General features: G+C 65.3%; 207 protein-coding genes, 1 tRNA gene and 5 pseudogenes (1 of these 213 running past the window's edge). 92 read left to right on the top strand and 121 right to left on the bottom strand.

The annotated features are described in order from the left end of the window. Positions 1-1,532: the 5' portion of a Do family serine endopeptidase gene (locus ABIA42_RS04830; RefSeq protein WP_370115181.1), read on the bottom strand. The gene continues 16 nt to the left of window position 1, outside the view; the window shows 1,532 of its 1,548 coding nt (coding positions 1-1,532); it begins with the start codon at positions 1,530-1,532; the stop codon falls past the left edge of the window. Between the two features lie 206 nt (positions 1,533-1,738). Here ABIA42_RS04830 and ABIA42_RS04825 point away from each other — a divergent pair, with 206 nt between their 5' ends. Beyond that, positions 1,739-2,575, top strand: a complete 837-nt coding sequence (locus tag ABIA42_RS04825; protein WP_370115183.1) for a universal stress protein — start codon at positions 1,739-1,741, stop codon at positions 2,573-2,575. Between the two features lie 20 nt (positions 2,576-2,595). Here ABIA42_RS04825 and ABIA42_RS04820 read toward each other — a convergent pair whose 3' ends face one another. The 9 genes from ABIA42_RS04820 to ABIA42_RS04780 form a co-directional block, all read right to left on the bottom strand. After that, positions 2,596-2,808, bottom strand: coding sequence for a hypothetical protein (locus ABIA42_RS04820; RefSeq protein WP_028176951.1), 213 nt, complete (start codon positions 2,806-2,808; stop codon positions 2,596-2,598). A 166-nt stretch (positions 2,809-2,974) separates the two neighbouring features. After that, a complete protein-coding gene (rpe, locus tag ABIA42_RS04815; protein ID WP_271530233.1) occupies positions 2,975-3,712 on the bottom strand; it encodes a ribulose-phosphate 3-epimerase in 738 nt (245 codons plus the stop codon). Next, positions 3,709-4,641, bottom strand: a complete 933-nt coding sequence (cbbX, locus tag ABIA42_RS04810; RefSeq protein ID WP_370115186.1) for a CbbX protein — start codon at positions 4,639-4,641, stop codon at positions 3,709-3,711. The genes rpe and cbbX overlap by 4 nt, the downstream gene beginning before the upstream one ends. Before the next feature lie 96 nt (positions 4,642-4,737). Continuing rightward, positions 4,738-5,145, bottom strand: coding sequence for a ribulose bisphosphate carboxylase small subunit (locus ABIA42_RS04805; RefSeq protein WP_271530235.1), 408 nt, complete (start codon positions 5,143-5,145; stop codon positions 4,738-4,740). Between the two features lie 11 nt (positions 5,146-5,156). Next, positions 5,157-6,617 carry a form I ribulose bisphosphate carboxylase large subunit gene (locus ABIA42_RS04800; RefSeq protein WP_370115188.1) on the bottom strand — a complete coding sequence of 487 codons (1,461 nt, stop codon included), beginning with the start codon at positions 6,615-6,617 and terminating at the stop codon, positions 5,157-5,159. A gap of 30 nt (positions 6,618-6,647) precedes the next feature. Further along, on the bottom strand, positions 6,648-7,733 hold the full coding sequence (gene fba / locus ABIA42_RS04795; RefSeq protein WP_370115190.1) for a class II fructose-bisphosphate aldolase: 1,086 nt from the start codon (positions 7,731-7,733) through the stop codon (positions 6,648-6,650). A gap of 12 nt (positions 7,734-7,745) precedes the next feature. Beyond that, the gene (tkt, locus tag ABIA42_RS04790; RefSeq protein WP_370115192.1) at positions 7,746-9,764 is read right to left on the bottom strand and encodes a transketolase; all 2,019 of its coding nucleotides are present in this window, start codon (positions 9,762-9,764) and stop codon (positions 7,746-7,748) included. A gap of 16 nt (positions 9,765-9,780) precedes the next feature. Continuing rightward, entirely contained in the window at positions 9,781-10,656 is an 876-nt protein-coding gene (locus ABIA42_RS04785) for a phosphoribulokinase (protein ID WP_271530240.1), read from the bottom strand. Positions 10,657-10,668: 12 nt separating this feature from the next. Beyond that, positions 10,669-11,706 (bottom strand): class 1 fructose-bisphosphatase, encoded by a 1,038-nt coding sequence (locus ABIA42_RS04780; RefSeq protein WP_370115194.1) that lies wholly within the window; start codon positions 11,704-11,706, stop codon positions 10,669-10,671. A 121-nt stretch (positions 11,707-11,827) separates the two neighbouring features. Between ABIA42_RS04780 and ABIA42_RS04775 the strand changes: the two genes are divergently transcribed. After that, positions 11,828-12,805 carry a LysR family transcriptional regulator gene (locus ABIA42_RS04775; protein ID WP_271530242.1) on the top strand — a complete coding sequence of 326 codons (978 nt, stop codon included), beginning with the start codon at positions 11,828-11,830 and terminating at the stop codon, positions 12,803-12,805. 242 nt (positions 12,806-13,047) lie between these two features. Here the strand turns inward: ABIA42_RS04775 and ABIA42_RS04770 are convergent, their stop codons facing one another. The 5 genes from ABIA42_RS04770 to ABIA42_RS04750 all read right to left on the bottom strand — a co-directional run bounded on the left by ABIA42_RS04770 (position 13,048) and on the right by ABIA42_RS04750 (position 17,977). Next, positions 13,048-13,245 carry a hypothetical protein gene (locus tag ABIA42_RS04770; RefSeq protein ID WP_271530243.1) on the bottom strand — a complete coding sequence of 66 codons (198 nt, stop codon included), beginning with the start codon at positions 13,243-13,245 and terminating at the stop codon, positions 13,048-13,050. A 129-nt stretch (positions 13,246-13,374) separates the two neighbouring features. Continuing rightward, positions 13,375-13,794 (bottom strand): DUF4118 domain-containing protein, encoded by a 420-nt coding sequence (locus ABIA42_RS04765; RefSeq protein ID WP_271530244.1) that lies wholly within the window; start codon positions 13,792-13,794, stop codon positions 13,375-13,377. A 137-nt stretch (positions 13,795-13,931) separates the two neighbouring features. Further along, positions 13,932-15,125, bottom strand: coding sequence for an MFS transporter (locus ABIA42_RS04760; RefSeq protein ID WP_370115197.1), 1,194 nt, complete (start codon positions 15,123-15,125; stop codon positions 13,932-13,934). 57 nt (positions 15,126-15,182) lie between these two features. Further along, complete coding sequence (locus ABIA42_RS04755; RefSeq protein ID WP_370115198.1) at positions 15,183-15,800, bottom strand: TetR/AcrR family transcriptional regulator; 618 nt, start codon at positions 15,798-15,800, stop codon at positions 15,183-15,185. 1,217 nt (positions 15,801-17,017) lie between these two features. Further along, complete coding sequence (locus ABIA42_RS04750; protein WP_370115199.1) at positions 17,018-17,977, bottom strand: N-carbamoyl-D-amino-acid hydrolase; 960 nt, start codon at positions 17,975-17,977, stop codon at positions 17,018-17,020. 257 nt (positions 17,978-18,234) lie between these two features. Here ABIA42_RS04750 and ABIA42_RS04745 point away from each other — a divergent pair, with 257 nt between their 5' ends. Next, positions 18,235-18,459 (top strand): hypothetical protein, encoded by a 225-nt coding sequence (locus ABIA42_RS04745; protein ID WP_370115200.1) that lies wholly within the window; start codon positions 18,235-18,237, stop codon positions 18,457-18,459. 169 nt (positions 18,460-18,628) lie between these two features. Next, positions 18,629-18,955: a hypothetical protein gene (locus tag ABIA42_RS04740; protein ID WP_370143741.1), complete on the top strand. Its 327-nt coding sequence runs from the start codon at positions 18,629-18,631 to the stop codon at positions 18,953-18,955. 195 nt (positions 18,956-19,150) lie between these two features. Here ABIA42_RS04740 and ABIA42_RS04735 read toward each other — a convergent pair. Further along, positions 19,151-19,227: transfer RNA gene (locus ABIA42_RS04735), tRNA-Pro, on the bottom strand. 68 nt (positions 19,228-19,295) lie between these two features. Between ABIA42_RS04735 and ABIA42_RS04730 the strand changes: the two genes are divergently transcribed. From ABIA42_RS04730 to ABIA42_RS04705, 6 genes are all read left to right on the top strand, one after another. After that, complete coding sequence (locus ABIA42_RS04730) at positions 19,296-20,285, top strand: L-threonylcarbamoyladenylate synthase (RefSeq protein WP_370115206.1); 990 nt, start codon at positions 19,296-19,298, stop codon at positions 20,283-20,285. A gap of 23 nt (positions 20,286-20,308) precedes the next feature. Further along, the gene (locus ABIA42_RS04725) at positions 20,309-21,736 is read left to right on the top strand and encodes an FAD-binding oxidoreductase (protein WP_370143740.1); all 1,428 of its coding nucleotides are present in this window, start codon (positions 20,309-20,311) and stop codon (positions 21,734-21,736) included. Further along, positions 21,733-22,188, top strand: coding sequence for a GNAT family acetyltransferase (locus ABIA42_RS04720; protein WP_370115208.1), 456 nt, complete (start codon positions 21,733-21,735; stop codon positions 22,186-22,188). The genes ABIA42_RS04725 and ABIA42_RS04720 overlap by 4 nt, the downstream gene beginning before the upstream one ends. A 9-nt stretch (positions 22,189-22,197) precedes the next feature. Beyond that, the gene (locus tag ABIA42_RS04715) at positions 22,198-22,779 is read left to right on the top strand and encodes an NUDIX domain-containing protein (RefSeq protein ID WP_028176931.1); all 582 of its coding nucleotides are present in this window, start codon (positions 22,198-22,200) and stop codon (positions 22,777-22,779) included. 309 nt (positions 22,780-23,088) lie between these two features. Beyond that, complete coding sequence (locus ABIA42_RS04710; RefSeq protein ID WP_370115210.1) at positions 23,089-24,018, top strand: glycine reductase; 930 nt, start codon at positions 23,089-23,091, stop codon at positions 24,016-24,018. A 37-nt stretch (positions 24,019-24,055) separates the two neighbouring features. Further along, positions 24,056-25,249, top strand: coding sequence for a CaiB/BaiF CoA transferase family protein (locus tag ABIA42_RS04705; RefSeq protein ID WP_370115212.1), 1,194 nt, complete (start codon positions 24,056-24,058; stop codon positions 25,247-25,249). Between the two features lie 27 nt (positions 25,250-25,276). Here ABIA42_RS04705 and ABIA42_RS04700 read toward each other — a convergent pair whose 3' ends face one another. Continuing rightward, entirely contained in the window at positions 25,277-26,041 is a 765-nt protein-coding gene (locus ABIA42_RS04700; protein WP_370115214.1) for an SOS response-associated peptidase, read from the bottom strand. Positions 26,042-26,104: 63 nt separating this feature from the next. Here ABIA42_RS04700 and ABIA42_RS04695 point away from each other — a divergent pair, with 63 nt between their 5' ends. From ABIA42_RS04695 to ABIA42_RS04680, 4 genes and pseudogenes are all read left to right on the top strand, one after another. Beyond that, a complete protein-coding gene (locus ABIA42_RS04695; RefSeq protein ID WP_028176928.1) occupies positions 26,105-26,614 on the top strand; it encodes a hypothetical protein in 510 nt (169 codons plus the stop codon). A gap of 9 nt (positions 26,615-26,623) precedes the next feature. Further along, the gene (locus tag ABIA42_RS04690) at positions 26,624-27,058 is read left to right on the top strand and encodes an NUDIX hydrolase (RefSeq protein ID WP_370115216.1); all 435 of its coding nucleotides are present in this window, start codon (positions 26,624-26,626) and stop codon (positions 27,056-27,058) included. A 48-nt stretch (positions 27,059-27,106) separates the two neighbouring features. After that, entirely contained in the window at positions 27,107-27,484 is a 378-nt protein-coding gene (locus ABIA42_RS04685; RefSeq protein WP_061878459.1) for a TIGR02301 family protein, read from the top strand. A gap of 275 nt (positions 27,485-27,759) precedes the next feature. Beyond that, positions 27,760-28,021, top strand: a pseudogene (locus tag ABIA42_RS04680) (hypothetical protein). A gap of 172 nt (positions 28,022-28,193) precedes the next feature. On the opposite strand, the gene ABIA42_RS04675 reads toward ABIA42_RS04680, so the two are convergent. The 5 genes from ABIA42_RS04675 to ABIA42_RS04655 form a co-directional block, all read right to left on the bottom strand. Further along, positions 28,194-28,514 (bottom strand): cupredoxin family copper-binding protein, encoded by a 321-nt coding sequence (locus ABIA42_RS04675; protein ID WP_271526586.1) that lies wholly within the window; start codon positions 28,512-28,514, stop codon positions 28,194-28,196. A 10-nt stretch (positions 28,515-28,524) separates the two neighbouring features. Continuing rightward, positions 28,525-29,055 carry a DUF4142 domain-containing protein gene (locus tag ABIA42_RS04670; RefSeq protein ID WP_271526587.1) on the bottom strand — a complete coding sequence of 177 codons (531 nt, stop codon included), beginning with the start codon at positions 29,053-29,055 and terminating at the stop codon, positions 28,525-28,527. Between the two features lie 86 nt (positions 29,056-29,141). Beyond that, complete coding sequence (locus ABIA42_RS04665; RefSeq protein WP_370115219.1) at positions 29,142-29,834, bottom strand: RNA polymerase sigma factor; 693 nt, start codon at positions 29,832-29,834, stop codon at positions 29,142-29,144. A gap of 100 nt (positions 29,835-29,934) precedes the next feature. After that, the gene (locus tag ABIA42_RS04660; RefSeq protein WP_370115221.1) at positions 29,935-30,804 is read right to left on the bottom strand and encodes a sulfurtransferase; all 870 of its coding nucleotides are present in this window, start codon (positions 30,802-30,804) and stop codon (positions 29,935-29,937) included. A 111-nt stretch (positions 30,805-30,915) separates the two neighbouring features. Continuing rightward, on the bottom strand, positions 30,916-32,250 hold the full coding sequence (locus tag ABIA42_RS04655; RefSeq protein ID WP_370115223.1) for a dihydroorotase: 1,335 nt from the start codon (positions 32,248-32,250) through the stop codon (positions 30,916-30,918). A gap of 101 nt (positions 32,251-32,351) precedes the next feature. Here ABIA42_RS04655 and ABIA42_RS04650 point away from each other — a divergent pair, with 101 nt between their 5' ends. The 6 genes from ABIA42_RS04650 (at position 32,352) to ABIA42_RS04625 (ending at position 39,101) form a co-directional block, all read left to right on the top strand. Then, on the top strand, positions 32,352-33,233 hold the full coding sequence (locus ABIA42_RS04650; protein WP_370115225.1) for a folate-binding protein YgfZ: 882 nt from the start codon (positions 32,352-32,354) through the stop codon (positions 33,231-33,233). Next, the gene (locus tag ABIA42_RS04645; protein WP_271526592.1) at positions 33,230-33,856 is read left to right on the top strand and encodes a DNA-3-methyladenine glycosylase I; all 627 of its coding nucleotides are present in this window, start codon (positions 33,230-33,232) and stop codon (positions 33,854-33,856) included. The genes ABIA42_RS04650 and ABIA42_RS04645 overlap by 4 nt, the downstream gene beginning before the upstream one ends. Beyond that, complete coding sequence (locus ABIA42_RS04640; protein ID WP_271526593.1) at positions 33,853-34,467, top strand: HD family hydrolase; 615 nt, start codon at positions 33,853-33,855, stop codon at positions 34,465-34,467. Before ABIA42_RS04645 ends, ABIA42_RS04640 begins: the two co-directional genes overlap by 4 nt. A 166-nt stretch (positions 34,468-34,633) precedes the next feature. After that, positions 34,634-35,140 (top strand): tyrosine phosphatase family protein, encoded by a 507-nt coding sequence (locus ABIA42_RS04635; RefSeq protein ID WP_370115227.1) that lies wholly within the window; start codon positions 34,634-34,636, stop codon positions 35,138-35,140. A 235-nt stretch (positions 35,141-35,375) separates the two neighbouring features. Continuing rightward, positions 35,376-36,344 carry an NAD regulator gene (locus ABIA42_RS04630; RefSeq protein ID WP_028181853.1) on the top strand — a complete coding sequence of 323 codons (969 nt, stop codon included), beginning with the start codon at positions 35,376-35,378 and terminating at the stop codon, positions 36,342-36,344. Positions 36,345-36,395: 51 nt separating this feature from the next. Next, positions 36,396-39,101, top strand: a complete 2,706-nt coding sequence (locus ABIA42_RS04625; RefSeq protein ID WP_370115229.1) for a DUF2339 domain-containing protein — start codon at positions 36,396-36,398, stop codon at positions 39,099-39,101. A gap of 3 nt (positions 39,102-39,104) precedes the next feature. On the opposite strand, the gene ABIA42_RS04620 is transcribed toward ABIA42_RS04625, so the two are convergent. The 6 genes from ABIA42_RS04620 to ABIA42_RS04595 form a co-directional block, all read right to left on the bottom strand. Further along, the gene (locus tag ABIA42_RS04620; protein WP_370115231.1) at positions 39,105-40,793 is read right to left on the bottom strand and encodes a methyl-accepting chemotaxis protein; all 1,689 of its coding nucleotides are present in this window, start codon (positions 40,791-40,793) and stop codon (positions 39,105-39,107) included. Between the two features lie 303 nt (positions 40,794-41,096). Then, positions 41,097-42,833, bottom strand: a complete 1,737-nt coding sequence (locus tag ABIA42_RS04615; RefSeq protein ID WP_271526597.1) for a methyl-accepting chemotaxis protein — start codon at positions 42,831-42,833, stop codon at positions 41,097-41,099. 202 nt (positions 42,834-43,035) lie between these two features. Beyond that, a complete protein-coding gene (locus ABIA42_RS04610; protein ID WP_271526598.1) occupies positions 43,036-43,281 on the bottom strand; it encodes a hypothetical protein in 246 nt (81 codons plus the stop codon). Positions 43,282-43,440: 159 nt separating this feature from the next. Then, positions 43,441-44,040, bottom strand: coding sequence for a hypothetical protein (locus tag ABIA42_RS04605; protein ID WP_370115234.1), 600 nt, complete (start codon positions 44,038-44,040; stop codon positions 43,441-43,443). A 114-nt stretch (positions 44,041-44,154) separates the two neighbouring features. Further along, positions 44,155-45,141 (bottom strand): MDR family oxidoreductase, encoded by a 987-nt coding sequence (locus ABIA42_RS04600; protein ID WP_370115236.1) that lies wholly within the window; start codon positions 45,139-45,141, stop codon positions 44,155-44,157. Positions 45,142-45,181: 40 nt separating this feature from the next. Continuing rightward, positions 45,182-46,435 carry an MFS transporter gene (locus tag ABIA42_RS04595; protein WP_028178679.1) on the bottom strand — a complete coding sequence of 418 codons (1,254 nt, stop codon included), beginning with the start codon at positions 46,433-46,435 and terminating at the stop codon, positions 45,182-45,184. A 353-nt stretch (positions 46,436-46,788) separates the two neighbouring features. Between ABIA42_RS04595 and nadA the strand changes: the two genes are divergently transcribed. The 3 genes from nadA (at position 46,789) to nadC (ending at position 50,555) form a co-directional block, all read left to right on the top strand. Further along, a complete protein-coding gene (gene nadA / locus ABIA42_RS04590; protein WP_370115238.1) occupies positions 46,789-47,895 on the top strand; it encodes a quinolinate synthase NadA in 1,107 nt (368 codons plus the stop codon). Between the two features lie 163 nt (positions 47,896-48,058). Next, on the top strand, positions 48,059-49,666 hold the full coding sequence (locus ABIA42_RS04585; protein WP_370115240.1) for an L-aspartate oxidase: 1,608 nt from the start codon (positions 48,059-48,061) through the stop codon (positions 49,664-49,666). A 10-nt stretch (positions 49,667-49,676) separates the two neighbouring features. Continuing rightward, positions 49,677-50,555, top strand: a complete 879-nt coding sequence (gene nadC, locus ABIA42_RS04580) for a carboxylating nicotinate-nucleotide diphosphorylase (RefSeq protein ID WP_271526602.1) — start codon at positions 49,677-49,679, stop codon at positions 50,553-50,555. A 126-nt stretch (positions 50,556-50,681) separates the two neighbouring features. On the opposite strand, the gene ABIA42_RS04575 is transcribed toward nadC, so the two are convergent. From ABIA42_RS04575 to ABIA42_RS04565, 3 genes are all read right to left on the bottom strand, one after another. After that, complete coding sequence (locus ABIA42_RS04575; RefSeq protein ID WP_370115242.1) at positions 50,682-52,124, bottom strand: cell wall hydrolase; 1,443 nt, start codon at positions 52,122-52,124, stop codon at positions 50,682-50,684. Between the two features lie 595 nt (positions 52,125-52,719). Next, a complete protein-coding gene (gene ppdK / locus ABIA42_RS04570; protein ID WP_271526604.1) occupies positions 52,720-55,647 on the bottom strand; it encodes a pyruvate, phosphate dikinase in 2,928 nt (975 codons plus the stop codon). Positions 55,648-55,742: 95 nt separating this feature from the next. Further along, the gene (locus tag ABIA42_RS04565; protein WP_008562090.1) at positions 55,743-55,898 is read right to left on the bottom strand and encodes a DUF3096 domain-containing protein; all 156 of its coding nucleotides are present in this window, start codon (positions 55,896-55,898) and stop codon (positions 55,743-55,745) included. 224 nt (positions 55,899-56,122) lie between these two features. Between ABIA42_RS04565 and ABIA42_RS04560 the strand changes: the two genes are divergently transcribed. Next, positions 56,123-56,476: a DUF1236 domain-containing protein gene (locus ABIA42_RS04560; RefSeq protein WP_028178673.1), complete on the top strand. Its 354-nt coding sequence runs from the start codon at positions 56,123-56,125 to the stop codon at positions 56,474-56,476. Positions 56,477-56,731: 255 nt separating this feature from the next. On the opposite strand, the gene glyS is transcribed toward ABIA42_RS04560, so the two are convergent. From glyS to ABIA42_RS04530, 6 genes are all read right to left on the bottom strand, one after another. Continuing rightward, complete coding sequence (gene glyS, locus ABIA42_RS04555; RefSeq protein ID WP_271526605.1) at positions 56,732-58,831, bottom strand: glycine--tRNA ligase subunit beta; 2,100 nt, start codon at positions 58,829-58,831, stop codon at positions 56,732-56,734. Then, on the bottom strand, positions 58,831-59,769 hold the full coding sequence (locus ABIA42_RS04550; protein ID WP_035678589.1) for a glycine--tRNA ligase subunit alpha: 939 nt from the start codon (positions 59,767-59,769) through the stop codon (positions 58,831-58,833). The genes glyS and ABIA42_RS04550 overlap by 1 nt, the downstream gene beginning before the upstream one ends. 198 nt (positions 59,770-59,967) lie before the next feature. Further along, positions 59,968-60,159 (bottom strand): hypothetical protein, encoded by a 192-nt coding sequence (locus ABIA42_RS04545; RefSeq protein WP_028178670.1) that lies wholly within the window; start codon positions 60,157-60,159, stop codon positions 59,968-59,970. Between the two features lie 94 nt (positions 60,160-60,253). Next, positions 60,254-61,162: a S49 family peptidase gene (locus ABIA42_RS04540; RefSeq protein ID WP_370115246.1), complete on the bottom strand. Its 909-nt coding sequence runs from the start codon at positions 61,160-61,162 to the stop codon at positions 60,254-60,256. 214 nt (positions 61,163-61,376) lie between these two features. Next, entirely contained in the window at positions 61,377-62,141 is a 765-nt protein-coding gene (locus ABIA42_RS04535; protein WP_370115248.1) for a tRNA1(Val) (adenine(37)-N6)-methyltransferase, read from the bottom strand. After that, positions 62,134-62,361 carry a DUF2007 domain-containing protein gene (locus ABIA42_RS04530; protein WP_028178667.1) on the bottom strand — a complete coding sequence of 76 codons (228 nt, stop codon included), beginning with the start codon at positions 62,359-62,361 and terminating at the stop codon, positions 62,134-62,136. Before ABIA42_RS04530 ends, ABIA42_RS04535 begins: the two co-directional genes overlap by 8 nt. A 132-nt stretch (positions 62,362-62,493) precedes the next feature. Here ABIA42_RS04530 and ABIA42_RS04525 point away from each other — a divergent pair, with 132 nt between their 5' ends. The 5 genes from ABIA42_RS04525 (at position 62,494) to ABIA42_RS04505 (ending at position 67,170) form a co-directional block, all read left to right on the top strand. Further along, entirely contained in the window at positions 62,494-63,501 is a 1,008-nt protein-coding gene (locus ABIA42_RS04525; RefSeq protein WP_131866317.1) for a polyprenyl synthetase family protein, read from the top strand. A 328-nt stretch (positions 63,502-63,829) separates the two neighbouring features. Beyond that, positions 63,830-64,345, top strand: a complete 516-nt coding sequence (locus tag ABIA42_RS04520; protein WP_370115250.1) for a winged helix-turn-helix transcriptional regulator — start codon at positions 63,830-63,832, stop codon at positions 64,343-64,345. Position 64,346: 1 nt separating this feature from the next. Continuing rightward, on the top strand, positions 64,347-65,609 hold the full coding sequence (gene fabF, locus ABIA42_RS04515; RefSeq protein ID WP_370115252.1) for a beta-ketoacyl-ACP synthase II: 1,263 nt from the start codon (positions 64,347-64,349) through the stop codon (positions 65,607-65,609). A gap of 45 nt (positions 65,610-65,654) precedes the next feature. After that, entirely contained in the window at positions 65,655-66,287 is a 633-nt protein-coding gene (locus ABIA42_RS04510) for a LysE family translocator (protein ID WP_271526610.1), read from the top strand. Positions 66,288-66,294: 7 nt separating this feature from the next. After that, positions 66,295-67,170: an alpha/beta fold hydrolase gene (locus ABIA42_RS04505; protein WP_370123653.1), complete on the top strand. Its 876-nt coding sequence runs from the start codon at positions 66,295-66,297 to the stop codon at positions 67,168-67,170. A gap of 108 nt (positions 67,171-67,278) precedes the next feature. On the opposite strand, the gene ABIA42_RS04500 is transcribed toward ABIA42_RS04505, so the two are convergent. The 3 genes from ABIA42_RS04500 to ABIA42_RS04490 all read right to left on the bottom strand — a co-directional run bounded on the left by ABIA42_RS04500 (position 67,279) and on the right by ABIA42_RS04490 (position 71,933). Continuing rightward, complete coding sequence (locus ABIA42_RS04500) at positions 67,279-68,163, bottom strand: 4-(cytidine 5'-diphospho)-2-C-methyl-D-erythritol kinase (RefSeq protein WP_370115254.1); 885 nt, start codon at positions 68,161-68,163, stop codon at positions 67,279-67,281. 24 nt (positions 68,164-68,187) lie between these two features. Further along, on the bottom strand, positions 68,188-69,984 hold the full coding sequence (locus ABIA42_RS04495; protein WP_271526612.1) for a tetratricopeptide repeat protein: 1,797 nt from the start codon (positions 69,982-69,984) through the stop codon (positions 68,188-68,190). A 287-nt stretch (positions 69,985-70,271) separates the two neighbouring features. Then, the gene (locus ABIA42_RS04490; protein ID WP_271526613.1) at positions 70,272-71,933 is read right to left on the bottom strand and encodes an electron transfer flavoprotein-ubiquinone oxidoreductase; all 1,662 of its coding nucleotides are present in this window, start codon (positions 71,931-71,933) and stop codon (positions 70,272-70,274) included. A gap of 135 nt (positions 71,934-72,068) precedes the next feature. Between ABIA42_RS04490 and ABIA42_RS04485 the strand changes: the two genes are divergently transcribed. Further along, entirely contained in the window at positions 72,069-72,881 is an 813-nt protein-coding gene (locus tag ABIA42_RS04485) for a uracil-DNA glycosylase family protein (RefSeq protein WP_271526614.1), read from the top strand. A 127-nt stretch (positions 72,882-73,008) separates the two neighbouring features. Here ABIA42_RS04485 and ABIA42_RS04480 read toward each other — a convergent pair whose 3' ends face one another. The 4 genes from ABIA42_RS04480 to ABIA42_RS04465 form a co-directional block, all read right to left on the bottom strand. After that, entirely contained in the window at positions 73,009-74,517 is a 1,509-nt protein-coding gene (locus ABIA42_RS04480; protein ID WP_370115257.1) for a glycosyltransferase family 39 protein, read from the bottom strand. Positions 74,518-74,781: 264 nt separating this feature from the next. Continuing rightward, a complete protein-coding gene (locus ABIA42_RS04475) occupies positions 74,782-75,639 on the bottom strand; it encodes a ribonuclease HII (RefSeq protein WP_271526616.1) in 858 nt (285 codons plus the stop codon). Between the two features lie 72 nt (positions 75,640-75,711). After that, positions 75,712-76,167 carry a VOC family protein gene (locus ABIA42_RS04470; protein WP_370115259.1) on the bottom strand — a complete coding sequence of 152 codons (456 nt, stop codon included), beginning with the start codon at positions 76,165-76,167 and terminating at the stop codon, positions 75,712-75,714. A 24-nt stretch (positions 76,168-76,191) separates the two neighbouring features. Further along, positions 76,192-77,355 carry a PA0069 family radical SAM protein gene (locus tag ABIA42_RS04465; RefSeq protein ID WP_028180938.1) on the bottom strand — a complete coding sequence of 388 codons (1,164 nt, stop codon included), beginning with the start codon at positions 77,353-77,355 and terminating at the stop codon, positions 76,192-76,194. Between the two features lie 209 nt (positions 77,356-77,564). Between ABIA42_RS04465 and ABIA42_RS04460 the strand changes: the two genes are divergently transcribed. The 4 genes from ABIA42_RS04460 to ABIA42_RS04445 all read left to right on the top strand — a co-directional run bounded on the left by ABIA42_RS04460 (position 77,565) and on the right by ABIA42_RS04445 (position 84,802). Then, entirely contained in the window at positions 77,565-79,979 is a 2,415-nt protein-coding gene (locus tag ABIA42_RS04460; protein WP_370115261.1) for a phosphoketolase, read from the top strand. Between the two features lie 2 nt (positions 79,980-79,981). Further along, a complete protein-coding gene (locus tag ABIA42_RS04455; RefSeq protein ID WP_370115263.1) occupies positions 79,982-81,172 on the top strand; it encodes an acetate/propionate family kinase in 1,191 nt (396 codons plus the stop codon). Positions 81,173-81,255: 83 nt separating this feature from the next. Beyond that, positions 81,256-83,184 carry a hypothetical protein gene (locus ABIA42_RS04450; RefSeq protein ID WP_370115265.1) on the top strand — a complete coding sequence of 643 codons (1,929 nt, stop codon included), beginning with the start codon at positions 81,256-81,258 and terminating at the stop codon, positions 83,182-83,184. Positions 83,185-83,194: 10 nt separating this feature from the next. Continuing rightward, the gene (locus tag ABIA42_RS04445; protein ID WP_370115267.1) at positions 83,195-84,802 is read left to right on the top strand and encodes a PEP/pyruvate-binding domain-containing protein; all 1,608 of its coding nucleotides are present in this window, start codon (positions 83,195-83,197) and stop codon (positions 84,800-84,802) included. A 98-nt stretch (positions 84,803-84,900) separates the two neighbouring features. On the opposite strand, the gene ABIA42_RS04440 is transcribed toward ABIA42_RS04445, so the two are convergent. Then, a complete protein-coding gene (locus ABIA42_RS04440; protein ID WP_370115269.1) occupies positions 84,901-85,743 on the bottom strand; it encodes an RMD1 family protein in 843 nt (280 codons plus the stop codon). Between the two features lie 322 nt (positions 85,744-86,065). On the opposite strand from ABIA42_RS04440, the gene ABIA42_RS04435 reads away from it, so the two are divergent. Continuing rightward, the gene (locus tag ABIA42_RS04435; protein WP_370115271.1) at positions 86,066-86,641 is read left to right on the top strand and encodes a glycosyl transferase; all 576 of its coding nucleotides are present in this window, start codon (positions 86,066-86,068) and stop codon (positions 86,639-86,641) included. Between the two features lie 63 nt (positions 86,642-86,704). Then, positions 86,705-87,664 (top strand): helix-turn-helix domain-containing GNAT family N-acetyltransferase, encoded by a 960-nt coding sequence (locus ABIA42_RS04430; RefSeq protein ID WP_271526624.1) that lies wholly within the window; start codon positions 86,705-86,707, stop codon positions 87,662-87,664. A 55-nt stretch (positions 87,665-87,719) separates the two neighbouring features. On the opposite strand, the gene moaB is transcribed toward ABIA42_RS04430, so the two are convergent. Beyond that, the gene (gene moaB, locus ABIA42_RS04425) at positions 87,720-88,280 is read right to left on the bottom strand and encodes a molybdenum cofactor biosynthesis protein B (protein ID WP_271526625.1); all 561 of its coding nucleotides are present in this window, start codon (positions 88,278-88,280) and stop codon (positions 87,720-87,722) included. A 156-nt stretch (positions 88,281-88,436) separates the two neighbouring features. Next, on the bottom strand, positions 88,437-89,369 hold the full coding sequence (locus tag ABIA42_RS04420; RefSeq protein ID WP_271526626.1) for a neutral zinc metallopeptidase: 933 nt from the start codon (positions 89,367-89,369) through the stop codon (positions 88,437-88,439). A gap of 417 nt (positions 89,370-89,786) precedes the next feature. On the opposite strand from ABIA42_RS04420, the gene ABIA42_RS04415 reads away from it, so the two are divergent. The 3 genes from ABIA42_RS04415 to ABIA42_RS04405 all read left to right on the top strand — a co-directional run bounded on the left by ABIA42_RS04415 (position 89,787) and on the right by ABIA42_RS04405 (position 92,199). Then, positions 89,787-90,917, top strand: a complete 1,131-nt coding sequence (locus tag ABIA42_RS04415) for a site-specific DNA-methyltransferase (protein ID WP_370115274.1) — start codon at positions 89,787-89,789, stop codon at positions 90,915-90,917. A 147-nt stretch (positions 90,918-91,064) separates the two neighbouring features. Then, positions 91,065-91,391 carry a hypothetical protein gene (locus tag ABIA42_RS04410; RefSeq protein WP_271526628.1) on the top strand — a complete coding sequence of 109 codons (327 nt, stop codon included), beginning with the start codon at positions 91,065-91,067 and terminating at the stop codon, positions 91,389-91,391. Between the two features lie 127 nt (positions 91,392-91,518). Continuing rightward, positions 91,519-92,199 carry a glutathione S-transferase family protein gene (locus tag ABIA42_RS04405; protein ID WP_370115276.1) on the top strand — a complete coding sequence of 227 codons (681 nt, stop codon included), beginning with the start codon at positions 91,519-91,521 and terminating at the stop codon, positions 92,197-92,199. Between the two features lie 54 nt (positions 92,200-92,253). On the opposite strand, the gene ABIA42_RS04400 is transcribed toward ABIA42_RS04405, so the two are convergent. The 5 genes from ABIA42_RS04400 to ABIA42_RS04380 form a co-directional block, all read right to left on the bottom strand. Further along, the gene (locus tag ABIA42_RS04400; RefSeq protein ID WP_370115278.1) at positions 92,254-94,263 is read right to left on the bottom strand and encodes a methyl-accepting chemotaxis protein; all 2,010 of its coding nucleotides are present in this window, start codon (positions 94,261-94,263) and stop codon (positions 92,254-92,256) included. 259 nt (positions 94,264-94,522) lie between these two features. Beyond that, positions 94,523-97,069 (bottom strand): HWE histidine kinase domain-containing protein, encoded by a 2,547-nt coding sequence (locus ABIA42_RS04395; protein ID WP_370115280.1) that lies wholly within the window; start codon positions 97,067-97,069, stop codon positions 94,523-94,525. Beyond that, on the bottom strand, positions 97,066-97,824 hold the full coding sequence (locus ABIA42_RS04390; RefSeq protein ID WP_370115282.1) for a biliverdin-producing heme oxygenase: 759 nt from the start codon (positions 97,822-97,824) through the stop codon (positions 97,066-97,068). Before ABIA42_RS04390 ends, ABIA42_RS04395 begins: the two co-directional genes overlap by 4 nt. Beyond that, entirely contained in the window at positions 97,764-97,925 is a 162-nt protein-coding gene (locus tag ABIA42_RS04385; protein WP_271526632.1) for a DUF1127 domain-containing protein, read from the bottom strand. Before ABIA42_RS04385 ends, ABIA42_RS04390 begins: the two co-directional genes overlap by 61 nt. A 58-nt stretch (positions 97,926-97,983) precedes the next feature. Next, positions 97,984-98,427, bottom strand: a complete 444-nt coding sequence (locus ABIA42_RS04380) for a nuclear transport factor 2 family protein (protein ID WP_271526633.1) — start codon at positions 98,425-98,427, stop codon at positions 97,984-97,986. A gap of 91 nt (positions 98,428-98,518) precedes the next feature. On the opposite strand from ABIA42_RS04380, the gene ABIA42_RS04375 reads away from it, so the two are divergent. Next, positions 98,519-99,436, top strand: a complete 918-nt coding sequence (locus tag ABIA42_RS04375) for a LysR family transcriptional regulator (RefSeq protein ID WP_370115284.1) — start codon at positions 98,519-98,521, stop codon at positions 99,434-99,436. Between the two features lie 220 nt (positions 99,437-99,656). Here the strand turns inward: ABIA42_RS04375 and ABIA42_RS04370 are convergent. After that, positions 99,657-100,279: pseudogene (locus ABIA42_RS04370) on the bottom strand (glutathione S-transferase family protein). Positions 100,280-100,407: 128 nt separating this feature from the next. Here ABIA42_RS04370 and ABIA42_RS04365 point away from each other — a divergent pair. Then, a complete protein-coding gene (locus ABIA42_RS04365) occupies positions 100,408-101,685 on the top strand; it encodes a flavin-dependent oxidoreductase (protein WP_370115286.1) in 1,278 nt (425 codons plus the stop codon). 209 nt (positions 101,686-101,894) lie between these two features. On the opposite strand, the gene ABIA42_RS04360 is transcribed toward ABIA42_RS04365, so the two are convergent. Together ABIA42_RS04360 and mutY are read right to left on the bottom strand one after the other, a co-directional pair. Then, on the bottom strand, positions 101,895-102,317 hold the full coding sequence (locus ABIA42_RS04360; protein WP_271526637.1) for a PaaI family thioesterase: 423 nt from the start codon (positions 102,315-102,317) through the stop codon (positions 101,895-101,897). Positions 102,318-102,383: 66 nt separating this feature from the next. Further along, the gene (gene mutY, locus ABIA42_RS04355) at positions 102,384-103,505 is read right to left on the bottom strand and encodes an A/G-specific adenine glycosylase (protein WP_370115288.1); all 1,122 of its coding nucleotides are present in this window, start codon (positions 103,503-103,505) and stop codon (positions 102,384-102,386) included. A gap of 163 nt (positions 103,506-103,668) precedes the next feature. On the opposite strand from mutY, the gene ABIA42_RS04350 reads away from it, so the two are divergent. The 9 genes from ABIA42_RS04350 (at position 103,669) to ABIA42_RS04310 (ending at position 114,071) form a co-directional block, all read left to right on the top strand. Further along, on the top strand, positions 103,669-104,160 hold the full coding sequence (locus ABIA42_RS04350) for a DUF721 domain-containing protein (RefSeq protein ID WP_370115290.1): 492 nt from the start codon (positions 103,669-103,671) through the stop codon (positions 104,158-104,160). Between the two features lie 127 nt (positions 104,161-104,287). Beyond that, positions 104,288-104,944, top strand: a complete 657-nt coding sequence (locus ABIA42_RS04345) for a DsbA family protein (protein WP_370115292.1) — start codon at positions 104,288-104,290, stop codon at positions 104,942-104,944. A gap of 217 nt (positions 104,945-105,161) precedes the next feature. Continuing rightward, entirely contained in the window at positions 105,162-108,626 is a 3,465-nt protein-coding gene (gene smc, locus ABIA42_RS04340) for a chromosome segregation protein SMC (RefSeq protein WP_370115294.1), read from the top strand. 112 nt (positions 108,627-108,738) lie between these two features. Continuing rightward, positions 108,739-109,716 carry a small ribosomal subunit Rsm22 family protein gene (locus ABIA42_RS04335; protein WP_370115296.1) on the top strand — a complete coding sequence of 326 codons (978 nt, stop codon included), beginning with the start codon at positions 108,739-108,741 and terminating at the stop codon, positions 109,714-109,716. A gap of 139 nt (positions 109,717-109,855) precedes the next feature. After that, a complete protein-coding gene (locus ABIA42_RS04330) occupies positions 109,856-110,416 on the top strand; it encodes a LemA family protein (RefSeq protein WP_271526643.1) in 561 nt (186 codons plus the stop codon). Between the two features lie 150 nt (positions 110,417-110,566). Further along, positions 110,567-111,790, top strand: coding sequence for a M48 family metallopeptidase (locus ABIA42_RS04325; protein ID WP_271526644.1), 1,224 nt, complete (start codon positions 110,567-110,569; stop codon positions 111,788-111,790). 208 nt (positions 111,791-111,998) lie between these two features. Next, positions 111,999-112,751 carry a hypothetical protein gene (locus tag ABIA42_RS04320; protein ID WP_028179390.1) on the top strand — a complete coding sequence of 251 codons (753 nt, stop codon included), beginning with the start codon at positions 111,999-112,001 and terminating at the stop codon, positions 112,749-112,751. A 60-nt stretch (positions 112,752-112,811) separates the two neighbouring features. Beyond that, on the top strand, positions 112,812-113,480 hold the full coding sequence (locus ABIA42_RS04315; protein ID WP_271526645.1) for a hypothetical protein: 669 nt from the start codon (positions 112,812-112,814) through the stop codon (positions 113,478-113,480). Between the two features lie 258 nt (positions 113,481-113,738). Then, the gene (locus tag ABIA42_RS04310) at positions 113,739-114,071 is read left to right on the top strand and encodes a GIY-YIG nuclease family protein (RefSeq protein ID WP_370115300.1); all 333 of its coding nucleotides are present in this window, start codon (positions 113,739-113,741) and stop codon (positions 114,069-114,071) included. A 16-nt stretch (positions 114,072-114,087) separates the two neighbouring features. Here ABIA42_RS04310 and ABIA42_RS04305 read toward each other — a convergent pair whose 3' ends face one another. The 6 genes from ABIA42_RS04305 to petA form a co-directional block, all read right to left on the bottom strand. Further along, positions 114,088-114,627: an adenine phosphoribosyltransferase gene (locus ABIA42_RS04305; RefSeq protein ID WP_018323310.1), complete on the bottom strand. Its 540-nt coding sequence runs from the start codon at positions 114,625-114,627 to the stop codon at positions 114,088-114,090. A gap of 119 nt (positions 114,628-114,746) precedes the next feature. Beyond that, entirely contained in the window at positions 114,747-116,912 is a 2,166-nt protein-coding gene (locus ABIA42_RS04300; RefSeq protein ID WP_271526648.1) for an anthranilate synthase component I, read from the bottom strand. 229 nt (positions 116,913-117,141) lie between these two features. Next, positions 117,142-117,759: a hypothetical protein gene (locus tag ABIA42_RS04295; protein ID WP_370157120.1), complete on the bottom strand. Its 618-nt coding sequence runs from the start codon at positions 117,757-117,759 to the stop codon at positions 117,142-117,144. A 20-nt stretch (positions 117,760-117,779) separates the two neighbouring features. Next, entirely contained in the window at positions 117,780-118,454 is a 675-nt protein-coding gene (locus ABIA42_RS04290) for a dienelactone hydrolase family protein (protein WP_370115304.1), read from the bottom strand. A gap of 187 nt (positions 118,455-118,641) precedes the next feature. Then, on the bottom strand, positions 118,642-120,714 hold the full coding sequence (gene fbcH, locus ABIA42_RS04285; protein WP_370115306.1) for a cytochrome b/c1: 2,073 nt from the start codon (positions 120,712-120,714) through the stop codon (positions 118,642-118,644). A 62-nt stretch (positions 120,715-120,776) separates the two neighbouring features. After that, positions 120,777-121,307 (bottom strand): ubiquinol-cytochrome c reductase iron-sulfur subunit, encoded by a 531-nt coding sequence (petA, locus tag ABIA42_RS04280; RefSeq protein WP_028179384.1) that lies wholly within the window; start codon positions 121,305-121,307, stop codon positions 120,777-120,779. A gap of 278 nt (positions 121,308-121,585) precedes the next feature. On the opposite strand from petA, the gene ABIA42_RS04275 reads away from it, so the two are divergent. The 5 genes from ABIA42_RS04275 to ABIA42_RS04255 all read left to right on the top strand — a co-directional run bounded on the left by ABIA42_RS04275 (position 121,586) and on the right by ABIA42_RS04255 (position 124,875). Beyond that, complete coding sequence (locus ABIA42_RS04275; protein ID WP_370115308.1) at positions 121,586-122,044, top strand: tRNA (cytidine(34)-2'-O)-methyltransferase; 459 nt, start codon at positions 121,586-121,588, stop codon at positions 122,042-122,044. Positions 122,045-122,062: 18 nt separating this feature from the next. Beyond that, the gene (gene queE, locus ABIA42_RS04270) at positions 122,063-122,695 is read left to right on the top strand and encodes a 7-carboxy-7-deazaguanine synthase (RefSeq protein ID WP_370115310.1); all 633 of its coding nucleotides are present in this window, start codon (positions 122,063-122,065) and stop codon (positions 122,693-122,695) included. Positions 122,696-122,714: 19 nt separating this feature from the next. Next, entirely contained in the window at positions 122,715-123,602 is an 888-nt protein-coding gene (hemF, locus tag ABIA42_RS04265) for an oxygen-dependent coproporphyrinogen oxidase (RefSeq protein ID WP_271526654.1), read from the top strand. Beyond that, on the top strand, positions 123,599-124,351 hold the full coding sequence (locus ABIA42_RS04260; protein WP_271526655.1) for an HAD family hydrolase: 753 nt from the start codon (positions 123,599-123,601) through the stop codon (positions 124,349-124,351). Before hemF ends, ABIA42_RS04260 begins: the two co-directional genes overlap by 4 nt. 317 nt (positions 124,352-124,668) lie before the next feature. After that, the gene (locus tag ABIA42_RS04255; protein WP_271526656.1) at positions 124,669-124,875 is read left to right on the top strand and encodes a YodC family protein; all 207 of its coding nucleotides are present in this window, start codon (positions 124,669-124,671) and stop codon (positions 124,873-124,875) included. A 198-nt stretch (positions 124,876-125,073) separates the two neighbouring features. Here the strand turns inward: ABIA42_RS04255 and ABIA42_RS04250 are convergent, their stop codons facing one another. The 5 genes from ABIA42_RS04250 to ABIA42_RS04230 all read right to left on the bottom strand — a co-directional run bounded on the left by ABIA42_RS04250 (position 125,074) and on the right by ABIA42_RS04230 (position 131,486). Continuing rightward, a complete protein-coding gene (locus ABIA42_RS04250) occupies positions 125,074-126,045 on the bottom strand; it encodes an ABC transporter substrate-binding protein (protein ID WP_370115313.1) in 972 nt (323 codons plus the stop codon). A gap of 307 nt (positions 126,046-126,352) precedes the next feature. After that, complete coding sequence (locus ABIA42_RS04245; protein ID WP_370115315.1) at positions 126,353-127,057, bottom strand: hypothetical protein; 705 nt, start codon at positions 127,055-127,057, stop codon at positions 126,353-126,355. Between the two features lie 757 nt (positions 127,058-127,814). Continuing rightward, positions 127,815-128,944, bottom strand: a protein-coding gene (locus ABIA42_RS04240) for an IS3-like element ISRj2 family transposase (RefSeq protein WP_109866565.1) whose coding sequence is annotated in 2 segments (ribosomal slippage) — positions 127,815-128,692 and positions 128,692-128,944 — 1,131 coding nt in all. Because the reading frame shifts where the segments join, the coding sequence is not laid out codon by codon here. A 992-nt stretch (positions 128,945-129,936) separates the two neighbouring features. Then, positions 129,937-130,209 (bottom strand): hypothetical protein, encoded by a 273-nt coding sequence (locus tag ABIA42_RS04235; protein ID WP_370115317.1) that lies wholly within the window; start codon positions 130,207-130,209, stop codon positions 129,937-129,939. Between the two features lie 617 nt (positions 130,210-130,826). Continuing rightward, positions 130,827-131,486 carry a phytochelatin synthase family protein gene (locus tag ABIA42_RS04230; protein WP_370115319.1) on the bottom strand — a complete coding sequence of 220 codons (660 nt, stop codon included), beginning with the start codon at positions 131,484-131,486 and terminating at the stop codon, positions 130,827-130,829. A 241-nt stretch (positions 131,487-131,727) separates the two neighbouring features. Here ABIA42_RS04230 and ABIA42_RS04225 point away from each other — a divergent pair, with 241 nt between their 5' ends. The 4 genes from ABIA42_RS04225 to ABIA42_RS04210 all read left to right on the top strand — a co-directional run bounded on the left by ABIA42_RS04225 (position 131,728) and on the right by ABIA42_RS04210 (position 133,224). Continuing rightward, a complete protein-coding gene (locus ABIA42_RS04225) occupies positions 131,728-131,943 on the top strand; it encodes a dodecin family protein (RefSeq protein WP_028182326.1) in 216 nt (71 codons plus the stop codon). A 162-nt stretch (positions 131,944-132,105) separates the two neighbouring features. Continuing rightward, positions 132,106-132,405: a hypothetical protein gene (locus tag ABIA42_RS04220; RefSeq protein ID WP_271526667.1), complete on the top strand. Its 300-nt coding sequence runs from the start codon at positions 132,106-132,108 to the stop codon at positions 132,403-132,405. A 267-nt stretch (positions 132,406-132,672) separates the two neighbouring features. Then, positions 132,673-132,858, top strand: a complete 186-nt coding sequence (locus tag ABIA42_RS04215; protein ID WP_271526668.1) for a hypothetical protein — start codon at positions 132,673-132,675, stop codon at positions 132,856-132,858. Positions 132,859-132,897: 39 nt separating this feature from the next. Then, a complete protein-coding gene (locus ABIA42_RS04210) occupies positions 132,898-133,224 on the top strand; it encodes a GcrA family cell cycle regulator (protein ID WP_271526669.1) in 327 nt (108 codons plus the stop codon). A gap of 149 nt (positions 133,225-133,373) precedes the next feature. Here the strand turns inward: ABIA42_RS04210 and ABIA42_RS04205 are convergent, their stop codons facing one another. The 4 genes from ABIA42_RS04205 to ABIA42_RS04190 form a co-directional block, all read right to left on the bottom strand. Beyond that, positions 133,374-134,600, bottom strand: a complete 1,227-nt coding sequence (locus ABIA42_RS04205) for a hypothetical protein (protein WP_370115322.1) — start codon at positions 134,598-134,600, stop codon at positions 133,374-133,376. Positions 134,601-134,941: 341 nt separating this feature from the next. Next, positions 134,942-135,712 carry a sulfite exporter TauE/SafE family protein gene (locus ABIA42_RS04200; RefSeq protein WP_271526671.1) on the bottom strand — a complete coding sequence of 257 codons (771 nt, stop codon included), beginning with the start codon at positions 135,710-135,712 and terminating at the stop codon, positions 134,942-134,944. A 133-nt stretch (positions 135,713-135,845) separates the two neighbouring features. After that, entirely contained in the window at positions 135,846-136,133 is a 288-nt protein-coding gene (locus ABIA42_RS04195; protein ID WP_271526672.1) for an antibiotic biosynthesis monooxygenase, read from the bottom strand. 11 nt (positions 136,134-136,144) lie between these two features. Continuing rightward, positions 136,145-136,447, bottom strand: a complete 303-nt coding sequence (locus ABIA42_RS04190) for a monooxygenase (protein ID WP_271526673.1) — start codon at positions 136,445-136,447, stop codon at positions 136,145-136,147. Between the two features lie 120 nt (positions 136,448-136,567). On the opposite strand from ABIA42_RS04190, the gene ABIA42_RS04185 reads away from it, so the two are divergent. Beyond that, positions 136,568-137,524 carry a LysR family transcriptional regulator gene (locus ABIA42_RS04185; RefSeq protein WP_370115325.1) on the top strand — a complete coding sequence of 319 codons (957 nt, stop codon included), beginning with the start codon at positions 136,568-136,570 and terminating at the stop codon, positions 137,522-137,524. Positions 137,525-137,592: 68 nt separating this feature from the next. Here the strand turns inward: ABIA42_RS04185 and ABIA42_RS04180 are convergent, their stop codons facing one another. From ABIA42_RS04180 to ABIA42_RS04165, 4 genes are read right to left on the bottom strand one after another with little or no spacing between them, the layout of a single operon-like run. Beyond that, a complete protein-coding gene (locus ABIA42_RS04180) occupies positions 137,593-138,849 on the bottom strand; it encodes a CCA tRNA nucleotidyltransferase (protein WP_370115327.1) in 1,257 nt (418 codons plus the stop codon). A gap of 10 nt (positions 138,850-138,859) precedes the next feature. After that, the gene (locus ABIA42_RS04175; RefSeq protein ID WP_124163351.1) at positions 138,860-139,123 is read right to left on the bottom strand and encodes a DUF6111 family protein; all 264 of its coding nucleotides are present in this window, start codon (positions 139,121-139,123) and stop codon (positions 138,860-138,862) included. After that, on the bottom strand, positions 139,120-139,755 hold the full coding sequence (locus ABIA42_RS04170) for a CoA pyrophosphatase (protein WP_370115329.1): 636 nt from the start codon (positions 139,753-139,755) through the stop codon (positions 139,120-139,122). The genes ABIA42_RS04175 and ABIA42_RS04170 overlap by 4 nt, the downstream gene beginning before the upstream one ends. Positions 139,756-139,793: 38 nt before the next feature. Beyond that, a complete protein-coding gene (locus tag ABIA42_RS04165) occupies positions 139,794-140,405 on the bottom strand; it encodes a DUF1285 domain-containing protein (RefSeq protein ID WP_370115331.1) in 612 nt (203 codons plus the stop codon). Positions 140,406-140,676: 271 nt separating this feature from the next. Here ABIA42_RS04165 and ABIA42_RS04160 point away from each other — a divergent pair, with 271 nt between their 5' ends. From ABIA42_RS04160 to ABIA42_RS04135, 6 genes are all read left to right on the top strand, one after another. Continuing rightward, positions 140,677-141,675: a MoxR family ATPase gene (locus tag ABIA42_RS04160; protein ID WP_028181301.1), complete on the top strand. Its 999-nt coding sequence runs from the start codon at positions 140,677-140,679 to the stop codon at positions 141,673-141,675. Continuing rightward, a complete protein-coding gene (locus ABIA42_RS04155) occupies positions 141,675-142,619 on the top strand; it encodes a DUF58 domain-containing protein (RefSeq protein ID WP_370115333.1) in 945 nt (314 codons plus the stop codon). The genes ABIA42_RS04160 and ABIA42_RS04155 overlap by 1 nt, the downstream gene beginning before the upstream one ends. Further along, positions 142,616-145,429 carry a DUF4159 domain-containing protein gene (locus ABIA42_RS04150; protein ID WP_370115335.1) on the top strand — a complete coding sequence of 938 codons (2,814 nt, stop codon included), beginning with the start codon at positions 142,616-142,618 and terminating at the stop codon, positions 145,427-145,429. The genes ABIA42_RS04155 and ABIA42_RS04150 overlap by 4 nt, the downstream gene beginning before the upstream one ends. A 178-nt stretch (positions 145,430-145,607) precedes the next feature. Further along, complete coding sequence (locus ABIA42_RS04145; RefSeq protein WP_370115337.1) at positions 145,608-147,671, top strand: hypothetical protein; 2,064 nt, start codon at positions 145,608-145,610, stop codon at positions 147,669-147,671. A 142-nt stretch (positions 147,672-147,813) separates the two neighbouring features. Further along, on the top strand, positions 147,814-148,218 hold the full coding sequence (locus tag ABIA42_RS04140) for a DUF2946 domain-containing protein (protein ID WP_370115339.1): 405 nt from the start codon (positions 147,814-147,816) through the stop codon (positions 148,216-148,218). Positions 148,219-148,363: 145 nt separating this feature from the next. Beyond that, positions 148,364-150,733 carry a TonB-dependent receptor gene (locus tag ABIA42_RS04135; RefSeq protein WP_370115341.1) on the top strand — a complete coding sequence of 790 codons (2,370 nt, stop codon included), beginning with the start codon at positions 148,364-148,366 and terminating at the stop codon, positions 150,731-150,733. Between the two features lie 254 nt (positions 150,734-150,987). Here ABIA42_RS04135 and ABIA42_RS04130 read toward each other — a convergent pair whose 3' ends face one another. The 4 genes from ABIA42_RS04130 to ABIA42_RS04115 all read right to left on the bottom strand — a co-directional run bounded on the left by ABIA42_RS04130 (position 150,988) and on the right by ABIA42_RS04115 (position 153,367). Continuing rightward, a complete protein-coding gene (locus ABIA42_RS04130) occupies positions 150,988-151,503 on the bottom strand; it encodes a GNAT family N-acetyltransferase (protein ID WP_370115343.1) in 516 nt (171 codons plus the stop codon). A gap of 130 nt (positions 151,504-151,633) precedes the next feature. Next, positions 151,634-152,575, bottom strand: coding sequence for a glycosyltransferase family 2 protein (locus ABIA42_RS04125; RefSeq protein ID WP_370115345.1), 942 nt, complete (start codon positions 152,573-152,575; stop codon positions 151,634-151,636). Further along, complete coding sequence (locus ABIA42_RS04120; protein ID WP_370115347.1) at positions 152,572-152,727, bottom strand: hypothetical protein; 156 nt, start codon at positions 152,725-152,727, stop codon at positions 152,572-152,574. Before ABIA42_RS04120 ends, ABIA42_RS04125 begins: the two co-directional genes overlap by 4 nt. Before the next feature lie 148 nt (positions 152,728-152,875). After that, complete coding sequence (locus ABIA42_RS04115) at positions 152,876-153,367, bottom strand: NUDIX domain-containing protein (RefSeq protein WP_370115349.1); 492 nt, start codon at positions 153,365-153,367, stop codon at positions 152,876-152,878. A 92-nt stretch (positions 153,368-153,459) separates the two neighbouring features. Between ABIA42_RS04115 and ABIA42_RS04110 the strand changes: the two genes are divergently transcribed. Further along, positions 153,460-154,341 (top strand): metallophosphoesterase, encoded by an 882-nt coding sequence (locus ABIA42_RS04110; protein ID WP_271526686.1) that lies wholly within the window; start codon positions 153,460-153,462, stop codon positions 154,339-154,341. Positions 154,342-154,462: 121 nt separating this feature from the next. On the opposite strand, the gene ABIA42_RS04105 is transcribed toward ABIA42_RS04110, so the two are convergent. The 3 genes from ABIA42_RS04105 to ABIA42_RS04095 all read right to left on the bottom strand — a co-directional run bounded on the left by ABIA42_RS04105 (position 154,463) and on the right by ABIA42_RS04095 (position 157,085). Next, positions 154,463-155,017: a hypothetical protein gene (locus tag ABIA42_RS04105; RefSeq protein WP_370115351.1), complete on the bottom strand. Its 555-nt coding sequence runs from the start codon at positions 155,015-155,017 to the stop codon at positions 154,463-154,465. A gap of 191 nt (positions 155,018-155,208) precedes the next feature. Further along, positions 155,209-155,421 (bottom strand): hypothetical protein, encoded by a 213-nt coding sequence (locus tag ABIA42_RS04100; protein ID WP_027575539.1) that lies wholly within the window; start codon positions 155,419-155,421, stop codon positions 155,209-155,211. A 32-nt stretch (positions 155,422-155,453) separates the two neighbouring features. Continuing rightward, entirely contained in the window at positions 155,454-157,085 is a 1,632-nt protein-coding gene (locus tag ABIA42_RS04095) for an isocitrate lyase (RefSeq protein ID WP_271526688.1), read from the bottom strand. 230 nt (positions 157,086-157,315) lie between these two features. On the opposite strand from ABIA42_RS04095, the gene ABIA42_RS04090 reads away from it, so the two are divergent. Then, positions 157,316-158,761, top strand: a complete 1,446-nt coding sequence (locus ABIA42_RS04090) for a short-chain fatty acyl-CoA regulator family protein (RefSeq protein WP_028180213.1) — start codon at positions 157,316-157,318, stop codon at positions 158,759-158,761. A 137-nt stretch (positions 158,762-158,898) separates the two neighbouring features. Here ABIA42_RS04090 and ABIA42_RS04085 read toward each other — a convergent pair whose 3' ends face one another. Beyond that, complete coding sequence (locus ABIA42_RS04085; protein ID WP_271526689.1) at positions 158,899-159,192, bottom strand: antibiotic biosynthesis monooxygenase; 294 nt, start codon at positions 159,190-159,192, stop codon at positions 158,899-158,901. A gap of 228 nt (positions 159,193-159,420) precedes the next feature. Between ABIA42_RS04085 and ABIA42_RS04080 the strand changes: the two genes are divergently transcribed. Continuing rightward, a complete protein-coding gene (locus ABIA42_RS04080) occupies positions 159,421-160,221 on the top strand; it encodes a hypothetical protein (protein WP_370115354.1) in 801 nt (266 codons plus the stop codon). Between the two features lie 171 nt (positions 160,222-160,392). Continuing rightward, complete coding sequence (locus ABIA42_RS04075; RefSeq protein WP_370115356.1) at positions 160,393-160,743, top strand: hypothetical protein; 351 nt, start codon at positions 160,393-160,395, stop codon at positions 160,741-160,743. A gap of 184 nt (positions 160,744-160,927) precedes the next feature. Here ABIA42_RS04075 and ABIA42_RS04070 read toward each other — a convergent pair whose 3' ends face one another. Further along, complete coding sequence (locus ABIA42_RS04070) at positions 160,928-161,569, bottom strand: tetratricopeptide repeat protein (protein ID WP_271526692.1); 642 nt, start codon at positions 161,567-161,569, stop codon at positions 160,928-160,930. A 131-nt stretch (positions 161,570-161,700) separates the two neighbouring features. Then, on the bottom strand, positions 161,701-162,660 hold the full coding sequence (gene htpX / locus ABIA42_RS04065) for a zinc metalloprotease HtpX (RefSeq protein WP_271526693.1): 960 nt from the start codon (positions 162,658-162,660) through the stop codon (positions 161,701-161,703). Positions 162,661-162,944: 284 nt separating this feature from the next. Here htpX and ABIA42_RS04060 point away from each other — a divergent pair, with 284 nt between their 5' ends. The 7 genes and pseudogenes from ABIA42_RS04060 to ABIA42_RS04030 all read left to right on the top strand — a co-directional run. Continuing rightward, positions 162,945-164,291: an HlyD family efflux transporter periplasmic adaptor subunit gene (locus ABIA42_RS04060; protein ID WP_370115358.1), complete on the top strand. Its 1,347-nt coding sequence runs from the start codon at positions 162,945-162,947 to the stop codon at positions 164,289-164,291. After that, entirely contained in the window at positions 164,291-166,228 is a 1,938-nt protein-coding gene (locus ABIA42_RS04055) for a glycosyltransferase (protein WP_271526957.1), read from the top strand. The genes ABIA42_RS04060 and ABIA42_RS04055 overlap by 1 nt, the downstream gene beginning before the upstream one ends. A 120-nt stretch (positions 166,229-166,348) precedes the next feature. Further along, a complete protein-coding gene (locus ABIA42_RS04050) occupies positions 166,349-167,644 on the top strand; it encodes a lytic murein transglycosylase (protein ID WP_370115360.1) in 1,296 nt (431 codons plus the stop codon). Positions 167,645-167,783: 139 nt separating this feature from the next. Beyond that, positions 167,784-168,287: a DUF1993 family protein gene (locus ABIA42_RS04045; protein WP_370115362.1), complete on the top strand. Its 504-nt coding sequence runs from the start codon at positions 167,784-167,786 to the stop codon at positions 168,285-168,287. 180 nt (positions 168,288-168,467) lie between these two features. Next, a pseudogene (locus ABIA42_RS04040) lies at positions 168,468-169,418 on the top strand (alkene reductase); the annotation flags it as partial. Positions 169,419-169,499: 81 nt separating this feature from the next. Continuing rightward, a protein-coding gene (locus tag ABIA42_RS04035; RefSeq protein ID WP_085973330.1) for an IS3-like element ISBj3 family transposase occupies positions 169,500-170,635 on the top strand; the annotation gives its coding sequence in 2 pieces (ribosomal slippage) (positions 169,500-169,758 and positions 169,758-170,635; 1,137 coding nt in all). A 52-nt stretch (positions 170,636-170,687) separates the two neighbouring features. Continuing rightward, positions 170,688-170,855 (top strand): annotated as a pseudogene (locus ABIA42_RS04030) (alkene reductase); the annotation flags it as partial. Positions 170,856-171,204: 349 nt separating this feature from the next. Here the strand turns inward: ABIA42_RS04030 and ABIA42_RS04025 are convergent. From ABIA42_RS04025 to glpD, 7 genes are all read right to left on the bottom strand, one after another. Beyond that, entirely contained in the window at positions 171,205-172,947 is a 1,743-nt protein-coding gene (locus ABIA42_RS04025; protein ID WP_271526959.1) for an ABC transporter substrate-binding protein, read from the bottom strand. A 130-nt stretch (positions 172,948-173,077) separates the two neighbouring features. Then, positions 173,078-173,407, bottom strand: a complete 330-nt coding sequence (locus ABIA42_RS04020) for a DUF2160 domain-containing protein (protein WP_028179650.1) — start codon at positions 173,405-173,407, stop codon at positions 173,078-173,080. Positions 173,408-173,471: 64 nt separating this feature from the next. Beyond that, positions 173,472-174,278, bottom strand: coding sequence for a carbohydrate ABC transporter permease (locus tag ABIA42_RS04015; RefSeq protein WP_028179651.1), 807 nt, complete (start codon positions 174,276-174,278; stop codon positions 173,472-173,474). Further along, the gene (locus tag ABIA42_RS04010; protein WP_028179652.1) at positions 174,278-175,252 is read right to left on the bottom strand and encodes a carbohydrate ABC transporter permease; all 975 of its coding nucleotides are present in this window, start codon (positions 175,250-175,252) and stop codon (positions 174,278-174,280) included. The genes ABIA42_RS04015 and ABIA42_RS04010 overlap by 1 nt, the downstream gene beginning before the upstream one ends. Continuing rightward, positions 175,252-176,337, bottom strand: coding sequence for an ABC transporter ATP-binding protein (locus tag ABIA42_RS04005; RefSeq protein ID WP_370115365.1), 1,086 nt, complete (start codon positions 176,335-176,337; stop codon positions 175,252-175,254). Before ABIA42_RS04005 ends, ABIA42_RS04010 begins: the two co-directional genes overlap by 1 nt. 12 nt (positions 176,338-176,349) lie before the next feature. Continuing rightward, positions 176,350-177,429, bottom strand: a complete 1,080-nt coding sequence (locus ABIA42_RS04000; protein ID WP_271526700.1) for an ABC transporter ATP-binding protein — start codon at positions 177,427-177,429, stop codon at positions 176,350-176,352. Further along, entirely contained in the window at positions 177,426-178,976 is a 1,551-nt protein-coding gene (gene glpD / locus ABIA42_RS03995) for a glycerol-3-phosphate dehydrogenase (RefSeq protein WP_370115368.1), read from the bottom strand. The genes ABIA42_RS04000 and glpD overlap by 4 nt, the downstream gene beginning before the upstream one ends. Before the next feature lie 276 nt (positions 178,977-179,252). Here glpD and ABIA42_RS03990 point away from each other — a divergent pair, with 276 nt between their 5' ends. Both ABIA42_RS03990 and ABIA42_RS03985 read left to right on the top strand, forming a co-directional pair. Continuing rightward, entirely contained in the window at positions 179,253-179,504 is a 252-nt protein-coding gene (locus ABIA42_RS03990) for a type II toxin-antitoxin system prevent-host-death family antitoxin (RefSeq protein WP_271526702.1), read from the top strand. Further along, a complete protein-coding gene (locus ABIA42_RS03985; protein ID WP_271526703.1) occupies positions 179,504-179,920 on the top strand; it encodes a type II toxin-antitoxin system VapC family toxin in 417 nt (138 codons plus the stop codon). The genes ABIA42_RS03990 and ABIA42_RS03985 overlap by 1 nt, the downstream gene beginning before the upstream one ends. Positions 179,921-179,923: 3 nt before the next feature. Here the strand turns inward: ABIA42_RS03985 and ABIA42_RS03980 are convergent, their stop codons facing one another. Beyond that, positions 179,924-180,769: a DeoR/GlpR family DNA-binding transcription regulator gene (locus tag ABIA42_RS03980; RefSeq protein WP_028179658.1), complete on the bottom strand. Its 846-nt coding sequence runs from the start codon at positions 180,767-180,769 to the stop codon at positions 179,924-179,926. A gap of 91 nt (positions 180,770-180,860) precedes the next feature. After that, the gene (locus tag ABIA42_RS03975) at positions 180,861-181,547 is read right to left on the bottom strand and encodes an HAD family hydrolase (protein ID WP_370115371.1); all 687 of its coding nucleotides are present in this window, start codon (positions 181,545-181,547) and stop codon (positions 180,861-180,863) included. A gap of 154 nt (positions 181,548-181,701) precedes the next feature. Here ABIA42_RS03975 and ABIA42_RS03970 point away from each other — a divergent pair, with 154 nt between their 5' ends. Further along, positions 181,702-182,154: a nuclear transport factor 2 family protein gene (locus tag ABIA42_RS03970; protein ID WP_271526705.1), complete on the top strand. Its 453-nt coding sequence runs from the start codon at positions 181,702-181,704 to the stop codon at positions 182,152-182,154. A 109-nt stretch (positions 182,155-182,263) separates the two neighbouring features. Here the strand turns inward: ABIA42_RS03970 and ABIA42_RS03965 are convergent, their stop codons facing one another. The 10 genes from ABIA42_RS03965 to ABIA42_RS03920 all read right to left on the bottom strand — a co-directional run bounded on the left by ABIA42_RS03965 (position 182,264) and on the right by ABIA42_RS03920 (position 196,541). After that, positions 182,264-182,455 (bottom strand): hypothetical protein, encoded by a 192-nt coding sequence (locus tag ABIA42_RS03965; RefSeq protein ID WP_028134810.1) that lies wholly within the window; start codon positions 182,453-182,455, stop codon positions 182,264-182,266. Positions 182,456-182,677: 222 nt separating this feature from the next. Next, positions 182,678-183,088: an acyl-CoA thioesterase gene (locus tag ABIA42_RS03960; protein ID WP_370115374.1), complete on the bottom strand. Its 411-nt coding sequence runs from the start codon at positions 183,086-183,088 to the stop codon at positions 182,678-182,680. Positions 183,089-183,095: 7 nt separating this feature from the next. Next, complete coding sequence (locus ABIA42_RS03955; RefSeq protein ID WP_370115376.1) at positions 183,096-185,192, bottom strand: 3-hydroxyacyl-CoA dehydrogenase NAD-binding domain-containing protein; 2,097 nt, start codon at positions 185,190-185,192, stop codon at positions 183,096-183,098. Positions 185,193-185,194: 2 nt separating this feature from the next. Further along, positions 185,195-186,478, bottom strand: coding sequence for an acetyl-CoA C-acetyltransferase (locus tag ABIA42_RS03950; RefSeq protein WP_370115378.1), 1,284 nt, complete (start codon positions 186,476-186,478; stop codon positions 185,195-185,197). Further along, positions 186,478-188,745: an acyl-CoA dehydrogenase gene (locus ABIA42_RS03945; protein WP_370115380.1), complete on the bottom strand. Its 2,268-nt coding sequence runs from the start codon at positions 188,743-188,745 to the stop codon at positions 186,478-186,480. The genes ABIA42_RS03950 and ABIA42_RS03945 overlap by 1 nt, the downstream gene beginning before the upstream one ends. Positions 188,746-189,047: 302 nt before the next feature. Beyond that, the gene (locus ABIA42_RS03940; RefSeq protein ID WP_271526710.1) at positions 189,048-189,671 is read right to left on the bottom strand and encodes a flavin reductase family protein; all 624 of its coding nucleotides are present in this window, start codon (positions 189,669-189,671) and stop codon (positions 189,048-189,050) included. Between the two features lie 134 nt (positions 189,672-189,805). Beyond that, the gene (locus ABIA42_RS03935; protein WP_271526711.1) at positions 189,806-190,405 is read right to left on the bottom strand and encodes a TetR/AcrR family transcriptional regulator; all 600 of its coding nucleotides are present in this window, start codon (positions 190,403-190,405) and stop codon (positions 189,806-189,808) included. A gap of 34 nt (positions 190,406-190,439) precedes the next feature. Further along, positions 190,440-193,577, bottom strand: a complete 3,138-nt coding sequence (locus tag ABIA42_RS03930; protein ID WP_319330211.1) for an efflux RND transporter permease subunit — start codon at positions 193,575-193,577, stop codon at positions 190,440-190,442. Between the two features lie 263 nt (positions 193,578-193,840). Next, the gene (locus ABIA42_RS03925) at positions 193,841-194,947 is read right to left on the bottom strand and encodes an efflux RND transporter periplasmic adaptor subunit (RefSeq protein WP_271526713.1); all 1,107 of its coding nucleotides are present in this window, start codon (positions 194,945-194,947) and stop codon (positions 193,841-193,843) included. Between the two features lie 253 nt (positions 194,948-195,200). Continuing rightward, positions 195,201-196,541 carry an MFS transporter gene (locus ABIA42_RS03920; protein WP_370115384.1) on the bottom strand — a complete coding sequence of 447 codons (1,341 nt, stop codon included), beginning with the start codon at positions 196,539-196,541 and terminating at the stop codon, positions 195,201-195,203. A gap of 80 nt (positions 196,542-196,621) precedes the next feature. On the opposite strand from ABIA42_RS03920, the gene ABIA42_RS03915 reads away from it, so the two are divergent. Beyond that, positions 196,622-197,086: a DUF2809 domain-containing protein gene (locus tag ABIA42_RS03915; protein ID WP_370115386.1), complete on the top strand. Its 465-nt coding sequence runs from the start codon at positions 196,622-196,624 to the stop codon at positions 197,084-197,086. Between the two features lie 72 nt (positions 197,087-197,158). Here the strand turns inward: ABIA42_RS03915 and ABIA42_RS03910 are convergent, their stop codons facing one another. Both ABIA42_RS03910 and ABIA42_RS03905 read right to left on the bottom strand, forming a co-directional pair. Beyond that, positions 197,159-198,325 carry a winged helix-turn-helix domain-containing protein gene (locus tag ABIA42_RS03910; RefSeq protein ID WP_370115388.1) on the bottom strand — a complete coding sequence of 389 codons (1,167 nt, stop codon included), beginning with the start codon at positions 198,323-198,325 and terminating at the stop codon, positions 197,159-197,161. 110 nt (positions 198,326-198,435) lie between these two features. Next, positions 198,436-198,681 carry a hypothetical protein gene (locus tag ABIA42_RS03905; RefSeq protein WP_131866094.1) on the bottom strand — a complete coding sequence of 82 codons (246 nt, stop codon included), beginning with the start codon at positions 198,679-198,681 and terminating at the stop codon, positions 198,436-198,438. 281 nt (positions 198,682-198,962) lie between these two features. Between ABIA42_RS03905 and ABIA42_RS03900 the strand changes: the two genes are divergently transcribed. Next, positions 198,963-199,604 (top strand): OmpA family protein, encoded by a 642-nt coding sequence (locus ABIA42_RS03900; protein WP_271526717.1) that lies wholly within the window; start codon positions 198,963-198,965, stop codon positions 199,602-199,604. 55 nt (positions 199,605-199,659) lie between these two features. On the opposite strand, the gene ABIA42_RS03895 is transcribed toward ABIA42_RS03900, so the two are convergent. Further along, positions 199,660-201,090, bottom strand: a complete 1,431-nt coding sequence (locus ABIA42_RS03895) for a phospholipid carrier-dependent glycosyltransferase (RefSeq protein WP_271526718.1) — start codon at positions 201,088-201,090, stop codon at positions 199,660-199,662. A gap of 51 nt (positions 201,091-201,141) precedes the next feature. Between ABIA42_RS03895 and ABIA42_RS03890 the strand changes: the two genes are divergently transcribed. After that, the gene (locus ABIA42_RS03890; protein WP_271526719.1) at positions 201,142-201,843 is read left to right on the top strand and encodes a FecR domain-containing protein; all 702 of its coding nucleotides are present in this window, start codon (positions 201,142-201,144) and stop codon (positions 201,841-201,843) included. Between the two features lie 2 nt (positions 201,844-201,845). Further along, the gene (locus ABIA42_RS03885; RefSeq protein ID WP_271526720.1) at positions 201,846-203,015 is read left to right on the top strand and encodes a hypothetical protein; all 1,170 of its coding nucleotides are present in this window, start codon (positions 201,846-201,848) and stop codon (positions 203,013-203,015) included. Positions 203,016-203,093: 78 nt separating this feature from the next. On the opposite strand, the gene ABIA42_RS03880 is transcribed toward ABIA42_RS03885, so the two are convergent. The 3 genes from ABIA42_RS03880 to ABIA42_RS03870 form a co-directional block, all read right to left on the bottom strand. Beyond that, positions 203,094-203,582, bottom strand: coding sequence for a VOC family protein (locus tag ABIA42_RS03880; RefSeq protein WP_271526721.1), 489 nt, complete (start codon positions 203,580-203,582; stop codon positions 203,094-203,096). Between the two features lie 35 nt (positions 203,583-203,617). Beyond that, positions 203,618-204,046 (bottom strand): VOC family protein, encoded by a 429-nt coding sequence (locus tag ABIA42_RS03875; RefSeq protein WP_271526722.1) that lies wholly within the window; start codon positions 204,044-204,046, stop codon positions 203,618-203,620. A 130-nt stretch (positions 204,047-204,176) separates the two neighbouring features. Continuing rightward, entirely contained in the window at positions 204,177-204,689 is a 513-nt protein-coding gene (locus ABIA42_RS03870; RefSeq protein WP_271526723.1) for a cupin domain-containing protein, read from the bottom strand. 128 nt (positions 204,690-204,817) lie between these two features. Between ABIA42_RS03870 and ABIA42_RS03865 the strand changes: the two genes are divergently transcribed. After that, a complete protein-coding gene (locus ABIA42_RS03865; protein WP_271526724.1) occupies positions 204,818-205,036 on the top strand; it encodes a CsbD family protein in 219 nt (72 codons plus the stop codon). 148 nt (positions 205,037-205,184) lie between these two features. On the opposite strand, the gene ABIA42_RS03860 is transcribed toward ABIA42_RS03865, so the two are convergent. The 3 genes and pseudogenes from ABIA42_RS03860 to ggt all read right to left on the bottom strand — a co-directional run bounded on the left by ABIA42_RS03860 (position 205,185) and on the right by ggt (position 208,014). After that, a complete protein-coding gene (locus tag ABIA42_RS03860; protein WP_271526725.1) occupies positions 205,185-205,649 on the bottom strand; it encodes an FKBP-type peptidyl-prolyl cis-trans isomerase in 465 nt (154 codons plus the stop codon). A gap of 60 nt (positions 205,650-205,709) precedes the next feature. Next, positions 205,710-206,257, bottom strand: a pseudogene (locus tag ABIA42_RS03855) (molybdopterin cofactor-binding domain-containing protein); the annotation flags it as partial. 170 nt (positions 206,258-206,427) lie between these two features. Next, positions 206,428-208,014 (bottom strand): gamma-glutamyltransferase, encoded by a 1,587-nt coding sequence (ggt, locus tag ABIA42_RS03850; RefSeq protein ID WP_370115395.1) that lies wholly within the window; start codon positions 208,012-208,014, stop codon positions 206,428-206,430. Positions 208,015-208,210: 196 nt separating this feature from the next. Here ggt and ABIA42_RS03845 point away from each other — a divergent pair, with 196 nt between their 5' ends. After that, a complete protein-coding gene (locus ABIA42_RS03845; RefSeq protein WP_370115397.1) occupies positions 208,211-208,993 on the top strand; it encodes a rhodanese-related sulfurtransferase in 783 nt (260 codons plus the stop codon). Next, positions 208,983-209,201, top strand: coding sequence for a SlyX family protein (locus ABIA42_RS03840; protein ID WP_271526728.1), 219 nt, complete (start codon positions 208,983-208,985; stop codon positions 209,199-209,201). Before ABIA42_RS03845 ends, ABIA42_RS03840 begins: the two co-directional genes overlap by 11 nt. Before the next feature lie 6 nt (positions 209,202-209,207). Here ABIA42_RS03840 and ABIA42_RS03835 read toward each other — a convergent pair whose 3' ends face one another. Together ABIA42_RS03835 and ABIA42_RS03830 are read right to left on the bottom strand one after the other, a co-directional pair. Beyond that, on the bottom strand, positions 209,208-211,112 hold the full coding sequence (locus tag ABIA42_RS03835; protein ID WP_370115399.1) for a diguanylate cyclase: 1,905 nt from the start codon (positions 211,110-211,112) through the stop codon (positions 209,208-209,210). A gap of 174 nt (positions 211,113-211,286) precedes the next feature. After that, positions 211,287-211,502, bottom strand: coding sequence for a hypothetical protein (locus tag ABIA42_RS03830; protein WP_370115401.1), 216 nt, complete (start codon positions 211,500-211,502; stop codon positions 211,287-211,289). 104 nt (positions 211,503-211,606) lie between these two features. Here ABIA42_RS03830 and hemE point away from each other — a divergent pair, with 104 nt between their 5' ends. After that, the gene (gene hemE, locus ABIA42_RS03825) at positions 211,607-212,641 is read left to right on the top strand and encodes a uroporphyrinogen decarboxylase (RefSeq protein ID WP_271526731.1); all 1,035 of its coding nucleotides are present in this window, start codon (positions 211,607-211,609) and stop codon (positions 212,639-212,641) included. A gap of 270 nt (positions 212,642-212,911) precedes the next feature. On the opposite strand, the gene hemC is transcribed toward hemE, so the two are convergent. Genes hemC through ABIA42_RS03810 form a run of 3 tightly spaced genes read right to left on the bottom strand, consistent with a single transcriptional unit; the run spans position 212,912 to position 216,187 of the window. Next, positions 212,912-213,892, bottom strand: a complete 981-nt coding sequence (hemC, locus tag ABIA42_RS03820) for a hydroxymethylbilane synthase (RefSeq protein ID WP_370115403.1) — start codon at positions 213,890-213,892, stop codon at positions 212,912-212,914. A 25-nt stretch (positions 213,893-213,917) separates the two neighbouring features. Next, entirely contained in the window at positions 213,918-215,543 is a 1,626-nt protein-coding gene (locus ABIA42_RS03815) for a GMC family oxidoreductase (RefSeq protein WP_370115405.1), read from the bottom strand. A gap of 53 nt (positions 215,544-215,596) precedes the next feature. Further along, a complete protein-coding gene (locus tag ABIA42_RS03810) occupies positions 215,597-216,187 on the bottom strand; it encodes a TetR/AcrR family transcriptional regulator (protein ID WP_370115407.1) in 591 nt (196 codons plus the stop codon). A 100-nt stretch (positions 216,188-216,287) separates the two neighbouring features. Between ABIA42_RS03810 and ABIA42_RS03805 the strand changes: the two genes are divergently transcribed. After that, positions 216,288-216,653 (top strand): nuclear transport factor 2 family protein, encoded by a 366-nt coding sequence (locus ABIA42_RS03805; protein ID WP_370115409.1) that lies wholly within the window; start codon positions 216,288-216,290, stop codon positions 216,651-216,653. Between the two features lie 18 nt (positions 216,654-216,671). On the opposite strand, the gene ABIA42_RS03800 is transcribed toward ABIA42_RS03805, so the two are convergent. Further along, complete coding sequence (locus tag ABIA42_RS03800; RefSeq protein WP_271526736.1) at positions 216,672-217,616, bottom strand: hypothetical protein; 945 nt, start codon at positions 217,614-217,616, stop codon at positions 216,672-216,674. A gap of 298 nt (positions 217,617-217,914) precedes the next feature. Here ABIA42_RS03800 and ABIA42_RS03795 point away from each other — a divergent pair, with 298 nt between their 5' ends. The 3 genes from ABIA42_RS03795 (at position 217,915) to ABIA42_RS03785 (ending at position 221,586) form a co-directional block, all read left to right on the top strand. Continuing rightward, positions 217,915-218,529: a TetR/AcrR family transcriptional regulator gene (locus tag ABIA42_RS03795; RefSeq protein WP_370115411.1), complete on the top strand. Its 615-nt coding sequence runs from the start codon at positions 217,915-217,917 to the stop codon at positions 218,527-218,529. A gap of 65 nt (positions 218,530-218,594) precedes the next feature. Further along, positions 218,595-219,455 (top strand): DMT family transporter, encoded by an 861-nt coding sequence (locus tag ABIA42_RS03790; protein WP_271526737.1) that lies wholly within the window; start codon positions 218,595-218,597, stop codon positions 219,453-219,455. A 169-nt stretch (positions 219,456-219,624) separates the two neighbouring features. Further along, on the top strand, positions 219,625-221,586 hold the full coding sequence (locus ABIA42_RS03785; RefSeq protein WP_370115413.1) for a putative bifunctional diguanylate cyclase/phosphodiesterase: 1,962 nt from the start codon (positions 219,625-219,627) through the stop codon (positions 221,584-221,586). Between the two features lie 299 nt (positions 221,587-221,885). Here ABIA42_RS03785 and ABIA42_RS03780 read toward each other — a convergent pair whose 3' ends face one another. From ABIA42_RS03780 to ABIA42_RS03770, 3 genes are read right to left on the bottom strand one after another with little or no spacing between them, the layout of a single operon-like run. Continuing rightward, positions 221,886-222,866: a 2Fe-2S iron-sulfur cluster-binding protein gene (locus ABIA42_RS03780; protein ID WP_370115415.1), complete on the bottom strand. Its 981-nt coding sequence runs from the start codon at positions 222,864-222,866 to the stop codon at positions 221,886-221,888. A gap of 11 nt (positions 222,867-222,877) precedes the next feature. After that, on the bottom strand, positions 222,878-223,630 hold the full coding sequence (locus ABIA42_RS03775; protein ID WP_061028707.1) for a GntR family transcriptional regulator: 753 nt from the start codon (positions 223,628-223,630) through the stop codon (positions 222,878-222,880). A gap of 5 nt (positions 223,631-223,635) precedes the next feature. Further along, on the bottom strand, positions 223,636-224,685 hold the full coding sequence (locus ABIA42_RS03770) for a Rieske 2Fe-2S domain-containing protein (RefSeq protein WP_370115418.1): 1,050 nt from the start codon (positions 224,683-224,685) through the stop codon (positions 223,636-223,638). Positions 224,686-224,765 lie beyond the last annotated feature (80 nt).

Below are 224,765 nucleotides of genomic sequence, written 5' to 3'. Positions count from 1 at the left end.
GCGACGAATCTTGTCGCCTCCGCGCTTCTCACCTGCAACAGCACGCTGCGCTTGCCCGACGATTTGGCCTGCGCCAGCTCCGAACGGACGTCGCCGACATTGGCGACCGCCTTGCCGCCGACATTGAGGATGACGTCGCCGGTCTGAATGCCGCGTTGTGCCGCCGGCCCTTGCGGATCGACCTCGGTGACGACGACACCCTTCTGGCCCGCGCCCTGGACGTCACCTGCGGGCGCAAGGCTGAGGCCGAGGCGCGGCGTGCCGGCATTCGGCTGCCCTCTGCCCTCGTCGGCATTGCCATTTCCTTTGGCTTGCCGCTCGTTCGGCAACTCGCCGAGCGTCAGGGTCACCGTTTTGCTGTCGCCCTTGCGGAAGACATCGAGCTTCACGGATGTGCCCGGCGCCAAGGTGGCGATGGTGCGCGCGAGGTCGCGGGAGTCCTTGATCGTGGTGCCGTTGACGGCGGTGATGACGTCCCCCGCCTCAATGCCGGCCTTCGCCGCCGGGCTGCCATCCTGCGGATTGTCGACGATCGCCCCACGCGCCTCCTTGAGGCCGAGGCTGTCGGCAATATCCGATGTCACGGGCTGCACCTGCACGCCGAGCCAGCCTCGGGTGACCACGCCCTTGTCCTTCAATTGCGCGACGACGAGCTTGGCGGTCGAGGCGGGAATGTCGAAGCCGATACCGACCGAGCCGCCCGAGGGCGAGAAGATCGCAGTGTTCACGCCGATCACGTTACCGTTCATGTCGAAGGCCGGGCCGCCGGAATTGCCCTTGTTGATGGGCGCATCGATCTGGATGAAATCGTCATAGGGACCATTGCCGATATCCCGGCCGCTGGCCGACACGATGCCGGCGGTCACAGTGCCGCCAAGACCGAAGGGATTGCCGACCGCGACCACCCAGTCGCCGATGCGCGGCTTCTGGTCGGAGAATTTGACGAACGGAAAGTCCTTCTTGCCATCGACCTTGATCAGCGCGAGATCGGTCTTCGGATCGGTGCCGACGACTTTCGCAGTATAGGTCGTGCCATCATCCATCGTCACCTGGACGGACTCGGCGTGGTCGACGACGTGGTTGTTGGTCACGGCATAGCCGTCGGCGGAAATGAAGAAGCCGGAGCCTTCGCCCGTGATCATCTGATGGCGCTGGCGAGGCGTGCCGTTCATGCCGCCCGGGAAGCGGAAGCCGAACTGACGCGAGAACTGGTCGAACGGCGTATCCTCGTCCGAATCCATCCGGTTCTGCTGCAGCATCGCGGTCTTGTCGTTGTCCTGGTCGATCTTGACCCGCACCGAGATCACCGCGGGTTTAACCTTGCTGACTAGATCGCCGAAGCCCGGCGGCGTTGCGGCGGCTTCCGCAGCCTGAGCCCGCGCAATGAAGGAGTTCGTACCGAACGGCGCGGAGCCTGGCGCCATTGACAGGGCGGCCACGCCCAGCGCGGCCACGGTGCCGAGCAGCGCAAGCCGGCGCGGCCTCAAGATCTTGCGGGACGTGGTGGTGTCGGAATTGACGCGATCGTTCATGTCGAAATATCCATGTTGAGCTGGTGTCGCCTTGCCCTCAACATGGTCGCTGCCACCTTACGGCGTCCCGTCCATTCGATTAAATCTCGGCAAAGAACGGGAGGGCGGACACAGCAGGCAGATCGTCGCCGCCCATTTGATGCAGCTCAACACGGGCGCTTCGCGCAGTGAAAAACTGCGTTCATGAGGTCCACCGGAGGCGCGCCATGTACAAAGACATTCTCGTCCACATTCCCACCGAACGTCCCATGCGGTCTGCGATCGAGGGCTCGATCTCGCTCGCGTCGTACCTCAACGCCCATCTCGACGCGGTCGCGGTCGGCTATGTCGCAACCAGCGCAGCTTACGTGATGGAGGGCGGCGCGGCGGTCGCGGCCGTGTTCGAACTGGAGCGCGAGCGGGCCGTGGAGCGGGCCGAGGCCGCGCTCGCGGTGTTCAGGAGCGAAGCGGCGAACGCCGGCATCTCCTACACTTGCCATGCGCTCGGCGCGATCCCGGCGGATGCAGCCGTCTCGCTCGGCGAGATGGCGCGACTGCACGACCTCAGCATCGTGGTCCAGCCGGATCCGACTCAGGGCGCGTTTGACAACGACGTGCCGGGCGAGATCCTGTTTCAGGCGGGCGGCCCGGTGCTGTTCCTGCCCTACACCTTCCGTGGAGCCTTCAAGGCGAACCGGATCGGCATCTGCTGGGACGGCAGCCGCCTCGCTGCCCGCGCCGTGCGCGACGCAGCGACGTTCCTGGCGCGCGCCGCAGAGATCGTGATCATCACCATCAACGAGGCCGAGGCCGTCTCCGGCGAGGCTTCAGCGAGCAGTCTGGCAAAACATCTCGGCCGGCGCGGACTGCCGACCCGCACGGTCAGCCTGTCGGCGGCGCGCGCCGACATTCAGCCGACCATCCTGTCGCTGGCGGCCGACGAAAGCCTCGATCTCCTGGTGATGGGCGGCTACGGCCATTCGCGGTTGCAGGAGCGCGTTCTCGGCGGCGTCACCCGTGCCATGCTGGAGGCCATGACAGTGCCGACGCTGATGTCGCATTGAGTCGAGCCGGCTTGGCGCCATTACGCCGCGACGGGAGCTTCCCATGGCGGGGGCGCGGTAGCGTCCCCGTCGCGTTGCACATTGCACGCGTCGAAATGCGCCTTGAGTTCGACTTCGGCGAGGTGTTCGAAATGTTCTGCCTGGCCAAGGAGTTCCCAGGTCTGGAGCGGCCGGTAGGCCGCCTGCTGACGACAGAGGGACGCCAGCGCCCGGTAGCGACGTACGTTCTCCATGAGACCCTCCCTCGCATCTGCCGAGGTTATCGCCTTAATTTACGTCAGGCCGATGGCGATTGTGCAAAAGATTCGCTGCGCCCACCCTCGCTCGGCTCGTTCCTGGGAAATGCGTACTCGGGTCAAAGTTCCAAATGGCGCCAAGGAACGCTCGGCCTCCTGTAGTCTACCGGTTACGGCCTCCATCACTGACGCGCATCCGCTGCGCAGAACTGTTTTGCAGGTGGGGAACTCGGCCGGCCTCGGCGGCGGCACGAATGGCCGCAATATTGGCGGCATATTCAGCCGCGCCCCTGCCGCGAAACACGGCGGAACCCGCGACGAGCGTATCGGCGCCTGCTGCGGCCACGGCAGCGGCATTGTCGCGCGTGACGCCGCCATCGACTTCGAGACGGATCGGCCGCTCGCCGATCATGGTCCTGATCCGCTCGATCTTCTCGATCTGCGACCCGATGAAAGATTGGCCGCCAAAGCCCGGATTGACCGTCATCACCAGCACGAGATCGATGCGGTCGAGCACGTATTCGATCGTCGCCTCCGGCGTCGACGGACAAAGGCTGACGCCAGCCTTCCTCCCGAGCGAGCGGATCGCCTGGAGCGAGCGGTCGAGATGCGGGCCGGCTTCGGCGTGCACCGTGATGAGGTCCGCTCCGGCTTTCGCGAACGCCTCGAGATAGGCATCGGTCGGCGCGATCATCAAATGCACGTCGAAGACCTTGTTCGTCAACGGCCGGATCGCCTTGATGACGTCAGCCCCGAAACTGATGTTCGGCACAAAATGCCCGTCCATGACGTCGCAATGGATCCAGTCGGCCCCGGCCGCATCGATCGCCGCGACCTCCTCGCCGAGACGGGCGAAATCCGCGGCCAGGATTGATGGGGCGATGAGGATGTCTCCGCTCATGGCTTTGCACTCCGCGCGTCGGCGCCGCCGCTGAAGACGCGGCTCGCAAGGACGTCCGCGGGATCAATGGTTTCGAGGTCGGCGACATCGAGCATGCGGTCGAGATCGGACACCAGGCGATCGGCCTGCCGCAGACGAATGCGGTCGACGGCGTTGCGAATCGAGCGGGCGTTGGAGAAAAACGGCTGGGCCCGGCGAAGTTCAATGTATTTCTCGAAAGCCTCGCGCGCGGCCGCCGAGAAGCGATAGCCGCGCTCCTTCAGCATCAACTCAGCGATCACGAGCAGCTCGGCTTCCGCATAGTCAGGAAATTCGACGTGGTGCGCGATGCGCGAGCGGAAGCCGGGATTGGAGGCGAAGAAGCTCGTCATCCGCTCGCCATAGCCGGCAAGGATCACGACGAGGTCTTCGCGCTGGTTCTCCATCACCTGAAGCAGGATCTCGATCGATTCCTGGCCATAGTCGCGCTCGTTGTCGGGACGATGCAGGTAATAGGCCTCGTCGATGAACAACACGCCGCCCATCGCCTTCTTCAGGATCTCCTTGGTCTTCGGCGCGGTATGGCCGATATACTGGCCGACGAGGTCGTCGCGCGTCACCGAAATCACCTGCCCGCGCCGCACGAAGCCGAGGCCGTGCAGGATCTTGGCCATGCGCAGCGCCACCGTGGTCTTGCCGGTGCCGGGATTGCCCGTGAACGACATGTGCAGCGTCGGCGGCGCGGAGGCCAGTCCGGCCCGCTGCCGGATACGTTCGACCAGCAGCAGCGAGGCGATCTGGCGCACGCGGTCCTTCACCGGCTTGAGCCCGATCAGCTCCTGATCGAGCTGTTGCAGCGTATCGGTGATCCCGGCCGCTTCGGCCTCCTTGCGGAGATCGAAACGAGTCTCGTTCTGTTCGGTCGTCGTTGCATGGGGAACATCGAGCATCGGCACCTCGAAGAAAAGAGCTTCGCCGCTGGGAGCGGCGAAGCAGTGGTCCGCCAAGGATGCGGAGCAGGGAGAGCTCCGCGCGGAGGAGAACGGCTATTGAGAGGCGTGGGCCGGGGGCTTTCGCACGGTGGTGTAGCGGATCGCGCGCCCGGCCACTTCCTGCCGCACCAGCTCGAACTCCGCCTCGTGCTTCGGCCGGTTGACGAGGAAAGAGATGCGCACCGATTCCCAGCCGTGGCTGGAATCGAAGCCACTGATGCGGATGTAGCGGTCGCCGTACACCCTGCGGCACTCGGCGAGCTCCATCATCACGCCGGCGGCGTCCTGCAGATCGAACATCGGCAGACCCCACATCTCCCAATAGGTATTGCGAGGATGCGGATCGTCGGTGAACTCGATGTTCACCGCCCAGCCGTTGGCAAGGCAATACTGCACCTGGCTGGTGATCTGCTCGTCAGTCAGATCGGGCAGGAACGAGAAGCAGCCCTGAGTTAGTTTCATCTCAAATCTCCTCAGACGGTTTCCAGCGCCGTCGGCACGAAGTCCGGCGTGTCGGTGGATTGATAGTTGAAGGTGACGTCCTTCCAGACCTCGAGCGCGGCCTTCAGCGGCGTGCAGGTCTGGGCCGCCCTGGCGAGGATCTCCGGCCCATCGTGGACGTAGTCGCGGCCCTCATTGCGGGCGAGGATCATCGCTTCCAGCGCCACGCGATTGGCGGTCGCGCCGGCCGCAATGCCCATGGGATGGCCGATGGTGCCGCCGCCGAACTGCAGCACGACATCCTCACCTAGCAGATCCAGCAATTGGTGCATCTGGCCGGCGTGGATGCCGCCGGAGGCGACCGGCATCATCTTGTTGAGGCTCGCCCAGGACTGGTCGAAGAACAGGCCGTGCTCGAGCTTGGTCGGGTTGAAGTCCTCGCGGCAGACATCGTAGTAGCCGCGCGTGGTGTTGGGATCGCCTTCGAGCTTGCCGACCACCGTGCCGGCATGGATGTGGTCGACACCGGCGAGCCGCATCCATTTGGCGATGACGCGGAACGACACGCCATGGCTCTTCTGCCGCGTATAGGTCGAGTGACCGGCGCGATGCAGATGCAGGATCATGTCGTTGCGCCGCGCCCATTTGGACATCGACTGGATCGCGGTGTAGCCGATCACGAGGTCGATCATGACGATGCACGACCCGAGTTCCTTCGCGAACTCCGCGCGCTCGTACATGTCCTCCATCGTTCCCGCGGTGATGTTCAGGTACGTGCCCTTCACCTCGCCGGAGGCGGCCTGCGCCCGGTTCACCGCCTCCATGCAGTAGAGGAAGCGGTCGCGCCAGTGCATGAAGGGCTGCGAGTTGATGTTCTCGTCGTCCTTGGTGAAGTCGAGCCCGCCCTTCAGCGCCTCGTAGACCACGCGGCCATAGTTGCGTCCGGATAGACCGAGCTTCGGCTTCACCGTTGCGCCCAGCAGCGGCCGGCCGAACTTGTCGAGGCGTTCGCGCTCGACCACGATGCCGGTCGCCGGCCCCTGGAACGTCTTCACATAGGCGACGGGGAAGCGCATGTCCTCCAGGCGCAGCGCCTTGAGCGGCTTGAAGCCGAACACATTGCCGATGATCGAGGCCGACAGGTTTGCGATCGAGCCCGGCTCGAACAGGTCGAGGTCATAGGCGATATAAGCGAAATACGAGCCGGGCGAGCCCGGGACCGGATCGACGCGATAGCACTTGGCGCGATATTTCTCCGCAGCGGTCAGGCGATCGGTCCACACAACGGTCCAGGTCGCGGTCGAGGATTCGCCGGCCACCGCAGCCGAAGCCTCGATCGGATCCACGCCCTCCTGTGGAGTCACGCGGAACAGTGCGATGACGTCGGTGTCTTTCGGCGTGTACTCGGGCTCCCAATAGCCCATGCGCGCGTATTCCATCGTGCCCGATCGATAGCGCTCTTTGCCGCGGACGGTTCCTGCATGTGCATTCATGGCTCTCTCCTGCTCTTCTCTCTGAATTGATTAGGCCGCAACCGGCTCACGCGTGCCAATGCGCGGATCGAGCTCACCGGCGCGATAGCGCCGCGCCATCTCGCTCATCGGAATCACCTTGATCTTGCTGGCATGACCCGCGGTGCCGAACTGCTCGAAGCGGTCGCGGCAGAGCTCGCGCATCGCATCCATCGCGGGCTTGAGGAACTTGCGCGGATCGAACTCGGAGCGCGTTTGCGCGGCCACCTTCCGGAACACCGCGGTCATCGCCAACCGGCAATCCGTGTCGATATTGACCTTGCGCACGCCGCTCCTGATGCCGCGGACGATCTCGTCCACCGGCACGCCCCAGGTCTGCGGCATCTCGCCGCCGAACTGGTTGAACATGTCCTGGAGCGACTGCGGCACCGAGGACGAGCCGTGCATGACCAGATGGGTGTTTGGCAGCCGGCGGTGGATCTCCTCGACCACCCGCATCGCCAGGATATCGCCATCCGGCTTGCGGCTGAACTTGTAGGCGCCGTGCGAGGTGCCCATCGCGATCGCGAGCGCATCGACCTGGGTGGCGCGAACGAAATCGACGGCCTGGTCGGGATCGGTCAGGAGCTGATCGTGACTGACCTTGCCCTCGACGCCATGGCCATCTTCCTGCTCGCCGCCGCCATGCTCGAGCGAGCCGAGCACGCCGAGTTCGCCTTCGACGGAAGCGCCGACCCAATGCGCGAGATCGACGACCCTGCGGGTGATCGCGACATTGTAGTCGTAGTCCGCCGCGGTCTTGGCATCGGCCTTGAGAGAGCCGTCCATCATCACCGAGGTGAAGCCATGGGCGATGGCCGAGGCGCAGGTCGCCTCGTCATTGCCGTGGTCCTGATGCATGCAGAGCGGGATGTCCGGATAGGTCCGCTCCAGCGCGTCGATCATGTGCGAGAGCATGAGATCGCCGGCATAGCTGCGCGCGCCGCGCGAGGCCTGGATGATGACGGGCGCGTTGACCTCAGCCGCCGCCTGCATGATCGCGATGCCTTGCTCCATGTTGTTGATGTTGAACGCCGGCACGGCATAGCCGTGGCTGGCGGCATGATCGAGCAGCTGGCGAAGTGTGATACGGGCCACGGGACGTCCTCCTTATTGTCTCTTGCGGGCGATCGCCCGGCGGGCCGCTTCCGCAATGCTTTGCGGCGTGATGCCGAACTCGCGGTACAGCACCGGCGCGGGCGCCGAGGCGCCGAAGCCGCGCATGCCGACGAACTCGCCGTCGGCGCCGATCCAGCGTGGCCAGTCGCCCAGCACCGCCGCCTCGATGCCGACGCGCGGCGCGGTGCCGAGCACGGAGGCGCGGTAGTCTTCCGGCTGCTCCTCGAACAGCGCGAAGCAGGGTGCGGAGACGACGGCCGCCCGGATGTGCTCGGTCGCGAGCAGGCGGGCAGCTTCCAGCGCGATCGAGACTTCCGAGCCGGTTGCCATCAATGTCACGTCGCGGCCGCCGTCCGGGGAGACAACGAGGTAGGCACCGCGCGCCACGCGGTTCTTGCCGCGCGCATCGCTGCGGAAGGTCGGCAAGGCCTGCCGCGACAGGCACAACACGGACGGACGATGCTCCGCCGAAAGCGCGCAGTCCCAGGCCTCCAGCGTCTCCACGGCATCAGCCGGCCGGAACACGAGCAAGTTGGGAATGACGCGCAGCGCCGCGAGATGCTCGACCGGCTGGTGCGTCGGGCCATCCTCTCCGAGTCCGATGGAGTCGTGCGTCATCACATGGATCACGCGCAGCCGCATCAAGGCCGCAAGTCGGATCGCCGGCCGGCTGTAGTCGGAGAACGCGAGGAACGTGCCGCCGTACGGGATGAAGCCGCCATGCAGCGCGAGGCCGTTCATCGCAGCCGCCATGCCGTGCTCGCGAATACCGTAGTGGATGTAATCGCCGGTGAACGCACCGCTCTTGACCGGAGTCTGCGCCTTGGCATGCGTCAGGTTCGAATGTGTCAGGTCCGCCGAGCCGCCGACAAGGCCGGGAATCGTTCCGGCGATACCGTCGAGCACCTGTTGCGAGGCCTGCCGCGTCGCGAGCTTTGGGCGCTCACCGGCAAAGCGCTCGCGCAATTTCGCCGCGGCCAGCGCATAGGCGGCGGGCAGAGCCACGGCCTTGCCCTCGACGAACAGATCGCGCTGCTCGGGCGTTGCAGCTTCGTAGCGATCGAGCCAGGCGAGACGGTCGAGCTGTCCGCGCTGCCCGATCATCCGCCAGGCCTTCTGAATCGGGATCGGCACGACGAAGGGCTGATAGTCCCAACCAAGCGCCCGCCGCGCCGCCGCCGTCTGGTCGGTGCCGAGCGGCGCGCCATGCGCCTTCTCGGTGCCCTGCCGGTCCGGCGCGCCATAGCCGATGATGGTGCGGCAGGCGATCAGCGAGGGCTTCGTCGTTTCACGCTCTTCCGCAATCGCCTGTGCGATGGCTTCGGGATCGTGGCCGTCGATGCGGCGCACCGACCAGCCGGAGGCGGCAAAGCGCGCGAGCTGGTCGTCGGAGGTGGCAAGGGAGGTCGGGCCGTCGATGGAGATGCCGTTGTCGTCGAACAGCACGATCAGCCGGCCGAGCCCGAGATGGCCGGCAAGCGAGATCGCCTCCTGGCTGATGCCTTCCATCAGGCAGCCATCGCCAGCGACGACATAGGTGAAATGATCGACAAGGCCGTCGCCATGCCGCGCATTGGCGATGCGCTCGGCGAGCGCCATGCCGACGGCGGTCGCGATGCCCTGTCCCAACGGTCCCGTCGTGGTCTCGACACCAGGCGTATGGCCATATTCGGGATGGCCCGGCGTCTTCGAGCCCCACTGCCTGAAGGCCTTGATGTCGTCGAGGCTGACATCGCCGCCGGTCAGATGCAGCAGCGCATAAAGCAGCATCGAACCGTGGCCCGCCGACAGCACGAAGCGATCGCGGTCGGGCCAGTTCGGATGCGCCGAGTCGAATTTCAGAAAGCGCGAGAACAGCACGGTCGCGACATCGGCCATGCCCATGGGCAGCCCGAGATGGCCGGACTGCGAGGTCTCGATGGCGTCCACCGCGAGGAAGCGGACAGCGTTGGCGAGATCGTGGTGCGTGACCGCCGTGAGGTCGGCTTCGGCGTGGACGGAGATGTTCATCGGATTCTCTCCTCGTTCACTTCAGGTTTCGCTTGCGCTCGATCAGCTGCATGATCAGCGGCGTCAGGATCAACTGCATCGCGAGGTCGAGCTTCGCGCCCGGACACACGATCGAGTTCGCGCGGGACATCCAGCTTTGCGGCAGCATCGAGAGCAGATAGGGGAAGTCGATGCCGCGCGGGTTCTTGAAGCGGATCACGACCATCGATTCGTCCGGCGTCGGAATCCAGCGCGCGACGAACGGGTTGGAGGTGTCCACCGTCGGCACGCGCTGGAAGTTGATGTCGGTCTCGGTGAACTGCGGGCAGATGTAGTGGATGTAGTCCGGCATCCGCCGCAGAATGGTGTCGGTGACCGCCTCGGTGGAATAGCCCCGCGCGCTGCGGTCGCGGTGCAGCTTCTGGATCCATTCGAGATTGATCACGGGCACGACGCCGATCTTGAGATCCGCATAGCGCGCGACATTCACCTTGTCCGTGACCACGGCGCCGTGCAGGCCCTCGTAGAACAGCAGATCCGAATTCTCCGGCAGCCGCTTCCAGTCGGTGAAGGTGCCGGGTGCTGCGCCGTGCAGCGCCGATTCCTCGGCGTCGTGCACATAGTGCCGCGTCACCGCGGTGCCGGTCTCGCCGTAATCGCGGAACGCTCGCTCCAGCTCCTCGAACAAATTGGTCTCGGGGCTGAAATGGCTGAAATGCTTGTTGCCGCGCTCGGCCTCCTTGGCCATTTGCGCGCGCATCTCGGCGCGGTCGTAGCGATGGAAGGCGTCGCCCTCGATATAGGCGGCGTTGACCTTCTCGCGGAAGAATATCTGCTCGAAGGTCTTCTTGACCGAGGTGGTGCCGGCGCCGGAGGAGCCGGTGATGGAGATGATCGGGTGCTTCCTGGACATGGCGCGCCTCGCTCAGAGCCGGAAGAAGCCGCGCCGCGCGAACAGCGGTGCGGAGACGCTGGCAACCAGCAGCGGATCGCAATGCAGCTCCTCGACGCGCCGGACCTCGTTGCTCGAGCCCATGATCAGCGGGACGCGCTGGTGCAGGCTCTGCGCAGACAATTCGAGGATGCGCTCGCGCCCGGTCGAGGCCGAGCCGCCGGCCTGCTCGATGATCATTGCCATCGGATGCGCCTCATAGGTGAGGCGCAGGCGGCCGTCGCCGTAGCCGGGCCGCGCGTCCGGGGGATAGAGGAACACGCCGCCGCGGGTGAGGATGCGATAGGCCTCCGCGACGAGCGAGCCGATCCAGCGCATGTTGAAATCGTGATTGGCGGGCCCTTCGACACCGGCGAGGCACTCGTCGACGAAGGCACGCACCGGCGGATCCCAGTGCCGGCGGTTCGACGCGTTGATCGCGAACTCGTCGCAGGCCTCGGGAATCTGCACGCCGCTGCGCGCGAGGCGGAAGCAGCCGGATTTGCGGTCGAGCGTGAAGATGTCGACGCCGTCGCCGAGCGTCAGCACCAGCGCGGTCTGCGGACCGTAAGTGACGAAGCCGGCAGCGAGCTGCGCCGAGCCGCGCTGACGGAAGGCGAGCGAGAGATCGTCGGGTGCGGGCAGGATCGAGAAGATCGTGCCGACGGTCATGTTGATGTCGATGTTGGAGGAGCCGTCGAGCGGATCGATCGCGATGCAGATGCGCCCCTGACGGTCGACGATCTGGGCCTCGCGCATCTCCTCCGACGCCAGCGCCGCGATCGGCAGCCGGCTGAGGCAACGGCGCAGGATCGCATCGGCCTGGACGTCGAGATCGCGCTGGAGATCGCCGTCGCTGTTGCGGCCCGTGGTCAGGCCCGAAGCGTCGGCGAGATCGCCCGAGGCGATGAGATCGGCGATCTCGATCGCCGCTGCCGCGATGGCATCCACCGCGCCCGCCACCGCCAGCGCGTGGGGTGCGGTCTCGGAATACCGTTGAAGGTGGTCGTCCAGCCTGAGTTGCCCGGTCATCTGCGTCCATCCCCTCTGTCGGCGCCGCATCCAGTTTCCTCCCCCGCTGGAGGTCGGTGCGATCAGTCCCGGCATCAGGAGATTGACAGGGGCGACTTAATAAGGAAAATTTCTATTTATAATGAGCCTCAAAGAATTTTCTTATAATGGTCCCGGCCATGCGGCGGCCCAGCTCCGGCATCTAACGATCCGGCAGCTGCGCTCGCTCGCGGCGCTTTCGGCCAAGGGCAGCGTGACGGCGGCATCCAGCCATCTCGGGCTGACCCAGCCGGCCGTGACCCAGCAGCTCCGGCAGCTGCAGGACCTCGCCGGCCTGCCGCTGGTGCAGCGGACCGGCGACGGCATGCTGCTGACGGAAGCGGGCAAGGAGGTGCTGGCGCTGGCCGAGCGGGTCGAGGCCGCCATCACGGATTGCCAGGGCGCGCTCGACCTGCTCGCGGGGCGGACCGGCGGCACGGTGAAGCTCGGCGCGGTCTCGACCGCGAAATATTTCGTGCCGCATGCGATCGCGGCGTTCTCCAAGCGCTACCCCAAGATCGAGATCAAGCTGACCATCGGCAATCGCGAGGAGATCCGCGGAGCCATGCACGGCTACGACCTCGACTTCGCGGTGATGGGTCGGCCACCGGCCGACGTCACCGTCGACGTCCGCCAGCTCGGGCGCAATCCGCACATCATCGTCGCGCGCAAGGGCCACTGGCTGGAGAAGGATTCCGGCCTCAACCTCACTGACCTCGTGCACGAGACCTTCCTCACCCGTGAGCCCGGCTCGGGCACGCGGACGCTGATGGAGGGCTTGTTCCAGAAGTCGGATCTCGAGCCGATCATCGGCATGGAGATGAGCAGCAACGAGACCATCAAGCAGGCGGTCATCGCCGGGCTCGGCATCGCCTTCATCTCGGCCCACACCGTGGCGCATGAGCTCGCCGAGGGCCGGCTCGTCGTGCTCGACGTCGCGGGCCTGCCGATCGTCCGGCAATGGTACGTGATCCGCCGCAGCGACAAGGTGCTGCTGCCGCCCGCGCAGGCGATGTTCGATTTTCTGGGCTCGGAAGGATCGAATTATCTGCCGGACATGCCCGAGCTCGGCGGGCGATAGAAGGCCGGCGCTCAGCTCATCAGCTTCATGGCGACGGTCGCCGCCAGCACCACGATGATCTGGAGCAGACGCTCGGTCGTGAAGATGCGGTTGAAGGTGGTCATCGCTTGCCCGGGCCGACGTGAAGGAGATCTCGATCGGCCCGTTGCTAGCACAGAAGGGGACGGAGACAACTCCGTACTTGCCCCGTGGCTGGTGGCGGCTTCGGCAGGCCGGTTCGCGCCCGCGCCGATGGCCGGCGATCAGGCCGCGAGCGGGGCGGCGTGGTCCGTGCGCGTCGCGAAATAGGCTTCCAGCTCCGACAGCGCCCGCGCTTCCCAATCCCTCGCCTGCTCCAGCAGCGACCAGCTCTGGCCCGGGCGGAATGCGGCGGTCTGGCGATAGAGCGATGCGATGCCGCGGTAGCGGCGCACGTTCTCCAGGATGGCGTGACCATTCATGTCCGAAAACTCCCTCGTCATTCCCGCGGGAGAAACTGCGGCCAAATCTTTTTCGAAAAGTTAGCGGCGCGCGGCAAGTTCGCGGATGGTTGCCGGACTGTTGCACGTCCGCAACGCGCGCGGTGGGGTTTATTGCGAATTCGTTGCCGCGCTCTTGCCGGAAGGCTTCAGCCCGCCGCTTCTGATGATCGTCACCGTCTTGCGGCAGAGATCGGCAAGGCCGATCAGGAGTATGGCCAGCAAGCAGAACAGGTTGATGGAATCGGCGCTTGCACTGGTCAGCGCATTGAACGCGAAGAAAGGCGGAATGAACGCCCACCACACCAGCGGAATGGTGAGCAGCGCGGCGAATGCCGCCGCCGGCGCGCCCGCCACGAACGCAAGCACGAACAGGCCGGGCAGGAACGCCGCGAAATAGAGCTTTGCGCCGAGCGCGACGCAGATGCCCTGAAGCACGGCCGACATTGCGATGACGGCCAGCCCGAGCAGAAACGCCTGCCACGACCATGGACGTACCCACGTTACGCCAAACAGCCCCGCACGCCTCATCAGCGTCCCCCCGCCGCCCGTTAACCAGGTGCGTTTGCAACCAATTTACTACAGCGGCGTCGGGGCCGCGAGACGGAAATTGCGTCCTCGCGGGGCTGGCGAACAGGCCGCATCGCACAGTTCGGCCATACCGGCAACTACTCGGTGGCCGCATAGAGCAGGCCGGCGACGGGCAGGGCAAGGCCAATGGCCGATGCGAGCGCCCAGCCGCCTTGCGCGAAGGCGAAGGCTCCGACCGCGGAGCCGGCCGCGCCGGCTGCGAAGAACGTCGCCATGTAGAGGCCGTTGAGGCGGCTGCGGTGCTCGTGCCCGAGCGCGAAGATGGCGCGGAAGCCGAGCACGACGTTGCCCTGGACGCCGATATCGATGGCGATCGCGGCCACCACCAGACAGGCGAGGTTCAGCATCGAGCCGGGCGCGCCGACATAGGTCACGAGGAAGCCGCCGGCCGCGAGCAGCATCGCGACCAGCGTCGCGATGCGGCTATGGCCGTGATCGGCGAGGCGTCCGGCGATCGGTGCGGCGAACACGCCGGCGACGCCGGCCAGCGCAAACAGCGCGATGCCGCGCTGGGAGAAGCCGAACTCGCCGGCGAGTTGGAGCGGCGCCACCGTCCAGAACAGGGTGAAGGCGCCGAACAGGCTCGCCTGATAGAGCGCGCGGCGCCGCAGCAGCGGCGTGGCCCGCACCAGATGCGGCATCGACAGCAACAATTCGCCGTAGTGCATCCGCGTCACCGGCTTGCGCTTCGGCAGCGTCATCGAGAGCACGGCTGCGAGCACGATCATCAGCGCGGCGGAGCAGAAGAACACCGCGTGCCACGACAGGGCCGCGGTGACGAAGCTTGACACCGGACGCGCCAGCATGATGCCGAGCATCAGGCCGGTCGAGACGTTGCCGACGACGCGGCCGCGGATGGCTGCTGGCGCCAGGTGCGCCGCGTAGGGAATGATGATCTGCACGGCCACCGAGCCGAGGCCGATGAACAGCGCGGCGGTCAGGAACGGCAGCGCATGGGTGGCGAACGCGGCGGCGAGCAGCGCCGCGGCGCCGAGCGTGATCACCGAGCAGATCAGGGCGCGGTTCTCGACGAGATCGCCGAGCGGCACGATCAGCAGCAGCCCGGCGCCGTAGCCGATCTGCGTCATGGTGACGATCAGTCCCGCCGCGGCATGCGACAGGCCGAGCGCGGCGCTGATCGGAGCGATCAGCGGCTGCGCATAGTAGATGTTGGCGGCGACCATGCCACAGGCCGCGGCGAGCACGAAGGTCAGGCGCTGCGACACCGCATCCGGCCCGGGCGCGGTCTCGATCGTGGCATTCATCGTCATTCGCATAGTCTCCAAAGATATATATAGGGAATGACCATTCCCTATTATGACAAAAATTCAGGCGAGCAGCTTCATCGCGACGCCGACGAGGCGCTCCCCGTCCAGCGGCAGGCGCGCCTTGCCGACGACGCGCATCCCCTGCGTGATGCAGATCATCAGCCGCGCGGTGTCGTCGGCTGCGACATGGCGGGGGATCGAGCCGTCGGCCTGCCCCGCGCGGATGAGACCGGCGATGAAGTTTTCGTTGGTCGCAAGCTGCGCGCTGACGCGGGCCGCGACCATCGCGTCGTGCGCGGACAGCTCGACGGCGCTGCCGACCACGAGGCAGCCGCGCCGTCCCTCGATTCCCTGGGAGTGCTCGACATAGGACAGCAGCACGTTGCGGATCTGCTCGCGGCCGTTTGCGCCCCGTGCCGCCGCGCTGCGGGTCTGCTCCTGGCGCAGCGCCGTGTAGCGCTCGAAGGCGGCGAGAAACACCGCATGCTTGTCGCGAAACGCCTTGTACACGCTGCCGGTGGCGAGCCGCATCGCCGTGGTGAGGTCGCCGATCGAGGTGGCATGGTAGCCCCGCTCGCGAAACACGCGCACGGCGCGGTCGAGCGCGGTGTCCATGTCGAATTCCCGGGGACGGCCGGGACGACGGGCAGACTGAGATCGGCGGGCAGTCTTTTGCATCGCGGCATAATAGGAAATGATTGTTCCCGAATAAAGACACGTGGTTGTGAGCGGGTTGAGGAGGAGGATTCGACGGTTCTGAAGACGCGGCTCTCACTCGTGTCCCGGACAAGCTGCAACGCGTAAGCGTTGCGGCGCAGAGCCGGGACCCAGGGCGACACGGTACGACAACAACGATATGGGCCCCGGCTCTGCAGCGCACCGTCGAAGGGACGCTGCGCTGCGTCCGGGGCACGAGAATGGAGTTTGGCGCACGCTCTCTCCTCCTGGTCGTTGCGAGGAGCTCTTGCGACGAAGCAATCCAAACTGTCGCTGTGGAAAGATTCTGGTTTGCTTCCGCCTTCGCCGAAGGCTTCGGCGGACAAGTCGCTGCGCTCGCAATGATGGAGGATGAGGCGGCGATGCCGCTCTTCCAACACGCATTTTGAATCGCAGACACGCCCTCGCATCCTCGCGGCTGAATTCGCCCGAGGCTTTGCTTCGTCGCTCACCCTCTTGAGCCGAGAGGGCGCAGGGAAGACCGGGTGCCGGCCGGCACCCGCGGTCCGCTGCGCGAAATGCACACGCAGGAAGAACCGCACAGCAGCATACAGGTGTAGCCAATCACTCGGCCTTCCCTGCGCGATGGTCGGACGGCTTATGCCGTGCTCTCCCGGGAGCCGAGTTCGTTCTGGCCTCCCTCACGCCCGCGAAATTTACCGGCGCCGCGCCGGTTGACGCGACTGCCGCCTCCGCAAGAGCTTGACCGTAGCAACGACGGCCAGGACCACACGGTTTTGCCGTACGCGCGGCCCGCCATTTCGCCGCAGTTTTCCCAGCCCTGTCGACGGAGCTGGAAACTTACAGGCGAGACGAAGCCTAGCAGCGCCGCTCGTCCGCACGCAGCTTCGGGCTCACGGAGAGCAATCCGCCCTGCCCTTCACCTCTCGTGCACGACGCTGCCGCGTCCACCGCAAGCCCGGCTCGCGACAATGACGACCACATGATCGCCCCTCAAGGATGAGCCGGGATGGGCGACACATACGATAAATCCGAATTTCGGTAAAGTGGAATATTTTCGCGCTGACGGATTGACAGGGGAGCGAAACACCGAGCTTCCCGGCGTCATTCCGGGGCGCCGCAAAGCGGCGAGCCCGGAATCCATTTAACCATTTGTGCTGCGGCCCGATGGATTCCGGGCTCGATGCTGCGCATCGCCCCGGAATGACTGGAGAGCTTCACCCCTTCCGCGGCACCGGCGTGCCGTCGGCCATGGTCGTCGCGCCCTTCCGCTCCACGATCATTCCATACGCATGCGGCTGGCGGTGGACGTCGAAATTGAAGGTAGTGCGCTTGTAGGAGTTGCAGAGATCGAGATCGCAGCGCGCCAGCGCGATCTCGTCGCCCTTGGTGGTGCAGGCCGCCATGATCTCGCCGGAGGGCGCGATGATGCAGCTGCCGCCGATGTGGTCGACGCCCTCCTCGATGCCGGCCTTGGCGACGCCGACCACGAAGGTGCCGTTCTGATAGGCGCCGGCCTGCATCACCAGATGATTGTGGAACAGCGAGAGATCGTCATGCTCGGGCGCGGGCGGATTGTGCACCGGCGTGTTGTAGCCGATCAGCACCATCTCGACGCCCTGCAGGCCCATGACCCGATAGGTCTCGCTCCAGCGGCGATCGTTGCAGATCGCCATGCCCATCACGCCGCCGAAGGCATCGGCCACGCCGAAGCCGCTGCCCGGCTCGAAGTAGCGCTTCTCCAGATGCTGAAACTCGCGCCATGGCTCGTGCTCGGCATGGCCGGGCAGATGGACCTTGCGATACTTCAGGACGATCGCGCCGCTCTTGTCGACCAGAATGGAAGTGTTGTAGCGCCTGACAATTCCGGCCTCGACCGTCAGCTCGGCATAGCCGAGGCAAAAGCCGATCCCGAGCTCGCGCGCGAGATCGAACAGCGCCTGCGTTTCGGGGCCCGGCATCTCGCGCTCGAAGAAACTGTCGATCTCGGCCTGATCCTCGAAATACCAGCGTGGAAAGAACGTGGTCAGCGCCAGCTCGGGATAGACGATCAGGTCGCAGCCGCAGGCCCGGGCCTGCCGCATCAAGGCCGTCAGCCGCGCCATCACCGCGGTCCTGGTCTCGCTCCTCGCGATCGGGCCGAGCTGGCCGGCTGCAATCGTCACAAATCTCGCCACGCGTCATTCCTTTCTCTGATTGCGTCGGGCTCGAGCCTACGCCGCACGCACAGGCCGCCTCCGCCCATCGTCCTGATGGCACAATCAAATTCCGTGCCTGCGGTATCTTCGTGTGGGCGCCAGACGAGCGCGCCGAAACTCAAGCAATTCGTTGCCGATCTGCAACGGTTCCCCGCGATCTGAAGCCGGACAAAACAAGCTCCCATTCCGGCCACGAACCGCTCTCACAAGGCCGTGAGACTATCAGGGGAACGACGATGCGTGCACAACGCGTTTGGAAAGTGAATGGGGCCGCCAGCGTCGGGCAGCTTCAATCGAGACTGGACGATCTGAACAAGCGTCTCGGCCAGCTCGAAAGCCAGCATTCGGATAGCGGGACGCTGGAAGAGCTGAGAGCGATCGCGCTCAGCCTGTCGCGCGAGATCGACGACATCCGCTGCGCCGAGGCCACGGCGGCCTTGAGCGAGCTGCTGCGGAAGTAGTCAGGCCGCCGATTCGCATCGCGCGCAGGGAACCAAGTTCCGCCGCCGCCATTTCCATGCAGAGCATGGAGCCAGACCATGAGCAGGCACCTGAGGCGAGCCCATCTCGCGCGCGGCGGCGGCCTTCATCATCGCGTCGCGCGCCACTTCGCGCTGTGAGGGATTTCGCATGACATCGGACCCCGAGGAGTCGGTGCGGCTGCAGGGCTACGGCGAGATGACGTTGCGCACGGCCGTCGAGACCTTGATGCTGCTCGCGCCGCGCGAGCGATCCGAGGCCGCCGTCTTCCGGGTCCGTGATGATGTACGTCTGGCGCAAAGCGAGATCGCCGAGCTCGCATCAAGCTGGGGCATCGAGCCGGCGCCCAACGTGCGATCGCCGAGACTGGTCCCGGAGCAGCACTGGCAAGACGTCGTCCGCGGCATGGTGCGCGAAGCGCCGCTGCCGTCGCTGATGGTGGCGTTTCTGGTGGGCGTGCTGGTGGCGCGGCGGTAGCCGAGTCTCGGCTGCCGCGCAGCGACAAGTTAGACAAATCATCGGTGTCGGCGAAAGAGCCATGCCGCCGCGACAAGCCGCCCTGCCCGGCCAAATCGGCCGTGGACCCGCCCCGAAAATCGTTGCAAAAAGGCGCTCCCGAGGCGCCGGCGGCCGGTCCGCCAAGTCTCTGGAAAACGTCGATTTTTGGAAGAATGGTCGGAGTGGCAGGATTCGAACCTGCGACCCCTGCGTCCCGAACGCAGTGCTCTACCGGGCTGAGCCACACTCCGACAAGAAGGCGGCTTATAGCGTCGGGTTTGACGCACTGCAAGCGGCCGAGCCGAGGAATTTTATCCCTGTGAAAACGGGTCTTGAAACGCTGATTTTGCCGGCCGGCGAGGCCGGCGCGGAAGCCGCCGCCCGGACCCTGGCCGCCGGCGGGCTGGTCGCGTTTCCGACCGAGACGGTCTACGGGCTCGGCGCCGACGCCGCCAACGCCACGGCGATCGCCCATCTCTATGCCGCCAAGGGCCGGCCGGCGTTCAATCCGCTGATCGCGCATGTCGCTGACCTCAAGGCCGCGCGGCGGATCGGGCGGTTCGACGCCCGCGCACTGAAGCTTGCGGAGGCGTTCTGGCCGGGGCCGCTGACGCTGGTGGTGCCGAAGACCGACGGCTGCCCGGTGGCGGATCTCGCCACCGCCGGCCTCGACACGGTCGCGATCCGTATCCCCGCCCATCCAGTGGCGCAGGCGATCCTCCGCGCCTTCGGCGGCGCCGTGGTGGCGCCGTCCGCCAACATCTCCGGCCACGTCTCGCCGACGCTGGCCGCCCATGTCGCGAGCGACTTGTCAGGGCGGATCGACCTGATCGTCGACGGCGGGCCGGTTACGGTCGGGGTCGAATCAACCATTGTCGGTTGCTTCGACGCGCCGATGCTGCTCCGCCCCGGCGGGCTCTCACGCGAGCGGATCGAGGCGGTGCTGGGCGCGCCGCTGGCGCGGCCGCCGCTGCAAGCCGAAAGCGACGACAGCCAGCCGGTGGCCCCGGGCATGCTGGCCTCGCATTACGCGCCGCGCGCCAATGTGCGGCTCAATGCGCGCGAGGTGACGCCGGGCGAGGCGCTGCTGGCGTTCGGCTCTGACCGCCTGCCTGGTGTTGACGCTGCCGCCGCCGTCATGAATTTATCGCCCACCGGGGATCTCGATGAAGCCGCCGCCAATCTGTTCGGCTATCTTCGCAGCCTCGATGCGAAGAGCCCGCGGGGGATCGCGGTGATGGCGATTCCCGAGGAAGGACTTGGCGAAGCGATCAATGACCGGCTGCGCCGGGCTGCGGTTGCCCGATAAGAAGCTTGAGAAGAGACACGAGAATGAACGTCAATAGACCCGCGGTCCCGCCGCTTGCGCCCGAGCTGATCGCCCAATTCCGCAAGATCGTCGGCGACCGCCACGCCATCACCGATGCGACCGACATCGAGCCTTACGTCACCGAGGAGCGCAACCTGTTCCACGGCCGCTCGCCGCTGGTGCTGCGCCCGGGCTCGACAGCGGAGGTCTCCGCGATCTGCAAGCTCGCCTCCGCGCACAAGATCGCGCTGGTGCCGCAGGGCGGCAATACCGGGCTCGTCGGCGGCCAGACGCCGCACAATGGCGAGGTGGTGGTGTCGCTGCGCCGGCTCGACAAGATCCGCGAGGTCGATACCGCCTCCAACACCATGACCTGCGAGGCCGGCGTGGTGCTGCAGATCGCGCAAGCGAAGGCGGCAGAGGTGGACCGGCTGTTTCCGCTCTCGCTTGGCGCCGAAGGCAGCTGCACCATCGGCGGCAATCTCTCGACCAATGCCGGCGGCACCGCCGCCCTCGCCTATGGCGTTGCCCGCGAGATGGCGCTGGGCCTGGAGGTGGTGCTCGCCGACGGGCGCGTGCTCAATTTGCTGTCGAAGCTGAAGAAGGACAACACCGGCTACAATCTGCACAACCTCTTCATCGGCGCCGAAGGCACGCTCGGCATCATTACGGCGGCGACGCTGAAGCTGTTTCCGAAGCCGCGGGCGGTGGAGACCGCCTTCGTCGGGCTGAAATCGCCGGCGGCGGCGCTCGAGCTGCTGACGATCGCGCAGGGCGAAGCCGCCAATGCGCTGACGAGCTTCGAGCTGCTGTCGGAGATGGCGGTCGATTTCTCGGTGCGGCACGGCATCGACGTGCGCGATCCGCTTGAGGCGAAGCATCCCTGGTACGTGCTGATGGAGTTGTCTTCGCCGGGCGAGGACGCCCGCACGCCGCTGGAGACGATCCTCGCCCGCGCCATGGAGGAGGAGATCGTCGACGACGCCGTGATCGCGGCCAACCTCACCCAGCGCGCCGGCTTCTGGAAGCTGCGCGACGAGATGTCCGCGGCGCAGAAGCCGGAGGGCGGCTCGATCAAGCACGACATTTCCGTGCCCGTCGCGGCCGTGCCCGCCTTCATCGCCGAGGCCGACGCCGCCGTGGTGAAGCTGATCCCCGGCGCGCGGCCGGTGCCGTTCGGCCATCTCGGCGACGGCAACCTGCACTATAATGTCAGCCAGCCGGTCGGCGCCAATACGGCGGATTTCCTGGCGCGCTGGCACGAGATGAACACCGTGGTGTTCGAGATCGTGCTGCGCATGGGCGGCTCGATCTCGGCCGAACACGGCATCGGCGTGCTCAAGCGCGAGGAGCTGCCGGAAGTGAAGGACAGGACCGCGATCGAGCTGATGCGCTCCATCAAGACGATGCTCGATCCGCTCGGCATCATGAATCCGGGGAAGGTGCTGTGAGCGTACCCCCTGCTCCGCTCGCGATCCGCGCGATCGCGGATGCCGATGTCGAGATGGTCGTCGCGCTGTGGCAGCGCTGCGGCCTGACCCGGCCCTGGAACGACCCGCGTGCCGACATCGCGCTGGCGCGGCGGCGCGACAATTCCACGGTGCTGGTCGGCCGCGACAACGGCGCGATCGTCGCAACTGTGATGGTCGGCCATGACGGCCACCGCGGCTGGGTCTATTACGTCGCGGTCGATCCCGACAGCCGGAAGCGCGGCCATGGCCGCGTCATCATGGCGGCGGCCGAGGACTGGCTGCGCGCAGCCGGCATTCCAAAGCTGCAGCTCCTGGTCCGCCGCGAGAATGCGCAGGCCAATGCCTTTTACGGATCGCTGGGCTTCGAGGAATCCACCTCGGTGATGTTCCAGAAGTGGCTCGACGGCCGCGCGACCACGCCAATCAACTGAGATCGAGCCATGACCATTTCCGATCGCGTCCGCATCAAGGACGTCCGCGTACTCTCGAACAACTGGACGCCCGTGAAGACCACGACGTTCGAGTACCGGCGTGCCAATGGCGAGTGGCAGACGCAGCACCGCGAGACCTATGAGCGCGACAACGCCGCCGCCGTGCTGCCCTATAACCGCGCCCGGCGCACGGTGATCCTGGTGCGCCAGTTCCGCCTGCCTGCGTTCATCCGCGGCTACGACGATCTCCTGATCGAGGCGGCCGCCGGCGTGCTTGATAACGCCGAGCCCGAGACGCGCATCCGCGCCGAGGCCGAGGAGGAAACCGGCTATCGCCTGCACGACGTGCACAAGGTGTTCGAGGCGTTCATGAGCCCCGGCGCCATCACCGAGAAGCTGCATTTCTTCGTCGCCGAGTACGAGCCTGAGATGCGCGTCAGCGACGGCGGCGGCCTCGAGCACGAGGGCGAGGACATCGAGGTGCTGGAGCTCGGCATCGACGAGGCACTGGCGATGATCGCCGACGGCCGCATCATCGACGCCAAGGCGATCATGCTGCTGCAATACGCGGCGCTGCATCTGTTCAGGTGACTCGCTGACCCTCCCCTGGAGGGGTCCGGGACGAGCGTAGCTCGCCCGTGGGTCGATCGCGCGCAGCGCGAGCGGGGGTGATCTCTCCACACGGGCGGTGTTCTTCGTGGAGAGACCGTCACCCCACCCCGCTGCGCATTCCGCTTCGCTTCATGCACAGCGACCCTCCCCCTCCAGGGGAGGGTGAAGTGACCACCGTTCGCGGCTTCATCGTCCATTGCAATTCTGGCCTGCGCTGCAGCTTCCCCCGTTGAGCAACCCCAGAACTATCTCTAGTCTGGGCCCAACCAAGAACCAGGAGACGCGCCCATGTCCGCGCCGCGCGACGACGAATTCGGCTTTGCGCCCGACTACGACTCCCCCGTTCCCTACATGCAGCGCACGCGGGACTATTACGCGGCGATCGGCTACACCACGCCGTATCGCTGGGCGCATTACACCGAGGCGCCGTTCCAGCCGCTGAAGAAGCCGCTGGCGCAGTCGCGCGTCACCATCATCACGACGGCTGCGCCGTTCGATCCGGCCAAGGGCGACCAGGGTCCGGGCGCGGCGTATAATGGCGGTGCGAAATTCTACCAGGTCTATGACGGCGACACGTCGAAACCGCACGACCTTCGCATCTCGCACATCGGCTACGACCGCAAGCACACCAGCGCCACCGACAGCGGCACCTGGTTTCCGCTGCCGCAGCTCCTGAAGGCCAGCGCTGCGGGACGGATTGGCGAAGTGGCCCCGCGCTTCTTCGGCGCGCCGACCAACCGCAGCCATCGCGTCACGCTCGATACCGACGCGCCGGAAATTCTTTCGCGCTGCATCGCTGATGCGGTCGACGTCGCCGTGCTGGTGCCGAACTGCCCGGTCTGTCACCAGACCACGGCGCTGGTGGCGCGGCATCTGGAGCGGAACGGCATTGCGACCGTGATCATGGGCTGCGCCAAGGACATCGTCGAGCACGCGGCGGTGCCGCGCTTTCTGTTCAGCGACTTCCCGCTCGGCAATTCCGCCGGCAAGCCGCATGACATCGCCTCGCAGGCGCAGACGCTCGAGCTGGCGCTCAAGCTGCTGGAGACTGCAAGCGGTCCGCAGACCACGATGCAGTCGCCGCTGCGCTGGAGCGAGGACGCCTCCTGGAAGCTCGACTACAACAACGTTGCGCAGCTCTCTCCTGAAGAGCTGGCGCGGCGCCGCGCCGAATTCGACAAGCAGAAGGAGATCGCGCGCGGCAATCGCGCCGCCTGACGTCCTCCGACAACGACAACAAAAAGGGGAGAGCGACGTGACGCGACCGTTCGAAGGCGTGAAGATCCTGGACTTCACGCAAGTGCTGGCCGGCCCCTATGCGAGCTACCAGCTCGCGCTGCTGGGAGCCGACGTCATCAAGGTCGAGCGGCGCGAGGGCGAGGACATGCGCCGCACGCCGCTTTCCCGCGAATGGGCCGAGCGCGGGCTGGCGCCCGCGTTCCAGGCCGTCAACGGCAACAAGCGCAGCCTGACGCTCGATTTGCAGAAGCCGGAGGCGATCGCGATCGTGAGGAAGCTCGCGAGCCAGGTCGACGTCGTCATGGAGAATTTTCGCCCGGGCGTGATGGACAAGCTCGGCATCGGCTACGAGACCCTGTCCGCGATCAATCCAAAGCTGATCTATTGCGCGGTCTCCGGCTTCGGCCAGACCGGCCCGGACCGCCTGCGGCCCGGCTATGACGGCAAGATGCAGGCGCTGTCGGGCATCATGGCCATCACCGGCCACCCCGAAACGGGGCCGACGCGTGCCGGCTTTGCGGTCTGCGACGTGCTGTCGGGCGCGACGGCGGCGTTCGGCGTCTCGAGCGCGCTGTATCAGCGAGACCGCACCGGCAAGGGCCAGCTCATCGACGTCTCCATGCTGGAGGCGACGCTGGCGTTTCTGTCGGGCCAGGTCGCGGACTGGTCGGTCGCCGGCCATCGCCAGACACTTTCCGGCAACCAGGCGGTGAGCCGCAGGACCACGGCCAACCTGTTCAAATGCGGCGACGGCCACATCCTGCTCGCCGTCAACAATGAGAAGCAGTACCGCGCGCTAATGAGCGCGCTCGGTCGCGAGGACACGCTCACCGACCCGCGCTTTGCCGACTGGTTCGCGCGCAACGAGAACGAGCCCGCGCTCCGCGCCATCATCGAGGAGGCGCTGGCGAAAAGGCCGGCGCGTGAATGGGAGACGATTTTGGAGGACGCCGGCGCGCCCTGTGCCAGCATCTGGAAGGTCGAGGAGGTGATCGACCATCCGCAAATCAAGGCGCGCGGCGCGATCCAGGAGCTGGATACGCCGTACGGCCGGCTGCGCTTCGCCGGCAGCGGATTCAAGCTCGCACATGGCGGCGGACGGCTGGACCGGATGGCGCCGGAGCTGGGCGCGGATACGGACGCGGTGCTGGGTGATCTGGGATTCGATGCGGCGGAGATCGCGCGGCTGCGGGCGCAGGAGATTGTTTAGAGCGCCACGCATTCCACCGCCGCCAAATCAAAACAACGACCCCTGACCGTCATCCGCCGGCGCAGCAGCAACCTTCCTCACCGCCTTTTTCGGCTTCACCGCCTCTGCCTCCGCCTCCATCTCCTCCGCGCTGATCGGCAGCACGAGCTGCTCGTCGTCATTGGCGACGCGGTTGACGCGGGTGGAGACGGGGTGCCAGGCGAACTCGCCGATGCGCGGAGCGGTCATCAGCGGCAGGATCGCGTCGACCTCGTCGCCGCTTATGTCGAGCCAGCGCTCGAAATCGCGCGGGCTGATGGTGACGGGCACGCGGTCATGCAGCGCGGCGAGGTCCTCGCCTGCCGCCGCCGTGACGATCGCGACCGTGTCGAGCTCCTCGCCGTTCGGCCCGACCCAGGTCTCGAACACTGCGGCAAAGCCGAGCGGTTCGCCGTCGGTGCGGTGGATGAAGAAGGGCTGCTTGCGGCCGCCTTCCGTCTTCCACTCGTAATAGCCATCGGCCGGAATCAGGCCGCGCCGGCGGCGAATCGCCTTCTTGAAGGCGGGCTTCTCCAGCACCGTCTCGGCGCGGGCGTTGATCAGGAGCGTAAATCCGCGGGGATCCTTGACCCAGCCCGGCAACAGGCCCCAACGCATCAGCCGGAAATGGCGCGCGCCGTTCTCGACCAACACGACCGGAATCGGTTGCGTCGGGGCGACATTGTACCGGGGCGGGAAATTCGGCTGCTCGACATAGCCGAACAGTTGCCGCAAAGCCGCGGGGGCCGAAGTTATGACGAAGCGTCCACACATGCCTGGCCGTCTATATAAGGTCCGTTCAGGTCCTTTTAACCCCGAACGCTAACACTGCGGCAGATGAGCTCAACGGCCTCCCAACCCGCGCGGACGCATGTACAGACGGGCCCCGAGGCTGAGGCCTGGGCCGAGCGCCTGCGCGTGGCCAATATCAACCCGCGCACCGGGCTTGCCACCGACTATCTCAACCACTTCAATGAAGCCGTGATGCTGCTCGAAATGGTCCCGGACATGCCGGAATGCGCCGATGACTTCCTGACCTGGACGCCACTGTCCTATGCCGAGCATTTCACGGCGTCGAATTTCAAGGCGCGGGACCTCGCCATCGAGGCCTATGAGAAGGCAGATCCCAACGTGCGCGCCCAGTTCGACCACATCACCGACACCATGACATCGATCCTGACCGCGGTCGGCTCGGCCATGCGCGAAGTCGAGAAGGACACCACCCGCGTCCGCCTCGCCGAGCAGGCCACCCTCTGGGTCAAGCCGCTGATCGCGGCCTGCGGCGGCATCATCAATGGCGGCGCGGAAGCCGACGTCGACACCATCATGGCGAACTCGGCCGGGTAGGTGACGAGATTGGCCGCGGTCCTCCAGCCCACCCATCCCCAGCTCGCGGTCAGCGCAGCCATCTTCCGCGACGGCAAGGTGCTGCTGGTCCGACGCGCCCGTTCGCCTGCCAAGGGGTTCTATTCGCTTCCCGGGGGCCGGGTCGAATTTGGCGAATCGCTGCACCAGGCCCTCAGCCGCGAGGTTGACGAGGAAACCGGCCTTCGTATCGAGATCATTGGCCTCGCCGGCTGGCGCGAGGTGCTGCCGGCCGCGGCCAGCGCCGGCCATTACCTGATCATGTCCTTTGCCGTCCGCTGGGCGGCCGGGGAACCGGCCTTGAACGACGAGCTCGACGATTACCGCTGGATCGCGCCGGACTCCCTGGCGAGCCTCGGCGACCTCAAGCTGACCGGTGGGCTGGAGGAGGTCATCCAGTCCGCCGCCCGGCTGATCCAAGCATAGGCGGCTCCGCCTTGCTTCCCTGGGCTCGACGGGGCATACAGCCCGCCGATGTCCACGCGATTTTTGGCCATTTTTGCCCTGATTCTCGCCTGCGCCGCCGGGTCCGCCCGGGCCCAGGACGCGGCGGCGCCGTTTGACGGCGAATTGCAGCGGCTGGCCGAGATCCTCGGCGGGTTGCACTATCTGCGCGGCATCTGCGGGTCCAACGAGGGCAACAAATGGCGCAACGAGATGCAGGCGCTGATCGATGCCGAAACCCCCTCCGGGGAGCGCCGCACCCGCATGATCGCCGGGTTCAACCGCGGCTATAACGGCTTTCAGCAGACCTATCGGAGCTGCACGCCGGCCGCGACGGTGGCGATCCGCCGCTACATCGAGGAAGGCTCGAAGATCTCGCGGGATCTGACCGCGCGCTACGCGAACTAGGTTCTCTCCACTGTCATTCCGGGGCGCGCGTAGCGCGAGCCCGGAATCCATTGTGCGGCAGTCTCTGCGGCCAGATGGATTCCGGGCTCGCGACTTCGTCGCGCCCCGGAATGACGGCGGCAGATGCGGGCGCGGCGCGACGGGAACCCTGTCATCGACTTTGTGCACAGCCGTTAACCGTTCTTAAAGATGTGGCCTAGCGGTCATTAACGACCGTGCTACACCTCTCGCACAGCGCATCGCCGTGGATCGCGCCCCAGCCCTGACCGAGTTTCATGAACCAGCCGATTTCCTACGCCCGCGCGCCGCTGCCCGATCACGAGCAGAAACAGGCTGCCCTGAGCTATCTCAACGAGGGCCTGGGCCGAGGCGCGCCATGACGGCGTCGACGGTGATTGCCTGGCACAGGCGAGCCTGTTCGCCGCGCTGGCCGAACTCGTCGGCACCTATGGCGAGGACGCGGTGGCGAAGTTCGTCGAGGGCTTTCCCGGCCGCATTCGCAACGGCGAGTTCTCGGTCGGCATCTCCAGGCAGTAAGCCTGTCGAAAATGACCCCGCCACGCGGACGGGGCCAGTCGACGGATGAATGACTCGGCGACATGTTCGCGAAGTCTGCCGCGAGTTATCGCACGGAAGCGATCGGACGCAGACAAGCATTAGTCTCGCGATAGCCGGGAGAAGTTCCCGCTGCGGTCGGGAACGCAATCCCTCATGGCTCGACCTTGAGGGTCGCTTTCATGTTGGGATGATAGCGGCAGTAATAATCGACCGCGCCCGGCTTCTTCAAAATGAATGTCGCCGATTTCTCTGGTGGCAGCATCACGTCGAAGTCGCCATTCTCCGAGGTGGCCGTGTGGGCGAAGACGTCCTTGTTGATCCATTCGATGGTGTCACCGACCTTCGCCGATATTTCGGCCGGTGAGATCACGAGATTCTCCATCGTGATCCGAATGGTCGCGGCACGCGCCGGGACGACCGTCGACAGGAAGACGACCGCGAGCGCGATCGAAGCGAGGCGTCCCGGCTTCATCTCACGCCTCCTATTTCAGCTCGGCCGCGACGTGCTCGGCGTGCTGCTGATGGCCCTGGAAAATCTTCAGGCCGGTCTGCAGCAGGCTCTTCAGCTCGGCATTGCTCGCGGACGGAATGAGCTGCGTCTCCAGCGCGCCATTGACCGTCTTGTGGTAGGCAACCTCGTTCGCGACATAGGCCTTGTCGAACGCTGCGCCGTCGAGCTTGTCGAGCTCGGCCATCTTGTCGCTCGCCTGCTTCGACAACGCCCTGCTGGTGTCGTTGTCCTCCGGCGTGACGTTCAGCTTCTTGACCAGCGCAAGCGCCTGCTTGTTGACTGCCTCGTGGTCGCGCAGCATGTCTTCGGCGAACGCCTTCACGTCCTTGCTCTTCGCCTTCTTCTGCGCCTGCTTGGCCGCGTTGATGTCGATCACGCCCGCGGTGTAGGCGATATGTGCGATCTGCGGATCGCTGGGCTTGTCGGCTGCGCTGGCGCCTTGCAGTACGGGACTCGACAACATCATCGCTGCGGCGGCCGCCGCGCTCCATCGGATCAACATGGCTTGACACTCCTGTGAGGCCGGAAATTCCCGGCGTGTTGCTTGCACAGGTTGGATGCCAGTTCCGGGCGAACGTTCCCGAAGAATTACACGCCGATGCCAAGGCGCCTGAGCACGGTCTCGGTCAGGCGCTCGCAGCGCCGGCCGGCGAACGGAAACGCATCCATCACGACCGGACCGATCTTCTGCTCGACGTGCTCGCGCAGCAGCGCGCGGGCACGGTACAACCGTGTCTTGACGGTCTCCGGTTTGATGCCGAGCAGCTCGGCCGTCTCCTCCATGCTCATGCCCTCCATCACCCGCGCGATGAAGACCATGCGGTAGACGTCGGGCAATTCGTCGACCGCGTGTTCGACGACGCGCTGGATCTCGCGTTGGGCCATGGACTTTTCCGGATCGGTTGCGGCGGACGAAAGGGGAAACTGGATGATTTGCGCTTCGAGCGTTGCCTCCGGCACCGATCCCAGTTCGACCTGCGGCTTCCGACTGCGTGCGCGTCCGAGCGCCTCGTTGATCGCAATGCGCGACAACCACGTCGACAACGCCGACTCACCAAGGAAACCGTCGAGATGCGTGAATGCGCGGACATAGGTTTCCTGCACCACGTCCTCGGCTTCGCTGTCGCTGCGCAGGATGCCGCGCGCGAGCCTGTAGAGCCTGCGGTTGTTGGCCTGCATGATCTCGCGCAAGGCGGCCTCGTCCCGGCGCCGCGCGCGGTCGATCAGCGCGGCTTCCGATGTCCTGGCGCCGGCGGACAGGCCGGCTGCGGTCCCTGGCATGGCGGTTACCTGCTCGTTTCACTTCATTCCGGACATTGGATGCAGGTCCAGGGAAAAGGTTCCCGACTTTTTCCTCCCTGGCCGAGAAGGGCAAGAGCCCCTAGTCCGTTTCAATCGGCAGCGACGGATCCCTCGCCCACTCGCCCATCGAGGCATCGTAGAGCGTCAGCTTGTCGTAGCCGAGCTGCGCCAGCATGAGCAGATCGATTGTCGCCGAGATGCCGCCGCCGCAATACAGGATGACATCCTTGTCTCGCGTGACGCCTTGGGCGACGAATTTCGCTTCTGCGTCTGCGAGCTTCGTCAGGGTCCTGTCGGGATTGACGAGGGTTGCCGCTGATACGTTGACGCTGCCGGGAACGCGGCCGGGCCGGCCATAGCGGCTCGGTTCGAGGCCGGAATGAAACTGCGGTCCTAGCGCATTGACGATCACGGTCGAGGGATCGCCGATCCGCGACATCACCGCGGCCTTGTCGACGAAGCAGCCCGTGCGCGGCGTCGCCTTGAATGACGTCGCCGGATATCCCTTCGGTGCGCCTGTCTCGATCGGCCGCCCCTCCTCCTTCCACTTGTCGAAACCGCCGTCGAGCACGAGCGCATCGACTCCGAGCGAGCGCAGCATCCACCAGAACCGCGTCGACCACATCATCGTGCCGATGCTGTAGAGCACGATGGTCTTGGATGCGTCGGCGCCGTGGCGGCCGAAGGCGGCCTCCAACTGGGCCACACCGGGCATCATGAAGAACTGTTGCGACGAGGTATCGGAGAACTCGCCTTGCAGGTCGAGGAAATCGGCGCCGGGGATGTGGCCGGCCGCAAAGGACTTGTCGCCTGGCACCGCGCGATAAGGCACGTCGCTGCCGGGTGGGACAGGCTCATTATAGGTCGTGCAATCGTAGAGGCGGAGGTTGGGATCGCCCAGGATGGCGGCGAGCTGCTCGGTGGTGATGAGGGGTGTCGGCTGGGACATTGTCGCCTCCCGTTTCGGAGCCGTAGCCCGGGTGAGCGTAGCGAAACCCGGGAATGGCTCAAGCGAAACCCCGCATATCGCTTCGCTCATGCGGGCTACAACCTCTACTCCCTACGCCTTCAGCGTTTCCAAAAACCGCACCGGCTCGCCCTGCGAGGCCGTCACGAGCTCGCCCTGCCACATCACGCGGCGGCCGCGGATGAAGGTGCCGACGGGCCAGCCGGTGACGCGGACACCGTCATAAGGCGTCCAGCCGGCCTTGGACGCGACCCATTCGTTGGTGATGGTCTCGCTGCGCTTCAGATCGACGATGGTAAAATCGGCATCGTAGCCGGCGGCGATTCGTCCCTTGCACGCGATGTTGTAGAGGCGTGCGGGACCGGCGCTGGTGAGGTCGACGAATCTCGCCAGCGACAGCCGGCCGGCGTTGACGTGATCGAGCATGATCGGCACCAGCGTCTGCACGCCGGTCATGCCGGAGGGCGAGGCCGGATAGGTCTTCGACTTCTCCTCGAGCGTATGCGGGGCGTGGTCTGAGCCGAGCACGTCGATGATGCCCTGCTCGATGCCGCGCCAGATGCCGGCGCGATGATCGGCCCCGCGCACCGGCGGGTTCATCTGCGCGAGCGTGCCGAGCCGCTCGTAGCATTCGGGCGCGACCAGCGTGAGGTGATGCGGCGTCGCTTCACAGGAGGCGACATCCTTGTGGTCGCGCAGGAACTCGATCTCTTCCCTGGTCGAGATGTGCAGCACGTGAATGCGCTTGCCCGTCTCGTGCGCGAGCTTGACCAGTCGCTGCGTCGCCTTCAGCGCCGCGGTCTCGTCGCGCCAGACCGGATGCGAGCGCGCATCGCCCTCGATGCGCTGCGGTTTGCGCTCGTTGAGCCGATACTCGTCCTCGGCGTGGAAGGCCGCACGGCGGCGGATCACCTGGAAGATGCGGCGCAGGCTTTCGTCGTCCTCCACCAGCAGCGCACCGGTCGAGGAGCCGATGAACACCTTGACGCCGGCGCAGCCGGGTGCGCGCTCGAGCACCGGCAGGTCCTGCACGTTCTCGCGGGTACCGCCGATGAAGAAGGCGAAATCGCAATGCATGCGGTGATGGGCCCGCTTCACCTTGTCGGTAAATTCGGCCTCCGTCACCGTCAGCGGCGCCGTGTTCGGCATTTCGAACACGGCGGTGACGCCGCCCATCACGGCGCTGCGCGAGCCGGTCTCGAGGTCTTCCTTGTGCTCCAGCCCGGGCTCGCGGAAATGCACCTGCGTGTCCATCACGCCGGGCAGGATGTGCAGGCCCTTGCAGTCGATCACCTCCGCGGCGCTGCCCTGCGACAGCGGCCCCAGCTCGGCGATGCGACCGCCCGCAATGCCGATGTCGCGAACGGCCTCCCCGTCCTGGTTGACCACGGTGCCGCCCTTGAGGATCACATCGAAACGCTGGCTCATGGCTGAAGGCCTCTCTCGTCCCCAAGCGCAGGGCTCGAGGTCTTGTCGTTTATGCGTTGCGGGCTTACGTTCCGGAGCAACATGTCGCAAGAGATTTTCGCATGAAATCGGCGTTTCTTCCCGACCGGGGCGTGATCGAGGTCGCAGGCGAGGATGCGCGCAACTTCCTCAACGGCCTGGTCACGACCGACCTCGACAGGCTGAAACCGGGCCTGGGGCGATTCGGCGCGCTGCTGACGCCACAGGGCAAGATCATCGTCGATTTCCTGATCACGGAGGTGCCCGCGGGGCACGGCGGCGGGTTCCTGATCGACTGCCCGAAAGCGCTGGCAGATAGCCTCGCCACCAAGCTGAAATTCTACAAGCTGCGGGCCAAGGTCACGGTGGACAACCTTTCCGACGATCTCGGCGTGCTCGCGGCCTGGGACGGCCAGCCCGCGGCCCAGCCGGACCTCGCCTTCGTCGATCCGCGGAATGACGGGCTCGGCTACCGCATCCTGATCCCGGAAAATCTCAAGCAGAAGCTGTCCGACCTGATCGGTGCCCAGCTGGTCGATGCGGCCGAATACGAGGCGCACCGCATCGCGCTCGGCGTGCCCCGCGGCGGGCTCGACTTCATGTACAGCGATGCGTTCCCGCACGAGACCAACATGGATCGTCTCGCCGGCGTCGATTTCGACAAGGGCTGCTATGTCGGCCAGGAGGTCGTCTCGCGCATGCAGCATCGCGGCACTGCACGTACGCGCAGCGTGAAGGTGCTGCTCGACGGTGCCTCACCCGAGCCGGGCACGACCATTCTTGCCGGCGACAAGCCAGTCGGCACCATCGGCTCGACCGCCGGCGGCAAGGGCGTTGCGCTGGTGCGCATCGACCGCGTTGCCGAAGCGCTCGACGCGGGCCAGCCGCTCAGCGCTGGTGGGCTGCCTCTGACGCTCGCTGAACCAGACGTCGTTCGAATTCCAGCCAAGCAGCCCATCGCATGAGCCGTGCTCCCCGCCTGCATCCCGACGGCCTGAAGCGGTGCCCCTGGCCTGGCGAAGATCCGCTTTACGTCGCCTATCACGACGCCGAATGGGGCGTGCCGGAATATGACGACCGCGCACTGTACGAGAAGCTGATGCTCGACGGCTTCCAGGCCGGCCTGTCCTGGATCACGATCCTGCGCAAGCGCGACAATTTCCGCAAAGCCTTCGACGATTTCCAGCCGGAGAAGATCGCGCGCTACAACGCGAAGAAGGTCCATGCGCTGATGAACGATGCCGGCATCGTGCGCAACAAGGCCAAGATCGATGGCGCGATCCTGAGCGCGAAATCCTATCTCGATATCATGGAGAAAGGCCCGGGCTTCTCGAAGCTGCTGTGGGACTTCATGGACGGAAGGCCGCAGGTCAACCAGTTCAAGACCACCGCGAGCGTGCCCGCCTCGACGCCGCTGTCGGTGCAGATCTCCAAGGAGCTGTCCTCGCGCGGCTTCAAATTCGTCGGCCCGACCATCGTCTATGCCTTCATGCAGGCGACCGGCATGGTCAACGATCATCTCGTCGACTGCCACTGTCACGCCACCTGCGGCAAGACGCAGCGCAAGCCGCGCCTCAAGGCCAAATGACGACGAAGAAGACCGCGCGCGATGCGCAGTCCCGCGCCTGGCAGCGCATGCTGTCGGGCCGGCGGCTCGATCTGCTCGATCCCTCCCCGCTCGACATCGAGATCGCCGACATCGCACACGGCCTTGCCCGCGTCGCGCGCTGGAATGGGCAGACCATCGGCGCGCATATTTTCTCGGTCGCGCAGCACACGCTGCTGGTGGAAACCGTGCTGCGGCACGAGATGCCGCGGGCCGACCAGCGCATGCGGCTCGCAGCCCTGCTGCACGATGCGCCGGAATATGTGATCGGGGACATGATCTCGCCGTTCAAGGCCGTGCTCGACGGCCATTACAAGGCGGTCGAGAAGCGCCTCCTCGGCGCCATCCATATCCGCTTCGGCCTGCCGCCGGTGCTGCCCGACGAGATCACGCAAGCCATCAAGGCCGCCGATCGCGGCGCAGCCTACCTCGAGGCAACCGAGCTCGCCGGCTTCAGCGAGAGCGAGGCCAAGCGCCTGTTCGGCAAGGATCCCGGCCTGTCCGACAGCGTCCGGCGCGACTACATGACGCCCTGGACGGCGGCACGGGCCGAGAAGCAGTTTCTGGAGCGGTTTGGCGCCGTGTTTGCGTAGGTGCTGCGGGGTGGGCAAAAGCCGCGGTGCGCCGTGCCCGCCATTCTTTCGCGTTTGCGACGGAAGCGGCGCGCACGCTTCCGCCTTCGCTCTTCGAGCTACGGCGGACATGTCGCTTTGCCCACACTACAATGGCTCGCTATAGTGGCCGGCAAAAAGGTCTCCCATGATCCACGTCTGTTCCCTCGCCGCGCTTCCCGAAACTGTCCGCATCACCGGCGCCAGCCATGTGCTGACGGTGATGGCCAATGTCGAGCAGGTGGCACGTCCGGTGTCGGTGCTGCCGGCCAACCATCTCAAGGTATCGATGGATGACATCACCGAGGAGATGGACGGTTTCGTCGCACCATCGGAGGCGCATATCGAGCAGGTGCTGAACTTCGTGCGCGGCTGGGACCGCAGTGCACCGCTGGTGGTGCATTGCTATGCCGGCATCAGCCGCTCCACCGCCAGCGCGTTTGCAGCGGTATGCGCGCTCAATCCGAATCGCGACGAGATCGAGATCGCGCGGAAGATCCGCGCGGCCTCGCCGATCGCCTCGCCGAACCGACGCATCGTCGGCCTCGCCGATCGCGCACTCGGGCGCAACGGCCGCATGCTGCGCGCGCTTGACGAGATGGGCCCGGGCGCGATGATGGTGGAAGGCCGCCCCTTCGTGATCGAGCTTGAATGAGGCGAGGGTCGAATACCAGCCGCGGCGGGACTGCGCCCCCTCTCCCGCTTGCGGGAGAGGGTTGGGGAGAGGGTGTCTCCGCGACGAAGACTCCCCCAGAGGAAAGAGCCCTCTCCCGCCTCGCATCTGTCGATGCGATGCGACCTCTCCCGCAAGCGGGAGAGGTGCAGCGAGTCCGCGGATGGGCCGTTTCAACCAAGCTGCATTCTGTTCAATTGAACGACATGACAGCCGCATGAGCGATACGCAGCTGACGCCGATCGAGATTGGCCTCACCGCCGCAATCGTTGCGATCGAGAACCACGAGCCGCTGATCCTGACCGCGCCTGGTGCCGACGGGCTTGCCGGCCTGCCGTTCGGCCCGTTCGACGCGGTGAGCCATCGCACCTTCGAGATCGGCCTGCGCGCCTGGGTCGAGCAGCAGGCGGGCCTGCGGCTCGGCTATGTCGAGCAGCTCTACACCTTCGGCGATCGCGGCCGCCATGCCGAGGCCGGCGACACCGGCGCGCATATGGTGTCGATCGGCTATCTCGCACTGACGCGCCCTGTGGACGGCGAGCTCGCCTCAAATGCGGCGAGCTTCGCGCCATGGTATCGCTTCTTCCCCTGGGAGGACTGGCGCGAGGAGCCGCCAGGGATCATCGCCCGCGACATCATCCCGGCGCTGACGAAGTGGGCCGAGGAGGAGACGCCGGAGACGACGCGGGCGCTGCCGCGGAAGGATCGCGTGCGGTTCTATTTCGGTCTCGACGGCGCGCCCTGGGACGAGGAACGCGTGCTCGACCGCTACGAGCTTCTGTACGAGGCCGGGCTGATCGAGGAGGCACGGCGCGATGGTCGCCCCGCGGCATTGGCGCGCAAGACGCTTCCCCCGCTCGGGACCTCGATGCGGTTCGACCACCGCCGGATTCTCGCCACGGCCATCGCGCGGCTGCGCGCAAAGCTGAAGTATCGTCCTGTCGTCTTTGAACTTTTGCCAGCTGAATTCACACTTACCGAACTGCAGCACACGGTGGAGGCGATCTCCGGCCGGCATCTGCACAAGCAGAATTTCCGTCGCCTGGTCGAAATGGAAGCCCTGGTCGAACCGACCGGGGTCATGTCGACACAGACGGGCGGACGGCCGGCGGCGCTCTATCGCTTCCGCCGCGACGTGCTCCAGGAGCGGCCCGCGCCAGGCTTGCGCGTGCGCTCCCGGCGCTAGATCCTGATATTCGTGGTACCGGCCCCTGCCCGCCGGTTGCCTGGAGGCTTCATGTTCGACAGCCCGTTTGACGTCTTTGCGCTGATCATCGCGATCATCGCCTTCCTGATCGCGATCAAGGCGTCCAGCCAGGCAGCCGAGTTGCGCCGCCGGCTGAGCTCGCTCGAAGAGATGTTTTACGCGCAGCGGCAGGTGCAGCCGCCGCCATTGATGCCCGCGCCGGTGCAGACTGAGGCGCCCGCAACAGCTCCGGCAGAGCCGCCGCCGCTTGCGCCCGAGCCCGAGCCTGCGCCGTCTCCGCCGGTCGCCGCAGATGTTTCGCCGCCTCCACTCGAAGCCGGCCTTGAAGCCGGCGCACCGCCGCCACTCCCCGCGCCGGCGCCCGGTTTCGAGGAGCGGCTCGGCACCCGCTGGGTGGTGTGGATCGGCGGGCTCGCGCTCGCGCTCGGCGGCTTCTTCATGGTGCGCTATTCGATCGAAGCCGGCCTCCTCGGCCCCGGCGTGCGCGTGTTCCTCGGCGGATTGTTCGCGGTGGCGCTGCTCGGGGCCGGCGAATGGACGCGGCGCAAGGAGGCCATATCGAGCATCCAGGCGCTGCCGATCGCCAACATCCCCGCGATCCTCACTGCGGCCGGCACGGCGGTGGCGTTCGCCACCATCTATGCCGCCTACGCGCTCTACGGCTTCCTCGTGCCCGCAACCGCCTTCGTGCTGCTCGGCCTCGTCGCGCTCGGCACGCTTGCCGCCGCGCTGTTGCACGGCCCAGCACTCGCCGGCCTCGGCGTGGTCGGCGCTTTCGTGACACCGATCCTCGTCTCCAGCGGCAAGCCGGACTATTGGGCGCTTTACATCTATCTCGCGATCGTCACCGCCGCGAGTTTTGGTCTCGCCCGCATCCGGCTTTGGCGCTGGCTTGCAGTCACGACAATCGTGTTCGCCGTGCTCTGGATCTTCCCGGGTCTCGACGCCGCCGAACTGCAGGTCGCGCCGCACGCCTTCCATGTCATCGCCGGCTTCGTGCTGGCCGCGCTGCTCGTCGTCTGCGGCTTCATGTTCGGACCCGGCATCGAGGACGGCGAGATCGAGCCGGTCTCGTCGAGCGCGCTCGGCGCCTATCTGTTCGGCGCGATGCTGATCGTGCTGTCGAGCGTGCATGCCGATCTGGCGTTGATCGCCTTCACGCTGCTGGTCGCGGGAACGCTGTTCGTCGCCTGGCGTGCGCCGGCGGCCACGGGCGCCCTGGGTGCAGCCGCGGCGACCGTCTTCATCGTGTTCGCCGAATGGGCGGTGCGCGCCAATCCCGATATGCTGGTGCTGCCGGGCGGCCCCATGCCCGGCATCGGACCGACAGCGACCGACGGCGCGGTGACGCTGCATCTGGTGACGGCCGCGATCTTCGCCGCCGGCTTCGGCATCGCCGGCTTCCTGGCACAAGGTCGCTCGAACTCGGCAATCATTCCGGTGGTGTGGTCGGCGGCCGGCGTCGCGACGCCGATCGCGATCCTGGTCGCGCTCTACGCGCGTATCGCCCATCTCGACCGCTCGATCCCGTTCGCAATCCTGGCGGTGCTGCTCGCCGCCGCCTTCGGCGCTGCGACCGAGGCGCTCACCCGCCGCGAGACCCGGCCGGGCGGCGCGATCTCCACGGCCCTGTTCGCGACCGGCACGCTCGGCGCACTCGCGCTGGCGCTCACCTTCGCGCTGGAGAAGGGCTGGCTGACGATCGCGCTGGCGCTGATGTCGCTCGGCACGGCCTGGATCTCGATGCAGCGGCCGATTCCGTTCCTACGCTGGCTTGCCGCGATCTTCGCGGCGCTCGTCACCGCGCGCATCGCCTACGATCCTCGCATCGTCGGCGACGCCGTCGGCACCACGCCGATTCTGAACTGGCTGCTGTGGGGTTACGGCCTGCCGGCCCTTTCGTTCTGGGCCGCGAGCGTCTTCCTGCGCCGGCGCGCCGACGATGCGCCGCTGCGCATGGTCGAGACCGCCGCGATCCTGTTCACCGCGCTGCTCGCCTTCATGGAGATCCGGCACTTTGCAACCGGCGGCCGCATGACCGCGGGCCCCTCGCTGCTCGAATTCGCGCTGCAAGCCTGTATCACGCTGGCGATGGCGATCGGGCTGGAACGGTTGCGGCTGCGCAGCCGCAGCATCGTGCACAATGTCGGCGCGGTCGTGCTGACGGCGATTGCCGGGCTCATCAGCGTGTTCGGTCTGTTGATCCTGGAGAATCCGCTGCTGTGGCACACCGACGTCGGCGGCGCCGTCTTCAACCTGCTGCTGCTGGGCTATGCGCTGCCGGCCGTGCTGATGCTGCTGCTGTCCTATGCGGTGGTTGGCGAGCGTGGCAAGGTCTACGCCAATACGATTGCGGGCGGCGCGCTCGTGTTCGCGCTCGCTTATGTCACGCTGGAGATCCGCCGCTTCTATCACGGGCCGATCCTGTCCACAGGACCGACCACGGGCGCCGAGCAATACACCTATTCGATCGGCTGGCTCGCTTTCGGCGTGGTGCTGCTCGGCGTCGGCATCCTCGTCAATTCGGAACGGGCGCGGCTGGCGTCTGCCGCCGTCATCGCGCTGACGATCCTCAAGGCCTTCGTCATCGACATGTCGACGCTGACGGGCGTCTACCGTGCGCTCTCGTTCATGTGCCTCGGCGTGGTGCTGGTCGCGATCGGCTGGCTGTACCAACGCATCCTGTTCCGGCGGCAGGTTGCACCGCCGCCGGCCGCGCCGCAGCCGGGCGCGTGAAGGTCAGGCCGTGCGGACCGATTCCAGGAACTGCGCGACTTCGACCTTCAGGCGGGTGCTGTCGGTCGCCAGCGACTTCGCCGCCGACAGCACTTCGCCCGAGGCCGAGCCGGTCTCGATCGCGCCGCGCTGCACGTCGGTGATGTTGGACGAGACCTGCTGGGTGCCGAGCGCGGCCTGATGAACGTTCCGCGAAATCTCCTGTGTGGCCGCGCCTTGCTCCTCGACGGCAGCAGCGATGGCCGAGGACACCTCCGACAGTCGCTCGATGGTGCCGCCGATCTCCTGGATGGCGTTGACGGATTCCTGCGTCGCGGCCTGGATGCCCGAAACCTGCGCCCCGATTTCACCGGTCGCCTTCGCGGTCTGCTCGGCGAGCGCCTTGACTTCGGAGGCGACGACGGCAAAGCCGCGTCCGGCCTCGCCGGCGCGCGCCGCCTCGATGGTCGCGTTCAACGCAAGGAGGTTGGTCTGGCCCGCGATGGTGTTGATGAGTTCGACCACGTCGCCGATGCGGGAGGCCGCCTGCGACAGCGCGTTGACGCGCTCGTTGGTCCGCGCCGCCTGCTCGACGGCTTCCGCAGCCATCCGCGCCGAATCCTGCACGCGGCGGCTGATCTCGGTGATGGAGGACGACAGCTCCTCGGAGGCCGACGCCACCGCCTGGACATTGGTGGAAGCTTCCTCCGAGGCGGACGCAACGACGGTCGCGAGCTCCTGGCCGCGCTGCGCCGTGCCGCTCAGCGTGGCCGCGGAGGCCTCGAGCTCGGTCGAGGCCGATGACACGGTCTCGACGACCTCGCCGATCATGACCTCGAAATTGCGGGTGATGGCATCGACGCGGCGGCCACGCTCGATCTTGGCCTCGGCATCGCTCGCCGCCGCCTCGTCGGCGGCCTTCTTGGCGATCAGCGCCTCCTTGAAGATCTGGAGCGCATCCGCCATCGAGCCGATCTCCGTCTTCTCGCCGCGATGCGGCACCTCGGCCGAGAGGTCGCCTTCGCCGAGCGACTGCATCGGACGGATGATCGAGGCGATACCGCGAGACACGTCGCGCACGAGATAGTAGGCGGCAGCGATCGCGATCGCGACGGCTGCAACGATGATGCCGACCAGCACGCGGAAGATGGTGGCGTAGCTGTCGGCCGCTTGCTTCGTTTCAGCTTCGGCGCCGCTGTTGTTGAGCTCGATGCTCTTCAGGAGCAGGGGATCCGCCGCCTGAGCCATCTTCGCGACCTTGGTCTGCAACAGCTCGTTGGCATCGGTCGGGAAACGGCCGGGGCTCTTGCGCGACAGCGCCATCGTCTCCTGAACGCCGTTGAGGTATTCGGCCCAGGCCTTGGTCCACTGCTGATAGATCGCGCGTTCCTCCGGCAAGGTGATCAGGCCTTCATAGACCTTGCGCGTCTTCTCGATGCGCTCGCGTAGCGGAGCCATGCGTTTCTCAGCGGCGTCCTTGCCCTCGATGCTCTCCTGCATCAGGTGAAGTCGCAGGACGACGCGCAGCTCGTTGATGTCGGCGCGCATAGAGCCGAGCGCACGCACGCTCGGCAGCCAGCTCTCCGCGATCTCGACCGTATGGGCGTTGATGTTCTGCATCGTGCCGATCGCCATCACGCCGACGCCGGCGAGCGAGAGCACGAGGACCGACAGCACGGTCAGCAGCTTGAATACGATCGACAATTTCGACATCACGACAATCCCGATAGTAGCCGGCAACGCGCGAATCACCTGCGCCGCAGTCGTCGCGACGGACGACAGGGCGGAAGTCAGTTCAACAATGCTGGCTGGTTCTTGTCCGGAGAGATTGCGCCCATAATCGCAAACAGGCGTTAACAGGAACCTACGTAAAACTACGGTTCGCGCCGTGATCGCCATTCACTGCAACCCGTCTGTTGCAGCCGCATGGACATCTCCTGCCGCGATGCGGACGCGGCTTGATGCGTGGCATCATTCGAGCACGCCGGCGGCTTCCTCCGGGGCGGACCGCGAGCGTCAGGCCGCGCGCACGGTACCCAGGAATTTTCCGACCTCCAGCTTCAGCCGGTTGCTGTCGCCGGACAGCGATTGCGCCGCCGCCAACACCTGCGAGGACGCCGAGCCGGTCTCGCTCGCGCCGTGCTGCACATCGATGATGTTGGACGACACCTGATGGGTGCCTGCCGCCGCCTGCTGCACGTTGCGGGAAATCTCCTGCGTTGCGGCGCCCTGCTCTTCGACCGCGGCTGCGATGGTCGAGGAGATCTCCGAGAGCCTCTCGATGGTGTGGCTGATGTCCTTGATCGCGCCAACCGAATGCTCAGTGGCGCTCTGGATGCTGGCGATCTGCTGGCCGATCTCGCCGGTCGCCTTCGCGGTCTGCTCGGCAAGCGCCTTGACCTCGGAGGCGACGACGGCAAAGCCGCGGCCCGCCTCGCCGGCGCGCGCGGCCTCGATGGTTGCATTGAGCGCCAGGAGATTGGTCTGGCCGGCGATGGTGTTGATCAGTTCGACCACGTCGCCGATCCGCGCCGCGGCGGCGGAAAGCTCGCCGACGCGATCGGTGGTGGTGCGGGCTTGGCTCACCGCATCGCTCGCAACGCGAGCCGATTCCTGCACCTGCCGGCTGATCTCGGTGATCGACGACGATAGCTCTTCGGTCGCCGACGCCACCGACTGCACATTGGTGGACGCTTCCTCGGAAGCGGCAGCAACCATGGTGGTGAGCTCCTGTCCACGCGCCGCAGTCGACGTCAGCGTCGACGCAGAAGCTTCCAGTTCGGTCGAGGCCGAGGAGACGGTATCGACGATTTCACCGATCGCGGCCTCGAAGCTGTCCGCGAGCTTGTGCATCTCGGCCTTGCGCTGCGCGGCCGCAATCTGGTCCTGCCTGATCTTGGCTTCGGCCTCCTCGCGCGCCTTCTGTTCCGATACGACCTTGAACTTTTCGACCGCCGCAGCGACGCCGCCGACCTCGTCCTTGCGGCCGAGACCGGGCAGCACCACGGAGAAATCGCCGCCAGCGAGCTTGTCCATGGCCACGGTCAGCGCGCGGATCGGCCGCGCGATGGTCAGGAACGACATCAGCCAGGAGCCGACGAGGACGAGCATGGCGAGCGCGCCGACGGTCATCCCGACATGCTCGCTCGAGGCCATCTCCTGCACCGAAGCGGCAATATCCTCTTCGCTCCGGTGCCTGGCGAAATCGGCGACCTGATTGGCGACCTGATCCATCTCGCCAGCAATCGGCAACGTGACCTCGCGCGTGAGACGCGCCCCCTCTTCGACGAGCCTGGTGATGCGGGCTGTGTCGTTTGCGCCCATCGCCGCGATGGTTTCATTGCGCACCGAGGCGACTTGTTGCCCGGCCTTGAGATAGTTTGCGGCGTGGGTCTTGAGCGTCTCCATCCTCGCGCGATCTTCCGCCGCGGGCGACAGCTTGAGCATTGCATCGGCGACCTTGACCAGCCGGCCGGAACGTTCGACGAGCGCATCGCTCGCCTTCTGCAATTCACCTGAATTGTTGGCGAGGCGGATGTCACGTACGGCGAGCTGCATGCTCCGGACCGAGAACTTGGCCTCGACTGCCTCACGCGCCAGCTCCTGCTGGGCGAATGCGGCCTGGTTGGATCGGCGCACATGGCCGTTTCCGACCATCTGGCTTGCGATCATGGCGAGGACCAGGACGATGCCGAGCGCCGAAGCGATCGCCAGCTTGGTCCCGATCTGCAGATTTCGAAAGAGACTCAACATCGGTGCGTTTCCCCCGGAAACGAGCTGCCAAGTCATTGTTGGCCGCTTGGACGTTGATCGTCCTTACCGAAAAGCTACAGGTCAGAGTCCGATCTTCTGGTTAACGAGATGCCTCGCAGAAATACTGTCTTTTTGCGCTAAATGATTGAAGGTGAAGAGGAATGATCTCGTCATGGTTGTAAATTGCAGCTTGAGATCGGAGCTAGGACGCTTTGCATCCGGTGGTTTCTCCAACCAGGCTGATTCGAAACACCGGCTTCTTGCTCTCGTCGAGCAGCTCCATGCACCACTCGGCGTTCGGCTTCAGGCTGCGCGCGATACCGCCGAGCAGATCGGCGCACACCTTGGTCATCTCGGTCCAGGCCGCCACGCGATCCTCGAACTCGTACGCCTGGTCGGCGGCGCCGGAATAGCGGCCGGTGCTGATGCGAAAGAAATAGAGCGACATCGTTGAGCCCTTGCGTGGGACCGCCCCGTCCGCAAGCAGACTGAGGCGCGAACAGCTACCAATACATGAAGGTCGCCGTCCGTATGACTACGGCGCGGCGGCTTCGCGTTCGATGGACGTCTTCGACAAGGTGCGCGCGGATGGTCCCGCGCGGCCGGCTCACTGGGTCGACCGGCGCAGCTCCAGCGGGCCCTCGTTCTTCGCGGGCTCGGACTTGACTTCGGACTTCGCTGGCTCGAGCCGGCTGCTCTCGACACGCGGGGTCTCGACGCGCGCGGCGACTTCGGTGGTCGATGCGCCGACCGAACCGGTGCGCTCCGAGGTCCTCAGCGAGCGTGGCCGCGCCGTAGCGCGCGCCATCAGCATCTGGTTGCCGCCCTGGTGATGGAAGTCGCAATAGGCGAAGCCCATGCCCGACACCGAGCCGCGGAAGCTGCGATCGTCGGTCTTTTCCAGGTTGAAGCAGGGCTCGAAGGGGATGCCCTTGATCGAGGCACAGACGTTCTGGCCGCGGATCTGGAGCGTATTGCCGGGAAGACGGAGATGACGGACCGGGCCTGCTCCCGAGAACTGCACCGCACCGGCGGCGCCGAGATCGTCGAGGATGCGGCCTGCGCCGCGGGTGCCGTCGAAGCAGGTGAAGGCGAACACTTTGCCGGCTACGAAGCGGCGCGCCTCGTCGGCGTTCATGCTTCCAGCAATGGCGGGCGCAAACGTTGCTGCCGCCGTGACAGCCCCCAACACAATACGCGCAAGCATGCTCAACTCCGAACCCAACCCCCGCAGCGGGCGACGCCCTATCTCTTTACCCGTTGCTTACCATACGAACCAAGGCAACATTGGAGCAGCTTGGTTGGTAAAGTCTAAACGCCGTTAGCCAATTTTAACCACGATGCGGCCCCGGACTTGGCCGGCAAGGATTTTCGCGCCCCACTCCGAAACCTCGTCGAGCGAAATTTCCTTAGTGATTTCAGATAGTTTTTCCCGATCCAGATCGGACGCGAGGCGTTGCCAGGCTGCCTTCCTCGGCTCAATCGGGCACATCACGGAATCGATGCCGAGAAGGCACACTCCGCGCAAAATAAACGGCGCGACCGAGGACGGCAGGTCCATACCGGCGGCCAGACCGCAAGCCGCAATCGCTCCACCATATTTCGTCATCGAGAGCAGATTCGCGAGGGTGGTCGAGCCGACGCTGTCGACGCCGCCTGCCCAACGCTCCTTGGCGAGGGGTTTTGCCGGTGCCGACAATTCGTTGCGGTCGATGACTTCGGCTGCTCCCAGCTGCTCCAGGTAGTCGGCCTCGGAGGCCCGGCCGGTCGAGGCGATGACGTGGTAGCCGAGCTTCGAGAGCACGGCGATCGCAACCGAACCGACCCCGCCAGCGGCGCCGGTCACCACGACCGGACCGCTCTTCGGCGAGAGACCATGCTTCTCGAGCGCCAGCACCGCGAGCATCGCAGTAAAGCCGGCAGTGCCGATCGCCATGGCGTCGCGCGCCGACAGGCCCTGCGGCAAGGCGACCAGCCAGTCGCCCTTCACCCGTGCCTTCTCCGCATAGGCGCCGAGATGGGTCTCGCCCATGCCCCATCCGGTGCAGACCACCTTGTCGCCCGCCTTCCACTGGGGATGCGAGGAGGCTTCGACGGTGCCGGCGAAGTCGATGCCGGCGATCATCGGGAAGCGGCGCACCACCGGCGCCTTGCCTGTGAGCGCAAGGCCGTCCTTGTAGTTCAGCGTCGACCACTCCACACGGACGGTGACGTCGCCGTCCATCAGCTCAGCTTCGTCGAACTGCGTGAGCTGCGCGGTGGTGCCCTTGTCCGCCTTGTCGATCCGGATCGCCTTGAATGTGGCCACGACTTCACTCCCTGACTTGTTTCAGGGATTGTTTAGCCGATCAGGCAGGCTGTGCAACCGCTCGCTCGACAGGTTTCTCCACAATCGGAAGATTGATCAGCGCGGAAAGCACGCCGAACAGGATCGAGAGCCACCAGATCGGCGTGTAGGAACCGAACCGCTCGAACACGATGCCCCCCAACCAGACGCCGAGGAAGCCGCCGACCTGATGGCTGACGAAGGCGAAGCCGTAGAGCGTCGCGAGCCAGCGCGTGCCGAACATCAGCGCCACCAGCGCCGAGGTCGGCGGCACCGTCGACAGCCAGGTCAGGCCGGAGATCGCGCCAAACGCGATCGCCGAGAACGGCGTGATCGGGAATGCGATGAAGGCGAGGGTCGCAAGCGCACGGGTGAAGTAGATGGTCGAGAGGATGTAGCGCTTGGGCAGATAGTTCTGGAGATAGCCGACGCTGAGCGAACCAATGATGTTGAACAGGCCGATCGCCGCGATCACCCAGCCACCGGTTTGCGTCGAGATGCCGCTATCGACCAGAAAGGCCGGCAGATGCACGGTGATGAAGGCGAGCTGGAAGCCGCAGGTGAAGAAGCCGAGCACCAAGAGCACGTAGGAGCGGTGGCCGAAGGCCTCCGCAAGCGCCCTGGTGAAGGTCTGCTCATCCGCAGGCGCCGTGTTGGCCGTGCTTGCGACAGGCGGCGTCGAAAGCGCCAGCGACAGCGGGATGATCAGCAGCATCAGGAAGCCGAACACGGAGAGCGCCTGCTGCCAGCCGAAATTATCGATCAACGCGACGCCAATCGGTGCGAACAGGAACTGCCCGAACGACCCCGCCGCCGTGCCGGCACCGAGCGCAAGGCCGCGCTTCTCGGCCGGCAGCAGCTTGCTGAACGCCGACAGCACCAGATTGAAGGAGCAGCCGGCAAGACCAAAGCCGATCATGACGCCGGCGCCGATGTCGAGCGACAGCGGCGTCGAGGAGTAACGCATCAAGAGCAGGCCGCCGGCATAGAGCAGAGCGCCGACGCACATCACCCGGAACAGGCCGAAGCGATCCGCGACCGCGCCGGCGAGCGGCTGGCCCAGCCCCCACAACAGATTCTGCACGGCAATCGCGAGGCCAAACACGTCGCGGCCCCAGCTGAATTCATGACTCATCGGCTGCACGAAGAAACCGAGCGCCGAGCGCGGACCGAAGCCGAGCATGCCGATCGCACAACCGCAGAGAATGATGACGGCCGGGGTGCGCCAGTTGGAGGAACGTGAGGCCGGAGCGAGTTCGCCGATCTGTGTCGACATGGTCTTCCTCGTCTGTCGTTGGCGAATCCGCGATCAGCAGCCGCGGGAGGGCCCGTTTAATGCATCTGCATGAAGATCCCAAGTCAAAAAGATTGCCAAGCCAGAGACGATTGCATTCCACGAGGAGCTGCCGCGGGAGCATTGCGTTTCAATGCTGCCTCGCCCGACGTGTCAGCCGCGATCTGACGGGAATGTGTGCGGCAGGGCCTAGCGGGCCCCATCGGAGCATGCTATCTTTGATTTACTCAGATTGAGCATATTTAGGGCACCTCCTCTGACCGGCCTCTCGGCCGGATTTCTCAGACCCCCTATATTCTCAATTTGAGCATAATAACCGCGCATGGGAGGCTTCAATGCCGATCACTGGAATCTACGGCCCCGACGATTTTGCCAACCGGCCGCAGGGCCAACTCATCACCCCTCCCCGCCCCGTGCCGGTACCCGCGGGGCCAACGTGGCCGATGTCCTCGCTGGAATGGACGCCGCAGGTCGAACGCGCCACCGCCCCGCTCTACGAACGCGTGAAGCACGTGATCCCGCCGATCGAATGGCCGCTGATGGCGCCGACCATCAACGCGATCAACGAGCTGAAGCGCGCGCGGGGCGCGGTGATCCTCGCCCACAACTACCAGGCTCCGGAGATCTTTCATTGCGTGGCCGATATCGGCGGCGACTCGCTCCAGCTCGCGGTCGAAGCCACCAAGGTGAAGGCAGGCATCATCGTCCAGTGCGGCGTGCACTTCATGGCAGAGACCTCGAAGCTGCTCAATCCGGACAAGACCGTCTTGATCCCGGATTCGCGCGCGGGCTGCTCGCTTGCTGCCAGCATCACCAGCGCCGACGTGCGGCTGCTCCGCGAAAGATTCCCCGGCGTGCCCGTCGTTGCCTATGTCAACACCTCGGCAGAAGTGAAGGCGGAGGTCGATATCTGCTGCACGTCTTCGAACGCGGTGCAGGTGGTCGAGAGCCTAAACGCGCCGAGCGTGATCTTCCTGCCCGACCGATACCTCGCCACTTACGTGGCTTCGAAGACCGACGTGAAGATCATCGCCTGGAAAGGCGCCTGCGAGGTGCATGAGCGTTTCACGGGCGAGGAGCTGCGATCCTTTCGCGAGGCCGATCCTTCCGTCCAGATCATCGCGCATCCGGAGTGCCCGCCGGACGTGCTGGCGGAAGCCGACTTCACCGGCTCGACCGCACACATGATCGACTGGGTGCGCGCGAAGCGGCCGCGGCGCCTCGTCATGATCACCGAATGCTCGATGGCCGACAATGTGCGGGCCGAGCTTCCCGAAGTGGAAATGCTGCGGCCCTGCAATCTCTGCCCGCACATGAAGCGCATCACGCTCGCCAACATCCTGGAGAGCCTGCTGATGCTTCGCGAGGAAGTGACGATCGATCCCGCGCTTGCCGAACGCGCGCGGCGCTCGGTCGAGCGGATGATCAATCTGAAGAACTAGAAACATACCGCTGTCGTAACGGACAAGCGAAGCGCAGGGGACCCACAACCAAAGGAAGATGTTTGGCGAAGAACGACGTGAACAGCTTCGCGCAACAACTTCCGCCGCGGCGCATGGGTCCCTGCTTTCGCAGGGACGACAGCGGAGTGAATGGAGAAGGCCAATGACAAGCAATGTCGACGACCTCACCCGCACCACTGACGACGTCGTCATCGTCGGCGGCGGCCTTGCCGGGCTGTTCTGCGCGCTGAAGCTCGCCCCGCGGCCGGTGACGCTGATCTCGGCGGCACCGCTCGGACAGGGCGCGTCGTCCGCATGGGCGCAAGGCGGCATCGCCGCCGCGGTGGCCGAAGGCGACACGCCGGAGGCACACGCCGCCGATACCGTCGCGGTCGGCGGCGGCCTTGTCGATGAAGCCGTCGCACTCGGGATCGCGCGCGAGGCGGCGCCCCGCATCCATGACCTTCTCGCTTACGGGGTGCCGTTCGACCGCGATCTCGACGGCAGGCTTGCCGTCGGACGGGAAGCTGCGCATTCCGCGCGGCGCATCGTGCATGTGCGCGGCGATGGCGCTGGCGCCGCGATCATCGCAGCGCTGAGCGAAGCCGTGCGGCGCACGCCCTCGATCCGCCTGATCGAAGGCTTTGTCGCCGAAGCTCTGCTGACCGAGGACGGCGCCGTCACCGGCCTTCAATTGCGCGAGGCCGGCAATCCCGCTGCACGGCCGGCCGTGCTCGCTTCACGCGCGATCGTGCTTGCGACCGGCGGAATCGGCCACCTCTATGGCGTAACCACCAACCCGCTCGAGGCCAGCGGCTCCGGCCTTGCTATCGCAGCCCGCGCCGGCGCCGTGATCGCCGATCCTGAATTCGTGCAGTTCCACCCCACCGCCATCATGGTCGGCCGCGACCCGGCGCCGCTCGCCACCGAAGCCTTGCGTGGCGAAGGCGCAACGCTGATCAACGGCAACGGCGAGCGATTCATGAGGGCACGCCATCCGCTCGCCGAGCTCGCACCACGCGACATCGTGGCCCGCGGCGTGTTCACCGAGATCGCGGCCGGGCGCGGCGCCTTCCTCGATGCGCGGCAGGCGCTGGGCACGCACTTCGCCGAGAAATTTCCGACCGTGCATGCGAGCTGCATCGCCGCCGGCATCGATCCCGCGGCGCAGCCGATTCCGATTGCGCCGGCCGCACACTACCACATGGGCGGCATCGCGGTGGACATGCGCGGCCGCAGCTCGATCGACGGGCTCTGGGCCGGCGGCGAGGTGTCCTCGACCGGCGCGCATGGCGCCAATCGGCTCGCCTCCAACTCGCTGCTGGAGGCCGTCGTCTATGCCGCACGCATTGCCGACGACATCGCCGGCCGCATTGTGCCCTCGCCCGGCCGCCTTCCCGACGCGTTGGTGATGCCGCGCGCCGGCACGCCGGATGCCGTAGCGGTGAAGCGGCTGCGCGCGATGATGAGCGCGCATGTCGGCGTGATCCGCGACGGTGACGGGCTTGCGGACGCCGTGCGCCACTTCGCCATGCTCGAACGCGAGGCCGGAGATATCGCCCTCCGCAACATGGCGATCTCGGCCCTGCTCGTCGCCGCCGCGGCCTGGACGCGGCGCGAGAGCCGCGGTGCGCATTTCCGTTCCGATCATCCCGCCGAGGCTCCCGGGCCGGCTCGGCGAACAATGACGACGCTTGTCGCGATGCGCGAGGTCGCGGAGGGCCTGAACGAGCGTCCGCTGCCACGCATCGCGCAATCCATGATCGCCTGAAGGAGGCCCCATGATCACCCCGACCTCACTGCTCTATCCCGACGCCTTTCTCTCTCCGCTCGCGGTCGACGAGGCCGTGCAGCGCGCGCTCGACGAGGATCTCGGCCGCGCCGGCGACATCACCTCGCTAGCGACGATCCCGGAAGCGACGAGGGCGCAGGCGATCCTCGTCGCACGCCAGTCCGGCGTGATCGCCGGATTGCCGTTGGCGCTCGCGACCCTGCAGAAGCTGTCGCCCGACATCGAGCTGCGCGCACATGTCCGCGACGCCGCGCGGGTTGCGCGCGGCCAGCATGTGCTGACGATCACGGGCCCCGCCCGCGCCATTCTCACGGCCGAGCGAACCGCGCTGAACTTCGTCGGCCGCTTGTCGGGCATAGCCACGCTCACGGCGGACCATGTCGCGCGCACCGAGGGCACGAAGATGCGCATCTGCTGCACGCGAAAAACCACGCCGGGATTGCGCGCACTGGAGAAATATGCGGTGCGCTGCGGCGGCGGCTTCAACCATCGCTTCGGGCTCGACGACGCCATCCTGATCAAGGACAACCACATTGCGGTTGCCGGCGGCATCCGTCCGGTACTGGAGCGCGCCCGCGCCCACGCGGGCCATCTCGTCAAGATCGAGATCGAGGTCGATACGCTGGCGCAACTGCGCGAAGTGCTCGACAGCGGGATGGCCGATGCGGTGCTGCTCGACAACATGGACCTTGCGATGCTGCGCGAGGCTGTCAGGATCAACGAGGGCCGCCTCAAGCTGGAGGCATCCGGCGGCGTCACGCTGGACTCGATCGCCGCGATTGCGGCGACCGGTGTCGACTATGCGTCGGCGGGCGCTCTGACGCATTCGGCGCCGAACTTCGATTGTGCGCTGGATATCGAGGCGTGATTTGAACACGAACGCCTCCACAACGTCATGGCCGGGCTTGTCCCGGCCATCCACGTCTTGCCGACGAAGCACGAAGAACGTGGATGCCCGGGACGAGCCCGGGCATGACGGTCTTTCGTGAAGGCGCTACCGACGCTCGCCCATCTCGGCCGAGCTCTTGGCCTCCTGCGCGAGTTCGGCGGACAGCGCGGCGGTCTGGGCCGGGGTGCCCCAGCTCGGTTCCTCGCTGCCGTCGCCCCAGTTGCGCGGCCGATAGAAGGTGTGCACGCCGGTCTTGTACAGCTTCTTCATCTCGGCGACCCAGGACGGACGGACCCAATAGGCGTGGTAGTGCGTGGACTTGCCGACCTCGGGCAGCCAGATCTGGCCGTCGAGCATCGCCTTGGAGATCTTCCTGGCGCGCTCCCACATTTCAGGCTCGCGGATCACGTCCGGATTGTTGTCGCAGGCGAAGGTGAACTGGCAGGCGAAATGGCGGTACTTGTTCTGGTAGACCACGCCGCACACGGTATCGGGATATTTGCCGGAGAACACACGGTTCATCACCACTTGCGCCACCGCTATCTGGCCGCGCACGGCCTCGCCGCGGGATTCGAAATAGACGGCTTCGGCAAGGCACTTCTCCGATTTCGCGCGCGACTTGTCGTCGAGCGCGAGCCGCTCGGCCGGCGATCTGGCGCGCTGGTTGTCGGCGTTGACCTCGCCCTTCGGCGCGACGCTCTCGCCGCCTTCGATCTCCTTGGCAATCTCCACCGATGGCGGCGACAGCGAAGCCGTCACCTTCATGTCGGGATCGGGCATCACGATCAACGGCTCGGCGCCCGGCTGCCAGCTCTCGATAGGCTCGAGATTGCCGCCGAGCGAGGAGCTGCCGAAGAACAGGCTTGAGGTCTTGACTGCGAAGGGATCGCGTGCCGGCGCGGCGGGAGCCCGCTTCAACGCCTCCAGCGGCGCGGTCGCGAGCGCGCGCGCAGCGTCGCTGGCCTGCGGCGGATTGGAATATTGCGGCAGCGGCGGCGCGCGCAGCGCTTCCTGGAGCTCGGGATCGAGCACGGCTGCGGATTCCGGCGACATCGCCTGCGGCAATGCGGCGGACTTGGCGCCGAACACCGAGCGGTTCGACGTCGCGGGATCTTCCTGTGCCGGTTCTGCAGCCGGCGCGACCGTCTCGGGAGCCTGCGTCGGCGCGACGGTTGCGAGGCGATCACCCTTCAGGGAGCGATCGACCTTGGGAAAGTCGGAAGCCTGGTAGCGCGGCGGCGCCTGAAGCGCAGGATTGCGGCTGATCGCGCCGGTGACGTCGCGGCCGTCGAGGCTCGCGAGCCGAACCATCGCGCTCTGCGGAGCGGAGGTGCCGATCGGCCGCGAGAAGCTGTAGGTCGCAAGCTGGATCGAGGACGCAGCGGAAAACAACTGCTTCTGCCAACGCTCGGCGACGCCGGGCTGGCGCGCCAGCAGCGAGGCAATGTCCTGATAGCCGGTCTCTCTCGGCATCAATGCGAAGATGCAGAGACCGATGCCGAAGGACGCGAACCGCGCGCCCTTCGGATGGTTACGCAACACTGACATCGATACGCTCACGCTACGCTTACGCTCTGATCGAACTCAGTACATCCGTGCAATTCGATCTTTATCGTAAGTATCCAATTTAGGTTGCCGGGGCGTTAATCCGCGTTGCGCATGCGGCACACTCAAGCGAACACAGGGGTTTTCACGAGGCGACATCGCGCAGTGGTAAATGCCGCCTCACGCGAAGCGGTAAACGTCCGGTCAACGCGCATGGTGAAGGAACTCTTGCGCAGGCGTATCATTACGGGACGTGTGATGAGATCCCGGTGTTGGGTTCGCCCAAAGCGCCTTCCTCATCACCGGTGTCATGCCCCGCGAAGGCGGGGAATCCAGTACGCCGCCGCGTCTCGATTCAATCACTACCGTCTCGGCGTACTGGATCGCCCGGTCAAGCCGGGCGATGACAGCGGAGCGTGTGGCGAGCACGTCCCACGAACTCGTCATTGCGAGCGCAGCGAAGCAATCCAGAATCCCTCCGCGGAAAGACTCTGGATTGCTTCGCTGCGCTCGCAATGACGATGTTGAAAGAGCGTGACGTAAAATGAAAGAGGCGGAGCTTGGCCCCGCCTCTCTCATTCCAGCATCCTAGTTTTGCCTACGCCTGGCTGGCGACGGCCTTGCCGAGCGCCGCTTGCGCCGCTGCGAGCCGGGCGATCGGCACGCGGTAGGGCGAGCAGGAGACGTAGTTGAGGCCGATATGGTGACAGAAGGCAACGGACGCGGGATCGCCGCCGTGCTCGCCGCAGATGCCGACCTTGAGCTTCGGACGCGTCTTGCGGCCGCGTGCGACGCCGATCTTGACGAGCTCGCCGACGCCTTCCTGGTCGAGCGCGACGAAGGGATCGATCGGGAGGATGCCCTTGGCCACGTAGGTCCCGAGAAAGCTCGCCGCGTCGTCGCGGCTGATGCCGTAGGTGGTCTGCGTCAGGTCGTTGGTGCCGAACGAGAAGAACTCGGCCGACTGTGCGATCTCGGCCGCGAGCAGGCAGGCGCGCGGCAGCTCGATCATGGTGCCGACCTGATAGGCCAGCTTGGTGTTGGTGTCGCGCATCACCGCCTGGGCGGTCGCATCGATCCGCGCCTTGACGAGATCGAGCTCGGCCTTGGTCGCGATCAGCGGCACCATCACCTCGAGGCCGACGGCCTTGCCGGTGCGCTTCTCGGCCTCGACCGCCGCCTCGAAGATCGCGCGGGCCTGCATCTCGGCGATCTCCGGATAGGCGATCGCGATTCGGCAGCCGCGGAAGCCGAGCATCGGATTGAACTCCGAGAGCTCGCGTGCGCGGTCGGCGAGGCGCCGCGGGTCGGTGTTCATGGCGCGCGCCACTTCCTCGACCTCGGCATGGGTGTGCGGCAGGAACTCGTGCAGCGGCGGGTCAAGCAGGCGAATCGTGACGGGCAGGCCCTTCATGATCTCGAACAGCTCGACGAAGTCGGCGCGCTGCATCGGCAGCAGCTTTGCGAGCGCGGCACGACGCGACTGCTCGTCCTCGGAGAGGATCATCTCGCGCACCGTGCGGATGCGCGTCTCCTCGAAGAACATGTGCTCGGTGCGGCAGAGGCCGATGCCTTCCGCGCCGAACTTGATGGCGGTGCGCGCGTCGTCGGGCGTGTCGGCATTGACGCGCACGCCGATCTTGCGGACCTGGTCGGCCCAGTTCATCAGCGTGCCGAACTCGCCGGACAGCTCCGGCTCGATCATCGGCATCCGGCCGGCGAGCACCTGGCCGAGCGAGCCGTCGATGGTGATGACGTCGCCGGTCTTGAAGGTGCGCGAGCCGATGCTCATGGTGCCACGGCCGTAATCGACGCGGATGGTGCCGCAGCCGGAGACGCAGGGCTTGCCCATGCCGCGCGCGACCACCGCCGCGTGCGAGGTCATGCCGCCGCGGGTGGTCAGGATGCCTTCGGCAGCGTGCATGCCGTGGATGTCTTCCGGGCTGGTCTCGATGCGGACCAGGATCACCTTGCGCCCGTCGGCCTGAAGCTTGGCCGCTTCATCCGAGGAGAACACGATCTCGCCGGAGGCTGCACCCGGGGATGCCGGCAGGCCGGTCGCGATCACGTCGCGCTTGGCGTCGGGATCGATGGCCGGGTGCAACAGCTGGTCGAGCGAGGCCGGATCGATCCGCGTCACCGCTTCCTTCTTCGAGATCAGGCCCTCATTGGCGAGCTCGACCGCGATGCGCAGCGCCGCTTTCGCGGTGCGCTTGCCGCCGCGGGTCTGGAGCATCCAGAGCTTGCCCTGCTCGACCGTGAACTCCATGTCCTGCATGTCGCGGTAGTGCTTCTCGAGCAGCGTGTAGATCCGCGTCAGCTCCTTGAAGGCCTCCGGCATCGCCGATTCCATCGACGCCTTGTCGGAGCCCGACTCCTTCCGCGCCTCCTCGGTGATGTCCTGCGGCGTGCGGATGCCCGCCACCACGTCCTCGCCCTGCGCGTTGATCAGGAACTCGCCGTAGAGCTTGCTCTCGCCGGTCGAGGGATTGCGGGTGAAGGCAACGCCGGTCGCCGAGGTCTCGCCCATGTTGCCGAACACCATGGCCTGCACGTTGACCGCGGTGCCCCAGGATTCCGGAATGTCGTGCAGCTTGCGGTAGGTCACCGCACGCGCGTTCATCCAGGATGAAAACACCGCGCCGATCGCGCCCCAGAGCTGGTCGTGCGGATCCTGCGGGAAGTCCTTGCCGGTCTCGCGCGCGACCGCGTCCTTGTACTTGCCGACCAGGTCGACCCAGTCCTCGGCGGACAGGTCCGTGTCGAGCGTGTAGCCCTGCGTGTCCTTGAAGGTGTCGAGGATTTCCTCGAAGTGATGGTGCTCGAAGCCGAGCACCACGTCGGAATACATGGTGATGAAGCGGCGATAGCTGTCAAAGGCGAAGCGGCGGTCGCCCGACAATTCGGCAAGCGCTTCCACGGTCTGGTCGTTGAGGCCGAGATTGAGCACGGTGTCCATCATGCCCGGCATCGAGGCGCGCGCGCCGGAGCGCACGGAGACGAGCAGCGGGTTCTTGGCATCACCGAAGATCTTGCCGGTCAACTTGCCGACATAGTCGAGCGCCTTCTCAACCTGCGACTGCAATTCCTTCGGGTAGGTCTTGTCGTGTGCGTAGAAATAGGTGCAGACCGAGGTCGGGATGGTGAAGCCGGGAGGCACCGGGAGGCCGAGATTGGCCATTTCGGCGAGGTTGGCGCCCTTGCCGCCGAGCAGGTCGCGCATCTCCGAGCGGCCCTCGGCCTTGCCGTCACCGAATGTGAACACCCATTTGCCGGCCTTGGCCGCGGCTGGCGCCACCTTAGCGGGCGCAGTCTTCTTCGGTGCGGGCTTCGCGGCGACCTTCGGCAGAGCCGCCTTGGTCGCGGCCTTTGCCGCCGGCTTGGCTGCGGACTTTGCAGCGGGCTTGGCGACCGGCTTAGGCGCGCTTTTGGCCAGCGTCTTGCGGGCCGGCGGCGCGGCTTTCGCGACGGCAGAGGACTTTGATTTCGCTGGCATTTTCTTAGGCTTCGAGGCGGCTTTGGCCATAGCTTGCACACAACCTGCGAGAGGAATGGGAAATCGCGGGCCTTACACCATTTTGGGCGGGCCCGCGCAAGTCAGACAGTTCCGAAAAGTGACGCCTAGAAGCGGAGCCACTTCAGGAGCCCGAGCCCGATCGCGCCGTTGACGATGAGGAAGATCGCGACGATGAGGTTGAGGAGTCGCGGCATGATCAGGATGAGCACGCCCGCAATCAACGACAGGATCGGCGAAATGTGGGCGACGGTGATGTGCATGAACTATCTTTCTGTGGAGGTGAGGCGAATCGCGCGCGGATCATAGCCGGCCCGGTTCCGGGAGTAGAGATGCGCAGGACGCATCGCGAGTTCCGTCGATCGCGAAAACTGCCCGAAATTGCCGCGAATGCGGCAGGCCTTTTCCCGGAACATTGCCATGAGGCACGCATTGGCAACCGGTCGCGCCGTTCGCGCGTCCGAAAATCACGTCGAAGGAGTTGTCCATGCGGAACAGGATTCTTGCTCTTGCAGCGCTCGCGGCCGCGATCGGCTCGCCTCTTGCGGCGCAGGCGCAAAGCGGTGTCACGGTGGGACGCGCGCCCGCCGTGGTCGACAGCGCCCCGACCATTGCGGTCGAACAGCGGCCGGCCTTCCGCGAATATGTCGTCGAGCAACGTGTGCCGCCCTTCCGGATTCCGGATCGCGTGGTGGTCGGCACCACCTTACCCGAAAGCGGCGTCACTTATTATGACGTGCCGCAACGTTTTGGCGCCACGACCTATCGCTACACCGTCGTGAACGGCGAGACCGTGCTGGTCGAGCCGCGCTCGCGCCGCATCGTCGAGGTGCTGGACTGAGATCGCCTAAGAGATCGACTAGATGTCCGGCGCGCCATATCAGGCTGGCGCGAGCAGTTTGAAGCGGACATCAGGCCCCGCCCGGTCCTTCCCCCCGCCGGGTGGGGCACTTTCTATCTTGTGTCCCGGGCAAGCGAAGCGCGACCCGGGACCCAGGGTTCCGAGCACGCGGCCAGCATAGGCCCCGGCTCTGCAGCGCACCGCTGAAGTAGCGCTGCGCTGCGTCCGGGGCACGAGAGCCGCAATACCCGCGCCTCAATCCTGGATCTTCGAGAAATCCGCCACCGCGCGCGTGGCGCTGCGGATCTCGTTGAGCAGCTTCAGGCGGTTCTCGCGCACCTTCGCATCGTCGTCGTTGACGCGCACCTTGTCGAAGAAGGCATCGACCGGCGGACGCAGCTTCGCCATCGCGCTCATCGCGGCGGCAAAGTCTTCCCTGGCGACCGCAGCGCCGGCTTCCGCCTTGACCTCGCCGATCGCTTTCGCCAGCGCCTTCTCCTCAGCGAGGCTGTAGAGCGCAGCATCGGGCGCGCCGTCGAAGCTGCGCTTGTCCTTCTTCTCCTCGATCGAGAGGATGTTGCTGGCGCGCTTGGTGCCGGCGAGCAGGTTCTTGCCGTCGTCGGTATCGAGGAATTTTCCGAGCGCCTCGACGCGACGGACGATCATCAGGAGGTCGTCCTGGCCGCCGAGCGCGAACACGGCGTCAACGAGATCGTGCCGCGCGCCCTGCTCGCGGAGCTGGACCTTGAGGCGGTCGGCGAAGAAGGCGAGCAGGTCGCTGGGAAGCTTCTGCGCATCGGCGGGCTTCACCGACAGGCCGGCGAGCGCCGACGCCGCCACCTTCATCAACGACAGACGCAGCGCATTCTCCGCGATCAGCCGGATCACACCCAGCGCCGCGCGACGCAGAGCATACGGGTCCTTGCTGCCCGTCGGCTTCTCGTCGATCGCCCAGAAACCAACGAGCGTATCGATCTTGTCGGCGAGCGCTACCGCAACACTGACTGGATCGGTCGGCACACGATCGGCCGGGCCCTGCGGCTTGTAGTGCTCCTCGCAGGCAGCGGCGACGGAGGCGTCCTCGCCTTGGGCCAGAGCGTAGTACTTGCCCATCAGGCCCTGCACTTCAGGAAACTCGCCGACAACCTCCGTCAACAAATCCGCCTTCGCCAGATGCGCGGCGCGCGTCGCCTTGGCGACATCGGCGCCGACCAGCGGCGCGATTTCGGCGGCAAGGCGTTCGATGCGCTTGATGCGGTCGGCCTGGGTGCCGAGCTTCTCGTGGAACACGATCTGCTCGAACTTCGGCAGGCGGTCTTCGAGCTTCGTCTTGAGATCCGTCTCAAAGAAGAACTTCGCGTCGCTCAGCCGCGCGCGGATCACGCGCTCGTTGCCGGCGATGATGGTCTTGCCGCCGTCGGTCGCCTCGATGTTGGCGACCAGGATGAACTTGTTGGCGAGCTTGCCCGTCTTGGCGTCGCTCACGACAAAGCACTTCTGGTTGTTGCGGATGGTGGCGCGGATCACCTCCGCCGGCGTCGCCAGGAACTCCGGCTCGAACGAGCCCATCAACACGACCGGCCATTCGACGAGGCCGGCGACCTCGTCGAGCAGGTTCTGGTCCTCGACCAGCTCGAACCCTTGCGCGAATGCGAGCTGCTTGGCGTCGGTGAGGATGGCGTCCTTGCGGCGCTCGGGGTCGAGCACGACCTTGGCGTCGAGGAGTTTGGCCTCATAGTCCTCGAACCGGCGCACGGAAATGGCCGCGGGCGCAAGGAAGCGATGGCCGTAAGTGGTCTGGCCGGCCTCGATGCCGTCCACCGAGAATTTCACGACATCAGGCTCCTCGGTCTCGAGCCCGAACGTCGCGGTGATCGCGTGCAGCGGACGCACCCAGTTGAGCGAGCCGGGCTTTCCGGAACGCGCGCCCCAGCGCATCGATTTCGGCCAGGGGAAGGTGCGGACGATGACGGGGAGGATTTCCGCGAGCACGTCGATCGCGTCGCGACCCGGCTTCTCGATCAATCCGATGTAGAAATCACCCTTGGGGTCGCGCTGGATCTTGGCCTCATCCAGCGACTTCAAACCGGTCGCTTTCAGGAAGCCCTGCACGGCCGCATCGGGCGCGCCGATCTTGGGGCCGCGGCGTTCGGTCTTGAGGTCGGGCTGACGCGCAGGGATTCCGTGCACGGTGAGCGCGAGGCGGCGCGGCGTCGCGAAGGCTTTCGCGCCCTCGTAGACGAGGCCTTCGGCGACGAGCTTGTCGGTGACCATGCGGCGCAGATCGTCGGCCGCCTTCCCTTGCATGCGCGCGGGAATCTCTTCCGAGAACAGTTCAAGCAAAAGATCGGGCATCAGGCCGCTCCGCCCGCTTCAGTGTGGATCCAGGCCTCGCCGCAGGCCTTGGCCAGCTCGCGCACGCGAAGAATGTAGCTCTGCCGCTCCGTCACGGAGATCACGCCGCGCGCATCGAGCAGATTGAAGACATGGCTCGCCTTGATGCACTGGTCGTAGGCCGGCAGCGCCATCAGATGCTGCTTCCGATTGCCGCCTTCGCGCCAGCCGGCGTCGAGATATTTCCGGCAGGCCGCTTCCGCCATCTTGAACTGCTCGAACAGCATCGCGGTGTCGGCGTATTCAAAGTTGTGCCGCGAATATTCCTGCTCGGCCTGCAGGAAGACATCGCCATAGGTGACCTTGGCGTCACCCTCGCGGCCGTTGAAGTTGAGGTCGTAGACGCGGTCGACGCCCTGCACATACATCGCGAGGCGCTCGAGGCCATAGGTGAGCTCACCCGCGACCGGCGCGCATTCGAAGCCCGCGACCTGCTGGAAATAAGTGAACTGACTGACCTCCATGCCGTCGCACCAGCACTCCCAGCCCAAACCCCAGGCACCCAGCGTCGGACTCTCCCAATCGTCCTCGACGAAGCGGATGTCGTGCACGGCGGAATCGATGCCGATCGCGGCGAGCGACTTCAGATACAGATCCTGAAGATTCGGCGGCGACGGCTTCATGATCACCTGGAACTGGTAGTAGTGCTGCATCCGGTTCGGGTTCTCGCCGTAACGGCCGTCCTTGGGCCGTCGCGAGGGCTGCACATAGGCCGCATTCCAGGGCTTTGGCCCGAGCGCGCGCAGGGTGGTCGCCGGATGGAAGGTGCCCGCGCCCATTTCCATGTCGTAGGGCTGCAGGATCACGCAGCCCTGCTCGGCCCAGAACCGCTGGAGCGCGAGGATGAAGCCCTGGAACGAGCGTTCCGGGCGCATATGGGCGGGCAATGAGGCGTCCATCGTCAGATCGGGCTCTCGCGGGGGGTTTTGAATCGCGCGGGACCGTATCGACGGCGGGGATGGGAATCAAGGCGAAGGGGGCCGGAAAGCGGCCCTGTACTCCGTCATGGCCGGGCTTGTCCCGGCCATCCACGCCTTGTGTAACCGCACGAAGAACGTGGATGCCCGGGACAAGCCCGGGCATGACGACTGTGGCAGCTAACCCGGACGATAAGCTCCGGTTACGGGGTCACGCTTCAGCGTCTGGATATCCCCCATGCGGGCGGCTTCGGCGACGCGCGACAGGCGCATCTCCTCCAGCTCCTGGTTGATCCGGACAGCGGTCTTGTAGGCCCAGCGGACCACGGCAAGCCCGCCCAAGACGCCCGCGAAAGCGACGAACGGCGGCATCAGTCGATCCTCGTCTAGTGCTCAGCCCCCACCTGCATTGTTGCGCAGATGGGCCAGCGCCGCAATTGGCGCGGCCCGGACCAAATGGCGCTGCCTAGAACCCGAATTTCGCCCAGATCGCCCGCGTCTCGACCGCCGAGATCAGCTCGTCCGGCAAGCCGACCATCGATTCCAGGGCCAAAAGCTGCCCCGCGCCGGGCGATTTCCGCCCCAAAAGGCCGGAGAGCAGCCCGGTCGGCTGTGCGATCACGGGGGTGAGAACCTTCTCGCCGTAGCGGGCACGAAGAGTTGAGCGAAGATCGCCGATGTGGTCGGCGAGCCCCAGCGCGATGGCGCTCTCGCCGGCCCAGTATTCCCCCGTGAACAGGGTATCATCCGCTCCCTTCAGCCGTGCGCCGCGGCTTTCCTTGACCAGCGAGATGAATATCTGGTGGATCTCGCGCTGGATCGCCTTCAGCTTGGCGACGTCAGCAGGGTCTTCCGGGAGGAACGGGTCGAGCATGGCCTTGTGTTCGCCCGCTGTGTAGAGGCGGCGCTCGATGCCGAGCCGCCTGATCGCCTCCTGAAAGCCGAAACTGCCGCCGACCACGCCGATCGAGCCGAGGATCGAGGACGGATCGCAGATGATCTCGTCGCCGGCGCAGGCGATCATGTAGCCACCGGACGCCGCGACGTCCTCGACGAACACGAGCACCGGCAGCTTCTTCTCCGCCGCGAGCTGCTTGATGCGCAAGTAGATCTGACGCGACTGCACCGGCGAGCCGCCGGGAGAATTGATCACCAGCGCCACGGCCTTGGCGTGCCGGTACGAAAACGCGCGCTCGAGCACCCGCGCGATGCCGGCAAGCGTCAACCCGGGGCGCAGCGGCGTCACCGCACCGATCACCCCCGACAGCCGCACCACCGGCACCACTGGGGTACCCGGCCGAAAGCGCGCCGGCAGATATTGCATGAGCTTGTCGGCCAGGCCGGAACTCTCACGATCGTTCAATTGTTCGGCCATGCCGTTACCTCTGATTAACCATTTCTTATCACGCGACTGTCATTGGAAGTGCCCGGAACGTGCTTTGCAGTTTTCCCGTTGGGAGGCTGCAATGAGGCAGCGGAGAACACCATGAAAATCTATCTGCTGATGCTGCTGATCGGCGCGCTGTTCATGGCGATCCGCCTCACGTCGCCGCAAGAGCAGCAGTCGGAATCGCTTCCCCGGTAAGCCCTCACGGTTCCACCAGCGGCAAGGCCGCTCTCCCTTCCAGAATCTCCGTCACCTCACTTTTGGACAAGCGTGACTCGTCGTTGAGCATGAGGCCCGGCAGCAATCGCGTCGGGGCCCGGCCGCCTTTCACCGCACGCACCAGCACACGGATCGCGGGCCGCCCCGCCTCGCCGTGAACCGGCAGGATCGAGAGACTGCCGAAACCGCGTGACAGCGCTGCCAGGACGTCGGCGATTCCATCTGCGCGCCAGATCAGGGTCAGCACGCCATTGGATCGGAGAATACGCCGCGCTGCATGCACCCACGCATGCAGGGTCACTTCCGTCGCCACATGCGCGGTGTGACGCGCCCGATCCGGCGAGCCGCGATGCCGGGCCGGATCGTTGAAGGGCGGATTCATCAACACCACGTCGACGCTGTCGGGCGACAGCCCGTTTGACGCAAAGGCCTGCGCCTCGGCCGTGACGTCGAGCACGATCGTTTCGGCGGCAATCGCATTCGCCGCCGCGTTGCCGCGCGCGAGCTCGGCCAGCTCGGGATCGATCTCGACCAGGCTGAGCCTGATGCCCGCGACGCGGCGGGCCAGCGCCAGACCGGCCGTACCGACACCGGCGCCGAAATCGACTACGCCGTCCCCTGCCTGGGCGTCGGTCGCCGCTGCAAGCAGGATGGCGTCATGCCCGGCGCGATGGCCGGATCGCTTCTGCTTCAACCGCAATTGCCCGCCGAGAAAGGCGTCCTCGGTAATATCTGCGGCCTCAATCATCGCCGCGCAGTTCGTGGCTGAGGCCGGCTTCGGTGAGGAGAGCCCTAGCCTCCTGGACATCGTCCTCATGGACCAGGATCCGCCGCGGCAATATGCCGAGCGAGCCCTCGATGATGCTCATGTTCTGGTCCAGCACCAGATGATGGATGTTGGCACCGTCGAGCAGCGCGCCGATCGCCGACACCAGCACCATGTCATTGGTCCGAACCAGTTCGCGCAAAACGCAGATCTCCTGCCTGAAAGGGGGGCATGCGGCAAATGTCAATGGTTCCGAGGTCTTGCCGCGTCCGTCGCCAGTTTCTATTGTCTTTCCATCAGAATAGCCCTTCCGGGGCAAATATTGGAGACCGGCGTGGCCGTCATCGTACCTTTCGAAACTCCCGGCGCGTCGATCGAAGAGCTGGTTGCCCTTGTCGCCCCTGACATGGAGCGCGTCAACGCCACGATTCTGTCGCGGACCGGCTCCGAGGTGACCATGATCCCGGAGGTCGCCAACCACCTGATCTCCTCCGGGGGCAAACGCCTGCGCCCGATGCTGACGCTCGCCATGGCCAATCTGGCCGGCTACACCGGCGACGGCCATATCAAGCTCGCGGCCTCCGTCGAGTTCATGCATACCGCCACCCTGCTCCACGACGACGTCGTCGACGAGAGCGAGATGCGCCGCGGCAAGCTGTCGGCGCGCATGCTCTGGGGCAACGAGGCGAGCGTGCTGGTCGGCGACTTCCTGCTCGGCCAGGCCTTCCGCATGATGGTCGAGGTCGGCTCGCTCCGCGCGCTCGACATCCTCTCCGCGGCCGCCGCCACCATCGCCGAGGGCGAGGTGATGCAGCTGGCCGCCGCCAAGAACACCGCGACCACCGAGGACGAATATCTCGCCGTGATCCGCGGCAAGACCGCCGAATTGTTCGCCGCCGCCTGCGAGGTCGGCCCCGTCATCGCCAACCGGCCCAAGGCGGAGCAGACCGCCTGCCGCTCGGTCGGCATGAATCTCGGCATCGCCTTCCAGCTCGTCGACGACGTGCTCGACTATGGCGGCAAGAGCGCCAAGCTCGGCAAGAACACCGGCGACGATTTCCGCGAGGGCAAGATCACGCTGCCGGTCGTGCTGGCCTTCCGCCGCGGCAACGACACCGAGCGCGCCTTCTGGATCCGCGCGCTGGAGCGCGGCGAGATCGGCGACGGCGATCTCGACCACGCCATCGGCCTGATGAACAAGCACCGCGCGCTCGAGGATACGCTGAGCCGCGCCCAGCACTACGGCGCCATGGCCGTCGACGCGCTGGCGCTGTTCCCGCCCTCGCCGATGAAGAGCGCGCTGGAGCAGGTCGTGGCGTTCTGTTTGGCACGGTCGCATTAGGCTCTCACCCTAAGGCTCTTTCCACCTCGTCATTGCGAGCAAGACGCGACGACACCGCTCGCTCTCGTGTCCCGGACGCGCTGCAGCGTGAAACGCTGCTGCGCAGAGCCGGGACCCACGCGACATCCGTAATCATCGGCGACATGGGCCCCGGCCCTGCAGCGCACCGCAAAGAGGCGCTGCGCTGCGTCCGGGGCACGAGAGCGATTTGGTCGACGCGCACCTCACGTCTCATCAAACATAGTTTCGCATTGGCCCGCTTCGCCCGCATTTGCGGTTCGCATGCTAGTCACTTGCATTTTGCAAGTTACTACCCTACCCTTCCCTCGTGCAGCCCAAATCTCCCTCCATCCAGGAATGCCCCGTCGGCCGCGCCGTGGAGACGGTCGGCGAATGGTGGAGCATCCTGATCCTGCGCGATGCGTTTCAGGGCGCGTCGAAATTCGACGAATTCGCGCAAAGCCTCGGGATCGCGCCGAACATCCTGTCGCGGCGTCTCGCCCATCTCACCGAGAGCGGCCTGTTCGTCCGCCGCCGCTACAACGAACGTCCGCCGCGCTACGAATACGTGCTGACGGGCAAGGCGCGGGATTTCTTTCCGGTGATCGTCGCGCTGCTCGCCTGGGGCAACAAGCATCTCGCGCCGAAGGGCGCATCCATCGTGCTGGCGAACCGGAGTGACGCTCGCCCATTCGATCCAATCGTGGTCGACGCCGCCGACATGCAGCCGATCACGCTCGCCAACACAATCGCCGTTCCCGGTCCCCGCGCCAGCCGCGGAATGCGCGTGCGGCTCGCTTCGCTCAAGGCCATGAACCCGGCCGTGGCGCCGGCTGGAGACTGACATGCGTCGTATCGTCGTGACTGGCATGGGCGCGGTGTCGCCGCTCGGCTGTGGGGTCGAATTGTCGTGGCGGCGGCTGCTCGCCGGCCAAAGCGGGCTGCGCCCTCTGCCCGAATGGGCGCAGGTACTGCCGGCGCGCATCGCCGGTCTCGTGCCCGACAAGGCCGATGACGCCGATGGCGGCTTCGATCCGGCGCAGGCCGCCGCGCCAAAAGACCAGCGCAAGATGGACCGCTTCATCCTGTTCGCGCTGCTCGCCGCCGCAGAAGCGGTCGCACAGGCCAAATGGATGCCGCAGGACGCAAGCGCGCTGGAGCGCACCGCGACGATCATCGCCTCCGGCATCGGCGGCTTTCCGGCGATGGCGGAGGCGGTGCGCATCACCGAGAAGCGCGGTGCGCGCCGGCTCTCGCCGTTCACGGTCCCTTCGTTCCTCGCCAATCTCGCCGCGGGCCAGGTCTCGATCAAACACGGCTACAAGGGCGCGCTGGGCACCCCGGTCACGGCGTGTGCCGCCGGCGTGCAGGCGATCGGCGATGCCGCGCGAATGATCCGCGCAGGCGAAGCCGATGTCGCGATCTGCGGCGGCGCGGAGGCCTGCATCGACATCGTCAGCCTCGGCGGCTTTGCCGCGGCCCGCGCGCTATCGAGCGGCTTCAACGACGAACCCGCGCGCGCCTCGCGCCCGTTCGATCGCGACCGCGACGGCTTCGTGATGGGCGAAGGCGCCGGCATCCTGGTGATCGAGGCACTGGAACATGCACTGGCGCGCGGCGCGACGCCGATCGCGGAGATCGTCGGCTACGGCACGACCGCGGACGCCTATCACATGACCTCGGGTCCGCCCGATGGCGACGGCGCCCGCCGCGCCATGGAGATCGCGCTTCGGCAGGCGAAGCTCGAGCCCGCGGATCTGCAGCACCTGAACGCGCATGCGACGTCGACGCCGGCCGGCGACGAGAGCGAGCTCGGCGCGATCGCCGCGCTGTTCGGCCGTAACCGCGGCATTGCCGTGAGCGCGACCAAATCGGCCACCGGGCACCTGCTCGGCGCCGCCGGCGGGCTGGAGGCGATCTTCACCGTGCTGGCCTTGCGCGACCAGATCGCGCCGCCGACGCTCAATCTCGAAAATCCGGATCCCGACGCTGAAGGCATCGACATCGTCGCCGGCGCAGCGAGAGCGATGCCGATGCAGAGCGCCATCTCCAACGGGTTCGGGTTCGGCGGAGTGAACGCCAGCGTGATCTTCCGCCGGATGGGCTAAGCGAGAGGGCCTTGCAATCGCCGCTCGCTCCGCTACGAAAACAGGATGACCGAAACGAATTTCTGGCTGTTCCTGGCCGCAGCTTGTCTCATCGCCGCCGTTCCGGGCCCCGGCATTTTCTATGTCGCGGCACGAACCCTGTCGGAGGGACGCGTCAGTGGCTTGGCGTCGACCGCAGGCACGGCACTCGGCGGGCTCGTTCATGTCGTCGCGGGCAGCCTCGGCATCTCCGCGATCATCCTGGCCAGCGCGGAACTGTTTGCCGTCGTGAAATTCGTCGGCGCGCTCTATTTGGTCTGGCTCGGGATCAAGACGTTTCGCAGCGCCGGTCGCGCGCTGTCGCTCGAGAGCGAGGCCGTCGGCGACAAGCGCGCCTTCCGCGACGGCGTGCTGGTCGAGGCCCTGAACCCGAAGACCGCGGCGTTCTTCCTTGCCTTCATTCCGCAATTCCTCGATCCCTCGGGATCGAACCCGACGCTGCAATTCATTGTGTTAGGTGCGATTTCGGTGACGCTGAACACGCTCGCCGATGTCGTGGTGGTGCTGATGGCCACCGCGACACGCACGCAGCTGATCGGACGGCCGCAGCTGATGCGGCGTCTCGCGCAGGGCTCCGGCGTCTTCATCGCCAGCCTCGGCCTCTCGCTCGCGCTGGCGCGGCGGCCGGTGAATGGATAGCGCCGCGATGCTCGCCCCGCAAAGCCGCTTCCATGAATCGCACGGCCTGCGGCTGCATTACGCCGACTGGGGCAATGAGAGCGCGCCACCTCTCATCCTGGTCCATGGCGGCCGCGATCATTGCCGGAGCTGGGATCACATTGCCCGATCGTTGCAGCCGCATTTTCACGTGCTCGCGCCCGACCTGCGCGGTCACGGCGATTCCGACTGGACCCGAGGCGGCAGCTACGCGCTGACGGAATATGTCTACGATCTCTCCCAGCTCGTCCGCAATATCGCAGCGCCTCAGGTCACTCTCATCGGCCATTCGATGGGCGGGATGGTGAGCCTGATCTTTTCGGGCTCATTCCCCGAGCGGGTCTCGAAGCTCGTGATCCTCGACGGTGTGACCATGCTGCCGGATACACCAAAACCGCCGGCGCATGAGCGCATCGGCAAATGGGTCGCCCAGCTCGACAAGCTGCACGACCGCACGCCGCGCCGCTATGCCACGCTCGAGGACGCCGCCGGGCAGATGATGCTTCACAACAAACGGCTGTCCCGTGACCTCGCCTTGCATCTCGCCACGCATGGTGCGCGGCGGAACGAGGATGGCACCTACAGCTGGAAGTTCGATCCCTATCAGCGCGCCGCTGCGCCGCACCGGCTCTGGCCCGACGATCACATCGAGCTCTGGTCACGCATCACGTGTCCGACGCTGCTGCTCAATGCCGGTGAAAGCTTTCTCGCCGGTGCCAGGGCGGCAGGCCTGGAGCGGTACTTCCCGCAGGCGCGCATCGAGACGATCGCCGGCGCAGGACACTGGCTGCAGCACGACAAGCCGCAGGAGGTGCTGGGTGAGATCCGGCGGTTTCTGGGACTGGCTGAGGCAAGCGGCGGTTAGCTCAACTGCCGTAGCCCGCATGAGCGCAGCGACATGCGGGAAGCCACAAGAAAGAATCCCGGATATCGCTTCGCTCATCCGGGCTACACAGCGTCCTTGGGGGAATATCTAGCTCAACGTTCCCGCATGCACCCACCAGCCGTGGTGATCGCGCCGGATCTTCTCGGCGGCGGCATGGGCTTCGGCCGGCGCGCCGTAGATCGCAAAGCACGTCGCGCCGGAGCCGGACATGCGGGCGAGCTTGACGCCGGCGGAGGCGCGCAGCGCCTCCAGCACCTCGCCGATGACAGGCTCAATGCGCAGCGCAGGCGCTTCAAGGTCGTTGGCGACGGTTTCCAGAACCTCGACCCAATCGGAAATAGAGGCGCCCTCCCCGGGCCAGGCCGGAGCGCGGATGACGTCGGTGACGCCGACCAGAAGCTCGCCGTTGCGCAACCCCAGTGCCTGGAACACGTCCTTGGTCGCGACCGGCACGCGCGGATTGACCATGACGCAGGGCATGCTCGGCAGCGCGAGCGGCAATAGCTGCTCGCCGACGCCGGTCATGTCGCAGGCGCGCGAGATGAGGCACACCGGCACGTCGGCGCCGGTCGCGAGTGCGACCTTCTGAACGCGGGGATCATCGAGCGACAGATCGTTGAGACGCGCCAGGAGCCGCAGCGCCGCCGCGGCATCGGCCGAACCGCCGCCGATGCCCGCCGCAACGGGAAGCACCTTGTCGAGCGCGAACGCGCCCAGCTTCAGGCCGGGCACCGCCTCGGCCAGAAGCTTGGCGGCCTTGAGCACGAGATTGTCGGACGTCTCGCCGCAGGCCTCCGCCAGCGGCCCGGCGGTGGTGAGCTTCAGCTCACCGCCTGGCTCCAGCGTGAGCCGATCGGCGCAATCGGCGAACGCCACCACGCTTTCGAGATCATGATAGCCGTCGGCACGACGGCCGACGACGCGAAGGCTCAAATTGACCTTCGCCCGTCCCTCTTCAATCAACGCCGACATCGGCGACACGCCCCCAACAAAACCTCAGCCGCCCCTGCCGTCGTCCTTCTTCTTCTCGGCCTGAGCCGCAGAAGAGTTCGAATTGTCGTCGGCGAGGCCGTTGGCGATCTTGGCCTCGATTTTCGGAAGTTCTTCCGGCTCTGGCTTGAGATCGCGGGCATGCGACCACTGGAATTTTGCCTCCAGCGTGCGGCCGACGCGCCAATAGGCGTCGCCGAGATGGTCGTTGATGGTGGGATCCTCGGGTTTGAGATCGATCGCACGCTCGAGGTTCTTCACCGCCTCTTCGTAGTTGCCGATACGGTAGTAGGCCCAGCCGAGGGAATCGACGATGTAGCCGTCGTCGGGACGCTGCTCGACGGCACGCTTGATCATCTTCATGCCTTCGTCGAGATTCACGCCCTGGTCGATCCAGGAATAGCCGAGATAGTTGAGGACGTGCGGCTGGTCGGGCTGGAGCTCCAGCGCCTTCTTCATGTCGGCCTCGGCCTTGGCCCACTGCTTGGAGCGCTCCTCGCAGATACCGCGATAATAATACCAGACGCTGTTGGCCTTGTCGTTGCCGGGCGGCAGCACGTCGATTCCTTGCGAATAGGTCGCCCCGCAATCACCGAACCGCTTACGACCGCGCTCGATATTGCCGAGCGCCATGATGGCTTCGAGGTCCTTGGCATCCTCTGACGTGACGCCCTTGAGGATCTTGATCGCCTCGTCGGTGCGGTCGGCGGTGTCGAGATCAATGGCGAGCTGGATCTGCGCATTGCGCTTGAGCGGCGAGGTCGCGGGCACGCGCTCATAGACCTTGATCGCCATCTTCGGCCGCTTCACCGACTCATAGAGATCGGCGAGCGAAAGCAGCGCCAGCGGATGGGTCGGCTGGAGGTAGAGCGCGAGCTGGAGATAGACCAGCGCCAGGTCCTCGCCGCCGCGGCGGGTCAGCGTGGCACCGATGCCATAGAGCGCTTCGGCGGCGCCGGCCTGCGCGGAATCGACGAGCGGCGGCATCTTCTTGCCGGCCTTGGTCTCGCGCAGGCCTTCCTGGATCAGCGGATGGCGTGCGAGCTTCTTGTCGAAAGCCTGGTAGACGGTGGTCGCGGCGGCGGAATCCTTGTTGCGCGAGAGCCAGCGCGCATAGGCCTCGGTCACGCGCAGCATGGAATCGTCGAGCTTGTAGGCGCGCTCGAAGCGGGCGCCGGCGTCCTTCTCCCTGCCGGAGAGCTCCAGGATCATGCCGGTGTGAAGATCCTTGAACAGCGGATACCATTCCGGACCGGCCAGCTTGTCGATGGTGGCGACACCACCCTTGGCATCGCCGGCACCATAGGCGGCCCAGCCCGACAGCAGCGTGGCGACGAGATCGGTGATCGGGCCGCGGATCGACTGGTTGATGTTGGCCTGCGCGGCCGCGTATTTCTTCAGCTTGAGATCATGCACGCCGACGACGAGACGCGCGACGCGGTTGGTCTTGTCGATTGTGAGGATGCGTTCGGCGAGCTTGACCGCCTCCTCGAGGTCGCCGTCGGCGACCGACGAGATGAAGGCACGGTCGAGCAGTTCGTTGTTCTTGGGATCGGTCCGGAGCGCCGAACGGTAGAATGCGGCTGCGGATGCCGCGTCACGCTCGACGCTGGCGTGGCGGGCGGCGAGATAGCTGCCGGCACCGGTGAGTGACTTCAGATCGTTTCGGGTCGGAAACTGCGCCGCCGTGTTCTCCGGGTGATCCGGCGTCTGCGCCAGGACCGCACCGGGGACCGCCACGATCGCGGTGCCCGTGAGAGCGATGGCGGCAGCAGTCCAGCGGATGAAACGATTTGAAAACATCAGGGGCTCGCCTTGAGTTGGTAGTGCCTGGGTTTGCAACAGGGGGCCGTATCGCATGCGAACGCGGCCGGTGGCATAGGGACCCGGAACCGTCGGGCCGACAATGCCGCTTTTGGCGCTTCGCCGCAAGGATTCGGACTGGGCGACCCCCGCCGCATGCCCCAAATCGGCCAAGCGAATCCGCCAAGAGCGCCCCAAGACGCCGCTACTATGGCCTTATCGTGGCCGCGGCGGGTGGCCGCAGCCGGGTCCTCACGCGAACGTGCGCCAGATCACCAGACCTGCCCTTACATCGCCTCGTAGTTCGGGCCGCCGCCGCCCTCGGGCGGAACCCAGGTGATGTTGCCATTGGGGTCCTTTACGTCGCAGGTTTTGCAGTGGACGCAGTTCTGGGCGTTGATCTGGAAGCGCGGGCCAGAGCCCTCCTCGATCCATTCATAGACGCCGGCCGGGCAATAGCGGTTCGAAGGACCGGCAAAGACGTCATGTTCGGAGGTCTTCTGGAGGTTCATGTCCGTGACCTTCAGATGGACCGGCTGGTCCTCCTCATGGTTGGTGTTGGACAGGAACACCGAGGACAGCTTGTCGAACGAGATCTTGCCATCCGGCTTCGGGTAGACCTTGGGCGTGTGCTGCCTGGCCGGATCGAGCGTGGCGCGATCAGGCTTGGCGTGCGACTGGGTGCCGAACAGCGAGGCGCCGAACAGCGTGTTGCACCACATGTCGAAGCCGCCCAGCGCGACGCCGAGCACGGTGCCGAACTTCGACCACAGCGGCTTGACGTTGCGGACCAGAAACAAATCCTTGCCGACCGACGACGTGCGCCAGGCATTCTCGTATTCGACGAGTTCGTCATTGGCGCGATCGGCGGCAAGCGCGGCTGCGACGTGCTCGGCCGCGAGCATGCCGGTACCCATCGCATTGTGCACACCCTTGATGCGCGGCACGTTGACGAAGCCGGCCGCGCAGCCGATCAGCGCGCCGCCGGGGAAGCTGAGCTTCGGCACCGACTGGTAGCCGCCCTCGGTGATCGCGCGCGCGCCGTAAGCGAGCCGCTTTGCGCCCTCGAAGGTACCGCGGATCGAGGGATGAGTCTTGAAGCGCTGGAATTCGTCGAACGGGGACAGATACGGATCGTCGTAGTTGAGATGGACGACGAAGCCGACGGCGACGAGATTGTCGTCGTAGTGATAGAGGAACGAGCCACCGCCGGTCTTCATGTCGAGCGGCCAGCCGAACGAATGCTGGATCAGGCCCTTCTGGTGCTTGGCGGGGTCGATCTGCCAGACTTCCTTGAGGCCGATGCCGAACTTCGGTGGCTCGCTCTTGGCGTCCAGGGCGAATTTGTTGATGAGCTGCTTGGTCAGGCTGCCTCGGGCGCCTTCGGCGAACAGGGTGTACTTACCGAGCAATTCCATGCCGCGGGTAAAAGAGTCCTTCGGCTTGCCGTCGCGGCCGACGCCCATGTCTCCGGTGGCGATGCCCTTGACCTTGCCGTCCTCGTCATAAAGCACTTCGGCCGCCGCAAAGCCCGGATAGATCTCGACGCCGAGCGCCTCGGCCTTGCGCGCCAGCCAGCGGCAGACATTGCCGAGCGAGCCGATGTAGCAGTGATGATTGTCCATCAGCGGCGGCATCAGAAAATTCGGCAGCTTGATCGCACCGCCGGCCGTCATCCAGTAGAAGCGGTCGTCCTTGACCTGCGTCTTGAGCGGGCAGTCGGCATCCTCGCGCCAGTCGGGGATCAGCTTGTCGAGCCCGGCCGGGTCGATCACGGCGCCCGAGAGAATATGCGCGCCGACCTCGGAGCCCTTCTCCACCACGACCACGTTGAGATCGGCGTTGAGCTGCTTGAGCCGTATCGCAGCGGACAGACCCGAGGGGCCGGCGCCGACGATGACGACGTCGAATTCCATGGATTCGCGCGGGGGAAGTTCTTCGGTGCTCATCTGATCTCAGCCCTTGAGACGGTCCTTGGTCGTTTGCGCCCTCTTGTTTCCGATTTTTCCGGGTAGGACAACCATGGAAATGCGTTTCGTCGGGGTGCAAGGCCGTCCAAGGTGATATAAAAGTCAGACTTTCCCATGATCCCCGAACCCGCACCCACCGTCCGAGAGCTGCTCGCCTTCTATCTGGAGGCCGGTGTCGACTGCGCGCTTGCGGAGGAACCGATAGATCGCCTGGCGGAAATCGATGCTCCGCCGCCCAGCCCGCGCACGCCGCCGGTCGAGGCACCGCGGCCGGTCGCCGCGCCCGCGGTCATGCGCGGCGAAGCCGCGCCTGCACCGGACGTCGCCATCGCCTCGGCACGCGAGGCCGCGCGCACAGCGCCGACGCTGGAGGCACTGCGCGAGCTGATGCAGGGCTTCGAGGGCTGCGCGCTGAAGCACACCGCAACGCGGCTGGTGTTCGCCGACGGCAATCCGCAGGCGCGCATCATGTTCGTCGGCGAAGCGCCGGGCCGCGACGAGGACATTGAGGGGCTGCCTTTCGTCGGACGCAGCGGCAAGCTGCTCGACCTCATGATCGGCGCGATCGGGCTCAACCGCACCACCGCCTACATCGCGAACGTCATTCCCTGGCGACCGCCCGGCAACCGCACGCCGACGCCGCAGGAAACGCAAATCTGCCTGCCCTTCATCCAGCGCCATATCGAACTCGTGAACCCGGACGTGCTGGTGACGCTCGGCAATCCCTCGACGCAGACTCTGCTCGGAACGCGTGAAGGCATCATGCGCACGCGCGGACGCTGGTTCGATTACGATACCGGGGGGCGCACCATCCGCGCGCTGCCGACGTTCCACCCGGCCTATCTCTTGCGCTCGCCATCCTACAAGCGATTGTCCTGGCAGGACCTGCGATCGATCGCGAAGGCCCTCGCGCAAGGCGCGACGTAACCACATGCGCGGCGTCATTCCGGGGCGCGGCAAAGCCGCGAGCCCGGAATCCATTCATCCACCAACTCTGTCGCTCGATGGATTCCGGGCTCTCGCTTCGCGAGCCCCGGAATGACAACGTGCGTGGCTACGTCCCCTTCGGCCGCACGATGGCCCAGCCGATGCGGAGCAGCTGCTGGCGGCCGGTCACCAGCCATTCGAAGGCGCGCGGGACTTCCGGCACGATGCCGGGGAAGCGCTTGAGGATATCCGGCGGCGGGGTGCCGGCGGTATCGGACGCGCGCCAGACCACGACGCCCCCGGTCTCGCTGAATTTTGCCTGATTCATCCACGGCGTGCGCGCAGGATCGGCATCGATGAACAGATGCGGCCGGCCGGAATGCAGCGCGATCAGGCTGGCGAGTTGCGTCTCGCCGGCGACGGCACGCAGGCGATGGTTGGTGCGCCGGGCAAAGCTCTCGTCGAAGAAGTCCGAGATCGCGCGCGCCGGCATCGAGGTCGCAATCTCGTTGGCGCCGGTCCAGGGCAGGAACAGGACCGCAAGCACGACGCCGGCGGCGGGTGCGACGACGGCGGCGGCCCATACCATGCGCAGCATCCGCGTGCGGCGCATCGCGATGAGATCGCCGGCCGCAACGACCACGGCAAGCCCGGGCATGACCAGCACGACACCGGCGCCGCCGACGACGGAGTCGAGCCCGAGCAGGCCGGAGATCAGCACCGCGCCGAGCGGCGGAGCCAGCGCGAAGAAATAGACGAAGTTGCGCGCGAGCGGCTCGACCGGCGGTCGGTAGATGATCGGCGGTTCCTCGCCCTTGCCGTCGAACATCCCGGTGTTGAGGAAGGTCAGCGCCGGGATCGCGGCAGCCCCGAGCACGAGTCCGCCGAACAGCCAAGCCGCATGCAGCGCGCGGGCGTTGAGCTCGGCGACTTGCGGCAAGGCCGGCATCGTCAACGTCTCGGCCCGCATCAGCCACACCGCATAGGGCAGCGCCAGCACGGCGACGACGATCAGCGCAAAGAGCGGATCGAGCCCGCGCAGGGTCCGCCGGCCGCGGGCGGTCGAGACCGCGAAGACGACGATCAGCAGGAGGAGAAAGATCGCCGCCGGTGTCGTCAGCAGCAAGAGGCCCGCTTCAATCGACCAGGCGAACCAGGCATTGCCGCGGCGCTGGCCGATGATCTGCCAGGAATGCAGCAGCAAGAGCGCCCAGAGCGGCCGCGCCAGCACCAGGGGGCCGAAGTCGAGCGCAGGCGAGGAGAAGGCCAGCACCGTCATCGTCAGCAGCACGGCGAGCACCGCCTGCTGCGAGCCGATCACGGCACGAGAGAGATGATAGAGCGCGATGAAGGTCGCGATCTCGCAGAGCTGGGCGAGGACATAGACGCCCAGCATGTGGCCGCCGGCGGCACGATAGGCAATGTCGGCGGGCCAGACCGGCAACGGCGGGCCGAGATCGGTGCCGACCTGGTATTCCCTGCCGAAGGCCAGAACGGTCGCGAGGTTGCCGGGCGGGCTGCGGTAGAACACCAGCGCCACGAACAGCCACATCAAAGCCTGGAGCAGCACGGCAATCCATACGATCAGCCGCGGCCGGGCGCGAATGAGCTCGATGACCAGGGAGGTAAACCGCATGCAACGTCCGAATGATGCAGCCAGTCCAGCCGGCCCTATTCGCTCACGAACACTTTGATAAGGGGCACCGCGCGTCGTGGCAACTTCGGTCTGCCCCCTCTCCCCGTTCTTACAGGCTGAGGCACAAGCACACCTGAGCACACTTGCGCTATCGGTCGTCATGCCCGGGCTTGTCCCGGGCATCCACGTTCTTCGGACGGTGCGTAAGGCGTGGATGGCCGGGTCAAGCCCGGCCATGACGGGTGGTAGAGCTGTGGGGTCGATTTAGAGATTTGCCGAGACGTCGATCTCGACGGCCGCGTCCACTTGCACCTCGACCTCTGTCACCGCGAAAAGATCCTGCACCGGCTCGGCGGTCCAGGGCATATGCTTGGCGCGGGCGGCGGCGACCGGGGCGAAGAAGCGGCGGTGGTGGACGGAGGGGCCGAGGCGGTCGAGCGCCTCGATATGGTCGGGGACGGCGTAGCCCTTGTGCTGCTCGAAGCCGTAGCCGGGGCAGTCCTGGGCCAGCGCGCACATCAGCCGATCACGCGTCACCTTGGCGACGATGGATGCCGCGGCGATCGACAGCACGATACCGTCGCCGCCGATCACCGCCTCGCAATCGCATTCGGTGTCGAGCCGGTCGCGGCCGTCGACGAAGACGTGCCTGGGCGCCTCCGGCAGTGCCACCACGGCGCGCTTCAGTGCCCACAGCGAGGCACGCAGGATGTTGTCGCGGTCGATCCGCGAGGGCGAGGCGACGGCGACCGAGACCTGCGCGGTGGCGCAGATCTTGTCGAACAGCTTCTCGCGCTCCTCGGCAGTCAGCCGCTTGGAATCATCGATACCGCGCGGGATGCGATCGGGATCGAGAATCACAGCCGCTGCCACCACGGGACCGGCCAGCGGGCCGCGGCCGGCCTCGTCGCACCCGGCAACAGGCCAGACGCCGCGCTTGATCAGCGCGCGCTCGCGGCGGAAGCTAGGGGGAGCAATGGCAATGATGCCTTTCCTGCCGGCAGGAACCTTCGGAGCCTTGGCCGGAGGCGCTTTGGCCTCGTTGGCAGGCGCGGCCTTCTTCGCAGCCTCCTTTTTTGGCGCGTCTTTGGCTGGGTTCTTGGCGGACTTGTCCCGAATCATGGCCGGGATCGTGCGCAAGGGGCTTCGCCAGCGCAACCGGGAACCCAGGATATTCCCACTATTCAGGCCGTCCTAGTCCGCCAGATGTACCCGGCGGTCCTCGCCCACCTCGATACCGGGCGCGACCACGACCTCCCAAGGATGGCCGTCGGGGTCGGTGAAATAGCCGGAATAGCCGCCGTAGTCGGTCTCGTGCGCCGCCCTCAGCAGGCCGGCCCCCTTCCCGATGGCGAAGGCCAGCACCGCATCGACCTCCTCACGCGTCCGGCAGTTCCAGGCGAGCGTCATGCCGCGAAAGGTCGATGGCCTCGGCGCGTCCTGCAAGGTCGCATCTGCCGCGAGTTGATCCCACGGATACAGGGCGAGCACCGGACCACCGGTATCGTAGAAGGCGACGGCCTCCCCGGTGGCCTTCAGCCGGCGCGAGAAGCCGAGTGCATCGTAAAAGGCGATGCTGGCGCGGATGTCGCTCACGCCCAGCGTGACGACGGTGAGCCTCGGCGCCGGAGCCGCCAATTCCTGACTCATGCCATGCCTCTTTCACCTTCCCTGTCAGAACAGGCTGAGCTGATCGCCGTTCCGCTTCGGCCGCGCAAAGTGATCCGTGGTCAGCTTGGAGCGCCGCTTGTTGAGACCGAGCCTGTCGCAGGCGATCTCGAAGCGGCGGCCGATGGTCCAGGCCATCGGGCCGGTGCCCTTCATCCGCTCGCCCCATTTCGCATCGTAGTCGCGCCCGCCGCGCATGTCGCGAATCAGGGTGAAGACGTGGCGATAGCGGTCCGGATAGTTCGCCATCAGCCATTCGCGGAAGAGATCGCGGACCTCGAGCGGCAGTCGCAGCAGCACATAGGAGGCTTCCTTGACGCCGGCATGGGCGGCGGCATCGAGGATGCGCTCGATCTCGGAATCGTTCAGCGCGGGGATCACGGGCGCGACCATCACCGTGGTCGGAATGCCGGCATCCGAGAGCTGCTTCAGCGCCTCCAGCCGCTTCGGCGGCGTCGAAGCCCGCGGCTCCATGGTGCGCGCGAGCTTCGGATCGAGCGAGGTGACCGAAATCGCGACCTTGGCGAGGTTGCGCTTGGCCATCCGTGCCAGAATGTCGATGTCGCGCACCACCAGCGCCGATTTGGTGACGATGCCGACGGGATGGCTGGCGCGTTCCAGCACCTCGAGGATTCCGCGCATGATCTTTCGCTCGCGCTCGATCGGCTGGTAGGGATCGGTGTTGGTGCCGATCGCGATCATCCTGGGTTCGTAGCCGGTGGCGGCGAGCTCCTTCTCGAGCAGCGCCGGCGCCTCGGGCTTCACGAACAGCTTCGACTCGAAATCCAGCCCCGGCGAGAGGCCGAGATAGGCATGCGTCGGTCGCGCGAAGCAGTAGACGCAGCCGTGCTCGCAGCCGCGATAGGGATTGATCGAGCGGTCGAAGCCAATGTCCGGGGAATCGTTGCGGGTGATCACCTTGCGCGAGGTGTCGACACCGACACTGGTCTTGAACGGCGGCAGCTCTTCCAGGCTCTGCCAGCCGTCGTCGAAAGCGACGCGCGCCTCGGCCTCGTAACGGCCGCTGGCATTGGATTGTGCGCCCCGCCCTCGCCTTCGCGCGCGATCGATGGCGACGCCAAGCTCGGGGAAATCTGAAGGCGCACCCGCCGGCTCGGAGGGCGCCGTGACCGGCGGGTGCTTGAGAGCATGAGAGGATGCTGGACTCATGCAATCAAGATAGCACGCAAAAGGAACAAATCAAGAACACAAACAAGAAACGTGAAAACAACCCCATGCAAAGTAGCCGCCCAAATTTCGGGCGCGCGGCTTTGACCTCACGCAATACGCCCGTCACGACGATTTCGTTTGATCCCGCACAGGGATCGATCGTGCCGGAACAAAGTTGGTGACGATCGCTGGGTGAAAGCCGAAGGAACATGACAATTCAACAAAAAGCGGCCGCCGCGACCGGCGACCTCGATCTGCTCGATCGCTATTGGCGTGCCGCCAACTACCTCTCGGTCGGGCAAATCTACCTGCTCGACAATCCGTTGCTGCGTGAGCCGTTGCGGCCCGAGCATATCAAGCCGCGTTTGCTCGGCCATTGGGGCACCACGCCCGGCCTGAACTTCATCTATGCCCATCTCAATCGCGTGATCCGCGCGCTGGACCTCAACATCATCTATGTCTGCGGACCCGGCCATGGCGGCCCCGGCATGGTCGCCAACACCTATCTCGAAGGCAGCTACAGCGAGATCTATCCCGACATCGCGCGCGATGCGGACGGATTACGCAAGCTATTCAGGCAGTTCTCCTTCCCGGGCGGCATTCCGAGCCACGCGGCGCCGGAAACGCCGGGCTCGATCCACGAAGGCGGCGAGCTCGGCTACGCGCTGGTGCACGCCTATGGCGCGGCCTTCGACAATCCTGATTTGATCGTCGCCTGTGTCGTCGGCGACGGCGAGGCCGAGACCGGCCCTCTCGCCGCGTCCTGGCACTCGAACAAGTTCCTGAACCCGGCGCATGACGGCGCCGTGCTGCCGATCCTGCATCTCAACGGCTACAAGATCGCAAATCCCACCGTGCTCGGACGGATGGGAGATGCGGAGATCCGCGATCTCTTCCGCGGGTACGGGCACGAGCCGCTGTTCGTCGCGGGCGATGATCCCAAATTGATGCACCGTGCCATGGCGGATGCGCTCGATGTCGCACTCGCCAGCATCCGCTCGATCCAGCAGCACGCCCGCGACGGGCGGACAAGCGTCGAGCGGCCGCGCTGGCCGATGATCGTGCTGCGCAGCCCGAAGGGCTGGACCGGCCCGAAGGAAGTCGACGGCAAGAAGGTCGAGGGCTTTTGGCGCGCGCATCAAGTGCCTGTCGCCGGCTGCCGCGAAAATCCGGCGCACCTGAAAGTGCTCGAAGACTGGATGCGCAGCTACGAGCCGGAAAAACTGTTCGACGCGAACGGCGCGCTCGCTCCCGAGCTTCAGGCGCTCGCACCTGAAGGTGTCAGGCGCATGGGCGCCAATCCTCACGCCAATGGCGGCCTGTTGAAAAAGGAGCTGAAGCTGCCCGACTTCCGCAGCTTCGCTGTCGAGGTGCGGCAGCCCGGCGGCACCGTCGCCGAAGCGACGCGCGAGCTCGGCAAATTCCTGCGCGACGTCATCCGCCTCAACGCGCAACAGCGCAATTTCCGCATCATGGGGCCGGACGAGACCGCGTCGAACCGGCTAGATGCCGTGTTCGAGGCCACCGAACGCGTCTGGATGGAGCCGATCGAATCCTACGACGTGCACCTCGCCCAGGACGGTCGCGTGATGGAGGTCTTGAGCGAGCATCTCTGCCAGGGCTGGCTCGAGGGTTATCTGCTCACGGGGCGGCACGGCTTCTTCTCCTGCTACGAGGCCTTCATCCACATCGTGGATTCCATGTTCAACCAGCATGCCAAATGGCTGAAGGTCACGCGCGAGCTGCCGTGGCGGCGCCCGATCGCCTCGCTCAATTATCTCCTGACCTCGCATGTCTGGCGTCAGGACCATAACGGCTTCAGCCATCAAGACCCCGGCTTCGTCGATCTCGTCGCCAACAAGAAAGCAGACATCGTCCGCATCTATTTCCCGCCGGATGCCAACACACTGCTGTGGATCGCCGATCACTGCCTGCGCACCTACAACCGCATCAACGTCATCGTCGCCGGCAAGCAGCCGGCGCCGCAATGGCTCTCGATGCGGGACGCGGCGACGCATTGCGATGCCGGGATCGGCATCTGGACCTGGGCCGGAACGGAGGATGGAAAGAGCGAACCCGACGTGGTGATGGCCTGCGCCGGCGACGTGCCGACGCTGGAGACGCTCGCCGCCGTCGACCTCTTGCGCAAGGCGCTGCCCGACTTGAAGATCCGCGTCGTCAACGTCGTCGACCTCATGACGCTGCAACCCAGGGGTCAGCACCCGCACGGCCTCTCCGGCCGCGACTTCGACGGCCTGTTCACGTCGGACAAGCCCGTGATCTTCGCCTATCACGGCTATCCCTATCTCATTCACCGGCTGACCTATAACCGCACCAACCATGCCGGCATGCATGTGCGCGGCTTTGCCGAGGAAGGCACCACGACGACGCCGTTCGACATGGTCGTGCTCAACGGGCTCGACCGTTACCATCTCGCGATCGAGGCGATCGAACGCGTGCCGGGTCTGGCGACCAAGGCCGCGCATGTGAAGCAGCAGTTCCGCGACAAACTGATCGAGCATTCCCGCTATATCCGCGAGCATGGCGAGGACATGCCCGAGATCCGCGACTGGGTCTGGCCGAACAGCGCCGGCGGCAACACGCCGGCCGAAGCCGGCGACTAGCCATGCCGGACACGGTCCTCGTCCTCAACTCGGGATCGTCGAGCATCAAGTTCGGCCTGTTCGACGTCTCGGCGGCTGAGCCCTCCCTGCTCTGCAAGGGCCTGCTCGACGAACACGAGGCAAGACCCCGGCTCGTGGTGAAGGACCCCGCGGGCGAAGACCTGTTCGAGACACGAAGGGACGCGCCAGACGCCGCCGGCGGCCATCTGTTCGCCGACGTGCTCGGCTTCATCGAGGACCGGTTCGGCGAACGCAGCCTGCGGGCCGTCGGTCACCGCATCGTTCACGGCGGGCCGGATTATTCCGGCCCGGTCGCGCTGACGGACGACATCACCGCGAAGCTGGAGGCATTGACACCATTGGCACCGTTGCACCAGCCGCGCTGCCTTGCGCCGGTCCGCACGTTCGCGGCGATCCGGCCCGAACTGACGCAGATCGCATGTTTCGACACCGCCTTCCACCACGGCCTCGCGCCGCCGGCGAGCCGCTTCGCCATTCCCAGACGCTTCGAGGCGCGTGGTGTCAGGCGCTACGGCTTTCACGGCCTCTCATTCGAATATGTCGCGGGACGCCTTTCCGAGATCGCGCCGGAGCTTGCGGCCAGGCGGACAATCATCGCGCATCTCGGCAACGGCGCCAGCCTCTGCGCATTGCGCGATGGCCGCAGCATCGACACCACGATGGGGCTGACGCCGCTCGACGGCCTCGTGATGGGCACGCGCTGCGGCACGATCGATCCCGGCGTGCTGCTCTATCTGCAGCAACACGAGAACATGTCGGTCGAAGAGGTCCAGCACCTGCTCTATCACGAGTCAGGCCTCTTCGGCGTCTCCGGCACCTCCGCGGACATGCGCACGCTGCTCGCGAGCGGCGAGATTGCTGCGCGCGAGGCGGTCGATCTCTTCACCTTCCGTGCGGCGCAGGCTGTCGCAATGATGGCGACCACGCTCGGCGGCCTGGACTGCCTGGTCTTCACCGGCGGCATCGGCGAGCATGCCAAGGAGATCCGCGGCGCGATCGGCGAGCGTCTCGCATGGATGGGCGTGCGCATCGATGCCGCCAGCAACGAGGCGGCGCGCGGGCGCATCAACGGCGGCGACAGCGCCGTCGATGTCTTCGTCATCCCAACCAATGAAGAGATGACGATCGCGCGCCATTGCGCGGCCCTGGTCCGTGGACGCCACGTCACGTGACGGTTTTATGAATGATCTGCCGCAATGCTGCCGCCGCGGTTTCGCGGCAAAGAAAGCGCATCAATCCTGGTGGCGGACAGATCATGAAGACCCACATCATCGAAGAGCTCGGACAAGGCAGCATCCTGTTGCCCGCGCTGGTGGCGGAAGGGCTCGCCGCCAACGACCGGATCAAGGTGCGGATGAGCGCACTGCAGGCGGCGGCCCAGCATGCGCAGGAGCCTGACCGGCCCGCGAATGACCTCGCCGTCGAAAGTCAGACTGCAGGCATCGTCCCCGCGGGGATCGCGGCGCTGATCGGCGGCGCCCATCTGATCGGACAGGGCCGACTCGCGGCCCCCGATCTTGCGAAGCTGTTGCAGGAGATTGCGGACGATGCAGCGACCATGATCCGCGCCGTCGGCGCCGGCGCGGTGAGCGAAGGCGAACGGGCGCAGGCGCGGCTCGACGCGATCCGCACAGCCGGCCTGCTCGATGCCACCGGCGAGATCGAGATGTCCCGCATCTCGCGCCTGACCGGCGTGGCTGACGCAGGCAGTGACAGCCTGCATCGCCTCGTCATGGATCTGCACAAGCAGCTCAACAGGCTTGCGGCGAGCTGCTCGGAAGAGGCGCTCGACGGCGCCCATGTCTTCGGCCTGCACAGCGAGGACCGGCCGGCCGTCGCGGCCTTCATGAAGGGCCTGAACGCGACGCGGGGTCTCAAGTTCAACCATCCAGGCCTCGACACCATGGCTACGCGCGCCGGCGGCCGGCTGCTGATCCAGAACGACATCGGCACCACGGACGCCCATGTCGTCGTGATCGCGGTGAAGAAGAACGCGGTCACCGTCACCTACACCGACGTGCATCTGACGCGGGCAAAGTTCTTCATCTCGCTGTTCGACGAGTTCGAGGTGACCTGGAGCGGCCTTGATCGTCACACCGCAGCCGGCCTCGGCGAAGACAATTCATTCTATCTCGTCACCGGGCAGCATCAGGCCGACCACGCCGCCGATCGCAACGAATTCCTCGCCGCGCTCGGTTCCGCACTGGTTTTCCTGATCGACTGGAACAAGGCGCGCAAACTGCTCAGGACCTGGGTCGCCAAGGATGACGCGGCACGCATCCTCGAATGGGCTGCGCGTCAGCGGATCGGCCATCGCGGCTTCCTCGAGCTCGGCGGCAACGATCTGCTGGGCTCTGCTGTCCGGAACGCCGCCCCCACACGGATCGGCTTCGGCGAGCGGCTCGACCAGGCGCTCGGCCGCAACGCTGCAATCGATTTCCTGAAGGCATCTCTGCGCGCGTCCACCGAGGCACTGCTTGCGGGCCGCTCGGTCAGGACGGTGCGCGACCAGATCGAAGCCGATCTGATGCGGCACCTCGATCGCGTCGACGGGACTCTGCTGGCAGCCGTGCTGCGTCAGATCGGCCTCGCCCACGATCTCGTCGCGGCGATCTCGCGCCATATTGCCGCGCTGCGCGCGAACCAGCCCGTCGACGGCAAGCTGTTGACGCAACGCTGCGGCGCGATCGAGCAGAAGGCGGACAGAATCGCGATCGAGAGCCGCAACGAGGTCGACCGCCTCAATGCCCGCCCGTTGATCGGACAATTGATCGATCGCGCCGAAGAAGCCGTCGACGAGCTGGAGCAGGCCGCATTCATCGCGGCGCTGATGCCGGAAAGGACCGATCCATCCCTGCTGGCATCGCTGGTCGAGCTTTGCACAGTGGCAGAGACCGCGACCGAAGTGGCCGCGAGCGGTGTCGCGGCTGCGATCGACGTGCCGGAGGGACGGCGCACCGATTCCGAGGACGCGCTCTCCGCCGTGACCCGCCTGATCGACGCCGAGCACGCCGCCGACAACCGCGAACGCGCGATCACTGCACTGGTCTTCTGCGGCGGCTTCGACGTCGCGACCTCGCTGTCGGTGATCGAGCTCGCCCGCGCCGTCGAGCGCGCCACCGACCGCTTCGCCGCGTTCGGTCATCTGCTCCGCCGTCACATCATGATCGATCTCGCAGCTTGAGGAAGCCACCATGCATATCGTCCGTATCGGTGCTGAAGCCGCCGAATTGCGGCCCGCCGAAGAGATCGGCGCCAAGGCCGCCAATCTCGCCCGCATGGCGGCGCTGGGCCTGCCGGTGCCGCCTGCCTTCGTGCTACCGGTCAGGCTCTGCGCCGACATCATTGCCGGCCAAGCGCAGGCCACGCGACACCTGCGCGATGGCTTGAAGGAGGGAATCTCGTTCCTGGAAAGCGCCACCGGAAAGCGCTTCGGGGACCGCCGGCAGCCGCTCCTGGTGTCGGTGCGCTCGGGGGCGGCGCGATCGATGCCGGGCATGCTCGACACCGTTCTCAACGTCGGCTGCACGGTCGATGCCGTGCACGGCCTGATCCGTGCGACCGGCCGGCCGCGGCTCGCCTGGGATTGCCGCCGCCGTTTCCTGGAGAGCTTTGGCGAGACCGTGCTCGAGCTCGACCCGGCCGCCTTTGCCGCCTGCATCTCGGAACTCGTCGCAGCCGAAGACGTCGGCAGCGACCGTGAGCTCGACAGCGAAGCGCTCGAGCGGCTCGCCAGCCGCGAGCAGGCGCTGGTCGAGGATCGCGCCGATGCCCCGCTGGAGGACGCCATCGCGCAACTGGAGGCGGCGGCTCAGGCGGTCTATCGCTCTTGGATGAGCGAGCGTGCGCTGACCTATCGCAGCCTCCAGCACCTCGAAGCGCTCGAGGGTACCGCCGTGACCGTGCAGGCGATGGTCTTCGGCAATGGCGGTCTTGCCTCCGGCGCGGGCGTGGCATTCTCGCGCGATCCGTCGACGGGCGCGCGGCGCCCGATGATCGACCTCGTACTCGATGCGCAGGGCGAAGACGTGGTTTCCGGAAGACGCACACCTGATACGGCCGAGGCGATCGCCCGCGAGCTGCCGAAACTCGAATCGGAGCTCGGCGATATCCTGAGGCGACTCGAGCACGCGTTCGCCGACGTCCAGGACGTCGAGTTCACGGTCGAGAACGGCCGGCTCTGGATCCTCCAGACCCGCACCGCCAAGCGCACGCCGCGGGCCGCCGCCAGGATCGCGATCGACCTCGTGCATGAAGGCCTGATTTCGAAGGACGAGGCCTTGGAGCGGATTGCGGAGATCGACCTCGCCTCGCTCACCGAAACCAGGCTGGTTTCCTCCGGCAAGCCCGCGACGACCGGAATCGGCGCCTCCGGCGGCATCGGGATCGGACGGGCGGCGTTCTCGTCCGAAAGCGCCCAGCGCCTCTCGGCGGCGGGCGAGCCGGTCATCCTGCTGCGTCCCGATACCAGCACCGCCGACGTCGCAGGCTTCGCGCTGGCTGCCGGTATCGTCACATCGGTCGGCGCGCGCACCTCGCATGCGGCCTTGGTGGCACGCCAGATGGGCAAGCCTTGCGTGGTCGGCTGCCGCGAGTTGAAGATCGATCCTGCCGCGAAGCAGGTCCAGCTCGGCAATCTCACACTTGCCGAAGGCGAGTGGATGACGATCGAGGGCGATGCCGGAGAGCTCTATCTCGGACGCTGCGAGACGATCCGGACACGGCCCGAAGCGGAGCTCGCCGAGATCGCGGCGTGGCAGGCGCAATCCAGCCAACACGACAGGCACGCCGCCGCGCCTTGAAGCGCCATGAGATTCGGATGAATCGTCGTCGCGCTTCAGGTCTTTTGGTTACGCATGATCTTTCCGGAAAACCGCTTCGCACTTTTCCGGATCATGCTTTAGTGACCGCGGCCGGCCAGGAGCTGAAAACTCCCCATCGCGACCTCGATCAGGATCAGCACCACGACGGCGATCTCCAGGCGGAGCGAGCGCTGGGTGTCGATGATGTCTGTCAACGCGTTGGCAGTCTCCGACACCGCGGCAAGCTTGCGCTCGAGCGTGTCGAGGCGCTCCTTCAGCTCGTACTCGTCCTCCAGACGCGAATAGAGCCGATCGAGCTCGGGCTTCTCCCACAGCACGTCGGGCTTCTCGGCGATGGCGACGCGGCCGGCGACACGCTGCTGCACCAGCAGCGCATTGCCGATCAGTTGCAGGATGCCCTTGCGCCGCTGCGGCGTGCGGCCGTGTTCGGCGAGATCCCGTGCAAACGGCTCGATTACGTCGAATACCGCGGCGACGCGGCGCTCGTCGCGCGCCAGCGACGTGCTCTTGGCGAGCGCATCCGCAACCACCAGCAGCCGATCGTCGGAGAATTTGGCAAGGCAGATCGGCCCGCCCGGCTGGATCGCCTCTGCGGCTTCGTCGTGGCAGAGCTGTGCCTGCGCGATCTCCTCCTCGAACGGGCTGAGCTCTCCGGTGACGCGTGACTTCAGGTTGTCGATGAGGACCTTCTCCTCGGACGGAAGCAGTCCGATCAGCACGACGACGCCGTAGCGGAAGATCACGGCAAGACCGCCATGGACGCGGAAGGCGGCCGGCGTCGAGGACACCAGCGTGCCGATCTCCAGCCCCGACGCATTGATGCGGTCGCCCAGCATCAGCGCCCGGATCCGCAAGGTCGGCGCAGCCTCCTGCTTCGGCGAGAGCGGCACCGCGCCGACGGCGAGTTGATCGGCGTTCATAGGAGGCCTCTCCCGCGCGCAAGATCACACATCTTCATTCGACCTTTCCTGCAAAGTGCATCCTCAGCTGCGCGCGACCGAGTGCCGGCGCAGCGAGGTGTCGCCATGAAGCCCCGGATTAATACCGTCGAGTGGGGCTTGTGCCGAAAGATTCGGCAATATTACCGGCCGCGCAGGACACATTAGGCTGCACTGACCGGCTGCGGTTTACCATCGCACGCCGCGGCACCGCGGGAAAGTTGCACTCGGTCACGCTACGGGTTTATGACAACGACATGCAGCGCTACGCTTCTCCCGAAGTGCGGACATTGAAGCCTCGACCATGCTGAGCGTCATCATTCCAACCGAAGGCGTCGAGCAGACGGCAGTCGCAACCCTGGCCGCGCTGGTCCCCGGCGCCGCGGCCGGCGTCATCCGGGAAGTCATTCTCGTCGACCGCACGCGCAATGGCGTCATCGAACGCGTTGCCGACGTCGCAGGCTGCCGCTTCATCGCGTTCGAGGGACACTCGCAAGGCGCCGCGCTCGCCGCCGGCGCGCTCCAGGCCCGATCGCCCTGGCTGATGTTCCTGCCCGCAGGCGCCGTGCTGGAAACCGGCTGGATCGAGGAAACCACCCAGTTCATCCAGGCGGTCGCCAGCAGTGGCCGGGATCGCGCGGCGGTGTTCCGCTATGCGCGCTCTCCTTACGTAAATACCGCATTCCGCGACGTCGCCTGGGCCGTGGCGCGCAAGCTCGTGGGTCCGCTCGGCGATCAGGGGCTCCTGATTGCGCGTGATCATTACGACCGGATCGGCGGCTATCCGCCCCAGGCCCGCCATTCCGAGGCGCGGCTGCTCCGGCGGCTGGGCCGGTCGTCCCGGACCATGCTGCGCAGCCGGATCGTCATGGTTGGTTGAGACGCCGAGATACTTGCCAACGTCAAACAATTAATTGACAATGGCAAATATCGAGGTGATCCCATGCTATCGAAAGCTTCGTCGTCAAACGCCGTGGCCGAACAGGCCGACGACGACCACGTCGCAGCGGTTCGCGCCTTCAACCGCTTCTACACCCGCAAGCTCGGTGTGCTCGACCAGCACCTCGGCAAGAGTCCGTTCTCGCTCAGCGAAGCTCGGGTGCTCTACGAGCTCGCCCATCGCGACGACCTTGCCGCAAAAGAGATCGGAAACGAGCTCGGTCTCGATCCCGGCTATCTCAGCCGCATCGTCCAGAGCTTCGACGAGAAGGGGCTGATCACGCGAAAGCCCCTGCCCGCGGACCGCAGGCAATACCAGCTCAGCCTGACCGCCAAGGGCCGGCAGGCTTTCGCCAAGCTGAACCTGAGCTCGCAAAACGAGGTCGCCGCGATGCTGGCTCAGCTCTCGCCCGGCGATGCGACGCGGCTCACGCAGGCCATGGCGACCATCGAGGCCGTGCTGGAGCAACGCCGAAGCCCGCCCACGGCTTTCATGCTGCGCAGCCATCGCGTCGGCGACATGGGCTGGGTCGTCTCCCGGCAGGCTGCCGCCTACGCCGCGGACTACGATTGGGACATCAGCTACGAGGCGCTGGTCGCCGAGATCTGCGCGCAGTTCATCAGGAATTACGACGCCGCGCGCGAGCACTGCTGGATCGCCGAGGTCGGCGGCGAGCCGGTCGGCTCGGTGTTCCTGGTCAAGGCCACGGACGAGACCGCAAAACTCCGCCTGTTGCAGGTGGAGAAGAAAGCGCGAGGCCTCGGCGTCGGCCGTGCGCTGGTCGAGCAATGTATCAAGGGCGCACGCGAGCGGGGCTACAGCAAGATGACGCTGTGGACGCAGAGCATCCTGGTTGCCGCGCGCGGCATCTATCAAAGTGCAGGTTTCAGGCTCGTCGCCACCGAGCCGCATCGCAGCTTCGGGCAGGATCTTGTTGGCGAGACCTGGGAACGGGATCTCTGAGCTTGCAACGGACAATTCGAGCAGCAAGCGACATGCGAATTGATTCCTTCAGCGCCTACACCGTTGCGCCTTGCGCCTTCGGCCGGCGCAGGTGCTCGTCCAGCCGCGGCATGATCTCGACGAAATTGCAGGGGCGCGTGCGGTAGTCGAGCTGGGCTGCGAGGATGCCATCCCAGCCATCGCGGCAGGCCCCTGGTGAACCGGGGAGACAGAAGATGTAGGTCGCGCCGGCGACGCCCGCGGTGGCGCGGCTCTGGATCGTCGATGTGCCGATCTTGGCATGGCTCAGCAGGTGGAACGCGATCGAGAAACCGTCCATGCGCTTCTCGAACAACGGCTCGATCGCCTCCGGCGTGACGTCGCGCCCGGTGAAGCCCGTGCCGCCGGTGGTGATGACGACGTCGACGCCGCTATCTGCAATCCAGCGGCGGATGACGGCGCGGATCGCCTCGACATCGTCGGTGACGATCTCGCGCGCGGCGAGATGATGGCCCGCAGCGGTGAGACGATCGACCAGGGTCTGGCCGGACTTGTCGTCCGCGAGCGCACGCGTGTCGGAGACCGTGAGCACCGCGATGTTGAGCGGAATGAATTGTTTGGATTCGTCGATGGCCATGTTGCGTCTTTCGTGTCCCGGACAAGGTGCGGCGCATCAGCGCCGCGCCGCAGAGCCGGGACCCACTTGAGAGATTTGTGAGACCGGCATGTGGGCCCCGGCTCTGCAGCGCACCGCTGAGGAAGCGCTGCGCTGCGTCCGGGGCACGAGCCTTCCTTACAACGCTCCCGCGCCGAACGTGTTGCAGGCCTGGACCGTGCCCTGCTGGTAGCCGGTCATGAACCATTGCTTGCGTTGCGCCGCCGAACCGTGGGTGAAGGAATCCGGCACGACGCGGCCCGTCGACTGGCGCTGCAGCGTATCGTCGCCGATCGCGCTCGCCGTGGTCAGCGCGGCGTCGATGTCGCCGGGCTCGAGGAAGTTCGGACGCTTCTTCGCCTCGCGGTTGACCCAGACGCCGGACAGGCAGTCGGCCTGCAACTCCACCTTCACCTGGAGCGCATTCGCCTCGGCCTTCGAGCCGACCTGCTGCTGCAGCCGCGTCACGCGCGGAATGATGCCGAGCAGGTTCTGGATGTGATGACCGGCTTCATGCGCAATGATGTAGGCGGTGGTGAAATTGCACGCCGACTTGCCGGAGCAGCCGCGAAAGCGCGTCTCGACCTCGCGGAAGAAGCCAGTGTCGAGGTAGATGGTGCGGTCGGGCGGACAATAGAACGGCCCCATCGCCGACTGCGCCATGCCGCAGCGGCCGCCATTGGTGGCGTTGCGGAACAGCACGATCTTCGGACCGGTGTAGGACTGGCCGCTGGCCTGGAATATCTCGCTCCAGCGATCATCGATCTCGCCGAGGATGCCGGAGATCATGCTGCCCATCTCGTCGGTCGGCGCGCCGCGCTTGCCCGAGGACGCCTGGCGATCGGTCTGGTAGGTCGGCGCTTGGCCGCCGCCGGTCAGAATCTCGGCGCCGCCGATCAGGATGCGTGGATCGATGCCAAAGGCGTAACCGACCAGGCCGAGGATAATGATGGTACCGATGCCGAGCCCGCCGCCGCCCATCGGCAGGCCGAACCCGCCTCCTCCCCCGCCGCCACCTTCATCGCGACGATCCTCGATGTCGTCGCTGCGGCGGAAGTCATCGTAACGCATGGCGGCTTTCCCTTGGGGGTCCCTGAATCAGTTTCGACGGCGCACGAGAGTGCGAAAGCTCAACGCGCCACATACGTAAAATTTCCGTTGCTTTTATCAATATCGTGGCCGGCAAAAATTGCCTAGTGCGACAGCGTGTCGATGCCAGCAATTTTTTCCGAGGGTCGAGCAGTTTTTTCCGAGAGAAATTTGCAGCCTTTTTGCAGCCATGATTGCTGCAGCAAGCCGAGCAAACGCGAAATACACTGTAAAATATGGCGAATGCGCACAACAACGTGCGCACAAGCGGCAAGGCGAGGGCTGCTCACGAAAGCGGCGGGTTAAGTCGTTTTTTACTTTGCCCCTTCAATGTAACGGCCAGTCGGTTGTTTGGTCCCGCGTCGCCGACAGCGTCGCCTGAGTCAGAGTTCTTGAGTCATGGTAGAGTCGCGTCGCGGGGCGTCTGCAAGGGCGCCCCGCACAAATTTTGAGTCCGCTTCGCATCGCATCATTCTCGGCGATTGCGTCGCCGAGATGTCGAAGCTTCGGGCTGGTTCGGTCGACCTGGTGTTCGCCGACCCGCCCTACAACCTCCAGCTCAAGGGCGATCTCAAGCGCCCCGACGAATCCCATGTCGATGCCGTCAACGACGACTGGGACAAGTTCGATTCGTTCTCCGCCTATGACGATTTCACCCGCGCCTGGCTGCTTGCCGCCCGCCGCGCGATGAAGCCATCGGCGACGATCTGGGTGATCGGCTCCTATCACAACATCTTCCGCGTCGGCGCGATCATGCAGGACCTCGGCTTCTGGCTCCTGAACGACATCGTCTGGCGCAAGACCAACCCGATGCCGAATTTCCGCGGCCGCCGCTTCACCAACGCGCACGAGACCATGATCTGGGCCGCGCGCGACGAGAAGGCCAAGGGCTATACGTTCAACTACGAGGCGCTGAAGGCCGCCAACGAGGACGTGCAGGCGCGGTCCGACTGGCTGATCCCGCTCTGCACCGGCGAAGAGCGCCTCAAGGGCGCGGACGGCAAGAAAGTGCATCCGACGCAGAAGCCGGAAGGCCTGCTCGCGCGCGTGCTGCTGTCGTCATCCAAGCCCGGCGATCTCGTGATCGATCCCTTCAACGGCACCGGCACCACCGGCGCGGTCGCCAAGCGCCTCGGCCGCTCCTATATCGGCTTCGAGCGCGACAAGACCTACGCCAGGGCGGCCGAGGCGCGCATCGCCGCGGTCGAGCCGCTGCCGGAAGAGAGCCTCGCTCCGTTCATGACCGCGCGCGAAGCGCCGCGGGTGGCGTTCTCCGAGCTGATCGAGCGCGGCATGATCATGCCCGGCACGAAACTGTTCGACGCCAAGAAGAAGCTGGGCGCGCTGGTCCGTGCCGACGGCGCCATCATGCTGGGCGATAAGGTCGGCTCGATCCACCGCATCGGCGCGGTGGCGCAAGGCGCGCAGGCCTGCAACGGCTGGACCTTCTGGCACGTCGAGACCAAGAAGGGTCTCAAGCTGATCGACGAGCTGCGCGCCGAGATCCGCGCCGGCATGGCGGCGGAGTAGCCACTTCCCGCCATCCCCATCGATCCGGATCGATGCAGTGCTGGTGGGCACGGCGCCTCGCGCCTTGCCCACCCTGCAGCGGCTTGAATGCCGCCGTCGCCAGGACTAGATTGGCCAGATCAGCCCCGTCCTGACCGGTTGGGCTCCATGCGACGACAATCCGAGACATTGCTGCTGGTGCCGCTGCTGCCGATCTTCCTGGTCGGCATGTTTCCGATGTTCCTGATCGCGCTGTTGGGATTTTTCGGGCTCGCGCTGTTCGGCATGCTCGTGATTTGCGTCGGGCTCGCCAGCAGCAACGAGGCGCACGACAATTTCAACCACGACGTCATCGTCCACGGCTACGCGCGCGGACCGGAGCGCGCGGCGCGGGCCTCCGACATGCATCTGGCCGCGCGGCTCGGGCTGCGGCTGGAGGCCGTGGGCGCGGCCATGGTCATTACGGCGGCAATCGGCCTTTGTTACGCCGCTTGACCTGCGCAACGCGCAGACACCGCCCAGCAAACTCGCCGGTTGCTCTCCCGCAACGGGTTCAGGCAAGACAAGGTCCGCCCAATCACGCCGCGTCCGCGCGCGCAACAGACACCGGGAGAGATGCTCGATGCTCAAATTCTATTTCAACGGATCGCCGAATCCGACCAAGGTTGCGCTGTTTCTGGAGGAGTCCGGACTGGCCTTCGAGCCGGTCAAGATCGACACCCGCAAGGGCGAGCAATTCGCGCCTGAATTTCTGAAGATCAATCCGAACGGCAAGGTGCCGGCCATCGACGACGACGGCACGATCGTGTTCGACTCGAACGCCATCCTGCTCTATCTCGCCGAGAAGACCGGCAAGTTCCTGCCTTCGAACCGCGCCGAATTGCTGTCCTGGCTGATGTTCGTGGCGACCGGCGTCGGGCCGTATTCGGGTCAGGCCGTCCACTTCAAGCATTTCGCGCCGAAGGACCAGAACCACGACTACGCCCATAATCGCTACCACTACGAGACCGATCGCCACTACAGGATTCTCGACGGTCACCTCCAAGGCCGCCGCTACATGGTCGGCGACAGCTATTCGATCGTCGACATGGCACTGTGGGGCTGGGCGCGGATGATACCGTTCAAGCTCGGCGACGACGCCTTTGCGCGATACCCGAACGTGAAGCGGCTCGTCGACGAGATCTCGGCGCGGCCCGCGGCGGCGCGCGCCATCGCCCTGAAGGACAAGTTCACCTTCAAGGCCGAGATGGACGACGAAGCGCGCAGCAACATGTTCAAGCACATGACGACCAAGGTGGCCTGATCGCGCCGCTCTTCGAGGCCACGCGCATGCGCGTGGCCTTTTGCGTTTGAGGCTTCAGGCGGCGTGGACCGAGCTCAGGAACTTGGCCACTTCGAGCTTGAGGCGGTTGCTGTCGGCCGAGAGCGAGCGTGCCGCCGACAGCACCTGCGAGGACGCTGAGCCGGTCTCGGAAGCGCCGCGCTGCACGTCGCCGATGTTGGACGACACCAGCTGGGTGCCGTGGGCCGCCTGCTGGACGTTGCGCGAAATCTCCTGCGTCGCAGCGCCCTGCTGCTCCACGGCGGCGGCGACCGTCGACGAAATCTCCGACAACCGCTCGATGGTGCCGCTGATCTCCTTGATCGAGCCGACCGACTCCTCCGTCGCGGCCTGTATCCCGGAGACCTGCTGGGCGATCTCGCCGGTGGCCTTCGCAGTCTGCTCGGCCAGCGCCTTGACCTCGGAGGCGACCACCGCAAAGCCGCGGCCGGCTTCGCCCGCACGCGCCGCCTCGATGGTGGCGTTGAGCGCGAGGAGATTGGTCTGGCCGGCGATGGTGCTGATCAGCTCGACCACGTCACCGATCCGCGCGGCGGCCTTGGAGAGCGCCCCGACGCGCTCGTTGGTCCGGCTCGCCTGACCGACGGCCTCGGTGGCGATGCGGGCGGATTCCTGCACCTGGCGGGCAATCTCGGATACCGAGGAGGAGAGCTCCTCGGTCGCCGAGGCGACCGCCTGCACATTGGCCGAGGCCTCCTGCGACGCGCTGGCGACCTCCGTCGAAAGGTCCTGGGCCCGCGCCGCGGTCGTGGTCAAAGTGCCTGCGGAGGCTTCGAGCTCGCTCGACGCCGACGACACCGTGTTGACGATCTCACCGACCGCCTGCTCGAACTGATCGGCAAGCCTGGCCATGTCTTTCTTGCGGCTCTCGGCCTGCCGCGCCTCGATCTCGGCCTGCTCGGAGCGCATGCGCTCGGTCTCGATCATGTTGTCCTTGAACACCTGGATCGCCTTGGCCATGTCGCCAATCTCGTCGACCCTGCCGCGACCGGGAATCTCGACCTCGAGATTGCCGCCGGCAAGCCGCCCCATCGCACCTGTCATCGAGGTCAGGGGACCGACGATGCTGCGGGCGATCAGGAAGGCGACGATGCCGCCGAACAAGATGGCGAGGCCGCCGGCGACCTCCTGAACGGTCGTCGTGCCGGCGATCACAGCTTCGGCATTGTTGCGCGAGTCCTGGTAGTCCTTTTTCAGGGTCGTTTCCACAACCTTGAGCTTGCCGATGCTGTCGACGATGAGAGGCGCGAGGTTCTTATGGTAGATTTCGTCAGCCTGAAGCATCGCTGCGGAGGTCGTCTCGAACGCCGACTTGTAGATTCCGAGCGAGGTCTTCACCGGCGCCAGCGTGGCTCGCAACTCCGTCGCCTGCGGGCTCTTTTCGAGTGCCGCGAGCCGTTGCGCTGCCCTGTCGACGCTCGCCCTGAAGGTCGCAGGGCCCTGCGTATCGCGCAGGGCCAGAAACCGCCAGTTTGCGATCCTCACGAGCAGGATTCGCGATTCGAGATCGGCGACGAGGGCCGCGGTATCTTCGTCGACGGCGGCGCGCGCCACGTCGACGAGCTTGCCCGTCTTGACGGCCAGATCCTCCCCGCTCGGCAGCAGCGTCGCCTTGCCCGTTCTCGCCTCGTTGACGGCGTCGCCGAGATTGTCACGCAGGCGTCGCATTTTGGCGATGTCGTCGATCAGGCCGTTGTAGAGCGTTCTCCGCTCCTCCGAGAGCGTGCCCTTCGCCCCGACCCGCAACAGCTCGATCGCGGCAGTTTCTCGCTCCTGCGCTTCCTTCATCGCCGGCTCGTTCGCATCGTAGACGTAGCGCAGATTGGCGCGCTGGATCGCCTGAAGATGGGTGGATATCTCCAGCACCCGCGCCGTGCTGTCCGAGAGCGCGGATTGTCTTGCGACCTGATCCTGCACGTCCCGCAAATTCCAGACGGCAACCACGGCCATCACGAGACCGACCGCCACCAGGGCCATGAAACCTGCGTACAGGCGTCCCCTGATCCGCAAACGAAACTTCGGCATTCCCACTGTCCATCCAGATGCATTCCGCTTCGAGCGGCCGAACGATTCCGGCGATCGTCACCGGCCACCCCGGCAGCCGCGCGTCGCATCCTCGCGACCCACGCTGCACCGCGGTACAATGGAGGACACTCGTTAATTGAACCTTCAAATCTTTCGCGCGATTGAGATCGGCCGGCACGAAATCTGCTGTTTTTGTCGGCAGCTATGCAAAGTTCGCGCGCGAATGCGTAGCGTCATGCAGAGCGCTGCATGCGAACGCTCACGAGGCGCCGGCCTTCTGCAATTTGTCGAGTGCATGCTCGACCACTTCCAGCGTGTAGGGCTTCTGGACCACCGGCGCCGACGCCAGTTGCTCGGGGATCGGCGCACGCTCGCCATAGCCGGTCGCGAAGATGAAGGGCACCCCGATCTCCTTGAGCTTCTGAGCCACCTTGATGCTGCTCTCGCTGCCGAGGTTGAGATCGAGCAGGGCAAAGCTCGGCCGTGTGCGCTCGATCGAGCGCAGCGCCTGGTCGACGGTTGCGGCAGTGTCGACGTGGCGGGCGCCGAGATCGAGCAGGATGACCTCCGCCGCCATGGCGATGATCAGATTGTCCTCGACGATCAGCGCCGTGTCGGAAATCCTGGGTCGGGCGGACTGCTGCTCCTCGACGCGCATGGCGGCTCCTGCGATGGACGGGACCAATTCGACGAAATTGGGGGGAATCACGAACTTTGCCTGCACGCCCAGGAGGTCGAAGCGGATCTCGGCATCGCCCTTGAGGTCGAACGGCACCGATCGCTCGATGATCGTGGTGCCGAAGCCGCGCCGCGACGGCGGCTGCACCGGCGGACCGCCGCTCTCCTTCCATTCGATGACGAGGCTGGAGGATGGATCGAGGCGCCAGACCACCTCGACACTGCCGGTGGAATCGGCAAGTGCGCCATACTTGGCGGAATTGGTCATCATCTCGTGCACGACCAGAGCCAGCGTGGCGAACGCCTTGGGATCCAGCGCGACGTCCGGACCGCCCATCTTCACCCGTCCCGCGCGCGCGCCGAGATAGGCGCCGGCTTCGGACTCGACCAAGGTGCGGAGCGCGACCGGGGCCCAGTTCAGGTTTGTGATCTGATCGTGGGCGCGCGCCAGAGCCTGGATGCGACCGCCGAGCACGCCGGCGAACTCCTCGACGCTGGTCGCGGTGTCCTTGCTCTGCGCCACCAGGGCGCGCACGAGGCTCAGGATGTTGCGGACGCGGTGATTGAGCTCGGCGATCATCAATTCCTGCCGCTCCTGCGCCCCGCGGCGCTCGCGTGCGGCGAGGTCGGACAGTTGCAGGATCACTTCTAGCAGCGTAACGCGCAGGCTCTCGGCGATGCGGATGTCGGCCGCCGACCACGGCTTCGACTGCCCCGCCACCGTCTCCTGCCAGAGCTCGAAGCTCTTGCGCGGCGTCAGGCGCGGCCCGTGCGGACCTTCATCGTAGACCTTGTTGGGATCCCCGGCCCATTTCACGGCCTGCAGGACCTCGCGCCGGAAGAAGATCAGGCAATCGCGCGGGGTCCTCGAAATCGGGATGGCGAGAAAGCCCGCCGCGCGGTCGCGAAAGGCCTGACCGGCGGCGTAGACCTGAGCGATCTGGCCGCTGGCGAAAATTCGGCCCGGCGAGGTCCGGTTGATGAAAGCCACCAGGTCCTTGACCTCGTCCTCGGTGGGCGTCTCGCCCTGGAGCGTGATCTTGTTGTCGGACCATACGGCGACTCCGTCGCATTCGATCATTTTCTGGTAATCGCCGACGAAATCGACGATCGCTCGCCGGCTATGCTCGTGCGACGCGGCGGTTTCGATCAGCCGTTCCTGGATCTGGTGAGCACGGGCCTCGTAGCCAACATCGCTCTCGCGCTCGCGCCCTTCCACGATCCACGAGAACATCTGCCCGAACAGCTCGGACGCGGTACGCCTGTCGAACGAAATATAGCGCGGCGAATAGTGATGGCAGGCAAACAGACCCCACAGCTTGCCGTCGCGCAGGATCGACACCGACATGGAGGCGGCAACGCCCATGTTGCGCAGATATTCGATGTGGATCGGCGATACCGAGCGCAGCACGCTCATCGAAAGATCGAGCAGTCCTGCGTTGTGCGTAGCCGTCGACACCAGCGCGGCCGGCCCGGCATTGACGTCGGCGATGATACGCAGCCAGTTGCGCTGGTAGAGGGCCCGCGCCTGCCTTGGAATGTCCGATGCAGGATAACGCAGGCCGAGAAAGGATTCGAGTTGCGCCTCCGCGGTCTCGGCGATCACCTCGCCCGAGCCGTCCGGATGAAACTGATAGACCATGACCCGGTCGAAGCCGGTCAGCACCTTGAGCTGGCGCGCCGCCTCCCGCGCCAGATCGGCCATGCCGCGTGTCTTGCGGATCCTCTCGAGCATCAAGCGCACGAGTTCGCCCGAATTGACGCCGGGCTCGTGCGCGCTCGGCTCCGCCTCGATGATCAGATAAACGCCGGAAAGATGAATGGAGAGGTCGAAGGGCGGCCTGCCTGACTGCAGCTCCACGCCGAACAGGCGTTCGGTCGCGTCCGGGCCGCCGAGATGATCGACACGGCTGCGGATCGTCTCGACGGCCGCCTCCGAGATCACGCTCGACAGCGGTCGTTGGAGCAGCTCGGCAACGTCAGCGCCGAGGAAGCTGCCGACATTGTCTGATGCCATGCAGATCGTGAAATCCGAGAGCACAGCCAGCAGGAAACCAAACGGCTGCACGCTGCCGGGAATGTGAATCGGCTCGCGGTCGCAATTGGTGAGATTGACCGCCTCGTTCATGCGCGGTCCGCCGCCCGCTCGAATGCGTCGAAAGCAATGCGAGCGGAATCGATTATCTCGTCCTCGTCACCCAGCTGTTCGCTTGCGAGCTTCACCAGAAAACTCTGCCAGAGCCGCTTGCCCGCGCCATGGCGGAGATAGGTGGTGGCTTCACTGACGCGCGCATCGCCCGCGTCCGTGACCGTCTTCAGCAGGAATTTCGCGCCGAGCCGCGAGCCCTCCAGCACATACATCGTGCCCAGCACCCCGCTGCGCGTCAGCCGCGGCACCGACACTGTCGACGCCGCGCGCGTGCCGAGGCGTCCGAGATCAACCGCGATCGCAGCGCTGCGCGACCGTTCGGGCCAGTCCGGAAACATGCGCTCCACGCCGGCCTCGACGAGCGCGGCTTCGAGCGGAAGAAGAGCTCCGGCGCTGGCCTGAAGAAAGCGGCGATAGCCGGCCCGCCCGCCGAGATCGAATGCGGAAAGCTGGGTGTCGAGCGCGCGGTGCGCAGCCGAGGTCGCATCTTTCAGTCGTTCGCGGAGTCCGGAGAAGCTGCGGCCCACCTGTGTTGAAACGTGCGAAGCCCCAGCGAGCATGAAATTCCCAAAAAATGCAGGTTGCCGGGGCGCGATCGCTCCCGAAGCCGAGGGAACGCCGGCGGAAACCGAAGGTTCCTCCGGGTCCGGAAGAAATAGAGGCCGCCTCCGCTCTATTTCCGCCGGACAGGCTTTCTCAGCTCGTACTCGATCTCCGACCGCGTCATTCCGCAATCCAGAAGCTCCCGCTCGCTCATGGCGGCGAGCTGGCAGCGTATCCGCGCGCGCTCGCGCCGGAGCCGGACGATCTCCGCCAGCTTTCGCCAGACCAACACGACCCTCGCAGACCGGAACGAAGGGCGCCAGCCGGCAGACCAGATGGCGCTCAAGCCGCTAGCCCGAGGCTCTCGCGACCGTTTGTGGAAACGGACCGAGCGCCCTCTCGGTCAGGATCGAGTCGCAGTACTCGCGGATCTCCTTGATCTTGCCGTCCGCGAGGCGAAACACCAGGCAATAGTCGTTGTCGTAGCGCACGCCTTCGGGCGTGACGTTGTCGCCCTTGGCTTCCACGACGACGATGTCCCCGTCGGCGATGAAGCGGTGAGCGATTGTCCGCGTCCGGTCGCGCAGGCGGGTGCGCACATAGCCGTGGAGGTCGTTGAGGATCGCCTCCTTGCCTGAAAAGGTGCGGGACCAGGAATACTGCCCGGTCACGACCCATTTGGCGTCGTCGGCGAGGCTGGCGGTGAACAGGGCGCGATCGCGCGCGGCCGGATCGGGATTGGCGGCGGCGGCGAAAATGTCCTGCATCAGTTTCTTGTTGGCGGCAGCGCTCATGGCGGCATCTCCGTGGTGTGACATCGCGAAGATCATCACCGGCCGATCAGCATTCTTCAAATCGATAGTGAATATGATATATATTCACCTTATGAATTTGAATTCGCTCGACCTCAATCTGCTGACCGCGCTCGATGCGCTGCTGCGCGAGGCCAATGTCAGCCGTGCCGCGCTGCGGCTCGGGCTGTCGCAGCCGGCGGCGAGCCATGCGCTCCAGCGTCTGCGCGACATTTTTGGCGATCCGCTGCTGGTACGCACCGGCGCGCGGATGGAGCTGACGCCACGGGCCCTTGCGCTGCGCGCCCCGCTGGCGCAGGCGCTCGACCAGGTGCGCGGGCTGTTCGTACCCGACGATTTCGACGCCGCGCGCAGCGAGCGGCAATTCCGCCTGATGATGCCGGATCTCGCGGTCGAGCTGCTGATGCCGCCCTTGATGGAGAAGGTGACGCGCCTTGCGCCCAATGTCCGCATCGACGTCGTGCCGTGGCGGGGACCCGCGATCTTCCATGCCGAATTCGCCCGCACGATCGATCTCGTGATCTCGATCGGCAATGCCTTCAAGGGCTTTCACCGCCAGCTGCTCTACACCGACAGCGACGCGCTGGCGGTGCGGCGCGGCCATCCGATGGTGGCGAAGTTGAAGCGGCGCGAGACGTTCCTCGCCGCGCGCCATGTCGGCGTGATCATCCGCGGCAACAGCGAGGACCTGATCGACACCTGGCTGCGAGCCAAGGGCATCGAGCGGCACATCTCCCTGGTGGTGTCAGGCTATCTCGAGGCGCTGCACGTCGCCGCCCGCACCGACCTCGTCGCCTTCGTGCCGCGCCGGCTGATCGCGGCGCTGTCGAAGCAGCTCGGCCTCGTCACGGTGACACCGCCGCTCGACCCCGGGATCGACGAGCAGTTCATGTTCCACCCGACCCGCGCGCAGATGGACCCCGGCTCGATCTGGCTGCGAAGGCTGATGCTGGAGACCGGGCGGGAGTTGGAGAAGGGGAAGGCTGGATAAATTTACAGCTTCAACAAACACGGTGTCGTCCCGGACAAGCGCGCCCTAAGCGCGCGCCGATCCGGGACCTCTGTGCGAGCGCTTGCGCTCGTCGCGATAGCCCAGGACGTGCTTTGGTGAAGACTGGTCGTTCGGTACTGCTACCGAGCACAATCGATAGATTCCGCGGTATGGGTCCCGGGTCTGCGCTTACGCTTGCCCGGGACGACACCGAGATTTGCTACGCCTTCTGTGCCGCCATCACCTTGCTCACCGCGGGGCGGTCGGACATGCGCTTGAAGTGATCGGCGATCTTCGGCGTCGCATTGATGTCGACGCTGTCGCCTTCGAGCCAGGTCGAGAGCGTGTAGAGGTAGGGATCGCAGATCGTGAACTGATCGCCCATGACCCAGGGTCCCCGAAACACATCTTCTGCTCGATGAGCTTGAAGCAGGCCGCCATGGTCTTCGGGACCATCGCCTTCATGTCGGCGAACGAGCTCTCCTGCGTCGCCCAGCGCGCGCCGCGCATCTTGTGGGCGTGGTTGATGTGCACGGTCGAGCAGAGATAGGAGTTGAACGACTGCACCTCGGCGAAGTCGAAGGGATCGTCGAGCGGGGCGAGCTTCGCCTTGGGAAACACTTGCGCGATATAGGCCAGCATCGCCGGCGTCTCGGTCAGGACGCCGCGGTCGGTGACCAGCGCCGGCACGCGGCCCTTCGGGTTGATCGCGAGATAGTCCGGGCTGTTCTGCTGGTTGTCCTTGAAGCTCAGCCGCTCGGCCGCGTAGTCGGCGCCGGCTTCTTCCAGGGTGATGTAGGTGGCGAGCGCGCAGGTGCCGGTGGCGTAGTAGAGCTTGAGCATGTCGGACCTCATGGGAAAGCCGAAAACTAACGACTGTCGGGCCCGACGTCCATAGCACAACATCCTCTTCGCAGTTGCCCACCGCCATCCGGCTGTGCCAAGACGCCTGCGACAGGGAGGGGTTTCTCATGACGGTACTCATCGCCGGTGGCGGCATCGGCGGGTTGACACTTGCGCTCAGCCTGCACGGAGTCGGCGTTCCCGTAAAAGTGTTCGAGAGCGTCGCCGAACTGAAGCCGCTCGGCGTCGGCATCAACGTGCTGCCGCATGCGGTGCGCGAGCTGATCGAGCTCGGCTTGATGGACAAATTGGACGCCAGCGGCGTGCGGACGCGCGAGCTCGCATATTTCTCCAAGCACGGCAAGCCGATCTGGAGCGAGCCGCGCGGACTGGAGGCCGGGTACAAATGGCCGCAATTCTCGATCCACCGCGGCACGCTGCAGCAGCTCCTGCTCGACGCAGCGATCGAGCGGCTCGGCCGCGACAACATCCTCACCAGCCACCATCTGACCGGCTGGACCGAGACGGCGGATGGCGTGCGCGCTGATTTCATCGACAAGTCGACCGGCAAAGCCGCGGGGATCTACGACGGCGCGATTCTGATCGCCGCCGACGGCATCCATTCCGCCGTGCGCGAAAAGCTCTATCCGGGCGAAGGCCCGCCGATCTGGAACGGCCGCATCCTCTGGCGCGGCGTGACGCCCGCGAAGGCATTCCTCAGCGGCCGCACCATGATCATGGCGGGGCATGAGATCCTGAAATTCGTCTGCTATCCGATCAGCAAGGCGCCGGATGCGGCGGGCAACTATCAGATCAACTGGGTCGCCGAGCGGCACATGCCCCCGACCTATCAGTGGCGGCGCGAGGACTACAACCGTACCGCGCGGCTGGAAGAGTTTTTGCCCTGGTTCGAAAGCTGGAAGTTCGACTGGCTCGACGTGCCCGGACTGATCAAGAACTGCCCGCACGCCTATGAATATCCGCTGGTCGACCGCGATCCGGTGTCGCGGTGGACCTTCGGCCGCGTCACGCTGATGGGCGATGCCGCGCATCCGATGTACCCGATCGGCTCGAACGGCGCCTCGCAGGCGATCCTCGATGCCCGCGTCATCACCCGCGAGATTCTCGCGCATGGCCCGACGAGCGCCGCCCTGCTCGCCTATGAAGCCGAGCGGAGGCCCGCGACCACCGACCTCGTCCTGCTCAACCGCAAGAACGGCCCCGAGCAGGTGATGCAGCTCGTCGAGGAGCGCGCGCCCGACGGCTTTGAGGTCGTCACCGACATCCTGTCCCAGCAGGAGCTGGAAGGCATCGCCGCGAACTACAAGCGCGTCGCGGGCTTCCAGGTCGACGCGCTGAATGCGAAGCCGGCGATCGTGAGTAAGGATGCGCGGGCGGGAGCGTGAGCTTTCACTCGAAGCGAGATGCATGTTGATGCGCCCTCGCCCCCTTGCGGGAGAGGGCAGCGATGCCGGAAGACGCAGGCTCACTCGGGTGAGGGGTATCTCTCCGCGAGTCCAACTCGCAGTTTAGACTCGCGGAGAGAAACCCTCATCCGGCGCTTCGCGCCACCTTCTCCCACAAGGGGCGAAGGAAGGTGGAGTGTGCGGCTCGTCTATTTCCCCACGACCCTCGCCGCCTCCAGCAGCCGCTCGCTCGCGCTGGCCGTCGCGAGCACGGTGCCGTCCTCCGCCATCAGCTTCGCCTCGACAAACGCAATCGTCTTGCCGAGCTGCGTCACCTTCGCTTCACCGATGATCGGACCGGGCCTGGCGGGCGCGAGGAAGTTCACGGTCATGCTGATGGTCGTGGTGTAGAGCCGGCCCTCGCTCATCACCAGCACGGCCGGGCCCATCGTGTCGTCGAGCATGGCCGAGAGCATGCCGCCCTGGATGAAACCCGCAGGGTTACAAAACTCCGGCTTGCCTTCGAAGCCGAGCTTGATCCAGCCCTCCTGCGGGCGGGCATCGAGCAGACGCCATCCCAGCAGTTCGGCACAGGGTGGTCTTCGGAAATTGTCGAGCGCGGTCTTGACCATGCGAGATCTCCTGTTTCCCGCTGGTAGCGCCAGGCTGCTGACAGCCTGTTGTCAGCAGGATCGATCCTAGAAGCCCAATCCATGCGCGATGACCTTGCGCATGACGTTGGGCAGCGCTTCGCCGGCCAGGGTCGCGATGGGCACCCAGCGCATGCCCTCGGGCGCACGGGTGCGGGCTTCCACCGTCGCGGTGTAGACCACCAGCTCCAGCGGAAAATGCGTGAAGACGTGGGTGACGACGCCCACCTTGCGCTGCCAGCGCGACAGCCCCTTCAGCTCCGGCGCCTGCTGCTTCGCTGCCGCATCGTCCTGGCCGGCGAGCCAGTCCGAGCCCGGCACTTCCGTCATGCCGCCGAGCAGCCCCTTGTCGGGCCTTGAGCGGACGAGCAGCTCGTCGCCGCGCGTGACCACGAAAGCCGCTCCCCGCCGCAACGTCCCGCTCTTCTTCGGCGCCTTGCGCGGGAACGTTTCCTGGGTACCGAGCGCGCGCGCCATGCAATCCTCGCTCAGCGGGCACAGCGAGCAGGCCGGCTTCTTCGGCGTGCAGATCGAGGCGCCGAGATCCATCAGCGCCTGCGCGCTGTCCCCCGCGCGAGACGTCTCGTCGCCGGCGCGAGAATCTGCCAGCAGCGTCGCGGCCAGCTGCTGGATCAGCGGCTTGGCCTGCGGCAGCTCCTCCTCGACCGCGAACAGGCGCGACACCACCCGCTCGATATTGCCATCGACCGGCATGGTGCGGCGGTCGAAGGCGATCGCGGCGATCGCCGCCGCCGTGTAGGGCCCGATCCCCGGCAGCGCGCGCAAGCCCTCCTCCGTATCGGGAAAGATGCCGTCATGCTCGCGCGTCACCGCGACCGCGCAAGCATGGAGGTTTCGTGCGCGCGAGTAATAGCCGAGCCCCGCCCACATCCGCAGTACGTCGTCCAGGGAAGCCCGCCCCAGCGCCGTGACATCCGGCCAGCGCGCGACGAATTTCTCGAAGTAAGGGCCGACCGCCTTGACGGTGGTCTGCTGGAGCATGATCTCGGACAGCCAGACGCGATAGGGATCCGATGTCTCACCGGGGGCCGCGCGCCAGGGCAGGCGGCGGCGGTGGCGGTCGTACCATTGGAGGAGCGCCAGCGGTCGAGCCAAACGTTCCGGTTGCACTGGTTCCGAATTTGCCCTGCGGGCCGATTTGAGGGGCATGCTCGCACTGTAACGACGTCGGGCGGATCTCTCCACGGGATGCCCGCCCTTGGCGCGGGCATCCACGTCTTTCTTCGCGGCAAGACGTGGAGATGACCGGGACAATGCCAGGCCATGACGTCAGCAGTTCCTGAGGCGCCGCGCACGGTGCTATAAGGTCACCATGTCCAAATTCCCTCCCAAGCCCGGTCCCATCAGCGCCAAGCCGCTCGGCATCCTCGTCGACGACGTCTTCGCCGAGGCCTATGCCAGGCAGGGTTTTGCCGCGCGCGAGCTGGTGACGCGGTGGGCGCAGATCGCGGGGCCGGAGATCGCGGCCCATGCCGAGCCGCTCAAGATGCAATGGCCGCGCCCGGTGGAGGGTCAGCCGCAGGAGCCGGCGGTCCTGGTGCTGAGGGTCGAGGGACCGATGGCGCTGGAGATCCAGCACTCCGCCGATGTGATCCTGGAGCGGGTCAACCGCTTCTTCGGCTGGAACGCGGTCGGCAAGCTCGCCTTCCGCCAGGCTCCTCTGTCGCGCGCCCGGCGCCGGGTGCGGCCCGGCCCGCCGGACCCCAAGAGCGTCGCCAAGGTGGCGGAGAGCCTGGGCGGCATTGAAGATGACGAGCTCAAGTCGGCGCTGGCCCGGCTCGGGGCCGCCATCAAGCGAAATTGAGCCTCATTCCGCCGCCAAACTGGACCCGTCCGCGCGGCTCGCCATTGCCTCAATCGACGTTTCAAGCTAGCGACAGGCCGTCCGGGCGGGAACCTCGGACGAACCTTGCCAATCCCGGGAGCCGACCTTGATCATCACCCGCCGCGCCTTCACCACGATGCTGTCGCTGACCGGGCTTGCCGCGCTCACCGGGCTCTCGCCGCTGCGGTTCGTCTCGGAAGCCATGGCGCAATCGGCCGCCGATGTGGCCAAGCCCGTGTCCCTGCCGGACATGGCGCTCGGCCCGAACGATGCCGCCGTCACCATCACCGAATACGCCTCGATGACCTGCCCGCACTGCGCCGCCTTCAACGAGCAGGTGTTCCCGAAGATCAAGAAGGAGTACATCGACACCGGCAAGGTGCGTTACATCTTCCGCGAGTTCCCGCTCGACATCAAAGCCGCCGCCGGATCGATGCTGTCGCGCTGCATCGCCAACGGCGACGCGCCGAAATATTTCGCGGTCACCGACATGCTGTTCCGCCAGCAGAACGACTGGGTGATGAAGAACACCACCGAGACCCTGACGCGGATCGGCAAGCAGGCCGGCCTCACCCAGCAGCAGGTCGAGGCCTGCCTGAAGGACCAGGCGCTGCTCGACAAGATCGCCGCCGACCAGAAATATGCCAGCGACGTGCTGAAGGTCGATTCGACGCCGACCTTCTTCATCAACGGCGAGAAGATCAAGGGCGAGGCCTCGTTCGAGGAATTCGCCAAGAAGATCAATCCGCTGCTCAAGAGCTGATTCGCACGCGACAATCCTGATTCGCGCATCTGGAGCCGCATCCTTCCCGGCACAAATCCCTTGGGAAAAGCGGCTTTCGCTGGTTGCCCTTGCGGCGCACCGCGGCCATTGTCCAGCCGCATGAGCCGCCTCGCGCGACTCACCCAGACAGCGACATTGCCTTCCATGGTATTGTCCCGGCAGGGAGATTCGCGCCTGCCAACAGAGATGCGTGCTTATGAAAATCACCCGCCTGCGCCTTCACGGCTTCAAGTCCTTTGTCGAGCCCACGGACTTCGTCATCGAGCCCGGCCTGACCGGCGTGGTCGGTCCCAACGGTTGCGGGAAGTCGAATCTCGTCGAAGCGCTGCGCTGGGCGATGGGCGAGACCTCGTACAAATCGCTGCGCGCCGCTGACATGGACGCGGTGATCTTCGCCGGCTCCGGCAACCGTCCCGCGCGCAACCACGCCGAAGTGACGATGACGATCGACAATGCCGATCGCACCGCGCCGGCGGCGATGAACGACAGCCAGCTTCTGGAAGTCTCCCGCCGCATCGAGCGCGAGGCTGGCTCGGTCTATCGCATCAACGGCCGCGACGTGCGCGCCCGCGACGTACAGATCCTGTTCGCGGACGCCGCCACTGGTGCGCGCTCGCCGGCTCTCGTCCACCAGGGCAAGATCGGCGAGATCATCCAGGCCAAGCCGGAACAGCGCCGCCGCGTGCTGGAAGACGCCGCCGGCGTTGCCGGCCTGCACGCCCGCCGTCACGAGGCCGAGCTGCGGCTGAAGGCGGCCGAAACCAACCTCACCCGCGTCGAGGACGTGATCGGCCAGCTCGCGGGCCAGATGGAAGGCCTCAAGAAGCAGGCCCGCCAGGCAGTGCGCTATCGCGAGGTCGCAGCCAAGGTCCGCAAGGCCGAAGCCACGCTGTACCATCTGCGCTGGATCGGCGCGCATGCCGACGTCAATGAGTCCGGGCAGACCCACGATCTCGCGGTGCGCGAGATGGCCGAGCGCACCCAGCACCAGGCCGAAGCCGCCCGTATCCAGGCGATCCGCGCCGCGGAAATGCCGGCGCTGCGCGATGCCGAGGCGCGCGCCGCAGCCGGGCTGCAGCGCCTGACCAATGCCCGCGAGCTGCTCGACCGCGAGGAAGAGCGCGCCAAGGAGCGCGTCGCCGAGCTCGAGCGGCGCCTCGCGCAATTCGAAGGCGACATCTCCCGCGCCCAACAGCAGACCATGGACGCCGACGTCGCCCTCCAGCGGCTCGACGCAGAAGACGCCGAGCTGAAGGAAGAGATCAAGTCGCGCGTCGAGAAGCGCTCCGGCGTCGACGAACGCGTCGCCGAAGCCGAGGCGGTGCTGACCGAAACCGAGCAGAAGTTCGCCGAGCTAACCACCGCGCTCGCCGACCTCACCGCCAAGCGCAACCAGCTCGAGGCCAACGTCCGAACTCACCGCGACAAGCTCGCCCGGCTCGACCAGGAAATCGCGAATGTGGCGGCCGAAGAGCAGAAGCTTGCGCAGGAGACCGGCGGCTTCGGCGATCTCGACGAGCTGACCGCTGTGGTCGAGACCGCGGAGCAGACGCTGGCCGCGTCGGAAGCCGCGGCCCAGGCGAGCGAGGCCGCGCACGTGGCCGCGCGCCAGACGCTGGAATCCTCCCGCTCGCCGCTGGTCGAGGCCGACAAGCGCGTGCAGCGGCTCGAGACCGAGGCGCGCACGATCTCCAAGATCGTCAATGGCGAGACCAAGAATCTGTGGCCGCCGATCATCGACGGCATCAACGTCGACAAGGGCTTTGAAAAGGCGATCGGCGCCGCGCTCGGCGACGATCTCGATGCGCCGATCGACCCGTCGGCGCCGATGCGCTGGACCAATGTCGGACACACCGAAGGCGATCCGGCACTGCCCGAAGGCGTCGTGCCGCTCGCCAATCACGTGCAGGCGCCGGCCGAGCTGGCGCGCCGCCTGGCGCAGATCGGCGTGGTGCCGCGCGAGCGCGGCGCGGAGCTGGTCTCGCAGCTCAAGACCGGCCAGCGGCTGGTCTCGCCCGAGGGCGACGTCTGGCGCTGGGACGGCTTTGTCGCCGCGGCTCACGCCCCGACCGGTGCCGCACGCCGCCTTGCCGAGCGTGCCCGCCTCGTCGATATCGAGAACGAGCTGGAGCAGGCCCGCATCGACGCGCAGATCAAGCGGCAGGCGCTGGAGAACGCCGAGTCCGAGCTGCAGATGGCGGCCAGCACGGAAGGCGCGTCGCGCGAAGCCTGGCGCGCCGCGCAGCGCGAGCTCAACGTCGCGCGCGAGCGCCATGCCACCGCCGAGCGCGAGATCAGCCGCCACGCCGCGCGCAAGGCCACGCTGTCGGAAGCGCACAGCCGTCTCGCCGCCGACCGCGCTGAAGCCGAGGCCGCCTACGAATACGCCGAAGCCGGCATCAGCGAGCTGCCGTCGAGCGAGGACACCGAGACCCGGCTCGCTGCCGTCCGCAGCGACATCGAAGGCCATCGCCGCATGGCCGCCCAGGTCCGCGCCGAGGCGCAGGCGCTGGCACGCGAGGCCGAGCTCGCCGACCGTCGCGTGCAGGCGATCCTCGCCGAGCGAACCGAGTGGCAGAATCGCAAGGAGAGCGCGGCCTCCCACATCGACACCATCCAGGCCCGTATCGCCGAACTCACGATCGAGCGCAGCGAGCTCGAAAACGCGCCGGCCGTGTTCGCGGAAAAGCGCAGCGCGCTGATCACCGAGATCGAGTACGCCGAGAACGACCGCCGCATGGCCGCCGACGCGCTCGCCACCGCGGAAAGCGCGATGGCGGAGACCGATCGCGTCGCCAAGCTAACGCTCGAGGCACTGTCGAGCGCCCGCGAGGCCACTGCCCGCGCCGAGGAGCGCATGGAAGGCGCCCGGCGTCGGCTGGAGGATGTCGAGCGCGAGATCCGCGACATGCTCGAGGTCGAGCCGCAGGCCGTCGCCGGCCTTGCCGAGATCGAGCCAGGCGCCGAGCTGCCGCCGCTGCACGACATCGAGGAAGACCTCGAAAAGATGCGCCGCGACCGCGAGCGCCTCGGCGCAGTCAACCTGCGCGCCGAGGAAGAGCTGCGCGAGGTCGAGACCCAGCACACCGGCCTCGTCACCGAGCGTGACGACCTGGTCGAAGCCATCAAGCGGCTGCGCCAGGGCATCCAGAGCCTCAACAAGGAGGCGCGCGAGCGGCTCCTGACCTCGTTCGAGGTCGTCAACAACCACTTCAAGCGCCTGTTCGTCGAGCTGTTCGGCGGCGGCGAGGCCGCGCTGCACCTGATCGAGAGCGACGACCCGCTGGAAGCCGGTCTCGAAATCATCGCCAAGCCGCCGGGCAAGAAGCCGCAGACGCTGTCGCTGCTTTCGGGCGGAGAGCAGGCGCTGACCGCGATGGCACTGATCTTCGCGGTGTTCCTCACCAACCCCTCGCCGATCTGCGTGCTGGACGAAGTCGACGCGCCGCTCGACGACCACAACGTCGAGCGCTACTGCAACCTGCTCCACGAAATGACGAGCTCGACCGACACGCGCTTCATCATCATCACGCACAACCCGATCACCATGGCGCGGATGAACCGCCTTTTCGGTGTCACCATGGCCGAGCGCGGCGTGTCGCAGCTCGTGTCGGTCAGCCTGCAAGAGGCGGTGGAGATCCTCGACCAGAACGTGGCGTGATATCTCCAGCGTCATTCCGGGGCTCGCGCAGCGAGAACCCGGAATCTCGCGCTGCAATCTCGAGCTTCCGAGTTCGCGACTTCGTCGCGTCCCGGAATGATGGTGGGCCAACATGATCTCACCCACCCTCCCGGCCGAACTGAAAGCGGCCCTCGATGCCAAGCTGCAAGGCTTTTCGCGCACCGACGCCGCACAGCGATCACAGAAAATCTCGACCACCTATCGCGCCGGCGGCGGCTCCGGCACGATCAAGTCGGAAGCCGATGCGCTCGCCTATGCGCTGGCGCGCATGCCGGCGACCTACGCTGCCGTCGCAGCCAGCCTGAATGCGCTGACCGAGATCGCACCCGATCTCGCCCCCGAAACGCTGCTCGACGTCGGCGCAGGCCCGGGCACCGCGAGCTGGGCCGCCGCCGAAGCCTTTCCGTCGCTGCAAGACGTTACCCTGCTCGACGCCAACGCCAGCCTGAGCCGGCTCGCGCTCGATCTGGCACGCGGCAGCTCGCGCCTCGCGGAGTGTCGCTATCTGCCGGGGGATGCCAGCGGTAACCTCGCCGAGGTGTCACAAGCCGATCTCGTCGTTGCCAGCTACGTCATCGGCGAGCTCAACGAGGCCGATCAGCGCGCGCTCACCGAGGCGATGTGGGCGAAGGCGCGCCACGCGCTGGTCGTGATCGAGCCCGGCACGCCCGCCGGCTACGCCCGCATTCTCGCACTGCGCCAGCAATTGATTGCGGCCGGCGCTTTCGTCGCCGCACCCTGTCCGCACGAAAGGCCGTGCCCGCTCAGCGCGCCCGACTGGTGCCATTTCAGCCAGCGTCTGCCGCGCTCCCAGGCACACCGCCAGATCAAGGGTGCCGAGGTGCCGTTCGAGGACGAGCGCTTCATCTACGTCGGCTTGACCCGCACACCACCCGCAACGCGCGCGGCGCGCGTGCTGGCCCCGCCGGATGTCGGCAAGGCCGAGATCACGGCAAGGCTCTGCAGCCAGGGCGGCGTTGAACTCGCGAAGGTGCCCCGCCGCGACAAGACGGCCTATGCACGTGCCCGGCGCTGGCGCTGGGGCGATGCCGTCCTTGCCGAAAGTTAACCTCGTTTGAGGGCTTTCGCCTTGAACTCGGATGGCTCCCGGTCAGACCAAGTCCTACCTTCCCTCTGCGTCGGGCTCTCATCCTGCGCCAATTTGGTCTACCCTAGCGCCCGTCTTCTTCCCTCTTCAGGAGTTCTCCATGTCGACCGGCTGGATCGTTCTCGGCGTCATCGTCGTCCTCGTGCTGTTCGCCTTCAGCGCCTATAACCGCCTGGTGGCGCTGAGCCAGCGCGTCGGCCAGGCCTTCGCCGATATCGATGTGCAGCTCAAGCAGCGCCACGACCTGGTCCCGAACCTGGTCGAGACCGTAAAAGGCTATGCGTCGCACGAGCGCGGCACGCTCGACGACGTCATCAAGGCGCGCAACTCGGCGATGTCGGCGCAGGGACCTGCGCAGGTGTCCGCAGCCGAGAACCAGCTGTCCGGCGCGCTCGGCCGGCTGATCGCGCTGTCGGAGGCCTATCCCGACCTCAAGGCCAACGCCAACTTCCAGCAGCTCGCCAGCGAGCTCTCCGACCTCGAGAACAAGATCGCGGCGAGCCGCCGCTTCTTCAACAACGCGGTGCAGGAGTACAATACCGGAATCCAGCAGATGCCCGCTGCGCTGTTCGCCGGCATGTTCGGCTTCACCAGGAAGGACTTCTTCGATCTCGGCGCCAGCCGTACCGAGGTCGAGACGGTGCCGCAGGTGAAGTTCTGATTGCCTCGCATGCCGATCGTTTTCCTCCGTCGTTCCGGGGCGATGCGTAGCATCGAACTATGGTGCGCAATTGCGCACCAGAGAATCTCCAGGTTCCGGGTTCACGCCTTCGGCGCGCCCCGGAACGACGGACTTTGACAAAGACGCGCCATGGCCGCGTATGGTCTCTACACGCACATTGCCTCGAACAAGTTTCGTTCGATGCTGCTGCTCGCCGGCCTGTTCATGCTGGTCTACGTGCTGGTCTATGCCGGCGCACTGGTCGCCGAGGTCGTCATCGACGGCAATGGCACGGTCGCCTACTATCTGAGCCGCGCCTTCACCGACCTGCTCAAAGCCGCACCGTTCGCGACGATCGCGGCGGCGCTCTGGGTCATGATCGCCTATTTCTTCCACCAGTCGATGATCGACGCCGTGACCGGCGGCCACGACGTGACCCGGCAGGAGGAGCCGCGGCTCTACAATCTGCTGGAAAACCTCTGCATCTCGCGCGGCATCACCATGCCGAAGCTGAAGATCATGGAGAGCCCGGCGCTGAACGCGTTCGCGACCGGCCTCAATCCGCGGCAATATTCCATCACCGTCACCACCGGCCTCCTCGCCGCGCTGAACGACAAGGAGATCGAGGCGGTGCTGGGCCACGAGCTGACCCATATCAAGAACGGCGACGTGCAGCTCATGGTCGTCGCCGTCATCATCGCCGGCGTGGTCGGCTTCTTCGGCGAATTGTTCTTCCGCCTGTTCACGAACTTCAACTGGAGCTCCGGCTCCGGTGGCTCGTGGTCCTCGGGCTCCTCCTCGTCCCGGTCGTCCTCGTCATCGAGCGACAGCAAGAACTCCGGCGGAGGGGCGGTGATCGTGATCATCATCGCGGTCGTGCTGATCGTGGTGGCCTGGCTGTTGTCCCAGGTGGTGAAGCTCGCATTGTCGCGGTCGCGCGAATTTCTCGCCGACGCTGGCTCCGTCGAGCTGACGAAAGATCCTGACGCGATGATCTCGGCGTTGCGCAAGATCGAGGGCCGCGGCGAGCTGCCTGGCGCGACCTCGGCGGTGATGGAGCTCTGCGTCGACAATCCGCGCGAGGGCTTTGCCGATTTGTTCGCGACCCATCCCTCGGTGCAGTCCCGGGTCGATGCGCTGGTCAAGTTCGCCGGCGGCCACGACCCCGGTCCGCTGCCAGACCCCGCTGAAGAGACGGATCAACCCGAGACGGAACAACCCGAGGCACAGGCCAACCCGCAGGATGCGCAGCCGCCGCTGCCGCACGGGCCGTGGAACGACGCAGGCAACCCGGCTGGATCGCCGCCCGTGCCGGCCCCAGGCCCTTCAGGAACTCCGGCGGGCAATGCGATGGGACCTTGGGGCCGCCATTGAGCGCGTGATTTACCGCTACACGCGGCGGTTTTCCCGGTGATCGGGAAAAACCAAGGGAATTGCCGCAACTGCGGTCCAAGGAATTGAATTCTCCCTTGTTTCTGCCATGTTCGCGCCCAACAGCAGACTTGGGACCATCTTTGGGACATCGATTTGGGGCCTGGCCGATTGCGACCTCGCGATCGGGGGCGCGCGTTAGGGGACAGCAATGGCAAAGCCGGCAGTGGTTGTGGTGGGCGCGGACAAGGGCGGGGTCGGCAAGACCACGGTGTCGCGGACCTTGCTCGATTATTTCTCAGCCAACAACGTGCCGACCCGCGCGTTCGACACGGAGTCCCCGCGCGGAACCCTGAAGCGCTTCCACCCCGATATCACCGAGATCGTCGACATGACGACGACGGCGGACCAGATGAAGATCTTCGACACGCTCAATGCGGTGAGCCCGTCGGTGACCGTCATCGACGTCCGCGCCGGCCTGCTCTCGCCGGCCCTGGCTTCGCTGCGCGACATCGGCTTCCTCGATGCCGCCAAGGCCGGGCAGATCACCTTTGCCGTGTTCCACATCCTGGGCCCCTCGATCGCCTCGCTGGAGGAGATCGCCGAGACCGCGGGCTTCATGGGCGGCGCGAAATATTTCCTGGTGAAGAACTTCATCAACGACACCCAGTTCTTCCAGTGGGACCAGGCGACCTACAATTCCTATTTCCACCGCATCAAGGACGCGACCGAGCTGACCATCCCCAAGCTCAACGAAATGGCCTATGAGCAGGTCGAGGTCTCCTCCGTCCCGTTCCTGAAATTCGTCGCCAACAAGGGCATCAACGACGAGGCCGCCAACTACTCCTTCGTGCTGCGCGGCTATGTCCGGCACTGGCTGGCCAATGTCTGGAGCGAGTTCGACCGCATCCGGCTGACCGACATCGTCGGTTCGAAGCCCGCGACCCGCAACAGCGAAAAATAGTTGCGGAGCCCGGGCGGATACGGCTGGATTGGGTGGTGAGTTGGCCTGATATAGCTGTCGATGCCCGCGACACCCGTCTACATCATCTGTTCGCCCCGCCCGCAGGTCGGCAAGACCCTGCTGGCGCGGCTACTGAGCGAATTCCTGCTGCTCAAGAACGGCAACGTCGCAGCCTTCGACGTCAACCTGAAGGAGCCGTCTCTGCTCGACTATCTGCCGAAGGTCACGGAAACCGCGGACGTGATCGACACCTACGGCAAGATGCAGCTGATGGACCGCGTCATCCTCGATGACGGCGTTGCCAAGGTGATCGACCTCGGCTTCCACGCCTTCGACGAGTTCTTCAAGATGACCGACGAGATCGGCCTCTTGAAGGAGGCGGCGCGCCGCCATGTCGCCCTGCAGATCCTGTTCGTCGCCGACACCGACCGCGCCTCGGCCCGCGCCCATGAGATGCTGCGCGGGCAGATCCCGCGCATGAACCTGATCACGGTGGACAACGAATATGTCATGCGCGGCGAGCTGCCGTCCGCGATGGCAGGCGGCCGACTGTTCCGCCTGCCCGCGCTACCCGGCTTCCTCAAGACCTATATCGACCGGCTGAGCTTCTCCTTCACCGGCTATCTGCGCCAGGAGAAGGACCACTCCACCGAGCTGCATCAGTGGACCCGGCGAAATTACATCGCGTTCCGCGAGCTCGAGCTCAGCCTGATCCTGCAGCGATCCTGAGAGATGTCATTCCGGGGCGCGACGAAGTCGCGAGCTATGGTACCCACTTGCGCACCTGAGAATTCATCGAGCCGCAGAGGCGACCCGCGCAATGGAGTCCGGGTTCGCGCTGATGCGCGCCCGGAATGACGGGGGAAGCGAGGCCGCCCCACTCCGCCACACCGAGGTACAATTATTTTACCCGGATAATATTGACGGCGAGCTGGAGCCGGCTTATTGAGGCGGGCATCGATATCCCCTTAGCAGGGCTTGTTACCCGTGAGCATCGACCGGAAAGCAGCAATCGCCGCCTACAAGGAGCGCAAGACCATTGCGGGCATCTACGCCGTGCGCTGCGCGGCGTCGGGGCAGGCCTGGGTCGGCCAGGCGTCGAACCTGGAGACGATTCAGAACCGCATCTGGTTCTCGCTGCGCCAGGGCAGCCACATCTGCCACAACCTCCAGGCTGCCTGGAATGCGCATGGCAAGGCCGGCCTGACCTTTGGCGAATGCGAGCGTTTGGACGACGAGGAGACCGCCTATGTCAGGAACGCGCTCCTGAAGGAGCGCCTGCTGCATTGGCGGGCCGAGCTGAACGCCGAGGCGATCTAAGGATCGCGGCAGCCTCTCAGTGTCCCTCGAACGTCATCAGCGTGCGCACCGGCACGTCCATGGCGCGCAGCTTGGCGGCGCCGCCGAGCTCGGGCAGGTCGATGATGAAGCAGGCGGCGACGACGTTGGCCCCGATCTGACGGAGCAGCTTCACCGCGCCCTCGGCGGTGCCGCCAGTGGCGATGAGGTCGTCAACCAGGATGACGCGCTCGCCAGGCTGGATCGCGTCGACATGCATCTCCATCTCGTCGATGCCGTACTCCAGCGAATAGGCGATGCGCACGGTGGTGTGCGGCAGCTTGCCCTTCTTGCGGATCGGCACGAAGCCGGCCGAGAGCTGGTGCGCCACCGCGCCGCCGATGATGAAGCCGCGCGCCTCCATACCGGCAACCTTGTCGATCTTGTTGCCGGCCCAGGGGTTGACGAGCTCGTCCACCGCGCGGCGGAACGCCCGCGCGTCCGCGAGCAGGGTCGTGATGTCGCGGAACATGATGCCCGGCTTGGGATAGTCGGGAATGGTGCGGACGCTCGCCTTGATGTCGTGGTCAAAAGTCATTCGGGTCTCATCTCAGTTGTCATTCCGGGGCGATGCGTCAGCATCGAACCCGGAATCTCGAGATTCCGGGTCTGGTGCTGGCGCACCATCCCGGAATGACGAGGGGAAATATTCTGCACTCAACTCGCCCCAGCATCCAGCCGGAACGCATTCTCAACAATCTTCAGCCCCACCTCGCCGCCGAGCGACATCAGCGATTCCGGGTGGAATTGCACGCCGGCCACCGGCAGGGTCTTGTGCTCGAGCGCCATGGCGACGCCGTCCTCCGTGCTGGCGGTGACGCTCAGCACCTCCGGCATGCTGTCGCGCTCGACGAAGAGCGAATGATAGCGGCCGATGACGATCTCGTTCGGGAGATTGCGCATCAGGCGGCCGCCGCGAACCTGCACCCGCGAGGGGCGGCCGTGGGCTGGATGGGTGAGCTGGCCGAGCTCGCCGCCGAAATATTCACCGATCGCCTGCACGCCGAGGCAGACGCCGAATACCGGCAGCTTGTTCTCCAGCGCCGCATCGATGGTCTTCCTGATCCCGAAATCTTCGGGCCTGCCCGGGCCGGGCGACAGCACCAGCAAATCCCACCTCTTCTGCTTGAGCATGTCGAGCGCATGCACATAGCGGACCACGGTGACGCTGGCGCCGACCTGGCGGAAATAGTCGGCGAGCATGTGCACGAAGCTGTCGTCGTGGTCGATCAGCAGCACCTGCTTGCCCGAGCCGGTGGCATCGGGTGCAAAGGTCGACAGCGGCTTCGGCGGATCGCCGCGCAGCGCCTGGAACAGCGCGGCAGCCTTGACCTGGCATTCGCGGTCTTCCGCGGCAGGATCGGAATCGAACAAGCAGGTCGCGCCGACGCGCACCTCGGCAAGCCCATCTTTCATGCGGATGGTGCGGATGGTGAGGCCGGTGTTGATGCTGCCGTCGAAATTGACCGCGCCGATCGCCCCCGCATACCAGCGCCGCGGCGAGCGCTCGTGATCCTCGACGAACTGCATCGCCCAGAGCTTTGGCGCGCCTGTGACGGTCACCGCCCAAGCATGGGTGAGGAAGGCGTCGAGCGCGTCGAAGCCGGGGCGCAGCATGCCCTCGACGTGATCGACGGTGTGGAACAGCTTCGAGTAGGTCTCGATCTGGCGGCGCGCCAAGACCTTGATGGTACCGGGCACGCAGACACGTGCCTTGTCGTTGCGGTCGACGTCGGTGCACATGTTGAGCTCGAACTCGTCCTTTTCCGAGTTCAGCAGCTGGCGGATCTGCTCGGCATCGCCGATCGCGTCGGCGCCGCGCGCGATCGTGCCCGAGATCGGGCAGGTCTCGACCCGGCGACCATCCGAGCGCACGAACATTTCCGGCGAAGCCGAGACGAGAAACTCGCCCTCGCCGAGATTCATCAGCGCGCCATAGGGCGACGGGTTGATGACGCAGAGCCGCTGGAACACTTCTGCGGGCGAGCGGTCGCAGGGCTCGGCGAAGAGCTGCCCCGGCACGGCTTCGAACAGATCGCCCCGCGCGAAGGCCGCGCGCGCGGTCTCGACGGTGGCCTGATATTCGCCAGGCGCGTGATCGGCGAAGCCCTGGCGCGGCGTCTTCAAGTACGGGCTGTCGGCGGTCTCGCGCGCCAGGCCCTCGGTGGATTTGCCCTTCCACGCGAAGTCGTAGGAGAGCACCACGCCGCGCCCGGTGGCGCGGTCATAGGCCAGCAGGCGATCGGGCACATAGAGCACGATGTCGCGCTGGTCGGCCTCACGCGGGCGCTTCTGCACGAGGTCCTCGATCTGGAAGACGAGATCGTAGGCGAAGGCGCCGAACAGGCCGAGCAGCCCGTCGTCATTGGCCGAGAAGGCGGCGACGAGGTCACGCACCAGCGACATCACGCTGGCGCGCCGCGTGCGCTGGTCCTCCTCGACCGGCGCATCGCCGCGGATGATGTGGCCGGCAAGACGCGAAGCGGTGCGCTCGGAGATCACGACGCAGGGCTCGCGCAGGACGTCGCCGAGAAAGGCGATCAGGACCTGCCCGCGTTCGTTCAGCGCTTCCAGCTTGAAGTTGACGCCCACAGTCTCGAGCTTGAGCGGCGGATCGGAGAAGCCGAGGTCGAAGCTCTCATAGCGCCCAGGCACGGTCGTGCCCGAGGACAGCACCACGCCGCGGCGGCGGTCGAGCAGACTGACGAGGTCGTCGAGCCTGTTGGCGCCGCCGGTAAACTGCTCCGCCACGCGCGTGATCGCAAGACCCGCGCGGGTCATGTAGTCGCTTCTGGCCGGGAGGGCGAAGACTGTCCTGTTCATGGGGTCCTCTTACGAGACTTGCCGAGGGAACGCCACACAGGACAAACGATCAGGCCGCCGCGCTGTGCTGGCGACCTCAGACGATTTTAAGAAAAGAAATCGCACCGGCCACCTCTCAGGAGGTGCGCCACCAAAGACGGGCTGGGCGGACGGCGGTGCTCATGGGGCGGATACTCACCATGGCCCGCGGGCGGCGTCAAGAGCCGCTTGTTGGGAGCCGAGTTGCCGACTATTGCACGCCGGGGTCAGGCTGACGGCCGAACTTGCGCTTCCTCCGATCCCATTTCAGGATCGAAAAGTCGTCGCACTGCATGCATGTCAAGACGACGATGCTGCTGTCCTTTCCCTTCTGCAAGACACCGAACTGACGGTCCTCGTGCACCGCGCTCACAAAGCGGATATTCGGCGTCCCAACGGTCGGCTGGTCCAGGATCAGGATGAACCTGCCCTTCGGACCTGCGCATTCCTGGAAGACGCCGACCAACGCGACCTGTCTGGTGGCCGTCCCGTCGAACTGGCCTTCGATCGCGAAGGACAGTTTACTCTCCTCCATCGCATCCGTGCCGTCCTCGAATAGCAAGTCCCTGGGAATGAGGTCCTTGCGGAATTCGGTCGCCTTGCACCAGTTCTTGCGGATCTGGTTCGCGGGAATGCCGCGAACCTCGGTCGTGAACGGATGGAAATCCGCAATGAGCCACCAGGCCTCCTTCTTGGGATCGCCGTGCAGCGTCACGAAGGCCTGCTGCGCCGTTGCGTGAGTCGCCGCCCCCAGGAGCACGCCGACGGCGGCCACGATCGTTCGCACGATCCGGCCGACGAGGCGGTGCGAGAAAGACGAGGTCGGCATGCCGGCTGCCTTCTTCCTCATCACCCCAGGTGCTTGCGGAAGAACTCCGTCGCCCTGCCCCAGGCGAGCTCGGCGGCTTCGCGGTCGTGCACGGCCTGGCGCTGCTCGTTGACGAAGGCGTGCTCGGCGTCATAGCGGAACAGCTCCAGCGACTTGCCGGCGGCCTTCATGGCCTTCTCGAAGCCATTCACCAGCTCCGGCGTGCACCAATCGTCCTTGTTGGCGAAATGGGCCTGGAGCGGGATCTTGACGTCGGCGGGCTTGGCCGCCTGCTCGGGCGGGATGCCGTAGAACACGACGCCGGCCGCGAGCTCCGGGATCTTGGTCGCGCCGATGATGGTCACGGCGCCGCCAAGGCAGAAGCCGGTCAGCCCGACCTTGGCGCCGTTGCGCGCCAGATATTGCGCGGCGCCGCGCACGGTCTGCGTGGTGGCGTCCATGAAGTCGAGCGAGCTCATCTCCTTGTTGGCGCTGTCCGTGTCGTGATAGGGCACCACCTTGCCCTTGTAGAGATCGGGCGCGAGCGCGTCGAAGCCGGCCAGCGCAAAGCGGTCGCACAGGCCCTTGATCTGGTCCGACAGGCCCCACCATTCCTGGATCACGACCACGCCCGGCGCGTTGCCGCGTGCGGCATTGGCGAGATAGCCCGAGGCGTCCTTGCCGTCCGGGCGCTTGAACGTGATGGTGGTTCCCATGGTGTCCTCCGACGCGTTTTTGGGGGAGCGGTTGAGGGTTATTGTGGCGTCTAGACGGGCGCGACGCAATCCACACTCCCGTCATTCCGGGGCGGTGCGCAGCACCGAACCCGGAATGACGGAGAGTTGGGCCAATAAAAAAGCCCCCTCGCGGGGGCTCTTTCTTTTCTCATTCGTCTTGCGCCGCTCAGTGCGAGTCGGCCCAGACCTTCTTCTTGGTGAAATACATCAGGCCCGCGAAGATGATCAGGAACACGAAGACCTGGAAGCCGAGACGCTTGCGCGCTTCCATGTGCGGTTCGGCAGTCCACATCAGGAACGTGGTGACGTCCTTGGCGTACTGGGCGACCGTGGTCGGCGAGCCATCGTCATAGGTCACCTGGCCGTCGCTGAGCGGCTTCGGCATCTTGATGGCGTGGCCCGGGAAGTACCTGTTGTAGTAGGATCCCTCCGGGATGGTGACGCCCTCAGGCACCTTCTCCTCATACCCCTGGAGCACCGCGGTGACGTAGTCAGGCCCCTGCTCCTGGTACTGGGTGAAGACGTCGAAGATGAACCAGGGGAAGCCGCGCTTGTAAGAGCGCGCCTTGGTGATCAGGGACAGGTCGGGCGGCGCCGCACCACCGTTCGCCGCACGCGCAGCCTGCTCGTTCGGGAATGGCGAGGGGAAATAGTCCGCCGGCCGGCCCGGACGCTCGAACATGTCACCCGCATCGTTCGGACCGTCCTTGACCTTGTACTCGGACGCAAACGCCGACGCCTGCGCCACCGAATAGCCGGGTCCGCCGGACTCGGCGAGGTTGCGGAAGGCGACGTAAGACAAGCCGTGGCAACTGGAGCACACCTCCTTGTACACCTTCAGGCCGCGCTGCAGCGCCCCGCGGTCAAACGTACCGAAAGGGCCCGAGAACGACCATTTGTTGCCCGGCGGCGTGTCGCTGCCTTCAGACGCTTTCGCGCTGTCGATCGAGCCCGCGAACAACGAACCCGCGAGCGCCAGCACGATCGCGGTCGAGACCATCGGCGTCGATCTGCTCCCGGTCTTGGCCAGGACTGCATCCGAGATCGAGTTCGGCACCGGCCGCGGCTTCTCGATACGCGCGAGCAGCGGCAGCACGATCAGGAAGTAGGCGAAGTAGCAGAACGTCAGGACCCGGCCGGCAACGACGTAGATGCCTTCCGGCGGCTGCGCACCGAGATAGCCGAGCAGGATGCAGACCGCGACGAAGATCCAGAAGAACTGCTTCGCAAGCGGACGGTATTTCGACGACCTGGTCTTGGCGTTGTCGAGCCAGGGCAGGAAGCACAGGATGATGATCGCCCCGAACATCGCGATGACGCCCGCGAGCTTGTCCGGGATCGAGCGCAGGATCGCGTAGAACGGCAGGTAATACCATTCCGGCACGATGTGCGGCGGCGTCACGCCCGGGTTCGCCGGAATGTAGTTGTCGGCGTCGCCGAGATAGTTCGGCATGTAGAAGATGAACCAGGCGTACAGCAGCAGGAAGCAGGCGACGCCGAACATGTCCTTGATGGTGGCATGCGGCGTGAACGGCACCGTGTCCTTTTCCGTCTTCGGCTCGACGCCGTCGGGATTGTTCTGACCGGCGACGTGCAGCGCCCAGACGTGGAGCACGACGACGCCCGCGATCACGAAGGGCAGCAGATAGTGCAGCGAGAAGAAGCGGTTCAGCGTCGGATTGCCGACCGAATAGCCGCCCCACAGCAGCGTCACGATGCTCTCGCCGACATAGGGAACGGCGGAGAACAGATTGGTGATGACGGTGGCGCCCCAGAAGCTCATCTGGCCCCAGGGCAGCACGTAGCCCATGAAGCCGGTCGCCATCATCAGGAGGTAGATGATGACGCCGAGAATCCACAACACCTCGCGCGGCTCCTTGTACGACCCGTAGTAAAGGCCGCGGAACATATGGACGTAGACGGCGACGAAGAACATCGAGGCCCCGACCGCGTGCATGTTGCGCAGCAGCCAGCCGTAGTTCACGTCGCGGACGATCAGCTCGACCGACTTGAAGGCAAGGTCGGCATTCGGCGTGTAGTGCATCGCCAGGATCACGCCGGTCAGGATCTGTATCCCCAGCATGAAGGAGAGGATGGCGCCGAAGGTCCACCAGTAGTTCAGGTTGCGCGGGGTGGGATAGGCGACGAAGGAGGAGTGGATGAGACCAAAGATCGGCAGACGCCGCTCGATCCATTGCAGGGCCGGATTGCTCGGCTGGTAGTCGGATGGTCCGCTCATGATGCGATCCTGAGGAAATAGTACGACGAGACGACGCGAAGCTTCGGACGAAAGTCCGAGGTTCAGCCGATCTGGATTTTGGTGTCGGAAACGAACTGGTACGGCGGCACTACCAGGTTCGTGGGCGCGGGCCCCTGGCGGATGCGGCCGGACGTATCGTACTGCGAACCATGGCAGGGGCAGAAGAACCCGTCGTAATTGCCTTCATGAGCGATCGGGATGCAGCCGAGATGGGTGCAGATGCCGATCACGACCAGCCACTGCTCGTGGCCGGACTTGACGCGGGCCTCGTCGGTCTGTGGATCGGGCAGGCTCGCCACGTTGACGGCGCGCGCCTCTTCGATCTGCTTCTTGGTGCGGTGGCTGATGTAGATCGGCTTGCCGCGCCAGAACACCTTGATGTCCTGGCCCTCGGCGATCGGGCTGAGATCGACCTCGATCGGCGCACCGGCGGCGATCGTCGAAGCGTCCGGATTCATTTGGGAGATAAAAGGCCAGAGCGCGGCCGCGCCCCCTACTGCTGCGAAGGCCCCGGTAGCAACGAATAAGAAATCACGGCGTGTCGGATGGTCCGCCGAAGACGCTGTCGTCACGATTCCAACCCTTTCTTCTTATGCTACCGGTGGAACCGCTCCGAGGGGCGCCCATGAGGTCCCCGGAAAGGCTGCCGGCGCCCGCGGCCCCCCGCGGCGGCAGAACTTCGCTTGTTCACCTCTAAACGGGTGAAACAGCAGTCCAGAATCGTTCTATTGGCACCCTTGCCGGGCGAGCGCAAGCCCGCTAACGGCGTGGGAGCGTGCCATGCACGAATTCCCGGGCGGGCGATGTTTTATTGAGACATTCCCGCCCGCATCGACCCCCGACACAGCCCATGCAGATAGCGCTTTTTCAGCCTGACATCGCTCAGAACACCGGCACGATTCTCAGGCTTTGCGCCTGCCTGGGCATGGCCGCCCATATCATCGAGCCTGCCGGCTTCCCCGTCTCCGACCGCTTGTTCCGCCGGGCGGGAATGGATTACCTCGATCATGTCAGGCTGACCCGCCACGACTCCTGGTCGAAATTCGAGGACTGGCGCGCGGCACAGGGCCACCGGCTGCTGCTGTTCACCACCAAGGCTGCGACCGACTACCGCGATTTTCATTACCAGAGGTCGGACATCCTGCTATTCGGACGCGAGAGCGCCGGCGTCACCGACGCGGTGGTCGAGGCCGCCGATGCGCGGCTGGTGATCCCGATCGAGGCGGGGCTGCGGTCGCTGAACGTGGCGATGAGCGCGGCCATGGCCGCAGGCGAGGCGCTGCGGCAGATCCGGAACCCGCAAGTCTGACAGGTTGAGGAGAGACGATTGAGTTACGCGGTCAAGGAAATCTTCCTGACCCTGCAAGGCGAAGGCGCCCATGCCGGGCGTGCGTCCGTGTTCTGCCGTTTTGCCGGCTGCAATCTCTGGAGCGGCCGCGAGGCCGACCGCGCGGACGCGACCTGCAAGTTCTGCGACACGGATTTCGTCGGCACCGATGGCACCCTCGGCGGCCGTTATGCTTCGGCCGCGGAACTCGCGGACACCATTGCCGCGCAATGGACCGCCTCAGGCGACAATCGCTACGTGGTGCTGACCGGCGGCGAGCCGCTGCTCCAGGTCGATGCCGAGCTGATCGAGGCGCTCCACGCCCGCGGCTTCGAGATCGGCGTCGAGACCAACGGCACCATCCCTGCGCCGGCGGGGCTCGACTGGATCTGCGTCAGCCCCAAGGGCGGCAGCGAGCTGGTCCTCCGCCGAGGGCACGAGCTGAAGCTGGTCTATCCCCAGGCGCTGGCTGCGCCCGAGACTTTCGAGGACCTGGCCTTCGAGCGCTTCTCGCTGCAGCCGATGGATGGGCCCGAGGTCATCAGGAACACCGCACAGGCGATCGACTACTGCCTGCGCCATCCGCAATGGCGGCTCAGCGTGCAGACGCACAAATCGCTCGGCATCAGATAGGACGCGACCGGGAATGCAGATGGACGCCTCAACGATGGACGACCGCAAGGCCCGCGCCCGCGCCTGGTTCGAGCGATTGCGCGACGACATCTGCGAAAGCTTCGAGCGGCTCGAGGATGACGCACCGCAAAGCCTCTATCCCGGCGAAGCCGGCCGCTTCAAGCGCACGCCCTGGGAGCGCACCGATCATACCGGCGCGGCCGGCGGTGGCGGGGTGATGTCGATGATGCATGGCCGCCTGTTCGAGAAGGTCGGGGTGCACTGCTCGACCGTGCACGGCGAGTTCGCGCCCGAGTTTCGCGCACAGATTCCGGGTGCCGCGGAAGACCCGAAGTTCTGGGCCTCCGGCATCTCGCTGATCGCGCATCTGCGCAATCCGAACGTGCCCGCCGTGCACATGAACACCCGCTTCGTCGTCACCACCAAGGCCTGGTTCGGTGGCGGCGCCGACCTCACGCCGGTGCTGGAGCGAAGGCGGACGCAGGAGGATGCCGACACGATCGCCTTCCATGCCGCGATGAAACAGGCCTGCGTGCAGCCGAATGGCGTCGCCGACTACGACAGGTACAAGAAGTGGTGCGATGAGTATTTCTACCTGCCGCACCGGAAAGAGGCGCGCGGCATCGGCGGCATCTTCTACGACTGGCACGACAGCGGCGACTGGGACGCCGACCTCGCCTTCACCCAGGACGTCGGCCGCGCCTTCCTGAAGATCTATCCTGAGATCGTGCGGCGCAATTTCGCGACGAGCTGGACCGCGGAGGATCGCGAGGAGCAACTGATCCGGCGCGGCCGCTATGTCGAGTTCAACCTGCTCTACGATCGGGGCACCATCTTCGGACTCAAGACCGGCGGCAATGTGGACTCCATCCTGTCGTCGCTGCCTCCGGAGGTGAAGTGGCCATGACGACGATGAAGCTTGCCGTGAGACCGCTGCCGCGCGCCATGCTGATCGACATGGACGACACCATCCTGTCGGCCTATGGCCGGCCGGAGATCGCCTGGAACACCATCGCGAACGAGTTTGCCGAGGAGCTTGCGCCGCTGCCGCCGGCCCAGGTCGCAACCGCGGTGCTGGCTTTCGCGCGAGACTTCTGGGCGAACGCGGAAGCAGCGTGGCGGATGAAGCTCGCCGAGGCGCGGCACCTGACGGTCAAGGGCGGCTTTGCCGCGCTTGCGGCGGCCGGCCATCGCGCCCTGCCCGACGATCTCGCCGTTCGCCTCGCCGACCGCTTCACCGCCTATCGCGAGGAGGAGATGTTCGTGTTTCCCGGTGCGCATGAGGCGATCGACCAGTTCAAGGCGCTCGGCATCAAGCTCGCGCTGGTCACCAACGGCGCCGCGGACATGCAGCGCGCCAAGGTCGAGCGCTTCGAGCTGGCGCACCGCTTCCACCACATCCAGATCGAAGGCGAGCACGGCTTCGGCAAGCCCGAGGAGCGCGCCTATCTGCACGCCATGCAGGCGCTCGGCGTCACCGCCGAGGAGACCTGGATGATCGGCGACAACCTGGAATGGGAGGTCGTGACGCCGCAGCGTCTCGGCATCTACTCGATCTGGATGGACGTGCATGGCGACGGCCTGCCCGAAGGCTCGACGGTCAAGCCCGACCGCATCATCCGCTCGCTCGGCGAGCTGCTACCTGACCAGGCGTAACCAGGCAAAACAAGAGCTGCGAAAACAACCCCATGCACAGTAGCGGGCTGCTGCAAAATCAATGACTTACGGATTTAGCGAAATTCGCTTTGATCCGTCGGGCAAAACAGGGGCATGATGTCATCGTCGCGGGGCTTGTGATGGACAGGCTTCTGCGTGAGCCGCATCAGCAACCAGTGCCAGCCGATCACGAGCAGAGCGGGGCTGAGACCGTAGCGCGAGGCGGCCGCCGAATCTCCCGGAACGCGCACCCGGCGTGATCGGCATGTCATGACGGCCTGTTAGCCTCACGGCCGATCAACCCGAAAGGACAATCCATGGAATTGAAAGCCGGCGATGTGGTGATGCTGAAATCCGGCGGCCAGCCGCTGACCGTCGCGGAGGTGAAGGCGGACGAGGTGCTGTGCCTGTGGATGGGCATGGAAGGCGACCTGTTCCGCGAGACGCTGCCGCTGGCCGTGCTCGTGCAGGTGGAAGAAGATGAGGAAGAAGATGAGGAAGACGACGAAGACGAGGAGGAGTAGGCGCGCCTGACACTGCATGCTCGTTAGAACGGAGCGTCCCGCTGCGACGCTCCCGATGTCCGCTTCTCTGCCAACAGCAGTGCGGCGGACGACATCGCTGGATGTCGCAGGAAGGCGCGAGCCGTCTTCCGGGCGTGGCAACAGATGGGCAGCCAGGGGCCATGACGGGACTCCTGCACAGCGGCAGGAAAGGCGCCTCTATTCGATCACCTCATCAGCGCGGACGAGTAGCGAGGGCGGCACGGTGAGCCCGAGCGCCTTGGCGGTCTTCATGTTGATGACCAGCTCGAATTTCGTCGGTTGCTCTACCGGTAGGTCGGCAGGCTTGGTACCCTTGAGTATCCTATCGACGAAACTGCCTGCACGGCGGAATAGATCGGCTGTATCCGCGCCGTAGACGGACAATCCGCCATTGGCGTAGACTCGGAACAAGTAGTTTGCGGGCAGACGATGTTTCGCCGCGAGTGCGATTATTCGCGGCGCCTCGACATAGGTGAGCGGATCACCGAAATCTATTATCGCATCGGCGTTTTGGGCAGAAGCCGAAGCAAAGGCGCTGTCAAGTTCCTCGGCCGTGGCCGCTTCAACCGTCAGCAGCTCTATGCCGAGCCTCCGCGCCGTGTTGCGTGTCTCTTCCACCAGGTAGAGCATTGGGTTCTTTGGATTGATCAAGATCGCGATTTTCGAGGCGCCGGGCACGAGCTCGCGAAGGATTTCGACACGTTTTCCGAAGAAATCTTCAGGTACGTTTGTGGTAATACCCGTTATGTTGCCACCCGGTCGCGATAGACTTTGCACGAGGCCGAGGCGGACGGGATCGGCCACAGCCACGAATACGATCGGAATGGTGGCGGTTGCCGACTTCAGGGCTAAGGCCGCTGGAGGTCCCGCAGCGACTAGTACATCGGGATTGAGAGCCAGCAGGTCGGCGACCGAAGCTGGCAATCGATCGGCTGGATGAGAGAAGCGGAATTCGATAATCAGGTTTCCACCCGTCCAGCCGTAGCGTCGGAGCCCATCAAGGAATACACGCTCGGCCGGATTAAGGGCCTGCCCGCTCCCATCACCTATAGCGAGAAAGCCGATGCGACGAGGCTTCCTCTGCGCCCACAGACGCCGGGGCAAAACGAGCAACACAGCAGTAGCCGCTATGAACTTCCGCCGCTTCATTCGATCCTCATCAGATGTTGAGGACGCCGGGCGCGAGAGTATCACGTCTTGAGAGTGCTCGCACTCACTGCGGGCAGATGGTCGCAGGTCCTCTGAGGGGCACAAGTGGCGGCTGAGGTGAAACCGCTCCCGCGTCCGGTTTGCAGCCGACGTGACGATGGGCGCCTCGTTGTTCAGCCAGGGATCAAAAGCCGACGTTCGTAGTTCGCTTTATCGAAGCGGCATCAAAAAGGTGAACTGTACCCTACTTCGCTGATGGGCCATTTGTCCGGACGTGAAGGCACATCGAACCTCCGCGCGGCTGCCGCTAGTGCTGCTCTCGGCTTGCTGGCGCCACGACCCACTTGGTCAGCACATCCGTCCGCGCTTCGTAGTTCTCCGGCCGTGCGGGGAGTTTCAGCTTAGGGAACCGCCACAGATCCACCAACTGATCCATCAAATCTGCATACGCGACGGCCATCTGATCCACGCCTTCGGCGCCGGAAAGCGCGCGTGCCTGCATCCATGGTGATCGCTGGAATGCTTCACCGAAGTAGCTCTCCCAAATTGGCCCTCGCTTTCGATTGGTCTCCTTGAGGGCATGCAGAGGATTCGGCTCCTGGAAGTAGATCAGCCGAGGTTGAGCGACGGCCAGCCGTTCCTGCAGATCCGACCAAAACCGAAGTATCGTCGTTTGAGGCGCGTCCAACTGAAAAAGCACCCGAGCCGTGCTCTGGATGGGATGGCTCTCAAAGACGTACAGCACATCATGACCAGCGCTCTCCAGGAATGTTTCCAACCTTCCGAGCGCCGCAGCGGCAAACGAACCTACAGAGTGTGTCTCGTGAATGTCTGCGAAGGCTGCTCCCATCCGGTCGGGCCTGCCCACGAGCAAGGGATGATCTGGAGCACTCTCGACGAAAACCTTGCTGTCGGAGACTGAATCGCCCAGTGCCGCTGCGGCCGTGCTCTTGCCGGAACCAGGCAGGCCATCAATAAACAAGATCTGCGGGTGCGGGATGGACGTCAGCATAGGGGTTGCTCGCGATCATACCATTCCAGAGCGGAGGCAGGCCTCCAAGAATCTTCTATTGCTCGATTGGGGCAGAACCGCAACCCGATGCCAGGAAGCCGGGACATTGGATTCGCCGCTTGCCGGCCGGACCGGATATGTCGGCCTCGGCCAGTCCAAGCCCACAAGGTGCCGTGTGGCTCTTGCCCGCGCAGTTGCGGGAATGCCCCGATCATCAGGCAGCCTCGGCAAGCAACTTCGCAACCGGGCAAGCGGCGAGATCCAAGACGGTTACGAACTTGGGCGCGCTGGCTGGTGCACAATGCCGCGGCAATGAACGACCGCCTTGTCAGCCTCCAGCAATTCGATGGCGCATCGGATCATCGTCAGGCTAAGCGCGTCCATTCCCGGCGATATCAATCGGCGGAACTGTTCAATCTCATTATCTATCTGGTCGCACTTGTTGCACATGTGCATCCCGCGGCGTGCAGGCGGGAGCAACGAGCTCTCAGTCACCGATAGCAGCCCAGGAATCCGAAAAGGTGATTGAGCTTAAAGCCGATCTCCCAGCGGCGTTCCTCGAAAGCCGCATGAAAACCGCTTTCGGCCTCCAGACGTCGCATCCGACGGCTAGAGCTGGCCCCGGTTGTTTGGACAGCGCCCCGCTGGATTTAAGTGGATTCCTGCCGGGTTATGCTGAACGCGGGGCTTTACGATTTTGTCGTTGCGTCGGGAGGGCGTAGCCCGACCAGAGCGACGACAAAATCGTCGGCGACGGTCATGCGGCCATCACCATAGCTTGCGTGCCGAAGTAAGCCTCGTCGGGCGTGCGCCCGTCAAGGCTCGAGTGAGGGCGTCCCTGATTGTAGAAGGCCAGATACTTGGCAATTGACGCTCGCGCCTCGGACACGCTGTCGTAGGCGCGGAGATAAACTTCTTCGTATTTGACCGTGCGCCAGAGCCGCTCGACAAACACGTTGTCGCGCCAGGCGCCCTTGCCATCCATGCTGATGGCGATCTTCGCGTCCAGCAGCACATCGGTGAACTCGAGGCTGGTGAACTGGCTGCCCTGGTCCGTGTTGAAAATCGCGGGCCTGCCGTGCTTCGCCAACGCCTCCTGGACCGCTTCGACGCAGAAGGCCGCCTCCATTGTGATCGAGACGCGATGGGCCAGGACCCGTCGGCTGAACACATCGACGACCGCCGCGAGATAGACGAAGCCACGCCGCATCGGAATGTAGGTGATGTCCATTGCCCACGCATGGTCGGGCCGCTCGATCTTCAATCCGCGCAACAGGTACGGGTAGATCTTGTGACCCGGAGCCGGCTTGCTCGTGTTCGGGCGACGATAGACCGCCTCGATCCCCATGCGCTTCATCAGCGTCGCGATGTGGCGGCGACCGGCGTATACCCCCTCCCGCCGCAGCAACGATCGCAGCATACGCGCTCCCGCGAAGGGATAATCGAGATGCAGCTCATCGAGCCGACGCATCAAGGCAAGGTCCTCGGCCGAAACTGGCCGAGGTTCATAGTAGACCGTGCTGCGAGCCAGCTTCAGGACCTTCGCCTGGCGCACGATAGAAAGATCATGACCGCGGTCGATCATCGCTTTGCGCTCAGCAGGCCCGCCTTGGTGAGCGCGCCGGACAAAAAATCGTTTTCCAACGCCAGCTCGCCGATCTTGGCATGCAACGCCTTCAAATCGACCGGCGTCTCGGCCGATGTCTTGTCATGCCCAAACACGCCGGCGGCGCCTTCCAGGAGCTGGTTTTTCCAGATCGTGATCTGGTTCGGATGAACATCAAACAGTTGCGCCAGCTCCGCCAGTGTCTTGTCTCCTTTGACCGCAGCCAAAGCAACCTTCGCCTTGAATGCCGGAGAATGCGTCCGGCGGCTCTTCTTCGTCATCTTCGCTCCTGATTCGCAGCAAGAATCCTCGCCGCTGTCAGGCAGAAAATCCACTCAAGCTACTGTCCGAATTTGCGGGGCCAGCTCTGCTTGCCACCGCGCACAAAAACGCCGCCCGCTTGAAATAAAGCGCAGGCGGCGTCCTTCCAGCCCCGGGAGGGTGAGAGTAAAATCCCGACAAGAGTTGGTCGCCGCGTTGCGTGCCGAGGTTCATCACATCGTGCTATGGCGCGGCCTAAAACGCGATGCAATCAGGATGAAGCGACATCGCGCTCCAGGTTATCGTTCGAGCATGATCCTTTTCGGAAAACCGATGCATACTTTTCCGGATCATGCTGCAAATCTCAACCTGGTGGCTGCAATCCCGGCGAGGTCAGCCACTTGTTGACCTCTCCGGCAGCATCGATCTGCCGGGCTTTTCGCAAAAGCTCTGTGCGGCGGATCCCGAGGGGCATCCCTTTGGCCTGCTGACGAAGGTTGAGTGCCTCTTGCGCCAGACGGTATTCGAATGTCGATGATGGTTCCGGGGATCGGCGAGCCGACATGTTTGATGCTCCGCTGCGGGGTGGAGCGGGAGCGCGACTCGCGTTCACACCACCGGTAGATGCTGCGGGCCGCTCGGCGGTAGCGAGACAATGCTCCCTTATCTGCTGGACAGCGAGCGCTTTGTTTCGCGTCCGCGCAGGAACCATCTGCAGGCTGCCCTGGCTTTGCCGCCGATTGGATCAATCCTCGTCGCTTGAAGTCTCGTTTGAACGATCAACCCGGACCTCTCTAAATTCCGTGGGCCCATCAAGCAGGTGCTGCTTTCTCGTCGATTGGTCCTTCGAGCTCGCGAAACTGTCGGCCCTGTCGTCCAGTGCCGCACCGGCCAGATGAACAGCACGCTTTCGTTGGCGGAGCGCGCGGCTCTCCTTCGCATCTTCATTCGTCATTCAGCTGGTCTCTGAATTGGAGCGCGACGTTCAGGAGCGCGTCGCGGTCGGTGCCACTCAGCAATCGCGGCAAATATTCTTCAGCTTCGCGGCGGTTCGGGCATCTTCAGCAAGAAACGGATCCGTGTAGCCGGACGATAAATCGATGCTGGTTTTGGCGGGCCGCCCTGTTTTTGGAGGAAAAGCCGCATCGTAACAGGAGAGGCGCGCGTTGGCGCTTTCGATCGCACGGCAGTTCGGCTCCGCGGCAAAAGCTGCGGGCGTGGATGTGCCCAGCGCCGACGCCAGCAAAAGCGCCGCGATCCATGTGCCTGGTCGAGCCATCTTCATGCTGAACACTCCATCGCTATTTGGTTCCGCTCGCCCAGATGGGACGCTCGCCGGTCCAGGCCGGCAGAGCATCCCATTCGGACCAGCGCATCCTGCGCTCCTCGCCTCCGACCCTGACGAAAACAAAGGGAGCATCGTCCCGACCTGTTTTCGAACCCACGAAAATCGCCGGAACGCCGTAGGCATCCCTGATCACTGCTGTATTTGCCATTCGCGCCTCCTGTCTCGGCTCACGCCCTGGCTCAAGTCTTTGCTTAAAAGTGGCTCCCATTGAACGGACCTGCCGCTCATAGAACGGCCACGATCGCGATCAGCAACACGAGGAAGATCGGCACCAATAGCGGTGGCACCAGCCACTCACGAATATCGAACTTGACCGGATTGGACATCTGACCGCCTTCTTCGGGTGGAGGCGGGAGCGCAAGCTCTCAGTCACCGATAACAGCCACGCAGCGTGCGGTGATGCCAGCTGTGTAGCACCCCCCTCGCCAACTAGCGAGGCCAATCTTGGCCGATGGTCGATTGCGATAGGGGGTTGCCTCGTAACGAGTGACGTTGCGCCCACTGCAACAGGCAATGCTTTGCATTGGGGCCAACAGGCGACATGCAGTGGAACATTACTCGATAAACAGCAGCCCCCGCTTCTTGTCGCCATCGAACGTATTCAAGGCGTCGAACAGCCGCTTCCGTTCGACCAGCCACGGCTGAAAGTTGGAGTTGACATCGAGCACGAAAACGAGGTCCTCGGCTTCGAAATAACCTCCAATTGGCGAATGATGTCCGCTACCGGCACCGAAAATTCGAGCGCGATCGAAATTCACGATGTAGCGTCGGCCCGGATCGTTGGAGCGACGGAGATGCTCCAGAAACTGGCTCTCGCTGAGATCGCGCAAGACAGTGACCTTCCGGCTCGTGTTGGTCTGGGCGACTGCGGCCAGCTCATCGAGCGAGAGACCCATGATGCATATGCCTGTCCAGCAGCTCCATGTACCGGCCAGCACCTTGCCCTCCGTCCTAGCCGCCTCGCCAAGCGACCGGTAGGCATTCGCGACAGCTGCAGGTCCGCAGCGAGAGCCATTTGACTGCCAGTCAACCTTTCTCTGGAATGTGGCTGCCACGGGCAGGCGCCACGCCCGCTCCATAAGCTCCGGAGTTCGTATGACGGATGACGCTATGGCGTCTGACGGCACGTGGGATTGACCAACCACCAGGGCCCCGGCACAAACCAGAACCACGGCGATAATAATGCTGCCGATACCGACGTAGCGTCGCTTCATGGGTCGAACCTTGGCGGCAATGACGACACCATAGCCTGAAGCTAACCGGCGGGTGGCGATTCCATGCGGGCGTCCGTTGGGGGCTGCAACGAACGCATCCCCGACGGAGGGCCGCCCGGTTCTTCCGTGGGGCATGCGGGAAAATGACAGCCAATCGGACCCTTTTCCGCGTCATCCCGAGAGGTATCAGCGTCGAGATACCGATGCTAGATTTCCTGCTCCTGCCCAATAGGAGAACCACATGCCCGATAGCGTCTACAAGGTCATTGAACTGGTCGGTACCAGCACGGACTCATGGGAGAAGGCAGCCGCCAATGCGGTCGAACGAGCTGCAAAATCTCTCCGAGATCTTCGAGTTGCAGAGGTCGTAAAGCTCGATATGCAACTGGATGACAAGGGGAAGATCGAGGCCTATCGCGCCAAGCTCAACGTATCGTTCAAGTTCGAGGGCTCCTGAGCCTCGGCACCTCGCCCCCACTTGCGGGGCGAGGATGGCTCATTGGAAGAGGCGCGTTGCGCGGCGCCCAACCGGACGATGTCGCCCGTACCGAAAGTTGCCCTAGTCCGACTGGGACCGATATGCTTTGATGCGACGGGGCGTGTGGCGCGTGGTGGCCCCATGTACATGGTCATTCGCAAGTACACCAAGGTTCGTTCGGTAGCGGACGCTGCTCGTCGCGCCAAGAGCGGCGTCGGTGAGATCCTGAAGCAATCGCAGGGATTCAGATCCTACCATGTGATGGACGCGGGCGACGGTGTCGGTATCGCCGTGATGATATTTGATGACCGCGAAAGCGCCAGCGCAGCGAACGCCAAGATACTTGCGTTTGTTCAGGCGAGTCTACACGACCTCGATCTTGGGGTTCCAGAAGTCACCACCGGCGAGGTCTTGGTGGACATAGAGCCTAAAGCACGATGAGATTGGGATGAATCGGCATCGCGCTTCAGGTTACTGTTTGAGCATGATCTTTTCGGAAAACCGCTTCACACTTGTCCGGATCATGCTCTAGTGGGGCTTCGGGTTTGAAGTAGCTCAAAACGTCACCGGTTGCGTGGCGGGTGCGGCCGTTGCTCGCGTAATCGACCTGATGTCATCCTCGCGCTTGCAACGATCGCGCCCCGAACATACGCGCGCCGCCCGTCGGGAATATTCGACGGCGCGTGCTTTTCGAGGAGCAGCAATGACATGAAGCAACACACCTCCGAAGCATTCTCCACCACAGCGAACGGCTGGACACCACTCATGCTCATGGGCATCGTGATGCCGCCCCGGGATCCCGATGAAGACGAGGAGGACGAGGAGGACGAAGACGCCGATGAGGAAGGTGATGCTGACGAACCGGCGGTCGTGCGCGAGCCCGACGAAGACTAGACTAGCCCGCGTCCGGCAGTCGGCGCTATAATATCTCTCATGAGCTGGGATGCAAAAGACATAGCGCTTCTCAAGAGGCTCTGGTTCGCAGGACAGAGCGCGGCGCAGATTGCGCGCCGTCTCGGGTGCAGTCGCAACGCGGTCTGCGGCATGCTGACCCGTCTTGGCCTGAAGCGCGGCCACATGTCGCCCACAGCACGGCCCAAGATAAGGCCGGCCCCGAAGCTGAGGCCGTCGTCGGCACCCTGCCCCCGTCCGGTCACACAGAAGGTGTCGTCGAGTACAGCGGGGAGGCAGCAGCCCAAGGAATTCAGCAGGCAGCAACTTTACGCCATTCTGGCTGAGGCGGTCAGAAACACTGGCTAAGCGACACACCACGACCGTCCTGGCGCCCCGTCAGTGTCTTGCCCCAGTTCCGACTGCGCGGCCTGACTTATCCCCCGCGGATAAGCCCGTCAGTTCCCGCGGTCGGGTGCACAGGCCAAAACTTGCCTTGCAAGCAATGCATCTCGTCTTCAGGCGAACAGGAAGTCGTTTGCTGTGAGCGAACCTGCGAAATTGTGCAGAGTCACTTGATCCGCTCCCTCGGTAACGAGGGTGTCAGTTCCAGATTGGGTGATGACAAGATCGTTGAATGAGTGCACGCCCGCCACATTACTGAACTTGATCTGATCATGTTGGCTTTGGCTGAAGTCTTCGATGGTGTTCTCCGTCCCGACTGTCGCCGGGCCATCGTCTTTGAACACGAACAGATCTCGGCCGCCATCAGCGTCGCCCAGCAATAATCCGTCACCCCACATCGCATTGCTGACTGTCCCGCCGGGGGCCGCGGTTCCGGCGAACAAGATATCGTCGCCGCCTTCGGCGCAGCCGGACATGGATTCCGCATCACCGAAGAGAATGTTGCTCGTCGAGCCAGGGCCGGAGCTGTCGCCGCCTGCGAAGGCGTCGTTGCCGCCCTGAGCATAGCCGGACATGTCGCCGCCCGCGTCACCGTAGAAAGTGGTGGAGCCAGTCAGGGAGCTGTTGCCACCCGTGAAGGTGTCATCGCCGCCCCGAGCGCGGCCCAACATGTCGCCGCCGGCATCTCCGTAGAACGTGTTGATAGAGTCGTTGCCTCCGCTGAAAATGTCGTTGCCGCCCCAAGCATGGCCGGTCATGTTGGCGCCCGCATCGCCATAGAAAGTGTGGGAGGAGAGGACGCCGCCGGTGAAGCTGTCGTTGCCACCCTGAGCATAGCCGGACATGCTGCCGCCCGCATCGCCATAGAAAATGTTGGATGAGGGAGCAGGTAAGTCGATGATGCCCGTGAAGATATCGTCGCCGCCCTGAGCATAGCCGGACATGTCGCCGCCCGCATCGCCATAGAAAGTGTTGGTAGCGGGGCCAGCTCCGCTGAAAATGTCGTTGCCGCCCTTGCTGCAATCGGACATATCGTCGCCCGCGTCGCCGTAAGCGGTGTTGCTCGGGGAAGCGAACGTGAAGGTATCGTCGCCGCCACGAGCAAAATCGAACATGCCGCCGGCCGCGTCACCGTAGAAAGTGTAGTGGACGTGGGTGTCCCCCGCAAACGAGGGTCCCGTAAAGGTGTCGTTGCCGCCCCTCGAAAAATCGAACATGCTGCCGCCAGCATCCCCGATCAAGATCGTTTTAGTTGGGTCACCCTCGAGAACGTCATCGGTACCCCATTGATGATTGGTTAGATCACCAGGGGTAAATGGAACGCGCTTAAACTTGAACATGGCAAGTTCTCCGCATTACCACCTCGGAACGCGTATGATGCTCAAATCGGAGCGGGGTTATTGATGAAGGTCAACTCGCGGGGGCGCCACATCAGTTCAGCCGCCAGGCGAACACGGCCTGACTGATTGGAGTCAGGGGCTCCATCGCTCCCGTCATCGGATGGGCTCGGGCTGGCTCCGCGGCGTTTGGGCTCTCAAAAGAGATGAGCCTCCCTGCGAGCGCGACCATGGCCGAAACGAAGTCGGCGCACGAGTTGGCGTGTGCTCTTCCGGCTTGTGCCCGGGGCCGACGTCCGTGAGCACGGTGGTCCGGGCGCGAACGCCAATTGTACCGGCGTCATCTACGCGACGAGCTGTCTCGCCGCGGCCGAGATCATCACCAGCCCGCCCGTGATGACCGCAACGTCGAGGATCGCGGCGTGGATGTGCACCGGCATCCGTTCGACGACGGCCTTTGCGAGAAACGCGCCGGGGATTGCGATGCCGCCGATCAGAAGCGCGAAGGCGAGCACCTGCGCCGTCACGGCGCCGGCGAGGCCGAACACCGAGATCTTGATGAGGCCGGTGCCGAGCGAGATCATCGCATCGGTCGCGATCACGGCGGCGCCTTCGAGCCCCGTGGCCATCAAGAGCGACAGCAGGATCACGCCGGACCCCGAGGTGCCGCCGACCAGCACGCCGTAGCCGACGGAGCCGGCGGCAAGGCCGCTGTCGCCGATCCTGACCTGGCGCCGTCGCAGCACGCGGCGCAGCGGCACGCTCAGGATCAGCATGGTGCCGATCACGAGCGCCGCGCCCGCATTGGTCAGGCGCGTATAGCCGTAGGCGCCGAGCGCCGTCGTCAGTGCCGCGCAGGCGAGCACGATCAGCGCGCGGCGGCGGTCGGCGTAGCGCAAGTAAGCGATGGCGCGGCTGAGATTGGTGAACATCGCGGAGATCGCGATGATCGGCACCACGGGCTCGGCGCCGACCAGCGGCACCAGCACCAGCGGCATCAGGGCGCCGGTGCCGTAGCCGGCGAGACCACCGATGATCGAAGCAAACAACGCCATCGTCGCGACCAGCAGGAGCTGCAGAAGCGAGATGTCGGCGAAGCCTGAGACGATGGTCAATGTTTCTGATCGCGGCTGATTCGTGCCGCAGCCTGATCTGCGATGGAAGCGGGCACGGCCTCGTCTAGTGGAGAATCCGCGGCAAGGCAACCGCCGAGGCACGCGGCGGCCGAACCGGCCGCCGCGTCCGGCATCATGCGGCGAACCGGCCCGCCCTGATGACGGGGGTGAACCGCGGGCGGCCCTTGGCGCCGCCTTTGGCCATCGTCGCCGGCACCGAGGCGTCGGATCGAAAGGCGTCGCAGGCCGCTTCGTCCCGCCAGTCGATCAGGACGATGACCCTGTCCGAGCCATCCGATGCGAACAGCACCTCGGCCCCGAGGCTCCCATGCGCCTCCCGCTTGCTCCGGCCGTCCGTTGCGAAGACGGAAAGAAAGCGCGCAAGATCCTCGATCTCGACTTCGGCAATGGTCGTGTACATCGCTTGCCCTCTCAGAGCGGCGCGCGCGTCGTGCGAGACAGCGGCAGATTGAGGCTGAAGGACGAGATCGCCGGGTCGATCACGCCGAAGTCGGCGAGACGCGGCCGATGCTTGGCCACATAAGCAGCGGCAGCTTCCGGCGTCTCGAACAAGTAGACGCCCCCCGAGCGGCCCGCGCTGCGGTTCTCGCCCCAGAGCTTCCAGATGAGCCCGGGCTGGGCCGCGATGTCGTCCGCAAGATCACGGCAGGCGATTTCAAGATCTTGACCCCACGGCCCATCAAACGCGAAGTCGAATTGCAGCAATGTCCTCATGTGGTACCTCTTGTTCGCAACGGCCCGATCGGGCTCGCGCAGCGGTCTACGTCGCCGTCGCGCTTGCGAGAATTCACCGTTTGGTAGGATCGATGCTGACTGGGAGTGTGGGATAGGGCCATGGATACGCTGAGCAGCATGCGTGTTTTCGTGCGGGTGGTTGAGCTCGGCGGCTTCAACGCGGCGGCCCGCGCCTGCGCGATGTCGGCCGCGATGGTGGCCAAGCATGTCGGTCATCTCGAGGAGCGCACCGGAGCCCGGCTTCTGGACAGAACCACCCGGTCGGTCCGGCCGACGCCGGAGGGGCAGCTCTATCTCGAGAAGGTGCTCGCGATCCTCGAGGCCGTCGACGAGGCGGAGGGCACCGTGGGGGCGGAGAACCGGGAGTCGCGCGGGACGCTCCGGGTGACGGCGCCGGTCGAGCTCGGCCAGGACCACCTGGCGCCGCTGCTCGTCGATTTCATGTCGCGGCATCCCGGCATTGCCGTCGTCGCCGACCTGACGAACCGCCCGGTGGATCTCGTGCAGGAAGGCTTCGACATCGCGATCCGCGTCGCGCCGTCGCTCGACACCGCGCTGATCGGACGCAAGCTCGCGACAACCCACTTTCGCGTCGTGGCAAGCGCGGACTTCCTGGCTCGACACGGCGTTCCCGACACGCCCGAGATGCTCTCGGCCTTGCCCGCGCTGACCTTCTCGCAGCCCGCACCTCGTCTCGATTGGTCCTGGCGCCGGCGTGAGATGCACGGAAAGGTCAGGATGACCGCCCGGCTCGCCTCGACCAGCGCCGATACGCTGCGCAAGGCGGCGGTGGCGGGGCTTGGCGTCTCGTGGCTTCCGTCATTTGTCTGCGGCAAGGACATCGAGGCGGGCCTGCTGGTCCCGATCCTGGAGGATTGCGACTGGGGCAGCCTCGGCGTGCACGTCCTGTACCCGCATCGGCGTTTCGTACCGAGCCGGCTCCGCCTCTTCATCGACTTCCTTGCAGAGAGCCTCGGTGACGATCCCTCAGGGGACCCGTGGGCGCCCCGGGAGGAAGACCGCAGCGTTCTGCGTGCAGGAAGGCGGTCTGCCTAGCTGAGCCTGGCGACCATCCGGCTGTCACTGGCGAAGAATACGGAGACCGCGATCATCGGCACCGCGGGTCACGTTTTCTGGTCGCGGCGGATCCGCGCCGCAGCTCGATCGGCGATGGACGCGAGCGCGGCTTCCTCGAGTGGAAAATCCGCCGCGAGCCAGGCGTCCTCGGCGAGCGTCAACACATGTCCGAGCGCGGGTCCTTCGGCCAGACCGCGTGCGATGAAGTCGGCGGCCTTGAGCGGAAATTTCGGCGCGGTCCAGCGCTGCGGCAGCTCGGCGAGCGCGCGCCAGCTCGACGAGGTGACGCCGCCGCCGTTCCTGGCCCAGCCCAGCAACACGCGATCGTGATAGCGCTCGGCGCCGAGCCGGTAGAGCAGCCGCCGTGCATCGGCTTCGTCCTTGGTGGCCAAGCGCCACCAGCGGTGCCCCATCGAATCCAGCGCCTTGGTTTCGGCGTTGGAGAGCCGCAAGCGCGCGGCGACGCGCTTGGCGTCTTCGGTGACGGCGACCGACAGCGCGGCCAGGCGCCGCGTGCCGCTTGCGGCGAGGCCGAGCTCGCGCTCGATCGCGATCATCGTTGAAAAGGGACCGGTATAGGCGACGCCGCCGATCAGCGCCTGCAGCAATCCGCCCTCGGCCATGGCCAGCACCGCCGCGGCTGCACCGCCGGCCACCAGCAATTTCAGCATCTCCATGCGCACCCGCTCGGCCGAGAGGCTAGCCAGGCCCGCGCGCCCGCGGATGCAGGCGAGATAGCCGTCGCGGTCGGGCTCGCCGGCACCAAAAGCGGCGTGGATGCGGAAGAAACGCAGGATACGCAAATAGTCCTCGGCGATACGCTGGTCGGGATCGCCTATGAAGCGCACGCGGCGGGCTTTCGCATCGGCGATGCCGCCGACATAGTCGTACACGACACCATCAGCATCGACCGACAAGCCGTTCATGGTGAAGTCGCGCCGCTCGGCATCCTTCACCCAGTCGCGGCCGAACGCGACCCTTGCCTTGCGGCCGAAGGTCTCTGTGTCCTCGCGCAGCGTGGTGATTTCGTAAGGGTGCCCGTCGATCACCAGCGTGATGGTGCCGTGGTCGATACCGGTCGGCACGCCCTTGATGCCGGCGGACGTGGCACGCCGCATCACCTCGTCCGGCAGCGCCGTGGTCGCGATGTCGATGTCGCCGGGCTTAAGACCGAGCAGCGCATTGCGGACGGCGCCGCCGACCACCCGCGCCTCCTCGCCATCAGTGCCGAGCAGTTGCAGGACACGCGCGGTCCCGCCTGCGGTCAGCCAGGGCGCATGGGCAAGCAACGGCTCCGCGCTCATCGGTCGGCCCCTATTTTTCCGTGCCCGGCACGAGCTTGCCGTTCTCGATATGGGCGGGAACGTAGGTCGAATCCGGCGGTGCGCCGGAGAAATGCGCAAGACCGATCAGGCCCGCGATGACAAGCACGATCGCCACCAGCGCGAGGCGCGCGACGATCGCGACCGGCCAGGAGGATCGCGCGAACAGGCCGGACCGCGTTGCGGCCAGAAACAACGCATAGACGGCAAAGGGGATGAGGAAGATTCCGATCTCGGTCAGAACCGTCCGGATCATGATGAATAGATCCGCTCATACAGCACACGCAACATTCCGGCCGTCGCACCCCAGATGTAGCGTTCCGCGAACGGCATCGCGTAATAGGACCGCGCCATGCCGCGGAACTCCTTGCTGTGCACCTGGTGGTTCACCGGATCCATCAGGAAGGATAGCGGCACCTCGAACGCATCATCAACCTCGGAATGGTTGATGGTGAGCGAAAATCCGGGCCTGACCCTCGCGACCGTCGGCAGGATGCGGAAGCCGAAGGCGGTGCCGTAGAGATCGAGATAGCCGAGCGGCTCGACGAAGTCTCTGGACAGCCCGACCTCCTCCTCGGCCTCGCGCAGCGCCGCATCCAGCGGCGAGGAATCGGTCGCATCGATCTTGCCGCCGGGAAACGCGATCTGACCGGCATGGTCGTTGAGATGGGCAGATCGCTGCGTCAGCAGGATGGTGGGCTCGGGATGGTCGACCACCGCGATCAGGACCGCCGCCGGCCGCACCGGCTGCTCGCGCGCGATGATCTCGAGCATCTTGTCGGTGCCGGGATCGCCCGAGGCCGGGATGATGTTCGGATCGTACAGGCCCGGCGGCACGTCGAAGCCGAGCTTCGCCCGCGAACGGGCGAAGAAATCCTCAGCTCCCATCGCGACCGGCTCGTTCGTCAGGATAGGCTTGTTCAGATTCAAAGCGCGGCCCTCACCTGCTCCGCATCGGCCATGGCGAAGAATTCGCCGGCCGACTCGACACCGAACATCGGCTGGCCATCGACCATCCGCTCCTCGCCCATGTCAACCAGATCGTAATAGAGCACCCTTGTGACCTTGGCCCAGAGATCGGCGCGGACGTGCAAGTAGGGCGTCAGCCCGCCATCCGGTGCCTGCTCGAAACGCAGCCGGTGCGCGGCATCGCAGGTGACCCAGTCATCGACATTGGTGCGGAAGCGCAGCACGCGATGATGGCCCTCGCCGTCCTTCTGCATCTCGACCGCCATGAACGGCGCATCATCGACGCGGATGCCGACCTTCTCCACGGGCGTGACCAGGAAATGCTTGTCGCCCTCGCGCTTCAGGATGGTCGAAAACAGGCGGACCAGGGCAGGACGTCCGATTGGCGTTCCCAAGTAGAACCAAGTACCATCGGACGCGATTCGGATGTCGAGATCGCCGCAAAACGGCGGATTCCACAGATGCACCGGAGGCAGACCCTTTTTGGCGCCTTCGGTATTGGCAACGCTTTTGGCGGCCGCAGTCAGCCCCTCGAGACCGCGATCGGCGCTCTGCCCTTGGTTCGCCATGGTTTGCCCTGACTCTGTGATTGGCACGATTGGTGCAGGTCTACGTTGTCCTCGGGTGTGCGGTTCCATCCGGAATAGTCCGGTGTGGAGGTCGCCACTTCGTGATGCCGTACATACCCCGAAGCCGATAAGGTGGGGATAGGTTAATTCAACGAATACATGGCCTTCCTGCAAGTCTAGCATAGGGCCCATGACGTGACGTGATGACCCGACGTGACGTGCTGACGTGACGATGCGAGCAAGCCGCGTGGCAGGCTGAAGGAGCGAGCGAATGGCGGAGAGTGTCGAGAAACTCGAGGACGGGATCGTCCGTTCGGCTGAGCAGGTGTCGAGCCAGATTCGCGCCGCAAAGGAAGCGATCGCCTCCGTCATCTTCGGCCAGGATCGCGTCATCGAGAACACGCTGGTCACCATTCTCTCCGGCGGCCATGCGCTCCTGATCGGCGTGCCGGGCCTCGCCAAGACCAAGCTGGTGGAGACGCTCGGCGTCACGCTCGGTCTCGACGCCAAGCGCATCCAGTTCACCCCCGATTTGATGCCGTCCGACATTCTCGGCGCCGAGGTGCTGGACGAGAGCACCGCGGGCAAGCGCGCCTTCCGCTTCATCGCCGGTCCCGTGTTCGCGCAGCTCCTGATGGCCGACGAGATCAACCGTGCCAGCCCGCGCACCCAGTCGGCGCTCCTGCAGGCGATGCAGGAGCAGCACATCACCGTTGCCGGCGCGCGGCACGATCTGCCCAAGCCGTTCCACGTGCTCGCGACCCAAAACCCGCTGGAGCAGGAAGGCACCTATCCGCTGCCCGAAGCCCAGCTCGACCGCTTCCTGATGGAGATCGACGTCGACTATCCCGATCGCGATGCGGAGCGCCGCATCCTGTTCGAGACCACCGGCGCGGAGGAGACGCTCGCCAGGGGCTCGATGACCGCGGATGCGCTGATCACCGCGCAGCGCCTGATCCGGCGCCTGCCGGTCGGCGATTCCGTCGTGGAGGCGATCCTGTCGCTGGTGCGCTCGGCCCGCCCGGGTCCGGACGCCGGTGAAGCCGGCAAGTTCATCGCCTGGGGACCCGGCCCGCGCGCCAGCCAATCGCTGATGCTGGCCGTACGCGCACGTGCGCTCATCGACGGGCGCCTCGCGCCCTCGGTCGACGACGTGCTCGACCTCGCCGAACCCGTGCTGAAGCACCGCATGGCGCTGACGTTCCAGGCGCGCGCCGAAGGCCGCACGATTCCGGACGTGATCCGGCAGTTGAAGACACGGATCGGTTGATGGCAGCTGAGAGCGGGCACGCAGCGAAGGAGACACTGGCGATCCGACGTGCCGATGGCGAAAGTCGCACGCTCGCCGCTTCGCTGCCGCGTCTGGTGCTCGAGGCCCGCCGCATCGCCGCCAACGTCATCCACGGCCTGCACGGCCGCCGGCGCGCGGGCTCCGGAGAAAATTTCTGGCAGTACCGCCGCTTCGTCTCGGGCGAGCCGTCGCAGAATGTCGACTGGCGACGTTCGGCGCGTGACGACCATCTCTATGTCCGCGAGCTCGAGTGGGAAGCCTCGCACACGGTCTGGATCTGGCCCGACCGCTCGCCCTCGATGGCGTTCGCCTCGAAGACCGCGCGCGAATCCAAGCTCGAGCGGACGCTGATCGTCGCCTTCGCGCTGGCCGAGCTGCTCGTCTCCGGCGGCGAGCGCGTCGGCATTCCCGGGCTGATGGCGCCGACCGCGAGCCGCAGCGTGATCGACAAGATGGCGCAGGCGATGCTGCATGACGATGCCGACCGCCTCAGCCTGCCGCCCTCCTTCGTGCCCGCGGCGCTGGCCGAGACGATCGTGCTGTCGGATTTCTGGTCGCCCATCGCGGAGATCAAGACGACGCTGGCGGGGCTCTCCGGCTCCGGCGCGCATGGCACGCTGGTGCAGGTCGTCGATCCCGCCGAGGAAAGCTTTCCCTATTCCGGCCGCGTCGAGTTCGTCGAGCCCGAAGGCTTTGGCGTGATCACCGCCGGCCGCGCCGAGAGCTGGGCGCAGGACTATACCGCGCGGCTCGCCCTGCATCGCGACCAGATCCGCGCCGAGACCAACAAGCTGGACTGGCTGTTCACGACGCACGCGACCGACCGCTCCGCAGCGGAGCTGCTGCTGTTCCTGCATGCCGGCATGCAGGTGAGCAAGTCGGGCGCCCGCACCACGACGATCAAGGCGGAGCCGGCCGCATGATGGGATTGCCGCTCGCCTTCACGCAACCGCTGCTCCTGATCGGCCTCGTCAGCCTGCCCGTGCTGTGGTGGCTGCTCCGCGTGATGCCGCCGCGGCCGCGCCGCATCGAATTTCCGCCGACGCGCCTGCTGTTCGACATCGCCCCCAGGGAGGAGACGCCCTCGCGGACGCCGTGGTGGCTGACGGCGCTCCGCCTGCTCGCCGCCGCGCTGGTGATCTTCGCCGCCGCCGGCCCGATCTGGAATCCGCAAACAGGCGCGGCCGGCAGCAGGGCGCCCCTGATGATCATGTTCGACGACGGCTGGAGCGCCGCATCGCACTGGGACGTCAGGATCAGGACCGCCGACGAGCTGATCGCCAATGCCGACAACGACAGCCGCGCGATCGCGCTGGTGCCGCTGTCGGAGCCGAACCGCGACATCACCCTGATGCCGGCGGGTGCGGCGCGCGTGGCGCTGCGGCAACTCGCGCCGAAGCCCTATTCGATCGACCGCGTCGAGACGCTGGCTGCGGTCGACCGCTTCCTCAAAGTCACCGGCGACTGCGAGATCGCCTGGCTCTCCGACGGCGTCGACACCGGCCGCGGCGAGGACTTCGTGCAGGGCCTTGGCAAGACCATCGGCGATCGCAGCCTGACCGTGTTCGAAGGCGGCACCTCCTCGCCGCTGGCGCTGGTCGCGGCCGAGAACGCCGCGGCGAAGATGACCGTGAAGGTGCTGCGCACCGACGGCGGCATCGCGGTCGGCACCGTGCGCGCACTCGACCAGAAGGCCTCGCCGATCGGAGAAGCCCGCTATTCGTTCGGCCCGCAGGACAAGGAGACCGAAGCCGCGTTCGATCTGCCGGTCGAGCTGCGCAACGACATCACCAGGCTCGAAATATCCGGCGAGCGCTCCGCCGGCGCGGTGCAGCTGCTCGACAAGCGCTGGCGCCGCCGCGCTATCGGCATCGTCTCGGGCTCGACCAGCGAGACCGCACAGCCGCTGCTGGCGCCGACCTTCTATCTCACCCGCGCGCTGGCGCCGTTCGCCGACGTCCGGCTCGCCGACAAGGGCTCGCCGCAGCAGGGCATCACACAATTTCTGGACCAGAAGCTGCCGATGATCATCCTCGCCGATGTCGGCACCATCTCCCCTGAACTCCGCGAGCGCCTCAATGCCTGGGTCGACCAGGGCGGCGTGCTGGTGCGGTTCGCTGGTCCCCGGCTGGCACAGGCCGAGGACGACCTCGTGCCGGTCAAGCTGCGCAAGGGCGGCCGGACGCTCGGCGGCAGCCTGACCTGGGAGAAGCCCCAGCATCTGGCCTCCTTCGCGGCCGACGGCCCGTTTGCCGGCGTGGTGGTCCCCAAGGACGTCACCGTGAGCCGCCAGGTGCTGGCCGAGCCCGACGCCGTGCTCGCCACCAAGAGCTGGGCCTCGCTGGAAGACGGCACGCCGCTGGTGACCGGCGAGCATCGCGGCAAGGGCCTCGTCAGCCTGTTCCACGTCAGCGCCGACATGCGCTGGTCGGACCTGCCGATGTCGGGCACCTTCGTCGAAATGCTGCGGCGGGTGGTCGACATGTCCGGCTACACGGCCAAGCCCGGCGCGGGCGTTGCCAGCGAGGCGACCGCCGAGACGGTGGCGCCGCTGCACATCCTCGATGGTTTCGGCGCGTTCGGCCCGCCGCCGGCGACCGCAAAGCCGCTGCCTGCCGATTATCGCGATCGGGCCACACCCGATCATCCGCCGGGCTTCTATGGTCCGGCAGAAGGACCGCTTGCCGTGAACACGCTTGCTGCCGCCGACCGCATCGCGGCCCTGAACACCGCTGGCCTGCGCGCCCGGCACGCCACCTACACCAATGCCGAACCGCGGGACTTGCGCGGCTGGCTGCTGTCCACCGCGCTCGCGCTGTTCCTGATCGACGCCATCATCGTCGCGGTGCTCGGCGGCGGGATTGCCGCGCTGCTGCGCCGCCGCGCCGCGCCCGCAATGATCGTGTTCGCCCTGGTGCTCGCGGGCCTGATGTCGTTTGCGCCGACGCCGGCGCGCGCCGACGGCGCCGCGGACGAGTTCGCGATGAAGGCGGTGTCGCAGACGCGACTCGCCTATGTCGTGACGGGCAATGCCGACGTCGATTCCATCGTCAAGGCGGGCATGAACGGGCTGACGCTGTTCCTGGCCCAGCGCACCGCGCTCGAGGCCGGCGATCCCGTCGGCATTGATCCCGCGCGCGACGAGCTCGCCTTCTTCCCGCTGATCTACTGGCCGATCGTGCCGGGCGCGCCGAAGCCGCCGCAGGACGCCATCAACAAGATCGACGCCTACATGAAGCAGGGCGGCACCGTGCTGTTCGACACCCGCGACGCGATCGAGGCACCGCCCGGCGCGAACGGGGCGTCGCAGACCCCGGGCATGCAGACGCTGCGCGAGATACTCTCCTCGCTCGACGTGCCCGAGCTCGAGCCCGTGCCGCGCGAGCACGTGCTGACAAAGACCTTCTATCTGCTACGCGATTTCCCCGGCCGCTTCACCGCCGGCCAGACCTGGGTCGAGACCTTGCCGCGCGAGGACGACGAGGACAGCGCGCAGCGGCCGGCGCGCGGCGGCGACGGCGTCTCGCCGATCATCATCACATCGAACGATCTCGCCGGCGCCTGGGCGGTGCGGCCCGACGGGCAGGCCATGCTGCCCGTGACCGGCGGCGACGCCCGCCAGCGCGAATTCGCCTACCGCGCCGGCGCCAACATCGTGATGTACACACTGACCGGCAACTACAAGGCCGACCAGGTGCACGCACCGGCCCTGATCGAACGGCTGGGGCAATGATGCGGTTTTTGAAACTCGACACCTGCCAAAACGAAGCCGTCATGGCCGGGCGTAGCCGTCCAAAGGACGGCGTCGCTTCCGCTCGCCTATGCCCGGCCATCCACGCGTCGCCACGGGGCGCGAAGAACGTGGATGCCCGGGACAAGCCCGGGCATGACGATGCCGAGAGAGCGAAAACATGAACTACGGCATCGCATTCACGCCGCTTGTTCCCGCGATCGTGCTGTGGCTCGCGCTCGCCGCGATCGTCGTCATCGCGCTCGTGCTGCTGCTGGCACGCGCGCGCGGCGCCGCGGTGCGCGTGGCCGCGCTGGCGCTGGTCCTGCTGGCGCTCGCCAATCCCTCCTTCACCCGCGAGGACCGCGATCCCCTCACCTCGGTGGCGGCCGTCGTCGTCGACAAGAGCCCGAGCCAGAATTTCGGCAACCGCAACCGTGAGGCCGCCCAGGCGCAGGAAGCGCTGGTCGACAGCCTGAAGAAGATCAAGGGTCTCGAAGTCCGCGTCGTCGAGGCCGGGCAGGCCGACGGCGAGACCGACGGCACCAAACTGTTCGGCGCCCTCGCCTCGGCATTGTCGGACGTCCCCGTCGACCGCGTCGCCGGCGCGTTCCTGATCACCGACGGCCGCGTGCACGACATCCCGGCGAACGCCGCCGCGCTCGGTTTCCAGGCGCCGGTGCACGCGCTGGTCACGGGGCAGAAAGACGAGCGCGACCGCCGCATCGCGATCACGGCGGCACCGCGCTTCGGCATCGTCGGGCAGACCCAGACCATCAACTATCGCCTCGACGACCAGGGTGTCTCCGGCGAGCGCGCCAGGGTCACGATCCGCCGGGACGGCGAGGTCATCAACGAGCGCACGCTGGGAAGCGGCCAGAGCGCAAGCGTCGACGTCGACATCAAGCATGCCGGGCCGAACATCGTCGAGATCGAGGCCTCGCCGCTCGAACGAGAATTGACGCCGGTGAACAACCGCGCCGTCGTCGCCATCGACGGCGTGCGCGACAAGCTGCGGGTGCTCCTGGTCTCGGGCGAGCCGCATTCGGGCGAGCGCACCTGGCGCAATCTGCTCAAGTCCGACGCCAGCGTCGACCTCGTCCACTTCACCATCCTGCGCCCGCCGGAGAAGCAGGACGGCACGCCGATCAACGAATTGTCGCTGATCGCGTTTCCGACGCGCGAGCTGTTCCAGCAGAAGATCAACGAGTTCCAGCTGATCATCTTCGATCGCTACGCCCGTCAGGGCGTGCTGCCGATCGCCTATTTCGACAACATCGCGCGCTATGTCCGCTCGGGCGGCGCGGTGCTGGTCTCGGCCGGGCCCGACTACGCCTCCAACACCAGCATCTGGCGCACGCCGCTGGATTCGGTGCTGCCGGCCGAGCCGGTCGGCGTGACGGAAAAGCCGTTCTATGCGCATCTGTCCGACATCGGCAAACGCCATCCGGTCACGCGTGGCCTCGAGGGCTCCGCCAGCGAACCGCCGCGCTGGAGCCGGTTCTTCCGCACCGTCGATACCCGCAATGCGGTGAACCCGCCTGTCATGACCGGCGTCGACGGCAAGCCGCTTCTGTTCCTGTCGCGCTTCGGCGAGGGCCGCGTCGCGCTGCTGCTCTCCGACCACATCTGGCTGTGGGCGCGCGGCTATGAGGGCGGCGGGCCACATCTCGATCTGCTCAGGCGGATGTCGCACTGGCTGATGAAGCAGCCTGATCTGGACGAGGAGGCGCTGCGCCTCCAGGTGCAGGGCAAGGACCTCGTCGTGGTGCGTCAAACCATGGCAGACAGCGTCCAGCCGGTGAGCGTCACTTCGCCATCGGGCGTGTCGCACGACTTGACGCTGGCGTCCGCCGATCCCGGCGAGTGGCGCGCCAGCCTGCCGGCGAACGAGCTCGGCCTGTGGCAGGCCACCGACGGCACGCTGAAGGCGCTGATCAATGTCGGCCCGACCAATCCGAAGGAGTTTTCGGAAGTCACCTCCACGGTCGATACGCTGAAGCCGCTGACGCAGGCAACGGGCGGCAACGCCGTGCGCGTGGCCAGTGGCTCCAGCGTCGAGCTGCCGCGCATCCTGCCGGTGCGCTCAGCGAGCGTCTTCAACGGCGACGGCTGGATGGGCGTGCGGATGCGCGACGCCAGCGTGGTGAAGGGCGTCGGCGTGCTGCCGATCTTCTCCGGCCTGATCGGCCTGTTGCTGCTGCTCGGCGCATTCGCCGCGACCTGGGTCCGCGAAGGACGCTAGTTGCCGGAACGACACATCTGGTCGGCGGTCTGCATGCGCTGATCCCCCCGCCGTTGACATCCGCGGACCGATCGGGCGATGTTACACTATAACATCGCGGCGTCCTGGGATTGACGCCCCGATGTGGGGGTGGCGTTTCCAGATGAAGTGGTTCCGGTCGAATATCAGGCACGGCGCTCGGCTCGCGTTGTTCGCGATGCTGGTGCAGGTCGCGCTGACGTTCGGCCACAGCCACTGGTTCGCGCAGGCGGCGCCCCTCGCCCAATCCTCGTTGCAGCAGACCGATAACACCAAGGGCGTTGCTGCGATCGACCACGCCGTGGTCCAGAAGCAATCGCCTTCAGGTCCTGACCGCGAGCATCCGGGCGACGATAGTTGCGCGATCTGCGCCGTCATTGCGATGGCCGGTGCCGTCGTATCCGCAACGCCTCCCGTGCTGCTGCTGCCGCAGGCGATGGAGCTGCTCCGACGCACCACGGATGCCGAATTCATCCATCTGAGATCGGCCGGCACGGCATTCCAGCCCCGCGCCCCTCCCGCATCCTGACTTCCAACGCTTGATCACGCCCAGCCTCGCCGCTTTCAGGCGAATGCCTGGGACAAGTTGAAGTCGAATTCCGTCGCACCGCGACGGCAGGCCGCCTCCGATCAGCAGACCATCATCCGGACGGCGCCTGACTGGAATCAGGACAATGTCATTCAAATCGCGACGCGCGCAACGTCTTGGCGGAGCAAGCTTGCTCCTGCTCGGCGCTGCCGCCACATCTGCGTTCGCTCAAGACTCGGCGCAGGACAAATCGTCGACGGAGATCCCTGCCGTCACCGTAACGGCGCCGAGCCCGATCGTGCGCAGAGCGGTGGTGCCGTCCCGCAACCCTGGGCGCGGCGCGCGGACCGCACGGGTGCGCAGCCGCGAGCAGACGGCTGAAGCAACGCCTGCAGCCCAAGCGCCCGTAGCGCCCCAGCAGGGCGTGCTGCCTATCGTGACCAATCAGTTCGCGACGGTGACGGTGGTTCCGAACGAGGAGATCCGCCGCGAGGGCGGCGGCCAGCTCGGCGATCTCCTGTTCTCCAAGCCCGGCATCACCGGATCGAGCTTCGCGCCCGGCGCCTCCAGCCGGCCCATCATCAGGGGTCTCGACGTCAACCGCGTCGGCATCCTCGAGAACGGCACCAATGCCGGCGGCGCCTCCGACCTCGGCGAAGATCATTTCGTCCCGATCGATCCGCTCGCGACCAACCAGGTCGAGGTGGTGCGCGGGCCAGCGGCGCTGCGCTACGGCTCGACCTCGATCGGCGGCGTGGTCAGCGCCACCAACAACCGGATTCCGGATGCGATGCCCTCCTGCGCGCCGTCGTTCCAGAGCTACGGCCTGCCGACCAAGGCGCCGCTCGCGAGCGCCGCGACCTCGCCCTGCGTCACCGCCGAGACACGCACCGCGTTCAGCTCGGTCGATCGCGGCGTCGAGAGCGGCGTGCTGCTCGATACCGGCGGCGGCAATTTTGCCTTTCACGCCGACGCCTATGGCCGCACCACCTCGGACTATTACATCCCGAGTTATCCCTATCTGACCGACCAGTCGCGTCCCGTGAACGGCCGCCAGCCCAACTCGGCGACGCGCTCGGACGGCGCCTCGATCGGCGGCTCCTACTTCTTCCAGGGCGGCTATATCGGCGCGTCGATCACGCAGAACGACTCGCTCTACCATATCCCCGGCATCGACGGCGCCGACCACAACACGCGGATCGACGCGCACCAGACCAAGATCAACGTCAAAGGCGAGTACCGCCCCGACGCGGCCGCGATCGACACGATCCGCTTCTGGGCCGGCGCGACCGACTACCGGCACAACGAGATCGGCCTTGCCGATCCCGCCGACCTCAACACCGACGGCATCAGGCAGACCTTCACCAACAAGGAGCAGGAGATCCGCACCGAGGTGCAGCTGATGCCGTTCAACGCCCGCTTCGCCGAGGTGACGACCGCGCTGGGCTTCCAGGTCGGCCATCAGGAATTGAGCGCGCCGAGCCCGGACAATCCCGGCACGCTGTTCAACGGCCTGTGGGACCCGAACAACAGCACGCGCGTTGCCGGTTACGCCTTCAACGAGTTCAAGTTCACGGAGACCACGCGGGCGCAGATCGCCGGGCGCATCGAGCATGTCGAGCTGCACGGCACCACGCCGGACTTTCCCGCCGATTACCTGCCCGACGGCACGCCGCAGGCGCCGATCGCGCGCAATCCGTCCTTCACGCCGAAGAGCGGCAGCATCGGCCTGTTGCAGGACCTGCCGGGCGGCATGGTCGGCAGCATCACCGCGCAATATGTCGAGCGCGCGCCGAAGGCGGCCGAGCTGTTTTCCCGCGGCGGTCACGACGCGACCGCGACCTTCGACATCGGCAACCCGAACCTCACCATCGAGACCGCAAAATCGGTCGAGCTCGGGGTACGCAAGGCGACCGGACCGTTCCGCTTCGAGGCGACCGTCTACTACACGCATTTCGACAATTTCATCTACCGCCGCCTCACCGGGGTCATGTGCGACGACGACTTCGCCTCCTGCGGTGCGCCCGATGGCGAACTGAATCAGGCGGTCTACTCGCAGCGGAACGCGAACTTCCGCGGCGGCGAATTCCAGTCGCAGCTCGACGTCGGCGCCTTCCAGGGCGGCATCTGGGGCATCGAGAACCAGTTCGACTTCGTCCGCGCCACCTTCAGCGACGGCACCAACGTGCCACGGATTCCGCCCATGCGCGTGGGCGGCGGTGTATTCTGGCGCGATGACAACTGGCTGATGCGGATCAACCTGTTGCATGCCTTCGCGCAGAACGACGTGGCCGCGATCGCGGAAACGCCGACGGCGGGCTACAATCTGTTGAAGGCCGAGGTCAGCTACAAGACCAAGCTCAGGCCGAATCCGTTCGGCGCGCGCGAGATGTTGGTCGGCCTCGTCGGCAACAACCTGCTCAACGAAAACATCCGCAACTCGGTGTCCTACACCAAGGACGAGGTGCTGCTGCCCGGCATCGGCGTGCGGGCGTTCGCGAACTTCAAGTTCTGAGCGTCGCTTGTGTCGGGGCCCAAAGGGCCCCGGCACACACGGTCATTGCGAGCGCAGCGACGCAATCCAGAATCTTTCCGCGGTGGCAGTCTGGATTGCTTCGCTGCGCTCGCAATGAGGAGCATGAGGAGCCGCTGTCGTACTCCCAATACACAGCGTCGTAGACCGGCTGAGCGAAGCGAGATCCGGGGCAGTGCATCTGCGGCGACAGGTTTCCCGGATGTCGCTTCGCTCATCCGGGCTACGGGCCACTCCTACCCCCGCGCCTTGCTCCAGTCGGGGCCGATCGGACCCGACACGCCCTCGAAGGCGCCGTCGACGAGCTCGAACACCAGGATGCGAGCGGCGTCGACAGGGCCCGGCATCGTGACGCGGCCCTTGGGGACAGGCTTGAAGCCGACACGGCTGTAATAGGACTCGTCACCGACCAGCAGCACGAGGCGATGGCCCTTCGCCTTCGCGTCCTCCAGCGCACGCTCCATCAACAGACGGCCGACACCGCGACCGCGGAACGGCGGCTCGACGGTGAGCGGCCCGAGCAGCAGCGCGGGCGTGTCGCCGATCAGGATCGGCAATTGCCTGACCGAGCCGACCAGCAGCGTGCCGATGCGGGCGGTGAAGGACAGTTCGAGCAGATGGTCGACGTGCTCGCGAATCCGGTAGGCGCTCAGCACGAAGCGGCCGGGCCCGAAGGTACGTTCGTGCAGCCGCTCGATCGCCTGAGCGTCGCCGGCGGCCTCGGGAAGGATGGTCACTGAGAGATCGTTCATGTCAATTCGCGGAGTAGCACTTGCGCTTGTGAAGGTCCATGGGCGGTGTCAGTGCCGGGCTTCACCTCTCCCCAGCGGGGACACGTGAACCGCATGCCTGGTCCGCACCGACACCGGTCCTGCTTTGGGCTCAACCTGCGTCCCGTTTCAACGACGGCTGGGACAGGTAGGCCAGCATCTTCATTTCCCGCCGCCCTCGCGTGACCGTGTCGAGCACGAGCCCCGACGACGCCGACAGCAGGGCCATGATCATCAGGCCCATCGACAGCACGGCGGTGGGCAGCCGCGGCACGAGCCCGGTCTCGAAGAAGGTGATCACAATCGGGATCGCGAGGATGATCGAGACCAGCGCCAGCAGGATTCCGATCACCGTGAAGAAGCGCAACGGCCGCTCCGAACGGTAGAGCTTCAGCATGGTGCCGAGGATGCGGAAGCCGTCGCGCCAGGTGTTGAGCTTCGAGAGCGAGCCTTCAGGGCGCGCGTAATAGGGCGTCTCGACCTCGGCGACCGGCAGCGACAATTCCAGCGCATAGACCGCGAGCTCGGTCTCGATCTCGAAGCCGTCGGAGAGGACGGGGAAGGATTTGACGAAGCGGCGCGAGAACACCCGGTAGCCGGACAGGATGTCCTTGAAGGCATGACCGAAGGTTGACGACAGGAAGCCGGTCAGCATGCGGTTGCCGGTGCGGTGCCCGAGCCGGTAGGCGGCCTGGACCTGATCGACGCGAAGGCCGACCACCATGTCGAGATGATCGTCGAGCAGCCTGTCGATCATGCCCGGAGCGCTCGGCGCATCATAGGTGGCATCGCCGTCGACCAGCACATAGACGTCAGCCTCGACGTCGGCGAACATGCGGCGCACGACGTGGCCCTTGCCCTGCCGGCGCTCGCTGCGCACGATCGCGCCAGCCTCGCGCGCGACCGCGGCGGTACGGTCGCGCGAATTGTTGTCGTAGACGTAGATTTCCGCCGAGGGCAGCGCCTTGCGGAAATCGGCAACGACGGTCGCGACCGCCGCCTCCTCGTTGTAGCAGGGCACCAGCACGGCGATGCGAAGTTGCGTTGAGGTCATCGCGACGGCCCTCCGAGGCTTGTCGGCTCGCGCCCGAGCGGCGCAGCCTGCAGGGGCAGCGTGCGCGCCTCGCTCCAGCGCGCCATCGTGACGATGTTGCTGGCGAGGATCGCAAGACAGATCAGGCCGAAAGCGGGCTTGGCAATGTTCATTAGGTTTCCGTGGTATGCGTCGAGCCGGTTACTAAAGCGCGATGCGATTAGAACGAATCGTCATCGCGCTTCAGGTTGTTGTTTGAGCATGATCTTTTCGGAGAACCGCTGCGCACTTTTCCGGATCATGCTTTAGCACAGGGCCCCCTCAGCGCCACGTCGCAATCAAGGGCCGTTCGTCGAGCACTTCCGCGATCCGCAGCCGCGTGCCGGGCGTGGTGCCCTCGGGCAGCGCCGCAATCGCGAAGAACCCGCATTCGACGATCTCGCGGTTGGGCGCGGGCAGGCGATCCTGCCTGAACTGCCTGACGACGTAGACCGCGACGTGGTCGCGGCGGGAGACGTGGCTGTTGAGGAAGATGCCGTGCAGCACGGCGTCACCGGTGAGATCGATGTCGCCCTCCTCCTTGAGCTCGCGCCGCATCGCCTGCTCCATGGTCTCGCCGTGGTCGACGCCGCCGCCAGGCAGATACCAGCCGCTGACGTAGCTGTGCCTGACCAGGAAGACCCGATCCTCGGCATCCAGCACCACGGCGCGGACGCCGAGCGTCATGCCGCGGACGAGCAGGAAATACGCGTGGAAGAGCCGCCGCAGCAGCGGCTCGGCTTTCCGTCGGACACGATTCAGACTTTCTCCCATCAGACTTCCCTGCCGCCCCGTTTCAGGCCCTGCTTGCGCGTCGGGCGCGACCTTGCCATTACGGTAGAGCAATAGCGAGGCAATCGCGCCCCATGGCTCCCTTCACGCTCGCCCATCTGTCCGACCCGCATCTGCCGCCTTTGCCGAAGCCGCGGCTGATCGAGCTCGCGGGCAAGCGCGCGCTCGGCTATGTCAACTGGACGCGCAACCGCCACAAATATCAGCGCCGCGAGGTTCTCGACGCACTCGTCGCCGATATGAGGGCGCAGGCGCCCGACCACGTCGCGGTGACGGGCGATCTCGTCAACCTCGCGCTGGAGGCGGAATTCGCGCCGGCCCTCGCCTGGCTCGAAAGCGTCGGCCCGCCTGAGCGCGTGACCGCGATTCCCGGCAACCATGACGCCTATGTCCGTGCCACCTTTCATCGTTTCGGCGAGACGTTTGCGCCCTATCTTGCCGGCGACGACGGCCGCATCGGTTTTCCGTCCGTGCGCCGACGCGGACCGCTCGCGCTGATCAGCCTGTCCACGGCGGTACCGACCCTGCCGCTGATGGCGACGGGCACGCTCGGGCCCGATCAGCTCGCGTCGCTCGAACAGGTGCTCGAACGGCTCGCGGCGGAGGACGTCTTCCGCGTGCTGCTGGTGCATCATCCGCTGAAATCCGATTCCCGCCAGAAGCGGATGACGGACGCGCCCGCCCTGCTGGCGCTGCTCAAGCGCCACGGCGTCGAGCTGATCCTGCACGGGCACGACCACGTTCATTCGACGATATGGGTCGAAGGTCCCAACGGAAACATTCCCGCGCTCGGCGTTCCCTCGGCCTCCGCGCTCGCGCACGGACGCTACCCGGCGGCGGCGTACAATCTGCTGACGATCGAGAAGGACAATGCCGGCTGGCGCTGCGAGCAGACGGTGCGGAGCCTGGGGGCTGGATTTCAGATCGGGCAGATCAAGCATGCGAGGTTGATTTAGACCCCTTGTCATTCCGGGGCATGCGAAGCATGAACCCGGAATCCATCAGGCCGCAGCCCGTGGTGATGAATGGATTCCGGGCTCGCGCTTCGCGCGCCCCGGAATGACGAGGGAGAGAGTCTCACCAGCTCCGCAAGGCGGCCAGCACCGCAACCCCGAACAACGCCGCAGCGCCGAGCACAAACCCGAACACGAACGGCCAGACGCGCGAGCGGCGTGGCGGCTCGGTGGCTGGTGCTTGCGGTTCGGGCGGGACCACCATCGCGCGCTCGCGCTCGACCATGCGGCGCGCGACATAGTCGGTGACGGCCTCGACGATCACAGCGGTGTCGTGCGACTCGGCGAGGACGATGCGGCCGAAACGGGTGTCCTGGACGAAGCGGTACATCCGCTTGTCGCGCCCCATCACGATGTGGGCGACGACGTCGATCCAGAGTCTCGGCGTATCGCCCTGGCTGATGCCGCGGTCGAACAGGTCGACCTGATCAGGCACCTGCGCGAACAGGGGATCGAGCGCGTCGTTGAGGATCTCGAGCCGCGCCACCTCGGCGTCCCTGAGATCGACCACGACGCCGGTCCGGTCGGCGGCCTCGATCCGTGCGCGCAGCAGTGCATCGCGCAGCCGCACCGGGCGCGGCTGGCCGGGATGGATCCCGCTGGTCTCGGGCTCTGACATTGTCGGCCTCGTCCTCGACTTTCCGGCATTAACCTATCAGCAACCACCCCCTCCGCAAAGGTCTACAATTCCAGATACTTACAGAGCCCACAGCCGTTTCGCCTGTACCAAAAGCAGACGATCCCACCCAGGCAGGGCCTGGATGGGACCGTCCGTCCTTGGACGTCTTCTTGGTTCAGGTCGGCAGCCGATCAGGCTGCCGGAGCGCGCTGCGGCTCTTCCACGATCGAGAAGCGGACGCCGGCCTTGTGGCGGCTCTCTTCCGACACCTCGCGCCAGCAGTCCTCGGCTTCCTTGCGGGACTTGAACGGACCTTTGACCTGGGCCGAGCCTTCCACGAGCTTGTGGAAGTTCATCGAACCGAACTCGCCGCCGATCACCCAGAAATTGCTGCCTTTGGTCATTGTCAGTCTCCTATCGAGAGTAGCGTGGTTCGTTAGCCGAACTGGTTCATCGTGTTGTGGGCGCCGCCCGCCTTCAGGGCCGCCTCGCCGGCGAAGTACTCCTTGTGGTCGTCGCCGATGTCGGAGCCGGCCATGTTCTGATGCTTCACGCAGGCGATGCCCTGACGGATCTCGGCGCGCTGGACGTTCTTGACGTAGCCGAGCATGCCCTGCTCGCCGAAATACTCCCTGGCCAGATTGTCGGTCGAGAGCGCTGCCGTGTGATAGGTCGGCAACGTGATCAGGTGGTGGAAGATGCCGGCGCGCTTGGCCGAATCCGCCTGGAAGGTGCGGATGCGCTCGTCGGCTTCCTTTGCCAGCGGCGTGTCGTCGTACTCCGCCTTCATCAGCTCGGCGCGGTTGTACTTGCTGACGTCCTTGCCGGCCTCCTTCCAGGCGTCGAAGACCTGCCAGCGGAAGTTGAGCGTCCAGTTGAACGAGGGCGAGTTGTTGTAGGCCAGCTTCGCGTTCGGAACCACCTTGCGGATGCGGTCGACCATCTTCGCGATCTGCTCGATATGCGGCTTCTCCGTCTCGATCCAGAGCAGGTCGGCGCCGTTCTGCAGCGAGGTGATGCAGTCCAGCACGCAGCGGTCTTCGCCGGTACCCGGGCGGAACTGGTAGAGGTTGGAGGGCAGCCGCTTCGGACGCATCATCTTGCCGTTGCGGTTGATGATGACGTCGCCGTTCCTGGCGTTCTCCGCCGTGACTTCCTCGCAATCCAGGAAGCTGTTGTACTGGTCGCCGATGTCGCCGGGCTTGTGGCTGACGGCGATCTGCTGCGTCAGGCCGGCACCGAGCGAGTCGGTGCGGGTCACGATGACGCCGTCTTCGACGCCGAGCTCGAGGAAGGCGTGGCGGCAGGCACGGATCTTCGCCAGGAAGACCTCATGCGGCACGGTGACCTTGCCGTCCTGGTGACCGCATTGCTTCTCGTCCGAGACCTGGTTCTCGATCTGCAGCGCGCAGGCGCCCGCTTCGATCATCTTCTTGGCGAGCAGATAGGTCGCCTCGGCATTGCCGAAGCCGGCGTCGATGTCTGCGATGACGGGCACGACATGGGTCTGGAAGTTGTCGATCTTCTCGATCAGCTCCTTCTCCCTGGTCTTGTCGCCTTCCTTGCGCGCCTTGTCGAGGGCGCGGAAGATGTCGTTCAGCTCGCGCGAATCCGCCTGGCGCAGGAAGGTGTAGAGCTCTTCGATCAGCGCCGGCACCGAGGTCTTCTCGTGCATCGACTGGTCGGGCAGCGGACCGAACTCGGAGCGCAGCGCGGCGATCATCCAGCCCGAGAGATAGAGGTAGGTGCGATCGGTCTTGCCGAAGTGCTTCTTGACCGAGATCAGCTTCTGCTGGGCGATGAAGCCGTGCCAGCAGCCGAGCGACTGGGTGTACTTGGTGGGGTCGCCGTCATAGGCGGCCATGTCCGCGCGCATCAAGGCCGCGGTGTAACGGGCGACGTCGAGACCGGTCTTGAAGCGGTTCTGCAGGCGCATGCGCGCGACGGCCTCGGCCGTCACCCCGTTCCATGTCGGCTGGGTCGCAAGGAGCGCCTGGGCTGCCTCGACCTCGCTCTGATACGAGGCCGGACGCAGGAGGGGGCTGATGCCGCGGGGCTGGTAGTTCATGGACCTGATCCTTTCGCTGACGATGGCGAATGGCTGCCATCGACATTCTTGACAGTGCATTGCGAGATGCGTGTCAGGAGCTAAACGCGAAAACGGAAAATTCGGATAGAGGGCTTGTTTCTGATTGGTGATGTCATGTAACATCAGAACATGTATTAGATGTTATTTTGTAAATCTTGTAAATAAATGGGTCAGTAAACCTGACCCTGATGAGTCTGGAGATCCGAGACATGCCCGCCGTTTCCGGCAAGAAACTCTTCGTCGGCCCGCGCTTCCGGAGAATCCGGCAGCAATTGGGGCTGTCGCAGACCCAGATCGCCGAGGGCCTCGGGATCTCGCCGAGCTATGTCAACCTGATCGAGCGCAACCAGCGCCCGGTGACCGCGCAAATCCTGCTGCGTCTTGCCGAGACCTATGACCTCGACCTGCGCGACCTCGCCACCGCCGACGAGGACCGCTTCTTCGCCGAGCTCAACGAGATCTTCTCCGATCCCCTGTTCCGCCAGATCGACGTGCCCAAGCAGGAGCTGCGCGACCTCGCCGAGCTCTGCCCCGGCGTCACCCACGCGCTGCAACGGCTCTACGCCGCCTATACCGAGGCGCGCCAAGGCGAGACGCTGGCCGCCGCGCAGATGGCCGACCGCGACGTCGGCACGCGCTATGAGGCCAATCCGGTCGAGCGCGTGCGCGAGCTGATCGAGGCCAACCGCAACTATTTCCCGGAGCTCGAGCAGGCCGCAGAGACTCTGCGCGATGAGCTGAACGTTCCGGCCGAAGGGCTGTATGCGGCACTCGCCGCGCGATTGCGCGAGAAGCATTCGATCCAGACCCGCATCATGCCGGTCGACGTGATGCGCGAGACGCTGCGGCGCTTCGACCGGCATCGCCGCCAGCTCCTGATCTCGGAGCTGGTCGACCCGCCCGGCCGCGCGTTCCAGCTCGCCTTTCAGCTCGGCCTCGGCGAATGCGCGCAAGCCCTGGAGACCATCATCGGCCGCGCCGGCCCGCTGGACGACACGCCGCGCCGCCTGTTCCGCATCACCCTCGGTAACTACTTCGCAGCGGCGGTGATGATGCCCTATCCGGCCTTCCTTGCCGCAGCCGAGGCGCTCAACTACGACATCCACGTGCTGGCACAACGCTTCAATTCCGGCTTCGAGCAGGTCTGCCACCGCCTCACCACCCTGCAGCGGCCGAACGCGCGCGGCATTCCGTTCTTCCTTTTGCGCGTCGACAATGCCGGCAACGTCTCGAAGCGCTTCTCCTCCGGCACCTTCCCGTTCTCGAAATTCGGCGGCACCTGCCCGCTGTGGAACGTGCATTCGACCTTCGACACGCCGGACCGCCTACTCAAGCAAGTGATCGAGCTGCCGGACGGCACGCGCTATTTCTCGATCGCGCAGATGGTGCGCCGCCCCGTCGCGCCGCACCCGCTGCCGCAGCCGCGCTTCGCCATCGGCCTCGGCTGCGAGATCCGTCACGCCGCACGCCTGACCTATGCCGCCGGCATCGACCTGGAGAAAACCGAGGGCACGCCGATCGGCGTCAACTGCCGTCTGTGCGAGCGCGAAAATTGCGCCCAGCGCGCCGAGCCCCCGATCACGCGCACGCTGATCCTGGATGAGACGACGCGGCGGGTGTCGAGCTTTGCGTTCTCGAATGCGCGGGAGCTGTGAGGAACAGCTGTCATGCCCCGCGCAGGCGGGGCATCCAGTATTCCAGAGACCTCGAGATTCACAACGACCGCCGCGGCGTACTGGATCGCCCGCCTTCGCGGGCGATGACAGTTGAATGTGAGGCGACAGCCTCCGACCTATGCCAGCGTATGCACGATCACCGGCCCCGCCACGGCGCGCGCGTCGCCGGCCAGCAGCGGGCCCAGCTCCTTCTCGATCCAGGCGATCGCGCGCCGATTCGCCTCCTCGGCCTGCTCGAACTTGTCGAAGATCGAGATCGCGGTGACGGTGTCATCGCCGGCATAGACGACGTAGTAGGCGCGAAAGCCATCGACGTCGCTGATGATCGGAACGGCGCCGTCCTTGATGCGGCGCGCCAGCTCTTCCGCACTCCCGCTTTTCGCCTTGGCCTGACGGATGGCGGCATACATGGCATCCTCCTCCGGCTATCTGGACTTTGGGCCTGTGACCCGGAGCCGATGATACGCCGATGCAGGCGGCCGATCCACGCTTGGTTAACCCCGCGCTAATCCGCCTGTGCGATCTGCAACCAGAGATTAAGCACGCCTCAACATCGGCGCCTTAGTCTCGCCCCACTCACGTTTCGCAAACAACGGCGGCCTATTCTGCCGGGCGAAGTGACATCAGGGGGCTTCATCATGCGCATTGCGTTGCTGCTGACCGCAACCATCGTCGGCGCGCTCTTCACCAATCCATCTCATGCCGGGTCGCTCGATGCCGGCGCAGCGCCGTCGCTGCCGCCGGGCTTCCAGGGCTACCGCGGCTACATGTTCGACCTGTCGGAGAACTCCGACCGCAAGGACGTCGACAAGCTCACCGACAATCTGAAGCAGCAGATTGACGCCGTCGAAGCGGCCGGCCTGTCGCCGCGCGTGCTGCGCTTTTTCCGCACCGTGCCGATCATCGCGAGCGAGCTCGCCTGCCTCGACGAAGGCGCCGCGACCGCCTGCTACGGCCGCGTCGCTCCCAACGTCGAGCGTCGCGTGCCGCGGACGCTGACGGTGTGGGACCACGACAAGCAGCGCTGGACCAATCCGAACGCCGTCGACCTCGCGGTCGATTCGGGGCTCGGCGTGATCATGCTGCGGCCGGACATGATGCGCTACGAAAAGGAGGCCGTGCTGCTGCACGAGCTCCTCCACGCCTATCACGCACGGCTGCTGCCTGACGGCTATGCCAACAAGGGCGTGATCGCCTATTACACGCTGGCCAAATCCAAGGACATGTTGCCCAAGGAAGCCTATGCGATGAAGAATCCCATGGAATTCTTTGCGGTGACCGCCAGCATCTTCCTGGCCGGAAAAAGCGAATTCCACGACCCGAAGTCGCGCGAGGCGCTCAAGGAGAAAATGCCGGACTATTACAAGTATCTGGTCGGCGTGTTCGGCTTCGACCCCGAGCCGGCGGCGTCGAACGGCCCGGTGGCCTCGCTGAAGTAAAGCAGACAACGCGTCTCCCCAAGCAAGCCAAAAAGCCGCGCAATATGCGCGGCTTTTTTTGCTTCGCAAGCTGGAAGCTGCGGATGACGCGCTGGCGGGAATTGCCAAGGCGGGGCCCGATCTGCATAGTCCCGCCGCATCGATACCGTTTTTCGAAGAGGATGAGAGAACATGGCGGACGCAGACCTGGATGTCGTGATCCGGCAACTGGCCAGACAGCTGCATACGGGCCTGATGACCCGCGCCAAGGAGCGGCGGGATCGCTTCAACGGCCTTGCGGCCAAGGCCAAGGGCAAGGAGACCGGCGAGCGCTTCAAGATGATGGCCAAGGCCACCATGGAGCAGGCCACCGCCGCGGCCAAGCGCCTCCAGATGTCCGCCGACAACGTCGCCGACAGCTACGCGCGATCGATGCGCCTGGCCGCCAGTGCGCCGATTGCGGTGAAGGTGGAAAAGAAGGCGAAGGACAAGCCCGAGAAGAAGGCCAAGACGAAGAAGGCGAAGGCCAAGAAGGCGAAGTAAGCGCTTTCTTCCTTCTCCCCTTGTGGGAGAAGGTGGCGCGAAGCGCCGGATGAGGGGTTGCTTCAGCAAACTGGACTGCGAGATTTTCACTCGCGGAGAGATACCCCTCACCCGTCTCGCCGCTTCGCGGCGAGCCACCCTCTCCCACAAGGGGAGAGGGTAAGAGCCCGCAGCTCTGGATATTCTACCGTCTCGGCGCCGACACCTCAGTCGGCTCGGCGCTGGCGAGCTCGGCGAGCTTGGCGCGCGCTGCCTCTCGCGCGGCGCCGTTCTTGCCGGCGGGCAGCGCCAGCGCGGCCTCGAAATCGGCGCGGGCATCGTCGGCCTGACCGCGGGAGAGGAACGCGAGGCCGCGGTCGAGGCGGGCCTGCGCATCGGAGGGGTCGAGGCGGACCGCGGTGTTGTAGCTCAGGATGGCCCGATCGAGATCGCCCATGGCGGCGAGCGCAAGACCGCGCTGGTGATAGGGTGCGGCGAGCTTGGGATCATGCGCGATCGCCTCGTCATAATCCGCAATGGCACGCTCGAGATCGCCGTTCAGCCGACGGGCCATCGCCCGGTCGCGATAGAGCGAGCCGCGGTTGGGATTGAGATGGATGGCCTCGTCGAAATCGGCGATCGCCCGCCTGAAGTCGCCGTGACGCAGCGCGATCCGCCCGCGCCCCGCATAGGCGAAAGCGATCAGCGAGCCGCGAAGCGGCGAGAAGCCGATCACGGCCGAGCAGATGTCGGGATCGTCCTCGTCGCCGCAATTGACGACCATGTGCGTGGACAGGCCGACGAGCACGCAAAGAACGATCAGCAAGAGTACGGCAGCTCTGGTCATCTTCGACGGTGGCCGGAAGCGGGCCGGCCACGCATCCCCTTTCGAAGGAATGGTCACGTCGAGGTGTTAGCACCGGCCGGGATGACCCTATGTGCGCCAGGTCACAAAGCCGCAAATCCTCACCGGTTCCGTTAGCCCCAGGGACCGCGGGAAGGACCGCGGGAAGAACCACGCCACGAGGAGCGGCCCCAGGGACCGCGCGGCGGGTAGTTCTCGTTGGCGCCGACCGACGGCGCCGCCTGCCCGCCGAGCTCGGACGCGAGCTGTTGGAGGGCAGCGACACGGTTCTGGGTCGAGGGGTGAGTAGTGAACAGATTGTCCACGCCGTGGCCCGACAGCGGATTGATGATGAACATGTGCGCGGTCGCGGGATTCCGCTCGGCCTCGTAGTTCGGCACCTGATGCGCGGCGCCCTCGATCTTCACCAGCGCCGAGGCCAGCCACATCGGCTGCCCGACGATGCGCGCGCCGAGATTGTCGGCGGCGTATTCGCGGGTGCGGCTGATCGCCATCTGCACCAGCATGGCGCCGAGCGGAGCGAGGATCATCATCAGGATCGAGCCGACGATGCCCAGACCATTGTTGTTCTCGCGATTGCCGCCGAAGAACATGCCGAACTGGGCCAGCATGGAGATCGCGCCCGCGATGGTCGCAGTGATGGTCATCAGAAGCGTGTCGTGATGCTTGATGTGCGCGAGCTCGTGCGCGATCACGCCGGCGAGCTCCTCGCGGCTGAGCTGGTTCATCAGGCCGGTGGTGACGGCAACTGCGGCGTTCTCCGGGTTGCGGCCGGTCGCGAACGCGTTGGGCTGCAGCTCGTCCATCACGAACACGCGCGGCATCGGCAGGCCGGCACGGCCCGCAAGCTCGGCGACGAGGCCGACCAGCTCCGGCGCGGTCGAACGGTCGACCTCATGCGCCCCGTACATCGAGAGCACCATGCGGTCGGAGTTCCAGTAGGTGAAGAGATTGGTCGCGGCGGCAATGACGAGCGCGATCATGGCGCCCGAGGCGCCGCCGATGAGATAGCCGACGCCCATGAACAGGGCGGTCAGGCCTGCGAGCAGCATTGCGGTACGAAAATAGTTCATGGCCGTCTCCTGGAGCGGCCGCGGGCAAGCCTTCGGCCGGCATCCACGAGGTATGAATGCCGCCGACGACCGCAAGGTTCGTGCGTCGCCGGGCCGCAGATCCATGGCATGCGGCCAGCCTTTCGGTTCCCGCTAAACCTTGACGGTTATTTGCGCAAAAACACACGTGGGCACTTAGCAACCTGGAAAGCGCAGGATTGGCTTAATCCGCGGTTGCCGGGTACGTCGCACGGTTCTTGTGCATTGGCCGGTTCCGTTGGCATCTCGTCAGCAAGGTGACCGTCATGATGGACCGCTCACGCGCCGCCTCCGTCGACCCCACATCCACTCCCTCCCCTAACGAGAGCAAGACTGACGCGAAGGGCTTGCAGGAGGCGCTGCACGAGCAGCTGTTCGCCCATGACGAGCCCAGCCCCGTGCCGGACGGGCAGACGGCGCCGGAATCCGGACGTCGCTGGTCGTATCTGCGGCGCGGTGCCAAGATCGCCATCGGGCTCGCCATCGTCGCCGTGTTCGGCTGGCTGCCGCTGCGCGCGATCTGGGAGAATTCGAGCGTCGAGGCGGTGCTGAATTCCCGCCTCGTCACGTTGCGCACGCCCATCGGCGGGCGCGTCGCGGCCGCCCAGCGCGTCACCGACCAGACCGAGTTGGATGCCGGAACCGTCGTCCTGCGCGTCGTCAACTCGCGCGGCGATCGCACCCTGCTCGACGATCTCCGGCGGCAAAAATCGCGCCTGGAGAACGAGCGGCCGAGTCTAGCCGCCAAGCTTGCCTCGGCGCAGGCCGCGCAAAGGGACCTGGCGCGACAGGCCGCGCAATTCCGCGACGGACGCGTGCTCCAGCTCGAGGCCCGCATCGCCGAGATCCAGACCTCGATCGAGGCGGCGGCGGCGCGGCGCGAGGAGGCCAGCGCCGCCGTCGAACGCGCCGCGGCGCTGGCCAAAACCGGCAATGTCTCGACCGTCGAGCTGTCGCGGCTGACGCGCGAGCTCTCCGTGTCACAGCAGACCGAGCTCGGCGCGCGCAAGCGCCTGGATGCCGCCAGGGTCGAGCTCGCCGCGGCGCAGAACGGCTCGTTCCTCGGCGACAGCTATAACGACCGGCCGAGCTCGGTGCAGCGCGAAGAGGAGATGCGTCAGCGCGCCGGCGACCTCGAAGCCGATCTCGCCCGCACCGACACCGACATCGCCTGGCTTGCCAACGAAATCATCGTCGAGGAGGTCCGCTTCGCCGACCTGTCCGAAGCCAACATCACGACACCCGTCGCGGGGCGCGTCTGGGAAATGATGACCTCGCCCGGCGAGGACGTACAGGCCGGCCAGCCCCTGCTCAAGGTGCTCGATTGCAGCGGCGCCGTCATTACCGCCAACGTCACCGAGGCCGTCTACAACCGCCTGCAGCTCGGCGATCGCGCGACCTTCGAGCCGAATGACGGCGGCGAGCCGATCTTCGGCACCGTGGTCAATCTGACCGGCGCCGCCGGTGCACCCGCCAATCTCGCCATCAACCCGGATGCGCTGAGCAAGGAGCCCTATCGCGTGACCGTGGCATCGCGCGATGCCGCGACCCGCGCCTGCACCGTGGGACGCACCGGCCGTGTCGTATTCGCCCGGCGTGAGACAGCGCCGTGATGATGGCGCTGACGCCCGGCCTGATTGCGCTCGGCGCCTTCATGGCGATCGTGCCGCTGCTCAGGCGCGACAGCACGATGGCGCGCTCGTTCCTGACCATCGTGTCGGTGGCCCTGCTGCTGCGTTATCTCCATTGGCGTGTCACCTCGACGCTCCCGCCGCCGCATCTGACCCTCGATGCCATGGCCGGCTACCCATTCCTGCTGCTGGAGGCGGCCTCGCTCGTCGCGGTCGCGTTGTCGCTGCTGTTCCTGAGCCGGACGCGCGACCGCACCGGCGCAGCGAGGGTCGACGGCCGTGCCACCGATCCGCGTGCGCCGTTGATCGACGTCTTCATCTGCACCTACAACGAGGAACGGCCGATCCTCGAGCGTACAATCATCGGCGCGACCGGGATGGCCTACGGCCACTACCGCGTCTGGGTACTGGACGACGGACGGCGGCCCTGGCTGCGGCGCCTTTCGGGCGAGCTCGGCTGCCATTATCTCACGCGGCACGACAACCTCCACGCCAAGGCCGGCAACATCAACCATGCACTCAGGCACGTCGGCGCGCTGCCGGAGCGACCGGAATTCGTCGCCATTCTCGATGCGGACTTCGTGCCGCGGCCCGATTTCCTTGCGCGTACCATCTCGCTCATGGACGACGAGTCGGTCGGCGTGGTGCAGACGCCGCAGCACTTCATCAATCCAGACCCGATCCAGACCAACCTTGCCGCGACCGATGTCTGGCCCGACGAGCAGCGCTTCTTCTTCGACATCCTGCTGCCGGCCAAGGACGCCTGGGGCGTCGCGTTTTGCTGCGGCACCTCGTCCCTGATTCGCTATGCCGGGCTGATGCAGATCGGCGGATTTCCAACCGATTCGGTGACCGAAGACTACCTCGTCACGCTGCGCCTCAAGGAATGCGGCCTCAACACGATCTATCTCAACGAGCGCCTGACGATCGGGCTCGCGCCGGAGGGGCTGAAGGAATACATCACCCAGCGCGCCCGCTGGTGCCTCGGCTTGATGCAGATCGTGCGCGGTCGTAGCGGGCCACTGTCGCGGGACTCGAAGCTGGCTTTTATCGACCGGCTCTCGCTGACCGACGCCTTCATGAGCTGGTCGGCGGTGTACGCGTCGAAGGTGGCGGGCCTCGTCGTGCCCTGGTTGTTCCTGCTGTTCGGCATCAAGGCGGTTCAGGCCGACCTCACCGAGCTGTTGCGCTTCTTTCTGCCTTTCTATGTCTGGCATGGTCTCAGCATGGCCTGGCTGTCGCGCGGCCGCTCGCTCGCGATGATGACGGACGTCTCGCAGCTCATCGCGGCGCCTGCAGTGCTCCAGGCGGTGGCCGCCGGCCTGTTGAAGCCGACAGGACACAAGTTCAAGGTCACCGCGAAAGGCGGCGACCGCAACAGGCGATTCGTCGAATGGCCGCTGCTGCGGCTCTATGGCGGCGCGCTCGTCATCACGCTCGCAGCCATCGCCTATGCCTTCATCCTGCACCTGCGCGGCGAGAACATCGCCTATGGCGGACTGGCCCTGGCCTGGAGCCTCTACAACGCGGTCATCCTCACCGTGGTCTGCTTCGTCTGCATCGAGCAGCCGCGCAAGCGAAAGGCGGAGCGGTTCAGCCGCAATGAGACCGTCCTGCTGCGCCACGACGGCAGGTCGCATCTCGCGCGGCTCGGCGACATCTCCATCACGGGCGCGCGCCTGATCGATCCCGATCCGCCGGCGCCGGGCAGTACGATCGAATGCCGCATCTACGGCCGCCCGATCGCGGCCATCGTGGTGCGGCGGACCGCCGACGGATTCGCCGTGCGGTTCGAGGAAGGCATGGACACGCGCGTGCACGCGATCAGGGCATTCTATGCCGGCGAGTATGTTCGCGCCTTTCGGGGAGTGAGGGCGCTGCCGGTCGGGAAAGCGCTGCTGATGCGGCTGTTCGGCTAGGCCGAGTCGACATCGCCCGCATTCCCTGCGTTGGCCGAGCATAGAAAGGATGGCCTGAGGCCGTCACTTCTCCTAAACTTCAGGCGAATCCACGCCTGTTCTTTCCCCGCCGGAACTCCCATGGTCCAGACCCGATTTCTGATCGCGGCCGTCACGCTTCTCGCGTGCACCGCCACCGCTTCCGCCCAGATGCTTCCACCTCCCGCCAGGCCCGCAGCGCCCAAGGCGCCCTCGCCGCGCGCGGCCTCGTGCCACAATGGTGCGAGCTTCGATCGCTTCCTGGCGGACGTGAAGCAACAGGCGGTGGCTGCCGGCGTGTCGCAGCGCACGATCGCGGAGGCTTCACCGTATCTCGTCTACGACCAGGGCATCGTCAACCGCGACCGCGGCCAGCGCGTGTTCGGCCAGCTCTTCACCGAGTTCGCCGGCCGCATGGCCGCGCCCTATCGCATGCAGAACGGACAGCAGCATATCAAGCGATACGCCGCGGCCTTTGCACGCGCCGAAAAGGAATACGGCGTGCCGCCCGCCGTGATTGCCGCATTCTGGGGCCTTGAGAGCGACTTCGGTGCCAACATGGGCAATCTGCCGACGCTGAAATCGCTGGTGTCGCTCGCCTACGACTGCCGCCGCTCCGAGATGTTCGTGGGCGAGACCATCGCCGCACTGAAGATCATCGACCGCGGCGATCTGCATCCCGATGAAATGATCGGCTCCTGGGCCGGCGAGCTCGGGCAGACGCAATTCCTGCCCGTGCATTATGTCAACTACGCGGTCGACTATGACGGCGACGGACGGCGCGACCTGTTGCGGTCGCCAGCCGACGTGATCGGCTCGACCGCGAACTACATCGCCAATGGTTTGAAGTGGCGGCGCGGCGAGCCGTGGCTGGAGGAGATCAAGGTGCCACCCAACCTGCCGTGGGAGAAGACCGATCTCACGGTGCGCGAGCCGCGCTCGACATGGGCGCTGCTGGGCATCACCTATGCCGACGGACGGCCGCTGCCGAATGACAATCTTGCGGCGTCCGTGCTGCTGCCGATGGGCCGCTTTGGTCCGGCCTTCCTCGCCTATCCGAATTTCGCGGCCTACACCGAATGGAACAACTCGCTGATCTACTCGACCACCGCGGGCTATCTCGCCTCGCGCATCGCCGGCGCCGCGCCGATGCGCAAGCCCTCCGCGCCGGTCGCGCAATTGCCGTTCCACGAGCTGAAGGAATTGCAGCAGCTGCTGGTGCGCGCCGGCTACAATGTCGGCAAGGTCGACGGCGTGCTCGGCCAGCAGAGCCGCACTGCCGTGAAGGCGATACAGATCAAGTACGGCCTGCCGGCCGATTCCTGGCCGACGGCGGAGCTGCTGGCGCGAATGCGCGGCGGCACGGCGCAGGCGCAGCCCCAGGCGACGGTTCGGTAGCCTCCACTCGCTGCCATGCCCCGCGAGAGAATTTTCGCATCGCACAAGCCGCGCTCGGCGATTGTATTTTTCCATGAGGCCCCCATGTGAGTGGCTCAGGTTTTCTCCTGAGATTTCCCACCATTGAAGCGAGCATCACATGTCCTTCTACGACGCCGTCGTCCCCGCCTATCTGCAAATGCTGAACAGCGTGACCGGGCTGCTCACCAAAGCTGAGGCGCATTGCGCGGCGAGAAAGATCGATCCCGGCGTCCTGCTCGGCTCACGCCTGTTCCCGGACATGTTGCCGTTGTCGCGGCAGGTCCAGCTCGTCAGCGATTTCGCTGCCAAAGGCTGCGCCCGGCTCACTCACAGCGAAGTGCCCACGACGCCCGACACCGAGACCAGCTTCGCGGAATTGAAGCAGCGGCTGGCGAAGACGATCGACTACGTCAAGTCGTTCAAGCCCGAGCAGTTCGAAGGCGCCGATGCCAGGGACGTCACCTTCCCGGCCGGTCCCGACAAATCCATCACCATGAAAGGCCAGCAGTTCCTGAGCTCGTTCTCGCTGCCGAACTTCTATTTCCACGCCGCGACCGCCCACGGCATCCTGCGCCACAACGGCGTCGAAATCGGCAAGCGCGATTTCATGGGCACGAACTGACCTGCCGGATCGCACGGCCGCGATGGCGCGATCATGCTGTCGCGGCCGGAATTGCACATGAATTATGCTACGGCGGCCCTGCCGCGCAGCTCGCCTGCACTTTCCGTATGGCTCTTCCCTTGCGCCTGATGCCGCTATGCACAAGTGTTCGGGACCTCTCACCGCCTGGAAGCATTTCTCATGAGCCGTTCGACTAAATTGTTCGAGACCTACAAGCTCGGCCCCATCACGCTGGCCAACCGCCTGGTGATGGCGCCGCTGACACGCAACCGTGCCGTGCCCGGCACGTTCGTGCCGAGCCCGCTTGCGGCCGATTACTACGGCCAGCGCGCCTCCGCAGGGCTCCTGATCACCGAAGCGAGCCAGATCTCGCAGCAGGGCCAGGGCTACCAGGACACCCCCGGCATCTACAGCAAGGACCAGGTCGCCGGCTGGCGCAAGGTCACCGACCGCGTGCATGAGCGCGGCGGCAAGATCTTCATCCAGCTCTGGCATGTCGGCCGCATCTCGCATGTCGACCTTCAGGCCAATGGCGCCGCCCCGGTGGCGCCGAGCGCGATCCGCGCCAAGGGCAAGACCTTCGTCAACGGCACCTTCGCCGACGTCTCCGAGCCGCGCGCGCTCGAGCTCTCCGAAATTCCCGGGATTATCGACGACTTCAAGCGCGCGGCGAAGAACGCGCTGGAGGCCGGCTTCGACGGCGTCGAGATCCACGGCGCCAACGGCTACCTGCTCGACCAGTTCGCCAAGGACGGCGCCAACAAGCGCACCGATGCCTATGGCGGCTCCATGGAGAATCGCGCTCGGCTGATGCTTGAAGTCTCCAAGGCCGTTGCGGCCGAGGCGGGTGCCGATCGCACCGGAATCCGCATCTCGCCGGTGACGCCGGCCAATGACATCTCGGACAGCAACCCGCAGCCGCTGTTCGATCACATCGTCGACGGTCTCAACGCGCTCAAGCTCGTCTATCTCCATGTCGTGGAGGGCGCCACCGGCGGGCCGCGCGACTTCGCGCCGTTCGACTATGCCTCCTTGCGCAAGCGCTTCTCCGGCGCCTACGTCGCCAACAACGGCTATGATTTCGAGCTGGCGACCAAGGTGCTGGACGCGAACGCGGCCGATCTCAGAGCTGGCTCCGGAAATCTGGACAGGGCGGTAAGTGGAGTTTCTGCCTGACGGCGGGCAAGATTGTCCCGCGAATCAGGAGAGACGATGAGCAGACGAGCCCGCCGGCAACACGCACCGGCATTCAAGGCCAAGGTGGCGTTAGCGGCGATCAAGGGCGAGATGACGCTGGCCCAGCTGGCTGAGCATTTCGACGTGCACCCGAACCAGATCACGCAGTGGAAGTCCCAGCTTCAGGAGGCGGCGGCCGAGGTGTTTGGTCCTGGCGGTGGCAACAGAGCGAGCGAGTCCGCGGTAGACGTGAAAACGCTGCACGCCAAGATCGGGGAGCTGACGCTTGAGAACGATTTTTTAGAAGGCGCGCTCAGCAAAGCCGGCCTGCTGAGCGCAAAGCGATGATCGACCGTGAGCACGACCTGCCGATCACCAAACAGGCGGAAGTTTTGAAGATCAGCCGTGGCAGTATCTATTATCTACCACGTCCGGTGTCGCCCGCCGACCTCGCGATCATGCAGCGGCTTGACCGGCTGCACCTGGAGTTTCCTTTCGCCGGTTCGCGAATGTTGCGAGACCTGCTGGCTGCCGAGGGGTGCAAGATCGGCCGCCGGCATGTCAAAACGCTGATGCGGCGGATGGGGATAGAGGCGCTCTATCGCCGGCCGCGTACCACCAAGCCCGAACCCGGGCACAAGATCTATCCGTATCTGCTGCGCGGGATGGAGATCACAGGCCCGAACCAGGTCTGGGCGATGGACATCACCTACATCCCGATGGCGCGCGGCTTCGTCTATCTCGCGGTGGTGCTGGACTGGTTCAGCCGCCGGGTGCTGTCGTGGCGCGTCTCGATCACTATGGAAGCCGCATTCTGCGTCGAGACGCTGGAGGACGCTCTCGCTCGCCATGGCAAGCCGGACATCTTCAATACCGACCAAGGCTCGCAGTTCACGGGCGCCGCGTTCACCGGCATGCTCGCCAGTCATGGCATCGCCATCAGCATGGACGGTCGGGGCGCCTGGCGCGACAACGTGTTCGTCGAGCGTCTGTGGCGCAGCATCAAATACGAAGAGGTCTATCTGCGCGCCTACGACACCGTGTCCGACGCCCGCGCCTCGATCGGCCGATACCTCGCCTTTTACAATGGCCGGCGTCCCCACTCGAGCCTTGACGGCGGCACCCCCGATCAAGCTTACTTCAGCCCGCTGCCGTTCCGCGCGGCAGCCTAACTCTGGCAGAAACTCCACTTATCGACGCGGAATTGCTGTTCAGATAACCGGGGCCAGCTCTCTCATCGCCTTCGGCAAGCCGTTCATCTCCAACCCCGACCTGGTCGAGCGGCTGAAGCGGGGCGCGGCACTGAACGACTGGGACAAGAACACGTTCTACGGCGGCGGGGCGAAGGGCTATACGGATTATCCGACGCTGGCCGCCGAGCCGGCTGAGTGAGGGACCATCCACCTGCGACGCTGTCATGCTCCGCGAAAGCGGGGCATCCAGTACGCCGCGGCCCCTCGATTCAATCACGACCGCCTCTGGAATACTGGATTGCCCGCCCCTGTGCGCAATTGCGCACTAGGCGGGCGATGACACTGAGTGTGTGGGACGCGTGTCCCACAAGCTCGTCACCACAAGCACAAATGAAAAAGGCCGGGATCGCTCCCGGCCTTTCGTGTTTGTGGCTGTCTAAAGCGCGATGCGATTAGGATGAATCGTCATCGCGCTTTAGGTTGTTGTTTAAGCATGATCTTTTCGGAAAACCGCTGCGCACTTTTCCGGATCATGCTTTGAGCGCCGCTTACTTCGCTTCCGCGCGCTTGGGCGGGCTCGCCGGCCACGACTTGATCAGCGTGTCGTAGTCGACCGTCTCACCCTTCGGCTTCTCGTTGGCGAGCTTGCGCTGGGGCGCGACGGTGCCGTCCTTCTCGGCCTTCGCGAACCAGTACTCCGGCTTCTCCTTCTTGTGGAGCTTCGGACCGCAGGCACCCTGCACGCCGGACTTCTCCAGGCGCTCCATCACGGAGTCCTGAGCGGCCGCGAGGGCATCCATCGCCTGCTGCGGGGTCTTCGCACCGGACGACGCATCGCCGATGTTCTGCCACCACAGCTGTGCGAGCTTCGGATAGTCGGGCACGTTGTTGCCGGTCGGGGTCCATTGCACGCGCGCGGGCGAGCGGTAGAACTCGATCAGGCCGCCGAGCTTCGGCGCACGCTCGGTGAACGACTTGTCCCAGATGTCGGATTCACGGATGAAGGTGAGACCGACATGGCTCTTCTTCAAGCTCACCGACTTGGAGACGATGAACTGGAGATAGAGCCAGGCCGCCTTGCGGCGGTCCGGCGGGGTCGACTTCAGCAGCGTCAGCGAACCGGCGTCCTGGTAGCCGAGCTTCATGCCTTCCTTCCAGTACGAGCCGTGCGGCGACGGAGCCATACGCCATTTCGGCGTACCGTCCGCGTTCATCACGGCGATGCCCGGCTTCACCATGTCGGCGGTGAAGGCGGTGTACCAGAACATCTGCTGGGCGATGTTGCCCTGCGCCGGCACGGGGCCGGACTCGGAGAAAGTCATGCCCTGGGCCTGCGGAGGCGCGTACTTCTTCATCCACTCGAGATATTTGGTGATCGAGTAGACCGCCGCCGGTCCGTTGGTGTCGCCACCACGCTCGACGGAAGAGCCGACCGGACGGCAGCCCTCCATGCGGATGCCCCATTCGTCGACCGGCAGACCGTTCGGAATGCCCTTGTCGCCGTTGCCGGCCATCGACAGCCAGGCGTCGGTGAAGCGCCAGCCGAGCGAGGGGTCTTTCTTGCCATAGTCCATATGGCCGTAGACCTTGACGCCGTTGATCTCCTTGATGTCGTTGGTGAAGAACTCGGCGATATCCTCATAGGCGGACCAGTTCACGGGCACGCCGAGCTCGTAGCCATACTTGGCCTTGAACTTGGCCTTGAACTCGGGATTGGTGAACCAGTCGTAGCGGAACCAGTAGAGGTTGGCGAACTGCTGGTCGGGCAGCTGATAGAGCTTGCCGTCCGGCCCGGTGCCGAACGACTTGCCGATGAAGTCGTTGACGTCGAGCATGGGGTCTGTGACGTCCTTGCCCTCGCCGGTCATGTAGTCCGACAGCGCGATGGTCTGGCCGTAGCGGAAATGGGTGCCGATCAGGTCGGAGTCGTTGATCCAGCCGTCATAGACGTTCTTGCCGGACTGCATCTGGGTCTGCAGCTTCTCCACGACGTCACCTTCCTGGATGAGGTCGTGCTTGAGCTTGATGCCGGTGAGTTCGGAGAACGCTTTCGCCAGCGTCTGCGCCTCGTACTCGTGGGTGGTGATGGTCTCGGAGACGACGTTGATCTCCATGCCCTTGAAAGGCTCGGCGGCCTTGGCGAACCACTCCAGCTCCTTCTTCTGGTCCTCCTTCGACAGAGTCGAAGGCTGGAATTCCGCGATCCATTTCTGGATCACGGCCTCGTCGGCGGCGCGCACCGGCGCCGACATGGCGAACGACACCGCAATGATCGCGGCGGCGCTGGACATGGTCAGAAAACTATTCTTGGTCAATGGACCTTTCCTTCTCCTAAACTGTCGCATGTTGTTCCTCCGTTGCAGCGACAAACTCTTATACAGGCCCGGGTTGGTCCCGGATCTGGCCGTCCCTTCGCCAGTTTCAGACCGTGCGGAAGATGAGCACGGCCGTGACCAGCGAAATTCCGCTTGCGAGCCACAGGCTCGAAATCTCGAAACCCTCCTCTCCGATCGGCAGCGTGGCGATGGGGTCGGTGCCGACGAGACCGATCCACGCGAGGTGGATGACGGCGGCGGCGATCAGCGAGATGAACAGGCGATCGCCGCGCGTGGTCGGGATGCGCAGCACGCCGACGCGCTCGGCCTCCGGATAGACCGCGGCGAGCCAGGTCATCACGGCCAGCGTGCAGGCGAGCGCGACGAAGAAGATCGCGGTCGGCAGCGTCCAGGCCATCCATGCGATAGACTCCATTGCTCTTACTCCTTGCGCATGATCTGTTCCGAAAACCGGCTTCCACTTTTCGGGATCATGCGCGTTACACCCGGCCGAGCGCGAAACCGCGCGCGATATAGTTGCGGACGAACCAGATCACCAGCGCGCCCGGAATGATGGTGAGCACGCCGGCGGCAGCGAGCAGGCCCCAATCCATGCCGGCGGCCGACACCGTGCGCGTCATGATCGCGGCGATCGGCTTGGCCGACACCGAGGTCAGCGTGCGCGCGAGCAGGAGCTCGACCCAGGAGAACATGAAGCAGAAGAAGGCGGCGACGCCGATGCCGCTCGCGATCAGCGGCACCAGGATCTTGATGAAGAAGCGCGGGAAGGAATAGCCGTCGAGGAAGGCGGTCTCGTCGATCTCGCGCGGCACGCCGGAGACGAAGCCTTCGAGGATCCACACCGCCAGCGGCACGTTGAAGATGCAGTGCGCCAGCGCGACCGCCCACGGCGTATCGAACAGGCCGATCGCTGAATAGAGGTTGAAGAACGGCAGCGCATAGACCGCGGCCGGCGCCATGCGGTTCGACAGCAGCCAGAAGAACAGGTGCTTGTCGCCGAGGAAGCGGTAGCGCGAGAACGCGTAAGCCGCGGGCAGCGCCACCGAGATCGAGATGACGGTGTTGAGGATGACGTATTGGAGCGAGTTGATATAGCCGGAGTACCAGCTCTCGTCGGTGAAGATGCGCTTGTAGTGCTGGAGCGTAGGGGTGTGCGGCCACAGCGTCATCGTCGAGACGATCTCGCTGTTGGTCTTGAAGCTCATGTTGACGAGCCAGTAGATCGGCAGCAGCAGGAAGACCAGGAACAGCCCCATGATGAGGCGGCGGCCGGGAATCGAATGCATCAGGCCACTCCTTCCTTCGGCTTGAGTGCGGGCACTGGCTTGAGCGCGGCCGAAGGCTTGGGCTCCACCGCCGGCTCGCTCGAAGCCTGGACTTTGCGTTCGACGCCGGCATTGGTCATGACGGTGTAGAAGATCCAGCAGACGATCAGGATGATGAGGTTGTAGACCAGCGACAGCGCGGCGGCCTTGCCGAGATCGAACTGGCCGAGCGCGATCTTGACCAGCTCGATGGACACGAAGGTCGTGGAATTGCCGGGCCCGCCGCCGGTGACGACGAACGGCTCGGTGTAGATCATGAAGCTGTCCATGAAGCGGAGCAGCACGGCGATCAGCAGCACGCGATTCATCTTCGGCAGCTGGATCGCCTTGAACACGGCCCAGCGCGAGGCGCCGTCGATCTGCGCGGCCTGGTAGTAGGCCTCGGGAATCGACTTCAGGCCGGCGTAGCAGAGCAGCGCGACGAGGCTGGTCCAGTGCCAGACGTCCATCACGATGACGGTGATCCAGGCGTCGACGTCGTTGGAGACGTAATTGTAGTCCAAGCCCATCGCGTTGAGGGTATAGCCGAGCAGGCCGATGTCCGGGCGGCCGAAGATCTGCCAGATCGTGCCGACCACGTTCCACGGAATCAGCAGCGGCAGCGCGAGAATCACGAGGCAGGCTGCAACCGTCCAGCCCTCGCGCGGCATCGACAGCGCGACGACGATGCCGAGCGGCACCTCGATGGCGAGGATCACCAGCGAGAAGAACAGGTTGCGGCCGAGGGAAGCGAGGAAGCGGCCGCCGAGATCGGTCGAGGGATCGAGCAGCTCCTTGAACCAGCCGACACCGTTCCAGAAGAACTGGTTGTTGCCGAACGTGTCCTGCATCGAATAGTTCACCACCGTCATCAGCGGCAGCACCGCCGAGAAGGCGACGACCAGGAACACCGGCAGTACCAGGAACCAGGCTTTTTGGTTGACGGTCTTGTCCATCAGGCGGCTCCCTCCACCAGAAGGCTGTCGGCATAGACGTGCACGTGCGACGGATCGAATTTCAGCCCGGCGCTGCCGTCCGCGCTGGTGAAGCCGGCCGGTGCGCGCGCCGCCAGCTTCGCGTCGCCGACGCGCACGCGCGCGAAGCGGATGCGGCCGAGGTCGTCGATGCGCTCGATCCTGGCAGCGAGCAGGCCGCGCGCGGGCGCAACGACCTCCACGAATTCGGGACGGACGCCGATCTCGATCTTGGCGCCAGAAGGCAGACTGTCGTAGCTGCGATCGAGCGCGATGACGTGGCCGCCGATCCTGGCCTCGCGCCCCCGCACCTCCGCCGGCAGGATGTTCATGCCGGGCGAGCCGATGAAATAGCCGACGAAGGTGTGCGCCGGCTTGTCGAACAGTTCGGCCGGCGTGCCGCTCTGCACGACGCGGCCGTCGTGCATGACGACGACGGTGTCGGCGAAGGTCAGCGCTTCGGTCTGGTCGTGGGTGACGTAGATCATCGTGAGATCGAGCTCACGATGAAGCGCCTTCAGCTTGGAGCGGAGCTGCCATTTCAGTTCGGGATCGATCACCGTCAGCGGCTCGTCGAACAGCACGGCGGCGACGTCCGAGCGGACGAGGCCGCGGCCGAGCGAGATCTTCTGCTTGGCATCGGCGGTGAGGCGGGTGGCCTTGCGGTTCAGATAAGGTTCGAGGTCGAGCAGACGGCCGATCTCGGCGACGCGCTTGTCGATCTCGGCCTTCGGCACGCCGCGATTTTTCAGCGGGAACGCCAGGTTCTGGCCCACCGTCATGGTGTCGTAGATCACCGGAAACTGGAACACCTGGGCGATATTCCGTTTCTGGGTTGACAGCGGTGTGATGTCCTTGCCGTCGAACAGGATTTTCCCGCGTGACGGCGTGATGATGCCGGAGATGACGTTGAGAAGCGTGGTCTTGCCGCAACCGCTCGGGCCGAGCAGCGCATAGGCGCCGCCCTGCCGCCACGTCATGGTGACAGGCTTGAGCGCAAAGCTCTCCGGGGCGGCGGCGTTGCCGCCGTAGGAATGGGCGAGATCGACGAGGTCAATGCGAGCCATGGCGCACCTCCCTCAGATTTGACCGGGAGCCGCGACCAAACGGTCGGCAGCATCGAACACGAAAACATCATTGGGATCGAGCACAGCATCGAGCGTTTGGCCGGGCTCGAACTCGTGCACACCGTGTAGCACCGCCACCCAGTTCGATCCGTCGCGGGTCAAGTGCACAAAGCTCTCCGAACCGGTGATCTCGGTCACCGTAACCGTGGCGTGGAAGGCGTGGCGATCCGCCTCGCCATTGGCAAGCGCAAGCTGGTGGGCGCGGAAGCCGACGCGATAGACACCGTCCGCGAGCGACGAATACAGCCCCGTGGCCGGCGAGGCCGTGCCGCCGGCATATGCGACCTGCCCGTTCTTCTTCTCGATGCCGACGAGGTTGAGCGGCGGATCGGAGAACACCTGAGCGACGCGCAAGGTCTGCGGCCGGCGGTAGACGTTGGCGGTCTCGCCCATCTGCAGCGCCTGGCCCTCCCACATGCACACCGTGTTGCCGCCGAGCAGCAGCGCCTCGGTCGGCTCTGTGGTGGCATAGACGAAGATCGCACCCGAGGCCTCGAAGATGCGCGGCAATTCGGCGCGCAGCTCCTCGCGCAGCTTGTAGTCGAGATTGGCGAGCGGCTCGTCGAGCAGCACGAGATCGGCGCCCTTGACCAGCGCCCGTGCGATCGCAGTGCGCTGCTGCTGGCCGCCGGAGAGCTGAAGCGGCGTCCGCTTCAGGAACGGCTCGAGCCGCAGCAGCTTTGCCGCCTCCGCCACGCGCGCCTCGATCTCGTCGCGAGGCTTGCCCTGCACGCGCAGGGGCGAGGCGATGTTCTCGTAGACCGTGAACGAGGGGTAGTTGATGAACTGCTGATAGACCATCGCGACCGAGCGCTGGCGCACGTCGACGCCGGTAACGTCCTTGCCGTTGACCAGCAACTTGCCCGTGGTCGGCTTGTCGAGACCGGCGAGCAGCCGCATGATCGAGGTCTTGCCCGACAGCGTCGGCCCGAGCAGGACGTTGAGCGTACCGCTCTCGAACGTCAGGGAGACGTCGCGGATGTGCGCGACGCCGTCGACGGTCCGGGTCACGTGATCGAGTGTCACGGTCATGAGCGTCCTCCCGCTTCCAGCAGGGGACTTTGCGGCACGGCGTGGGTCCTGATCCAGTCGTCGAGCGCCGCAATCTCGTCGGCAGATAGTCGCAGGCCGAGCTTGGAACGGCGCCAGACCACGTCCTCCGCCGTGACGGCCCATTCATTGGCCATGAGATAGCGAACCTCGCGCTCGGTCAGTGTCGCGCCGAAGGCCTGGCCGAGATCGGCCAATGATTTCGCATCGCCGAGCAGCTTCATCGCCCGCGTGCCATAGGCGCGCGCGAGCCGCCTTGCATGCTCATGACTGAGGAAGTGATAGCCGCGCTGGAGCTCGGCGATCAGCCCGTCGATATCCGACACATCCATGTCGCCGCCGGGCAGCGGCCATTTGCCGGTCCAGCCCTCGCGCGCTTTCGCGCTGCGAAGATAGGGCGCAAGGCGTTCCAGGGCCTCTTCGGCGAGCCTCCGATAGGTCGTGATCTTGCCGCCATAGATGGACAGCAGCGGCACGCCGCCGGGCGTGTCGAGCTCGAACACGTAGTCGCGCGTTGCGGCCTTGGCTTCGCTCGCGCCGTCGTCATAGAGCGGCCGCACGCCGGAATAGGTCCAGACCACGTCATCCGGCGTGACCGGCTTGGCGAGATATTCGCTCGCCGCGGTGCAGAGATACTGGATCTCCTCGGCCGTCGCCTTCACCTTGGCGGGATCGCCGTCGTAATCGCGATCGGTGGTGCCGATCAGCGTGAAATCGTCCTGGTACGGGATGACGAAAATGATGCGGCCGTCGGCATTCTGGAACATGTAGGCACGGTCGTGATCGTAGAGTTTCTTCACGACGATGTGTGAGCCCTGCACCAGGCGGACTTTCGCCTTCGCATTGACGCCGGCGCCGCGGCCGAGCACGTCCTCGACCCAGGGACCGCCGGCATTGACCAGCGCACGCGCCCGGACCTGCGAATGCTCGCCGGTCAGCGTATTGACCATGCTGACTGTCCAGAGGCCGCCGGACTGGCGAATCTCGGTGGCGCGGGTGCGGGTCCGGATCTCGGCGCCCTTGTCGGCGGCATCGCGCGCGTTGAGCACGACGAGGCGGGCGTCGTCGACGAAACAGTCGGAATATTCGAATGCGCGGGCATAGCGATTCGGGATCAGCGGCTTGCCGACCTCGTCGCGCCTCAGATCGACCGAGCGCGTGGCGGGCAGCAGATGCCGGCCGCCGATGTGGTCATAGAGGAAGAGGCCCAAGCGCAGCAGCCAGGCGGGACGCAGGCCGGCATGGTGCGGCAGGACGAAACGCAGGGGACGGATGATGTGGGGCGCGATGCCCCAGAGGATCTCGCGCTCGATCAGCGCCTCACGGACCAGGCGAAACTCGTAATATTCGAGATAGCGCAGGCCGCCATGCACCAGCTTGGTCGACCAGGACGACGTCCCGCTCGCCAGATCGTTCATTTCGCACAGGAAAACCGTGTTGCCGCGGCCGACCGCGTCGCGCGCGATGCCGCAGCCGTTAACACCGCCTCCAATGATGGCGAGATCGAAAATACGCTCCAACAGACGCATCCCCCGGCGACCGCCCGTTCGTCGAGCGGCTACTTTCGCTTTTCATTAGATCACACCGAAAAACGAAAGCAAGATGAAAGAGAGGCGGAAGGAAGTGAAAGCGAAACTTTTCTAGTGGGCAATGAGGCCGCCAAATCGGCAGGTAGACGGATAAAGTTGCGGCAAGGCGCGCGATTGAACGGCAGCCCGGCATGGCCAACCGGCCGGCTTGCATGTAGCAACATTTCTACATAAATTCCCCAAACAGAGCATGGCCACGGCTTAGAGGCTCAGACGATGGTGACCACCCGGACCAGCCGAGAATTCAATCAAGACACCAGCGGCGCCAAGAAAGCGGCATCGCAAGGACCCGTTTTCATTACGGACCGCGGCCGTCCAGCCCATGTCCTGCTAACCATCGAGGATTACTTGCGCCTGACCGGCGGACGCATGAGCCTTGCGGAAGCTCTGGCGCAAACGAACGCGGATTTTGATTTCGATCCGCTTCGCGTTGACGAGGGGATCTTCAGGGCTGCTGATCTCGACTGATGTTCCTGCTGGACACCAATGTCATTTCCGAATTGAGGCGACCGGACAAGGCCGATCAGCGCGTCATTGCCTGGGCAGGCGCAAATCCAGCAGCAAATTTCTTCATCTCAGTCATTTCGATTCTCGAGATCGAACTTGGCGCACGCCTGATCGAACGCAGGGACGCAGCGCAAGGTGCCATCTTGCGCAGCTGGATCAACAGCCAGATTCTGGCTCGCTTCGAGGGTCGGATCCTGCCTATCGATACGGCTGTCGCGCAGCGTTGCGCGCAACTTCACGTTCCCAACCCGCGCGCTGAACGCGACGCGCTCATTGCTGCAACCGCGCTGGTTCATGGTTTGACGGTTGTTACGTGCAGTGTAGAGGATTTCAAACCGACGGGCGTTCCGCTGCTCAACCCGTGGGACGACGCTTAGCTCCTATCTCAGCCGCACCACTGGCGCGGCTTCCGGCGCGGCATCCTGGGCATCGGCCGGGGAATCGTCGATATCCGCGCCCTTCGGCATCGCCTCGACCACCTCGATGCCCTTGCTGTGGCAGATGGTGGCGAGGCGTTCGGGGAGCTCCTGGTCGGTGACGAAGGTCTGGATCTGGGTGATGTGGGCGATACGCACCGGCGCGCTGCGGCGAAGCTTGGTGGAATCGGCGACCAGCATGACGCTGCGGGCGTTGGCGATGATGGCCTGCGCCACCTGCACCTCGCGATAGTCGAAGTCGAGCAGCGCCCCCTCCTCGTCGATCGCGGACGCGCCGATGATGGCATAGTCGACCTTGAACTGGCCGATCAGCTGCGTCGCGGTCGAGCCGACCACTGCGCCGTCGGCGCGCCGCACCGTGCCGCCCGCGACCACCACCTCGATGCGGGGATGGCGGTAGAGCAGCATGGCAACGTTGAGATTGTTGGTGATAACGAGGAGGTCCTCGTGCGAGGTCAGCGCACTCGCGACCTCCTCCGTCGTGGTGCCGATGTTGATGAACAGCGAGCAGCCGTTCGGGATCAGCGAAGCGGCCGCCGCGCCAATCGCCTTCTTCTCGTCGGCGGCGACGAAGCGGCGCGCCTCATAGGCGAGGTTCTCGACGCCGGAGGCGATGATGGCGCCGCCATGGATGCGGGTCAGCGATCTCCGCTCGCAGAGGTCGTTGAGATCCTTGCGGATGGTCTGCGCCGAGACTTCGAAGCGACGCGCGAGCTCCTCGACCATGACGCGGCCGGAAGCGCGCGCGATGTTGAGGATTTCAGCTTGGCGATGGGTCAATCCGGTCACGGCAAAGGCCTCAAATCAGAATGGTGCATGGTGCGGCGGTTTGCGCCCTCGGTCAATGCGGACGCCGATCACGGTTGAAGGATGAAGGTCCTCACCACGCCATGGCGTTCGCAAGACGCGCGAGCAGCGCCGGATCGTCGAAGGCGCTGGCAGACGTGACCGCGCCTGATGCAACCAGGTCGGCATGGCTGAGGCTGGTCCGGATGCCGACGGTCGGAATTCCGGCCGCCGTGGCGGATTGCACGCCGGTACGGGAATCCTCGAATGCGATCGAGGTTTCCGGCCTCGCGCCGACGAAACGCAGCCCTTCCTGATAGGGCAGCGGATGCGGCTTGCCGTGCGGCAGCTCGGCTCCGATCACGAGTGCCTTGAAGCGATGCGTGATGCCGAGACCGGAGAGCAGCAGCTCGGCGTTGAGGCGCGGCGCATTGGTCACGGCGACCATGGGGATGCCGGCGCGGTCGGCCCGGTCGAGCAGCGCCATCAGGCCCGGCAGCGGTGCGATCTGCCCGGCCACCAGCGTGCGGAAGACCTCCTCCTTCTCATCGAGGATCAGGGCGCGCCGCTCCGGCGCCTCGTCGGGCAGAAAGCGCTCGCCGATCGCCACATTGGCGAAACCTTGCAGCTCCCTCGAGAAGCGCGCGTGGTCGAAGACGTGGCCGTGCGGACCGAGCACCTGATTGAACGCCTTCAAGTGCAGCGGATCGGTGTCGGCGAGCGTGCCGTCGATGTCGAACAACAACGCCCTGCCCATCGCGTCGTAACTGGCCTCGATCATTTCCGTACTTTCCCAAATGCGCGACCCATCGATGCGCGAGACGTATCAATACGGCCGCGATCGCGCAATCACGCATTCACATGACGACAATGCGACACTCGACAAAGTCACGCGCGGCTGCAACATTCGGTGCAAGATCAAAAAGGAGGAAACGATGACGATCAACCGACGCGATCTGGCTCTCTCCACTCTCGCCGTCTCTGCGCTTGCGTTCGCCACGCCGGCGCTCGCCGCTTCGGCGGACGAGGAAGCCGTGGCGAAGAAGGTCGAGGCCTTCCGCCTTGCCCAGATCGCGGCTGATCCGAAAGCGCTCGCTGCGCTGTGCTGGGACGATCTCAGCTACAGCCATTCCAGCGGCAAGGTCGAGGACAAGGCAACCTTCATCGCCAACGCCACCGACGGCAAATCGAAATTCCTGTCGATCGAATACAAGGACCCCACCATCAAGGTGGTCGGCCCCGCAGCGATCGTGCGTTTCCACTGGCTGGGCGAGCAGGAGATGGCAGCCGACGGGAAAAAAGTATCGACCAATCTTCACATCCTGATGAACTGGCAGAAGCAGGGCGACGAGTGGAAGCTGCTGTCGCGGGCTGCGACGAAGTTGTGATGACGTCCCTTCCTTTCCTTCTTGTGGGAGAGGATGGCTCCGCGAGGGAGAAGGGAACGGCACGGTGCGGTCGGCAAAAAAATTCCGACCGCGCAACTCGCGTTGACGACTACGCCGCTTCCTTCACATCGCCGTTAACCAGCTTGCGCGCGGCGCGTTCGGCTTCGCGGGCGTTGCGGAAGAGCTGGCCTTCGAGACGGTTGAAGCGGTGGGACGAGGCGAAGAAGCAGTAGCCTCCTTGAGAGCGAACGACGATACCTGCGGTCTGCGAATCGACTTCGATAATGTAGCTGTCCGGCATGGTCCGTGGATCCCTCAGTGCGGGCAAATAACGGCACTCGTGCCCAAAGGTTCCCAGGCATTTGAGGCCGTTTCCACCCCGAATCGACACGCATTGAGTACGCGGGGACCTCATCCGTTTTATGACTGGTTCTTGGCGAAGCCGCGACGAGGATGACTCACCCGCGCCGCGTTCTGCGGCGCTTGCCACGTCTCGCAGGATGAGGCAGAGCGTCGCGCGCGATTACGTCGCGATCGGCGGATCGTTTCGCTGGATCGCCTGCGGACGGCCGTGGTCGTCGATCGAGACGTAGGTGAAATTGCCGTCGGTGACGAGGAACGGATGAAGCTCCTTGCGCCGCAATGCCCAGGCCTCGAGATGCACCGTCAGCGATGTGCGCCCGACGCGCACGAGATTGGCGTAGACCGAGACGAGATCGCCGACATAGACCGCCTTGCGAAAATTCATCGCCTCGATCGCGACCGTCACGGTGCGCGACCTCGCAGCCTTCGAGGCGAACACGCCGCCGCCGACGTCCATCTGGCTCAGGAGCCAGCCGCCGACGATGTCGCCGTTTGCGTTTGTGTCGGCCGGCATCGCCAGCGTGCGGATGCAGAGATCGCCGCTCGGCCCGGTCGTAGCTTGTTCGGTCATATCGCTCTCACTTGAAACTGTCCCAGCCGGGATCAGGCGCAAAGCGCGCGCCGAATCGCTCGGCCAGCGCGCGCAGTGTCGAGACCACGTCATCCACGCCACGCGTGCGCGCATAGTTGAGCGGGCCGCCGCGAAACGGCGCGTAGCCGGTGCCGAAGATCATGGCGCCATCGACCGCATCGGCGTCGTCAACGATGCTTTCGCGAAGCGCCGCGATGCAGACGTTGGACATCGGCAGCACGAGGCGGTCGATCATCTGGTCGGTGACGCGCGGCCCGGTTTCGGGAAGCGGCGCCTTCTCCGCCTTGCCGTCCTTCCAGGTGTAGAAGCCCTTGCCGGTCTTGCGCCCGAGTTCGCCTCTTGCGACCTTCTCGCGCAGCCAGGCCGGCGTCGGCGGCAAGAGATCGCCGAATTTGGTCCGCAGCATGTCGCCGACGTCGAGGCAGATGTCGAGCCCGACCTGATCGGCGAGCTCGATCGGCCCCATCGGCATCCCGAACTGCTCGGCCGCGGCGTCGATCAGGCGCTGGTCGATATTCTCGTCCAGCATCACCATCGCTTCCAGCATGTACGGCGTCAGCGCGCGGTTGACGAGGAAGCCGGGCGAGCTCTTCACGGCGAGCGGCAGACGGTCGATCGCGCCGACAAAGGCGAGCGCGTCCTTCAGCACCTGCGGATCGTTGCCGTCATGACTGACGACCTCGACCAGCTGCAACCGCGACACCGGATTGAAGAAATGCAAGCCGACCAGCCGCTCCGGACGCGCCAGAGTGGTGCGCAAGTCCTGAAGCGGAATGCTCGACGTGTTGGTCGCAAGGATCGCACCCGGCTTCATCCGCGGCTCGAGGCCGGCATAGACCTTCTGCTTCAGCTCGAGCTTTTCGGGCACCGCTTCGATGATGAGATCGGCGTTGCGGACGCCCTCCCCGTCCATGTCGGGGATGAGGCGATCGAGCGCGTCACGCACCTCCGTCGGTTTGCGGATGATCTTGCCGTAGAGCTCGGCTGCGCGCTTCACCGCGCCTGCGATCGGCTCCGCCTTCATGTCGGCGAGCGAGACGCGAAGGCCCTGCCCTGCACACCAGGCCGCGATGTCGCCGCCCATGGCGCCGGCGCCGATGACGTGGACATGCTTCACCGTGCTGCCGGCGCCTGCCGCCTTCTTCATCTGCTCACGCAGGAAGAAGACGCGGATCAAATTCTGCGCGGTCGGCGTCACCATCAATTTGGCGAACGACGCCTGCTCCGCCCTGAGCATCGCGGCCTTGCTGCCGCCATGGGTCTCCCAGAGATCGATCAGCGCGTAAGGCGCGGGATAATGCTCGCGGGATGCAGCCTTCGCCGCCTCTGCGCGCATGCGCCTGGCCAGCAGGCCACGCACCGGCCCGAGATTGGCCGCCCGCGTGAGCAGACCGGGCCTGGCCCGCTTCAGCCGGCCGAACAGCGCATCCTTCACCGCGCCGTGGACGTGGCGCTCCTGCGTCACGGTGTCGACGAGGCCGAGCGCCCTGGCGCGGCGCGCATCGATGGTGCGGCCGGTCAGCATCAGCGCCATCGACTGGGTCGGATTGACCAGCGCGGTGAACCGCGCGGTGCCGCCGAGACCGGGATGCAGGCCGAGCATCACCTCCGGGAAGCCGAAACGCGCCCCCTCGATGGCGATGCGCGCCTGGCAGGCCAGCGCCACCTCGAGCCCGCCGCCGAGGCAGAAGCCGTGGATGACCGCGACCGTCGGCAGCCTCAAGGCTTCCAGGTGGTCGACAACGGCGTGCGCGGCGCGGATGCGTGTCTCCACCATGTCGGGATCAGACGCGCCGCGAAATTCGTTGACGTCGGCGCCGGCAACGAAGCCGGAGGGTTTGGCCGAGCGGATCACGAGGCCGGCCGGACGCTCGGTCTCAATCGCGGCGAGCACGGCGTCGAACTCCTCCATCACATCGGAGGACAGGGTGTTGGCGCTTGTCTCGGCGCGGTCGAACAGCAGCCAGGCGACACCATCGGCGTCACGCGTCAGCTTGAAATGCCTGTATGGACTGTCCGCCGCGGGCGGGGGCCCAAGCGTCAGGAGGCGGTCGCCCAGCGCGGTCATGATCTTCGAATCCATGGTCACACCGCCTCGATCAGCATGGCGCCGCCGAGCCCGCCGCCGATGCATTCGGTGGCAACGCCACGTCGGGTGCCGAGCCGCCTCATCGCGTTGACGAGATGCAGCACGATGCGGTTGCCGGAGGTGCCGACGGGATGGCCGAGCGAGATCGCGCCGCCGTCGACGTTGAGCCTGTCGCGATCGATCTCGCCGGCGGGGCCGTCCAGCCCAAGGATCTCGCGGCAGAATTTGTCGTCGCTCCAGGCGGCGAGGCAACCGAGCACCTGCGTCGCAAAGGCCTCGTTCAGCTCCCAGGTCTCGACGTCCCTGATCGTGAGATTGTTGCGCGTGAGCAGCGGCGTCGCCGACATCACGGGCCCGAGCCCCATGATGCTGGGATCGAGCGCGGCCCAATGGCTGTCGACGATGACGGCCTTCGGCGTCAGCCTGTGTTTTGCGACCGCGGCGTCGGACGCCAGGATCACCCAGGAGGCACCGTCGGTGATCTGCGAGGAATTGCCTGCGGTGACCTGTCCCCAGGGGCGCTCGAACACCGGCCGTAGCTTTGCGAGTGACTCGACCGTGGAATCCGGCCTCACGCCGTCGTCGTGGTCGAAGAACTTGCCGTCGCGGGAGAACGCGGTCTCGACCTCACCCTTCAGGAATCCCGCGCCTTGCGCATGCGCAAGGCGGCGATGGCTTTCGGCGGCGTAAGCATCGGACTGTGCGCGCGTGATGCCGAAGAGATGGCCGACCACTTCCGCGGTCTGGCCCATGTTCAGCTCGGTGATGGGATCGGTCAACCCGCGCTCGAGGCCGATGATTGGCTTGAGATAGCGCGGCCGCAGCTTGAACGCCGCAGCGAGCTTCGCGGCAACGCCCTTGGCGGTGGCAAGGCCGGCAAACCAGCGCACGCCGGAATTCGGCCAGACCAGCGGCGCGTGGCTCAGCGCCTCGGTGCCGCCGGCAAGGATCATGTCGGCATGGCCTTCACGGATGTAGCGGTAGGCGGTGTCGATCGACTGCATGCCGGAGCCGCAATTGATCTGCACGGTGAAGGCGACCATGTCCTCGCCCATGCCGAGCCGGAGCGCGGCGACACGTGCCGGGTTCATCTCGTCCGCGATCACGTTGACGCAACCGAGGATGACCTGATCGAAGCTGTCAGGCGCGAACGGCTGGCGCGCCAGCAGCGGCCGGCCGCACTGCACGGCGAGATCGACCGGCGTGAACGGACCGGGCCCCGAACGCGCCTTCAGAAACGGCGTCCGGCTGCCGTCGACGATGAATACCGGTCGTGCCATCAGCTCGCCGCCCTCTGCTCACCGAGTTCCTGGAAGAACTGATGCACATTGACGGTTTTCTTGTAAATCGGCGACAGCGCCTCCGGCGCAAAATCGTCGACCTCTATCACTTTTGTGACGGCTTCGCGGGCCGCGGCGAGCTGCTCGCCCTCAGCCTGCGTGATCACGCCCTTGGCGACCGCTTCCTTCCAGTCGCGAATATGCGCGGCGCGCAGGCGCCTGGCGATGGCGTCCGTGCTGGCGACCAGCTCGAACGCGCGCTCCAGCCGGGCAAAACCGCCGTCGTCGTCGACCCGGGCCAGATCCGGCGTGAGGCGCTCGCGTGCCGCCGACGGCTCCAGGGCCAGACTCGCGCATTGGTGCACGACGCGGTCGGAGGGGCCGAGCACGCGCGCGCCGAACGGCTGGACCACGAGCCTGAGGAAGCCCGCGACGAAGCGGTTGGGCAGATTGGCGAGGATCTCGGCGAGCCGGTTCTCGATGGTCCGGAAGCCCGTCGCCATGCACCATTCCAGCGCGGCAAAATCCTCCTTCTGCCGGCCCTCGTCCTGCCAACGCTTCAGCGCGGCCGAGAGCAGATAGAGCTCGGACAGGATGTCGCCGAAGCGGGCCGACAGCATCTCCTTGCGCTTGAGCGCGCCGCCGAGCGTCAGCAGCGCCATGTCGGCGCAGAGCGCAAAGGCCGCGGAGTAGCGCGAGAGCTGGCGATAGAATGGCGTGGCATCGCCCGCATCGGGCGCCGGTGCGAATGCGCCAAAGGTCCAGCTGCGGCCGAAGGCGCGGAACAATGTCCGGAAACTATGGCCGACATGCTTCCAGAACGCCTTGTCGAAGGCGCTGAGGCCGCGCTCGCGGTCGGAATCGGCGAGCGCATTCATCTCGTCGAGCAGATAGGGGTGCGCGCGGATGGCACCTTGCCCGAACACGATGAGGTTGCGGGTCAGGATGTTGGCGCCCTCAACCGTGATGCCGACCGGCACGGCGCGGTGCAGATTGCCGAGATAGTTTTGCGGACCGTCGATCACGGCCTTGCCGCCATGAATGTCCATGGCGTCATCGATCGCGGTGCGCATCCGCTCGGTCGCATGCAGCTTCATGATGCCGGAAATGACGGCGGGATGAATGCCGGCATTCAGCGCCGCGCAGGTCAGCCGTCGCGCCGCATCTAACTGGTAGGCGGTGGCATTGATGCGCGCGAGCGGCTCCTCAACGCCTTCGAACTTGGAGATGGAGATGCCGAACTGCTCGCGGATGCGGGCATAGGCTCCGGTGGTGCGCGCCGCATAGGCGGCGCCCGCGGCAGAGAGGGACGGCAGCGAGATGCCGCGTCCGGCGGCAAGGGCCGTCATCAGCATCTTCCAGCCCTGGCCCAGCCGCTCCTTGCCGCCGATGACGTAGTCGAGCGGAATGAAGACGTCGCGTCCCCAATTCGGGCCGTTCTGGAACACCTGCATCGATGGCAAATGGCGCTGGCCGATCTCGACACCGGGCAGGTTGGTCGGGATCAGCGCCACGGTGATGCCGAGCTCTTCTCGATCGCCGACCAGACGATCCGGGTCGTAAGCCTTGAACGCAAGGCCCAGCAGCGTCGCGACCGGACCGAGCGTGATGTAGCGCTTGTGCCAATTGAGCCTGAGGCCGACGACCTCGCGGCCCTCGAACTCGCCCTTGTAGATGATGCCGGTGTCGACCATCGAGGCCGCATCGGACCCGGCCTCCGGGCTGGTGAGCCCGAAGCAGGGAATGTCGCGGCCGTCGGCGAGGCGTGGCAGCCAGCGTTCCTGCTGCTCCCTGGTGCCGAAGCGCATCAGGAGCTCGCCCGGGCCGAGCGAGTTCGGTACCATCACGGTGACCGCCGCCGCGATCGAGCAGGTCGAGATCTTGCGCACCACTTCCGAATGGGCGTAAGGCGAGAAGCCGAGGCCGCCGAACTCCTTCGGGATGATCATGCCGAAGAACTTCTCGCGCTTGACGAAATGCCAGACATCCTGCGGCAGGTCGCGCCATTCCCAGAAGATCCTCCACTCGTCGAGCATGGTGCAGAGTTCGCCGACGGGACCGTCCAGAAAGGCCCGTTCCTCTTCGGTCAGCCTCGCCTGCGGCACCTTCAGCAGCTTCGACCAATCAGGGTTGCCGGTGAAGAGATCGGCATCCCACCAGACGTCACCCGCCTCCAGGGCCTCGCGCTCGGTGTCGGACATCGCCGGCAGCACGCCGCGCGCCCAGGAAAAGATCGGCTTTGTGATGGTGTCGCGGCGGAAGCTCATGGCAGACCTCATGCATCGGCGCGGTGATCAGGCATTTTAGCGGAAAGTGGCGGGCGGAAGAGAACACTTCGCGAGCAAAAAGACGCGAATTGACGCGGCCGGGCGGCCGCCCCGGGGCCATAACGGCCGGGGCGTGGGGGCAGTTCCGGGATCGGGGTTGGGGCTGAATGCCTCTCCACGTCATTCCGGGGCACGCGAAGCGTGAGCCCGGAATCCATAACCACGATCGGGAGTATGGATTCCGGGCTCGACGCTACGCGTCGCCGCGGAATGACGGCGTGGAGAGAGCGGTGGGCGCCGGCCTAATCCGGCCGGATCATCTCGAACATGTTTTCCGGCTTGATCTCGAAATAGTCGCCGCGGCGGCCGGCGCGGACGATCGGGCGGGCGGCGGCGGTCTGGTAGACGCCGTCCTTGATCAAGGTCTTGTCGATGTGGACGGCGACGACCTCCCCTAACGTCAGCCAGGCGTCGGCCTCCTTGCCGTCGGCGCCCTTGAGGCGGACGATGTCGGACACCTTGCACTCGAAGGCGACGGGGCTCTCACCCACCCTCGGCACGTTGACGAGCTTGCCGGGCACGGCGGTGAGCCCCGCAAGCTTGAACTCGTCGACCTCCGGCGCGACATGCGCCGCGGTCGCGTTCATGTGCTTAGCCAGATCCATCGTGGCCAGATTCCAGACGAACTCGCCGGTCTGCTGCATGTTCTCGACGGTGTCCTTCCAGTTGGTGGAGGAGAAGCCGATGATCGGCGGCACGTAACAGAACGCGTTGAAGAAGCTGTAGGGCGCGAGGTTGACGTGGCCCTTGGTATCGCGGGAGGAGATCCAGCCGATCGGCCGCGGCGCGATGATGGCGTTGAAGGGATCGTGCTTGAGGCCGTGGCCCTTGGAGGGCTCATAGAAGTACAGGTCTTTGTCGGTCACGCGGGTGCTTCTCCAATGCCCGTCATTCCGGGGCGATGCGAAGCATCGAACCCGGAATCTCGAGATTCCGGGTTCGGTCCTACGGACCGCCCCGGAATGACGGCAAGGACGTTATAGGAGAAACTTCCCGCCCGTCAGTGGCGCGGCGACAGACCGGCGATGACGAAATCGATCATCTGGTCGATGGCCGGGCCAGGCTTGGTGGCACACTGGGCGATCATCTGGGGGTGGAAGAAGCGCATCATCGCAGTGCAGGCACACAGCGCGGCCAGCTGCAGGTCCGGCGCCTCGAACTCGCCGGCGGCGACGCCTTGCGCGATCATCTGGCCGACATATCCGGCGATGCACTCCATATGGTTGACGCAGACCTGCCAGTCCTCCTGCATCGCGATCTCGACCATCTCGTGCAACTTGTTGTCGCCGACATAGCGCTCGGTATTCATGCGGTGGATGGTGGTGAGCAGCTCGCGGAAGCGCTCCCTGACCGGACCGGGCTTTGCGACGATCCGCTGGGCCTCGAGCTCGACCTCGCCCATCAGCGAGCGGGCCACCGCCTGATGGATCGCCTTCTTTGATTCAAAGAAGCGATAGACGTTGGCGGGGCTCATCCGGAGCTCCTTGGCGATATCCCCAACCGTGGTCTTCTGGTAGCCGATCTGGCGGAACAGCCGCTCAGCCACCTCGAGAATACGATCCCGGGTGTCGCCTTCGATATGTTCCGCAACCAGTGTCATTTGTCAGGACTCATCCGTCAGCACTTCATCTCACTTATTCAGCCGCCTCAGCAAGCGGAATTGCGGAATGCTCATCGCTCCCATGCTGCGGCGCCGCAGGCTGTTCCGGGGTACCTGCCTCATCCAGGCTCTTCCTGAACCACAGGGCGTAGAGGCCCGGCAGATACAGGAGTGTGAGGAAGGTCGCGACGAACAGGCCGCCCATGATGGTGATGGCCATCGGGCCCCAGAAGGCCGAGCGTGACAGCGGGATCATGGCGAGGATGGCGGCGAGCGCCGTCAACACCACTGGCCGGGCGCGGCGGACGGTGGCTTCCACGATCGCCTCGCGCCGAGGCAGGCCGTGCGAGACGTCGGTCTCTATCTGATCGACCAGGATGACCGTGTTGCGCATGATCATGCCGGCGAGCGCGATCAGGCCAAGCAGCGCCACGAAGCCGAACGGGGCATTGGCGACGTTGAGGCCGAGCGAGGCGCCGACGATGCCGAGCGGGGCGGTCAGGAATACCAGGATCAGGCGCGAGAAGCTCTGAAGCTGGATCATCAGCAGCGTCAGCATCACCATGACCATCACCGGGAAGAGGATGAAGATCGAGGCGTTGCCCTTGGCGGATTCCTCGAACGCCCCGCCCGGCTCGATCCGGTAGGCCGGCTCGAGGTGATCCTTGATCGCCTTCAGCTTCGGCGTGATCTGGTTGGTGACGTCGGGCGCCTGCACGCCGTCGACGACGTCGGAGCGCACGGTGATCGCCATGTCGCGGTTGCGCCGCCACATGATCGGTTCCTCATGGGCATATTCGATCTTGGCGATCTGCTGCAGCGGCACGGCAACGCCATTGCGCGAGGTGATGGTGAGATCACCGACGCCGCCGAGGTCGAGGCGTTCGGATGGAACCGCGCGGGCGACCACGCCGACCTTCTCGATCCCGTCGCGCACGGTCGTGACCTGCGAGCCCGAGATCAGCATCGCCAGCGCCTGCGAGACGTCCTGCGGGGTCAGGCCCATGGCACGGGCGCGATCCTGATCGACGACGAGCTTGAGGTAAGGCGACTGCTCGTTCCAGTCGAGCTGGACGTCCTTGACGCTCTTGTTCTGCCGCATCACGTCGCGGACCTGGTAGGCGATCTCGCGCACCTTGTTGGCGTCGGGGCCGATCACGCGGAACTGGACGGGGAAGCCGACCGGTGGACCGAAGTTGAAACGATCGACGCGCACGCGCGCCTCGGTCAGGAAGCCTTCGGCAGCTGCGTTCTCGATCTTGGCCTTGATGCGCTCGCGCGCCTCGACGCCCTTGGCGACGATGACGATCTCGGCGAAGGCCTCGTTCGGAAGCTGCGGATTGAGGCCGAGCCAGAAGCGCGGCGAGCCCTGGCCGACATAGGAGGTATAGGTCTCGATGTCCTTGTCGTCCTTCAGCAGCGTTTCGGCCTTCTTCACCGCCTTCTCGGTGACGTTGAAGGCGGTGCCCTCGGGCAGGCGCAACTGGAGGAACAGCTCGGGCCGCTCCGACAGCGGAAAGAACTGCTGTTGCACATGGCCGAAGCCGATGATCGAGGCGACGAAGACGCCGACGGTCGCGACCACCACGGTGATGCGGTGATTGACGCACCATTGCACGATGGCGCGCAGACCACGGTACATGCGGGTCTCGTAGACCGCGTGCGGATCGTGGTTGTGGTGCGCCTTCATGTCCGGGAGCAGCTTGACGCCGATATAGGGCGTGAAGATCACCGCCACGAACCATGAGGCGACCAGCGCGATCGCCACGATCCAGAAGATGCTGCCGGCATATTCGCCGACCGCGGAATTGGCAAAGCCGATGGGGAGGAAGCCGGCGGCCGTGACCAGCGTTCCCGTGAGCATCGGGAACGCAGTCGATTCCCAGGCAAAGGACGCCGCGCGCACGCGGTCCCAGCCCTGCTCCATCTTCACCACCATCATCTCGACCGCGATGATGGCGTCGTCGACGAGCAGGCCGAGCGCGATGATCAGCGCGCCGAGCGTGATGCGGTGCAGGTCGAGCGACATCGTGTTCATGACGATGAAGACGATGCCGAGCACCAAGGGCACCGACAAAGCGACCACGATACCGGTGCGCCAGCCGAGTGCCAGGAACGAGACGAACAGCACGATGACGAGCGCCTCCATGAAGGAATGCACGAACTCGCCGACGGCGTGCTCGACCACCTTGGGCTGGTCGGCGATCAGCTTGACGTCGATGCCCTGCGGCACGGCCTTCATGAACTCGTTGGTTGCCTTCTCGACCTCTTTGCCGAGCTCGAGAATGTTGGCGCCCTTGGCGGTGACGACGCCGATTCCGATCGCGGGCTTGCCTTCCTGGCGCACGACGAAGCTCGGTGGATCGACATAGCCATGGGTGACGGTGGCAATGTCGCCGAGACGGAACACGCGGCCGTTGCTCTCGACCGGGGTCTCGGCCACGGCCTTGGCACCGTCGAGCGCGCCGGTGACGCGCAGCGGCACGCGCTGCGACGAGGTTTCGACCGTGCCGGCCGGCGTCACGTTGTTCTGCTTGGCGAGCGAATCGAACAGCGCCTGCGGCGTGATGCCGAGGGTGGCGAGCTTGGCGTGGGAGAACTCGACGAAGATGCGCTCGTCCTGATTGCCGTAGACGTCGACCTTGGTCACGCCGGGCACCTTCAGGAGGCGCTGACGAAAACCTTCCGAGACCTTCTTCAGCTGGGCATAGTCGGCGCCGTCGCCGGTCATCATGTACAGGATGGAATCGACGTCGGAGAACTCGTCGTTGACGACGGGCCCGAGGATGCCGGATGGCAGCTGGCCCTGCACGTCGACCAGCTTCTTGCGCAAGAGGTAGAAGAGATAAGGCACGTCCTTCGGCGGCGTGTTGTCGCGGAACGTGACCTGGAGCGCGGTGAAGGCGGGCTTGGAATAGGTCTGCACCTTCTCGAAATAGGGCAGCTCCTGGATCTTCTTCTCGATGGGATCGGCGACCTGGGTCTGCATCTCCTGCGCGGTCGCGCCGGGCCACATCACGGAGACGTTGACCACCTTCACCGTGAAGAACGGGTCCTCGGCGCGCCCGAGCTTCTCATAGGAGAAGAAGCCGGCTACGCCGAGCACGATCATCAGGAAGAGAACCAGCGTCGGATGGCTGACGGCCCAGGCCGAAAGGTTGAAGCGCTTCATCGCTCTCTCCGAAAAGAAGATCCAGTTGCAAATACGACAGCCGCTCTATTCACCCGTCGTCGCGAGGCAGCGAAGCAATCCAGGGGGCTGGGCAGGTTCTGGATCGCTTCGCCGCTTCAGCCTTCGCATTAGCGCTCGGGCCGAAACTCCGCCTTGCAACGACGAACTCGACTTCTCTTGTCATTCCGGGATGGTCCGAAGAACCAACCCGGAATCTCGAGATTCCAGGTTCGGTGCTTCGCACCGCCCCGGAATGACAGCAATTAGAAAGAAAGCGACGACACGATCCGCACCCGCTGGCCCGGATCGAGCTTCTGCACGCCGAGGGCGACGATCTTGGCGCCCTCCTCGACTCCGCCCGTGATGACGACGTCCTTGCTCTCGTAAGACTTCACCGTCACCGGCTTCAGCGCGACCGAGCCGTTGTCGTCGACGACATAGAAGGACGGCTTGCCGCCTTCGTTGAACAGCGCCGACAGCGGCAGCCGGGCGACGCGTTCGGTCGCGGCGTCAGACAGCGTCAGCGTCGCCGTCATGCCGAGCGCGACCTTGTCGTCGGCCTCAGGCAGCGAGAACTTTGCCAGATAGGTGCGCGTGGCCGGGTCGGCCGCCGGCGCGATCTCGCGCAGCTTGGCCGCATACTTCTTGTTCGGCTCGGACCAAAGAGTGACGCTGGCGACGCCCGACTTGGCGCGTCCGACCAGCGTCTCAGGGATCGCGACGACCGCTTCCTTTTCGGCAAAGCGGGCGACACGGATCGAAGCCTGGCCCGCGGCAACCACCTGGCCGGGCTCGATCAGCGTCGCGGTGACGACGCCTCGGGCGTCGGCGTTGAGCGTCGCGTAGGAAAGGGAATTTTTGGTCAGTTCGACCGAGCGCTCAGCCCGGTTCAGGCGCGCACGGGCCTCGTCGGCGGCGGCGCGACTCGAATCCAGTTGCGCATCGGTGGTCCAGCCCTTGGCCTTCAGGTCCTTGGCGCGCTGCTCGGCGGCGGCGGCCTGGGCCAGCACGCCGGTCGCGGCGGTCTGCTCGGCGACGGCCTGCTCGGCCTGGAGCTTCAGGTCGACCTCGTCGAGGGTGGCCAATGGCTGGCCGATTTCGACAGTCTGGCCGACCTCGACCAGGCGCTTGGCAACCTTGCCGGCGACGCGGAAGCCGAGATCGCTCTCGATCCGCGGCCTGATGGTGCCGACGAAGCTGCGCTCCGGCGTCTCGGCACTATAATGGGCGGTCGCAACCAAAACCGGCCGCGGCGGCTCGGCCTTCTCGGCGACAGTATCATTGCACCCGGCCAGGGCAGCGGCCATCAGGGCCAGCGACACACCCGCCAAGAGCTTGGAATAGCTGGATAAAACCGACCTGACGAACATCGAAGGACACTCCTGTATCTCGATTTGAGGAATGTCGACTAATCACTGACGAAAGTCAATAATCGTCAGTCATCAGGAAAGCGTGATCGTTAAGGGGTGGTAAGGATTGGGATGGCCTAGTTGCGAAGGTGCGATTGTAGAGTGCGCAAGGGCTCGTCCGCGGAGCCCAGACGGCGAAGGCGGAAGCGTGCCACGCGTCAGCCCGGGAGGCACGGAGCGCGGAGTGCGCACCGTTGCCCAGCCTGCGAAGCCCTTACCGCCCCTGCTCGGCGAACTCGTGCTTGCTGTCGTGGCCGCCGACGAAGACCAAAATACCGGCGATCAGGGGCAGCACGGCGAGGACGAGCAAACCGGTCGAGGTCTGGCCGGTGGCTTCCTTGACCCAGCCGATCAAATAGGGCCCGCCGAAGCCGGCGAGATTGCCGATCGAGTTGATCAGGGCAATCGCGCCGGCCGCCGCCGTGCCGGACAGCCAGGCGGTCGGCAACGTCCAGAACACCCCGAAGCAGCAGAACACGCCGATCGCGGCAACCGTCAGCGCCACCATCGTCAGGGTGGGATCAGTGAGAGAGGAGGAGATGCCGAGAGCGACGGCTGTGAGCAGCAGCGGTGCGCCGACATGCATGACGCGCTCGCGACTCGCATCCGAATGCCGCGCCCACAGGACCATGGCGATGGTGCCGAACAGATAGGGAATCGCGGTCACGAAGCCGGTTTGCGCGTTGGTGAGGCCGAACGCCTTGACGATCTGCGGCAGCCAGAACTGCATGCCATAGAGCGCACCGACGAAGCCGAAATAGATCAGGCTGAGCGCGATCACCTTCGGCGAGGACAGGGCTTCGCCCAGCGAGGGATGCTTCGCGGCCTGTTTGATGGCGATCTCGGAATCAAGCTTCGCCTTCAGCCACGCCTTCTGCTCGGCCGAGAGCCAGTCCGCCTTCTCCGGTCTGTCGGTGAGATAGAACCAGGTGACGACGCCGAGCAGCACGGAAGGAATGCCCTCGATGATGAACAGCCACTGCCAGCCCTTCAGCCCCATCATGCCATCGAGCCCGAGCAGCAGGCCCGAGATCGGCGCGCCGATCACGGTCGAGACCGGAACGGCGATGGCGAAGGCCGCGAGGAAGCGGGCGCGATATTGGGCCGGATACCAGTAGGTGAGATACAGGATGATGCCGGGGAAGAAGCCGGCCTCGGCGACGCCGAGCAGGAAGCGCAGCACGTAGAAGCTCGTCACGCCGCTGACCATCGCCATCAGTGCCGAGATGATGCCCCAGGTCACCATGATCCGGGCGATCCAGCGGCTCGCGCCGAATTTTTCCAGCGCAAGGTTGCTCGGCACCTCGAAGATGAAATAGCCGATGAAGAAGATGCCGGCGCCCCAGGAGAAGATCAGCGGGGTGAACTTCAGCTCCGCATTCATGGTCAGCGCGGCAAAGCCGAGATTGACGCGGTCGAGATAGGAGAAGAAGTAGGCCAGCACCAGGAACGGAATCAGGCGCCAGGAGATGGCGCGGATGGTCGAGGTCTCGATGTCGCTCTTGCTGGCGCTCTCGGCTCCGCCGGCAGAACCGGCATAGGTGGTCTGGCTCATGGCTTCCCCCCGGGTTGTTGCTTTTCTAGGGCTGAGTGGCGGTTTTGAGCATCGCGGGCAAAGAGTCAATGGAGCGAGCAATGCGCGGGGCGCAGCCGGATCAACCTGTTGCGCCGCTCCTGACATCGCTGATCCGCGCCGCCCTCGCCGCGATGGTGATCGTCTGCGGGCTGTCGCTGCGCTGGTACGGCTTTCCGCTCGGGCTTCCGGCCTTCGTGGTGAAATATGGCGGCTCGCTCTTGTGGGCGACGATGGTGTTCTTGCTGGTCGGGGTTGTGCTGCCGAGGCTGTCGCGGATGCAGATTGCGGCCATCGCGGTGGCGATTGCGGTCATCGTGGAATTCTCCCGCCTGGTGCACACACCATGGCTCGATGCGTTCCGGCTGACAGCGGCCGGCGCGCTGCTGCTCGGTCGCATATTCTCGCTGTGGAATCTGGCCGCTTACGCGGTCGGGATTGCCTTCGGTGTTTGGATCGATCGGCTCGTCCAACTGCGTAGGGAAGGTCGGCGCGCGGCTGCGCAGAGCGCTGACCGCTCGGCGTAACCCGCCAATGTCTGTCTCCGCGGGATACTAAAAGCGGTGGATTATGCTTAGCTAATCCATCCTACGAAGACTTCACTCCGCCAATTGAAACCGCTCGAATCGGTCGAGCTCTTCTTCGATCACACGCTTGAGCTCCCGTCGTCCCGCCGCCTTCTTGCCCCGCCCGACCCAGGTCCATTTCTGCATCAAGAGCTTCTTCGCCTGCCGGTCGGTCTTGAGATCGAGCGCGGCGACGATCTCGTCGCCGACCAGCACGGGCAGCGCGAAGTAGCCGAGCTTGCGCCTGGCCTTCGGCACGTAGGCTTCGAACAGATGGTTGTAGCCGAAGATGAGATTGGTGCGCTTGCGCTGGATGATCAAGGGATCGAACGGCGAAAGAATGTGGACGAGATCGGGCGGCGGCCCTTCGCCGCCCGCCTCCAGCGCTGCGGGCGAAGCCCAATGCTCCTGCTTGCCGGCGCCCTCGAGCGTAACAGGCACGAGCTCTCCGCGGCGGACGCGCGAGGCGATCAGGCGTGCGACCGGCTTCTTGCTCGGCGCGTCGAGATGGCAGATCGAATCGAGACTGACCAGGCCCTGCGAGCGCAGCGCGCGGTCGAGCAGATAGGCCGTGGTCTCCCTTGCCGATGCCGGCCTCGGCAGCTTGTCCCAGCCGAAATGACGGTTCATCAGCTCATAGGTCTTGAGCATGCCCAGGCGCTCGCTGATGGTGACGGCGCCGGTATAGAAGGCGAGTTGCAACGCGCGCTTCGACGGCTTGCGGCTCTGCCACAGGTGCTCCTTTTCGACGAGCACGTCATCCTCGATGTCGCGGATCGTCAGCGGGCCGGCGCGCAGCAGTCGCATCACCTTGCGCGTGTCAGCCGGCTTCACCGATGCAAACCATCTGTGTCCCTCGCGCCGGTGCTCGCGCATCGCCGGCAGGAAGAACCGGAAGTCGGCGGCCGGCACGTAGGACAGCGCATGGGTCCAGTATTCGAACACGCTCTTGTCGACGCTGTGGGCCTGGCGAAGATCGGCGCGACGGTAGGACGGGATCCTGCTGAACAGGATGTGGTGATGGCAGCGCTCGATGACGTTGATGGTGTCGATCTGCACATAGCCGAGATGAGCAGTCGCGTCGGCAACGGCCTGCGCGCCCTCCCCGAATGGAGTGCGCACATCGAGCCGCTGGGCATGCAGCCAGATCTGCCGGGCCTGTGTGGTCGAGAGCGGAAGTGGTTTCGGGGCGCGGGGCATTGCGGAACGCAATGTAGCCGGATTCGCCGCGAGGCAAAGAAGCAGGGGCACGAAAAAGCCGCGCTGCCATCTGCTGCCAGCGCGGCCATGACGTCCGGGATCGCGGGAGCCTACTTCATCGCCATCGCCTTCTCGGCGCTCATGTAATGCTTGCAGGCGCCGCGCATGTTGCCTTTGCTCATGTCGGAATTGGCCGCGGCCATCGACTTCCTCGCTGCGATCTTGCCCGGCGTGTCTTCGCCGCCCATCCCGGCAACGAGCTTGGCCATGTTTGCACTGGTGCACGCCATCTTGGCGGCGGATGCGGGGGACAGAGCAAGCGCCACGAATGCCGTCGCGAGCAACAGGGTCTTCATCAAACTTCTCCTCCAGAAAAGGCAGCCGGCCTGATGCCGGCCACCACAACTGCCATTCTTCAACGGCAAGTTTTTCAGGCAGAAGACATTTCGTTGCTGCACTGCCGAATCAGCCCGCTCTCAGCGTGCGGCTTTTGGGCGCTCCCCGACGTTCCCGGTCGAGACAGTCAGAATCTCCGCGGGGCAATTTCGAATGTGAGGAAGATCACATTGAGGCCTTTGAACCTGCCCTAGGCTCGCGGCATCAAATCGCCATCAGGCGTAGCAGCGAGGATATGACAATGACCCGTTTTGATAAGTTTTTTGGACTGAAGGCGATCACTCTTTCGGCAGCCCTGTCGATGACGGCGGGCCTGGCTCTGGCCGGCGACAACAATGTCTCCACCGACAAAATCCTGGATGCACTGAAGCCCAAGCCGGCAACCCGCGGCCTGTCCGTCGGTCCGCAGGCCGACACGACCGCGCAAGCCAAGGAAGCGACCTTCCTGAACACGGTGCGCAACCGCCCGACCCGGTCGCTCTCGACGGGCGAGCGCGAGCAGATCGCCGAGCTCGCCGCGACCAAGCCGAAGATCGATCTGGAGATCCAGTTCGACTACAACTCGGCCGACATCGCCAAGACGTCGGTGGCATCGGTGCAGGCGCTCGGCAAGGCGCTGTCCGATCCGGCGCTGAAGGGCTCGACCTTCGTGGTCGCCGGCCACACCGACGCGACCGGCGGCGAAGCATACAATCAAGGGCTCTCCGAACGGCGCGCCGACACCATCAAGACATACCTGGTGCAGAACTACGGCCTCAACGGCACCGATCTCGTCACCGTCGGCTACGGCGAGACCAAGCTGAAGGATGCCGCCAACGGCGCCGACGCGATCAACCGCCGCGTCCAGGTCGTGAACATGGACACCAAGACCGCAGCGAAGTAGACGCGCGGCCGTCGCGCACGACACGCCGCCTGCCGCGGCCCGGCAGGCGGCGATGTCATATCCAGCTTTGGAACAGCATCAGGCGGCCGAAGATTCGCATGGACGTGCCGATGAAGGCTGCGGAAATCGGCAGCATGACCGCAAAGCCGGCCGCAGCGAGGCCGACATAGGCCCACAGCAGCCAGCGCGGCAGCCCCTCCCGGCGCAGCACATAGACCAGCGCCAGCGACGCCGCGGTCGCCGCCGGCAGATAGTAGTAGATGAAACCAAGCGTGCGCGGCAGTAATGCCCAGGCGAGCCAGGGACCGAAATAGAATGCCGCGATCAGGAATGCATCCCACCGCCGCGCCGCGATGAAATCGCGCAACACCACGACGAGCGCGAGCAGCGCCGGCCATAGCACCAGCGGATTGCCAAGAAAGACGATCGCAGCAACGTTGTCATCTCCCGTCTTGTCGAACAGGAACCACACCGGGCGCGCGAGCAACGGCCAGGACGGCCATGCGCTCATATAGGTGTGGCCGGCGATGGCCGTCGTGGTGTTGTCGGCGAAGATCCGCCGCTGCGCCTCGATCAAATCCGGCAGCGACACGCCATGGAGCGGGACGAAAGCGGCAAGGTAGGCCACCATTGGCAAGACGACGAAGCAGAGCGCGACATGATGCAGCCTCAAGCCGGGCCACAGCTCCGGCCGATACCAGTCCTCCGGCCTCGCGTCGGCGAACAGCGTACGCCAGCCCTGCATCAGGCGGATCACCGTAACGATGACGATGCAGACGCCAAGCGGAAATAGGCCGCTCCATTTGCAGGCCGCAGCAAGTCCGAACAGAGCTCCTGCCGCGGCAAACAAGGCGTGCGGCCGCTCTCTGCGAAAGCCATGCATGAAGGCGGCGGTCGCAAGCAGGCCGAAGCCGAGCGCAAAGATGTCGAGCATCGCGATGCGCGCCTGCACGTACAGCATCTGGTTGAACGCTGCAATCAGCGCCGCGGCGATCGCGGGCCCTTGCGCGGAAAACAGCGCGAGCCCGCACAGATAGATTGCGACGATCGCCAACGCGCCGAACAACGTCGCGGGGTAACGCCAGCCAAGCGCGTTGTCGCCGAAGGTCGCGATCGATGCCGCGATCAGCTCCTTGGCCAGCGGCGGATGCATCGGATTGAGCATCGGCTGCGACATCACGGGCGCCAGCATCTGCCGCGCCGCCGGCACGTAATGCACCTCGTCGAAGACAAATTTCTCCGGCGTGGTGAGACCGATCAGCAGCGCCAGATGGGCAATCAGGAAAATCGCGACAGCAAGCACTGCGCTCCGCGACAGTTTTGGAACTGCGAAACCCTCGAGGGGCTGCTGTTGAGATATCTTGCGTGGCAAATTTGCGTCACCGCGGACAAAAACAAGGATCGTCGTTTTCATTGAACGCATTCTGCCGCAACTGTCACTAAGCATAGCGCACGTCCCGCGCCGCTTGTGATAATTACGCCACATCGCAAGCGAGCGCGATCCGGTACGATCAGGGACACATCGATCGGTTGCGAAATGAATTTGCGTTTTTGGCTTTTCTCCATCCTCTCGTCGGCCGCATTGTGCGCCGGCTCCAGCGCGCAGGCGCAGACTCGCGTCGGCGAAGCCGTCGTGATTCAGAACGAGGTTGTGCGCGTGGCCGCGTCCACGACGCCGATCAATGTCGGCGACAGCATGCTGCGCGACGAGACCGTGCGGACCGGCGCCGACAGCGCGGCGCGTTTCGTGATGGCCGACAGCACCAATCTGTCGCTCGGCCCCAGCGCCACGCTGAAGCTCGACCGCACCGTCTTCAACGACGAGCGCAGCTATCGCGACGTCGCGATCCGCATGACCACCGGCGCATTCCGCTTCGTCACCGGGCGTTCCGAGAAGGCCGCTTACAAGATCACGACGCCGCTTGCGACCATCGGTGTGCGCGGCACCACGCTCGACATTCTCTCGCAGCGCGGGCGCTCCGTGGTCGTGCTTCAGGACGGCGCGGCCAGCGTCTGCACCAAGAGCTCCCAGTGCGTGCAGCTCACCCAGCCAGGCGACACCGCGATCATCACCTCGACCGGCGGCAAAGTGAGCATCACCAAGTCCAATACGCCGCCCTGGACGTTTGCCGCCAATTGCGCCGCCAGTGCCGGACTGTGCGCGGTCAACCAATACGCCGGCGCCTCGCCGACCATCACGCCCGCCGTCCAGGACGACGGCATGCTGTGCGGGCGCTGACGATGACGAAATACCGCTTCCAGCGCCTCATCCTCATCGGCGTGCTGACCGCATTGGCCGCGTTTGCGCTTGTCGCCTCGGGGGCCCGCCCGGCGGCTGCGCAGGCGTCGGAGTGCGGGTCCGAGTGCGGCGAGCCGACGCCTTATCCGTCGCCGACCTACTCGCCCTCGCCAGCGCCCTCACCGAGTCCTACGCCCTCACCAAGCCCCGCGCCCTCACCGTCGCCGAGCCCGTATCCTTCCCCCAGCCCATATCCGTCGCCGAGCCCGACACCGACCGGCGCGGCTTCCAGCGGCAATTCGATCGGCGGCCTCGCCAACCAGCGCTTCAACCAGATGATCACCAACCGGGTGCTCGGCACGGTGCTGCTCGGCGTCAACGAGCAGATCAATTGCGGCGACTGCATCAGCGCATTCGGCTCGGCCGGCTCGTTCTCGGCCGGCATCCACGGCCGCAAGGCGCTGACCAACAATCTGTCGCTGCTCGCCGGCATCGCTTACACGCATTACGACGAGGGCGGCTACAAGATCACGAGCGCACCGATCGGCGCTTTTGCGTTGCGCTATGACTTTACCGATTGGGGCTCGTCGCGGCCGTTCTTCGACGTCGGCACGATCCTGACGCCATGGGAGAAGGCGCGCTACACGCGCAGCTACGATACCAGTCTCGGCCCGGTGAGCGTGACCAGCTCGACCAACGCCTCGAACTACGCCGTCTACGGTCGCGCCGGCTGGATAAGTCGCCTCTCGCCACGCGACGAGGTCGCGGCCTCGATCGAGGTCTGGCAGCTCTGGCAGCGCGTCTCCGGCTATAGCGACAGTACGGTGGCGTTCAATCCATTCGACGCCAGCATCGCTGATGGCACCGACCGCACCGGCCTCGTCAAGATCGGCGGCCAGTGGACGCATCTCTTCGGCAGCAACATCGAGACAAACATCAATGGCGGCTGGGTGCAGTCGTTTGCGAGTCACAGCGGCATTGTCGCCACCGTGACCGGCAACGGCGTGGTGGTGCCGACCATGGGCAACCAGGGCTGGTTCGAATATGGCGGCCGCCTCGGCTTCCGCGTGCAAAAGGGCTGGATCGTGGATCTCTTTGCCAACGGCACGTTGGGCCCGCAGCCGGTCGGGAACACGATCCACGGCGGCGTCGGGCTGCGGATAAATTATTAGGACGGAGACCTCGCTCCAAATTCCGCTGTCATGTCCCGCGAAGGCGGGACATCCAGTACGCCGCGGCTTCTCCGTATCTCACGCCGCCGGCTTGCCCTCGAAGGCCTGACGCAGGACGGCCACGTCGAGCTTGACCATCTTCATCATGGCCTGCACCGCGCGCGCGGCCGCGGCCTTGTCCGGGCTCGACAGGAACTCGAACATCACTTTCGGCACCACCTGCCAGGCCACGCCCCAGCGATCCCTGAGCCAACCGCACTGTTCCTCCTTGCCGCCGTGGGCGAGGAACGCGTTCCAGACGCTGTCGACCTGGGCCTGGTCGTCGCAATGGATCATCAGCGAGATCGCGTGGGTGTATTCCATCTTCATGCCCCCATTGAGCGCGACCAGCGGCTGCCCGGCCACCGTGAACTCGACGACGAGCACGGAGCCTTCCTTGCCGGAGGGGCCGTCCGAAACGTTGCGCTGGACGTGCGTGATCGCCGAATTCGGAACGAGCGAGACGTAGAATTTTGCGGCGTCCTCGGCATCGCCGTTGAACCACATGCAGGGCACAAGCTTGGACATCGTGAATGCTCCTCTTCAGATCTTCCGGGCTCGGATCAGGCGTTCGCCATCTCGGGCTGCAGCGGGGCAGCCGCGAGATCCATCCAGTTCACACCCCACATATGGCCGTCGGGATCCTCGAAGCTGCGGCCGTACATGAAGCTGTATTCGTCCTTCGGGCTGGGATCGACCACGCCGCCCGCCGCCGCAGCCTTGCCGACGATATCGTCGACGTCGCTGCGACTGTCCGCGGACAGGCAGAGCAACACCTGGTTCGAGGTCCTGGCGTCCGCGATCGGCTTCGGCGTGAACTGGCGGAATTTGTCGTGGGTCAGCAGCATGGCAAAAATGGTCTCGGAAAAGACCATGCAGCTCGCGGTTTCGTCGCTGAATTGCGCATTCTTGACCGCACCGACCGCCTCATAAAAGGCGGTCGCGCGCTTGAGGTCGGTCACCGGCAGGTTGACGAAGATCATCTTGGGCATCGGAAGCTCCTCGGGTGGGGTTCTGCCCAAGGACGGACGGCCAGGCCGCCATCCGACACCGCTTCCGACTAATCTTTCGGACCCCGATCTGCGGGGTTCTGTCGCACCGCCCCCCGCGCGCCGAGCAGCCTTACTTCTTCTCGTTGGGATCGCGGTGCACCGGGTCGATCCAGAGCACGGTCTCGGGTTTCTCCACCGGCTCGATGTCGAGGTTGATCGCCACCGCCTCGCCGTCGCTGCGCACCAGCACGCATTCCAGCACCTCGTCCGGGCTGGCGTTGATCTCCTGGTGCGGCACGTAGGGCGGGACGAATATGAAGTCGCCGGGGCCGGCTTCCGCGGTGAATTGCAGGCTCTCGCCCCAGCGCATCCGCGCCTTCCCCTTCACCACATAGATGACGCTTTCGAGATGGCCGTGATGATGCGCGCCGGTCTTGGCATCCGGCTTGATGCTGACCGTGCCCGCCCACAATTTCTGCGCGCCGACGCGTGCGAAATTGATGGCGGCCGCGCGGTCCATGCCGGCCGTCGAGGGCACGTTCGTGTCGAGCTGGTTGCCCGGAATGACGCGCACGCCGTCATGTTTCCAGCGATCGTCGTGATCGTGTGCATGATGCGAGTGCGAGTGATCATGGCCGGTCATGGGTACTTGCTTTCTGTTGGTTCGTGCGCGGCAAACTAACCCAAAGCCGCAGCCGCAAGCCATACTAAAATTGGAACCCTCGTAGCCGCTCAGTGTTGTCATTGCGAGCAAACCGAGAGGAGAATTTCATGGGCAGCACCACTGACAAGATCAAGGGCACCGCGAACGAGGCGATCGGCAAGGCCAAGCAGGGCATCGGCGAAGCCACCGGGTCCGATCGCATGAAGGGCGAAGGCGTGGTCCAGGAAGTGAAGGGCAAGGGCCAGCAGGCCATGGGCGACGCCAAGGATGCCGCGAAGGAAGCGATGGATCGCGCCGCCGCCGCTGCAAAGCGCGCGACGGAGTGACGCGCTTAGAGCTGAAAGCGAAAAGACCGGCCGAAAGGCCGGTCTTCTTATTTGTCCAGTCATTCCGGGGCGGCGCGAAGTGCCGAACCCGGAATCTCGAGATTCCGGGTTCGATGCTGCGCATCGCCCCGGAATGACGGCTACGCCGTCACTTCACCGCGAGCAATTCCACGTCGAACATCAGGGTCGCGTTCGGCGGGATCACGCCGCCGGCGCCGCGCGCGCCATAGCCGAGCTGCGGCGGGATGATCAGCGTGCGCTTGCCGCCGACCTTCATCGAGGCAACGCCCTCGTCCCAGCCGGCGATGACGCGGCCCTTGCCGATCGGGAATTCGAACGGCTCCTTGCGATCGACAGAGGAGTCGAATTTCTTGCCCTTCTGGCCGTTCTCATAGAGCCAGCCGGTATAGTGCATCACGCAGATCTGACCGGGCTGCGGCGAGGCACCGGTGCCGACGGTGGAGTCGATGATCTGCAGGCCTGAAGCTGTAGTCATGGTCTTTCCTGCGGTCTGGGCCGAGGCCGTGGTGGAAACGAAATCGGACACGCCACCGATCACGGTGATCGCGAGTGCCGACACGATAGCGAGGAGCATGCGCTGAAAACGCTGCATAGGGCACCTTCCATTTGAGGCGGGAGGTGTCTAACCCAACGCGGTCGCCGTTTCCACCCCTCAGACCTCGGTATTTTCCAGCCGCACCGGCAGCTTGCGGATGCGCTGGCCGGTGGCGTGATAGATCGCGTTGCAGATCGCGGCATTGGTGCCGACATTGGCAAGCTCGCCGAGGCCCTTTGCGCCCACCGGGTTGATGTAATCGTCCTGCTCGGAGAGCATGATGACCTCGACGCTGGGCACATCGGCATTCACGGGCACGAGGTAGTCGGCAAGATTGTCGTTGACGTAGCGCGCATTGCGCTCGTCGATCTCGGTGGCCTCCAGCAGCGCCGAGGACATGCCCCAGATCAGGCCGCCCATCAGCTGGCTGCGCGCGGTGCGCGGATTCATGATCCTGCCTGCAGCGAACGCGCCGACCAACCGGGGGCAACGGATTCGTGCGTGAAGCGGTTGACGCGGATCTCGACGAACTCGGCGCCGAAGGCGTAGGCGATCTTGTCCTTAATTTGATGGCCGCCGACGAACCGAGGCTGCCCGGCATGCATGGCCCTGAGCGAGTCCGGCGGTGCGCCCTCCGGCTTCCATTCGCCATATTCCTCGACCACACGCCGACATCGGAACCATCGCACTTCCGGCAGCACCGGCCAAGAAGGCGCGGCGATCGAATTAACTTGGAGCAATGAGTGCAGTTCCGAACGAGAAAGGGCGGCGCAGCAAATGCCGCGCCGCCCTTCGTCAACTTTTCCTGATCTTGCGCGCGGAACCCCGCGCGAGCTCAATAGCCGAGGGCGCAGCCGTCCTTGCGCGGATCGGAGCCACCGGTGAGCGTGCCCTTGTCCCAGTCGATCCAGATCGCCTGGGCGCCGCCGAGCGGGCCGACCACGCTGGTGGTCTTGTGGCCAATCTTCTTCAAGCCTTCGACGATCGCAGCCGGCACGCTGTCCTCGAGTTGATATTGGCCCTCGTAATGCAGGCCGCGCGGCATGTCGATCGCCTCCTGCACGTCGCAGCCGTAATCGAGGATGTTGGTCAAGACATGAGTCTGGCCGGTCGGCTGATACTGTCCGCCCATCACGGCGAACGACATTGTCGAACGGCCGCCCTTGGTGAGCAGGCCCGGCATGATCGTGTGCAGCGGGCGCTTGCCGCCTTCGATGCAGTTGGGATGGCCGGGCTGGATGCGGAAGCCGCCGGCACGGTTCTGGAACAGTACACCGGTCTTGTTGGAGACGATGGCCGAACCGAAGGAATGCGCGACCGAATTGATGAACGAGCAGACGTTGCGGTCCTTGTCCACCACCGTGATGTAGATGGTCGAGGGGTTCATCGGCGGCGCAACGTTCGGCAGGTCAAGCATGCCGTCCATGCGGATCTTGCTGATGTACTCGTCGGCAAAGCCCCTCTCGAGCATCTCGGCGACATTGATCCTCATATGCTCGGGCGAGGCGACATGCATCTCGCGGTTCATGTAGGCGATGCGCGCGGCTTCCGCCTCGAGATGGAAGCGCTCGACGCTAACGGGCGCGTACTTGGTCAGATCGAAACGCGACAGGATGTTGAGCATCAAGAGCGCGGTGACGCCCGGGCCGTTCGGCGGGCACTGCCAGAAATCATAGCCCTTGTACATGGTGCCGATCGGCGTAGTCACTTCCGTCGTGTGCGCGGCGAAATCGTCGAGCGTGTGCAGGCCGCCGATTCCCGTGAGGGTCTCGACCATGTCCTCCGCGATCGGGCCCTTGTAGAAGGCGTCGCGGCCCTCCTTGGCGATCGCGCGCAGGGTCTTGCCGAGCTCGACCTGGCGAATGACATCGCCGGCCACCGGCGGCTTGCCGCCCGGCAACAGGTAGCGCACGGTGTTGGTACCATTCTTCAGCTTCTCGAACTGGTTCTTCCAGTCGAAGGCGATGCGGGGTGCGACGACGTAGCCTTCCTCGGCCGCCTTGATCGCGGGCTGAAGCAGCCGGTCGAAACCGAACTTGCCGTGGTCGCGCAGAACCGTCGCGAAGGCATCGATCACGCCTGGGATCGAGACCGCATGCGCCGAGGTCAGCGGCACGGAGTTGATCTTGCGCTCGAGATACCAGTCGGCGTTCGCCGCCTTGGGCGCACGGCCGGAGCCGTTATAGGCGATGATCTTGCCCTCGCCGCGCGGCTGGATCAGCGCAAAGCAGTCCCCGCCGATGCCGGTCGACTGCGGCTCGATCACGCCGAGCAGGGCAGAGGCGGCAACGGCCGCGTCCACCGCCGTGCCGCCATCGCGCAGCACCTCGATCGCCGCGAGCGAGGCTTGCGGATGCGAAGTCGCAACCATTGCGTTGGTAGCGTGGACCGTGGACCTGCCGGGGAAATGGAAGTTTCTCATCGAATTTCTTGCTCTCTTGGCCGTCGGCGCGAGTGGCGCGCCATCTCGAAAACCGCGTCTACATGACACATTCCGGCCCGGCGGGGCAATGCTGGCATACCAGGAAAATGGCTGCCATCTGCTGGGCGTATGGAGTTCTCGACGCTGGCGCCCATACGGGTTTTCCGGATGGCTGCCGCCTGCTAAACGAGCCGCCATGTCTGATCCGATTTCGGCCACCAAGGTCGCGGCCTTCTATCAATTCGTCGCCCTCCCCGATTACCGCGAGCTGCGCGAGCCGTTGCGCGCCTTCTGCGCTGGTCTCGCGCTGAAGGGCAGCGTGCTGCTGGCGCAGGAGGGCATCAACGGCACGATGGCCGGTGCGCCGGAGGCGATCGACGGCTTCGTCCACGAGCTCGCACACGGCGACATGTTCGGCGGCAGGCTCAACAAGCTCGAATTGAAATTCTCGACCGCCGAGGCGATGCCGTTCGGGCGGCTCAAGGTGCGGCTGAAGAAGGAGATCGTCACGCTCGGTGACGAGACTGCCGATCCGACCCGCCAGGTCGGCACTTATGTCGATGCCACCGAGTGGAATGCGCTCATTGCAAAGCCCGACACGCTGCTGCTCGACACCCGCAACGCCTTCGAAGTGGCCATGGGGACGTTCGAGGGCGCGGTCGACCCCGGCATCAAGAGCTTTGGCCAGTTCAAGGACTTTGCCGCGTTTGAGCTTGATCCGGCCGAACACCGCAGGATTGCGATGTTCTGCACCGGCGGCATTCGCTGCGAGAAGGCGAGCGCGCATCTGCTCGCGCGCGGCTTTACAGAGGTCTATCACCTCAAAGGCGGCATCCTCAAATATCTCGAGGAGGTGCCCGAGGCGGAGAGCCGCTGGCGCGGCGAATGCTTCGTGTTCGACGAGCGCGTGGCGCTCGGCCACGGTTTGCGAGAACTTGGCTTGCGCGAACGGGAGAAGGGGCACGGCCGTGACGAATGAGATCAAGACGCTGAGCGAGCGCATCGACACGCTGGAGACGCGCCTTGCCTACCAGGACGACACGATCGAGACGTTGAACCAGACCATCACCGCACAGTGGAAACAGATCGACTCGCTGACGCGGCAGATCGCGCAGCTCAACGAGCGGCTCCAGGAGGCCGAGGCAAATGCACCGGGGCCCGGCAACGAGCGTCCGCCGCATTATTGATCGGTCTTACTGTCCGGACGCCTTGGGCAGCAGGTTCATGACCTCGCCGGACATCACCAGGCAGTCGCGGCCTGCGTCCTTGGCGGCGTAGAGCGCCCGGTCGGCAGCTTCGACCAGCGAGGCCACTCCCGCCGTGCGCTCCAGCGCCGGCCGGCAGGTCGCGCCGCCGACCGAGGCGGTGACGCATCCAGCCGCCAGATTGGTGCTATGAACGAGGCCGGCCCCGTGAATGGCACTGCGGATCCGCTCGCCGATCCGGGCGCAGCCGGCGGTGTCGATGTTCGGCAGCAGCACGGCGAACTCCTCGCCGCCATAGCGCGCCGCCAGATCACCGGCGCGCTGCGTCTCGGCCGCGATGATCTTTGCGACCAGACGCAGGCAGGCATCGCCGGCGGGATGGCCGTACTCATCGTTGTAGGCCTTGAAGTGGTCGACGTCGATCATCAGCAAAGCGAGGCTGGAGCGGTCGCGATAGGCGCGCGCCCACTCCTCCTTCAACCGCTCGTCGAAGCGGCGACGATTGGCAAGGCCGGTGAGGCTGTCCTCGATCGCAAGCGTCTCCAGCCTGGTCTCCAGCCTCTTCTGCTCGGTGATGTCGCGCGAGATCGCGACCACGCCATCGACGTTGCCGTTGCCCTTGCGTGTCACCCGCATGGTCGATTCGAGCCAGACTTCGCCGTTCTGCCGGTGCGCGTTGCGGTAGGTGAAACGCGCCTCCTCCTTCTCGCCGCGCTTGATGGCGTCGACGATCGCCTGGACCTCCGGCAGATCCTCCGGATTGATACCCGCAAGAGCCGGCGTGCCGATCAGCTGATTGGGGCGCCAGCCGACGATGCGGACCGACGAGGGCGAGACATAGCGCAGCCGCTCGTCGAGCCCGACGCGCGTTACCATGTCGCTGGAGCCTTCGGCGAGCAGGCGGAAATGCGCCTCCTTCTCGGCCAGCGCAACGGCCATGCGCTGGCCCCGGTGCAACTGCCGCACCAGCACGCCGCCGATGACCGCGATCAGCATCACCAGCGCGAGCACGTAGAGCATGCGGGAGATTGCCGCGGCGCGCCAGGGCGCGAGCAACTCGTCCCTGTCGACCGTGGCAACCAGGAGGAGCGGGAAACGGCTGCTGCGATTGAAGAAGCTGACGCGTTCGGCACCGTCCAGCGGCGACTTGAAGTGATAGGCGCCACTCGGCCGTTGCAGGCTCGGCTCGCGGAAAAAAGGCGTGTCGGCGAAGCTGCGTCCGACGAACTTGTCGTTGCCGGGATCACGCGCGAGGATCATGCCGCCGCCATGCGTCAGTGTCACGGAGCTGTTGCGGCCGATCTCGAACTGCTCGTAGAAATGCGAAAGATATCTGGAGCTGATGGTCGCCAGCACCACGCCGCCGAAAGAGCCGTCCTGCTTGTTGAAGCGGCGTGACAGCGGGACGACCCATTCGCCATCAAGCAGGCTCTTCACGGGACTGCCGACATGGGCCTCGCGCTTCGGCGAGAGCTGGTGATACCGGAAGAACGCATCATCGCTGAGGGTCGAGCCGATCGTGCCGGGCGAGGTCAGCCAGTTGCCCTGATCGTCGATGATGTCGAGGCTGTGGATGCGCGTGATCGCCTTCTTGCGCGCGTCCAGGAGAGTTCCAAGCTTGGCGACCGTGGCTGGTGCAGTGCCATCGATCTCCAGACGGCTGACCACGCCGACGACGCCGGAATCCAGGAGATCGAGGCTGTCCTCGGCATGCTGGGTCAGCGAACGGGCGACGTTCGCCATCTCGGTCTCAGCGCCCTTGAGCACTGCCTCGCGTGCCGCCCACTCGCGCCAACCGCTGACGCCGAGGATGGTCGCGCAGGTCAGCACGACGAAAGCCGCCGCGCGCAGCGGCAGGCGGCTCCATCCAGCTCGTTGGGTAACGGCGCTCACGCGGCAGGGTCCTCCGGTCGACCGGAAACTCTGCCGTTTCTGTTATCGAATGCTGAAATCGCTACCGGAATACGTGGCGATCGACCCGCTTCCAGTAGTCCTACGGACGCAACGATCAGCGCATTGCTAACAACGCATTAGCAACCCTGCCGGAATCCGGCACGCCCGACGCTGCTAGCTGAAGATGGCCTTAACCTTGTCCCAGAGCGAGGGATGGTCGGCATCCGCGTCGGCCTTCGAGGGCGTCGGCTGCGCGGCGCTCACGGGATCGGAAGCAGGGAACGTACCCTTCAGCCCGGCGTCGAGCTTGGCGTTGCGGTCGGCAGCGAGCGCTTCGTGCGGGTCTTCGGCATGCTTGTCGTGCGGCGCGGGATTGAATGTCTCAGCCATGATCTCCTCCATGGGCTGATCAACGCGGGCCGATCGCGCTGGTTCCCCTGTTCCGCTGAGGGCTGGGGGTGTATCAGGAACCATAACCTTCTGCAGGATCATTTGTGCCCCAGTCTCCGACGAAACCTTTCATCGACGTGCTCTCCGGCCAGCGGCAGACCATCCCGCCTTTGTGGATGATGCGCCAGGCCGGGCGCTACCTTCCGGAATATCGCGAGGTGCGCGCCAAGGCAGGCGGCTTCCTCGATCTCTGCTTCAACCCGGAGCTTGCCGCCGAGGTGACGCTGCAACCGATCCGCAGGTTCGGCTTCGATGCGGCGATCATCTTCTCCGACATTCTGGTGATCCCCTATGCGCTCGGACGCTCGGTGCGGTTCGAGGTCGGCGAGGGCCCGCGGCTCGAGCCGCTGGACGATCCAGCCAAGGTCGCGACGCTGGCGCCGCGCGTCGATCTGGGCAAGCTCGCGCCGGTGTTCGAGGCGCTGAAGATCGTGCGCGGCGCGCTGGACCCGAAGACCGCGCTGATCGGCTTCTGCGGCGCACCGTGGACGGTCGCGACCTATATGGTCGCCGGCCACGGCACACCGGACCAGGCGCCGGCGCGGATGATGGCCTACCGTCATCCCGAAGCTTTCTCAGAGATCATCGACGTGCTGGTCGACAGCTCGATCGAATATCTGTTGGCACAGCTCGCAGCCGGTGCCGACGCGCTACAGATCTTCGACACCTGGGCCGGTGTGCTGCCGCCGGCCGAGTTCGCGCGCTGGTCGACCGAGCCGACGCGGCGCATCGTGGAGGGCGTGAGGGCCAAGGTGCCGGATGCGAAGATCATCGGCTTTCCCCGCGGCGCCGGTGCGTTGCTGCCCGGCTATGTCGAGGCAACCGGCGTCAATGCGGTCAGCATCGACTGGACCGCTGAGCCGGCCTTCATCCGCGAGCGCGTGCAAAGCAGGGTCGCCGTGCAGGGCAATCTCGATCCGCTGGTGCTGATCACAGGCGGGGCCGCGCTCGACCGCGCGGTCGACGATGTGCTGGTCAATTTTGCGCAAGGGCGGCTGATCTTCAATCTCGGCCACGGCATCCAGCCGGAAACGCCGATCGCCCATGTCGAGCAGATGATCAAGCGCGTGCGGGGCTGAACGGCGGGCGGTCTCTCCGCATCGTCATGGCCGGGCTTGTCCCGGCCATCCACGCCTAACCAACCGGTGCCAAGAACGTGGATGCCCGGGACGAGCCCGGGCATGACGACCTCACGTGATCGCGCTCCAACAAAAAATGCGAAAACAACCCCATGCACAGTAGACAAGTCATTGAAAACTCTAGGCCTGCATGGCTCATCCCGCGCGTTCGACACGTCGGGCAAAACAGGCGCAGAACGACGTGATCGCCGATTGTGACTTCGGCTGGGCTCAGCGCGGCCGGCTGCGCTCGATGATCTCCGCCGCCCCCTTCGCCAGCAGATCCAATCCCACGGCACGCCCGAGCTCGCGTGGGCGGTTGGCGGGGCCTGCGCGCGAGGCTTCGATAATGGTGTTGCCCGAGAGATCGAGCACGGAGGCGGCGAGCGACATCTGATCGCCCGTGATGGTCGAGAACCCTGCGACAGGTGAATTGCAGTGGCCGTTGAGCACCCACAGCACCTCGCGCTCGGCATCCGCGCACAAATGCGCGGCGGGATCGTCGATCGATGACAGGATCTGCCGCGTCCGCCAGTCCTGCGCCGCGCATTCGACGGCAACAATTCCCTGCCCCGCCGCCGGCAGCATCTCAGCCGCGGTAAACTCATAGGCGATGCGGTGAGAAAGGCCGACGCGATCGAGGCCGGAGCGGGCCATGATCAACGCATCGGCAGGCCCCACCGCGCCGCCATCCGGCAGGCGCTGCTTCTCGCCATTGTCGAGCTTGCGCACGCGCGTGTCGGCGGCGCCGCGGAAGTGGATGACCTCGACATCGGGAAACAACCGCCGCGCATAGGCCGCTCGACGCACCGCGTTCGTGCCGATCTTGAAGCCCTTGCCGCGGGACTGGCGCAGCGCCTCAAGGGTCACGCCGTCGCGCAGCACCAGCGCATCGCTCGGCGGATCGCGCGACAGCGTGGCGCCGATGACGAGGCCGGGCGTATCCTCGTTGCCCGGCATGTCCTTCAGCGAATGCATCGCTGCCTGGAGCTCGCCCGACAGCACGGCAGCGCGAATCTGCGCCACGAAGGCGCCGCCCTTGCCGCCATGCGGCAAGAGCTTGCTGGTCTGGTCGAGATCGCCCGTGGTGTCGAACTTGACGATCTCGACATCGAGACCGGGCACGGCGGCGGTCAGACGGCGCGCGATTTCTTCCGTCTGTGCCAGCGCCATCGCGCTCTTGCGGGTGCCGATCCTGAGTCGTGTAGCCAAGTCGTTCTCCATCCGGGGCGCGTGCTCAGCGCGCGTCCTCCAATATCATGTCGGAGGCCTTTTCGGCGATCATGATGATCGGCGCGTTGGTGTTCCCCGAGACGAGATCGGGCATGATCGAGCCGTCGACGACGCGAAGGCCGTCGAGCCCCCTCACCTTCAGCCGCTGATCGACCACCGCGAGCGCGTCATTGCCCATACGACAGGTCGAGGTCGGATGGTAGATGGTGCTGCCGCGCTCGCGGCAATAATCGAGCAACTCGGCGTCCGTGGCTACCTTCGCCCCGGGATCGTACTCGCTGACCACGAACGGCTTCAGCGCCGGCGCATTCAGGATCATGCGCAGGATCTTCAGGCCCTCGACGTTGGTGGTGCGGTCGGTCTCGGTCGACATGTAGTTGATGCGGATCTCCGGCGGCACGGTCGGGTCCGCGCTCTTGATGCGCAAGGTCCCGCGGCTCTCGGGCCGGAGCTGGCACACTGACGCCGTGAAGCCGGAGAAATCGTGCAGCTTCTCGCCCATCTTGTCGGTCGAGAACGGCAGGAAGTGGACCTGGATGTCGGGCGAGGCCAGCCGCGGGCTGGTCTTGAAGAACGCGCCCGCCGTGCCGGCCGCAATCGTCAGCCAGCCCTTGCGGAACAGCGCATAGCGTGCGCCGGCCATGGTGCGGCGAAGCGGATGATTGACGGTGTCGTTCAGCGTGATCTTCTGCGAGCAGCGCATCACGATGCGGACCTGCATGTGGTCCTGGAGATCGCGCCCGACGCCGGCTGCGTCCAGCACCACATCGATGCCGTGCTTGCGCAGGAGATCGGCAGGACCGACGCCGGAGAGCTGGAGCAGTTGCGGCGAGTTGTAGGCGCCGCTCGACAGCACGATCTCCTTCCGCGCCCGCACGCGGCGCAACGCCGCGCCTTGCCGATACTCGACGCCGACCGCGCGGCGCCCTTCGAACAGGATACGATGGCCGAGCGCGGACGTCTCGATCTTCAGATTGCTGCGCGTCCTGGCGGGTCCGAGATAGGCCACCGCCGTCGAGGCACGCCGGCCGTTGCGCGTCGTGGTCTGGAACAGGCCGACGCCTTCCTGCGTGGCGCCGTTGAAGTCGGGATTGTAGGGCAGACCGGTCTCGACCGCGGCGTCGATGAAGGCTTTCGACAGCGGATCGGTGACGATCATGTTGGATACCGGCAGCGGACCGCCCGTGCCGTGATACTGATCCGCGCCGCGCGACTGGTTCTCGGCCTTCTTGAAATAGGGCAGCACATCGTCGTAACCCCAGCCGGTGTTGCCGAGCTGGCGCCAGCGGTCGTAGTCCTCGTGCTGGCCGCGGACATAGAGCAGGCCGTTGATCGAGCTCGACCCGCCCAGCGTCTTGCCGCGCGGCTGGAACACCTGGCGCCCCTTCAGTTCGGGCTCCGGCTCGGTCTGGTACATCCAGTTGACCGTCTTCTCCTTGAACAGCTTACCGTAGCCGAGCGGGACGTGGATCCAGATGTTGGAATCCTTCGGGCCGGCTTCGAGCAACAGCACGCTGTGCTTGCCGTTCGCCGAGAGCCTGTTGGCGAGCACGCAGCCGGCGGAGCCGGCGCCGACGATGACGTAGTCGAATTCGGGATCGGACGGCGCGAGGGAGGAATTTGCGTTCATGCGCTACTGTTCTTCTTGTTGGTGTGGGCGTTTCCGTCGTTCACTTAGCACAATCATTCGCGCACGCGCAGCGCCTCGACCAGCGACTTGAACGCACGGGCATATTCCGCGCCTGCCCTTGCGATGTCAGCGCGTCCGGCGCAGGCGACCGCGGCTTCCGTGACTGCGCCGAGCAGCAGCCGAGCCAGCGGCTCGACGGGCTGGCGGGCGATCAGGCCGGCTTCCATGGCAGCCGCAATCGCGCGCGGCAGCTTGCCGCCAAAATGCTTGGCGTCGATCTCGCGCCAACGCTCCCAGCCGAGCACGGCGGGACCGTCGCGCAGAATGATCTGGCCGGTCGGGCCCTTCGCCGTCGCGGCAAAGTAATGCTGGGTGCCCGCGACCATGGCGGCGAGCACGTCCTTCTCGGCACGCGCGGTGCCGTCGATCTCGATCACGAGATCGCGCGAGACCTGGTCGAACACGGCTTCGAACACCGCCTCCTTGGTCTTGAAGTGATGATAGACCGCGCCTTTGGCGATGCCCGCAGCGTCCGCGATCTCGTCCATGGTCGTGGCGGCGAAGCCTTGCGCTCCGAACAGGCGGCGCGCCGCCGTCAGGATCGCCTCGGTTGTTGCTGCGCGCCGCTCCGCCTGTTTCGCCATGGGCCCTCGTCTAATTCAATCATACGCCGGCCGCCAGTTGACTTTTCGACCGCCGGTCGGTATTTACCGACTGTCAGTCGGTTTATCCCCGAGGTGCATCATGCCGAGCCGTGAGATCGTCGAAGCTTTCGCAAGGAGGCTGGAGGATGGCGACTTCGTCGGAGCGATCCTCGACTATTACACGCCGGATGCCGCGACCCACGAGAATCTCGCCGCGCCGGTGGTCGGGCGCGACAAGCTCGCGGACAAGGAGCGTCGCGTGCTGGCGGCGTTCAAGGAGGTCACTGCCGTGCGCATCGGTCCAAGCCTGATCGATGGCGATATCGTCGCCAGCCGCTGGAAATTCTCCTTCACCAACGCTGAAGGCGTCACGCGGACGCTCGAGGAGATTGCCTGGCAGACCTGGCGAGGCAACGAGATCATCGAGGAGCGGTTCTTCTACGATCCGAAGCAGCTCGGACGCTGACATTTCCGCTGATTGCCATCATCGGTACAGCATGACCACGGCCATGCCGCTGAGGGGCGCAAGAAACCGGACGGCCTGCCACCGAGAGCCGTCGATCGACCAGCGTCCATAGACGATGGTGCCGTCGTTTGGGGATGACGGCCTGGGTTGATCCCGAAATGCCTTCCATCGCGCCTCGGCAGGCCCGAGAAAATCTTCCGGCTTGACCGTCATGTCGGAGCTGTTCAGCACCACCTGCATCATCTCGCCTTTCGGCTGGAACATCGCTTCGGCCCCGGGTGGCGAGAAGAAGCTGCGTTTCGGGGCGATATGCTGCTCATAGAAATCCTGACCGACCGTGACGGCCGCAGCGTAGGGACTGACGTACGGCACCCCCGAGATGCCGGGAACGACGAGGTGGCCTACCCCGCGCACCTCCTGCCAGGGAATGAAGAGACCCTTGAGCCATGGCCTGTGAAACCGGATGCCCGCGGCAGACATGGAGACGACCGCCCGATCCGCATAGAAGTGCCGGTAAGCTGAAAACGCGATCCATCCGAAACCCAGATAGAGCAACATCCAGCCGAAAACATTCAGCGATGGATTTACGAGATGGCTCCAATAGAGACTGCGTATGGCGCCGACATAGCTGGAGCGGCCGCTTGGCCCGCCGACCAACACGCTGATCACACCGATCACGCCGGAGACGATGATCAGGACCAGGAGGCCGATGAACAATTCGAGAAGCAAGGGCAGCCCGGACCGTCCGATCAGGCTCGTCAGTGCATAGCCTGCGAACGCCAGCCCCAGGAGACCCAGGTAGACAGCGGCCAAGGCCGCTCCATTCTGGCCCCGGCTCTCGGCGTGAAGCGCGACCGCGAGGCCGGCGACGCAAGCCCACATGGCCCATGGAATGCGGTCCATCCGCCATTTATCCATCGTGTATTCGACCGTTGCCGAAACATCGGCTGAAGGCTCGCTCATGGACAGGCCCTCGGGATTTCAAACGCATCCAGTGCCGACGCGGCGACGGTGGCCTGTCGGTCCGACGAACGTATCATGCGATGGAGCGAGGCGTCTCGATCCCCTCAGGGGTGGTAGAAAGCGGATCGAGGAGCCGCTCTTCCCGGCGCGGGAGCCGCTCAGGCCTTAATGCGAGACGCTGACGCACCTGAGGCCTGACCTGGCGAGACTCCCATTTGGAAGGGCTGACCATCCGGAGCGAGCGCAAGTCCCGTGCGTCGCTTGCCATTTAAGGACTGATCGGTCTATATATATCGGCATGAGGCACACAACCCCAGCGCAGCCGCCCCGTGGCCGGCCGCGAAGTTTCGATACAGAAATCGCCGTCGAGCGCGCGATGGAGGTGTTCTGGTCGCGTGGCTATCATGCCACGGCGTTGCCCGACCTCCTTCGTGCGACGAGATTGTCGCGGGGCAGCCTCTACGCCGCTTTCGGTGACAAGCATTCGCTGTTCTTGCGCGCGCTTGATCGCTACATCGCGGATGCCTTGAGGCGTATGGAAGGGGAATTCGATCCTCGCAACGATCCGGTGGTAGGCTTGCGGGCCTACCTTGCCGGCTACGTCGAGCGCACCAGTGGGAGCAACGGACGGCGCGGATGCCTCTTGGTAGCCACAGCCATGGAATTGGCCGGCCAGGATGCCGAAGTGGGTCGCCGCGTTGCGGGCTTCTTCAAGGCCATGGAAGCCAAGGTGACGGATGCACTCTCGCGCGCGAAAGCGGCCGGCAAGTTGGCCGACGGTGTCGAGCCCGCGATCGCCGCCAGCATTCTCGTCTGTTTCGTCGAAGGATTGCGTGTCGTCGGCAAGACGGCTCCGGCCCGGATCGCGTCGCAAGCCGCCGCCGACGCTCTCGTCGGCCGCTTCGTGAAGTAATTCGATGGATGCCTCGGCATACTGGCGCATCCACATATGGACTGATCGGTCCTGAAAGGTGCGCCATGTCTGGCATCCAGATCGTTTGCGCCATCGCCGTTCCCATGATCTGGGGATATCAGTTCGTGGCCATCAAGGTGGGCGTCGCGGAGTTTCCGCCACTGTTCTTCCTCGCACTACGCTTTCTGGCTATCGCAGTGCTGCTCGTTCCCTTCGTCGCGAGGCCCACGCGTCGACAACTAGGTCCTGTTGCGACCATCTCGCTGTTCCTGGGCGGACTGAATTTCGGGCTGTTCTATGTCGGGCTTGGACTCGGCTCGGGAAGCATGTCGGCCGTCGCGTACCAGCTCGCCACGCCCTTCACCATCCTGTTGTCCTGGCCCATTCTGGCGGAGAGGCCGTCTCTCGCCACCTCTGCCGGAGTCGTGCTTGCATTCGTCGGCGTGACCGTGCTCGCGGCGGAGCCGGGCCTGTCGACCAACCTGATTCCGCTGCTGCTTGTGGTTGGTGCCGCTCTTGCCTTCGCGGTGTCCAACGTCTTGACGAAGCGTTACGGGCCCTTTGATCCCTTGATGTTGATGGGGTGGTCCTCGCTGCTTACGGTCCCGCAGGTCATGTTGATGTCGCTGCTCCTTGAATATGGACAAGCGGCGAGCCTTGTGACGGCGGGCGAACTTGGCTGGCTGGCGCTCGCCTACACGATCTTCGTGGGGGGAATTGTCGGGTTTGGCCTCTGGTTCTGGCTGATCGCCCGTTGCTCGATGGTGCGCGTCGCGCCCTTTGGTCTGCTGCTTCCGGTGTTTGCCTTGCTTTCGAGCGTCCTGTTTCTCGGCGACCGACTCACGCCAAAGCTGATCGTCGGCGGACTGCTCGCGATGTCCGGGGTCGCCATCACGCAGCTGAGACCGCGCCCTCGCCCCATTTGATGTCCGGCCTGTCAGGCATTTGTATCGATTTGTTATCGATACTGCGTGACGAACACGCAGAAGTGGTCGCGGTCACCGCGGCAAACGAGGATAATTCATAGTTCGTCAAAGGTTTGCAACGAATTCTCCTGATCGAGCCGGACAACGGCCGGTGCTGCTAGGCTATCGCATGCGGACTCAAACGACCAACTATGTCGCACGGCTGTTCGCCGGCGATCTGTCGGCCTTTGGCGGTCCCGCAACCGACGAGGCCGTGGCCGGGCATATCCGGGCCGAACAGATGTCGCTGGTGCTCGGCTATTCGGTCGGCATCATGCTCGCCAATGCCTGCAACGCCATCGTGCTCGCCATCGCACTGTGGCAGTCGCCGGACGGGACCCTCGCCCTGATCTGGGCGGTCACCGTCGCCGGCGGCGCGATCGCTTTCGGGCTGCAATCCCACGCTGCGCGCCGCATCACCAAGCCGCAATTCGTCTCGCGTCGCGCGATGCACCGGCTGGTGCGCAACGCCTTCATCCTTGGCACCGCCTGGGGCATCGTCCCGGTCGCCTTCTTCGCCGACGCCTCGACCGGGGGCCAGCTCGTCATCACCTGCCTGTGCTCGGGCATGCTGGCCGGCGGCGCGCTGGCCTTCGCTACCATCCCGATCGCGGCCATCGCCTTCACGGCCCCCATCTTCGTCGGGATCGCGATCTGCCTCGGCAGGAACGGCGATCTGGCCTTCCTGCTGATCGCCTTTCTCGTCGTGGTCTATGGCAGCGTCCTGCTGCGCGGCGTGTTCGTCAACTCGTTCTCGTTCGCGCGGCGCGTGATGCGGCAGATCGAGGCCGAGCGCACGGTGCGGCTGGATCCCCTGACACATCTGCCCAACCGCGTCGCCTTCAACGAGACGCTCGATGCGGCGCTCAAACGGCTGGCGTTGTCGAGTGAGGACTTCGCGGTGCTGCTGCTCGATCTCGACCGCTTCAAGGACGTCAACGACCAGTTCGGTCATCCCGCCGGGGACGAATTCCTGGTCCAGGTTGCAAGCCGCCTGCAACGCTGCACGCGCGCGGCCGAGCACGTCGCACGCATCGGCGGCGACGAGTTTGCGCTGGTCATGGCCAATCTGGCGCGGCCGGAGGATGCGCTCGAAATCGCCGAGCGCTTCGTCGCGGCCTTCACCGAACCGTTCCAGATCGAGGGCCGCCAGATCGCCGGCGCGACCAGCGTCGGCATCGTGCTGGCGCCACGCGATGGCAACACCGCGCTCGACATCATGAAGAACGCCGACACGGCGCTCTACCGCGCCAAGAAGGCAGGGCCGGGCACGGTGTGCTTCTTCGAACAAGCCGACGACAGGCTGTCCCGCGACCGCAAGGCGCTGCAATCAGACCTTGAAGGTGCGATCGCGCGAAACGAGCTATTCCTGGTCTTTCAGCCATTCCTCGATCTCGGCACCAACCGGATCACCGGCCTGGAGGCGCTGCTGCGCTGGCAGCATCCTTCGCGCGGGCTGGTGCCGCCAAGCGAATTCATCCCGATCGCGGAGGAGACCGGGCTGATCCACGAGATCGGCGAATGGGTCATCCGCCGCGCCTGCGCAAGTGTTGCCGAGTGGCCGGAAGACATCAGGGTCGCCGTCAACTTCTCGGCAGCGCAATTTCACAACACAGGCATCCTCCAGACCATCGTGCAGGCGCTCGCCGATGCCAAGATCGCTCCGCACCGGCTCGAGATCGAGATCACCGAATCGATGCTGCTGTCGAAATACGGCTCGGCCGCGACGGTCCTGAACGCGCTGCTCGAGCTCGGCGTCACGGTGGCGCTGGACGATTTCGGGACCGGCTTTTCCTCGCTGACCTACCTGCGCAAGCTGCCGTTCAGCCGCATCAAGATCGACCAGTCCTTCATCCGCGACATGCTGGTGCAGCCGGACTGCGCCGCCATCGTCAAATCGGTGATCGGGCTCGCGCGCGATTTGCAGATCGGCGTGGTGGCGGAGGGTGTCGAGACTGCCGACCAGCTCGAATGTCTGCGCCAGATCAGTTGCGACGAGGTGCAGGGGTATCTGATCAGCCGGCCGGTGTCGGCCAATGGCGTGCTGGCGTTGCTGGATACGAGGAAGTATCGGGCGACTTACGCGGCGTAGGTCGCCGCAGAGAGACTCCCCAAGAGGAAAGAGCCCTCACCCGCGCCGTCGGCGCGACCTCTCCCGCACGCGGGAGAGGTGGGCTCGCGGCACTGTCCGTTGCTCATACACACTCCCGAGAGGAAGAAGGTGCGCTGCCTCCCCCGCTTGCGGGGGAGGGCTGGGGAGAGGGTGTCTCCGCAGAGGGACTCCCCCAGAGGAGAGAACCCTCACCCGGCGCTTCGCGCCGACCTCTCCCGCGAGCGGGAGAGGCGGAGACCGCGGCGCCGTCCATTGCTCCTAACAGGCTCCGGGCTCGCTCAGACCGCGTCCGCCCGCAGCAGCGTGTCCACGGTGATGGTGCCGCGGGCGCGGGAGACGCAGGCACAGATCTTCTGGTTGCCGTGCTTCTGGTGGTCGCTGAAGAAGACGTCGCGATGGTCGATCTCGCCGTCGACCTCGACCACGTCGATGGCGCACAGGCCGCATTCGCCGCGCCTGCAGTCGAACATCACGTCATGGCCGCTGGCGTTGAGCACGTCCAGCATCGAGCGCTCGCGCGGGATTTCCAGCTCGATGTTCGAGTCCTTCAATCGCACGCGAAACGTTTCGGTCGGCAGCGTGCCGCTGGAGCCGAAGGTCTCGTAGCGGAGATCGGGGAGCGCATGGCCGGCGCCGATCCAGGCATGGCGCGCGGCGTCCAGCAGCCGCATCGGGCCGCAGAACAGGGCCAGCGTTGCTTGCGGCAGTGAAGCGAACAGCGCGTCGAGATCGAGCCGCCTGCCTTCGTCGCTCGCGTGGACGACGAGGCGATCGCCAAGCATCGCGGCGAGCTCGTCGAGATAGGCGGCCTCCCGGCGCGAGCGCACCGCATAGTGCAGCACGACATCCGGCCGGCGGCGCGCCAGCGCCTGCGCCGCGCCGAGGATCGGGGTGATGCCGATGCCGCCGGCGATCAGGCAATAGTTCTGCCGCGTCCAGTCCACGGCGAGCAGCGAGGCGGGCTGGGTGATGTCGAGCCGCGCGCCCGGCTGCAAGGACCACATGTAGCGCGAACCGCCGCGGGAATCCTCGGCGCGGCGCACCGCAATCCTGAAGCCGTGCGAAGAGGCCTCGCCGACCAGCGAATAGGACCGCGTCTCCGGCTGACCGTCGATGGTCACGCTGACATTGATGTGGCTGCCGACCGGATAGGCCGTGACGTCGAGCTGATCCGGCCTGATCAGGAATTCGCGGATGCCGGGCGCAAGGTCGCGGGTCGAGACGAGCGTTGCAGGAATCCAGGTTTCGATGAAGCGCATGGTGACTGCCCTCAATCGGTTGCGGTCTTGATCAGCGCGAGCGCCGGCAAGAGGTCGAGATGGGTCCGGTTGCGCAGCGCGAGCCGCAGGTTTCGCACCGCGAGCCGGGCATGCTCGCGCATGATGGCCTCGGCGCGCGCGCCTTCGCGGTTCTCGATGGCGTCGATCACGACGCGATGGTGCTCCTGCCCGATGATCAGGATCTGCTGCGCCTCCGGCAGCGCCGACTGCGCCATCACGAAGCCGCTCGGGGACGCAAACGGCAGCGCCGAGGCGCGGTCGATCTGGCGGATCAGCGGCGGACTGCGCGACAGTTCCGTGAGCACGGCGTGGAAGCGCGCGTTCAACGTGACATAGGACGAGAAGGCATCGACCGAGATCGGCACCTGCCGCAGAAGCTCGTCGATCGCCGCAAGACATTCCTTCAGCGGCTCCAGCTCGCGCGCGGAGACGCCGCGTTCGGCCGCGAAGCGCGCAGCCAAGCCTTCCAGCGTGCCGCGCAGCTCGATGGAGTCGGAAATGTCGCGCTCCGAAAACGCCTTCACCATGAAGCCGCCGGAGGGAATCGCCTCCAGGAGGCCCTCCTCCTCCAGCCGCACCAGCGCCATGCGCACCGGCGTGCGCGAGGCGCCGGTGGTCTCCACCGCCTGAAGCTCGGAGATGCGCTCGCCCGGGCGCAAGGCCCCCGACAGGATCTGGTCGCGCAGCGCGAGCTGCGCCTTCACGGTCTGCGAGACGGAGCGGTCGACCTCGCGCTCGGCCATGTCCCCTACTCCGCGGCCTGGAGGTGTTGCGGTGCATTCTCCCTGGCAATCATCTTGTCGATCAGCTTGCGCGACCACATCGCGCCGGCGTCGATGTTGAGATTGTAGAAGATGCGATCGGGGTTCTCGTCCATCGCCCGCTGCTGCGCTTCCAGAATCAGCTCGTCCTCTCGGAAGATGCCGGAGACGCCCTCGCGGATCTCGGTGGTGATGCGCTGCTCGCCGAGGCGGTAGTTGCGGACGAACGCCCAGAAATAATGGCAGGTCTTCTCGGTCTCCGGCGTGATGGTGTTGAGCACGAAGCCGTTGACGCCCTGCGAGCGGTCGCCTTCCGGCGCACCGGTGCCGGCCGGCGCCACGCCGACGTCGATCGCGATGGTGCACGGAGCCTCGAAACGGATGATCTGCCAGCGATCGACGAGCCCGGGCTTGCCGAGCTGCTTGGCCCAGAACGGCGGCGGCTCGATGCCTCGCATCCAGCGCGTCACCGTCACCGTCTTCTCGCCATGGGTGACGTCGAACGGCGCTTCGGCGACCGCCTCGTTGCCGATCGAGGAGCCGTGCACGAAGGTCTCGTGGGTGAGGTCCATGAGATTGTCGAGCACGAGCCGATAGTCGCAATTGACGTGAATGGTCTTGCCGTCGCCCGCCCAGGCCGGATCGTGATTCCAGTGCATGTCCGGCACCAGCGTGGGATCGGCCAGCGCGGGATCGCCCATCCAGAGCCAGATGTAGCGGTGACGCTCGACCACGGGATAGGCGCGCACGCAGGCCGACGGATTGATGGTCTCCTGCGAAGGCATGAAGGTGCAGCGCCCCTGCGCATTGAACTTCAGGCCGTGATAGCCGCAGACGACGGTGTCGCCCTCGAGGCGGCCCTTGGACAGCGGCACCAGGCGATGCCAGCAGGCATCCTCCAGCGCGGCCACCGCGCCATCGGCCTTCCGATACATCACGACATGCTTGCCGCAGATCGTCCGCGGCAGCAGCGCCGCCTTCACCTCGGCGTCCCAGGCGGCGGCGTACCAGGCGTTCATGGGGAAGGGCTTTGTCATCGGTCTCGCTCCCACGGCTTATGTATGCGTTATGTATACAGTAACTGAGGAAAGAGATCATTCAAGATAAAAATGTGATT

The sequence above is a fragment of the Bradyrhizobium sp. USDA 327 genome (genome assembly GCF_041262065.1).
Taxonomy (GTDB): domain Bacteria; phylum Pseudomonadota; class Alphaproteobacteria; order Rhizobiales; family Xanthobacteraceae; genus Bradyrhizobium; species Bradyrhizobium liaoningense.
This window is presented reverse-complemented; position numbering and strand designations above follow the sequence as displayed.

Excerpts from the sequence above, each read along its gene's own strand:
- ABIA42_RS04825 (WP_370115183.1), top strand. The coding sequence starts at position 1,739 with ATGTACAAAGACATTCTCGTCCACATTCCCACCGAACGTCCCATGCGG.
- ABIA42_RS04820 (WP_028176951.1), bottom strand. The coding sequence starts at position 2,808 with ATGGAGAACGTACGTCGCTACCGGGCGCTGGCGTCCCTCTGTCGTCAG.
- rpe (WP_271530233.1), bottom strand. The coding sequence starts at position 3,712 with ATGAGCGGAGACATCCTCATCGCCCCATCAATCCTGGCCGCGGATTTC.
- cbbX (WP_370115186.1), bottom strand. The coding sequence starts at position 4,641 with ATGCTCGATGTTCCCCATGCAACGACGACCGAACAGAACGAGACTCGT.
- ABIA42_RS04805 (WP_271530235.1), bottom strand. The coding sequence starts at position 5,145 with ATGAAACTAACTCAGGGCTGCTTCTCGTTCCTGCCCGATCTGACTGAC.
- ABIA42_RS04800 (WP_370115188.1), bottom strand. The coding sequence starts at position 6,617 with ATGAATGCACATGCAGGAACCGTCCGCGGCAAAGAGCGCTATCGATCG.
- tkt (WP_370115192.1), bottom strand. The coding sequence starts at position 9,764 with ATGAACATCTCCGTCCACGCCGAAGCCGACCTCACGGCGGTCACGCAC.
- ABIA42_RS04785 (WP_271530240.1), bottom strand. The coding sequence starts at position 10,656 with ATGTCCAGGAAGCACCCGATCATCTCCATCACCGGCTCCTCCGGCGCC.
- ABIA42_RS04780 (WP_370115194.1), bottom strand. The coding sequence starts at position 11,706 with ATGACCGGGCAACTCAGGCTGGACGACCACCTTCAACGGTATTCCGAG.
- ABIA42_RS04775 (WP_271530242.1), top strand. The coding sequence starts at position 11,828 with ATGAGCCTCAAAGAATTTTCTTATAATGGTCCCGGCCATGCGGCGGCC.
- ABIA42_RS04770 (WP_271530243.1), bottom strand. The coding sequence starts at position 13,245 with ATGAATGGTCACGCCATCCTGGAGAACGTGCGCCGCTACCGCGGCATC.
- ABIA42_RS04765 (WP_271530244.1), bottom strand. The coding sequence starts at position 13,794 with ATGAGGCGTGCGGGGCTGTTTGGCGTAACGTGGGTACGTCCATGGTCG.
- ABIA42_RS04760 (WP_370115197.1), bottom strand. The coding sequence starts at position 15,125 with ATGACGATGAATGCCACGATCGAGACCGCGCCCGGGCCGGATGCGGTG.
- ABIA42_RS04755 (WP_370115198.1), bottom strand. The coding sequence starts at position 15,800 with ATGCAAAAGACTGCCCGCCGATCTCAGTCTGCCCGTCGTCCCGGCCGT.
- ABIA42_RS04745 (WP_370115200.1), top strand. The coding sequence starts at position 18,235 with ATGCGTGCACAACGCGTTTGGAAAGTGAATGGGGCCGCCAGCGTCGGG.
- ABIA42_RS04740 (WP_370143741.1), top strand. The coding sequence starts at position 18,629 with ATGACATCGGACCCCGAGGAGTCGGTGCGGCTGCAGGGCTACGGCGAG.
- ABIA42_RS04725 (WP_370143740.1), top strand. The coding sequence starts at position 20,309 with ATGAACGTCAATAGACCCGCGGTCCCGCCGCTTGCGCCCGAGCTGATC.
- ABIA42_RS04715 (WP_028176931.1), top strand. The coding sequence starts at position 22,198 with ATGACCATTTCCGATCGCGTCCGCATCAAGGACGTCCGCGTACTCTCG.
- ABIA42_RS04710 (WP_370115210.1), top strand. The coding sequence starts at position 23,089 with ATGTCCGCGCCGCGCGACGACGAATTCGGCTTTGCGCCCGACTACGAC.
- ABIA42_RS04700 (WP_370115214.1), bottom strand. The coding sequence starts at position 26,041 with ATGTGTGGACGCTTCGTCATAACTTCGGCCCCCGCGGCTTTGCGGCAA.
- ABIA42_RS04695 (WP_028176928.1), top strand. The coding sequence starts at position 26,105 with ATGAGCTCAACGGCCTCCCAACCCGCGCGGACGCATGTACAGACGGGC.
- ABIA42_RS04685 (WP_061878459.1), top strand. The coding sequence starts at position 27,107 with ATGTCCACGCGATTTTTGGCCATTTTTGCCCTGATTCTCGCCTGCGCC.
- ABIA42_RS04675 (WP_271526586.1), bottom strand. The coding sequence starts at position 28,514 with ATGAAGCCGGGACGCCTCGCTTCGATCGCGCTCGCGGTCGTCTTCCTG.
- ABIA42_RS04670 (WP_271526587.1), bottom strand. The coding sequence starts at position 29,055 with ATGTTGATCCGATGGAGCGCGGCGGCCGCCGCAGCGATGATGTTGTCG.
- ABIA42_RS04665 (WP_370115219.1), bottom strand. The coding sequence starts at position 29,834 with ATGCCAGGGACCGCAGCCGGCCTGTCCGCCGGCGCCAGGACATCGGAA.
- ABIA42_RS04660 (WP_370115221.1), bottom strand. The coding sequence starts at position 30,804 with ATGTCCCAGCCGACACCCCTCATCACCACCGAGCAGCTCGCCGCCATC.
- ABIA42_RS04655 (WP_370115223.1), bottom strand. The coding sequence starts at position 32,250 with ATGAGCCAGCGTTTCGATGTGATCCTCAAGGGCGGCACCGTGGTCAAC.
- ABIA42_RS04650 (WP_370115225.1), top strand. The coding sequence starts at position 32,352 with ATGAAATCGGCGTTTCTTCCCGACCGGGGCGTGATCGAGGTCGCAGGC.
- ABIA42_RS04645 (WP_271526592.1), top strand. The coding sequence starts at position 33,230 with ATGAGCCGTGCTCCCCGCCTGCATCCCGACGGCCTGAAGCGGTGCCCC.
- ABIA42_RS04640 (WP_271526593.1), top strand. The coding sequence starts at position 33,853 with ATGACGACGAAGAAGACCGCGCGCGATGCGCAGTCCCGCGCCTGGCAG.
- ABIA42_RS04635 (WP_370115227.1), top strand. The coding sequence starts at position 34,634 with ATGATCCACGTCTGTTCCCTCGCCGCGCTTCCCGAAACTGTCCGCATC.
- ABIA42_RS04630 (WP_028181853.1), top strand. The coding sequence starts at position 35,376 with ATGAGCGATACGCAGCTGACGCCGATCGAGATTGGCCTCACCGCCGCA.
- ABIA42_RS04625 (WP_370115229.1), top strand. The coding sequence starts at position 36,396 with ATGTTCGACAGCCCGTTTGACGTCTTTGCGCTGATCATCGCGATCATC.
- ABIA42_RS04620 (WP_370115231.1), bottom strand. The coding sequence starts at position 40,793 with ATGTCGAAATTGTCGATCGTATTCAAGCTGCTGACCGTGCTGTCGGTC.
- ABIA42_RS04615 (WP_271526597.1), bottom strand. The coding sequence starts at position 42,833 with ATGTTGAGTCTCTTTCGAAATCTGCAGATCGGGACCAAGCTGGCGATC.
- ABIA42_RS04610 (WP_271526598.1), bottom strand. The coding sequence starts at position 43,281 with ATGTCGCTCTATTTCTTTCGCATCAGCACCGGCCGCTATTCCGGCGCC.
- ABIA42_RS04605 (WP_370115234.1), bottom strand. The coding sequence starts at position 44,040 with ATGCTTGCGCGTATTGTGTTGGGGGCTGTCACGGCGGCAGCAACGTTT.
- ABIA42_RS04595 (WP_028178679.1), bottom strand. The coding sequence starts at position 46,435 with ATGTCGACACAGATCGGCGAACTCGCTCCGGCCTCACGTTCCTCCAAC.
- nadA (WP_370115238.1), top strand. The coding sequence starts at position 46,789 with ATGCCGATCACTGGAATCTACGGCCCCGACGATTTTGCCAACCGGCCG.
- ABIA42_RS04585 (WP_370115240.1), top strand. The coding sequence starts at position 48,059 with ATGACAAGCAATGTCGACGACCTCACCCGCACCACTGACGACGTCGTC.
- nadC (WP_271526602.1), top strand. The coding sequence starts at position 49,677 with ATGATCACCCCGACCTCACTGCTCTATCCCGACGCCTTTCTCTCTCCG.
- ABIA42_RS04575 (WP_370115242.1), bottom strand. The coding sequence starts at position 52,124 with ATGTCAGTGTTGCGTAACCATCCGAAGGGCGCGCGGTTCGCGTCCTTC.
- ppdK (WP_271526604.1), bottom strand. The coding sequence starts at position 55,647 with ATGGCCAAAGCCGCCTCGAAGCCTAAGAAAATGCCAGCGAAATCAAAG.
- ABIA42_RS04565 (WP_008562090.1), bottom strand. The coding sequence starts at position 55,898 with ATGCACATCACCGTCGCCCACATTTCGCCGATCCTGTCGTTGATTGCG.
- ABIA42_RS04560 (WP_028178673.1), top strand. The coding sequence starts at position 56,123 with ATGCGGAACAGGATTCTTGCTCTTGCAGCGCTCGCGGCCGCGATCGGC.
- glyS (WP_271526605.1), bottom strand. The coding sequence starts at position 58,831 with ATGCCCGATCTTTTGCTTGAACTGTTCTCGGAAGAGATTCCCGCGCGC.
- ABIA42_RS04550 (WP_035678589.1), bottom strand. The coding sequence starts at position 59,769 with ATGGACGCCTCATTGCCCGCCCATATGCGCCCGGAACGCTCGTTCCAG.
- ABIA42_RS04545 (WP_028178670.1), bottom strand. The coding sequence starts at position 60,159 with ATGCCGCCGTTCGTCGCTTTCGCGGGCGTCTTGGGCGGGCTTGCCGTG.
- ABIA42_RS04540 (WP_370115246.1), bottom strand. The coding sequence starts at position 61,162 with ATGGCCGAACAATTGAACGATCGTGAGAGTTCCGGCCTGGCCGACAAG.
- ABIA42_RS04535 (WP_370115248.1), bottom strand. The coding sequence starts at position 62,141 with ATGATTGAGGCCGCAGATATTACCGAGGACGCCTTTCTCGGCGGGCAA.
- fabF (WP_370115252.1), top strand. The coding sequence starts at position 64,347 with ATGCGTCGTATCGTCGTGACTGGCATGGGCGCGGTGTCGCCGCTCGGC.
- ABIA42_RS04510 (WP_271526610.1), top strand. The coding sequence starts at position 65,655 with ATGACCGAAACGAATTTCTGGCTGTTCCTGGCCGCAGCTTGTCTCATC.
- ABIA42_RS04505 (WP_370123653.1), top strand. The coding sequence starts at position 66,295 with ATGCTCGCCCCGCAAAGCCGCTTCCATGAATCGCACGGCCTGCGGCTG.
- ABIA42_RS04500 (WP_370115254.1), bottom strand. The coding sequence starts at position 68,163 with ATGTCGGCGTTGATTGAAGAGGGACGGGCGAAGGTCAATTTGAGCCTT.
- ABIA42_RS04495 (WP_271526612.1), bottom strand. The coding sequence starts at position 69,984 with ATGTTTTCAAATCGTTTCATCCGCTGGACTGCTGCCGCCATCGCTCTC.
- ABIA42_RS04490 (WP_271526613.1), bottom strand. The coding sequence starts at position 71,933 with ATGAGCACCGAAGAACTTCCCCCGCGCGAATCCATGGAATTCGACGTC.
- ABIA42_RS04485 (WP_271526614.1), top strand. The coding sequence starts at position 72,069 with ATGATCCCCGAACCCGCACCCACCGTCCGAGAGCTGCTCGCCTTCTAT.
- ABIA42_RS04480 (WP_370115257.1), bottom strand. The coding sequence starts at position 74,517 with ATGCGGTTTACCTCCCTGGTCATCGAGCTCATTCGCGCCCGGCCGCGG.
- ABIA42_RS04475 (WP_271526616.1), bottom strand. The coding sequence starts at position 75,639 with ATGATTCGGGACAAGTCCGCCAAGAACCCAGCCAAAGACGCGCCAAAA.
- ABIA42_RS04470 (WP_370115259.1), bottom strand. The coding sequence starts at position 76,167 with ATGAGTCAGGAATTGGCGGCTCCGGCGCCGAGGCTCACCGTCGTCACG.
- ABIA42_RS04465 (WP_028180938.1), bottom strand. The coding sequence starts at position 77,355 with ATGAGTCCAGCATCCTCTCATGCTCTCAAGCACCCGCCGGTCACGGCG.
- ABIA42_RS04460 (WP_370115261.1), top strand. The coding sequence starts at position 77,565 with ATGACAATTCAACAAAAAGCGGCCGCCGCGACCGGCGACCTCGATCTG.
- ABIA42_RS04455 (WP_370115263.1), top strand. The coding sequence starts at position 79,982 with ATGCCGGACACGGTCCTCGTCCTCAACTCGGGATCGTCGAGCATCAAG.
- ABIA42_RS04450 (WP_370115265.1), top strand. The coding sequence starts at position 81,256 with ATGAAGACCCACATCATCGAAGAGCTCGGACAAGGCAGCATCCTGTTG.
- ABIA42_RS04445 (WP_370115267.1), top strand. The coding sequence starts at position 83,195 with ATGCATATCGTCCGTATCGGTGCTGAAGCCGCCGAATTGCGGCCCGCC.
- ABIA42_RS04440 (WP_370115269.1), bottom strand. The coding sequence starts at position 85,743 with ATGAACGCCGATCAACTCGCCGTCGGCGCGGTGCCGCTCTCGCCGAAG.
- ABIA42_RS04435 (WP_370115271.1), top strand. The coding sequence starts at position 86,066 with ATGCTGAGCGTCATCATTCCAACCGAAGGCGTCGAGCAGACGGCAGTC.
- ABIA42_RS04430 (WP_271526624.1), top strand. The coding sequence starts at position 86,705 with ATGCTATCGAAAGCTTCGTCGTCAAACGCCGTGGCCGAACAGGCCGAC.
- moaB (WP_271526625.1), bottom strand. The coding sequence starts at position 88,280 with ATGGCCATCGACGAATCCAAACAATTCATTCCGCTCAACATCGCGGTG.
- ABIA42_RS04420 (WP_271526626.1), bottom strand. The coding sequence starts at position 89,369 with ATGCGTTACGATGACTTCCGCCGCAGCGACGACATCGAGGATCGTCGC.
- ABIA42_RS04415 (WP_370115274.1), top strand. The coding sequence starts at position 89,787 with ATGGTAGAGTCGCGTCGCGGGGCGTCTGCAAGGGCGCCCCGCACAAAT.
- ABIA42_RS04410 (WP_271526628.1), top strand. The coding sequence starts at position 91,065 with ATGCGACGACAATCCGAGACATTGCTGCTGGTGCCGCTGCTGCCGATC.
- ABIA42_RS04405 (WP_370115276.1), top strand. The coding sequence starts at position 91,519 with ATGCTCAAATTCTATTTCAACGGATCGCCGAATCCGACCAAGGTTGCG.
- ABIA42_RS04400 (WP_370115278.1), bottom strand. The coding sequence starts at position 94,263 with ATGCCGAAGTTTCGTTTGCGGATCAGGGGACGCCTGTACGCAGGTTTC.
- ABIA42_RS04395 (WP_370115280.1), bottom strand. The coding sequence starts at position 97,069 with ATGAACGAGGCGGTCAATCTCACCAATTGCGACCGCGAGCCGATTCAC.
- ABIA42_RS04380 (WP_271526633.1), bottom strand. The coding sequence starts at position 98,427 with ATGAGCGCTGCCGCCAACAAGAAACTGATGCAGGACATTTTCGCCGCC.
- ABIA42_RS04375 (WP_370115284.1), top strand. The coding sequence starts at position 98,519 with ATGAATTTGAATTCGCTCGACCTCAATCTGCTGACCGCGCTCGATGCG.
- ABIA42_RS04365 (WP_370115286.1), top strand. The coding sequence starts at position 100,408 with ATGACGGTACTCATCGCCGGTGGCGGCATCGGCGGGTTGACACTTGCG.
- ABIA42_RS04360 (WP_271526637.1), bottom strand. The coding sequence starts at position 102,317 with ATGGTCAAGACCGCGCTCGACAATTTCCGAAGACCACCCTGTGCCGAA.
- mutY (WP_370115288.1), bottom strand. The coding sequence starts at position 103,505 with ATGCCCCTCAAATCGGCCCGCAGGGCAAATTCGGAACCAGTGCAACCG.
- ABIA42_RS04350 (WP_370115290.1), top strand. The coding sequence starts at position 103,669 with ATGTCCAAATTCCCTCCCAAGCCCGGTCCCATCAGCGCCAAGCCGCTC.
- smc (WP_370115294.1), top strand. The coding sequence starts at position 105,162 with ATGAAAATCACCCGCCTGCGCCTTCACGGCTTCAAGTCCTTTGTCGAG.
- ABIA42_RS04335 (WP_370115296.1), top strand. The coding sequence starts at position 108,739 with ATGATCTCACCCACCCTCCCGGCCGAACTGAAAGCGGCCCTCGATGCC.
- ABIA42_RS04330 (WP_271526643.1), top strand. The coding sequence starts at position 109,856 with ATGTCGACCGGCTGGATCGTTCTCGGCGTCATCGTCGTCCTCGTGCTG.
- ABIA42_RS04325 (WP_271526644.1), top strand. The coding sequence starts at position 110,567 with ATGGCCGCGTATGGTCTCTACACGCACATTGCCTCGAACAAGTTTCGT.
- ABIA42_RS04320 (WP_028179390.1), top strand. The coding sequence starts at position 111,999 with ATGGCAAAGCCGGCAGTGGTTGTGGTGGGCGCGGACAAGGGCGGGGTC.
- ABIA42_RS04315 (WP_271526645.1), top strand. The coding sequence starts at position 112,812 with ATGCCCGCGACACCCGTCTACATCATCTGTTCGCCCCGCCCGCAGGTC.
- ABIA42_RS04305 (WP_018323310.1), bottom strand. The coding sequence starts at position 114,627 with ATGACTTTTGACCACGACATCAAGGCGAGCGTCCGCACCATTCCCGAC.
- ABIA42_RS04300 (WP_271526648.1), bottom strand. The coding sequence starts at position 116,912 with ATGAACAGGACAGTCTTCGCCCTCCCGGCCAGAAGCGACTACATGACC.
- ABIA42_RS04295 (WP_370157120.1), bottom strand. The coding sequence starts at position 117,759 with ATGCCGACCTCGTCTTTCTCGCACCGCCTCGTCGGCCGGATCGTGCGA.
- ABIA42_RS04290 (WP_370115304.1), bottom strand. The coding sequence starts at position 118,454 with ATGGGAACCACCATCACGTTCAAGCGCCCGGACGGCAAGGACGCCTCG.
- fbcH (WP_370115306.1), bottom strand. The coding sequence starts at position 120,714 with ATGAGCGGACCATCCGACTACCAGCCGAGCAATCCGGCCCTGCAATGG.
- ABIA42_RS04275 (WP_370115308.1), top strand. The coding sequence starts at position 121,586 with ATGCAGATAGCGCTTTTTCAGCCTGACATCGCTCAGAACACCGGCACG.
- hemF (WP_271526654.1), top strand. The coding sequence starts at position 122,715 with ATGGACGCCTCAACGATGGACGACCGCAAGGCCCGCGCCCGCGCCTGG.
- ABIA42_RS04260 (WP_271526655.1), top strand. The coding sequence starts at position 123,599 with ATGACGACGATGAAGCTTGCCGTGAGACCGCTGCCGCGCGCCATGCTG.
- ABIA42_RS04255 (WP_271526656.1), top strand. The coding sequence starts at position 124,669 with ATGGAATTGAAAGCCGGCGATGTGGTGATGCTGAAATCCGGCGGCCAG.
- ABIA42_RS04250 (WP_370115313.1), bottom strand. The coding sequence starts at position 126,045 with ATGAAGCGGCGGAAGTTCATAGCGGCTACTGCTGTGTTGCTCGTTTTG.
- ABIA42_RS04245 (WP_370115315.1), bottom strand. The coding sequence starts at position 127,057 with ATGCTGACGTCCATCCCGCACCCGCAGATCTTGTTTATTGATGGCCTG.
- ABIA42_RS04235 (WP_370115317.1), bottom strand. The coding sequence starts at position 130,209 with ATGAAGATGGCTCGACCAGGCACATGGATCGCGGCGCTTTTGCTGGCG.
- ABIA42_RS04230 (WP_370115319.1), bottom strand. The coding sequence starts at position 131,486 with ATGAAGCGACGCTACGTCGGTATCGGCAGCATTATTATCGCCGTGGTT.
- ABIA42_RS04225 (WP_028182326.1), top strand. The coding sequence starts at position 131,728 with ATGCCCGATAGCGTCTACAAGGTCATTGAACTGGTCGGTACCAGCACG.
- ABIA42_RS04220 (WP_271526667.1), top strand. The coding sequence starts at position 132,106 with ATGTACATGGTCATTCGCAAGTACACCAAGGTTCGTTCGGTAGCGGAC.
- ABIA42_RS04215 (WP_271526668.1), top strand. The coding sequence starts at position 132,673 with ATGAAGCAACACACCTCCGAAGCATTCTCCACCACAGCGAACGGCTGG.
- ABIA42_RS04210 (WP_271526669.1), top strand. The coding sequence starts at position 132,898 with ATGAGCTGGGATGCAAAAGACATAGCGCTTCTCAAGAGGCTCTGGTTC.
- ABIA42_RS04205 (WP_370115322.1), bottom strand. The coding sequence starts at position 134,600 with ATGTTCAAGTTTAAGCGCGTTCCATTTACCCCTGGTGATCTAACCAAT.
- ABIA42_RS04195 (WP_271526672.1), bottom strand. The coding sequence starts at position 136,133 with ATGTACACGACCATTGCCGAAGTCGAGATCGAGGATCTTGCGCGCTTT.
- ABIA42_RS04190 (WP_271526673.1), bottom strand. The coding sequence starts at position 136,447 with ATGAGGACATTGCTGCAATTCGACTTCGCGTTTGATGGGCCGTGGGGT.
- ABIA42_RS04185 (WP_370115325.1), top strand. The coding sequence starts at position 136,568 with ATGGATACGCTGAGCAGCATGCGTGTTTTCGTGCGGGTGGTTGAGCTC.
- ABIA42_RS04180 (WP_370115327.1), bottom strand. The coding sequence starts at position 138,849 with ATGAGCGCGGAGCCGTTGCTTGCCCATGCGCCCTGGCTGACCGCAGGC.
- ABIA42_RS04175 (WP_124163351.1), bottom strand. The coding sequence starts at position 139,123 with ATGATCCGGACGGTTCTGACCGAGATCGGAATCTTCCTCATCCCCTTT.
- ABIA42_RS04170 (WP_370115329.1), bottom strand. The coding sequence starts at position 139,755 with ATGGGAGCTGAGGATTTCTTCGCCCGTTCGCGGGCGAAGCTCGGCTTC.
- ABIA42_RS04165 (WP_370115331.1), bottom strand. The coding sequence starts at position 140,405 with ATGGCGAACCAAGGGCAGAGCGCCGATCGCGGTCTCGAGGGGCTGACT.
- ABIA42_RS04160 (WP_028181301.1), top strand. The coding sequence starts at position 140,677 with ATGGCGGAGAGTGTCGAGAAACTCGAGGACGGGATCGTCCGTTCGGCT.
- ABIA42_RS04155 (WP_370115333.1), top strand. The coding sequence starts at position 141,675 with ATGGCAGCTGAGAGCGGGCACGCAGCGAAGGAGACACTGGCGATCCGA.
- ABIA42_RS04150 (WP_370115335.1), top strand. The coding sequence starts at position 142,616 with ATGATGGGATTGCCGCTCGCCTTCACGCAACCGCTGCTCCTGATCGGC.
- ABIA42_RS04145 (WP_370115337.1), top strand. The coding sequence starts at position 145,608 with ATGAACTACGGCATCGCATTCACGCCGCTTGTTCCCGCGATCGTGCTG.
- ABIA42_RS04140 (WP_370115339.1), top strand. The coding sequence starts at position 147,814 with ATGAAGTGGTTCCGGTCGAATATCAGGCACGGCGCTCGGCTCGCGTTG.
- ABIA42_RS04135 (WP_370115341.1), top strand. The coding sequence starts at position 148,364 with ATGTCATTCAAATCGCGACGCGCGCAACGTCTTGGCGGAGCAAGCTTG.
- ABIA42_RS04130 (WP_370115343.1), bottom strand. The coding sequence starts at position 151,503 with ATGAACGATCTCTCAGTGACCATCCTTCCCGAGGCCGCCGGCGACGCT.
- ABIA42_RS04125 (WP_370115345.1), bottom strand. The coding sequence starts at position 152,575 with ATGACCTCAACGCAACTTCGCATCGCCGTGCTGGTGCCCTGCTACAAC.
- ABIA42_RS04120 (WP_370115347.1), bottom strand. The coding sequence starts at position 152,727 with ATGAACATTGCCAAGCCCGCTTTCGGCCTGATCTGTCTTGCGATCCTC.
- ABIA42_RS04115 (WP_370115349.1), bottom strand. The coding sequence starts at position 153,367 with ATGGGAGAAAGTCTGAATCGTGTCCGACGGAAAGCCGAGCCGCTGCTG.
- ABIA42_RS04110 (WP_271526686.1), top strand. The coding sequence starts at position 153,460 with ATGGCTCCCTTCACGCTCGCCCATCTGTCCGACCCGCATCTGCCGCCT.
- ABIA42_RS04105 (WP_370115351.1), bottom strand. The coding sequence starts at position 155,017 with ATGTCAGAGCCCGAGACCAGCGGGATCCATCCCGGCCAGCCGCGCCCG.
- ABIA42_RS04100 (WP_027575539.1), bottom strand. The coding sequence starts at position 155,421 with ATGACCAAAGGCAGCAATTTCTGGGTGATCGGCGGCGAGTTCGGTTCG.
- ABIA42_RS04095 (WP_271526688.1), bottom strand. The coding sequence starts at position 157,085 with ATGAACTACCAGCCCCGCGGCATCAGCCCCCTCCTGCGTCCGGCCTCG.
- ABIA42_RS04090 (WP_028180213.1), top strand. The coding sequence starts at position 157,316 with ATGCCCGCCGTTTCCGGCAAGAAACTCTTCGTCGGCCCGCGCTTCCGG.
- ABIA42_RS04085 (WP_271526689.1), bottom strand. The coding sequence starts at position 159,192 with ATGTATGCCGCCATCCGTCAGGCCAAGGCGAAAAGCGGGAGTGCGGAA.
- ABIA42_RS04080 (WP_370115354.1), top strand. The coding sequence starts at position 159,421 with ATGCGCATTGCGTTGCTGCTGACCGCAACCATCGTCGGCGCGCTCTTC.
- ABIA42_RS04075 (WP_370115356.1), top strand. The coding sequence starts at position 160,393 with ATGGCGGACGCAGACCTGGATGTCGTGATCCGGCAACTGGCCAGACAG.
- ABIA42_RS04070 (WP_271526692.1), bottom strand. The coding sequence starts at position 161,569 with ATGACCAGAGCTGCCGTACTCTTGCTGATCGTTCTTTGCGTGCTCGTC.
- htpX (WP_271526693.1), bottom strand. The coding sequence starts at position 162,660 with ATGAACTATTTTCGTACCGCAATGCTGCTCGCAGGCCTGACCGCCCTG.
- ABIA42_RS04060 (WP_370115358.1), top strand. The coding sequence starts at position 162,945 with ATGATGGACCGCTCACGCGCCGCCTCCGTCGACCCCACATCCACTCCC.
- ABIA42_RS04055 (WP_271526957.1), top strand. The coding sequence starts at position 164,291 with ATGATGGCGCTGACGCCCGGCCTGATTGCGCTCGGCGCCTTCATGGCG.
- ABIA42_RS04050 (WP_370115360.1), top strand. The coding sequence starts at position 166,349 with ATGGTCCAGACCCGATTTCTGATCGCGGCCGTCACGCTTCTCGCGTGC.
- ABIA42_RS04045 (WP_370115362.1), top strand. The coding sequence starts at position 167,784 with ATGTCCTTCTACGACGCCGTCGTCCCCGCCTATCTGCAAATGCTGAAC.
- ABIA42_RS04025 (WP_271526959.1), bottom strand. The coding sequence starts at position 172,947 with ATGTCCAGCGCCGCCGCGATCATTGCGGTGTCGTTCGCCATGTCGGCG.
- ABIA42_RS04020 (WP_028179650.1), bottom strand. The coding sequence starts at position 173,407 with ATGGAGTCTATCGCATGGATGGCCTGGACGCTGCCGACCGCGATCTTC.
- ABIA42_RS04015 (WP_028179651.1), bottom strand. The coding sequence starts at position 174,278 with ATGCATTCGATTCCCGGCCGCCGCCTCATCATGGGGCTGTTCCTGGTC.
- ABIA42_RS04010 (WP_028179652.1), bottom strand. The coding sequence starts at position 175,252 with ATGGACAAGACCGTCAACCAAAAAGCCTGGTTCCTGGTACTGCCGGTG.
- ABIA42_RS04005 (WP_370115365.1), bottom strand. The coding sequence starts at position 176,337 with ATGGCTCGCATTGACCTCGTCGATCTCGCCCATTCCTACGGCGGCAAC.
- ABIA42_RS04000 (WP_271526700.1), bottom strand. The coding sequence starts at position 177,429 with ATGACCGTGACACTCGATCACGTGACCCGGACCGTCGACGGCGTCGCG.
- glpD (WP_370115368.1), bottom strand. The coding sequence starts at position 178,976 with ATGCGTCTGTTGGAGCGTATTTTCGATCTCGCCATCATTGGAGGCGGT.
- ABIA42_RS03990 (WP_271526702.1), top strand. The coding sequence starts at position 179,253 with ATGGTGACCACCCGGACCAGCCGAGAATTCAATCAAGACACCAGCGGC.
- ABIA42_RS03985 (WP_271526703.1), top strand. The coding sequence starts at position 179,504 with ATGTTCCTGCTGGACACCAATGTCATTTCCGAATTGAGGCGACCGGAC.
- ABIA42_RS03975 (WP_370115371.1), bottom strand. The coding sequence starts at position 181,547 with ATGATCGAGGCCAGTTACGACGCGATGGGCAGGGCGTTGTTGTTCGAC.
- ABIA42_RS03970 (WP_271526705.1), top strand. The coding sequence starts at position 181,702 with ATGACGATCAACCGACGCGATCTGGCTCTCTCCACTCTCGCCGTCTCT.
- ABIA42_RS03965 (WP_028134810.1), bottom strand. The coding sequence starts at position 182,455 with ATGCCGGACAGCTACATTATCGAAGTCGATTCGCAGACCGCAGGTATC.
- ABIA42_RS03960 (WP_370115374.1), bottom strand. The coding sequence starts at position 183,088 with ATGACCGAACAAGCTACGACCGGGCCGAGCGGCGATCTCTGCATCCGC.
- ABIA42_RS03955 (WP_370115376.1), bottom strand. The coding sequence starts at position 185,192 with ATGGATTCGAAGATCATGACCGCGCTGGGCGACCGCCTCCTGACGCTT.
- ABIA42_RS03950 (WP_370115378.1), bottom strand. The coding sequence starts at position 186,478 with ATGGCACGACCGGTATTCATCGTCGACGGCAGCCGGACGCCGTTTCTG.
- ABIA42_RS03945 (WP_370115380.1), bottom strand. The coding sequence starts at position 188,745 with ATGAGCTTCCGCCGCGACACCATCACAAAGCCGATCTTTTCCTGGGCG.
- ABIA42_RS03935 (WP_271526711.1), bottom strand. The coding sequence starts at position 190,405 with ATGACACTGGTTGCGGAACATATCGAAGGCGACACCCGGGATCGTATT.
- ABIA42_RS03930 (WP_319330211.1), bottom strand. The coding sequence starts at position 193,577 with ATGAAGCGCTTCAACCTTTCGGCCTGGGCCGTCAGCCATCCGACGCTG.
- ABIA42_RS03925 (WP_271526713.1), bottom strand. The coding sequence starts at position 194,947 with ATGTTCGTCAGGTCGGTTTTATCCAGCTATTCCAAGCTCTTGGCGGGT.
- ABIA42_RS03920 (WP_370115384.1), bottom strand. The coding sequence starts at position 196,541 with ATGAGCCAGACCACCTATGCCGGTTCTGCCGGCGGAGCCGAGAGCGCC.
- ABIA42_RS03915 (WP_370115386.1), top strand. The coding sequence starts at position 196,622 with ATGCGCGGGGCGCAGCCGGATCAACCTGTTGCGCCGCTCCTGACATCG.
- ABIA42_RS03910 (WP_370115388.1), bottom strand. The coding sequence starts at position 198,325 with ATGCCCCGCGCCCCGAAACCACTTCCGCTCTCGACCACACAGGCCCGG.
- ABIA42_RS03905 (WP_131866094.1), bottom strand. The coding sequence starts at position 198,681 with ATGAAGACCCTGTTGCTCGCGACGGCATTCGTGGCGCTTGCTCTGTCC.
- ABIA42_RS03900 (WP_271526717.1), top strand. The coding sequence starts at position 198,963 with ATGACCCGTTTTGATAAGTTTTTTGGACTGAAGGCGATCACTCTTTCG.
- ABIA42_RS03895 (WP_271526718.1), bottom strand. The coding sequence starts at position 201,090 with ATGTGGCGTAATTATCACAAGCGGCGCGGGACGTGCGCTATGCTTAGT.
- ABIA42_RS03890 (WP_271526719.1), top strand. The coding sequence starts at position 201,142 with ATGAATTTGCGTTTTTGGCTTTTCTCCATCCTCTCGTCGGCCGCATTG.
- ABIA42_RS03885 (WP_271526720.1), top strand. The coding sequence starts at position 201,846 with ATGACGAAATACCGCTTCCAGCGCCTCATCCTCATCGGCGTGCTGACC.
- ABIA42_RS03880 (WP_271526721.1), bottom strand. The coding sequence starts at position 203,582 with ATGTCCAAGCTTGTGCCCTGCATGTGGTTCAACGGCGATGCCGAGGAC.
- ABIA42_RS03875 (WP_271526722.1), bottom strand. The coding sequence starts at position 204,046 with ATGCCCAAGATGATCTTCGTCAACCTGCCGGTGACCGACCTCAAGCGC.
- ABIA42_RS03870 (WP_271526723.1), bottom strand. The coding sequence starts at position 204,689 with ATGACCGGCCATGATCACTCGCACTCGCATCATGCACACGATCACGAC.
- ABIA42_RS03865 (WP_271526724.1), top strand. The coding sequence starts at position 204,818 with ATGGGCAGCACCACTGACAAGATCAAGGGCACCGCGAACGAGGCGATC.
- ABIA42_RS03860 (WP_271526725.1), bottom strand. The coding sequence starts at position 205,649 with ATGCAGCGTTTTCAGCGCATGCTCCTCGCTATCGTGTCGGCACTCGCG.
- ggt (WP_370115395.1), bottom strand. The coding sequence starts at position 208,014 with ATGAGAAACTTCCATTTCCCCGGCAGGTCCACGGTCCACGCTACCAAC.
- ABIA42_RS03845 (WP_370115397.1), top strand. The coding sequence starts at position 208,211 with ATGTCTGATCCGATTTCGGCCACCAAGGTCGCGGCCTTCTATCAATTC.
- ABIA42_RS03830 (WP_370115401.1), bottom strand. The coding sequence starts at position 211,502 with ATGGCTGAGACATTCAATCCCGCGCCGCACGACAAGCATGCCGAAGAC.
- ABIA42_RS03815 (WP_370115405.1), bottom strand. The coding sequence starts at position 215,543 with ATGAACGCAAATTCCTCCCTCGCGCCGTCCGATCCCGAATTCGACTAC.
- ABIA42_RS03810 (WP_370115407.1), bottom strand. The coding sequence starts at position 216,187 with ATGGCGAAACAGGCGGAGCGGCGCGCAGCAACAACCGAGGCGATCCTG.
- ABIA42_RS03805 (WP_370115409.1), top strand. The coding sequence starts at position 216,288 with ATGCCGAGCCGTGAGATCGTCGAAGCTTTCGCAAGGAGGCTGGAGGAT.
- ABIA42_RS03800 (WP_271526736.1), bottom strand. The coding sequence starts at position 217,616 with ATGAGCGAGCCTTCAGCCGATGTTTCGGCAACGGTCGAATACACGATG.
- ABIA42_RS03795 (WP_370115411.1), top strand. The coding sequence starts at position 217,915 with ATGAGGCACACAACCCCAGCGCAGCCGCCCCGTGGCCGGCCGCGAAGT.
- ABIA42_RS03790 (WP_271526737.1), top strand. The coding sequence starts at position 218,595 with ATGTCTGGCATCCAGATCGTTTGCGCCATCGCCGTTCCCATGATCTGG.
- ABIA42_RS03785 (WP_370115413.1), top strand. The coding sequence starts at position 219,625 with ATGCGGACTCAAACGACCAACTATGTCGCACGGCTGTTCGCCGGCGAT.
- ABIA42_RS03780 (WP_370115415.1), bottom strand. The coding sequence starts at position 222,866 with ATGCGCTTCATCGAAACCTGGATTCCTGCAACGCTCGTCTCGACCCGC.
- ABIA42_RS03775 (WP_061028707.1), bottom strand. The coding sequence starts at position 223,630 with ATGGCCGAGCGCGAGGTCGACCGCTCCGTCTCGCAGACCGTGAAGGCG.
- ABIA42_RS03770 (WP_370115418.1), bottom strand. The coding sequence starts at position 224,685 with ATGACAAAGCCCTTCCCCATGAACGCCTGGTACGCCGCCGCCTGGGAC.